The sequence below is a fragment of the Pseudomonas sp. S3E12 genome, from assembly GCF_001702295.1.
Taxonomy (GTDB): domain Bacteria; phylum Pseudomonadota; class Gammaproteobacteria; order Pseudomonadales; family Pseudomonadaceae; genus Aquipseudomonas; species Aquipseudomonas marginalis.
Genome location: NZ_MBDT01000032.1, coordinates 1 through 230686, shown reverse-complemented (window position 1 = coordinate 230686; position 230686 = coordinate 1). Strand labels below are relative to the sequence as shown.

Annotated in this window: 178 protein-coding genes, 2 pseudogenes and 2 riboswitches (1 of these 182 cut by a window edge); of the genes and pseudogenes, 87 read left to right on the top strand and 93 right to left on the bottom strand. The window is 62.6% G+C overall.

Translation table 11 applies throughout. The features are described from left to right. From BB029_RS25480 to tpx, 4 genes are all read right to left on the bottom strand, one after another. Positions 1-2703, bottom strand: partial view of an efflux RND transporter permease subunit gene (locus tag BB029_RS25480; RefSeq protein ID WP_065941274.1) — the 5' portion only. 405 nt of this gene lie to the left of the window's left edge; the window shows 2703 of its 3108 coding nt (coding positions 1-2703); its start codon is at positions 2701-2703; its stop codon lies off the left edge, out of view. Further along, the gene (locus BB029_RS25475) at positions 2700-5801 is read right to left on the bottom strand and encodes an MdtB/MuxB family multidrug efflux RND transporter permease subunit (protein WP_065941273.1); all 3102 of its coding nucleotides are present in this window, start codon (positions 5799-5801) and stop codon (positions 2700-2702) included. The genes BB029_RS25480 and BB029_RS25475 overlap by 4 nt, the downstream gene beginning before the upstream one ends. Further along, positions 5798-7096: an MdtA/MuxA family multidrug efflux RND transporter periplasmic adaptor subunit gene (locus BB029_RS25470; RefSeq protein ID WP_027606396.1), complete on the bottom strand. Its 1299-nt coding sequence runs from the start codon at positions 7094-7096 to the stop codon at positions 5798-5800. The genes BB029_RS25475 and BB029_RS25470 overlap by 4 nt, the downstream gene beginning before the upstream one ends. A gap of 232 nt (positions 7097-7328) precedes the next feature. Next, the gene (tpx, locus tag BB029_RS25465; protein WP_065927848.1) at positions 7329-7829 is read right to left on the bottom strand and encodes a thiol peroxidase; all 501 of its coding nucleotides are present in this window, start codon (positions 7827-7829) and stop codon (positions 7329-7331) included. Positions 7830-7988: 159 nt separating this feature from the next. Between tpx and BB029_RS25460 the strand changes: the two genes are divergently transcribed. The 10 genes from BB029_RS25460 (at position 7989) to BB029_RS25415 (ending at position 19226) form a co-directional block, all read left to right on the top strand. Beyond that, entirely contained in the window at positions 7989-9278 is a 1290-nt protein-coding gene (locus BB029_RS25460) for a glycosyltransferase (RefSeq protein WP_065941272.1), read from the top strand. 72 nt (positions 9279-9350) lie between these two features. After that, positions 9351-10256, top strand: coding sequence for an AraC family transcriptional regulator (locus BB029_RS25455; RefSeq protein ID WP_065941271.1), 906 nt, complete (start codon positions 9351-9353; stop codon positions 10254-10256). A gap of 193 nt (positions 10257-10449) precedes the next feature. After that, positions 10450-11760 carry a sugar ABC transporter substrate-binding protein gene (locus BB029_RS25450; RefSeq protein WP_065941270.1) on the top strand — a complete coding sequence of 437 codons (1311 nt, stop codon included), beginning with the start codon at positions 10450-10452 and terminating at the stop codon, positions 11758-11760. Positions 11761-11894: 134 nt separating this feature from the next. Continuing rightward, positions 11895-12785 carry a carbohydrate ABC transporter permease gene (locus BB029_RS25445; protein WP_051429369.1) on the top strand — a complete coding sequence of 297 codons (891 nt, stop codon included), beginning with the start codon at positions 11895-11897 and terminating at the stop codon, positions 12783-12785. Positions 12786-12795: 10 nt separating this feature from the next. Continuing rightward, a complete protein-coding gene (locus BB029_RS25440) occupies positions 12796-13626 on the top strand; it encodes a carbohydrate ABC transporter permease (RefSeq protein ID WP_027606403.1) in 831 nt (276 codons plus the stop codon). A gap of 23 nt (positions 13627-13649) precedes the next feature. Next, positions 13650-14753, top strand: coding sequence for an ABC transporter ATP-binding protein (locus BB029_RS25435; protein WP_065941269.1), 1104 nt, complete (start codon positions 13650-13652; stop codon positions 14751-14753). A gap of 15 nt (positions 14754-14768) precedes the next feature. Next, positions 14769-16250: a mannitol dehydrogenase family protein gene (locus tag BB029_RS25430; RefSeq protein WP_065941268.1), complete on the top strand. Its 1482-nt coding sequence runs from the start codon at positions 14769-14771 to the stop codon at positions 16248-16250. Between the two features lie 189 nt (positions 16251-16439). Beyond that, the gene (gene xylB, locus BB029_RS25425; protein WP_065941267.1) at positions 16440-17921 is read left to right on the top strand and encodes a xylulokinase; all 1482 of its coding nucleotides are present in this window, start codon (positions 16440-16442) and stop codon (positions 17919-17921) included. A gap of 12 nt (positions 17922-17933) precedes the next feature. Continuing rightward, a complete protein-coding gene (locus tag BB029_RS25420) occupies positions 17934-18872 on the top strand; it encodes a carbohydrate kinase (protein ID WP_065941266.1) in 939 nt (312 codons plus the stop codon). Between the two features lie 84 nt (positions 18873-18956). After that, complete coding sequence (locus BB029_RS25415) at positions 18957-19226, top strand: DUF2790 domain-containing protein (RefSeq protein WP_065941265.1); 270 nt, start codon at positions 18957-18959, stop codon at positions 19224-19226. 61 nt (positions 19227-19287) lie between these two features. Here the strand turns inward: BB029_RS25415 and BB029_RS25410 are convergent, their stop codons facing one another. Continuing rightward, positions 19288-19557, bottom strand: coding sequence for a DUF1652 domain-containing protein (locus BB029_RS25410; protein ID WP_027606409.1), 270 nt, complete (start codon positions 19555-19557; stop codon positions 19288-19290). A 233-nt stretch (positions 19558-19790) separates the two neighbouring features. Then, positions 19791-20813 carry a threonine ammonia-lyase, biosynthetic gene (gene ilvA / locus BB029_RS25405; protein ID WP_083236490.1) on the bottom strand — a complete coding sequence of 341 codons (1023 nt, stop codon included), beginning with the start codon at positions 20811-20813 and terminating at the stop codon, positions 19791-19793. Between the two features lie 249 nt (positions 20814-21062). Between ilvA and BB029_RS25400 the strand changes: the two genes are divergently transcribed. Together BB029_RS25400 and map are read left to right on the top strand one after the other, a co-directional pair. After that, positions 21063-21266 (top strand): ParD-like family protein, encoded by a 204-nt coding sequence (locus BB029_RS25400; protein WP_065941264.1) that lies wholly within the window; start codon positions 21063-21065, stop codon positions 21264-21266. Further along, the gene (map, locus tag BB029_RS25395; protein WP_065941263.1) at positions 21263-22018 is read left to right on the top strand and encodes a type I methionyl aminopeptidase; all 756 of its coding nucleotides are present in this window, start codon (positions 21263-21265) and stop codon (positions 22016-22018) included. Before BB029_RS25400 ends, map begins: the two co-directional genes overlap by 4 nt. Before the next feature lie 32 nt (positions 22019-22050). Here map and BB029_RS25390 read toward each other — a convergent pair whose 3' ends face one another. Further along, the gene (locus BB029_RS25390) at positions 22051-23637 is read right to left on the bottom strand and encodes a RimK family protein (protein WP_065941262.1); all 1587 of its coding nucleotides are present in this window, start codon (positions 23635-23637) and stop codon (positions 22051-22053) included. A 94-nt stretch (positions 23638-23731) separates the two neighbouring features. Here BB029_RS25390 and BB029_RS25385 point away from each other — a divergent pair. Beyond that, positions 23732-24181 (top strand): annotated as a pseudogene (locus BB029_RS25385) (GNAT family N-acetyltransferase); the annotation flags it as partial. Here the strand turns inward: BB029_RS25385 and sfnG are convergent. Next, positions 24177-25262 carry a dimethylsulfone monooxygenase SfnG gene (sfnG, locus tag BB029_RS25380; protein ID WP_065941260.1) on the bottom strand — a complete coding sequence of 362 codons (1086 nt, stop codon included), beginning with the start codon at positions 25260-25262 and terminating at the stop codon, positions 24177-24179. The pseudogene BB029_RS25385 and the gene sfnG overlap by 5 nt on opposite strands. A 268-nt stretch (positions 25263-25530) precedes the next feature. On the opposite strand from sfnG, the gene BB029_RS25375 reads away from it, so the two are divergent. Further along, entirely contained in the window at positions 25531-26769 is a 1239-nt protein-coding gene (locus tag BB029_RS25375; RefSeq protein WP_065941259.1) for an acyl-CoA dehydrogenase family protein, read from the top strand. Between the two features lie 12 nt (positions 26770-26781). Here BB029_RS25375 and BB029_RS25370 read toward each other — a convergent pair whose 3' ends face one another. The 4 genes from BB029_RS25370 to BB029_RS25355 all read right to left on the bottom strand — a co-directional run bounded on the left by BB029_RS25370 (position 26782) and on the right by BB029_RS25355 (position 30497). Continuing rightward, the gene (locus BB029_RS25370) at positions 26782-27567 is read right to left on the bottom strand and encodes a sulfite exporter TauE/SafE family protein (protein WP_027606416.1); all 786 of its coding nucleotides are present in this window, start codon (positions 27565-27567) and stop codon (positions 26782-26784) included. A 91-nt stretch (positions 27568-27658) separates the two neighbouring features. Continuing rightward, a complete protein-coding gene (locus tag BB029_RS25365) occupies positions 27659-28429 on the bottom strand; it encodes a class I SAM-dependent methyltransferase (RefSeq protein ID WP_065941258.1) in 771 nt (256 codons plus the stop codon). A 58-nt stretch (positions 28430-28487) separates the two neighbouring features. Then, positions 28488-29792: an ATP-binding protein gene (locus BB029_RS25360; RefSeq protein ID WP_065941257.1), complete on the bottom strand. Its 1305-nt coding sequence runs from the start codon at positions 29790-29792 to the stop codon at positions 28488-28490. Between the two features lie 3 nt (positions 29793-29795). Then, positions 29796-30497 carry a response regulator transcription factor gene (locus tag BB029_RS25355; RefSeq protein ID WP_065906561.1) on the bottom strand — a complete coding sequence of 234 codons (702 nt, stop codon included), beginning with the start codon at positions 30495-30497 and terminating at the stop codon, positions 29796-29798. A 171-nt stretch (positions 30498-30668) separates the two neighbouring features. On the opposite strand from BB029_RS25355, the gene BB029_RS25350 reads away from it, so the two are divergent. The 10 genes from BB029_RS25350 to BB029_RS25305 all read left to right on the top strand — a co-directional run bounded on the left by BB029_RS25350 (position 30669) and on the right by BB029_RS25305 (position 42450). Next, positions 30669-31826: an efflux RND transporter periplasmic adaptor subunit gene (locus BB029_RS25350; RefSeq protein ID WP_065941256.1), complete on the top strand. Its 1158-nt coding sequence runs from the start codon at positions 30669-30671 to the stop codon at positions 31824-31826. Between the two features lie 12 nt (positions 31827-31838). Continuing rightward, a complete protein-coding gene (locus BB029_RS25345) occupies positions 31839-34928 on the top strand; it encodes an efflux RND transporter permease subunit (protein WP_065941255.1) in 3090 nt (1029 codons plus the stop codon). Between the two features lie 91 nt (positions 34929-35019). After that, positions 35020-35661, top strand: coding sequence for a DUF1345 domain-containing protein (locus tag BB029_RS25340; protein ID WP_053135146.1), 642 nt, complete (start codon positions 35020-35022; stop codon positions 35659-35661). A 71-nt stretch (positions 35662-35732) separates the two neighbouring features. Beyond that, the gene (locus BB029_RS25335) at positions 35733-36572 is read left to right on the top strand and encodes an AraC family transcriptional regulator (protein WP_065941254.1); all 840 of its coding nucleotides are present in this window, start codon (positions 35733-35735) and stop codon (positions 36570-36572) included. A 54-nt stretch (positions 36573-36626) separates the two neighbouring features. Further along, entirely contained in the window at positions 36627-37226 is a 600-nt protein-coding gene (locus tag BB029_RS25330; protein ID WP_065941253.1) for a LysE family translocator, read from the top strand. Positions 37227-37335: 109 nt separating this feature from the next. Further along, positions 37336-38355 carry a LacI family DNA-binding transcriptional regulator gene (locus BB029_RS25325; RefSeq protein ID WP_141696585.1) on the top strand — a complete coding sequence of 340 codons (1020 nt, stop codon included), beginning with the start codon at positions 37336-37338 and terminating at the stop codon, positions 38353-38355. A 60-nt stretch (positions 38356-38415) separates the two neighbouring features. Further along, positions 38416-39198 (top strand): sugar phosphate isomerase/epimerase, encoded by a 783-nt coding sequence (locus BB029_RS25320; protein ID WP_065941251.1) that lies wholly within the window; start codon positions 38416-38418, stop codon positions 39196-39198. Next, on the top strand, positions 39191-40132 hold the full coding sequence (locus tag BB029_RS25315) for a sugar kinase (protein WP_065941250.1): 942 nt from the start codon (positions 39191-39193) through the stop codon (positions 40130-40132). Before BB029_RS25320 ends, BB029_RS25315 begins: the two co-directional genes overlap by 8 nt. 45 nt (positions 40133-40177) lie before the next feature. Then, positions 40178-41476, top strand: coding sequence for an MFS transporter (locus BB029_RS25310; protein WP_027606432.1), 1299 nt, complete (start codon positions 40178-40180; stop codon positions 41474-41476). Next, entirely contained in the window at positions 41473-42450 is a 978-nt protein-coding gene (locus BB029_RS25305; protein WP_065941249.1) for a D-glycerate dehydrogenase, read from the top strand. Before BB029_RS25310 ends, BB029_RS25305 begins: the two co-directional genes overlap by 4 nt. 75 nt (positions 42451-42525) lie before the next feature. Here the strand turns inward: BB029_RS25305 and BB029_RS25300 are convergent, their stop codons facing one another. After that, on the bottom strand, positions 42526-44151 hold the full coding sequence (locus BB029_RS25300) for a methyl-accepting chemotaxis protein (RefSeq protein ID WP_065941248.1): 1626 nt from the start codon (positions 44149-44151) through the stop codon (positions 42526-42528). A 233-nt stretch (positions 44152-44384) separates the two neighbouring features. Here BB029_RS25300 and BB029_RS25295 point away from each other — a divergent pair, with 233 nt between their 5' ends. The 3 genes from BB029_RS25295 to BB029_RS25285 are packed head-to-tail and all read left to right on the top strand — an operon-like array spanning position 44385 to position 46855. Then, the gene (locus tag BB029_RS25295) at positions 44385-45821 is read left to right on the top strand and encodes a nucleobase:cation symporter-2 family protein (RefSeq protein WP_065941247.1); all 1437 of its coding nucleotides are present in this window, start codon (positions 44385-44387) and stop codon (positions 45819-45821) included. Positions 45822-45834: 13 nt separating this feature from the next. Then, positions 45835-46296, top strand: coding sequence for an LEA type 2 family protein (locus BB029_RS25290; RefSeq protein WP_065941246.1), 462 nt, complete (start codon positions 45835-45837; stop codon positions 46294-46296). 7 nt (positions 46297-46303) lie between these two features. Further along, the gene (locus tag BB029_RS25285) at positions 46304-46855 is read left to right on the top strand and encodes a GNAT family N-acetyltransferase (protein ID WP_065941245.1); all 552 of its coding nucleotides are present in this window, start codon (positions 46304-46306) and stop codon (positions 46853-46855) included. Positions 46856-47135: 280 nt separating this feature from the next. Here the strand turns inward: BB029_RS25285 and BB029_RS25280 are convergent, their stop codons facing one another. Then, positions 47136-48062 (bottom strand): carbon-nitrogen hydrolase family protein, encoded by a 927-nt coding sequence (locus BB029_RS25280; protein ID WP_065941244.1) that lies wholly within the window; start codon positions 48060-48062, stop codon positions 47136-47138. Positions 48063-48153: 91 nt separating this feature from the next. Between BB029_RS25280 and BB029_RS25275 the strand changes: the two genes are divergently transcribed. Next, entirely contained in the window at positions 48154-49074 is a 921-nt protein-coding gene (locus tag BB029_RS25275) for a LysR family transcriptional regulator (RefSeq protein WP_065941750.1), read from the top strand. Here BB029_RS25275 and BB029_RS25270 read toward each other — a convergent pair. After that, on the bottom strand, positions 49046-49300 hold the full coding sequence (locus tag BB029_RS25270) for a hypothetical protein (RefSeq protein WP_003190904.1): 255 nt from the start codon (positions 49298-49300) through the stop codon (positions 49046-49048). The two genes, BB029_RS25275 and BB029_RS25270, sit on opposite strands and share 29 nt — an antisense overlap. A gap of 165 nt (positions 49301-49465) precedes the next feature. On the opposite strand from BB029_RS25270, the gene BB029_RS25265 reads away from it, so the two are divergent. Next, positions 49466-49786, top strand: coding sequence for a YqjD family protein (locus BB029_RS25265; protein ID WP_032887039.1), 321 nt, complete (start codon positions 49466-49468; stop codon positions 49784-49786). 40 nt (positions 49787-49826) lie between these two features. Here the strand turns inward: BB029_RS25265 and BB029_RS25260 are convergent, their stop codons facing one another. After that, positions 49827-50861, bottom strand: coding sequence for an Ldh family oxidoreductase (locus BB029_RS25260; RefSeq protein WP_065941243.1), 1035 nt, complete (start codon positions 50859-50861; stop codon positions 49827-49829). A 180-nt stretch (positions 50862-51041) separates the two neighbouring features. On the opposite strand from BB029_RS25260, the gene BB029_RS25255 reads away from it, so the two are divergent. Further along, complete coding sequence (locus BB029_RS25255; RefSeq protein WP_065941242.1) at positions 51042-56201, top strand: dermonecrotic toxin domain-containing protein; 5160 nt, start codon at positions 51042-51044, stop codon at positions 56199-56201. 20 nt (positions 56202-56221) lie between these two features. Here the strand turns inward: BB029_RS25255 and BB029_RS25250 are convergent, their stop codons facing one another. Next, entirely contained in the window at positions 56222-56491 is a 270-nt protein-coding gene (locus tag BB029_RS25250; protein ID WP_027606443.1) for a PepSY domain-containing protein, read from the bottom strand. A gap of 142 nt (positions 56492-56633) precedes the next feature. Here BB029_RS25250 and BB029_RS25245 point away from each other — a divergent pair, with 142 nt between their 5' ends. The 7 genes from BB029_RS25245 to BB029_RS25215 all read left to right on the top strand — a co-directional run bounded on the left by BB029_RS25245 (position 56634) and on the right by BB029_RS25215 (position 62646). Next, positions 56634-57629: a FecR family protein gene (locus BB029_RS25245; protein ID WP_065941241.1), complete on the top strand. Its 996-nt coding sequence runs from the start codon at positions 56634-56636 to the stop codon at positions 57627-57629. A gap of 327 nt (positions 57630-57956) precedes the next feature. Next, positions 57957-58406, top strand: a complete 450-nt coding sequence (locus BB029_RS25240) for a hypothetical protein (protein WP_065941240.1) — start codon at positions 57957-57959, stop codon at positions 58404-58406. Continuing rightward, a complete protein-coding gene (locus tag BB029_RS25235) occupies positions 58406-58957 on the top strand; it encodes an adhesin (protein ID WP_065941239.1) in 552 nt (183 codons plus the stop codon). Before BB029_RS25240 ends, BB029_RS25235 begins: the two co-directional genes overlap by 1 nt. 67 nt (positions 58958-59024) lie before the next feature. Next, on the top strand, positions 59025-59768 hold the full coding sequence (locus BB029_RS25230) for a hypothetical protein (RefSeq protein WP_065941238.1): 744 nt from the start codon (positions 59025-59027) through the stop codon (positions 59766-59768). A gap of 61 nt (positions 59769-59829) precedes the next feature. Then, a complete protein-coding gene (locus tag BB029_RS25225; RefSeq protein ID WP_065941237.1) occupies positions 59830-60510 on the top strand; it encodes a C39 family peptidase in 681 nt (226 codons plus the stop codon). 38 nt (positions 60511-60548) lie between these two features. Next, complete coding sequence (locus tag BB029_RS25220; protein WP_065941236.1) at positions 60549-61292, top strand: hypothetical protein; 744 nt, start codon at positions 60549-60551, stop codon at positions 61290-61292. A gap of 49 nt (positions 61293-61341) precedes the next feature. Next, positions 61342-62646, top strand: coding sequence for a hypothetical protein (locus tag BB029_RS25215; protein ID WP_065941235.1), 1305 nt, complete (start codon positions 61342-61344; stop codon positions 62644-62646). A gap of 81 nt (positions 62647-62727) precedes the next feature. Here BB029_RS25215 and BB029_RS25210 read toward each other — a convergent pair whose 3' ends face one another. Then, on the bottom strand, positions 62728-64053 hold the full coding sequence (locus BB029_RS25210) for a sigma-54 dependent transcriptional regulator (RefSeq protein ID WP_065941234.1): 1326 nt from the start codon (positions 64051-64053) through the stop codon (positions 62728-62730). 343 nt (positions 64054-64396) lie between these two features. Here BB029_RS25210 and BB029_RS25205 point away from each other — a divergent pair, with 343 nt between their 5' ends. Further along, positions 64397-64657: a hypothetical protein gene (locus BB029_RS25205; protein WP_032887053.1), complete on the top strand. Its 261-nt coding sequence runs from the start codon at positions 64397-64399 to the stop codon at positions 64655-64657. Between the two features lie 65 nt (positions 64658-64722). Here the strand turns inward: BB029_RS25205 and BB029_RS25200 are convergent, their stop codons facing one another. Genes BB029_RS25200 through gnd form a run of 3 tightly spaced genes read right to left on the bottom strand, consistent with a single transcriptional unit; the run spans position 64723 to position 68092 of the window. Continuing rightward, a complete protein-coding gene (locus BB029_RS25200; RefSeq protein ID WP_065941233.1) occupies positions 64723-65547 on the bottom strand; it encodes a Cof-type HAD-IIB family hydrolase in 825 nt (274 codons plus the stop codon). Then, the gene (gene zwf / locus BB029_RS25195) at positions 65544-67067 is read right to left on the bottom strand and encodes a glucose-6-phosphate dehydrogenase (RefSeq protein WP_065941232.1); all 1524 of its coding nucleotides are present in this window, start codon (positions 67065-67067) and stop codon (positions 65544-65546) included. The genes BB029_RS25200 and zwf overlap by 4 nt, the downstream gene beginning before the upstream one ends. After that, positions 67064-68092: a phosphogluconate dehydrogenase (NAD(+)-dependent, decarboxylating) gene (gnd, locus tag BB029_RS25190; protein ID WP_223841635.1), complete on the bottom strand. Its 1029-nt coding sequence runs from the start codon at positions 68090-68092 to the stop codon at positions 67064-67066. The genes zwf and gnd overlap by 4 nt, the downstream gene beginning before the upstream one ends. A 226-nt stretch (positions 68093-68318) precedes the next feature. Here gnd and BB029_RS33405 point away from each other — a divergent pair, with 226 nt between their 5' ends. The 4 genes from BB029_RS33405 (at position 68319) to BB029_RS25175 (ending at position 73110) form a co-directional block, all read left to right on the top strand. After that, a complete protein-coding gene (locus tag BB029_RS33405) occupies positions 68319-68498 on the top strand; it encodes a DUF6026 family protein (RefSeq protein ID WP_256097793.1) in 180 nt (59 codons plus the stop codon). Positions 68499-68658: 160 nt separating this feature from the next. After that, entirely contained in the window at positions 68659-70416 is a 1758-nt protein-coding gene (locus tag BB029_RS25185; RefSeq protein WP_065941231.1) for a phosphoethanolamine transferase CptA, read from the top strand. Between the two features lie 114 nt (positions 70417-70530). Next, complete coding sequence (locus BB029_RS25180) at positions 70531-72756, top strand: TonB-dependent siderophore receptor (RefSeq protein ID WP_065941230.1); 2226 nt, start codon at positions 70531-70533, stop codon at positions 72754-72756. 144 nt (positions 72757-72900) lie between these two features. Beyond that, positions 72901-73110 (top strand): hypothetical protein, encoded by a 210-nt coding sequence (locus tag BB029_RS25175; protein ID WP_065941229.1) that lies wholly within the window; start codon positions 72901-72903, stop codon positions 73108-73110. A 102-nt stretch (positions 73111-73212) separates the two neighbouring features. Here BB029_RS25175 and BB029_RS25170 read toward each other — a convergent pair whose 3' ends face one another. The 10 genes from BB029_RS25170 to BB029_RS25125 form a co-directional block, all read right to left on the bottom strand. Then, positions 73213-73704: a GNAT family N-acetyltransferase gene (locus BB029_RS25170; protein ID WP_027606459.1), complete on the bottom strand. Its 492-nt coding sequence runs from the start codon at positions 73702-73704 to the stop codon at positions 73213-73215. Positions 73705-73877: 173 nt separating this feature from the next. Continuing rightward, positions 73878-74981 (bottom strand): cell division protein ZapE, encoded by a 1104-nt coding sequence (gene zapE, locus BB029_RS25165; RefSeq protein WP_065941228.1) that lies wholly within the window; start codon positions 74979-74981, stop codon positions 73878-73880. Between the two features lie 15 nt (positions 74982-74996). Beyond that, a complete protein-coding gene (locus BB029_RS25160) occupies positions 74997-75332 on the bottom strand; it encodes a nuclear transport factor 2 family protein (RefSeq protein ID WP_065927894.1) in 336 nt (111 codons plus the stop codon). A 51-nt stretch (positions 75333-75383) separates the two neighbouring features. Then, the gene (locus BB029_RS25155) at positions 75384-76100 is read right to left on the bottom strand and encodes a YafY family protein (protein ID WP_065941227.1); all 717 of its coding nucleotides are present in this window, start codon (positions 76098-76100) and stop codon (positions 75384-75386) included. A gap of 147 nt (positions 76101-76247) precedes the next feature. Then, positions 76248-78905, bottom strand: a complete 2658-nt coding sequence (gene pepN / locus BB029_RS25150) for an aminopeptidase N (RefSeq protein ID WP_065941226.1) — start codon at positions 78903-78905, stop codon at positions 76248-76250. 13 nt (positions 78906-78918) lie between these two features. Continuing rightward, the gene (locus BB029_RS25145; RefSeq protein WP_065941225.1) at positions 78919-79749 is read right to left on the bottom strand and encodes a DUF2797 domain-containing protein; all 831 of its coding nucleotides are present in this window, start codon (positions 79747-79749) and stop codon (positions 78919-78921) included. Next, a complete protein-coding gene (locus BB029_RS25140; protein WP_027606465.1) occupies positions 79746-80006 on the bottom strand; it encodes a YeaC family protein in 261 nt (86 codons plus the stop codon). Before BB029_RS25140 ends, BB029_RS25145 begins: the two co-directional genes overlap by 4 nt. Positions 80007-80020: 14 nt before the next feature. After that, complete coding sequence (locus tag BB029_RS25135) at positions 80021-80890, bottom strand: rhomboid family intramembrane serine protease (protein ID WP_065941224.1); 870 nt, start codon at positions 80888-80890, stop codon at positions 80021-80023. Further along, positions 80887-81861 (bottom strand): metallophosphoesterase, encoded by a 975-nt coding sequence (locus BB029_RS25130; protein WP_168166846.1) that lies wholly within the window; start codon positions 81859-81861, stop codon positions 80887-80889. The genes BB029_RS25135 and BB029_RS25130 overlap by 4 nt, the downstream gene beginning before the upstream one ends. Further along, complete coding sequence (locus BB029_RS25125) at positions 81858-82748, bottom strand: NAD(+) kinase (RefSeq protein WP_003217892.1); 891 nt, start codon at positions 82746-82748, stop codon at positions 81858-81860. The genes BB029_RS25130 and BB029_RS25125 overlap by 4 nt, the downstream gene beginning before the upstream one ends. A 147-nt stretch (positions 82749-82895) precedes the next feature. On the opposite strand from BB029_RS25125, the gene BB029_RS25120 reads away from it, so the two are divergent. After that, positions 82896-83843: a DUF1853 family protein gene (locus BB029_RS25120; RefSeq protein WP_065941222.1), complete on the top strand. Its 948-nt coding sequence runs from the start codon at positions 82896-82898 to the stop codon at positions 83841-83843. A gap of 126 nt (positions 83844-83969) precedes the next feature. Here the strand turns inward: BB029_RS25120 and BB029_RS25115 are convergent, their stop codons facing one another. From BB029_RS25115 to cobW, 4 genes are all read right to left on the bottom strand, one after another. Beyond that, the gene (locus BB029_RS25115; protein ID WP_065941749.1) at positions 83970-84572 is read right to left on the bottom strand and encodes a VWA domain-containing protein; all 603 of its coding nucleotides are present in this window, start codon (positions 84570-84572) and stop codon (positions 83970-83972) included. Positions 84573-84625: 53 nt separating this feature from the next. Beyond that, the gene (locus tag BB029_RS25110) at positions 84626-85624 is read right to left on the bottom strand and encodes an ATP-binding protein (protein ID WP_065941221.1); all 999 of its coding nucleotides are present in this window, start codon (positions 85622-85624) and stop codon (positions 84626-84628) included. A gap of 84 nt (positions 85625-85708) precedes the next feature. Continuing rightward, positions 85709-89470 carry a cobaltochelatase subunit CobN gene (gene cobN, locus BB029_RS25105; protein ID WP_065941220.1) on the bottom strand — a complete coding sequence of 1254 codons (3762 nt, stop codon included), beginning with the start codon at positions 89468-89470 and terminating at the stop codon, positions 85709-85711. Between the two features lie 3 nt (positions 89471-89473). Next, positions 89474-90535, bottom strand: coding sequence for a cobalamin biosynthesis protein CobW (cobW, locus tag BB029_RS25100; protein ID WP_065941219.1), 1062 nt, complete (start codon positions 90533-90535; stop codon positions 89474-89476). Positions 90536-90624: 89 nt separating this feature from the next. Continuing rightward, positions 90625-90825, bottom strand: a riboswitch (cobalamin riboswitch). 42 nt (positions 90826-90867) lie between these two features. Beyond that, a riboswitch (cobalamin riboswitch) is annotated at positions 90868-91073 on the top strand. 96 nt (positions 91074-91169) lie between these two features. Here cobW and BB029_RS25095 point away from each other — a divergent pair. The 4 genes from BB029_RS25095 (at position 91170) to cobM (ending at position 93280) form a co-directional block, all read left to right on the top strand. Further along, positions 91170-91358 (top strand): CbtB-domain containing protein, encoded by a 189-nt coding sequence (locus BB029_RS25095; protein WP_065941218.1) that lies wholly within the window; start codon positions 91170-91172, stop codon positions 91356-91358. An 11-nt stretch (positions 91359-91369) separates the two neighbouring features. Beyond that, a complete protein-coding gene (locus BB029_RS25090; RefSeq protein ID WP_065941217.1) occupies positions 91370-92074 on the top strand; it encodes a CbtA family protein in 705 nt (234 codons plus the stop codon). After that, positions 92071-92463, top strand: a complete 393-nt coding sequence (locus BB029_RS25085) for a cobalamin biosynthesis protein (RefSeq protein ID WP_065941216.1) — start codon at positions 92071-92073, stop codon at positions 92461-92463. The genes BB029_RS25090 and BB029_RS25085 overlap by 4 nt, the downstream gene beginning before the upstream one ends. A gap of 70 nt (positions 92464-92533) precedes the next feature. Next, positions 92534-93280 (top strand): precorrin-4 C(11)-methyltransferase, encoded by a 747-nt coding sequence (gene cobM / locus BB029_RS25080; protein ID WP_065941215.1) that lies wholly within the window; start codon positions 92534-92536, stop codon positions 93278-93280. Positions 93281-93664: 384 nt separating this feature from the next. Here the strand turns inward: cobM and nfuA are convergent, their stop codons facing one another. Both nfuA and BB029_RS25070 read right to left on the bottom strand, forming a co-directional pair. Next, on the bottom strand, positions 93665-94249 hold the full coding sequence (gene nfuA / locus BB029_RS25075) for a Fe-S biogenesis protein NfuA (protein WP_027606479.1): 585 nt from the start codon (positions 94247-94249) through the stop codon (positions 93665-93667). Between the two features lie 93 nt (positions 94250-94342). Next, complete coding sequence (locus BB029_RS25070; protein WP_065941214.1) at positions 94343-96634, bottom strand: fatty acid cis/trans isomerase; 2292 nt, start codon at positions 96632-96634, stop codon at positions 94343-94345. A gap of 165 nt (positions 96635-96799) precedes the next feature. On the opposite strand from BB029_RS25070, the gene metH reads away from it, so the two are divergent. Both metH and BB029_RS25060 read left to right on the top strand, forming a co-directional pair. After that, positions 96800-100510: a methionine synthase gene (metH, locus tag BB029_RS25065; protein ID WP_065941213.1), complete on the top strand. Its 3711-nt coding sequence runs from the start codon at positions 96800-96802 to the stop codon at positions 100508-100510. 52 nt (positions 100511-100562) lie between these two features. Beyond that, positions 100563-100781, top strand: coding sequence for a DUF2970 domain-containing protein (locus BB029_RS25060; RefSeq protein WP_027606482.1), 219 nt, complete (start codon positions 100563-100565; stop codon positions 100779-100781). Here BB029_RS25060 and BB029_RS25055 read toward each other — a convergent pair. Continuing rightward, entirely contained in the window at positions 100778-101845 is a 1068-nt protein-coding gene (locus tag BB029_RS25055) for an ABC transporter substrate-binding protein (protein WP_065941212.1), read from the bottom strand. The genes BB029_RS25060 and BB029_RS25055 overlap by 4 nt on opposite strands. A gap of 422 nt (positions 101846-102267) precedes the next feature. Here BB029_RS25055 and BB029_RS25050 point away from each other — a divergent pair, with 422 nt between their 5' ends. Further along, a complete protein-coding gene (locus tag BB029_RS25050; protein ID WP_065941211.1) occupies positions 102268-103926 on the top strand; it encodes a nitrite/sulfite reductase in 1659 nt (552 codons plus the stop codon). Further along, positions 103910-104404 carry a DUF934 domain-containing protein gene (locus BB029_RS25045; protein ID WP_003235539.1) on the top strand — a complete coding sequence of 165 codons (495 nt, stop codon included), beginning with the start codon at positions 103910-103912 and terminating at the stop codon, positions 104402-104404. Before BB029_RS25050 ends, BB029_RS25045 begins: the two co-directional genes overlap by 17 nt. Positions 104405-104444: 40 nt before the next feature. Here BB029_RS25045 and BB029_RS25040 read toward each other — a convergent pair whose 3' ends face one another. Then, the gene (locus BB029_RS25040; RefSeq protein WP_027606485.1) at positions 104445-104849 is read right to left on the bottom strand and encodes a MerR family transcriptional regulator; all 405 of its coding nucleotides are present in this window, start codon (positions 104847-104849) and stop codon (positions 104445-104447) included. 71 nt (positions 104850-104920) lie between these two features. On the opposite strand from BB029_RS25040, the gene BB029_RS25035 reads away from it, so the two are divergent. Both BB029_RS25035 and poxB read left to right on the top strand, forming a co-directional pair. Next, the gene (locus BB029_RS25035) at positions 104921-106153 is read left to right on the top strand and encodes an NADH:flavin oxidoreductase/NADH oxidase family protein (protein WP_065941210.1); all 1233 of its coding nucleotides are present in this window, start codon (positions 104921-104923) and stop codon (positions 106151-106153) included. A gap of 77 nt (positions 106154-106230) precedes the next feature. Then, positions 106231-107955, top strand: a complete 1725-nt coding sequence (poxB, locus tag BB029_RS25030) for a ubiquinone-dependent pyruvate dehydrogenase (protein ID WP_065941209.1) — start codon at positions 106231-106233, stop codon at positions 107953-107955. A 187-nt stretch (positions 107956-108142) separates the two neighbouring features. Here poxB and BB029_RS25025 read toward each other — a convergent pair whose 3' ends face one another. Next, on the bottom strand, positions 108143-108700 hold the full coding sequence (locus BB029_RS25025) for an NADPH-dependent FMN reductase (protein WP_065941208.1): 558 nt from the start codon (positions 108698-108700) through the stop codon (positions 108143-108145). Positions 108701-108926: 226 nt separating this feature from the next. Between BB029_RS25025 and BB029_RS25020 the strand changes: the two genes are divergently transcribed. Next, on the top strand, positions 108927-109163 hold the full coding sequence (locus BB029_RS25020) for a hypothetical protein (RefSeq protein WP_065927911.1): 237 nt from the start codon (positions 108927-108929) through the stop codon (positions 109161-109163). A gap of 63 nt (positions 109164-109226) precedes the next feature. Here the strand turns inward: BB029_RS25020 and BB029_RS25015 are convergent, their stop codons facing one another. Continuing rightward, on the bottom strand, positions 109227-109571 hold the full coding sequence (locus tag BB029_RS25015; protein WP_065941207.1) for a hypothetical protein: 345 nt from the start codon (positions 109569-109571) through the stop codon (positions 109227-109229). 181 nt (positions 109572-109752) lie between these two features. Here BB029_RS25015 and BB029_RS25010 point away from each other — a divergent pair, with 181 nt between their 5' ends. After that, positions 109753-110646 carry a LysR substrate-binding domain-containing protein gene (locus tag BB029_RS25010; RefSeq protein ID WP_065941206.1) on the top strand — a complete coding sequence of 298 codons (894 nt, stop codon included), beginning with the start codon at positions 109753-109755 and terminating at the stop codon, positions 110644-110646. Here BB029_RS25010 and BB029_RS25005 read toward each other — a convergent pair. The 5 genes from BB029_RS25005 to BB029_RS24985 form a co-directional block, all read right to left on the bottom strand. Next, positions 110643-111212 (bottom strand): GNAT family N-acetyltransferase, encoded by a 570-nt coding sequence (locus BB029_RS25005; RefSeq protein ID WP_065941205.1) that lies wholly within the window; start codon positions 111210-111212, stop codon positions 110643-110645. The two genes, BB029_RS25010 and BB029_RS25005, sit on opposite strands and share 4 nt — an antisense overlap. A gap of 20 nt (positions 111213-111232) precedes the next feature. Beyond that, positions 111233-113488 (bottom strand): Orn/Lys/Arg decarboxylase N-terminal domain-containing protein, encoded by a 2256-nt coding sequence (locus BB029_RS25000; protein WP_065941204.1) that lies wholly within the window; start codon positions 113486-113488, stop codon positions 111233-111235. Positions 113489-113690: 202 nt separating this feature from the next. Beyond that, on the bottom strand, positions 113691-114431 hold the full coding sequence (gene dnaQ, locus BB029_RS24995; RefSeq protein WP_168166845.1) for a DNA polymerase III subunit epsilon: 741 nt from the start codon (positions 114429-114431) through the stop codon (positions 113691-113693). 82 nt (positions 114432-114513) lie between these two features. After that, positions 114514-114966: a ribonuclease HI gene (gene rnhA, locus BB029_RS24990; RefSeq protein WP_003173571.1), complete on the bottom strand. Its 453-nt coding sequence runs from the start codon at positions 114964-114966 to the stop codon at positions 114514-114516. Positions 114967-115010: 44 nt separating this feature from the next. After that, the gene (locus BB029_RS24985; RefSeq protein ID WP_053134936.1) at positions 115011-115769 is read right to left on the bottom strand and encodes a class I SAM-dependent methyltransferase; all 759 of its coding nucleotides are present in this window, start codon (positions 115767-115769) and stop codon (positions 115011-115013) included. Between the two features lie 65 nt (positions 115770-115834). On the opposite strand from BB029_RS24985, the gene gloB reads away from it, so the two are divergent. From gloB to BB029_RS24940, 9 genes are all read left to right on the top strand, one after another. Beyond that, entirely contained in the window at positions 115835-116602 is a 768-nt protein-coding gene (gloB, locus tag BB029_RS24980) for a hydroxyacylglutathione hydrolase (RefSeq protein ID WP_065941202.1), read from the top strand. A gap of 98 nt (positions 116603-116700) precedes the next feature. Then, a complete protein-coding gene (locus tag BB029_RS24975; protein WP_065941201.1) occupies positions 116701-118005 on the top strand; it encodes a lytic transglycosylase domain-containing protein in 1305 nt (434 codons plus the stop codon). A gap of 144 nt (positions 118006-118149) precedes the next feature. Beyond that, on the top strand, positions 118150-119979 hold the full coding sequence (locus BB029_RS24970) for an extracellular solute-binding protein (RefSeq protein ID WP_065941200.1): 1830 nt from the start codon (positions 118150-118152) through the stop codon (positions 119977-119979). Beyond that, complete coding sequence (locus BB029_RS24965; protein WP_065941199.1) at positions 119976-121820, top strand: extracellular solute-binding protein; 1845 nt, start codon at positions 119976-119978, stop codon at positions 121818-121820. Before BB029_RS24970 ends, BB029_RS24965 begins: the two co-directional genes overlap by 4 nt. Further along, positions 121821-122897 (top strand): microcin C ABC transporter permease YejB, encoded by a 1077-nt coding sequence (locus tag BB029_RS24960; RefSeq protein ID WP_027606500.1) that lies wholly within the window; start codon positions 121821-121823, stop codon positions 122895-122897. 1 nt (position 122898) lies between these two features. After that, a complete protein-coding gene (locus BB029_RS24955) occupies positions 122899-123918 on the top strand; it encodes an ABC transporter permease (RefSeq protein WP_027606501.1) in 1020 nt (339 codons plus the stop codon). 1 nt (position 123919) lies between these two features. Further along, positions 123920-125533, top strand: a complete 1614-nt coding sequence (locus BB029_RS24950; protein ID WP_065941198.1) for an ABC transporter ATP-binding protein — start codon at positions 123920-123922, stop codon at positions 125531-125533. 177 nt (positions 125534-125710) lie between these two features. Beyond that, entirely contained in the window at positions 125711-129157 is a 3447-nt protein-coding gene (locus BB029_RS24945; RefSeq protein ID WP_065941197.1) for a hypothetical protein, read from the top strand. Positions 129158-129230: 73 nt separating this feature from the next. Beyond that, on the top strand, positions 129231-130118 hold the full coding sequence (locus BB029_RS24940; RefSeq protein ID WP_065941196.1) for an AraC family transcriptional regulator: 888 nt from the start codon (positions 129231-129233) through the stop codon (positions 130116-130118). On the opposite strand, the gene BB029_RS24935 is transcribed toward BB029_RS24940, so the two are convergent. The 3 genes from BB029_RS24935 to BB029_RS24925 form a co-directional block, all read right to left on the bottom strand. Next, the gene (locus BB029_RS24935) at positions 130060-130647 is read right to left on the bottom strand and encodes a LysE family translocator (RefSeq protein ID WP_065941195.1); all 588 of its coding nucleotides are present in this window, start codon (positions 130645-130647) and stop codon (positions 130060-130062) included. The two genes, BB029_RS24940 and BB029_RS24935, sit on opposite strands and share 59 nt — an antisense overlap. Before the next feature lie 185 nt (positions 130648-130832). Continuing rightward, a complete protein-coding gene (locus BB029_RS24930) occupies positions 130833-131462 on the bottom strand; it encodes a ribonuclease T2 (RefSeq protein WP_065941194.1) in 630 nt (209 codons plus the stop codon). Between the two features lie 19 nt (positions 131463-131481). Then, positions 131482-132462 carry a Gfo/Idh/MocA family protein gene (locus BB029_RS24925; protein WP_065941193.1) on the bottom strand — a complete coding sequence of 327 codons (981 nt, stop codon included), beginning with the start codon at positions 132460-132462 and terminating at the stop codon, positions 131482-131484. 127 nt (positions 132463-132589) lie between these two features. On the opposite strand from BB029_RS24925, the gene BB029_RS24920 reads away from it, so the two are divergent. Next, on the top strand, positions 132590-132952 hold the full coding sequence (locus BB029_RS24920; RefSeq protein ID WP_065941192.1) for an NUDIX hydrolase: 363 nt from the start codon (positions 132590-132592) through the stop codon (positions 132950-132952). A 100-nt stretch (positions 132953-133052) separates the two neighbouring features. On the opposite strand, the gene BB029_RS33400 is transcribed toward BB029_RS24920, so the two are convergent. The 5 genes from BB029_RS33400 to BB029_RS24900 form a co-directional block, all read right to left on the bottom strand. Continuing rightward, complete coding sequence (locus BB029_RS33400; RefSeq protein WP_168166840.1) at positions 133053-133229, bottom strand: hypothetical protein; 177 nt, start codon at positions 133227-133229, stop codon at positions 133053-133055. 116 nt (positions 133230-133345) lie between these two features. Further along, the gene (locus tag BB029_RS24915) at positions 133346-133837 is read right to left on the bottom strand and encodes a periplasmic heavy metal sensor (RefSeq protein WP_065941191.1); all 492 of its coding nucleotides are present in this window, start codon (positions 133835-133837) and stop codon (positions 133346-133348) included. Next, positions 133834-134259, bottom strand: coding sequence for a hypothetical protein (locus BB029_RS24910; RefSeq protein WP_065941190.1), 426 nt, complete (start codon positions 134257-134259; stop codon positions 133834-133836). Before BB029_RS24910 ends, BB029_RS24915 begins: the two co-directional genes overlap by 4 nt. Continuing rightward, positions 134256-134834, bottom strand: coding sequence for an RNA polymerase sigma factor (locus BB029_RS24905; RefSeq protein WP_065941189.1), 579 nt, complete (start codon positions 134832-134834; stop codon positions 134256-134258). The genes BB029_RS24910 and BB029_RS24905 overlap by 4 nt, the downstream gene beginning before the upstream one ends. Positions 134835-134865: 31 nt before the next feature. Next, complete coding sequence (locus tag BB029_RS24900) at positions 134866-135177, bottom strand: YXWGXW repeat-containing protein (RefSeq protein ID WP_065941188.1); 312 nt, start codon at positions 135175-135177, stop codon at positions 134866-134868. Positions 135178-135189: 12 nt separating this feature from the next. Between BB029_RS24900 and BB029_RS33580 the strand changes: the two genes are divergently transcribed. The 3 genes from BB029_RS33580 to BB029_RS24895 all read left to right on the top strand — a co-directional run bounded on the left by BB029_RS33580 (position 135190) and on the right by BB029_RS24895 (position 136602). Further along, positions 135190-135366: a hypothetical protein gene (locus tag BB029_RS33580; RefSeq protein WP_218188815.1), complete on the top strand. Its 177-nt coding sequence runs from the start codon at positions 135190-135192 to the stop codon at positions 135364-135366. A gap of 34 nt (positions 135367-135400) precedes the next feature. Then, on the top strand, positions 135401-135541 hold the full coding sequence (locus BB029_RS33395; RefSeq protein WP_166655323.1) for a hypothetical protein: 141 nt from the start codon (positions 135401-135403) through the stop codon (positions 135539-135541). Positions 135542-135657: 116 nt separating this feature from the next. Further along, on the top strand, positions 135658-136602 hold the full coding sequence (locus BB029_RS24895; RefSeq protein ID WP_065941187.1) for a sensor domain-containing diguanylate cyclase: 945 nt from the start codon (positions 135658-135660) through the stop codon (positions 136600-136602). A 267-nt stretch (positions 136603-136869) separates the two neighbouring features. Here BB029_RS24895 and BB029_RS24890 read toward each other — a convergent pair whose 3' ends face one another. The 4 genes from BB029_RS24890 to BB029_RS24875 form a co-directional block, all read right to left on the bottom strand. Further along, a complete protein-coding gene (locus tag BB029_RS24890; RefSeq protein ID WP_065941748.1) occupies positions 136870-137130 on the bottom strand; it encodes a hypothetical protein in 261 nt (86 codons plus the stop codon). Between the two features lie 178 nt (positions 137131-137308). Beyond that, entirely contained in the window at positions 137309-137638 is a 330-nt protein-coding gene (locus BB029_RS24885) for a hypothetical protein (protein ID WP_065941186.1), read from the bottom strand. Positions 137639-137729: 91 nt separating this feature from the next. After that, a complete protein-coding gene (locus tag BB029_RS24880; protein ID WP_065941185.1) occupies positions 137730-140231 on the bottom strand; it encodes a TonB-dependent siderophore receptor in 2502 nt (833 codons plus the stop codon). 116 nt (positions 140232-140347) lie between these two features. Further along, the gene (locus tag BB029_RS24875) at positions 140348-140785 is read right to left on the bottom strand and encodes a DUF3995 domain-containing protein (RefSeq protein ID WP_065941184.1); all 438 of its coding nucleotides are present in this window, start codon (positions 140783-140785) and stop codon (positions 140348-140350) included. Positions 140786-140877: 92 nt separating this feature from the next. Here BB029_RS24875 and BB029_RS24870 point away from each other — a divergent pair, with 92 nt between their 5' ends. Together BB029_RS24870 and BB029_RS24865 are read left to right on the top strand one after the other, a co-directional pair. Further along, the gene (locus tag BB029_RS24870) at positions 140878-141267 is read left to right on the top strand and encodes a DUF2946 domain-containing protein (protein WP_065941183.1); all 390 of its coding nucleotides are present in this window, start codon (positions 140878-140880) and stop codon (positions 141265-141267) included. Positions 141268-141362: 95 nt separating this feature from the next. After that, positions 141363-143489, top strand: a complete 2127-nt coding sequence (locus BB029_RS24865) for a TonB-dependent siderophore receptor (RefSeq protein WP_065941182.1) — start codon at positions 141363-141365, stop codon at positions 143487-143489. Between the two features lie 83 nt (positions 143490-143572). On the opposite strand, the gene BB029_RS24860 is transcribed toward BB029_RS24865, so the two are convergent. Together BB029_RS24860 and BB029_RS24855 are read right to left on the bottom strand one after the other, a co-directional pair. Further along, a complete protein-coding gene (locus BB029_RS24860) occupies positions 143573-144589 on the bottom strand; it encodes an ABC transporter substrate-binding protein (protein WP_065941181.1) in 1017 nt (338 codons plus the stop codon). Between the two features lie 133 nt (positions 144590-144722). Next, positions 144723-145172 carry a hypothetical protein gene (locus BB029_RS24855; RefSeq protein WP_065941180.1) on the bottom strand — a complete coding sequence of 150 codons (450 nt, stop codon included), beginning with the start codon at positions 145170-145172 and terminating at the stop codon, positions 144723-144725. Positions 145173-145588: 416 nt separating this feature from the next. On the opposite strand from BB029_RS24855, the gene BB029_RS32555 reads away from it, so the two are divergent. From BB029_RS32555 to BB029_RS24845, 3 genes are all read left to right on the top strand, one after another. Further along, the gene (locus BB029_RS32555) at positions 145589-145855 is read left to right on the top strand and encodes a hypothetical protein (RefSeq protein ID WP_083236488.1); all 267 of its coding nucleotides are present in this window, start codon (positions 145589-145591) and stop codon (positions 145853-145855) included. Between the two features lie 115 nt (positions 145856-145970). After that, the gene (locus BB029_RS24850) at positions 145971-146201 is read left to right on the top strand and encodes a hypothetical protein (RefSeq protein ID WP_065927941.1); all 231 of its coding nucleotides are present in this window, start codon (positions 145971-145973) and stop codon (positions 146199-146201) included. 72 nt (positions 146202-146273) lie between these two features. Beyond that, complete coding sequence (locus BB029_RS24845) at positions 146274-146510, top strand: DUF2789 domain-containing protein (protein WP_027606523.1); 237 nt, start codon at positions 146274-146276, stop codon at positions 146508-146510. An 81-nt stretch (positions 146511-146591) separates the two neighbouring features. Here BB029_RS24845 and BB029_RS24840 read toward each other — a convergent pair whose 3' ends face one another. The 13 genes from BB029_RS24840 to iolC all read right to left on the bottom strand — a co-directional run bounded on the left by BB029_RS24840 (position 146592) and on the right by iolC (position 161887). Continuing rightward, positions 146592-147824, bottom strand: a complete 1233-nt coding sequence (locus BB029_RS24840) for a methyl-accepting chemotaxis protein (RefSeq protein ID WP_371914638.1) — start codon at positions 147822-147824, stop codon at positions 146592-146594. Positions 147825-148370: 546 nt separating this feature from the next. Next, entirely contained in the window at positions 148371-148775 is a 405-nt protein-coding gene (locus tag BB029_RS24835; protein ID WP_003191666.1) for a TraR/DksA C4-type zinc finger protein, read from the bottom strand. Positions 148776-149100: 325 nt separating this feature from the next. After that, on the bottom strand, positions 149101-150123 hold the full coding sequence (locus BB029_RS24830; protein WP_024076018.1) for an ABC transporter permease: 1023 nt from the start codon (positions 150121-150123) through the stop codon (positions 149101-149103). A 58-nt stretch (positions 150124-150181) separates the two neighbouring features. Next, a complete protein-coding gene (locus BB029_RS24825) occupies positions 150182-151735 on the bottom strand; it encodes a sugar ABC transporter ATP-binding protein (RefSeq protein WP_065941178.1) in 1554 nt (517 codons plus the stop codon). 65 nt (positions 151736-151800) lie between these two features. Further along, positions 151801-152736 (bottom strand): sugar ABC transporter substrate-binding protein, encoded by a 936-nt coding sequence (locus tag BB029_RS24820; protein ID WP_065941177.1) that lies wholly within the window; start codon positions 152734-152736, stop codon positions 151801-151803. 48 nt (positions 152737-152784) lie between these two features. After that, a complete protein-coding gene (locus tag BB029_RS33390; protein WP_162844258.1) occupies positions 152785-152961 on the bottom strand; it encodes a hypothetical protein in 177 nt (58 codons plus the stop codon). A gap of 127 nt (positions 152962-153088) precedes the next feature. After that, the gene (locus tag BB029_RS24815) at positions 153089-154117 is read right to left on the bottom strand and encodes a Gfo/Idh/MocA family oxidoreductase (protein ID WP_065941176.1); all 1029 of its coding nucleotides are present in this window, start codon (positions 154115-154117) and stop codon (positions 153089-153091) included. Between the two features lie 240 nt (positions 154118-154357). Then, positions 154358-155368 (bottom strand): Gfo/Idh/MocA family protein, encoded by a 1011-nt coding sequence (locus tag BB029_RS24810; protein ID WP_065941175.1) that lies wholly within the window; start codon positions 155366-155368, stop codon positions 154358-154360. Positions 155369-155387: 19 nt separating this feature from the next. After that, positions 155388-157319 (bottom strand): 3D-(3,5/4)-trihydroxycyclohexane-1,2-dione acylhydrolase (decyclizing), encoded by a 1932-nt coding sequence (iolD, locus tag BB029_RS24805; protein WP_065941174.1) that lies wholly within the window; start codon positions 157317-157319, stop codon positions 155388-155390. A 10-nt stretch (positions 157320-157329) separates the two neighbouring features. Beyond that, on the bottom strand, positions 157330-158145 hold the full coding sequence (locus BB029_RS24800) for a TIM barrel protein (protein WP_065941173.1): 816 nt from the start codon (positions 158143-158145) through the stop codon (positions 157330-157332). Between the two features lie 23 nt (positions 158146-158168). After that, positions 158169-158957, bottom strand: coding sequence for a 5-deoxy-glucuronate isomerase (iolB, locus tag BB029_RS24795; RefSeq protein ID WP_065941172.1), 789 nt, complete (start codon positions 158955-158957; stop codon positions 158169-158171). Further along, on the bottom strand, positions 158954-159847 hold the full coding sequence (gene iolE / locus BB029_RS24790; protein WP_065941171.1) for a myo-inosose-2 dehydratase: 894 nt from the start codon (positions 159845-159847) through the stop codon (positions 158954-158956). Before iolE ends, iolB begins: the two co-directional genes overlap by 4 nt. 102 nt (positions 159848-159949) lie before the next feature. Continuing rightward, on the bottom strand, positions 159950-161887 hold the full coding sequence (iolC, locus tag BB029_RS24785; protein WP_065941170.1) for a 5-dehydro-2-deoxygluconokinase: 1938 nt from the start codon (positions 161885-161887) through the stop codon (positions 159950-159952). A gap of 284 nt (positions 161888-162171) precedes the next feature. On the opposite strand from iolC, the gene BB029_RS24780 reads away from it, so the two are divergent. Next, positions 162172-163080, top strand: coding sequence for a MurR/RpiR family transcriptional regulator (locus tag BB029_RS24780; protein WP_010211026.1), 909 nt, complete (start codon positions 162172-162174; stop codon positions 163078-163080). Here the strand turns inward: BB029_RS24780 and BB029_RS24775 are convergent. After that, positions 163010-164494, bottom strand: coding sequence for a PLP-dependent aminotransferase family protein (locus BB029_RS24775; RefSeq protein ID WP_065941169.1), 1485 nt, complete (start codon positions 164492-164494; stop codon positions 163010-163012). The genes BB029_RS24780 and BB029_RS24775 overlap by 71 nt on opposite strands. A gap of 92 nt (positions 164495-164586) precedes the next feature. Here BB029_RS24775 and BB029_RS24770 point away from each other — a divergent pair, with 92 nt between their 5' ends. Beyond that, the gene (locus BB029_RS24770) at positions 164587-165810 is read left to right on the top strand and encodes a multidrug effflux MFS transporter (RefSeq protein WP_065941168.1); all 1224 of its coding nucleotides are present in this window, start codon (positions 164587-164589) and stop codon (positions 165808-165810) included. A 98-nt stretch (positions 165811-165908) separates the two neighbouring features. Here BB029_RS24770 and BB029_RS24765 read toward each other — a convergent pair whose 3' ends face one another. After that, a complete protein-coding gene (locus tag BB029_RS24765) occupies positions 165909-166814 on the bottom strand; it encodes a hypothetical protein (protein WP_065927953.1) in 906 nt (301 codons plus the stop codon). Between the two features lie 324 nt (positions 166815-167138). Here BB029_RS24765 and BB029_RS24760 point away from each other — a divergent pair, with 324 nt between their 5' ends. Beyond that, a complete protein-coding gene (locus BB029_RS24760) occupies positions 167139-167822 on the top strand; it encodes a response regulator transcription factor (RefSeq protein ID WP_027606536.1) in 684 nt (227 codons plus the stop codon). Beyond that, positions 167800-169194 carry a HAMP domain-containing sensor histidine kinase gene (locus BB029_RS24755; RefSeq protein ID WP_027606537.1) on the top strand — a complete coding sequence of 465 codons (1395 nt, stop codon included), beginning with the start codon at positions 167800-167802 and terminating at the stop codon, positions 169192-169194. Before BB029_RS24760 ends, BB029_RS24755 begins: the two co-directional genes overlap by 23 nt. Before the next feature lie 276 nt (positions 169195-169470). Here BB029_RS24755 and BB029_RS24750 read toward each other — a convergent pair whose 3' ends face one another. From BB029_RS24750 to BB029_RS24735, 4 genes are read right to left on the bottom strand one after another with little or no spacing between them, the layout of a single operon-like run. Beyond that, on the bottom strand, positions 169471-169887 hold the full coding sequence (locus BB029_RS24750) for an SRPBCC family protein (protein ID WP_065941167.1): 417 nt from the start codon (positions 169885-169887) through the stop codon (positions 169471-169473). A 57-nt stretch (positions 169888-169944) separates the two neighbouring features. Continuing rightward, on the bottom strand, positions 169945-171240 hold the full coding sequence (locus tag BB029_RS24745; protein WP_065941166.1) for an FAD-binding oxidoreductase: 1296 nt from the start codon (positions 171238-171240) through the stop codon (positions 169945-169947). Then, positions 171237-172325, bottom strand: coding sequence for a polyamine ABC transporter substrate-binding protein (locus BB029_RS24740; protein ID WP_065941165.1), 1089 nt, complete (start codon positions 172323-172325; stop codon positions 171237-171239). Before BB029_RS24740 ends, BB029_RS24745 begins: the two co-directional genes overlap by 4 nt. 22 nt (positions 172326-172347) lie before the next feature. Further along, positions 172348-173706 (bottom strand): glutamine synthetase family protein, encoded by a 1359-nt coding sequence (locus BB029_RS24735; protein WP_065941747.1) that lies wholly within the window; start codon positions 173704-173706, stop codon positions 172348-172350. 138 nt (positions 173707-173844) lie between these two features. On the opposite strand from BB029_RS24735, the gene BB029_RS24730 reads away from it, so the two are divergent. After that, complete coding sequence (locus tag BB029_RS24730) at positions 173845-174732, top strand: helix-turn-helix domain-containing protein (RefSeq protein ID WP_065941164.1); 888 nt, start codon at positions 173845-173847, stop codon at positions 174730-174732. A 52-nt stretch (positions 174733-174784) separates the two neighbouring features. On the opposite strand, the gene BB029_RS24725 is transcribed toward BB029_RS24730, so the two are convergent. From BB029_RS24725 to BB029_RS24715, 3 genes are read right to left on the bottom strand one after another with little or no spacing between them, the layout of a single operon-like run. Continuing rightward, a complete protein-coding gene (locus BB029_RS24725) occupies positions 174785-175888 on the bottom strand; it encodes an acetoin dehydrogenase dihydrolipoyllysine-residue acetyltransferase subunit (protein ID WP_065941163.1) in 1104 nt (367 codons plus the stop codon). Continuing rightward, the gene (locus BB029_RS24720; RefSeq protein ID WP_065941162.1) at positions 175885-176904 is read right to left on the bottom strand and encodes an alpha-ketoacid dehydrogenase subunit beta; all 1020 of its coding nucleotides are present in this window, start codon (positions 176902-176904) and stop codon (positions 175885-175887) included. Before BB029_RS24720 ends, BB029_RS24725 begins: the two co-directional genes overlap by 4 nt. Positions 176905-176930: 26 nt before the next feature. After that, entirely contained in the window at positions 176931-177908 is a 978-nt protein-coding gene (locus BB029_RS24715; RefSeq protein WP_065927960.1) for a thiamine pyrophosphate-dependent dehydrogenase E1 component subunit alpha, read from the bottom strand. 309 nt (positions 177909-178217) lie between these two features. Here BB029_RS24715 and BB029_RS24710 point away from each other — a divergent pair, with 309 nt between their 5' ends. Next, positions 178218-180077 carry a sigma-54-dependent Fis family transcriptional regulator gene (locus BB029_RS24710; RefSeq protein WP_065941161.1) on the top strand — a complete coding sequence of 620 codons (1860 nt, stop codon included), beginning with the start codon at positions 178218-178220 and terminating at the stop codon, positions 180075-180077. Positions 180078-180145: 68 nt separating this feature from the next. Here BB029_RS24710 and BB029_RS24705 read toward each other — a convergent pair whose 3' ends face one another. Then, entirely contained in the window at positions 180146-180925 is a 780-nt protein-coding gene (locus BB029_RS24705) for an acetoin reductase (RefSeq protein ID WP_065941160.1), read from the bottom strand. Between the two features lie 170 nt (positions 180926-181095). Here BB029_RS24705 and BB029_RS24700 point away from each other — a divergent pair, with 170 nt between their 5' ends. Beyond that, a complete protein-coding gene (locus tag BB029_RS24700; RefSeq protein ID WP_065941159.1) occupies positions 181096-183243 on the top strand; it encodes a TonB-dependent siderophore receptor in 2148 nt (715 codons plus the stop codon). Between the two features lie 180 nt (positions 183244-183423). Here the strand turns inward: BB029_RS24700 and BB029_RS24695 are convergent, their stop codons facing one another. Beyond that, entirely contained in the window at positions 183424-183861 is a 438-nt protein-coding gene (locus BB029_RS24695) for a carboxymuconolactone decarboxylase family protein (protein WP_065941158.1), read from the bottom strand. A 100-nt stretch (positions 183862-183961) separates the two neighbouring features. Beyond that, entirely contained in the window at positions 183962-184432 is a 471-nt protein-coding gene (locus BB029_RS24690; RefSeq protein WP_027606550.1) for an Lrp/AsnC family transcriptional regulator, read from the bottom strand. A gap of 123 nt (positions 184433-184555) precedes the next feature. Here BB029_RS24690 and BB029_RS24685 point away from each other — a divergent pair, with 123 nt between their 5' ends. Together BB029_RS24685 and BB029_RS24680 are read left to right on the top strand one after the other, a co-directional pair. Further along, positions 184556-185800, top strand: coding sequence for a methionine gamma-lyase (locus BB029_RS24685; RefSeq protein ID WP_065941157.1), 1245 nt, complete (start codon positions 184556-184558; stop codon positions 185798-185800). A 155-nt stretch (positions 185801-185955) separates the two neighbouring features. Continuing rightward, entirely contained in the window at positions 185956-186624 is a 669-nt protein-coding gene (locus BB029_RS24680) for a helix-turn-helix transcriptional regulator (RefSeq protein WP_174557009.1), read from the top strand. 48 nt (positions 186625-186672) lie between these two features. Here BB029_RS24680 and BB029_RS24675 read toward each other — a convergent pair whose 3' ends face one another. From BB029_RS24675 to BB029_RS24655, 5 genes are all read right to left on the bottom strand, one after another. Then, complete coding sequence (locus tag BB029_RS24675) at positions 186673-188631, bottom strand: MacB family efflux pump subunit (RefSeq protein WP_065941155.1); 1959 nt, start codon at positions 188629-188631, stop codon at positions 186673-186675. Between the two features lie 3 nt (positions 188632-188634). Then, complete coding sequence (gene macA / locus BB029_RS24670) at positions 188635-189786, bottom strand: macrolide transporter subunit MacA (protein ID WP_065941154.1); 1152 nt, start codon at positions 189784-189786, stop codon at positions 188635-188637. Positions 189787-189852: 66 nt separating this feature from the next. Beyond that, on the bottom strand, positions 189853-201177 hold the full coding sequence (locus BB029_RS24665; protein ID WP_065941153.1) for a non-ribosomal peptide synthetase: 11325 nt from the start codon (positions 201175-201177) through the stop codon (positions 189853-189855). Then, complete coding sequence (locus BB029_RS24660; RefSeq protein WP_065941152.1) at positions 201174-214079, bottom strand: non-ribosomal peptide synthetase; 12906 nt, start codon at positions 214077-214079, stop codon at positions 201174-201176. The genes BB029_RS24665 and BB029_RS24660 overlap by 4 nt, the downstream gene beginning before the upstream one ends. 259 nt (positions 214080-214338) lie before the next feature. Continuing rightward, positions 214339-215964, bottom strand: a complete 1626-nt coding sequence (locus BB029_RS24655) for a PvdJ/PvdD/PvdP-like protein (RefSeq protein WP_065941151.1) — start codon at positions 215962-215964, stop codon at positions 214339-214341. Positions 215965-216106: 142 nt separating this feature from the next. Here BB029_RS24655 and pvdM point away from each other — a divergent pair, with 142 nt between their 5' ends. The 3 genes from pvdM to BB029_RS24640 are packed head-to-tail and all read left to right on the top strand — an operon-like array spanning position 216107 to position 219651. Beyond that, entirely contained in the window at positions 216107-217456 is a 1350-nt protein-coding gene (pvdM, locus tag BB029_RS24650; protein ID WP_065941150.1) for a pyoverdine-tailoring dipeptidase-like protein PvdM, read from the top strand. An 18-nt stretch (positions 217457-217474) separates the two neighbouring features. Next, a complete protein-coding gene (locus tag BB029_RS24645) occupies positions 217475-218746 on the top strand; it encodes an aminotransferase class V-fold PLP-dependent enzyme (RefSeq protein ID WP_065941149.1) in 1272 nt (423 codons plus the stop codon). A 32-nt stretch (positions 218747-218778) separates the two neighbouring features. Beyond that, entirely contained in the window at positions 218779-219651 is an 873-nt protein-coding gene (locus BB029_RS24640) for a formylglycine-generating enzyme family protein (protein WP_065941148.1), read from the top strand. 120 nt (positions 219652-219771) lie between these two features. Here BB029_RS24640 and BB029_RS24635 read toward each other — a convergent pair whose 3' ends face one another. After that, the gene (locus BB029_RS24635; RefSeq protein ID WP_065941147.1) at positions 219772-220602 is read right to left on the bottom strand and encodes a formyltransferase family protein; all 831 of its coding nucleotides are present in this window, start codon (positions 220600-220602) and stop codon (positions 219772-219774) included. A 200-nt stretch (positions 220603-220802) separates the two neighbouring features. Between BB029_RS24635 and BB029_RS24630 the strand changes: the two genes are divergently transcribed. Further along, complete coding sequence (locus BB029_RS24630; RefSeq protein WP_065941146.1) at positions 220803-222455, top strand: cyclic peptide export ABC transporter; 1653 nt, start codon at positions 220803-220805, stop codon at positions 222453-222455. A gap of 155 nt (positions 222456-222610) precedes the next feature. Then, a complete protein-coding gene (locus tag BB029_RS24625; protein WP_065941145.1) occupies positions 222611-224986 on the top strand; it encodes a TonB-dependent siderophore receptor in 2376 nt (791 codons plus the stop codon). Between the two features lie 141 nt (positions 224987-225127). Here the strand turns inward: BB029_RS24625 and BB029_RS24620 are convergent, their stop codons facing one another. Continuing rightward, the gene (locus BB029_RS24620) at positions 225128-229195 is read right to left on the bottom strand and encodes an amino acid adenylation domain-containing protein (protein WP_371914637.1); all 4068 of its coding nucleotides are present in this window, start codon (positions 229193-229195) and stop codon (positions 225128-225130) included. Positions 229196-229207: 12 nt separating this feature from the next. Next, positions 229208-230686, bottom strand: a pseudogene (locus tag BB029_RS34340) (amino acid adenylation domain-containing protein); the annotation flags it as partial.

The window sequence follows — 230686 nt, the reverse complement described above, 5'->3', positions numbered from 1 at the left end:
CAGGTAGATGGCCAGCATCGCGCCGACACCGGCCGACGGCAGGGTCGAGAGGATCGTCAGCGGGTGAATATAGCTCTCATACAGAATGCCCAGCACCAGGTACACCGCCACCAGCGCGCCGAGGATCATGAACGGCTGGCCCTTCTGCGTGGCCGCAAAGGCATCGGCGGTGCCGGCCATCTTGGCAATCACATCTTCCGGCAGGCCAACCTTGGCAATCGCCCGCTCGATGGCCGCCGTGCCCTGCTCCACCGTGACGCCGGGGGCCATGTCGAAGGCGATGTTTTCCGAGGCGAACTGGCCTTCGTGGCTGACGCGGTCGTCCGCCAGGCTGTTCTCGTAATGGGCAATGGTCGACAACGGCACCCGCGCGCCGGTGGAGGTGATCACCTGCATCTGGTTGAGGGTGATCGGGTCCTGGGCGTATTTGGGGTTGACCTCCATCACCACCTGGTACTGGTTGAGGCTGTCGTAGATGGTGGAAATCTGCCGCTGGCTGTAGGCGTTGTTGAGCACCGCGGTGACCATGTCCATGTCGATGCCCAGACGCTTGGCCTGGTCACGGTCGACAATCAGCGTGACCTGGGCCGCGCCCCGGCCTTCGCGGGCGTCGATGGCGGTCAGCTCCGGTAGCTCACGCAGCACCGCGACCACTTTCGGGTACCACAGGCGCAGCGCGGCCAGGTCGCCGCTTTGCAGGATGTACGAATACTGCGCGCTGGTCTGGTCACGGCTGCCGCCAAATTGCAGGTCCTGGTCGGCCATCAGGAACAGGCGCCCGCCCGGCACCAGCGGCACATCCTTGCGCAGGCGCTCGATCACCGCCTGGGCGGACACCTTGCGTTCGCTGATGGGCTTGAGGCGAACCAGCATCACCGCGTTGTTGGTACCGTTGTTGCCGCCGATAAAGCCGGCCACGCTGAGCACTGCCGGGTCGTTGAGCACCGCCTTGCGGAAGATTTCCATCTTCGGCTGCATGACGCTGAACGACAGGCCGTCATCCCCGCGCACAAAGCCGATCAATTGGCCGGTGTCCTGTTGCGGCATAAAGGTTTTCGGGACCACCACGTACAGCGCCACGTTCACGCCAATGGTCAGCAGCAGGCTGAGCAAGGTCAGGCGGCGATGGCGCAGCACCCAGTCCAGGCTGGTGGCGTAGCCGGCCACCATGCGGTCGTTGATCTTCTGGCTCCAACGCTGCAGGCCGGTCATCTGCCCTTTCACGTGGGGCTTGAGCCAACGGGCGCAGAGCATCGGCGTCAACGTCAGCGACACGATCAGCGACACGATGATCGCCGCCGACAAGGTGATGGAAAACTCGCGGAACAGGTTGGTGACGATCCCGCCCATGAACAGGATCGAGAGGAACACCGCCACCAGCGATACGTTCATCGACAGTAAGGTAAACCCGACTTCCTCGGCACCCAGGTAGGCGGCCTTCATCGGCGGCACGCCCGCGTCGATATGCCGGGAAATGTTCTCCAGCACCACGATGGCATCGTCCACCACCAGGCCGGTGGCCAGGATCAGCGCCATCAGCGAGAAGTTGTTCAGTGAGAAACCGTACAGGTACATGATCGCAAACGTGCCCACCAGCGACACCGGCACCGCCAGGGTTGGAATCAGCGAGGCGCGGAAGTTGCCGAGGAACAGGTACACCACCAGGATCACCAGGCCCACCGCAATCAGCAGGGTCATCTCGGCTTCATGCAGGGTCGCGGTGATCACCGGCGAGCGGTCCATGGCCAGGCTGAGCTTGACGCTGGACGGCAGCACCGCCTGCAGCGCCGGCAGTTGCGCCTTGATCTGCCTGACGGTCTCGATGATGTTGGCGCCGGACTGGCGGTTGATCACCAGCAGCACCGCCGAATCGTTGTTGAAGAAGCCACTGTTGTAGCGGTCTTCCACGCCGTCGCTGATCTTCGCCACATCCTTGAGGCGCAGGGCGGCGCCGTCCTGGTAGCGGATCAGCAGCGGCTCGTAGTCCTTGGCCTTTTCCAGCTGGTCGTTGGCCTGGATCTGCCAGTTGCGCTCACTGTCTTCCAGGGAGCCCTTGGGCCGGCGCTGGTTGGCATTAGCGATGGTGTTGCGTACGTCGTCCAGGGCCACGCCGTACTGGTCGAGGGCCTTGGGTTCCAGCTCGATACGCACCGCCGGCAGGGAGCTGCCGCCGATCTGCACTTCACCCACACCCGGCACCTGGGACAGGCTTTGGGAGAGGATGGTCGAGGCCAGGTCGTACAACTGGCCCTTCTGCAACACGTCCGAGGTCAGCGACAGCACCATGATCGGCGCCTGGGACGGGTTGATCTTCTTGTAGGTGGGCATGCTGCGCATGCCGCTGGGCAGCAGGTTGCGCGAGGCATTGATGGCTGCTTGCACTTCCCGCGCGGCACCGTTGATATCACGGTCTGAATCGAATGCCAGGATGACCCGGGTGGAACCCTGGCTCGACGAACTGCTCATGGTGGTGATGCCGGCAATCGCGCCGAAGGAGCGCTCCAGCGGCGTGGCCACCGTGGAGGCCATCACCTCGGGGCTGGCGCCGGGCAGGCTGGCCGAGACCACGATCACCGGGAAATCGATCTGCGGCAGCGGCGACACCGGCAGCAGGTTGAAGCTGACACCGCCCAGCAACATGATCGCCAGGCTCAGCAGCAGGGTCGCTACCGGCCGGCGAATGAAAGGTCCGGACAGGTTCATGACTCAACCGGCTCCAGGCTTTGCGGCTCTTTGCGCCAGCGGCGGCCGAGGCGATCGAAATACAGGTAGATCACCGGCGTGGTGAACAGCGTCAACACCTGGCTCACCAGCAGGCCGCCGACCATCACCAGGCCCAGGGGCTGGCGAAGTTCGGCACCGGAGCCGGTGGCCAGCATCAATGGCACTGCACCGAACAGGGCGGCCAGGGTGGTCATCAGGATCGGCCGGAAGCGCAGCAGCGCCGCCTGGTAGATCGCGGTCTGCGGGTCCAGGCCCTGGTTGCGTTCGGCGTCGAGGGCGAAGTCGATCATCATGATCGCGTTCTTCTTGACGATACCGATCAGCAGGATGATGCCGATGATCGCGATCATGCCCAGGTCGTTGCCACTGAGCAGCAAGGCCAGCAAGGCCCCCACCGCGGCCGAGGGCAAGGTCGAGAGAATGGTGATCGGGTGGATATAGCTCTCGTAGAGCACACCCAGCACGATGTACATGGTGACCACCGCCGCCAGGATCAGCAGCAAGGTGCTCGACAGCGACGCTTCGAACGCCTGGGCAGCGCCCTGGAACTGGGTCTGCACGCCCACCGGCATGCCGATGTCCTTCTGCGCCTGGTTGATCAGCTCCACGCCTTTGCCCAGCGCAACGCCGGGGGCCAGGTTGAACGACATCATTACCGCCGGGAACTGGCCGATGTGCGCAATCGCCAACTGCGCCTGGCGCTGCTCAACATGGGCCAGGCTGGACAGGCGCACCTGGCCGCCGTCGATGGTCTTCACATGGATCTGGTTCAGCGCCGCCGGGCCGAGGGTTTCCCCCGACTGGGCCTGCAAGACCACGCGGTACTGGCTGGCCTGGGTGTAGATGGTGGAAATCTGCCGCTGGCCGAACGCGTCATACAGTGCGTCGGTGATGGTCGACACACTCACCCCGAGGCGCGAGGCCGCATCGCGGTCGATCACCAGGTACACCTGCAGGCCCTTGTCCTGCAGGTCGCTGGCGACGTCGGTGAGTTCCGGCATCTGGCTCAGTGCGTGCACCAGCTTGCCGCTCCACAGGGCCAACAGGTCGGCGTCCGGCGAGGACATGCTGAACTGGTACTGGGTGCGGCTGACACGGTCTTCGATGGTCAGGTCCTGCACCGGCTGCATGAACAGGCGGATGCCCACCAGCTTGTCGATCTGCGGTTGCAGGCGCGTGATCACCTGGGCTGCGCTCAAGTCGCGCTGGCCGTGGGGCTTGAGGTTGATCAGCAAGCGGCCGCTGTTGAGGGTGGCGTTATCGCCATCCACGCCGATATAGGACGACAGGCTTTGCACCGCCGGGTCGGTGAGGATGATCTGCGCCAGTTCCTGCTGGCGCTGGCTCATGGCGGCGAATGAAATCGACTGCGGCGCTTCGGAGATACCCTGGATCACCCCGGTGTCCTGCACCGGGAAAAAGCCCTTGGGCACCACCAGGTACAGCACCACCGTAAGGCCCAGGGTCGCAATGGCCACCAACAGGGTCAGCGGCTGGTGCCTGAGCACCCATTGCAACTTGCGCCCGTAGGCTTCGATCAGCCAATCGATCCAGGCGCCGCTGGCCTTGTAGAAACGGCTCTGCTCTTCTTCCTTGGGCTCGCGCTTGAGCAAACGCGCGCACATCATCGGCGTGAGCGTCAGGGACACCACCAGGGAAATCAGGATCGCCACCGCCAGGGTGATGGCAAATTCGCGGAACAGCCGTCCCACCACGTCAGCCATGAACAGCAGCGGGATCAATACGGCGATCAGTGACAGGGTCAGGGAAATCAGGGTGAAGCCGATCTGCCTGGCGCCCTTGAGCGCAGCGGCCAGCGGCGTCTCGCCTTCCTCGATGTAGCGGGAAATGTTCTCCAGCATCACGATGGCATCGTCCACCACGAAACCGGTGGCAATGGTCAGGGCCATCAGCGTCAGGTTATTGATGGAGAACCCGGCCAGGTACATCACCCCGAAGGTGCCCACCAGCGACAGCGGCACGGCAATCGACGGAATGATCGTGGCGCTGACCCGCCGCAGGAACAGGAACGTCACCATCACCACCAGAGCGATGGCGATCAGCAATTCGTGCTGCACATCGGTGACCGAGGCGCGGATGGTCTGGGTGCGGTCGGTAAGCACCGTCACGTCGAGGCCGGCCGGCAGGTTGTCGGTGATGCTCGGCAGCAGCGCCTTGATGCGGTCGACCACCTCGATCACGTTGGCGCCCGGCTGGCGCTGGATATTGAGGAGTACGGCCTGGTTTTCATTGGCCCAGGCGGCAAGGCGTTCGTTTTCGGCGCCGTCGACGATCTGTGCCACATCCTTGAGGCGCAGAGGCGCGCCATTGTTGTAGGCCAGGATCAGCTCGGCGTATTGCTGGGGCGACACCAACTGGTCGTTGGCATCGAGCATCGACACCCGCGTGGGGCCGTCGAAGTTGCCCTTGGGCTGGTTGACGTTGGACGCGGCGATCAGGGTGCGCACATCGGAGAGATTCAAGCCGTTGGCCGCCAGGGCTTCGGGGTTGACCTTGATGCGCACGGCCTGGCGCTGGCCACCGGCGATGCTGACCATGCCGACGCCGCTGATCTGCGCGATCTTCTGCGCCATGCGTGTGTCGACCAGGTCATTGAGCTTGGGCAGCAGCATGGTCTTGGAGGTAATGGCCAGGGTCAGCACCGGGGTATCCGCCGGGTTGACCTTGTTGTACACCGGCGGCGCCGGCAAATCCTTGGGCAGCAGGTTGGTGGCGGCATTGATTGCAGCCTGCACCTGTTGCTCGGCGACATCCATATTGATGTCGAGGTTGAAACGCAGGGTCAGCACCGAGGCGCCGCCGGAACTGGTGGACGCCATCTGGGTCAGGCCGGGCATCTGTCCGAACTGGCGCTCAAGGGGCGCGGTGACCGCGCTGGTCATCACATCGGGGCTGGCACCGGGGTACAGGGTCATCACCCGGATCGTCGGGTAATCCACCTGGGGCAGCGCCGAGACCGGCAACAAGCGGTAGGAAATAATGCCGGCCAAAACAATCGCCAGCATGCTCAGCGTGGTGGCGACCGGGCGAAGGATAAACAGCCGCGACAGGTTCATGAACCGACCTTTTGCGCCTTGCCGGCGGTGGTGCCGGTCTCCCCTTTAGCCGCAGGCTTGCCTTGCAGGTGTTCGGTGGGGGTGGTCGGCACTTCGCTGCTGTCGTTGACCACTTCGATCTCGCTGCCGTCCTTGAGGCGGTCGGTGCCTTCCAGCACCACGCGGTCGCCGGCGACCAGGCCTTCCTTGATCACGGTGTTGTCGCCATCGGTGTCACCCACCACCAGCGGCTGGACCTTGACCTTCTTGTCGCCATCGAGCTTGTAGACAAAGGTGCCGGTGTTGCCGAACTGAATCGCGGCGGACGGCGCCAGCACCACGTTGTGCAAGGTATCGGCGAGCAGATGCACATTGACGAACTGGTTGGGGAACAGCGCCTGGTCTTTGTTATCGAAACGCGCCTTGAATTTCAGGGTGCCGGTGGTGACGTCGATCTGGTTGTCCAGGCTTTGCAGCACGCCGGTGGCCTGCCGTTTGACGTCGCCACGGTCCCAGGCTTCCACGGGCAGCTTGTTGCCGGCGTGATAACGGGCGAGCACGGTTTCCAGGGTGTTTTCCGGCAGGGTGAAGGCCACGCTGATCGGTTGGGTCTGGGTGATCACCGCGAGGAAGGTGGTGTCGTTGGCCGCCACCAGGTTGCCCACATCGACCTGGCGCAAGCCGACGCGACCACTGATAGGCGCGCGGATCTTGGTGAACTCGAGGTTGAGCTTGGCATCGTCCACCGCGCCCTGGTTGGTCTTGACCGTGCCCTGGTATTGCAGGACCAGCGCTTCGGCGGTGTCCAGGGTCTGCTTGGCGATACTGTCCTGGGCGTAGAGGTCGCGATAACGCTGCACGTCGACCTGGGCGTTTTTCAACTGGGCCTGGTTCTGCATCAGCGTGCCCTGGGCCTGGAGCAAGGCATTCTGGTAGCTGCGCGGGTCGATCTCGGCCAGCAGGTCGCCGGCCTTGACCATCTGCCCTTCTTCAAAGGCGATCTTGACCAGTTCGCCCCCCACCCGGCTGCGCACATTGATGGTATTGAGCGCGGTGACCGTGCCCAAGGCCTTGTAGTACACCGGGAACTCCCCCAGTACCGCCGGCGCTACACGCACCGGCACCGGGCCGGTGGACCCGCCGAACCCCGGGCGCGCCATGCCGGTTTTACCGGTATGCCCGGCCGGTGCGTCTTTGTGGGCGGCGCCGCCTGGCCAGAATTTCCAGCACAGGCCGGCGATAACCAGCAGCACGAGCAGGCCGAACAGCCAGCGGCGGGAGTTGCGGGGGGAGGATTGCATGGAGTGATCAACCATTGGGCGCGAGAGCTTCTTCTTCGGGAGGCTGAAAGATAAGCACTGGAGCGCGTTAAGAAAAGCGCCTTTACCGGCTATTTACCTTGGGCTTACAACTTTTAACTTCTGCGGCTTAGTCTGCAGGCTATTTCGCTAAACGTCTGAGCCACAAATGAAAACGGCCTGGACTAGGCCAGGCCGCAATCATGTCTTACGGGTGTTACTGCAAAACGACAGTAACGCGCCGCAACAGTTACTTCAAAACAGCCAGGGCCGCTTCGTAGTTCGGCTCCTGGCCGATTTCCGAAACCAGTTCGCTGTGCAGCACGGTGTTGTTTTCGTCCAGCACCACGACCGCACGGGCGGTCAGGCCCTTGAGCGGGCCATCGGTAATCGCTACGCCGTAATCGACGGCGAAACCAGGGTCACGGAAGTCCGACAGGTTCTTCACGTTTTCCAGGCCTTCGGCGCCGCAGAAACGCGCCTGGGCGAATGGCAGGTCGGTGGAGATGCACAGTACGACGGCGTTGTTCAGCTCGTTGGCCTGGGCGTTGAACTTGCGTACCGACGTGGCGCAGGTCGGGGTGTCGACGCTTGGGAAGATGTTCAGCACTTTGCGCTTGCCGGCAAAGGTAGCCAGGGTTGCATCCGACAGGTCGCCGGCGGTCAGGGTGAAGTCTGCTGCTTCAGAGCCGACTTTCGGCAATTCGCCTTCAACCTGGACAGGGTTACCGCGAAGAGTGACTTGAGCCATGAACAGAATCCTTATGCTGGGTTTTGGTTAAACGAATTCGAGAGGCGGAAGTTAACCACAAAGTACCGTGGCTACCTACCGCCAGACACAAATTGTCATGCCACACGGTTGTGGTTTAATTGCGCGCTTTGCGCCTGCCCTCCAAGGAAACCGTTGTCGATGAATCAGCCCGCCACCAAAGTCCTGGTCACTGGTTATGTCTGGCCGGAGCCCCGTTCCTCGGCCGCGGGCGGGCACATGATGCAGATTCTCGAAACTTTTCTTACACAAGGTTGGGATATTACCTTCAGCAGCCCGGCAGCACTGGGCGAGCACAAGGCCGACCTGCTGGCGCTGGGCATCGCCGAATGCGCGATCGAGCTCAATAACAGCAGCTTCGACGATTTTATCCGCGAGTTGGCCCCGGACATCGTGCTGTTCGACCGTTTCATGATGGAAGAACAGTTTGGCTGGCGCGTAGAGAAGTGTTGCCCCGACGCCCTGCGTGTGCTGGAAACCTCCGACCTGCAAAGCCTGCGCGACGCCCGTCAGCAGCGCCTCAAGGCGCACCTCAAGGCCCAGCCGGGCAGCGACGACTTCAGCGCGCTGTTCGCCCCGGCCCTGGAGGAGGAATTCCAACTGATGGCCGACACCGACCTGGCCAAGCGCGAAATCGCCGCGATTTACCGCTGCGACATCAGCCTGATGATCTCCGACGTGGAAATCCGCCTGCTCACCGAACAGTTCAAGCTGCCCGCCGCCCTGCTCCACTGGTGCCCGCTGATGATGACGCCGCCAACCGAGGCCTTCGTACCGTTCGAAGAGCGTGCGCACTTCCTCAGCATCGGTAACTTCCGCCATGCGCCGAACTGGGACGCCGTACTGTGGATGAAGAACAGCGTCTGGCCATTGATTCGCCAGCAATTGCCCGGTGCCCAGCTGCATATCTACGGCGCCTACACCCCGCCCAAGGCCACCGCCCTGCACAACCCGGCGCAGGGCTTTCATGTGATGAACTGGGCCGAAGATGCCCTGCAAGTGATGAGCGCCGCGCGCATCTGCCTGGCCCCCCTGCGCTTTGGCGCGGGTATCAAGGGCAAGCTGGCCGATGCGATGCTGTGCGGCACCCCCAATATCACCACCCCCATCGGCGCCGAGGCCATGGGCGACGAGCGGCCATGGCCCGGCGCCATCGAGCAATGCGCCGACACCCTGGCGGCGGCGGCCGTGGCGCTCTACCAGGATCGCGAACGCTGGACCCAGGCCCAGCAGGATGGGCACCAACTGATTGCCGGCCGTTATGACCGCACTGTCCACGGGCCGGCACTGGTGGAGTGCCTGCAACACTGCCGCAGCCACCTCGCCGCCCATCGCCGCAGCAACTTCACCGGCAGCATGCTGCGCCACCATGCGCATAAAAGTACGCAGTACATGTCCCAGTGGATCGAGGCGAAAAACCGTAGCCTGTAAACCGCGGCGCTGGCGAGGTCGTGCGTGAGGGGGCATTATCCCCAGCAGCAACCACAATAAAGCGACGGCAGCATGACCCGAGCAACGCGAATCACCGACCCTTCCTACGAGCTGATGGACGATCACAACGGCCTGTCCATCATCTATCGCCAGCATGGTTTCCCCTGCCCGCTGGTGCGCTGGCATTTCCATAAGGAATACGAACTGCACCTGATCGTCGCCAGTTCCGGCAAGGTGTTTATCGGCGACTACATCGGCAACTTCTATCCGGAAAGCCTGTTCCTCACGGGGCCCAACCTGCCCCACAACTGGATCAGCCAGGTGGAGGAAGACGAAGTGGTGCCCAAGCGCGACATGCTGGTGAACTTCACCGATGAGCTGTTCGAGCAGGGCAGCCACATTTTTACCGAACTGAAAATGCTGGCACCGTTGCTGGAGCGCGCGCAGTCCGGCATCGAGTTCCGCTGCAAAAAAACCATCGCCCAGGCCATGACCCTGATGCAACGTATCGAAGACGCCCAGGGTATGGCGCGCCTGGGGCATTTCTTTATCTTGCTGGAAGTGTTGAGCAGCTGTGAGGACTACCAGTTGCTGTCCGGCGTCACCACGCCGCAATTGGCGGATGAACACAGCATCGACCGCACCAACCGCGCGGTGGACTACATTTTCGCCCACTACGCGCGCGAGTTGCCCCTGGAGGAAGTGGCGGAACACCTGGGGATGAAGCCGACGTACTTTTCCCGGGTGTTCAAGCAGGCGACCGGGCGCACGTTTATCGAATTCGTCAATCGGCTGCGCATCAGCAAATCCTGCGAATTGCTGGCTGACGGTGATAAAGCCGTGACGGACGTGTGTTTCGAGTCGGGCTTCAACAACATCTCCAACTTCAACCGGCGCTTTCAGCAACTCAAGGGTATGACCCCCTCTCACTACCGCCGCCTGGCGGTACAACGCTTGACCGAGCAGAACCTGGCCTAATGGAGATCGTTCCCAGGTAAGCATGGGCACGATCACCGAGTGCAAAAAAGTATCAGTCCAAGTGTTCCCAAGGATTTGTCACAACCCCATTTGAAGGCTGTAATCAACGCACACTCTTCCTGACTCCCTGCAGGAAGACACAACAACAATAACTGTCCTTCCGTAGCCCCTGGGCGCGGAAATGGAGTGCGCGATGAAGTTCACAGCAAAAGCTCTGCTTGCCTGTACCTGTATGACCCTCAGCGCCGTCAGCCTTGGCGCGCAAACCCTGACCATTGCCACCGTCAACAACAGCGACATGATCCGCATGCAGAAGCTCTCGAAAACCTTCGAGGCCGAGCATCCGGAAATCAAGCTGAACTGGGTGGTGCTGGAAGAAAACGTGCTGCGCCAACGCCTGACCACTGACATCGCCACCCAGGGCGGGCAGTTCGATGTGTTGACCATCGGCATGTACGAAGCCGCACTCTGGGGCACCAAGGGTTGGCTGGAACCGATGAAGGACCTGCCGGCGTCCTACGACCTCGACGACGTATTCCCTTCCGTGCGTGACGGTTTGTCGGTCAAGGGTTCGCTGTACGCCCTGCCGTTCTATGCGGAAAGCTCGATCACCTATTACCGCACCGACCTGTTCAAGGACGCCGGGCTGAGCATGCCCGAGCACCCGACCTGGAGCCAGATCGGCGAATTCGCGGCCAAACTCACCGACAAGAGCAAAGAGCAATACGGCCTGTGCCTGCGCGGCAAAGCCGGTTGGGGCGAGAACATGGCGCTGATCACCACCCTGGCCAACGGCTACGGTGCGCGCTGGTTCGATGAAAAGTGGCAGCCTGAATTCAACGGCCCCGAGTGGAAGGACGCGCTGAACTTCTACGTCGACAACATGAAGAAATCCGGCCCGCCGGGTGCTTCCAGCAACGGTTTCAACGAAAACCTGGCGCTGTTCAACAGCGGCAAGTGCGCGATCTGGGTCGATGCCAGCGTCGCCGGATCGTTCGTCACCGACAAGACCCAAAGCAAAGTGGCCGACCATGTGGGCTTCACCTTTGCCCCCCACGAAAAAACCGACAAAGGCACGTCGTGGCTGTACTCCTGGAGCCTGGCGATCCCGACCAGCTCCAAGGCCAAGGACGCCGCCAAGGTGTTCACCAGTTGGGCCACCTCCAAGGAATACGGTGCCTTGGTCGCCAAGACCGACGGCGTTGCCAACGTGCCGCCAGGTACGCGCAAGTCGACCTACAGCGACGAGTACATGAAGGCCGCGCCGTTCGCCAAGGTGACCCTGGAATCGCTGAAAGTCGCCGACCCGACCAAGCCGACCCTCAAGCCGGTGCCGTATATCGGTATCCAGTTGGTGACCATTCCCGAGTTCCAGGCGATTGGCACCCAGGTCGGCAAGTTCTTCTCGGGTGCGCTGACCGGTCAGCAGACGGTCGATGCGGCATTGACTGCGGCGCAGACCACCACCGAGCGGGAAATGAAGCGGGCCGGTTACCCCAAGTAACCCCCGATCCTGTAGGAGCGAGCTTGCTCGCGAAAAAGGTACATCCGACGCCGCAATGCGCCTGAAATACCTTCGCGAGCAAGCTCGCTCCTACAGGGGTTTTGCGCACCTGTACCTGACTGGCCTTGATTATCATGAATACATCCGCCAAAAACCGCCTGGCCAACCCCGGCTGGTTCCTCGTCACGCCCTCGGTCGCCCTGCTGCTGCTGTGGATGATCGTGCCGCTGGGCATGACCCTGTACTTTTCACTGATCCGCTACAACCTGCTCTACCCCGGCGAGAACCAATTCGTGGGGCTGGAGAACTTCACCTACTTCATCACCGACTCGGGTTTCCTGCCCGGCGCCACCAATACGTTGTTGCTGGTGGGCAGCGTGCTGCTGATCAGCGTGGTGTTCGGCGTGTTGATCAGTGCCCTGCTGGAGGCCAGTGAGTTTCTGGGGCGCGGCATCGTCCGGGTGCTGTTGATTTCGCCGTTCTTCATCATGCCCACCGTCGGTGCGCTGATCTGGAAGAACCTGATTTTCCACCCGGTGTCGGGGATTCTCGCCGCCGTGTGGAAGTTCTTCGGCGCCGAGCCGGTGGACTGGCTGGCGCACTACCCGTTGCTGTCGATCATCATCATTGTGTCGTGGCAATGGCTGCCGTTCGCCATCCTGCTGCTGATGACCGCCATGCAGTCCCTCGACCAGGAACAGAAGGAAGCCGCACGCCTGGACGGTGCCGGCGCCATCGCGATTTTCTGGCACTTGACCCTGCCCCACCTGGCCCGCCCGATTGCCGTGGTGGTGATGATCGAGACCATCTTCCTGCTCTCGGTATTCGCCGAAATCTTCACCACCACCAACGGTGGCCCCGGCTACGCCTCGACCAACCTCGCCTACCTGATCTACAACCAGGCATTGGTGCAGTTCGACGTGGGCATGGCCTCGGCCGGCGGCTTGATCGCCGTGGTCATCGCCAATATCGCGGCGATCATCCTGGTGCGGATGATCGGCAAAAACCTGACTGACAAACCTTGAGGGCCGCGCCATGACGCTTCAACAATCCCGCCGCCTGCAAAGCCTGTTGCTCGGCACCCTGGCCTGGGCCATCGCGATCCTGATTTTCTTCCCGATCTTCTGGATGGTGCTGACCAGCTTCAAGACCGAAATCGACGCGTTCGCCACGCCGCCGCAGTTCATCTTCACGCCGACCCTGGAGAACTACCTGCACATCAACGAGCGCAGCAACTACTTCAGCTATGCCTGGAACTCGGTGCTGATTTCATTCAGCGCCACCGCCCTGTGCCTGCTGATTTCGGTGCCGGCCGCCTACTCCATGGCGTTCTACGAAACCAAACGCACCAAGAGCACGCTGCTGTGGATGCTCTCCACCAAGATGCTGCCGCCCGTGGGCGTGCTGATGCCCATCTACCTGCTGGCCAAGAGCTTTGGCCTGCTGGATACGCGCATCGCGCTGATCATCATCTACACCCTGATCAACCTGCCGATCGTGGTCTGGATGGTTTACACCTATTTCAAGGACATCCCCAAGGACATCCTCGAAGCCGCGCGCCTGGACGGCGCCACGCTGTGGCAGGAAATGGTCCGGGTGCTGCTGCCGATCGCCAAAGGCGGCCTGGCCTCCACGGTGCTGCTGTCGCTGATCCTGTGCTGGAACGAGGCCTTCTGGTCGCTGAACCTGACCTCGTCCAACGCCGCGCCCTTGACCGCGCTGATCGCCTCCTACTCCAGCCCCGAAGGCTTGTTCTGGGCCAAATTGTCTGCCGTCTCGACCCTGGCCTGTGCGCCGATCCTGATCTTTGGCTGGATCAGCCAGAAACAGCTGGTGCGCGGTTTGTCCTTCGGCGCAGTTAAATAATAATTTCTAGCGGAGGGCCCATCATGGCCAACCTCAAAATCAAGAATCTGCAAAAAGGCTTCGAAGGTTTCTCGATCATCAAGGGCATCGACCTGGAAGTGAACGACAAGGAATTCGTGGTGTTCGTCGGCCCCTCGGGCTGCGGTAAATCCACCCTGCTGCGCCTGATCGCCGGCCTGGAAGAAGTCACCGAAGGCACCATCGAACTGGATGGCCGCGACATCACCGAAGTGACCCCAGCCAAACGCGACCTGGCCATGGTGTTCCAGACTTACGCGCTGTATCCACATATGAGCGTGCGAAAAAACATGTCGTTTGCCCTGGACCTGGCCGGCGTCGACAAGCAGCTGGTGGAGAGCAAGGTCAACGAAGCGGCGCGCATCCTCGAACTGGGCCCGCTGCTGGAGCGCAAGCCCAAGCAACTCTCCGGTGGCCAGCGCCAGCGCGTGGCGATCGGCCGCGCCATCGTGCGCAACCCGAAGATTTTCCTGTTCGACGAACCGCTGTCCAACCTCGACGCCGCCCTGCGCGTGCAGATGCGCCTGGAACTGGCGCGCCTGCACAAAGAGCTGCAAGCGACCATGATCTACGTGACCCATGACCAGGTCGAAGCCATGACCCTGGCCGACAAGGTAGTGGTGCTCAACAGCGGCCGCATCGAGCAGGTCGGCTCGCCGCTGGAGCTCTATCACCAGCCGGCCAACCTGTTTGTGGCGGGTTTTCTCGGCACGCCGAAAATGGGCTTCCTCAAGGGCAAGGTCACCCGCGTCGACGGCCAGGGCTGTGAGGTGCAGCTGGACGCCGGCACCCTGATCAGCCTGCCGCTCAGCGGCGCCAGCTTGAGCGTGGGCAGCGCGGTGACCCTGGGCATTCGTCCGGAGCACCTGGAAATCGCGTCGCCTGGGCAAACCACCCTTACGGTGACGGCCGACGTCGGCGAGCGCCTGGGAAGCGACACCTTCTGCCACGTCATCACCTCGAATGGCGAGCCGCTGACCATGCGGATTCGCGGTGATATGGCCAGCCAGTATGGCGAGACGCTGCACCTGCACCTGGATCCGGCGCACTGCCATCTGTTCGACACCGACGGCGTGGCTGTGGCCCGTCCACTGCGCGCTGCCGCCTGATTTGCGAGATTTGTGATGAAACTGAATAAACAGAACCTCACCCAACTGGCGCCGGAAATCAAACTGCCGGCCTACGCCATTGCGAGTACCTCCCAGGGTATCGCCCATATCGGCGTCGGCGGCTTCCACCGCGCGCACCAGGCGTATTACACCGATGCACTGATGAACACCGGCGAGGGCCTGGACTGGAGCATCTGCGGCGTCGGCCTGCGCAGCGAGGACCGCAAGGCCCGCGATGACCTGGCCGGCCAGGACTACCTGTTCACCCTGTACGAACTGGGCGACACCGACGACACCGAAGTGCGCGTGATCGGTTCGATCAGCGACATGCTGCTGGCCGAAGACGGCGCCCAGGCATTGATCGACAAACTGGCCAGCCCCGCCATTCGTATCGTCTCGCTGACCATCACCGAAGGCGGCTACTGCATCGACGACAGCAACGGCGAATTCATGGCCCACCTGCCGCAGATCCAGCACGACCTGGCTCATCCGTCGTCGCCAAAAACCGTGTTCGGTTTTATCTGCGCGGCATTGACCCAGCGCCGCGCGGCCGGCATCCCGGCGTTTACCGTGATGTCCTGCGATAACCTGCCCCACAATGGCGCTGTCACGCGCAAGGCACTGCTGGCGTTCGCCGCCCTGCACGATGCCGAGCTGCATGACTGGATCAAGGCCCATGTGAGCTTCCCGAACGCCATGGTCGACCGCATCACGCCGATGACCAGCACCGCCCACCGCCTGCAACTGCACGATGAACACGGCATCGACGATGCCTGGCCAGTTGTCTGCGAACCCTTTGTGCAGTGGGTGCTGGAAGACAAATTCGTCAACGGCCGCCCGGCGTGGGAAAAGGTCGGCGTGCAGTTCACCGACGATGTGACGCCCTATGAAGAGATGAAGATCGGCCTGCTCAACGGCAGCCACCTGGCCCTGACCTACCTGGGGTTTCTCAAGGGTTATCGGTTTGTACACGAGACCATGAACGACCCGCTGTTCGTGGCCTACATGCGCGCCTACATGGACCTCGACGTCACGCCGAACCTGGCGCCGGTACCGGGCATCGACCTGACCGACTACAAGCAGACCCTGGTGGACCGCTTCTCCAACCAGGCGATTGCCGACCAGCTGGAGCGGGTGTGTTCGGACGGCTCGTCGAAGTTTCCCAAGTTCACCGTGCCAACCATCAACCGCCTGATTGCCGACGGCCGTGAGACCGAGCGTGCGGCGCTGGTCGTTGCGGCCTGGGCCTTGTATTTGAAGGGCGTGGATGAGAATGGCGTGAGCTATAAAATCCCCGACCCGCGTGCGGAGTTCTGCCAGGGGCTGGTGAGCGATGATGGGTTGATCAGCCAGCGGTTGCTGGCAGTGGAAGAGATTTTCGGTACGGCTATTCCCAACTCGCCTGAGTTTGTGGCAGCGTTCGAGCGGTGCTATGGGAGCCTGCGTGACAAAGGCGTAACCGCTACCCTGAAGCACCTCCTGAAGAAACCGATTTAAGTGCGGGAGGGGGCTTGCTGTGGTACGGGCTTGCTGTGGTGAGCGGGCTTGCCCCGCGCCAGGCTGCGAAGCAGCCCACAAATCTGTGGTGAACCCGTCGGGGGACAAGCCCCACTCACCACAGCAAGCCCCCTCCCACACTGGACCGGGTTGCCAATCCAAAAAAATAACACCGCTGAGCACACCCTCATGACCCAGCAAAACCTGTTCCTCGGCATCGACTGCGGCACCCAAGGCACCAAGGCCATCGTCCTCGACGCGTCCAGCGGCAAGGTGCTGGGCCTGGGCGCCGCCGCGCACACCCTGATCAGCGGCGCCAATGGCCGTCGCGAGCAGCACACCCAGGAATGGCTGGACGCCTTTACCGAAGCCACCCACCGCGCCTTGCAACAGGCCGGCGTGGACGGCCAGGACATCCTCGGCATCGGCGTATCCGGCCAGCAGCACGGCCTGGTGTTGCTGGATGACAGCGGCCAGGTGCTGCGCCCGGCCAAGCTGTGGTGCGACACCGAAACCGCGCCGGAGAACGAGCGCCTGCTGGCCTACCTGGGCGGCGAAAGCGGCTCGCTGGAACGCCTGGGCGTGGCGATTGCGCCGGGCTACACCGTGTCGAAACTGCTGTGGACCCGCGAGCAGCACCCGGATGTGTTCGCGCGCATCGCCCATGTGCTGCTGCCCCACGACTACCTCAACTACTGGCTCACCGGCCGCGCGGTCGCGGAATACGGCGATGCCTCGGGCACCGGTTACTTCAACGTGCGCACCCGCACCTGGGATAGGGCACTGCTCAAGCACATCGACCCCAGCGGCCGTCTCGAAGCTGCGCTGCCGACATTGATCGAAGCCGATCAAAGCGTAGGCACGATCCTGCCGGCCATCGCCGAACGCCTGGGCATCAACCCCAATGCCAGGGTGTCCAGCGGCGGCGGCGACAACATGATGGGTGCCATCGGCACGGGCAATATCGCCCCCGGCGTGATCACCATGAGCCTGGGCTCATCCGGCACCGTGTATGCCTTCGCCGACCAGCCCAATGTCAGCCCCCAGGCGTCGGTCGCCACGTTCTGCTCATCCAGCGGCGGCTGGCTGCCGTTGATCTGCACCATGAACCTGACCAACGCTACCGGGGTGATTCGCGAGTTGTTCGAGCTGGACCTCAACGCCTTCAACGCACTGGTCGAGCAAGCCCCGATTGGCGCCGATGGCGTCAGCATGCTGCCGTTCCTCAACGGCGAACGCGTACCCGCCCTGCCCCACGCCACCGGCAGCCTGCATGGGCTGACCATGACCAACCTGACCCGTGCCAACCTGTGCCGCGCGGTGGTCGAAGGCACCACGTTCGGCCTGCGCTACGGTCTCGACCTGCTACGCCACACCGGCCTTCAAAGCCAGAGCATCCGCCTGATCGGCGGTGGTTCGAAAAGCCCGGTGTGGCGGCAGATGGTCGCCGATATCATGAACACCGAAGTGATCTGCACCGAACAAAGCGAAGCCGCCGCCCTGGGCGCGGCGATCCAGGCGGCGTGGAACCAGCCCGGCGAGTCCCTGGCCAGCCTGTGCGACAAATGCGTGAGCGTCGACCTCGCCAGCCGTACCCTGCCGGTGGCGGCCAATGTCAGCGCCTACCAACTGGCTTACGAGCGCTATCAACAGCACGTGGCAACCCTTTAAGAGCGAACGACTATGTATCTGGTGTGTGGTGAAGCGCTGTTTGATTTTTTCAGCGAGGAAGATGCCAGCGGGCAGGCCTCCAAGGTCACTTACAAGGCAATTGCCGGCGGTTCACCGTTCAACGTCGCGGTGGGTTTGCGCCGCCTGGGCGTCGAGGCCGGGCTGTTCGGCGGCCTGTCCAGCGACTTCCTCGGGCGCCGGCTGTTGCACGTGCTCAGGGATGAAGGCGTCAGCGAGCAGTTCCTGGTGGAGTTCGCCGCGCCGACCACCTTGTCGATGGTCGCCGTGGGCGCCGACGGTTCACCGCAGTACAACTTCCGGGGTGAAGGCTGCGCCGACCGACTGCTGGAAGTCGCCCACCTGCCGGCGCTGGGGCCTGATATTCGCGGCCTGCATATCGGTTCGTTCTCGCTGGTGGTGCAACCGATCGGCGACACCCTGCTGAACCTGGTCAAGCGCGAAAGCGGCAAGCGCCTGATCAGCCTCGACCCCAACGTGCGCCTTAATCCGCAGCCGGATATCCAGCTGTGGCGCGACCGTGTCGCCGATTTGGCCCAGCATGCCGACCTGATCAAGGTCAGCGACGAAGACCTGCACCTGCTCTACCCCGGCCAGTCGCCGGAAAGCGTGCTGCAAGGCTGGCTGCAACACCGTTGCCAACTGGTGTTCCTCACCCGTGGCGGCGATGGCGCCAGTGTGTTCAGCCGTCAGCATGGCACCTGGTCGCAACCGGCACAGCGCGTGGTGATGGCGGATACCGTGGGTGCCGGGGATACCTTCCAGGCCGCATTGATTGCCTGGCTGACCGAGCACCAATTGGACTCGGTGGAAGGCCTGCAACAACTGACCCGCGCGCAGATCGACGCCATGCTCGGCTTCGCCATCCGCGCTGCGGCACTGACGTGCGGCAAGACCGGGCCGGACTTGCCGTATCGCCAGCAGCTTGGATGAAGGTTTTGTCAGCCAGGGAAAAATTAATCGATGGTTAATCCCGCAAGTCGAGAGTGAAATTCCACTCACTTGCGGAGCACCACCATGAAACTGCACACCTTAATGCTCGGCGGCGCCCTGGCGCTGGCGGCAGTGTCGGGCCTGGCCCGGGCTGACGATCAAACCCAGTCGGTCAAACCCGTGCCTTACCATTACGGCATGCCGATGAACATTGCCAAGGTCCTGGCCATGAACGAAACCCCAACCAGCGACTGCAAAGTCATCAAGGCGGATATCAAGTTCCTGGACAAAGCGGGCAAAGTGGAAGACGTGAGCTACCGGAAAATGTCCGAAGCCTGCGATTTCCAGAATTGATGGGCGAACGTAAACAGCATTGGGCCTGGCATTTACCAGGCCCACCGTTCATGACCAACGATCAGTAGTAACCGCGCCCTCCAGCCCGCTGCTGGACAGGTGCATGGCTGTGCTTGAGGTCTTCACGCAACCCGGTGATCAGGTTGCAAATAGCTCGACTGCTGTCGAGTTTGTCGGCGTTTATACCTTTGACTTCCAAATCCACCCGGTCACGGTCGCGGTCGTCGTAGACCTTGATCGTCAGCGAAGCATCTTCGGCTTTGGTGCATTCGCACCGTTTAGGCAGGAAACTTCCTTCAATAATGCTGCGAAGTTCTAATTCCGAAAGCATGGCCAACCTCTCCTTTTTTGAGACTTGCCAATCGATTGTTATAGATCTGCAGGCCCGTGCCTGCCACGTCTCGCCAGCCCTGGAAGACGCTTACCTTTACCAGCCTACTCGGCAAATTCCGTTTTTGTTGTAACTTTTCTTCATAAGCAATGTAGGAATTTATATAGCTTAGGTCACCCCAGTTAAATCATCGTCGAACCGCTTCGATTAATCGTTTAACCCCACGCTTCGAATTAAACTGCAGCTTGTGCCGCCACTCTTTCAGCAACATATCGCAAACTATCAAAGTTGATATTTGCACCTGAGTTAACCGCGACCAAGGTCTGTCCACTCACCCCACGACTGGCCACGTACTTGCGAACCCCCGCCACCGCCAGCGCACCGGAAGGTTCGGTGATGGAACGTGTATCGTCATAGATCAACTTCATCGCGCTGCACAGTTCGTCATTGCTGACGGTGATCACTTCGTCGACCCAATCGCGGCAGATCTCAAAGCCATAGGCGCCGATCTGCGCGACCGCGGTGCCATCGGCGAACCCGTCGACACTCGGCAACACCACCCGCTCCCCGGCCCGCAGTGCGGCGAGCAGGCAACTGGAGCCTTCGGGTTCGACCCCGATGATGCGCACCTCGGGCCGCAGGTATTTGACGTAGGCCGCAATGCCGGCGATCAGGCCACCGCCGCCCACGGGCACGAAGATCGCGTCCAACGGACCTTGTTGCTGGCGCAGGATTTCCATGGCCACCGTGCCCTGGCCGGCGATCACCTCCGGGTCATCGAAGGGCGAGACGAAGGTGCAGCGGGACATCTCGGCCAGTTGCAGCGCATGGGCCAGGGCAAACGGGAAGCTCTCGCCGTGCAGCACCGCTTCGGCGCCCCGGGAGCGCACGCCCAGCACCTTCAATTCCGGCGTACTGCACGGCATCACGATCCGCGCCTGGAGCCCCAGCGTCTTCGCCGCCAGTGCCACGCCTTGCGCATGGTTACCCGCCGACGCCGTCACCACACCGCGCGCTTTCTGCGCGCCGGTAAGCTGCACCAGCTTGTTGTAAGCGCCGCGAATCTTGAAGGAAAAGGTCGGTTGCAGGTCTTCACGCTTGAGCAGCACCTGGTTGCCGAGCATTGCCGAGAGTGCCGGTGCGGCTTGCAGGGGCGTGCGCACCGCGAGGTCATAGACCGGCGCGGCGAGGATCTTTTTCACATAGTGTTCAAGCAATGCCGTATCAGCGGTAGACGGGGCGGGGCACGTGCTCATGGGGTGTCTCCTGGTTTTTAAAGGCCCTGGAGACGGAACAAACAAAACCCGCCTCTAAGGCGGGTTGGGGTGCAGCCGTGTGCTATCCCGCCAAATGAGGAATGGCGGTAATAATGCTTGGCTGGCTGCGGAAGGCTGGATAGGTCATGCCTGGAAATTAACCGGCCATCCGGATCAAGTCAACATCATGTTTACTGACGACATACGAAACATATACGATTCGTATGTCCAACCACTACAGTGAACCTCATGGGCATCGTCAAGATCAGCGACCAACTGCACGAACAACTGCGCCTGGCCAGTGCGGCCATGGACCGTTCCATCAACGCCCAGGCCGAATTCTGGATCAAGGTCGGCCTGCTCGCCGAGTTGAACCCCAGCCTGCCCTACCACGACTTGATCAACAAACTGCTGCTGGACAAGCCCGACCTGATCCGGGGGCGCAGCCAATGATCAAGACCACCGCCCAACTGGCTGTAATGCGTGAATCCGGACGCCTGCTGGCCCAGGTATTCGACATGCTCGACGGATTTGTCGCCGCCGGCCGTTCCACCCTGGAACTGGACAGCGCCGTCGAAGCCTTTATCCGCAACGAATTGAAAGCCCGCCCCGCCAGCCTCGGGCAATACGACTACCCCTTCTCCATCAACACCTCGATCAACGAGGTGGTGTGCCATGGCATGCCCAGCGCCAAGGAAATCCTCAAGGACGGCGACATCGTCAACATCGACATCACCCTGGAAAAAGGCGGTTTTATCGCCGACTCCAGCAAGATGTACATGATCGGCACCGTCGCGCCCAAGGCGCGGCGCCTGGTGGACATGACCTTCGAGGCGATGTGGGCCGGGATCCGCCAGGTCAAGCCCGGCGCCCGCCTGGGGGATATCGGCCATGCGATCCAAAGCCATGCACAGGCCAACGGCTACAGCGTAGTGCGTGAATACTGCGGCCACGGCATCGGCAAGCAGATGCATGAAGAACCGCAGATCCTCCACTTCGGCCGCCCTGGCACCGGGCTGGAACTGCGTGAAGGCATGGTGTTCACCATCGAACCGATGCTCAACCAAGGCGGCGCCAAGGTGCGCAGCCTGAAAGACGGCTGGACGGTGGTGACCAAGGACAACAGCCTATCGGCGCAGTGGGAGCATACGGTGGCGGTGACGGCGGATGGCTTTGAAGTGCTGACCTTGCAAACCCGCCCTTGATTCACCCACCGCCATAGATACTGCCTTGAACCTCACCAGACCTGGCCCTGGCGTTTCAACTCCAGGCGCCGCACGAACTCTTCCAGCACCAGGCTGTACAGGTCGTCCTGCAAGTAGGCATCTTCGATGCCGGCATCGAGGTTGGGGTTGTCGTTGACCTCGATCACCACCACCTTGTCGCCGGACTGCTTGAGGTCCACACCGTAGAGGCCGTCGCCGATCAGGTTGGCGGTCTTCACCGCCAGTTCCACCACCGCCCTGGGCGCTTCATGCACGGCCAGGGTGCGGCATTCGCCGTTGATGGCCTGGCCGATGGCCTTGTGGTTATAGATCTGCCAATGGCCCTTGGACATGAAGTACTGGCAGGCAAAGATCGGCTTGCGGTTGAGTACGCCGATGCGCCAGTCGTACTCGGTGTAGAAGAATTCCTGGGCCAGCAGCAGCACCGAATGCTCGAACAACTCGGCGGTAGCCTTGAGCAAGGCTGCCTGGCTTTCGACCTTGATCACGCCACGGGAGAAGCATCCATCGGGAATCTTCAACACCAGCGGAAACCCGAGGCGCTCGCCGACCCGTTCGAAGTCCTGCGGTCGTTCCTTGTAGAGAATCTCGGTGGCAGGCATACCTAACTGATGGCTGTTGAGCAGGTCGGTAAGGTAGACCTTGTTGGTACAACGCAGGATCGACGCCGGGTCGTCCATCACCACCAGGCCTTCGCTTTCGGCTTTCTTCGCGAAGCGGTAGGTATGGTTGTCGACACTGGTGGTCTCGCGGATCAGCAAGGCGTCGTATTCGGCCAGGCGCGCGTAGTCCTTGCGCTCGATCAGTTCCACATCGATGCCCAGGCCCTTGCCGACGCGGATGAAGTTATCCAAAGCCTTGGCATTGGACGGCGGCAATTGCTCCTGGGGATCATGGAGGATCGCCAGGTCATAACGGGCCAGGCGCCGTGAACGGGGTTGGCGCCAGATCCTGCGGCTGAAGTTATCGAGGGCGTGGGCGAATTGATCTTCCTGATCGTCGCGTAACTTGTGCAATACGCCGGACTTGACCCCTACGATATGCCAACCGTTATGTTTTCTGAACTCAACTAACAAGATCGGACATGGGAATGTTTCAAACAACTGGCGGGCCAATTCCTGCAACGGTTCTATAGTGGTCCTGCCGAAGTAAAGTGTCAGGGTAAACCCTTCGGTATTACTGTAGAGGTGATGACTCAAGGCTTTATCAAGGGTTTTATCCAAGTCGTCCAGCGCCAGGCCGTACAGCGACTTCCTGGTCAGCTCACTGATGGTGCGCACCGAAGGAATCACCTTGTGTCCGCGCGCTTCGGCCAGCAAAGAGCAGTAGTAGCCGTGCCCCAGGTACTTGTAGCTGCGGCACAGGTTGATCACCTGCACCCGCTTGCCTGATTCGTTCTGACGGGTTTGCTCCAGGTACTCCTGGGCGGTGACGATGTCTTCGCTGGGAAAGTAGGAGGCCCAATCTTCCTTGCGTTCAACAATGATCACCACTTGACTGTTACTTCGAGGCGGCGCCAAAAAAAAGCCCTTCGATGTTATTGTCGCCGCGACGATTTGCTCGGATACTTCACGCCAATGACCTTGTACCGCCGACATAATATTTGATCCGCTTTAGAGAACTCGACCTTTTCTATTAAGCACGATCTTTCAGGGAAGTCCCGTTTCGTTACGCAACTTTTACGGCGGTTATATGGCTCTTTTCTCTCGCGTTGCATTACCCGGTGATATACCGGCATTAGTCGCATTGGAACACCAGTGTTTCAGCAGCGACCGGCTCTCATCGCGCAGTTTTCACTGGATGATCAGCCGCGCCCACGGCCAGTTGCGGGTGGCGGAACAGGATGGGCAGTTGCTCGGTTATGCGCTGGTGCTGTTCCGTCGGGGCAGCCGGTTGGCGCGCCTGTACTCCATTGCCGTTGCCGCCCGCGCGCGCGGCCTCGGGCTGGGCAGGCAACTGCTCAGCCATGTCGAGGCCTGCGCGGTGACGCACGGTTGCACCCACCTGCGCCTGGAGGTGCGCACCGACAACCCCGGCGCACTGGCACTGTATGAACGCAATGGCTACCGGCGCTTCGCCGTGGTCAACGGCTACTACGCAGACCACACCTCGGCCCTGCGCCTGGAAAAAACCCTGGTCAGGCCACCTGCTTGATCCCGGCCTTGGCTTCCAGCTCGCGCACCAGCGGCAACACGCGCTTACCGAAGTACTCCACTTCTTCCTGGAAGTGCAGGAAGCCCGCCAGCACCAGGTCTACCCCCACCGCCTTGAGCGCGACGATGCGCTCGGCAATCTGCTGCGGGGTGCCGATCAGGTTGGTCTTGAAGCCATCGTTGTACTGCACCAGGTCTTCAAAGCTGGACTTGGCCCAGTTGCCCTCGCCTTCGGGTGATGCCTTGCCGGCCTGCCTGGCGGCGTCGCCAAAGGCATTCACGGCTTCCGGGTCGGCCTTGTCGATGATCTCTGCGAGCACGGCGCGGGCTTCTTCCTCGGTGTCGCGGGCGATGATGAACGCATTCACGCCGACCTTGACCGAATGGTTGTTGGCGGCGGCCTTGGCGCGAATGTCATCGACCTGGGCCTTGATGCCTTCCGGGGTGTTGCCGTTGGTGAAGTACCAGTCCGACACGCGGGCCGCCATGTCTCGCGCGGCCCGCGAGCTGCCGCCCTGGAACACTTCCGGCTGGCCCAGGGGCTTGGGTTTGAGGGTGTAGTTGTTGAAGCGGTAGAAGTCGCCCTTGAAGGTAAAGTCGTCCTGGGTCCAGATGCCTTTGAGGGCGCGGATGAATTCCTCCGAACGGCGATAACGCTCGTCATGCTCCAGCCAGTGTTCGCCGATGGCCTGGAACTCGCCCTTGAACCAGCCACTGACGATGTTCACCGCAATGCGGCCATTGGTGAGCTGGTCGATGGTCGCCAGTTGCTTGGCCGCCAGCGCCGGCTGCCACGGGCCGGGCAGGATCGCGGCGATGACCTTGAGCGTGGTGGTCGCGGCCAGCAAGGCATGACTGAACGCCACGGACTCATGCTGGTTCTCGGCGCCGTAGCCGGCGGTGAAGCGGATCTGGGTCAGGCCGTATTCGAAGCCGGCTTCCTCGGCCAGTTGCGCCAGTTTGCGGTTGTAGTCGATGCCCCAGTGGGTGCGTTGTTCGATCTTGCTGACCACAAGCCCACCGCTGACGTTGGGCACCCAATAGGCAAATTTCACGGCTTGCTGACTCATCGAACGGTACCTCGCACTAAGGAATGTACTGAGGGGTTGAGCAGCAAGCGTGCCAGGCGCGGGCAAACGCCCATGCCACAAGGGTTGCGACACGAATTCGGGGCTGGGAAGCTTGGAATGCCAATGTCAGGGATTGCAACGCTTTGTCGGTTTGCTGTTGCTGGAGCAACAGTAAACAGCGTGCATCCCCCCGTAAACATTGGGCCTGGCACCCGGCACGGAGTGTGCAATCACTCCCAGCACCGATCACTGCCCCGGAGCCTTGCTCATGACCGAACACCACGTTATCAACCCGCTGTCTGTCGGCGTCGACTACCCCACGCTGGCGGCACGCTTTCGTCCGATTTTCCAGCGCATCGCCGCTGGCGCGGTGGAACGCGAACAAACCCGCGCCCTGCCCCACGAGCCGATCCAGTGGCTCAAGGAGGCCGGCTTCGGCGCGGTGCGGGTGCCGGTGGAATATGGCGGTGGCGGTGCGTCGCTGCCGCAGTTGTTCGAACTGCTGATCGAACTGGCCGAGGCCGACTCCAACGTGCCCCAGGCCCTGCGCGGGCATTTCGCCTTTGCCGAAGACCGCCTGAATGCGCCGCCCAGTGCCGGCCGCGACCTGTGGTTCAAGCGCTTTGTCGACGGCGACATCGTCGGCTGCGCCTGGACCGAAATCGGCACCGTGGCCATCGGCGACGTTGTCACCAAGGTCAGCCCGGACGGCGATCGGTGGAAACTCAACGGTGAAAAGTTCTACAGCACCGGCAGTATTTTCTCCGACTGGATCGACGTGTACGCCCAGCGCAGCGACACCGGCGGCGATGTGATCGCCGCCACCCGCGCACGCCAACCCGGCGTGGAACACAGCGATGACTGGGACGGCTTTGGCCAGCGCACTACCGGCAGCGGCACCTCGCGCTTTACCGATGCGGTGGTGGAGGCGGAAAACGTCATCGACTTTGCGACCCGCTTCAAATACCAGACCGCGTTCTACCAACTTGTCCTGCTGGCCAGCCTCGCCGGTATCGGCCGTGCCGCGTTGCGCGATGTGGCCCACCAGGTGCGCAGCCGCAAGCGCATCTACAGCCATGGCAATGCCCAGCACGTCAGCCAGGATGCCCAGATCCAGCAGGTGGTGGGCGAAGTCGCCGCGTTGGTCTACGCCGCCGAAGCCAGCGCGTTGAAGGCTGCGGTGCCAGCACAACGGGCGTACCTGGCACGGTTCGGTGGGGATGAAGTCGCCGAGCGCGAAGCCAACGTCGCGGCCGAAATCGAGTCAGCCACCGCGCAAGTGGTGGTGTCGGAGCTGATCCAGCGCGCCACCAGTGAGTTGTTCAACGCCCTGGGGGCGTCGGATGTGCGCCAGGGCAAGTCCCTCGACCGCCATTGGCGCAATGCGCGGACCGTGTCGTCGCACAACCCGGTGATCTACAAGGCGCGGATCGTGGGGGACTGGGTGATCAATGGCACCGAGCCGCCGTTTGTGTGGCAGATCGGCAATGGCCCGGCGAAAGCCTGAGGCTGGGCGGGTTCAAAAGGCCAATTTGTAGCCGATGGTCATCAACATGATCGCCAGGCACGGGCGCAATACGCCGTCCGGGACTTTGCCGGTCATGTGGCTGCCGAAGTAAATGCCCGGCAGCGACCCCATCAACAGAAAGCCCAGCAGGTGCCAGTCCATATTGCCCATGCCGGCATGGCCCAGGCCCGCCACCAGGGTCAGGGGCACGGCGTGGGCGATCTCGGTGCCGACCAGGCGGCGCGTGGCCAGGAACGGATAGAGGATAAACAACGCGACCGTGCCGAGGGCGCCGGCGCCGATGGAGGTGAGCGCTACCATGGTCCCCAGCACCGCCCCGGTCACCACGGTCAGGGCATTCAGGTTGCGCGGGTTCATATGGTAGTGATCGCCCGCATGGCGCTGGGCGAACGCCAGCAGGCGTTGCTTGAACAGGATCGCCAGGGCGGTGAGCAGCAGCACCACGCCGAGGGCCTGCTTGATCACTGCGTTCATGGCGCTGGGGTCGGTGTGCAGGCTGGCGAGGAACCACAGGGTCAGCAACACCGCAGGCACGCTGCCCAGGGTGAGCCAGCCGGTGATGGTCCAGTCGATGTTCTTGTTCTTGCTGTGGACCAGCACGCCACCGGATTTGGTGATGGCCGCGTACAGCAGGTCAGTGCCTACGGCCGTGGCCGGGTTGATGCCGAACCACAACAGGATTGGGGTCATCAGCGAGCCCCCGCCTACACCGGTCATGCCGACGATAAAACCAACGATCAGGCCCGCAATTACAAAACCAAAGTTACCCACTTCCATCAACGCTACCCGCGGCCTTATAAATTTCTGGCCGCAGGATAGCGATTTTTCTTATAACGACTTATATCAATATGATCTGACTTTATGCCTTTTATGGCAGTCGACGACAGACATACGCCTGGGTCTGATAAGGAAACGCCACCGTGTCGCGGCCCTTCAGGGCCGGATGGCTGGCGATCAAGCCACGCAACTGCTCGCTCACAAGGGCTTTTTCAGCCTCGGGCAACGCAGCAATAAAGCTCACGGAGAGGAAGCGATCCATGATCACTTCCTGGGGGCTGCCGACGTGGCTATAGGGGAAACAGGTCATTTCGGGGTCGGAAAAGTACTTGCCGTCGAAGGCTTCACGCCAGCGTCCGGAGTGAAAACGCGGGGTGTCACCCTCATAGGGCGTAATGATCGCAGTGATCGCCGCCACCCAGTCCACCGACTCATCGCGCACATTCCACACCAGCCCGAGGCGCCCTTCGGGCTTGAGCACGCGGTGGATTTCCGCCAGCGCGGCCTGGGTGGAGAACCAGTGAAAGGCTTGCGCGCAGACCACGGCGTCGGCGCTGGCGGTTTCCAGGGGGATGGCTTCGGCGGTGCCGTTGACCAGGCGCACGTCCGGCAACAGCCGGGTCAACTGCGCACCCATGGCCTGCACCGGTTCGACGGCGATCAACGTCGGTGCCAGGGTGCTGAGCAGGCGCGTGAACTTGCCGGTGCCGGCGCCCAGGTCGATCACCCGTGAGTGCCCATCGACGCCGAGAACATCCGTGAGCCAGCCCGTGAGTTGCCTGGGATAATTCGGCCGGCCCTGGGCGTAGGTGGCGGCCTGGGTAGAGAAACCTTGTTGAGCAGACGCGTGGACACCAGTCATTGCCAATCTCTCCTCGGGTAAAGCGGGGGCACAGTGTGCGCCTTCCCCGGGAGATTTTCTAATCGGCAGCCGTGGGCAACCACACCCGGAACCGTGCGCCGCCCAACGGCGAGGCCAGTGCGCTCAGGGTGCCGCCTTGGGCCTCGAGGGCTCGCCGGCTGATGGCCAGGCCCAGGCCAAAGCCACCGGTGGCGCGGTCGCGGCTGCGGTCGAGGCGGTAAAAAGGCTCGAAGATACGCTCGCGCTGGTCCAGCGGAATGCCGATGCCATCGTCATCCACCCAGATTTCACAGCCTTTGGCGCAGACCTTGACGCCCACCTGAATGCGCTTGTCGCAGTAACGCGTGGCATTGCGCAGCAGGTTCTGCAGGGCACGGGCGGTGAGGCGCGGGTCGAGGCTGAAGCGTTCCACAGCGCAGTCGAGTGCCACATCGATGACGATCTCGGGGTTTTCCAGCTCGTCATCGACGCTGCCCAGTACGCTGTCGATAAATTCATCGAGCACCACCTCCACACGCTCGGGCAATTGCGTCGGGTTTTGCAGGCGACTGTAGGACAGCAACTCCAGCACCAATTCATCCAGCTCGCGAATATGCGCAACCAGGCCATGCAGGCGCTCGCGACTGGCCTCCGGCAAGTCCTCCGACAACGCCAGGGCCAGGCCGAAATCCAGGCGTGTGAGCGGTGTGCGCAGTTCATGGGAGACCGCGTTGAGCAGATCGCGTTGCTGGTTGAGCAGGTGTTCGATGTCGTCGGCCATGGTGTCGAACACCGACGCCAGGCTGCCGATATTGGAGCTGGGCGGAATGTGTGTGCGCTCGGCCAGGTTGCCCTTGCCCAGTTGCGTGGCGGTGCTTTTCAGGCGTTCGAGATCGCGCCAGTGCGGGCGCAGCCAGAACAGCAGGCAGGCCAGTAACGCCGCACCGATCAGCACGTTCATCGACCAGTACAACAGGTTCATGTCCAGCGGGTCTGGCGGAATGGTCAGCTTGACCACGAACTGCTCGTTGAGCGGCGAGCTGATGTCCTCCATCCAGCCAAACTCCCCCAGGTGAATCACGGGGTTGCCCTGCTCCAGCAGTTTGGCTTCCTGCGTGGTGTAGCTCGCGTCCTGGCGCAACAGCAATTGCACTTTGAGGGGCGCGAAGTCACTGCCCAGTTGCTCGGTCACCTGGGACCAGCGCTCCACCGGCGCGCGCAGGTACTGCTTGACGATCAGCTTCTGCATGCCCCGGGACTGCTCGACGTTGTAGTCCAGGTAGCGGTGCTCGAACAGTTGGATCACCAGCTTGGGAATCAGGAAGATCGCCGCGCTGTAGGTGATGATGGTGATCAGGTAGAGACGTAGCAGTACACGAAACATCGGTCAGCATTCCCACTCGGAACGGCTGAACAGGTAGCCCTTGCCCCACACGGTCTTGATCTTGCGCGCTTCACCGGCGTGGTCGTCGAACTTGCGCCGCAGCTTGGAAATGGCCACGTCCACCGAACGGTCGGTGCCGTTGAACTCGATACCGCGCAGGCGTTGCAGGATCTGGTCGCGGCTGAGCACTTCGCCGGCATGCCGGGCCAGCACCACCAGCAGGTTGTATTCGCCGCTGGACAACTCCACCGCCTGCTCGCGCCAGGTCACGGTGCGCTCCGACAGGTCGATGCACAGGTTGCCCATCAGGATCTGGTCATTGGCCACCTGGGGCTCGGACAGACTGCTGCGCCGCAGCAAGGTGCGCACCCGCGCCAGCAGCACACGCGGCTCGCAGGGTTTGGTCACGTAATCGTCGGCGCCCATTTCCAGGCCCAGCACCTGGTCGTGGCTGTCGTCGCGGGCGGTGAGCATCAGGATCGGCAGGCCCGCCGAGTCGGCGCGCAGCAGGCGGCACACTTGCAGGCCGTCGAGGCCGGGCAGCATCAGGTCGAGGATCACCAGGTCCGGCGGGTTGAGGCGCGCGCGCTCGCGGACGTGGTCGCCACGGCTGAGCACACTGACGTGGTAGCCGTTGCGTTCCAGGTAGCTGGCAATCAGCTCGGAGAGTGCGGCGTCGTCTTCCACCAGGAGGATGTTGGGCATGGTGTTTCCAAATAATGCGGTTTGTTGGTGTGTTGCAGGATTGTGCAAGGATATACGCCCTCGGCGCCCCGCGCGCCGCACCTTACATTTCTTCACAGACGACCTACACAGCTTCACAGCACCACGGCGCAGGTGCCTTTAGGATGCGCCAGTCAATATTGGGATAAGAGCATGTCGAAGAATCTGTTTGCGCCATTTTGCCTGTTGGCCCTGACGCTGGCCCTGAGCGCCTGTGACCAATCGGCCGACGAAGCGCCGCAAATGCCCCTGGCCAAAGTGCGCATCGAAACCCTTGAGGCCAAGCCCCTCTCCATCACCAGCGAATTGAGCGGACGCATCGCCGCGCCGCGCATCGCCGAAGTGCGCGCACGGGTGGCCGGGGTGGTGATGCAACGGGTGTTCAAGGAAGGCCATGACGTCAAACAGGGCGACGTGTTGTTTCGCATCGATCCGGCACCGTTCAAGGCTGACCTGGACAGCGCCCAGGCCAACCTGAGCAAGGCCGAGGCCAATGCGTTCCAGGCGCGCCTGCAGGAGCAGCGCTACAGCCAACTGGTGGAAGGCAATGCCATCAGCGGCCAGGACTACGACAACGCCCGCGCCAACCTGCGCCAGACCAACGCCGAAGTCGCCGCCAACAAGGCCGCCGTCGAGCGCGCCAGGTTGAACCTGGGCTATGCCACCGTGACCGCGCCGATTTCCGGGCGCATCGGCCGCGCCCTGGTGACCGAAGGGGCACTGGTAGGCCAGAACGAAGCCACGCCCCTGGCGATCATCCAGCAACTGGACCCGATCCACGCCGACCTCACCCAGTCCACCCGCGAGCTCAACGACCTGCGCCGCGCCTTCCGCGCCGGCAGCTTGAAGCAGGTCGGCCAGGACCAGGCCAAGGCCACGTTGATCCAGGACGATGGCAGCCTCTACCCGTTGCCGGGCAAGTTGCTGTTCGCCGAGATCAGCGTCGACCCGGGCACCGGGCAGATCATCCTGCGCAGCGAGTTCCCCAACCCGGACCTCGACCTGTTGCCTGGCAGCTTCGTGCGGGTCCGCCTGGAGCAGGCCGTCGACAAACAGGGCATCAGCGTGCCGCAACGCGCCATCACCCGCGACAGCGCCGGCATCCCCATGGTGCTGCTGCTCGACGCCGAGCAGACCGTCAGCCAGCCGCCGGTGGAACTGGGTGCGGTGATCGCTGACCGCTGGGTGGTCAGCCATGGCCTCAAGCCCGGCGACCGTATCGTCGTCGAAGGCCTGCAACACGCGCGCCCCGGTGAAAAAGTCGAGGTCGATGACAGCCCCACACCCGTTGCCCAGGCTTCCGGCCAATAAGGATCTTTGACAATGCCGCAGTTCTTTATTGACCGCCCGATCTTCGCCTGGGTGGTCGCCCTGTTTATCCTGCTGGCCGGCTTGCTGGCCATCCCGCAGTTGCCGGTGGCCCAGTACCCCAACGTCGCGCCGCCGAAGGTGGAAATCTACGCGGTGTACCCGGGCGCCTCGGCCCAGACCCTGGATGAAAGCGTGGTCAGCCTGATCGAGCAGGAGCTCAACGGCGCCGATCACCTGCTGTATTTCGAATCCCAGAGCAGCCTGGGCTCGGCAACGATTACCGCCACGTTCCAGCCCGGCACCAACCCGGAAATGGCCCAGGTCGATGTGCAAAACCGCCTCAAGGCGGTGGAGCCGCGCCTGCCCCAGGCCGTGACCCAGCAGGGTTTGCAGGTGGAGAAAGTCTCCGCCGGGTTCCTGCTGCTGGTGACCCTCACCTCCAACGACGGCAAGCTCGACGACGTGGCGCTCAGCGATTACCTGGCGCGCAACGTGATGAACGAGCTCAAGCGCCTGGACGGGGTCGGCAAGGCCCAGCTGTATGGTGCCGAACGCGCCATGCGCATCTGGATCGACCCGCAGAAACTGATCGGCTTCAACCTCACGCCGGCCGACGTGAATGCCGCGATCAGCGCACAGAACGCCCAGGTCTCGGCTGGTAGCATCGGCGATCTGCCGGGTACCAGGACCCAGGAAATCACCGCCGCGATCCTGGTCAAGGGCCAGCTGTCCACGCCGGCGGAATTCGCCGATATCGTGCTCAAGGCCAACCCGGACGGCTCCACCGTGCGCATCGGCGATGTGGCGCGGGTAGAAGTGGGCAGTCAGGAATACCAGTTTTCCACGCGCCTGAACGGCAAGCCGTCCACCGCCGTCAGCGTGCAACTGGCGCCAGGGGCCAATGCGCTGAACACCGCGACCCTGGTGCGGGCGAAGATGGACGAGCTGTCGCGCTATTTCCCGGCCAATGTGGAATACAAGATCCCGTACGACACCTCGCCGTTCGTCAAGGTCTCGATCACCAAGGTGGTCTATACCCTGCTCGAAGCGATGGCGCTGGTGTTTGCGGTGATGTTCCTGTTCCTGCAGAACGTGCGCTACACCCTGATCCCGACGCTGGTGGTGCCGATCGCGCTGATGGGCACCTTCGCCACCATGCTGTTGCTGGGCTTCTCGATCAACGTGCTGACCATGTTCGGCATGGTGCTGGCCATCGGCATCCTGGTGGATGACGCCATCGTGGTGGTGGAGAACGTCGAACGGATCATGGTCACCGAGGGGCTGTCGCCCAAGGACGCGACGAAGAAAGCCATGGGGCAGATCACGGGCGCCATCGTCGGCATTACCCTGGTGCTGGTCGCGGTGTTCCTGCCGATGGCGTTCATGGCCGGCTCGGTGGGGGTGATCTACCAGCAGTTCTCGCTGTCGATGGCCACCTCGATCCTGTTCTCGGCCTTCCTCGCCCTGACCTTGACCCCAGCCCTGTGCGCCACGCTGCTCAAGCCGATTGCCAAGGGCGAGCACCATGCCAAGGGCGGGTTCTTCGGCTGGTTCAACAAGCGCTTCGAGCAACTCAGCGAGCGCTACGAAGGTTGGGTGGCCTATGCCCTCAAGCGCAGCGGCCGTTACCTGCTGATCTACCTGGTGCTGCTGGTGGGCCTGGGGCTGATGTTCAGCCGCCTGCCCTCCTCGTTCCTGCCGGTGGAAGACCAGGGCTACACCATCACCGACATCCAGCTGCCGCCCGGCGCGAGCAAGAACCGCACGGTGCAGGTGGCCGAACAGATCGAGGCGCATAACGCCGGGGAGCCAGGGGTGGGTGACACCACCATGATCATGGGCTTCAGCTTCTCCGGTTCCGGGCAAAACGCGGCGTTGGCGTTTACCACGCTCAAGGATTGGTCGGAACGCGGCATCGATGACTCCGCCGCCTCGATTGCCGACCGCGCCAACATGGCCTTCAGCGAACTCAAGGACGCGATTGCCTATGCGATCCTGCCGCCCCCGGTGGACGGCCTGGGCACCTCCAGCGGTTTCGAGTTCCGCTTGCAGGACCGTGGCGGTGTTGGCCATGCGGCGTTGATGGCGGCACGTACCGAATTGCTCGACGCCGCCGGAAAAAGCCCGATCCTGACCAACGTGCGCGAAAGTGCCCTGGCCGAGGCGCCGCAAGTGCAGCTGGAAGTCGATCGCAAGCAGGCCAACGCGCTGGGCGTCTCGTTTGCCGATGTGGGCAATGTGCTGTCTTCGGCCATCGGTTCGGCCTATATCAACGACTTCCCCAACCAGGGCCGCATGCAGCGCGTGGTGGTGCAGGCCGAAGGTGACCAGCGCAGCCAGGTGGCGGATTTGATGAAGATCCACGTGCGCAACAAGGATGGAAAGATGGTACCGCTGTCGGCGTTTGTCGAAGCCAAATGGACCCAGGGCCCGGCGCAACTGACGCGGTATAACGGCTACCCCGCCATCGCCATTTCCGGCGAGGCAGCACCGGGGCATAGCACCGGCGAGGCGATGGAAGAAATCCAGCGCCTGGTCAGCCAACTGCCGGCAGGCCTGGGCCAGGAGTGGACGGGGTTGTCGTTGCAGGAACGTTTGTCCGGCTCCCAGGCCCCAATCCTGTTGGGCCTGTCGCTGCTGATCGTGTTCCTGTGCCTGGCGGCTCTGTATGAAAGCTGGTCGATCCCGACGTCGGTGTTGCTGGTGGTGCCGCTGGGCGTGCTCGGCGCGGTGCTGGCGGTGACCTTGCGGGGCATGCCCAACGATGTGTTTTTCAAGGTCGGCCTGATCACCATCATCGGCTTGTCGGCGAAGAACGCGATCCTGATCATCGAGTTCGCCAAGGACCTGTATGACCAGGGCGAAGACCTGATCGACGCCACCCTGAAAGCCGCACGACTCCGGTTGCGCCCGATCATCATGACCTCGCTGGCGTTTATCCTCGGCGTGGTGCCGCTGGCGATTGCCACCGGTGCCAGTTCGGCGAGCCAGCAGGCGATTGGTACCGGGGTAATCGGCGGGATGATCACCGCGACCCTGGCGGTGGTGTTTGTGCCGGTGTTCTTTGTGGTGGTCATGAAGCTGGTGCGCAAAAAGCGCTGAGGCTTTTTGGGGGAGACTGTAACGGTGGCGAGCCCGCTTGCCACAACAAAAATGCGCTAAGGTGCTCACAGGTAACCATCTGTGAGCTGCCATGCCCTTTCTAGCCCGTACCCACCCGCGCCTCTCCGCCGCCGCTGTGCTCGGCCTTGCCGTCGGCATCCTGGCGCCGGCCGACACCCTCGCCAGCAAAATCCTCATCGGCTGGAACGCCGGAGTCTGGACGTACCTGGTGCTGATGCTGTGGCTGACCAGCCGTGCCAGGGCCGACGATGTGAAGCGCATCGCCGAAATCGAGGACGAGAACGCCGGGCTGGTGCTGTTCACCGTGTGCATCGCCGCCATCGCGAGCCTCGCCACCATCACCTTCGAACTGGTGGGCAGCAAAGACCTGGCCACTTCCGAGCGCCTGCTGCACTACGGATTTACCGGGTTGACGGTGATCGGTTCATGGCTGTTGATCGGGGTGATTTTCAGCGTGCATTACGCCCGCCTGTATTACACCTGGAATGGCAAGGAGCCGGCGTTGCGGTTTGCCGAAGGGCTGTTGACGCCGAACTACTGGGACTTCCTGTATTTCTCCTTCACCATCGGCGTGGCGGTGCAAACCTCTGACGTCGGCGTCGCCACCCGCGGCATGCGCAAGGTGGTGCTGGGGCAATCGCTGATCGGCTTTCTGTTCAATACGGCGATCCTGGGGTTCTCGATCAACATCGCCGCCGGGCTGTTCGGCTAGACTGCACAAACCTTCTAGACGCCAGGGAGCCGGCAGGCGCTAATACCCTTACACATGCATGCTGGTGTTTTATGGCCGCGCACAATTGGATCGACTTGTCCCAGGACGCCGACACCGGCATCGAGACCCTGCGCGCGCATTTCGAGGGTCACGCCTATGACCCCCACTGGCATGACAGCTACCTGGTCGGCGTCACCGAACAAGGGGTGCAGCAGTTCAACTGCCGCCGCACCCGCCACAACAGCGTACCCGGCCAGGTGTTCCTGGTGGAACCTGGCGAGTTGCATGACGGCGACGCCCCCACGGCGGACGGCTTTACCTACCACATGCTGTACCTCGACCCGCAGTGGCTGGCGCGGGAAGTGAGTGTGGTGTTCGAAGAGGCACCCCTCAACAGTCAACTGGGGTTTACCAGCACCTTGACCAGCGACCCGCGCCTGGCGCTGGCCACCAGCCGTGCGTTCCAGACCCTGCACAGCGGCGAACTGCGCATCGTGCGCCAGCGCGCCATGGACCAATTGCTGGAGTGCCTTACCGCGCAACTCCAATGGCGCACCCGCTACCGTGAAGACCCGCGCTTACCACTGGTGGCCCACAAAGCGCGGGACTACCTGCATGCCCACCTGCAGCAAGACGTGGGCATGGATGAACTGGCCTTGGCGTGCGGCGTCGACCGCTTTCGCCTGACCCGCGCCTTCAAGAGCGCCTTCGGCCTGCCGCCCCACGCCTACCTGGTGCAACTGCGCCTGGCCCGCGCCCGGCATTTACTGGCCAAGGGCGAACAACCGGCAGACGTGGCGATTGCCCTGGGCTTCGCCGACCAGAGCCACATGGGCCGCTGGTTCATCCGCGCCTACGGCCTCACGCCCGCCGCGTACCGCAAGCGCTGCTCAAATCTTCCAGACAGGTAAGGCGCCGGCTTGTGAAGATCGACTCCATCGATTGGTTTACCGGAGTCCCCCGCCATGCTATCCACCTTGCTGCCGTTCATGCTGTTCGCCTTCGTCGCCTCCATCACACCCGGCCCCACTAACATCCTGGTGCTGAGCAACAGCGCCCGCTACGGGCTCAAGGCCGCCCTGCCAATCATCCTCGGAGCCTGCACCGGGGCGGCCGGGCTCGTGCTTCTGGTGGGGGCCGGGTTTGGCCAGTCGCTGATACACCTGCCCAAGGTGCAAAGCGCCATGCAGTGGGCCGGCGTCGCCTGGTTGAGTTACCTGGCCTGGCAGATCTTCCGTGCACCGCCCCAGGTCATCGAAGCGGATACAGGCCAAAAGCCCCTGGGTCTGATCGGCGCGGCCAGCCTGCAATTGATCAACCCCAAGACGTGGATGATGGCGTTGGCGGTGGTCAGCGTATTTGCCGGTAAGGGCGAGCAGCACCAAAGCCAGGTGGTGTACCTGTCCCTGGTGTTTTTCCTGATATCGATGCCCTGCCTGGGCACCTGGGCGCTGTTAGGGGTGGGGTCTGCGCGGGTGTTTCGTTCGCCCAAGGCCATGCAGCGTGTCAACCGAAGCATGGCCCTGCTGTTGTTGGCGGCGACGTGGTTGGGCATGATCGTCTGAACACACCGATCATCTATCTTTGTCCTACAGCTTCTTGACGACTTTCCTATTTTAGTGGTTTCCTGAAACCGGTTTCAGTCATTCCAATAAAAATAGAAGGTCGATGACCGTGAACAACTTTTCTGCCGCCCAGCGCAGCCGCGTGACCATGCTCGACGTCGCCCAGCACGCCGGCGTCTCCAAGGCCAGCGTGTCGCGCTTTATCGGCGACGACCGCGACCTGCTCTCCGATGCCATCGCCCTGCGCATCGAACAGGCCATCGAACAGCTCGGCTACCGCCCCAACCAGATGGCCCGCGGGTTGAAACGTGGCCGTACGCGCCTGATCGGCATGCTGGTGGCCGATATCCGCAACCCCTATTCCATTGCCGTGATGCACGGCGTCGAAACCGCCTGCCGCCGGCACGGCTACAGCCTGGTGGTGTGCAACACCGACCGCGATGACGAGCAGGAACGCCAGCATTTGGCGGCGCTACGCTCGTACAACATCGAAGGGCTGATCGTGAACACCCTCGGCCATCACCTCGACCAGTTGCTGGAACTGCAACGGGAAATGCCCCTGGTGCTGGTGGACCGCAAGGTCGAGCCGCTGCACAGCGACCTGGTGGGGCTGGATAACCCGGCGGCGGTGGGCATGGCGGTGGAACACCTGGAACAGCAGGGTTACCGCGATGTATTGCTGGTGAGCGAAGCCTGCGATGGCACCAGTTCACGGCAGGAACGCCTGGACAGCTTCAAGGGCGAAATCGCCCGGCGCCCGGCGCTGACCGGCGCGGTGCTGGCGCTCGATGACGGGCTGGAACAACGCCTGCAAGGCTTTCTTGCCAAACCCGGCCCCAAGGCGGTGTTCTGTGCCAACGGCGTCGCCACACTGGCCTGCACCCATGCGCTCAAGGCGCTGGACTGCAAGCTGTTCGACGACGTGGGGCTGATCGCCCTGGATGACCTGGACTGGTACCCGCTGGTGGGCAACGGCATCACCGCCCTCGCCCAACCCACCGAAGCGATTGGCGCCAGTGCGTTCGACTGCCTGCTCAAGCGCTTGCGCGGTGACACCGAACCGACCCGCACCCTGGACTTTTTGCCCCAGTTGATCATTCGAGGTTCGACCCAGCGTCCTTACACGTAGCAGAGTCGATTCAACCTTCACAACGTGAAAAAATGAAACCGGTTTCAGAGGTAAACAACAATGCACAAATACCCCGTTTCCATCAGCCTTTCCAGCTACGGCGCCGACCTGGTCCGCCAGCAAGGCCAATTGAGTTTTGTCGAATTGCTGGCCGCCGCCGGTGCCCGGCGCATCGAGTGGCGCGAAGAACTGCTGACCAGCGAGCAACCTGCACAACTGGCCCAGGCTGCCGCCGAGCAAGGCCTGGAGTGTGTGTTCTCATCGCCCCTGGAATTGTGGGTGGCCGGCCGCGCCCAGCCGAATGCCGACCTCAACGCGACCCTGGACCGTGCCCAGGCCTTTGGTGCGCGCTGGCTGAAAGTCTCCCTCGGTTATTTCACCGACACCAACGACCTGGAGAGCCTGCACGCCCTGCTCGCCCGCCATCCGGTCAAGCTCTTGGTGGAAAACGACCAGACCCTGCACGGCGGGCGCATCGAGCCGATGCAGCGCTTCTTCACCGAGGTTGAACGCCTGGGGCTGCCGGTAAAGATGACCTTCGATATCGGCAACTGGCAATGGCAGGACCAATCCGCCCTGACCGCCGCCCGCCTGCTCGGCCGGCACGTCGACTACCTGCACTGCAAGGCCGTGGCCCGTCGCGCGGACGGCAAGCTGGTGGCGCTGCCGCCCGGCGCCACCGACCTGCATCTGTGGGAACAACTGCTCACGCACATGACTCAAGGCATTACACGGGCGGTGGAATTCCCGTTGCAGGGCGATGACCTGGTTGACGTCACCGCGCAACAGGTGGCTGCCCTCGCCCTCCTTGGCCAACCCCGTGGGGAGAATGCCCATGTCTGAGATCGATATCCTCTCGTTTGGCGAAACCATGGCGATGTTTGTCGCCGAGCAGACCGGCGACCTGGCCCAGGTGGCGCAGTTTCACAAACGCATTGCCGGCGCCGACAGCAATGTTGCCATCGGCCTGTCGCGCCTGGGTTTCAACGTCGCCTGGCTGAGCCGGGTGGGCAATGATTCCCTCGGGCGTTTTGTGGTCGACACGCTGAAAAAAGAAGGCCTGGATTGCCGGCACGTGGCGGTCGACCCGTTGCACCCCACCGGCTTTCAACTCAAGTCCCGCGAAGAAGCCGGCGATGACCCGCAGGTGGAGTACTTCCGCAAGGGTTCGGCCGCCAGCCATTTGTCCACTGCGGCCATCAGCCCGGCGCTGTTGCAGGCCCGCCATCTGCATGCCACCGGCATTCCGCCGGCCTTGTCCGAGGCCACCCGCGAGCTGTCCCGCGAATTGATGACCCAGATGCGCAACGCCGGGCGCAGCGTGTCGTTCGACCCGAACCTGCGCCCCTCGCTATGGGCCAGCCAGGAACAGATGATCCGCGAAATCAACGCCCTCGCCGGTCTCGCCGACTGGGTCCTGCCGGGCCTGGGCGAAGGCCGTCTGCTCACCGGTTTCGACGACCCGGCGGATATCGCCGCGTTCTACCTCGACCAGGGCGCCGAAGCCGTGGCGATCAAGCTCGGCCCGGACGGCGCCTACTTCCGCACCCAACTGGACCAGGGCTTTGTCGCCGCCGTGCGCGTGGACAAGGTGGTGGACACCGTTGGCGCCGGCGACGGCTTTGCGGTGGGCATGATCAGCGCCCTGCTGGAAAACCTCAGCTTCCCCGAGGCGGTGCAGCGCGGTAACTGGATCGGCAGCCGCGCCGTGCAAAGTCGCGGCGATATGGAAGGCTTGCCCACCCGCTCTGAATTACCCACCCGATCCGTCGCTTGACCCACACCCTGTTGCCACAACTACAACAAGCTCAGGAGCAACCTTATGGACACCGTGAAACTCGCCACCCGCCGTTGGTGGTACATCATGCCCATCGTCTTTATCACCTACAGCCTGGCCTACCTGGACCGCGCCAACTATGGCTTTGCCGCCGCCTCCGGGATGGCCGAGGACCTGATGATCACCCCCGGCATGTCGTCATTGCTGGGGGCACTGTTTTTCCTTGGCTACTTCTTCTTCCAGGTGCCGGGTGCGATCTACGCGCAAAAGCGCAGCGTCAAGAAGCTGATTTTCGTCAGCCTGATCCTCTGGGGCGGGTTGGCCACCCTGACCGGCGTGGTGTCCAACGCCTACATGCTGATCGTCATTCGCTTCATGCTCGGCGTGGTCGAGGCCGCCGTGATGCCGGCCATGCTGGTGTACCTGTGCCACTGGTTCACCCGTGCCGAGCGCTCGCGGGCCAATACCTTCCTGATCCTCGGCAACCCGGTGACCATGCTGTGGATGTCGGTGGTGTCCGGCTACCTGGTGCAGCATTTCAGCTGGCGCTGGATGTTTATCATCGAAGGCCTGCCGGCGGTGCTGTGGGCATTTATCTGGTGGAAGCTGGCGGATGAAAAACCCGCAGACGCCAAGTGGCTGAGCGAGCAGCACAAAAAAGACCTGGAAAGCGCGCTGGCCGCCGAACAGGTCGGCATCAAGGCGGTGAAAAATTACGCCGAAGCGTTCCGCTCGCCCAAGGTGATCATCCTGGCGCTGCAGTTTTTCTGCTGGAGCATCGGCGTGTACGGCTTCGTCTTGTGGCTGCCGTCAATCCTCAAGAAAGGCCTGCAGATGGACATGGTCGAAGCCGGCTGGCTCTCGGCCCTGCCCTATCTCGCCGCCGTGATCGCCATGCTGGCGGTGTCGTGGGGCTCGGACAAACTGCAAAAACGCAAGCGCTTCGTGTGGCCGCCGCTGCTGATTGCCTCCATCGCGTTCTACGCTTCCTACGCCTTGGGCGCCGAACATTTCTGGTGGTCCTACACCCTGCTGGTCATTGCCGGAGCCTGCATGTATGCGCCGTACGGGCCGTTTTTTGCCATCGTCCCGGAAATCCTCCCCGCCAACGTCGCCGGTGGCGCCATGGCGCTGATCAACAGCATGGGCGCCCTCGGCTCGTTCGGCGGCTCCTACCTGGTGGGTTACCTCAATAGCAGCACCGGCTCGCCCGGCGCCTCGTACCTGCTGATGAGCGGCGCGCTGATGCTGTCGGTGGTGCTGACGATTTTCCTCAAGCCCGGCGCCAGTGACCGTGAACGCGCGCCCATCTCGACCCTCGAATTGAAGGTGAAAACCCCATGAAAAAGTCTGTGGTTCTGTACAAGAAGCTCTCCGCACCGTTGATGGCGCGCCTGCATGAACAGTGCGACGTCACCCTGATCGACGCACTGGACGAGACCGGCCTGGCCAAGCTGCGCGATGCACTGCCTACCGCCCACGGCCTGCTGGGTGCCAGCCTGCGCCTGGATGCCGGGTTGCTCGACCTCGCACCGCAACTGGAGGCCGTGGCCAGCGTATCCGTGGGGGTCGACAACTACGCTATCGACTACCTGACCCGGCGCGGCATCCTGCTCAGCAACACCCCGGACGTGCTCACCGAAACCACCGCCGACACCGGCTTCGCGCTGATCCTGGCCACTGCCCGGCGTGTGGTGGAGCTGGCCGACATGGTGCGCGCCGGCCAGTGGAACAAGAATATCGGCCCGTCACACTTCGGCAGCGACGTGCATGGCAAGACCCTGGGCATCATCGGCATGGGCCGCATTGGCGAAGCCTTGGCCCAGCGCGGGCATTTCGGTTTTGGCATGCCGGTGATCTACCACAGCCATTCGCCCAAGCCGGCGGTGGAACAGCGCTTTGGCGCGCAGTACCGCAGCCTCGACGACTTGCTGCAACAGGCCGATTTTGTCTGCCTGACCTTGCCGCTCACGGCTGAAACCGAAAAGCTGATCGGCGCCGAGCAGTTTGCTCTGATGGGTCCGGAGACGATCTTTATCAATATCTCGCGGGGCAAGGTGGTGGACGAGGCGGCGTTGGTCGAGGCCTTGCAGCAACGTACGATTCGGGCGGCGGGGTTGGACGTGTTCGAAAAGGAACCGCTTGATCACGGCTCACCGTTGCTGCGTCTGAACAACGTGGTGGCGACGCCGCATATCGGCTCGGCGACCCATGAGACGCGGGAGGCGATGGCCAAGTGTGCGGTGGATAATCTGTTGCAGGCGTTGGCGGGTGAAAAACCCAAGAATCTGGTGAACCCAGGGGCCTGGAAGCAATAGCTTCTGACACCACACAGAACACATGTGGGAGGGGGCTTGCCCCCTCCCACATTTGATTGCATTGCAAAAAGTGGGTCAGATAACGAACCTCGCCACCATCCCATTCAAATCCACCGCCAGACGCGACAGCTCGTGGCTGGCCGCGCTGGTCTGGTTGGCCCCCGCCGCCGACTGGGTCGCCAGGTCGCGGATGTTGACCAGGTTGCGGTCCACTTCGCGGGAGACCTGGGCCTGTTCTTCCGACGCGCTGGCGATCACCAGATTGCGTTCGTTGATCAGGCTGATGGACTGGGTGATCTGCTCCAGGGCCACGCCGGCGGCGCGGGCCATTTCCAGGGTGTCCTGGGTGCGCTGGTTGCTCTGTTGCATCGACTGCACCGCTTCACCGGTACCGTTCTGGATGCCGGCGACCATCTTCTCGATTTCCTGGGTCGACTGCGCCGTGCGATGGGCCAGGGCCCGCACCTCATCCGCGACCACCGCAAAGCCGCGTCCGGCTTCACCGGCGCGGGCCGCTTCGATGGCAGCGTTGAGCGCCAGCAGGTTGGTCTGTTCGGCAATCGCGCGGATCACGTCCAGTACTTTGCCGATGTCACGGCCCTGGGTGGCCAGGCCTTCGATCATCGCGGCAGTGTTTTGGACGTCCTGGGTCATGGTCTGGATCGCGCCGACGGTTTCCATCACCCGGTCGCGACCCGACCGCGCGGCCTGGTTGGACTGGTTGGAGGCCTCGGAGGTGGACACCGCATTGCGCGCCACTTCTTCCACCGCCGCGGTCATCTCGTTGACCGCCGTAGCGGCCTGGTCGATTTCATTGTTCTGTTGCTGCAGGCCCCGGGATGCTTCCTCGGTCACGGCGCTCAACTCCGTCGCCGCCGAGGCCAGCTGCGTGGCCGAGCCGGCGATATGCTGGATGGTCTGGCGCAGGTTGGTTTGCATGGTCGACAAGGCGCTGATCAGACGCGCGGGTTCATCGTTGCCATTATCTTCAACGACGCTGGTCAGGTTGCCACCGGCGATGGTTTCAGCCACCTGAACCGCTTTGCGCAACGGCGTGACAATGCTGCGGGTCAGCAGCCAGGCCAGCAGCACCGTGAGCAGTGCAGCGCTGACCGAAACCACGATAATCCCGGTGATGGCACTGGTGTAACTGTGCCCTGCCGCATCGCTGGCTTGCTTGGCGTTGGCGGCATTGATCGCAATCAGCTTGTTCAACTGCTCGCCCATCTGATCGGTGCCTTCCTTGATCCGGGTATTGATCAGGGTGCGCATCTGCTCGACGTCGCCTTGCTTGGACAGCGCCAGCATGTCCGCCTGGGCCTTGAAGTAGTTATCCAGGGTGCTGACAAACGTCTTGTACAACGCCGCTTCCTCCGTACCGGCGGGTAATGCCGCGTAGCCGGCCTGGGCCGTCTTGACCTTGTCGACCAGCACGCCGATGCGGGTTTCGGCTTCCTGCAGGCCGGCTGGCTCGCGGTTGACCAGCACTCGAAATGACAGGATACGCATGCGCAGGACGTTCTCCGTCATCTGGGCCAGGTACGTCACGCTGGGCAGCTGGTTGCTGCTCATGTCCACCGAGGCCTGGCGGATCAACGTCATGCGGTTGGCCGCAAACCCGCCCAACACCACCACTAACAGGGCGATGAAGGCGAAACCGAGGGAAGCGCGAGGGGCGATATTCAGGTGACGGAGCGACATAAGGGCGATCTCGAAATAGAGTGGCGGCGCGCGTCCATGCCACGAAACGATCAGCCAGCGTCAACGCACTGCCTGACACCGGCCATCACTGTTGTTTTTGATAGATGGGCCTATAAGCAGTATCGGCAGGAATCGGGGTTTTATGCAGGGTCTTTATAAATATTTTTTTACACTTCTGACGCTGGGCCGTTTCTGGCATCCTGCGCCTCCATTTTCTGACCCGAGCCCTCATTTTGTCTGACGCTCAAGCCCCCCGCCCCCGCTATAAATCCGACCTGATCTACGGCCTGGAGGACCGCCCGCATTTCAGTGCGGCGATATTTGCCGCGCTGCAGCACGTGCTGGCCAGTTTTGTCGGCATCATCACCCCGACGCTGATCGTCGGTGGTGTGCTCGGCCTGGAAAGCGAAGTGCCCTATCTGGTGAGCATGGCGCTGTTTGTGTCGGGGCTCGGCACCTTTGTCCAGGCGCGCACGTTCGGCCCTATCGGCTCAGGGCTGCTGTGCCTGCAAGGCACCAGTTTCTCGTTTATCAGCGTGATTCTCAGCGCGGGGTTCATGGTCAAGGCCCGGGGCGGCGGCACCGATGAGATCCTCTCGACGATCTTTGGCATCTGCTTTTTCGCGGCGTTTATCGAAGTGGTGCTCAGCCAGTTCATCGGCAAGCTGCGCAAACTGATCACCCCGGTGGTGACCGGCACCATCATTACCCTGATGGGCCTGTCGCTGATCAAGGTGGCCGTTACCGACATGGCCGGCGGCTTTGGCGCCAGCGACCTGGGCGCGGCGAGCAACATGGGCCTGGCGGCCCTGGTGCTGCTGACCATCGTGGTGCTCAACCGCTTCAATAACCCGTTCCTGCGCCTGGGTTCGATCGTGATCGGCCTGGCCCTGGGCTTTGTGGTGGCCTGGTACCTGGGCCGCGTCGATATGGCGGCATTGCCCCAGGTGCCGCTGATCAGCGTGCCGGTGCCGTTCAAGTACGGTTTTTCGTTCGACTGGGTGGCGTTTATCCCGGTGGCGGTGATCTTCCTGATTTCGCCCCTGGAAGCAGCCGGTGACCTGACGGCCAACTCGATGATTTCCCAACAGCCGGTCAAGGGCCCGCTGTACATCAAGCGCATCAAGTCGGGCCTGCTGGCCGACGGCCTCAACTCGGCAATGGCCGCGACGTTCAACAGCCTGCCGATGGTGACGTTCGCCCAGAACAACGGCGTGATCCAGTTGACCGGCGTGGCCAGCCGCTACGTGGCGTACTTCATTGCCGGCCTGCTGGTGCTGTTGGGGCTGTTGGGGCTGTTCCCGATGATCGGCGCGGTGCTGCAACTGATGCCCAAGCCGGTGCTGGGCGGCGCGACCCTGATCATGTTCGGCACCGTCGCCGTGGCCGGCATCAAGATCCTCGCCGAAGCCGGGCTGCACCGCCGCAATGTGCTGATCGTGGCGATCTCCCTGGGCATGGGCCTGGGCGTGGCCGCCGTGCCGGAAGTGTTGCGCGACCTGCCCAAGGCGCTGCACAACATCTTCGAATCGCCGATCACCGTGGGCGCGTTCTGTGCAATCCTGCTGAACATTTTCCTGCCGGAAGCGTTCATAGAGCTGGAAGAAGATGAATTTGATCCGGAGTCCTCTACCCTCAAAGTGATGCAGGACCCGGACGTCACGAGATAGGAGCACCCTTTGCATGCGCAGGCTCATGGTTCTATGGCTGCTACTGCTGAGCTTGAGCGCCTGTGCGCTGTTCCCCAACCGCGACCCGGTGAATATCAATGTGGTGGGCATCGAGCCGCTGCAAAGCCAGGACCTGGAAGTGCGCTTCGCCGTGAAACTGCGGGTGCAGAACCCCAATGAAACGGCGATCGACTACAACGGCGTGGCCCTGGATCTGGAGGTCAATGGTCGGCCGCTGGCATCGGGGGTGAGTGACCAGCGCGGCAGCATCCCGCGTTTTTCCGAGAGCGTGCTGATGGTGCCGGTGAGTGTTTCGGCGTTTTCCGTACTGCGCCAGACCTTGGGCCTGAGCCAGACCCAGAGCTTGAACAACCTGCCCTACGTGCTGCGGGGCAAACTGGCGGGCGGGCTGTTCGGCACGATGCGCTTTGTGGACCGTGGCACGCTGGACTTGCCGAATACCGCGACCTGGTAATGACACCATGCAACCGACACTCTTTACCGAACGCCTGATCCTGCGCCCGCTGACCCTGGACGATGCCGAAGGGATCCAGCAGCAATTCGCGCATTGGGACGTGGTGCGTTACCTCAACGCCCTGGTGCCGTGGCCCTACCCGGCCGACGGCGCGCGCACCTACCTGGAGCACATCGCCCTGCCCGCCATGGCCCGTGGCAAGGAATGGCATTGGTCCCTGCGCCTGAAAAGCGCGCCTGGACAGTTGATTGGTAACGTCAGCTTGATGGACGAGCAGGATAACAACCGCGGGTTCTGGCTGGGGCCGCAATGGCAGGGGCAAGGGTTGATGGCCGAAGCCAGCGCGGCGGTGACCGACTACTGGTTCGGCGTGCTCAAGCGCCCCGTGCTGCGGGTGCCCAAGGCCGCACCCAACCTGGGCTCGCGGCGGATTTCCGAGCGCACGGGCATGCGTTTGATCAGGACGGATGAAGGTGAGTTTGTGGCAGGCACTTTCCCACGGGATATCTGGGAAATGACCCGCGAGGAATGGCTGGAAAACCAATCCTCTAAACGCTGAGCCCCAAAGGTGGGAGGTCCCACTCCCTCTTCGACGTAGCACTGGCGCGCAGCAAACCGGGAGCTCTGTGGCAAGCGGGCTTGTCGAATCGTCGCACCGCCCGCGTTGGGGTGCGAAGCGCCCCTGATGAAGACAAATGTGGTGTATCAGACACTCCTCTGCGCCTGGTTTTGGGGCTGCTGCGCAGCCCAGCGCGGGACAAGCCCGCTCACCACAAGAATGCGCTCGCCTGAAATTATTTATGCAGGACTCAAGACTTCAGTGTGAATGCGGCCGCCTATCAGTCAGTGATATAGCGCACGCCTGGCTTGGCCCGCTCATCCACCACCAGCTCGAATACATCCGGGCGGGCGTAATGCCCCACCACGTCATAGTCGTACCGCGCTCGCACCAGGTCATCGGTGTTGATCTGCGCGGTCAACAACCCCGCCTCACCCAGCAACGGCCCGGCAAGGATGTCGCCCATGGGGCCGACAATCACGCTGCCGCCGGCGATCAACGGGCGTTCTGCAGGCCAGTTGGCGACCTCGATGCCCAGTGCCTGGGGCGAGGCCTGCACCTGGCACGCACTGACCACAAAGCAGCGCCCTTCATGCGCCACATGGCGCATGCTCACCTGCCACATCTCGCGCTCATCCACCGTCGGCGCACACCATACCTCGACGCCCTTGGCGTACATCGCGGTGCGCAGCAGCGGCATCATGTTTTCCCAGCACACCGCACCGCCGATGCGTCCTACCGCCGCGTCGATCACCGGCAAGGTCGAGCCGTCGCCCTTGCCCCAGATCAGCCGCTCGGTGCCAGTGGGCATCAGTTTGCGGTGCTTAGCCACCAGGCCGCCCGTGGGTTCGACATACAGCACGGTGCAATACAGGCTGCTGCCACTGCGCTCGATCACACCCAGCACCAGGCTGGCGCCGGTACGTGCCGACAGGCCGGCCAGGGCCTCGGTCTCGGCGCCCGGCACATCGATGGCGTTGGCAAAATAGCGGGCAAAGGCTTCGCGGCCTTCGGGCAGGCGATAGCCCAATTGGGTGCCGAATCCTTCACCCTTGGGATAGCCGCCGAGCAGCGCTTCGGGCATCACCACTAATTGCGCGCCGCTGCGCAGGATTTCGTCTTCATAGGCGAGGATTTGCGCCAGGGTGTCGGCCTTGCCGCCAGGCAGGGAACCGATTTGCAGGGCCGCCACAGTAGAAACGGGCATCACGATCACTCCAGATAAGGGGGGTTGCCCATTCTCTCGCCAGGCTCGATCATGAATAAAGACCACCTCAGTGCTGAATGATATGAGCCAGATGAATATCGCCCAGGTCGACCTGAACCTGCTGAAAACCTTCGAAGCCCTCCACGATGAGTCCAGCGCCAGCCGCGCGGCGTTGCGCCTGGGTGTCACGCAGTCGGCCATCAGTGCAGGCCTGCGACGTCTGCGCGACGTCTATGGTGACCAACTGTTTGTGCGTACCGGCCGTGGCCTGGCGCCGACGCTGCGGGCCAACCAATTAAAACCGGTGATCAGCGAGGCGCTGGAGCGTTGTCGGCAAAGCCTGGCGATGGTCAATCCGGACAACCCGAACTATCAAGGCCGCTCGGTGGTGGTGGGCCTGTCCGACGATTTCGAGATTGCCTATGGCCGTCCGCTGATGGACGCCATCGCACAGCGCCTGCCGAAGCTGCGGGTGATCTTTCGCCAGACCCACAGCCAGATCGTCGCCGGCGCCCTGCTCGACCGCAGCCTGGACCTGGCGATTACCGCAGGCGGCTTTGCGCAAAGCCGGTTGAGTCGGCAGGTACTGGGAGAGGGGGATTATCGCTGCGTCGTGGACCCACACAGTTTGGCGCCGGGCCAGGAAAGCCTCAGCCTGGATGAATTTGTTACCCGCGAGCATGTGCTGGTGTCGTCAGGCGGGTTCATCGGCATCACCGACGAAGGGCTGGCGGCGCAAGGCCTGAGCCGCCAGGTGTGCGCCTCGACCAGTCATTTTGCCGCACTGCCGTTTCTGCTCAAGGGCAGCCAGGCGGTGGCGACCATTCCCGGGCATGCGGCGCAGGCCATTGCCGAGATGACCGGCCTACGGGTCCTGCCCTGCCCGCTGGCGCTGCCGCGCTACCCGGTGGAACTGGGTTGGCGCACCCAGGCCCAGCTTGATCCGATGTTGCTTAAAGTACGCGAAGCGATTGCCGCCGGTTTTACTTCGCCGCCGCCATCAACTTGTTGACTTCGCTGCGCACCATGTTGGAAAACTCAGGCGGCGACATGCCGTCGAGTTCGGCGCGGACCCATTCGGCCCACTTGCCCTTGCGCTTGGCGCGCTCACCGAACAACCGCGCGGCTTCGCCCTTGGCCTTGCCCAGGTTGGTTTGCCACAGGTCGTAGAGGCGGGACTTTTCATCTTCCAGCTCGGCGCGTTCGGCGAGGGTCTTGTTGGCGAGATTGAAGCTCATGTTGAAATACCTGCTGCACAAATAGACGACATCTTACACTGTAGGCCGAATTTTCCGGATTCGGATTTCGTTCGCCAGTGCCGACCCGGCAAAAAAACTGCAACTTTTGCCACCGCCCGGCACTCCATTGTTCACTGTCACATTCACCTGCAAGGAGTCACACCCATGGCCCGCAAAACTGCCGCCCAAGCTGTTGAAGATCAAATCAAGGATCAAGCATTCAGTGAACTGACGGCCCTGATCGAAGAATCGGACAAGCTGCTCAAAAGCAGCGCTGCCCTGGTGGGCGAAGAAGGCGAAACCCTGCGCGAACAGGTCGCCATCAAACTCAAGCAGGCACTGGACTCGGTATCCAACGTGCGCGAGCGCAGCAAGCCGGTGGTCGATGCCACCGAAACCTATATCGGTGGCCATCCATGGCAGACCGTGGCGATCTCCGCGGGCTTTGGCCTGGTGGTTGGCCTGCTGCTGGGTCGCCGTAACTGACCGACACATACCCGTAGCAGCTGACGAGCCTCGTCAACTGCTACGTAGCCCAGTCCCGCAGTTGGTTCAGCGCTTCCAGATCCACCACCACGCCCTCCTCCAACGACTTCGCCCGCGTGCGATGACGTCGATCCCCCGGCAAGCGCCGCAATCCCGCCGCATGCATCTGCCGCACCAGTTCCTGGCTGCGCTCGGCGAAGCTTTGCCCGGCGGTTTTGCTCGGATCGATCACAATCAGCAATTGCCCGGTCCAGGGCGTACGTGCGCCGGGGTGATCGGCCCAGTTGAACTCGAAGGAGAAGTTACCCCCCGTCAGGGCCGCCGCCAGCAATTCGACCATCATCGACAACGCCGAGCCCTTGTGCCCGCCAAAGGGCAACAACGCGCCACCTTCCAGCACAGCCTTGGGGTCGGTGGTGGGCTGGCCGAGGCTGTCGACCCCCATGCCCGGCGGCAAGCGCTCACCCTTGCGCGCGGCAATCTGCACGTCGCCGTGGGCGATGGCGCTGGTGGCCAGGTCGAACACAATCGGCAAGCCGTCGGCACGCGGCGCGGCAAAGGCGATGGGGTTGGTGCCGAACAGCGGCCGGTCGGCGCCATGGGGCACCACGCAGGTCATGCTGTTGACCACGCTCAGCGCCACCAATCCTTGCTCGGCGAAGGGTTCGACATCCGGCCACAAGGCCGCGAAGTGATGGGAATTGTGGATCGCCAGCAGTGCGATACCGGCACTGCGGGCCTTATCCACCAGCAGCGCGCGCGCCGCTTCAAGGGCCGGCTGGGCAAATCCGTTGCCGGCGTCCACCCGTACAAAGCCGGACGCCACGTCGGTGACCACCGGCACCGCCTTGCCATTGACCCAGCCACTGGCCAACGTGCTGAGGTAACCGGGGATGCGGAAAATGCCGTGGCTATGGGCGCCGTCGCGCTCGGCACTGGCGCAATTGCGCGCCAGGATTTCGGCCACTTCCGGCGCGGTGCCGTGCTTCACGAATACCGCACTCAGCAACCTCACCAGGTCGTTGAAACCGATGAGGGCTGTGGCGTTGTCGACTATCGGGGACTGGGCAGGCATCTGTAGCTCCGATTTTATAATTGGAAGAGACAACAAGAATCCAGGCCGATGATTAAACAACGCCTGCCGTGCCTGCTGTCAACGGGCGCTTGCGATCTGCACCAGTTATCTACCGCCCTCCACGTGATGCCTGCACCTACTTTGGAGCCTCCTACGCGCCATACAGATGGAGAGTGCAGCATGGCAAACGTCACCCCGCCCTATTTCTTCGAAGAGCTGTTGCGCCCGGACCGACGCAAGGAGCCGACGGAACGGGAGCGTGCGCTCGGGTTCACCGTCAAGGACCTTGATTGGCTGAACACGCTGTATTACGCCACTGACGCGATACGCATGGCACCGACGGAAAACGGCTATCCCATGCGGGTGGAAAGGCTGCTGGTGGGCCTCGCCGGCCAACCTGCCATCCCATTGGCCGGCGCCTTCATGATGAGCCCGACACCTGACGAGGCCAAGGCCGTGCTCTATACGCCCTATGGCGGCCTGGAGCTGTTCGCGAGCCACGCCGGGCTGCTCCATGCACTCGGCGACCGCCTGGCGCAACCGCAGCACCGCGCCGACCTGCTGAGTTTCCTGTCGATCGACGAGCGGGATGGGCTTGGGGCGGACACACGACTGACAGTCACCACCGCCGTGATCCAGGGCGCAGTGATGGAGGACCAGGAACGCGTGATCCTCGCGGCCCAGCAGAAAAATGTGCTGGCGATGCTCGCCGAGCTGCGCCAACTCCCCAGCCTGCGCGAGATGCTCGACACCTTGCTCGGCATCATGGCCCGCACCTATTTTCCAGGGGTGAACCAGAGCAACACCCGCGTGAACTTTTTCCGCCGTGCGGCCATGGCCGAGGACATGCACTGGGTCGCCTCCGAGCCGTTGCGGGATGCGCTGTTGCGCTTCTACGTGCAGCAGGCCTGGCCCACGGACCAGACCCACACGTATTTCAACATCGGGCATGACACCCGCGCCTTCAGCGCCGAGCAACTGGCCCAAGAGCAACAGCGCTGGGACAGCGTGGTCGAGCAAACCGCCAGCATTCTTTCAACGTTATTGAACAGCCTGCTGCAGACCTACTGGAACGAAGACTTCAAGGATGGCCAGTCGCGCGTGCGCTTCTTCAGCCGGGTCATGGCTGACAAGTTTCGCGCCGACCTGTTGTTCAAGCACCAGGCAACGATCCTCAGCAGCGCTGAAAGCCTGCGGCTGCGCACGGTATTCCTTCCGGACCAGGCCGCGCGCAAAGCCGTTGACAGCCAGCTGAACATCGAAAAAGTGCGGGTGCATGCGCCTTTTCAGCATTACGTCGAGCTGGCCAGCACCCTGATGATCAGCACTACCCACGCGTACCTCTACACCCAATCCCGTGGCTTGCAGGTACTCGCCGACCTCAAGGACCTCAACGACACCCTGCTGGCCATGCTCAAGACCGCGGGGCACGAAGACGAACTGCTCAATTTCCTGTCCATGGATGAGCGCAGCGTGTTCGTCGGCATGGATCACATCCAGGTGACCGGAACACCTGTCGCCGGCGATGTGTTCCAGGAAACGGTCGAAGACATCGTCGCCAAACAGCTCGGCAACCTTGAGCATGCGCTGGGGCTTTATCGACGCAGCGCAGGCAACGTCGATCTGGCCGCCCTGCTCGACAGCGCCCTGGACATACGCAGCATGCTCGACACTCGGTTGCTGGGGCAGGAAAGCGACGGGCGCTGGTCCGTCCATCCGATTAGCAGTGGCAATGGCCGCCCCTCCACCGTCCAGGCAGAAAAAGCCAGGCTGCACCTGCAACGCCTGCAGGCGGTCGAGGCGGCAATGGCACGGGAGCGCAGCCAACTTCCAACTCTGCGCACCCTGGCCGCCCATGCCCTGCAGGTGGAGTTGAGCAGACGAAACCTGGACCTGCAGCCCGAAGACGTCTACATCAATACCTACCCCACCCAGGCCCAGGAGCGCGAAGAGCGCTTGCCCCAGGCGTCTTCGAGCATGGTCGAGCACTTTATCGCCCGCCTGGCCAGGCAAGCCGATGCCCTGCGCGCGTCCTACCTCACCTGGTTCTACGGCAAGCGCAGCGACGGTGCCGCCTACAAACTGAACAACCTGACCCTCGCGACCTTCAACGCGATCATCGACCAGGTCTTAAGCACGTTTGCCCGCAATGACCTGCGCACCTTGCCGAATGTGCTGCTGGAGAATAACCAGGCACACCTGAGCCAGGGCATGCTGCAAGGCCTGAACGGCGAAGCGCAACTGCGGGCGCTGAACAAGAGCCTGTCGCCCGCCGGCCTGGCGTTGCTGGACAGCACGCTCCAGGCCGACAGCATGACCCGCCTCACCCGCCATGGCTTGAACGGCTTTATCCCGGATGCGTTCGGCCTGACTGTCCGCATCGGCTCGGATGCCACACCCCACGCCCTGGCCAATTGTTTTGTATTGACCGAACGTGGCGGCCTGGACAACGTGCATTCGGGCATGGCGCTGTTGTGGACGCCCCGTGGCGGCTATGAAGCCTTTGCATCGATCAAGGCCCTGCGCGATGACCTGGAGCAGCGCCTGCAGGATCCCCGGCGGCGACTGCCCCTGATGGAAAACCTGCGCGTCTCCAAGCGCGTGCCCCATCAGGCCTGTCAGCTCGGCCCACTGCAACGTATCGACGATCACCTGCTGCATAACCGGCAACAGACCTACAGCGACTTCACCCGTGACGAGATCGATCATGTGTTCTCGATGGGACTGAAGGCCGCGCGTTTCCAGACCGGCATGGACAACCTGATCCGTCGCCCGCCACCGAGCAACCTGCCCAGGGCCATCGCCATCGCGCACGCGCTGGTCCGCCAGCAAGCGCTGCCGGTAGGGCTGGGCATGGCGCCACCCCACGAGCAAATCCTCCACGCCGAACTGCTGGAGCAATACCGCATCAGCGCACCGGACGCACGTGACTACCTGCACAGCATCACGCCGATGCGCAATGAAGCCCGGCGTGTGCTTGCAGAACTGCTCAACGCGCGTTTTCCGGGGCAGGTGGTCAATCCGGATAACGTATTGATACCCGGCCGTATCGACCTGAAAGGCAACACCCAGACCCTCACGGACTTTGCCTTGCGGCACTTGCCCGAACTCAGTGGCGACGCCATACGGCCACGTTCGCTTACCGCCACGCCGTTGCCGGCGGCATTGGACGGCAACGCCATCGTGCAACTGGTACGCCAACTGGATTTGAAACGCCTCTACCAGGCCCGGCTTTCCCACCTTCTCAAGGGCCAGACCGAAGAGGCCCGCGAACGTCGTCGATTGTTCTGCCGGCAATTGCCCTGGCAATTGCTGCAATACGCCCATGGGCAAACCCTCGATGAGCGGCTGTCCGCCTCGGCCTGGCGCTTTATCCAGCAAGCCTTCGACATGCCCGATGCGGTGGCGCGGGCCGCCGTGCGTGGTGCGACCGCGATCGTTCGTCCGCTTGAGTTGATCGCCACCGAGGGCGCGGCGCGGGTCAAGGCGCTGGGCTGCTACCTGATCGGGCCGGCCGCCGGCGCCCGCGGCCCACTGGTCCTGTACGCGCCCTACAGCCCCAGGCATCTATTGCGCGAATACGCGGATGAAGCCGCGCTGCTCCATGAGTTCACCACCCCGGGCGCACTGCAGGATTGGATAGTCGGGCAGCTGGACGCGCCCCATCAAGCGACTTACCGCAACTTGCTGGGAGAGCGTTGGAGCCAGGGATTGTCCGAGATTCGTCTTGGCGTATCGCCCATCGGCGGCAACCTGCTGAACCAGTTGTTCGATGACAATAGCGAGATGCTGCTGCGGATGCTGGCCCGCCAGTTCGAGCGATTGGGCAGCACCCAATGGGACGCGATCACCAGCCTGTTCAGCGAGGAAATCCCCAAGGGCCTGCAATTGCTCGCCGGCAAGCTCGCCTATCCGCTGGTGGTGTGGCGCAGCTATGAATTGTTCAAGGCCTCCGCTGAAGACCTGCAGCAACATCGCTGGCAACACGCGCTCAAGACCTTTGCCGCCGGGGTGGCCGAGCTGGCCTCCTTGCGCAGGGACATGGACAAGGCCTTTGCGCCGCCCTCACCCGCCAGGCCGGCCGACCTGGAGCAATGGCTGCAGGCTGCGCCGCCTGCCCCAGGCACTTTGGCCGACCTGGACCTGACCGCTCCCGGGCGTACCCATTTGCAAGCGTTTGAAAACCATGGGGTGGCCTTGGCTGATTTGAAGCAAGTTTCACCCAACAGCCCCTATCGAGATGAGACCGGCACCCGCGATTTTGTCGCGGTGGCAGGCAAGGTCTACCCGGTGAAAAAAGCCGGGCAACGCTGGCGCCTGAGCAACGGCGAGTTGCACGGCCCTTATGTACAACACCATGCCCAGGGCGGCTGGACACTGGACCTGGATCGACATCATCCACGCTACGGAAAAACCTTGAGTCGTTACACAGGCAGAGTGCAAACACGGGCGGCCGAGCGCGATGCCATCAATATCGAAGCGGCGGGCATGCGGGAAATTGCCGCACTGTCCGGTTGGAAAGCCCAATGCATCGATGAAGCGCTCAATGTCGCGACGTACTATGCGGTCAACTGCAAGCGCAACCTCCTGCACTTTGCCACACACCTGGACCCCAACAGCCGCGCCGGGCGGTTTTTCAGCGAGTTATTCGGCGTGGTCACGCTGACCTCCGATCAAGTGCAAAGAGTCGAGCGACGCGTCGACGAACTGCTCGATGAATTGACCAATCACACCCTGATCGGTCCCGACTCACAGCGTTTTGTCGCCGGCACCCATCGCTATAGCCCACACGACACGTTTGCCTTCGTGCTGCCCAATGACACAGAGCAGAAAATCTATTTGCTCGATCGCTTCTTCGACCCGCACATGGATATCTACCAAAACCGTCTGAACACGCCCTTCAACCTCTCTGCCCATGCACGGGCAACGGTGCTGATTCACGAAATCACCCACATCAAATCCTTGACCGAAGACCTGGCCTACCTGGACAGCATGCGGCCGTTCCACGACCTGATCAATGTCAGCATCCGCGGCGCCAGGCCGATGCAGACCGACCTGGCCGACCTGCGCGAGACCGCCTTGTCCACCCTCACGCCCGCCGCCCTGCTGTTCAAGACCTGGGACGATTTTTCCCAGGCATGGGAAGACTTCGGCAGCAATCGCGGGACCACACCGGCCAAGGACAAGGTGCTGAGCACCACCGGCACTCGCACCCTCAGTGATGCCCGTGCCATCTTCATGAGCGACGCCGATAAACGTATCGATACCATTCTGGCGAATGCCGACTCGGTGACCTACATGATCAGCCAACTCGGCCGGGAACTGGATGCGGGAGCCTGAACAGGCTCCCGGCGGGTCTATCAGTCTTTCTGGTCACGCAGGATATTGCCCGAAGCGCCATCGATGCGCGCTTCATACACGGTGCCGTCTGACTTGCGGCCCTTAACTTCCCAATAGCCGTTGTCATCGGCTTCGGCCGCGTAGACTTCGATGTAGCCGGCCTTGGTCTTGGCCACTTCAATCGCCTTTTCGATGGTGATCCAGCCCGCACCGGGCTTATCGGCCATAGCGGCGCCAGCACTGAGCAGCGCGGTGGTTGCACACAGGGCGGCTAAGGTTTTCTTCAGCATATTCGTACTCCATTGTGGGAATGTCCTGAATTTTTTAGGTCCTGGCAAATAAGAATAAGTTCCAATTGATGTGCAATCGCCATGACGCCTGTTCTCGCGGTCCACCTCGGGAGGTTAGAATGTGCGAAATCAGGATGAGTTAATGAGCGAAAAGTCCGTTTCAGAAGCCGAATATGACGCCATCACCGACGCTGCCGCGCATTGGTGCATGCGCCTGCACGCCAGTGATTGCACCGCGGATGAACGTCAGGCTTTTGCGCAATGGCATGACTCCCATCCACTGCACGCCTTTGAATACGCGGCCATGCTGGAAATCTGGGACGTCGCCGACCACCTGCCCCGCCACGAAATCCCGTCGGTGGTGGTGCCGTTCAAGCCGCGCAGCCGACTGCGCACCTACGCGGTAGCGGCGGCGATCTGCCTGGTCGCCCTGCCTCTGGCCGCCTTCACTGGCTGGGAAGCCGGCTGGCTGCCGAGTTCCTATGAGCGCTTCCAGGCCGCCAATGGCTTGCGCCAGGTCACCCTGGGCGACGGCAGCGAGGTGGAACTCAACCTGGGCACCGAGCTGGTCTACAGCAACTACAAGGATCAGCGCCGCGTCACGTTGAACAAGGGCGAGGCGTTCTTCAAAGTCAGCCATGACAGCGCCCATCCGTTTATCGTGCACGCAGGCGAAGGCCAGGTGCGCGTCACGGGCACCCAGTTCAACGTCTGGAAGTATGAAGACCAGGTGCGGGTGATGTTGCTCGAAGGCTCGGTGCAGATTACCAGCGACCGGATTCACGGCAGCGTACCCCTGACGCCGGGCATGCAGGCCAGCTACCAACAGGGCGATGCAACGCCGCGCGTACAGGCAATCACCACCAATGACCGTGCCCTGGCCTGGCGCCAGGGCAAGCTGGTGCTCGACAACCTGGCGCTGGTGGATGCGTTGCCGTTGATCAACCGCTACCTGAACAAACCGGTGATGCTGGCAGACGCCAACACCGGCACAATTCGCATCGGCGGCATCTACAACATCACCGAGGTCAATAACCTCATCCCCTCCTTGCCCAAGGTTTTGCCGGTCTACCTGACCCAGAACCAGGATGGCAACCCCGTACTCAATTCCATCCCGCGTAAATCCCCCAAAGGCTGAGCTTGCCCCCCCGGCTCGGGCGTCGTTGCGCCTGAAGTGTCCATTTTTGAAACACTCGACGCCTCTGGACCGCCCGTGCCGTGCGGATTCATCGTTTTGTCATACGCGGTGTTACAGCGCTGATACAGCGGGGTGAATCGTTTGTGGTACGGCGCTGTGTGTATACCTGGGCAGCAGGTGTCTCAGCGCTGAAACAGCACTGACATCACTTTGCCCACAAATAACTCCAACCTATTGAATAACAACAATAAATAAAAAGCGGCACGGCTTCTGCTCTATCCCTTACAGCGCTGTTTAGGGTCAGCGCGACGAATAAGGAATGCCGCCATGGCCACACTCACTCAAGGTTCGATGAACGTGCTGCTGATCAGCTGTGTACTCAGCGTCGGCATCAGTGTTCCCAGCTTTGCAGAGGATGGTGTGATTGTGACAGGGCGCAACGTGCAGGCTCATATGTACGGCCGCGCCGCCTTCGGTAAAGACCCCTACCCCACCACCGCCAACGCCAACCCCAGCCGGGACATCATCGGTGCCACCGGCGAGCTCAGTGATATGGATATCGGCGGCATCAGCAGCGGCTCAAGCATTGTCCGCGCAGTTCAGACCAACGGCACCTTGACCGGCCTGCACGCCACACAGAACAGCATGTCCACCCTGGGGGCCGGCTCCGCCGCGGGCCACGGTGCGGGCAGCAGCATGGGCGGGCAGATCAGCGACTCGATCCAGCGCGGCATGGCGCCACTGAACAACATCGGCAGCATGCTGGGGGGCAAATAATGAATCGCTCCGTGCTCGTTCTCGCCCTGTTGGCCAGCGCCCCGGTATTCGCCGACGACACCGCGGTGATCAACAACAGCGGCAAACAATACGAAGGTGTCGTGTCGATCAACCAGGCGGCCGGCAACCAGCAACAAATGTCCAACAGCCGCGCCATCGCGCTCGGTGGCCAGGCCACCAACGTCAACATCCAGCGCCTCGACGGCAGTGTCGACCCGTCCCTGAACGCCAAGGCGGCGATCCAGGGCAGCTCATTTACCAACGGCAACGGTGTACTGGGCATCAACCAGTCGGCCGGGGCCAATAACCAATCAATCAACGCCGTGCGGATCAGCATCAATCCTGGCCCGCAAAGCATCGATGACAGCGTCCTGTTGCAACAGAACACGACGACGCTGGCAACCGACTCAGGGCTCACCCCCACCACTGGCAGCCGCCTTGTCGTTACAAGCGACCAGGCCTTCACAGGCAGCCGAGGAGTGATTCAGGTGAACCAGAGTGCCGGGGTGGGGAACCGAGTGGCTAACACCCTAGGCATTACTATCAAGTAAACGCTTGGTAGCACTAGTTAGACCGTACCAACACTTAACCAACTAATTAGAAGCAAGGAGAAACACCATGAAACCTCAAATGGCTCTGAAACCACTGGTTTTCGCTCTGGCCGCACTCATGGCTGCTGCTGCTCAAGCAGGTGGTGGCTGGCACCCTGCACCTCAACCCACCGGTGTGGTTGCCTCTGTGGTGACCGATGTGCAGAACAGCGTGGGCAACAAATTCGATGACACCAAAACCGAAAACAACGCCTCTGCCGACGGCTCGGTCACCAGCAACAGCGGTAACACCGGGGTCAACGTACAGGCGGGCAGCGGTAACCAGGCCGACAACTCCGGCGCCATCTCCAGTGCCAAAGGTGACTTTGCAACGGTATTCGCTGTCGTCGATGTCAATCAAAACAGCGGGCTGAACAACTTCGTCAACAAAGGCACCCAGAACAACGCCTCGTTGGATAACTCGGCTAACGGCAACTCCGGCAACCTGGGTTACAACGGCCAGGCCGGTCAAGGCAACCAGGGTAAAAACAACCTGGCAATCACCACCGCTGATGGCAAAAACATCGCAGCGGCCGCCAACACCGAGCAAAACTCGCTCGCCAACAACTACCTCAACGCCGCGGCTACCGGGTATGGCCACCATGGCGGCAAACCACAATACGTGTCGAACAACTCCAGCCTCGACAACTCGGTTAACCGCAACTCCGGCAACGTGGGTGTGAACCTGCAATCCGGCTCGGGCAACCAAGGCAGCAACAGCCTGTCGATCGGTCAAGGTTGCAGCGTCTGCGCCAGCGGCGTGCGCTTCTGATCCAACGGGGCCTTGGCAACAAGGCCCTTTTTTATTCCAGTGTCCAGCAGGTCACACGATCATGCGCCTCGCGACCCTAACCCTCCTGATGCTGCTCACCGGCCCGACCTGGGCAGGCACCATGGCGATCTCCGCCCTGCCTGGCGGTGCAGTGATCTACAAGAAGGTCGAGAGTATTCGTGAGCGCCGGTTCGCCAACCTGGTGGAACAGAAAACCGACTTCAGCTGCGGTGCTGCGGCACTCGCTACCATTCTGCGCCAGGGTTATTGGCTGGATGTAGACGAAGATCACGTCATCAAAGGCATGCTGGTCAATGCCGACCAGGACCTGGTACGTACCCAGGGCTTTTCCATGCTGGACATGAAGCGCTACCTCGAAAGCATCGGCATGCGTGCCCGGGGCTACAAAATCGCGCCAGAAACACTGGTCACCGTAAAGATCCCCGTGGTGGTGCTGCTGGAAATTCGTGGCTACAAGCACTTCGTGGTGATGCAGCGGGCCGACAAGGACTGGGTCTATATCGGCGACCCGGTACTGGGCCATAAGCGCTATTCCCATGATGACTTCGTCAAGGGCTGGAACGGCATCGTGTTCGCCGTGCTGGGTGAAGGTTACGACAAGGCCAACGCCCTGCTCGACCCGCCCACACCGCTGACCGCCAAGAGCCAGATGAATGAGTTCAGGCCCGTAGGCGATGCCGAGCTGATGGATTTCGGTTTTATCCAGAGCGACTTCTTCTAAGAAGCGCAATAAGGGGCAGGACGCTCCAGGAGCAAAAGATGAACACTTCCCGTTGGCTGACGGTCTTGTGTCTGGCAGCCTCAATGCCCGCTTATGCTTCGTCGGGGTTCAAACCCATCGAACTCAAGGATTCGGAAATGGCCGACCTGCGCGGTCGTTACGTAATGCCGGGGCGGATCATCAGCTTCGGCATTGTCATGAGCAGCACCTGGACCAACGCCGTGGGTGACAGCATCACCGGCAAGGCCAGCATGCAGATCGATTCGTCGACCGTTACCCCGCAATTCTATGTACAAACCACCGGCTCGACCGGCAACGGCACGAACCCGAATACCGGCACCGGCACGGTTACCGGCGGGGCAGGCCTGGGCAGCGGCCAGGGTGTGACACAAAGTGTGCGCACCGCCGGCGATGGCAACACCGCCTACAACAATGTAGGCATCACCGTCGAGAACGGCTTTGCGCCCTCCAACATCGTGCAATCAGGGCAAGTACTGGTGGCCGGCGGCACCGTTACCGGTGACAGCGCGGCAGGCCGCGTGAGCGTGTCGGCCAACAACGGCGGCTTGCAGATGGCGATCCAGGCCAATCACAACCAGGGCAACAGCCTGCAGCAGATCGGCGGCGGGAATGTGCTGCAAGGCACGGTGCTGACCGGCAACACTAACTTCGTCAACAACATGACCCAACTTAACGTCGTGATGAACAATAACGGTTTGAACAACGGTGCATTGAACTGCAATCTGGATCAACTCAAAGCCCTACGCACGCTCGGTTATTGAACTACGCTGACCGTCGACACTTACGCATTAGAAAAGGACGGCTTATTTCATGCATCGATCGTTATCGCTCCGTGCTGTGATCTGTTTAAGTACGCTCTTGCCCGCATCCGTTCTGTATGCAGCGCCAGATAGCGACATCGAAACCCTCAAACAGGAACTTCTGGAACTCAAGCAGCGGTACGAAGTGCAGCAAAAAGCGCTGGCCGTGCTGGAGCAGCGCGTGCGTCAGGTCGAAGACCAACCGGCCACCCCGGCCCCCAAACGCCTGGCCAAGTCGCCGGCAGACTTTCAGAAAGCCAACGGCACCACTGTCGCGGGCACGGGGGCCGCGGCGGCTTCCGGTGGTGCGGGGGGCGGCGGCAGTTCCTACGGCCAGTCTCTCAAGGATGATTCGGCCCCGGCACAAAGCGTCAGTAACCTCTATAACGAAGCCAGCGGCTTTTTCGGCAACGGCAAGTTCAGCTTCGAAACCGGCGTTACCTATGCCCGTTACGACGCCCGTCAGCTGACCCTCAACGGCTTCCTGGCGCTGGACTCGATTTTCCTCGGCAACATCAACCTGGACCGGATCAAGTCCGATAACTGGACCCTGGACCTGACCGGGCGCTACAACGTCGATAACCGTTGGCAGTTCGACGTGAACGTGCCGGTGGTGTACCGCGAGTCGACTTACCAGTCTGCCGGTGCCGGCAACAACGGCACCGCCACATCGGAACAGTCGGTCACCCGCGACCCGACCATCGGCGACGTCAACTTCGGCGTGGCCTACAAGTTCCTCGACGAAACCCCCACCCTGCCGGATGCCGTGGTGTCGGTGCGGGTCAAGGCGCCCACCGGCAAAGAACCGTTTGGTATCAAGCTGATCAATACACCCGGCAACGACAACCTGTTCGTGCCGGAAAGCCTGCCTACGGGCAATGGCGTGTGGTCGATCACACCGGGCATTTCCCTGGTCAAGACCTTCGACCCTGCCGTGTTGTTTGGCTCGCTGTCCTACACCCATAACTTCGAAGAATCCTTCGATGACATCAGCAGTGACGTCAACCAGAAGGTCGGCGGCAAGGTCAGCCTGGGCGACAGCTTCCAGTTCGGGGTCGGCGTGGCCTTTGCCCTCAACGAGAAGATGAGTATGTCGTTCTCGGTGTCCGACCTGGTGCAACGCAAGAGCAGGCTCAAGCCCAACGGCGGCGACTGGCAATCGGTGGTTTCCAGCGATGCCAACGCCGGTTATTTCAACGTGGGGATGACCATTGCCGCGTCGGATAACCTGACCATCGTGCCGAACCTGGCAATCGGCATGACGGACGATGCGCCGGACTTTACGTTCAGCCTGAAATTCCCGTATTACTTCTAACCCGACCGCTACGGAATCCGGTGCACAAGGAAAAGCCCCGCAACGATAAGGGTCGTTGCGGGGCTTTTCGGTTTACCCGCCCTAGCGGATCTGGTGTTTGTGCAGCAACCGGTAGAACGTCGGCCGGGAAATCCCCAGCACACGGGCCGCGACACTCAGGTTGTCGCTGTGCCGGTTGAGCACATCGCACAGCGCCTGGCGTTCAGCACGGTGCTTATAGTCTTCCAGTGTAGCCATGGGTGGCGAAATTGCCTGTTCGCCCAGCAATCCCAGATCGGCGGCCTCGATCTGGCGCCCTTCGGCGAGTACCAGGCCGCGGCGCACGCGGTTGGCCAGTTCGCGCACATTGCCCGGCCACGGGTGCTGCCCCATGGCCACCAGGGCGTCATCGCTGAAGCTGCGGGGACGGCGACCGGTTTCCTGGCTGTAGAAGCGTGAAAAGTGGTTGGCCAGCATCGCCACATCACCATGGCGCTCGCGCAAGGGCGCGGTGATCACCTGCAGCACATTGAGCCGGTAGTACAAGTCTTCGCGGAAAGCGCCCTTGGCGACGGCCGCTTCAAGATCGACGTGGGTGGCCGCCAACACCCGCACGTCCACCGGAATCGGCTGGCTGCCGCCGACCCGCTCGACTTGCTTTTCCTGGAGAAAGCGCAGCAGGTTGGCTTGCAATTCCATGGGCAAATCGCCGATTTCATCAAGGAACAGGGTGCCGCCATGGGCCGCTTCGATGCGCCCGACCTTGCGTTGATGGGCACCGGTAAACGCGCCCTTCTCATGGCCGAACAGTTCGGATTGGATCAAGTGTTCGGGAATGGCGCCGCAGTTGATCGCGACAAAGGGCCTGGCATGGCGCTGGGATTGGCGGTGCAGGGTCTTGGCCACCAGCTCCTTGCCGGTGCCGCTGTCGCCACGGATCAGCACCGGGGACTCCGTAGGCGCCAGCTTGGACAACAACTTGCGCAATTCGCGAATCGGGCGGCTGTCACCGAGCAGCTCATGCTCGGGCTCATCGACCGGAGTGTGCCCCTTGCCGCGCAAGCGCGCCATGCCGAATGCCCGGCCCAAGGTGACCTGGACCCGAGACACATCGAAAGGCAAGGTATGAAAATCGAAAAACCACTCGCAGACAAAATCACCGACATTTTGCAAGCGCAGTACATCCTGGCTGAGCACAGCAATCCATTCGGTGCCGCTGCGGCCAATCAGTTCCTTGACCGCTTCCGGACGCTCCAGATGGTAAGGCTGCAGCCGCAGCAAACCGACATCACAGGATCGGTCACCTACCGCCTCCAGGGCACAGCTGTCGACCTCCCAGCCTGCCGTGCGCAAACCGGGTAATAAGCCATGGCAGTCGTCACAGGGGTCAACCACGAGTAAGCGGCGCTGCACGGGTGTAACAACCATGACTATTCCTTGGCGTCAAAATTGTTAAAGTTATTTAGAAACAATGTGTTGTGACGACCAGCGCTAACACTAGCAAGATCTTGACGCAGGCCTTGTACCATTTCGCTATAACAGCGGGTAAAAAGCCATCAAACAATGCATTGAGCTGAAAAGTTGCGCCGCGCTGAAACTTTCATTCAGCTTTCAAAACAGCCGCTTACATGACATCAATCAGGAAAAGTTGAAATTTGTTGCTCTAACATGTGACCCGCACCCCGTCATCGCGCATCAGTACAAGTAACCCGCCGCACGGTCAGCCCAACCGCCGGTACTCACTTGAATGGGCATTTAGAGAGAGACCCACATGAACGCCCCGCTCCGCATCAACGAAGCTCTTTTGATCGCAGACCGTGCTTTCCAGCCCTTTCAATGCGTGGCCTGGCACGACGGCAACGGCGCCCTGAGCCTGAGTGTCATCGACCGCACCAATACCCGTATCGGCAGCAAACAATTGTCGTCGAACACCTATAGCGACCCGGCGCAATTGGAAGACTTGCTGTTGCAAGCCCGCGCCGAGCTCGACAAAGATGGCTACCAGTTGCAGTCCTGGGCCATGCCGAAGTAAATCGCGGCTAACTTGCGATCACTGCAAAACAGTGGTCGCAAGTTGCACAATCGAACTTAAGACGCTTATCGCGCCGCGAGAATAAACCGTTCGATTGCTTCCGCAGCGCCCTCCTCGACATTGCTGCCGGTGACCACGCTGGCCTGGCGCTTGACGGCTTCTTCCGCCTGCCCCATGGCAATCGACAACCCCGCCACTTGAAACATCGCCGGGTCATTGCCCCCATCCCCGATGGCCGCCGTCTGCTCCAGCGGCACCCCAAGGTGCGCCGCCAGCGTCTTCAACGCCTCGCCCTTGTTGGCCAGCATGGCCGTCACATCCAAATAAATCGGCTGCGAACGCGACACCTGGGCCAAGCCCTGGACCTTGGGCTGCAATTGCGCTTCCAACGTCACCAGCAATGGGGTGTTGTTGCTCGCGGCGACGATCTTGTCGATACGCTCCAGGTAGGGCTCGAAACTCTCCACCACTACCGGCCCGTACCCCAGGCCATGGACTTCGCGCGGTTCCACCGGCCCTGGCGGACCACGGCGCAGCCAGTCACCGTCGGCAAACACCCACACTTCCACATCCGGCTCGGCCGAGAACAGCGCCAAGGTCACCAGCGCCGCCTCCGCCGGCAGATGGTGGGCAACCAGGATGCTGCCATCCGGGTTGATCAAGGTGCCACCGTTGAAGCCTGCGACCGGCACATCGATCCCGAATGTCTCGATCAGGTGCAGCATGGCCTTGGGTGGTCGCCCACTGGCCAGGCTGAAAAACACCCCGGCCGCGCGCAGGGCGCTCACCGCATCGGCGGTGCGCTGGCTCAGGCGGTGATCCGGATGCAGTAAGGTGCCGTCCACGTCGCTGAGGATAAAACGGATGGGATGAATCGCTGCATCACTCATCCGAGCGAGTGCCAGGTGCGGCCATCGCGCGCCAGCAATTCGTCAGCCGCTGCAGGCCCGTCTTCACCGGCCTTGTAGGTCTGGATCCCGTCGTCCTCCTTCCACGCATCGAGGAACGGTTGCACTGCACGCCAGCCGTTTTCGATGTTGTCGGCGCGCTGGAACAAGGTCTGGTCGCCGGTCATGCAGTCGTAGATCAGGGTTTCGTACCCGGTCGACGGTTGCATTTCGAAGAAGTCCTTGTAGGCAAAGCCCAGCTGGATGTTGGCCATGTCGAGGGTCGGCCCGGGCTTTTTCGCCAGCAGGTCAAACCACATGCCTTCGTTGGGCTGGATCTGGATCTTCAAGTAGGTGGGCTTGACCTCGTCCACCTCGGTGTCACGGAATTGCGCATAGGGCGCCGGCTTGAAGCAAATCACGATCTCGGTGTCGCGCACGCTCATGCGCTTGCCGGTACGCAGGTAGAACGGCACGCCGACCCAGCGCCAGTTATCGATCATCACCTTGAGGGCGACGAAGGTCTCGGTGCTGCTGTCGGGAGCGACGTTGGCTTCTTCGCGGTAACCGGGCAGTGGCTTGCCGGCGATTTCGCCCGCGGTGTATTGCCCGCGCACCGAGTTGGCCCGCGCGTCTTCCAGGGACCACGGGCGTACCGCACCGATGACCTTGGCCTTTTCACCGCGCACCGCATCGGCACCAAAGGCAGCCGGGGGCTCCATGGCCACCATCGCCAACAACTGGAACAGGTGGTTGGGCACCATATCGCGCAGGGTGCCGGTTTTTTCGAAGAAATTGCCTCGCGTCTCCACGCCGACGGTTTCGGCGGCGGTGATTTGCACGTGGTCGATGTAATGGTTGTTCCAGAACGCTTCGAACAGCACGTTGGAGAAACGGCTGATGAGGATGTTCTGGACCGTTTCCTTACCCAGGTAATGGTCGATGCGATAGATCTGCTTCTCGCTCATCACCTTGAGCAGGCTGGCGTTCAACGCTTCGGCGGTGGCCAGGTCGGAGCCGAAGGGCTTCTCGATCACCACGCGCCGGAAACTGTCATCGGTTTCCGTCAGCAGGCCGGCACTGCCCAGGCGCTGCACCACGTCACTGAAGAAGCGTGGTGCGGTGGCCAGGTAGAACACCGCGTTGCCGGTGCCGCTGCCGGCGATCTTCTTGCCGATGTCGGCGTAGGTGCTGTCATCGAGGAAATCGCCCTCGACGTAGCTGATGCCTTTGGCCAGTTGCGCCCACAATGCCGGATCGAGGGCGTTATCCCCATTGCCCTTGACCTTGCTCGCGGCCTCGGTGCGGATAAAGTCCTCGAGTTTCTTGGCGAAGTCGGCATCGCTGATGGCGTTGTGATCAACGCCAACGATACGCAGGCCATCGCCCAGCAAGCCATCACGACTGAGGTTGTACAGCGCCGGCATGAGCAGGCGCTTGACCAGGTCGCCATGGGCGCCAAACAGGAACAGGGTGGTGGGTGGAGCAGGTTCGGCCTTGAGTTTCTTGCCGTTGGCGGTCATTTTTTGGAAGTCTCCACGTGGCCGCCAAAGCCAAAGCGCATGGCAGACAGCATCTTGTCACCGTAGGTGCTCTGCTGGCGCGAGCGGAACCGCGCGAACAACGACGTGGACAATACCGGCACCGGCACGGCTTGTTCCATGGCGGCTTCGATGGTCCAGCGGCCTTCGCCACTGTCGGCCACGGAACCGGAGTAACCGTCCAGCTTGGGGTCGGTGGCCAGGGCGTCGGCGGTCAGGTCCAGCAACCAGGACGAGACCACGCTGCCACGGCGCCAGACTTCGGCGATATCGGCAACGTTGAGGTCGAAGCGCTGGTCTTCGGGCAGGTTTTCCGAGTTCTTGGTCTTGAGGATGTCAAAACCTTCGGCAAACGCCTGCATCATCCCGTACTCGATGCCGTTGTGGATCATCTTGACGAAATGCCCGGAGCCCGCCGGGCCGGCGTGGATGTAGCCCTGCTCGGCACGCTTGTCAGCCGACGCGGAACGGTCCTTGGTGCGCGGGATGTTGCCCAGGCCCGGTGCCAGGCTGGCGAAGATCGGGTCGAGGCGCTGCACCGTCTCGGTGTCGCCGCCGATCATCATGCAGTAGCCACGCTCCAGGCCCCAGACGCCGCCGGAGGTACCGACATCGACATAGTGCAGGCCCTTTTGCGCCAGGGCCTTGCCGCGACGTACGTCATCCTTATAGTTGGTGTTGCCGCCGTCGATGATCACGTCACCGTCTTCCAGCAGCTCACTGAGTTCATTGATGGTGTTTTCGGTGGGGTCGCCTGCCGGCAACATCACCCAGACAGCACGCGGTTTCTGCAGCCCGGCCACCAGGGCCTTCAAGTCGGCAACGCCGGTGGCGCCCTCTTCGCTCAAACCTTTGACAAATGCTTCGTTACGGTCGTAAACAACGGTGGTATGCCCATTGAGCATCAGGCGCCGTGCAATATTCCCGCCCATGCGGCCTAGTCCGATAATCCCCAGTTGCATGTGCTGATGCTCCCAACTACTGAATAAATGTGTGACATAGTTTATAGCGCAATGAGGCTAATGAGGGTTAGTCCAGGGCAGATCCGTGTAGTTTCATGGGAAAAAGTTGCCATCGTTTCACCATCACGCCCCCGAAAGTCACACGACCACCAAAAATAAAAAAGTTCCATTGAGGTGAAAAAGAATTCAGAATTGCTTCCGACTGTTGCCGAGAACCTCGACTCAAGCGTTCTGGCACACCGCGACACACCGGCTATTTGCGAGGCAAGCAATGAGCACAGCACAGATGACCCGTCCTCCACAGACCCTCTACGTCACACTCCGTCGCGATGAATTGCGCCAGTTGAAAGACGAACGCGATCAGTTGCAGCTTGAGGTCATGCGCCTGCGTGCCCATATCATTCAGGCCCAGCTGGACCAGCCTTCCGGTGCGCAGCCCGCGCTCTGCTGAGCCCGTCATCACTTTGTAAGATAACGGCTACATAAATCTCACAAAGTTTTCACATGCCCTTCCCGATACTCCCGCCCCCAAGGGCCATCCCATGCAAGGGTGGCCTCTGTTGCGTGCAGCCCTGCGCGTCGACTGAAAAATTACCGGGTTGGAGCGCTGGATGGCGATGTTCGAACGCAGCACCACGTCTGCGAAAGGCTTTGATTGGGCCGGTCTTGCCTGGCTATTCGTGTTTTTCTGGTACTTCTCCGGCATTACCCAACTGCTGATCCAACTCAGCGGCACTTCAGGCTTCAGTGGTTTTCGCCAAGCCTTCTTCATGAGTGCGATATGGCTCGCGCCCCTGCTGGTGTTCCCCCGCCGTACGCGCTTGCTTGCTGCCCTGATCGGCGTGGTGCTGTGGGCCTGTTCCATGGCCAGCCTGGGTTATTTCTTCATCTACCAGCAGGAATTTTCCCAAAGCGTCATCTTCATCATGTTCGAATCGAACATCTCCGAAGCCGGCGAGTACGCCACCCAATACTTCGCCTGGTGGATCGTGCTGGCGTTCATTGCCCACACCGCCGTGGCTATTTTCCTGTGGACCCGGGTACGCCCGGTGTATTTGCCGCGCGGCCAGGCCCTGGTGGCGGCAACGGCAATCCTGGTGGCGATCATCGGTTACCCGCTGGTCAAGCAGATTGCCCGCAGCGACACCCTGGACGACGCCATCGACCGCTTCGAATCGCGCATCGAACCGGCCGTGCCCTGGCAGATGATCGTTGCCTACCGCCGCTACACCGAACAGCTGGACAATATGCAAGGCATGCTCGACAGCGCCAGCCAGATCGCGCCCTTGACCAACCTCAAGGACACCATGGCCGGCCAGCCGTCGACCCTGGTGCTGGTGATCGGCGAGTCCACCAACCGTCAACGCATGAGTCTCTACGGTTATCCGCGCAACACCACGCCGGAGCTGGACAAGCTGCGCGATCAACTGGCGGTGTTCGACAACGTCATCACCCCGCGCCCCTATACCATCGAAGCCCTGCAACAGGTACTGACGTTCGCCGACGAGGAGAACCCCGATCTTTACCTCAAGACACCGTCGATCGTCAGCGTGATGAAACAGGCCGGGTACAAGACCTACTGGATCACCAACCAGCAGACCATGACCAAGCGCAACACCATGCTCACGACCTTTTCCGAACAGGCCGACGAGCAGGTGTACCTGAACAACAACCGCAACCAGAACGCCCGCCAATACGACGGCGATGTATTGGCGCCATTCTCCAAGGCCCTGGCCGACCCGGCCGAGCGCAAGTTCATCGTGGTGCACCTGCTAGGCACCCACATGAGCTACCAGTACCGCTATCCGCCGACCTTCGACAAATTCACCGACCGCCAGGGTGTACCTGCCGGGATCAGTGACGATCAACTGCCCACCTACAACAGCTACGACAATGCGGTGCTGTACAACGATTTCGTGGTGTCGAGCCTGATCAAGGACTACGCCAAGACCGATCCCAACGGCTTTTTGCTGTACCTGTCGGACCATGGCGAAGACGTATTCGATTCCGCCGGCCACGCCACCCTGGGGCGTAACGAAGGCAAGCCGACGGCGCCGATGTACACCATTCCGTTCATGGCCTACGCCTCGCCGAAATGGCGTGAAACCCACGACTGGAGTTTCGCCGGCGACCTGCAACGCCCTTACACCAGCTCGCAGTTGATCCACACTTGGGCCGACTTGGCCGGGCTCAGTTTCAACGAGCTCGACCGCAGCAAAAGCCTGGTGAGCGACAGCTTCAAACCCCGCCCGCAACTGATCGGCAACCCCTATATGCGCCAGCAGAAGGCGTTGATCGACTTCAGCCTGATCAAGCCGAAAAAGGCCAATCCGACCGATGTGGTCCTGCAGGAACCGCCGGCCTTGTAACAGAAAGATAACAATCATTCTCGTTTAGCCCTAAAGTTCCCCCGCTCCTTTCGTCTTTGAGCCAAGGCCTTCCCTTTTCGTGGTGGCCGCAAAGACGACAAGGAGTCTTCCGCGATGTTCGCGCCTTTTACCCGCTCCATGACCCTCACGCTCGGCCTGTGTGGCGCCGCCCTAAGCCCGGACCTGCTGGCTGAAACCGACCCCGAACACACCCCGCTCGAACTCGGCGCGACCAACATCTCCGCCGAAGGCCTGGGTGCCACCACCGAACACACCGGTGCCTACACCACCGGCTCGATGAGCACCGCCACCCGCCTGAACCTGTCGGTCAAGGAAACCCCACAATCGATCTCGGTGATCACTCGCCAGCAGATGGATGACTTCAATCTCAACACGCTGACCGACGTGCTGCGCCAGACCACCGGGATCAACGTCCAGCACAACGACTCCGACCGCGTGTCCTATTCCTCCCGCGGCTACGGCATCACCAACTTCCAGATTGACGGGATGCTCAATACCTTCGGCTACATGAAGTCCGACGCCGATACCATCATCTATGACCACATCGAGGTGGTACGCGGTGCCACGGGCTTGACCACCGGCGCCGGCGACCCCTCGGCCACCATCAATATGGTGCGCAAGCGCCCGACGGCCCAATGGCAGGCGAAAACCGGCGTCAGCGCCGGCAGCCATGACAACTATTACAGCTACGTGGACGTGGGCGGCCCGCTGGCGTTCGACGGCAAGCTGCGCGGGCGCACGGTGCTGGCCTATCGTGACAGCCAATCGTTCCGCGACAACTATGGCCTGCAGCGGGCGGTCGGCTACGGCATCCTGGAGGGCGATCTTTCCGACGATACCGTGCTGGCTGTAGGTTTCGACTACCAGAATAAGCAGGTCCAAGGCACCTCCTGGGGCACTGTGCCGTACTGGAACAGCGAGGGCGGCAAGGCCGGTCTGTCGCGCTCCACCAATATGGCGGCGCACTGGAGTTCATGGCCGCTGACGGACAAGACCACCTTCGCAACCCTCGACCATCGGCTGGGCGGCGACTGGCACGTGAAGGCCGCCTACACCCATCGCCAGAGCGACACGGACGGCAAGGTGTACTACGGCGGCGCGGGCTTCCCCAACGATGACCGCAGCGGCATGACCGCCTGGGCCAGCCACATGCGCGGCACATCGAGAATGGAGGCCGTCGACCTCAACCTCGCTGGCAGCTATGCACTGCTGGGCCGCGAACATGCACTGATGATGGGCTATGGCGAGGCCACGCAGCGGGACGTTTCCCCCGTGATGCGCAGCAACCTACCCGCCAGCTACTACACCATCGAAGACTGGAAATACATGGGCGGGATCGCCAAGTTCGGCGACACCGTCACCCACCTCAAGGGCGAACACAGCAGCAAGCAACAAAAGGCCGGCTACCTGGCCACGCGACTGAGCCTCACCGACCGCTTGCATGCGGTGCTGGGCAGCCGCTATGGCAGTTGGGAACTGAAAAGCGCCGCCCCGCAATACGATGCCAACGACCAGCTTACCGCCGCCGGCAAAAACAGCCAGACCCACAATGATATGTGGACGCCCTACGCGGGCCTGCTCTACGACCTGACGCCGGAGTACACGGTCTACGCGAGCTACACCGACATCTTCAAGCCACAAAGCCTCAAGGATGCCAGCAAGAAGTACCTTGAACCCGTGGTGGGCAGCAACTACGAGGTGGGCCTCAAGGGCAGCGTGCTGGAGGAGCGTCTGAACCTGGCGGCGGCGTATTTCTGGAGCACCCAGGACAACGTCGCCGAGCGGGACGATTCAGTGCCACCAAATCCCATCACCGGGGAGGAGTACTACAAGTCCGGCGGCAAAGGTAACAAGGTCAACGGCTTCGAATTGGAAGCTGCCGGAGAAATCATGCCCGATTGGAACCTGACGGCCGGTTATACCTACACCCATTCGGTCAACGGCTCGGGTAAACGCAACAACACCGGGCAGCCGCTGAACCTGCTGAAAGTCTCCAGCGCCTACCGCTTGCCGGGGGCGTGGCGCAACCTCACGGTCGGCGGCGCGGTGAACTGGCAGAGCGACATTTACGATTGGAGCAATCGACCTACGGGGGTACGCGTCGGCAACACACCGGTGACCGAACGGGCGAAGATCACACAACAGGCCTACACGGTGGTCAACCTGATGTCCCGCTATCAATTCGACGAGCACGTCTCAGCGTCGCTTAACGTCAACAACCTATTCGATAAAAAGTATTACGAACGCGTCGGCTTTTATAACGGCGTGTATTGGGGCGACCCACGCGCCATTACGCTGGCCTTGGACTGGAAGCTTTAAAGCCGGCCATCCGAAGTTAACGATATTGTTAACTTCGGATGTTTCTCGCGTTAATTCCCACTTAATAAGATCGCACCAGAATCGCCCCACGATTCTGATCAAGGACAGAGCAGATAACCGATCACACTTAATGAGTAAACACAGATGAAACTCTCGACCTTGATGCTTGCCAGCCTGATGACCCTGGGCTCCGCCGCCGCGTTTGCCGAAGGCGGCTCGGAGCGCTCGAAGGAGTTCTACAACAGCTTCACCTTCACGCAGCAGACGCTTCACGGCACGACTGAACAAACGGCGTCCGCCGACGGCAAGACACCGAACACCAATACGACCGAACAGGAACAACCCAAGAGTTAAGTTAATCGTTAGTTAATCCGCAACACCCTGGGCCATACCGCTCCGTTGGCAAAGGTTTATTGGGCGCCCTCTGCTGGCGCCCTTTTTTTCGCCGGTTATTTATTAAAGCGGCTTGTTCCAGAACAACATGCGCCCATGGGCCGGATCAAACTTCGCATCATCAAAACCAAACTTGCGATACGCCGACTGGGCGACGGCATTACCTTCCAGCACCTCCAGGGTGATCTTGCAGCAACCACGCTGGCGGGCGATGTCCTCGACCTTCAGCAGCATCTTCTGGCTCAGCCCCAAGCCGCGAAACTCATTCATCACCACCACGTCGTGCACGTTGACCAAGGGGCGGCAGGCAAAGGTGGAAAACCCTTCAAAGCAATTCACCAGACCCGCCGGCTCACCGCCGACAAACGCCAGCACACTGAACGCATGGGGGCGCTTGGCCAACTCGGCCGGCAGTTGCTCCAGCAGGTCGGCTGGCAGGCTATGGCCGCCGCCCATGGGGTCTTCGGCGTAATGGTTAAGCACCTTGGCAATGGCTTCGGCATGTACAGGATTGGTGTAGCTGGCTTGCAGCACCAGGATATCTGGGGTGTCCATTTCCGTCCTCGATCACGACTACTAGGGAACCGGTTCCCTTTGAGGGGCACGATTGTAAGCGTGGCGTCAGCACCAGATGAAGGAGATTAACTACAAATGTGCGCCCGAAAGCGCGAAGGCTTTGGCACTAAAAAAACCCAAAGTGTCCATTCAGGGCTTTTTTCGTACAGGCCTCAGCCGAAGCGCTGCAGCTGCATTTCTTGCAAGCGGCTCAAGGTGCGACGGAAAGGAAACGCCAGGTAACCGTCGGTATACAGGCGCTCCAGCGGCACCTGGGCGTCGATGAACAATGGCACCTTGCGGTCGTAGCACTCGTCCACCAGGGCGATGAAGCGACGCACACTGTCGTCGTGCACCGACAACTGCGGCAACTCACGATCACCGGCCACCACGCGCTCGACCCCATCCTCGGTGCCGCGGGCAATCCGGCCTGGGCGCTGTTGCGCACTCAGGTTGGGCACCTCCCCCAGCAGGATCGCCTTGAAGCGGTCGCACAGCAGGATGAAATCCATTGCCGCCAGGGGGTGTTCGCAGAGGTCGGCATAGCGGCACCACAGCACGCTGTCACTGGCCTGCACGCACACGATGGAACGATGGCCGACGGTGACCGGACCACGACTCACCGCCTGGCTTTCGGCCAATTGTGCGAACACGTTCGCCAGCGCTTCAGGCTGGTTCACCCAATAGCGCTGCCGGCCCACACCTGGATGCAAGCGATGATCCTCGCCACCGTCGACCGCCACCACGTGCATATGCCGCTCAATCGCCGCAATGCCCGGCAGGAAGCGCTCCCGATTGAAGCCATCGGCATACAGCTGGGCCGGTGGTTGATTGGAGGTGCAGACCATCACCACACCTTCCTCGAACATGACCTGGAACAGCCCGCCGAGGATGATCGCGTCACCGATGTCACTGACGAACAGCTCATCGAAACACAATACCCGCACCTCCCGGCTCAGCTCCCGCGCCAGGGCCTGCAACGGGTCATGGGTGCCGGTGAGCTGGAACAGTCGCTGATGCACCCAGCCCATGAAGTGGTGAAAATGCTGACGCCGCGCGGGCACCCGCAGGCTTTGGTAGAACTGATCCATCAACCAGGTCTTGCCGCGGCCCACCGGCCCCCACAGGTAAACGCCAGCCACGGGCGAACGGCCCTGATGCAGGGCCGCATGGCAGGCTTGCAGGGCATCCACCGCCCGGCGCTGGGCGTCGTCGGCAACGAAACCCTGTTGGGTAATGGCGTGTTGGTAAGCAGCGAGGGGCGAGTCGAAAGTCATGCCCGCGATTATGACCTACAGGGAGATATCCAGCCGTGAAATCTTGCCCTGCGCGTCCAGGCGAAAGGTGTAGCGCAACTCCAGCGGACTGCCGGGAAAATTGCCGGAGACCACATTGCTGACCAGCACCTTGCCGGTACGGTGCTGCACCTTGAGCACCTCGACACGCGGCTGGTAGCGGCGCCCGGTGTCTTCCATCCAGCGTGCAATGGCGGCGGTGCCCACCTGGTGCTGGCCTTCATCGAACACATTGGCATCGTCGGCAAAACACTGGGCAATGACCGAGGTGTCGCGGGTATTGGTCGCCGCGATATAGGCGGCGATGGCGGGGGCCAATTCAGGCTGGGACATGGCAAAGCTCCTTTTCAGGTGGTTGTAGCAGCATGCTAAGCCAGGGGTGTGTCAGTTTTTGTCAGGAGTGAAGGGCCCGGATTCATTCTGCTCCATCAGCTTGCGCCAGGCCCGCAGCCAGTCGCTGCGCCGCCCCGGATAACGTTCGCCGACGACCTCGGCACTCGCCACGCGGTCGGTGCGAAAAGTGCGATACGCGCCGCGCAGCTCACACCAGGCCACGATCACCCGCACCTCATTGAGAAACCCCAGGGCCAGGGGCCAGATCAGGCGTTGACTCTGGGTCTGGCTGGCATCCGCGTAGTCGATCTGCAACTTGTCCTGATGCCGAATCGCTTCGCGAAATACATCCAGCGGCACGCGGTTTTCCGGGTAGCCAAACCCTGGCGGGCCGGGCAGCAACGTCGGGTTGCGCAAGGCTTCCTGCGCCGCCGGGTCGAGCACATCGGCGATTTTCGCCAAGGCGTTGGCGGCGGCACGGCTGAGCACGTCATCGCCGCGCTGGTCCACATAACGCAAGCCCAGCACGATCGCTTCGGTTTCTTCGGCGTTGAGCATCAAGGGCGGCAAAAACAGGCCGCTGCGCAGCACATACCCTACCCCGGCCTCGCCGAAAATCGGCGCGCCCAGGGCGATCAACTCGGCAATGTCGCGGTACAGCGTGCGCTCGGACACTTCCAATTGCGCCGCCAGCACGGCGGCGGTCACCGGGCGTTTCTTGCCCCGCAGGGCCTGCAACAACGTCAGTAAACGAGTGGTACGCGACACGTTGATCCCACCGAATAAGGAAAAGTGCCGCAGCTTAGCAGAGCCTTCTGCCAGGAAACGTCAGCAGCAAAAAAGCGCTCCTTGAACGAAGCTGCGAGGCAAAAAAAACGGCCTGAACAGGCCGTTTTTTTTACCGAAGCGGTTTATTTAAGCAAGACTCTTGCTCACCACCTCGAACACATCGCTGGACAACTCACCCGACCCACGAATGCGCTCCAGCTCCGCCTTCATCAACGCCTGGCGCGCGCTGTCGTATTTACGCCAGCGGGTCAGCGGCGCCAACTGGCGCGAAGCGATCTGCGGGTTGAACGCATTCAACTGGATCACCAGGTCCGCCAGGAAGCGGTACCCCGAACCGTCCGCGGCGTGGAAGTTGATCAGGTTCTGCCCGGCAAACGCGCCGATCAGTGCACGCACCTTGTTCGGGTTCTTGAGCGTGAACGCCGGGTGCTCCATCAACGCCTTGACCCGCTCCAGCCCGCCCGGCAACGGGCTGCCGGCCTGCACGCTGAACCACTGGTCCATGACCAAAGGGTTGTCCTTGAAGTTCTCGGCAAATACCGCCAGCGCCTGGGCCTTCTCCGCTTCGAACGGCGAGTTCACCAGCACCGCCAGCGCGGTCAGGCGCTCGGTCATGTTGTCGCTGGTGTCGAACTGCTCAAGGGTCGCCGCCAGCACTTCGGGCTTGCCGCTGAGCATCAGGTACGACAGCGCGATGTTCTGCAAGGCACGCCGGGCGAAGTGCTCGGCCGCCGCCACATAAGGCGTCTGCTTGGACAGTTCGCGGTTGGCCTGGTAACGCAACCACAGCGGCTCATGCAGGTTGTCAGCCAGTTGCCTGCGCGCAAACTCACGCGCGGCGTGGATGGCATCCACGTCCGCGAGGTCGCTGATTTCCGTCAGATAGGCTTCGCCCGGCAACGACAGCATTTCCGCAACCATGGCCTGATCCAGGCTTTCGTCGCTCAACACACTGCGCAAGGCCGTGATCAGGCGCTGGTCCATCTGCAACGCCTGGCCCTGCTGATGCTGGCCGATCAGTTCCTGCAACACCTGCACCGACAGCTGCTGGCCCGCATCCCAGCGGTTGAAGCCGTCGCTGTCGTGCTGCATCAGGAACATCAGTTGGTCGCGGTTGTACGGGAAGCTCAGTTTCACCGGCGCCGAGAAACCGCGCAGCAGCGACGGCAACGGCTGTTCGGCGATGTCGATGAAGGTGAAGGTCTGCTCGGCTTCGGTCACCGAGATTACGCGGGACGTGGCGCCGGCAGTGGTTTCACCGGCCAGGCGCAAGGCCATGCCCGCGCCCTGCCCGTCCAGCAGGCCCAGCTCGACCGGGATCACGAACGGCAGTTTCTCGACCTTGTCCGGGGTTTCCGGGCAGCTCTGGCGGAAGGTCAGGCTGTAGGTCTTGGCCGCAGCGTCGTAGGACTCGCTCACCGCCAGGCGTGGCGTGCCGGCCTGGCTGTACCAGCGCTTGAACTGGCTGAGGTCGGCGCCGTTGGCGTCTTCCATGGCCTTGATAAAGTCGTCGCAGGTCACGGCCTGGCCGTCATGGCGTTCGAAGTACAGGTCGCTGCCTTTACGGAAGCCTTCGGCGCCGAGCAAGGTATGGATCATACCGACCACTTCCGAGCCTTTTTCGTACACGGTCAAGGTGTAGAAGTTGGAGATCTCGATAAAGCTGTCCGGGCGCACCGCATGGGCCATGGGGCCGGCGTCTTCGGCGAACTGGTGGGTACGCAGGTAGGCCACGTCCTGGATGCGCTTGACCGTGGCGGAGTTCATGTCGGCGGAGAAGCCCGAATCACGGAACACGGTAAAGCCTTCCTTCAGCGACAGCTGGAACCAGTCGCGGCAGGTCACGCGGTTGCCCGACCAGTTGTGGAAGTATTCGTGGGCAACGATGGCCTCGACCCGCTGGTGCGCGGCGTCGGTGGCGGTTTCGGCGCGGGCCAGCACGGCGCTGGAGTTGAAGATATTGAGGCCCTTGTTCTCCATGGCGCCCATGTTGAAATCGTTGACCGCCACGATCATGAAGATGTCGAGGTCATACTCGCGGCCGTAGGTTTCTTCGTCCCAGCGCATGGATTTTTTCAGGCTGGTCATGGCGTGCTGGCACTTGTCGATATTTTCCGGCTCGACGTAGATGCGCAGTGCCACTTCACGCTGGGTCATGGTGGTAAAGCTGTCTTCGACACACCACAAGTCACCGGCCACCAGCGCGAACAGGTAGGCGGGTTTCTTGAACGGGTCTTCCCAGGTTGCCCAGTGACGGCCGTCTTCACCCGGACCGCTGGCAATCGGGTTGCCGTTGGAGAGCAGCACCGGGTAGCGGTGTTGCTCGGCGATCACCGTGGTGGTGAAGGTGCTCATCACGTCGGGGCGGTCGAGGTAATAGGTAATCTTGCGGAAGCCCTCGGCCTCGCACTGGGTGCAGAACATGCTGCCGGATTTGTACAGGCCTTCCAGGGCGGTGTTGGTTTCCGGGTGGATGCGCACGCTGGTGTCGACCGTGAAGGTCTCGCGGGTCGGATGCAGGGTCAGGTGGCTGTCCGTCAGTTGGTAGTCAGCCTCGCTCAGTTCCTGGTCGCCGAGGTTGACGGTCAGCAACTCCAGTTGCTGGCCGTCGAGTACCAGCGGCGGCAGGCCGGCGCCACGCTCGGGGTTACGGCGCATTACCAGCTGCGCGTGGACCAGGCTGTGGTCCTCGAACAACTCGAAGGTCAGGTGCGTCTCTTCGATCAGGTAGTCCGGCGCCTGATAGTCCTTCAGGTAAATCATCTTCGGTTGTTCGGTGCGCATGGGTGGCATCCTTCTACTGATGCACGGCGAGCTGGTAGGCCGTGTACTTACGAATATTGATAACGCCGGTGTCGAAGATCAGGTATTGGCCCTTGATCCCCAGCAGCGTGCCTTCGGCAATCGGGTTCTTGTCCAGGTTGAAGCTGACGATCTTGGCTGGATACTGCTCCACCGGGTAGCGGATTTCCAACGGTTCGAGGTCGGTTACCGGTTGGATGGCCTGCAGGCCGAAGCGTTCCTGCAATTGCAGCAGGCCATCGGCACAGGAGGCGAACAACTCGTCGCGCACCTGCTTGAGGTCCACCGCCGCCGCGTCGCCCTTGAGCAACGCACGCCAGTTGGTCTTGTCCGCCACCTGGCTGCGCAATACATCCTCGACAAACCCGGATTGCTGGCGTGTCGCCACGCGCATGATCGGCAGCGCCTGGCTGGCGCCCTGGTCCAGCCAACGCGTCGGCAATTGGGTGGCACGGGTGATGCCGACCTTGATGCCCGACGAATTGGCCAGGTACACCACGTGATCGGTCATGCAGAATGTCTCGCCCCAGCCCGGATCGCGGCAGGTGCCGGCGTCGTAATGGCAACGCTCGGGGCTCATGATGCACAGGTCACACTGGGCCAGCTTGGTCATGCACGGGTAGCAATAGCCCTGGCTGAAGCTGGTCTTGGTCTTGCGGCCGCAATGGCTGCAATGGATGGCGCCGAGGTATTCCAGGCGTACATGGGTGCCGATCAGGGGATTGACCGGCACCTCGGTATCGCCCAGGCGAAACGCGTATTGAACGGTCGGCTCACCGAGTTGCGCCGACATTTTGCTGACTGCACCGCGACCAATTTCAATCAATGGATCGCATCCGATTTGAACAGGATGTTCGGCACGGTGGTCGATTTCGACTGGCATTCCTGCGGGCCCATATAGCCGGTGCGCTGGTCTTCCGGCAGGTTCTGGATCTCCCAGGCGATCATGGCCTGCAGGGACAGTTCGCGCTGCTCTGCACTGAGCTTGCGGCCATCGGACCACTTGCCGATTTCCACGGCGAGCTTGAGGCTCGCGTAGATGTCCGGGGTGATGTTTTCGATCATTTCAGCAAAAGAGGACATAAGGCTCTTCCTTATCAAAGAGAGGATTTGCGACGGTTATACAAACCGCCGAGCAAACCGGTAAGGCAACCGATAACCAGGCCGCCGACATGGGCAGCGTTGGCGATTTCGCCGAAGCCGATCATCGACACCAGCCCCGACAGGCACAACACCAGCCACACCAGCATCATCACCAGCACCCCACGGGGCAAGCGATAGGCCGGGTTGGGCGAGAGCAGTTGAAAGATCCAGCAATGCCCGAGCAGGCCATACAGCACCCCGGACAAGCCACCGAACAGGCCGGGGCCCCCGTAGGCATATTGCGCGTAGTTGGAGACCAGGCTGAACAACAGGGTCAGGCCCAGCAGGTTGATGCTGCCCTGGCGCACTTCGATACGCCGGCCCAGCTCCCAGTACCACATGCCGTTCATGGCCAGGTGCAGAATGCCGAAGTGGATCAGCATCGGCGTGAACAGCCGCCACCATTGGCCGGAAGCCAACATGTCGGCGAACGGCGTGAACTGGATGTACTCGCCCATCACCCGGAACGGCAGGAAGGTCAGCCAGCTCATGGCCTGCAGGTTTTCCCCGAGCAAGGTCACGGCGCCGACGATGATGCTCGCCAGCAGCACCAGCGCCGTGACCGGGCTATGGCGCACCTGCTGGGCAAAGCCGGGAAGCGTGACCGGCGCCTGTTCGGGAATATCCAGTTGCCGATCCGGATCACCGGCCGGAAAGCGCTGGTACAGCACGCGCACGTCATCGCTGAGGGTCTCGGGCACCCACAACACCTGCTCGCCGGCTTCCTCGCTGACGCGATGGGGCACTTGCATGCGTTGCAGCAGTTTCACGAAACCGCCCAGGTCGACGCTCAACGGCAAGCGCAATACGGGCACGGCACTCATACAATCACCTCGGGGCGCTCAACGTCGACCCATACGAATTTACGCGGATCCAGGCGGGTTTCCTGGTCCAGGCGGTACGCCACCAGCTTGCCGTACAGCACCGCGCTGTAGTCCAGGCACGCCAGGTTCGGGCGGATCGGCGCCGGTTTGCCGCTGCGCCAGTAATGGCCGACGAACAGCAAGGGTTCGTCGGCGCCGTAGCGCAGCAGGGAGTTTTTTTCATGGGGCGACAATGGCGTGCGCGCCACCGGCTCAGGCAGTGCGTCGGGCTGGAATACGATGTCGCCGTAGGTCTTAGGGTCGTCTTCCCAGAACTTGGTGCGGAAGAACGAGCGCGTCAGGCCATCGCCACCGGTCAGCGTCAGGCCATCCGGCAGGCGCATATCGGTGCCGCGCAACAGGCGGTCGAAGGCGTTGCAGGCAAAGCTGCCGGGCACGGCGGCGGCCTGCAGGAAGTGCTGGTCGATGCAGCCATCCGGGAACGTCGCGCGCAGCGGCTGGATAAAGCCGTCGTCCCAGCACGCATGCACCACGCGGAAACGCCCGGCATCGACAAACAGCGGCATGTCGTAGAACCAGGCGAGAAAGTCGTGCCAGTCGGCCGGGTGCTGCTCGAACTGGGTCAGGGTCTCGTGGATCAGCCGCTCATGCCGTGGGGTGTGCTCGCGCACGAACTGCCGGCCACTGCCCGGCGGCGCCGGCGTGGCCCAACCCAGGGCATTGAACTCGTGGTTGCCCATGATGCACAGCGCCTGGCCGGCCTCGGCCATGTCGTGGACGATATGCAGCGCCTCGCGAATGCGTGGGCCACGGTCGATGATATCGCCGAGGAACACCGCCATGCGCGAAGGATGGCGCCAGGTGCCGCCCTGCTTGTGGTAACCCATCTGGTCGAGCAAGTGCTCAAGGGTATGAGCGCAACCGTGCACGTCACCAATCAGGTCGTAGCTACGCGCGGGATCGAGCATCAGTCGCCTCCACCCCCCAAGCGGCTGCCCCAGCCCAACTTGGTGCGGCACACTTCGTAGTAGTTGTGATCCAGCGGGTGGATCAAGCGCAACTTCTGTGCCTTCTTGCTCACGGTGATGGTGTCACCGGGGGCGCAGGTGAAATGGTTCTGCCCGTCGCAGGAGACTTGCGGGTAGATCTGCATGTCTTTGGACACCACGATTTTCAGCTCACTGTTGCCATCGACCACAATCGGCCGGCTGGACAACATATGGGGGTACATCGGCACGATCACAATGGCATCGAGCTTGGGGTGCATGATCGGGCCACCGGCCGACAGCGCGTAGGCGGTGGAGCCGGTGGGCGTGGCGACGATCAGGCCGTCGGCCTTCTGGCTGCACACGAACTGGCCGTCGATATACAGCTCGAATTCGATCATCCGCGTGGATTTGCCCGGGTGCAACACCACATCATTGAGCGCATCGCCCTGGCCGATGGCTTCGCCGTGGCGGCGCACTTCGGCCTGCAGCAGGAAGCGGTTTTCCACCAGGTAATGGCCGTCGAGCACCTTGGCCACTTCGACTTCCAGCTCATCGGGGCGGATATCGGTGAGAAACCCCAGGCTGCCACGGTTGATCCCCAGCACCGGCACGTTATGCCGCGCCAGGGCCCGGGCCGCGCCGAGCAGGCTGCCGTCGCCGCCGACCACGATGACCATGTCGCAGACTTCGCCGAGCATCTTGCGCGACGAGGTTTGCAGGCCGTGGCCGGGAAGGATTTCGGCGATGGTGTCTTCGAGGATCACATGCAGGTGGCGTTCCAGCAGGAATTTTTTCAGCCGGCGGACGGTGTCCAACACCTGGGTACTGCCCAGGCGACCGATAATGCCGATATTGCGAAATTGCTCCATGGGGCTCCTGCGGGATTTAGGGGTGGGGCAAAAAAGAAACGATTATGGGCGAAAGGCTGGCTCAGGCAAAATCCTTTGTCGCCGTGAAGCCTTGATGACAACGGTTCTCAGCCCCCTGCGCAACGGTTAAAAGGCTATGCTCGGACCATGACTGTGTTCCCGGATTTGCACAACCTGCCCCGCCAGCTGCGCCACCCCGAGGTGCGCGACCTGGCGTGGGTGATGCTCGCCCCGCCGATGCTCGCGCAGACGCCGTGGCCACAGCGCCACCCGCTGGCGGGCAGCGACTGGGTGCAGGCGCCCGACCGTCTTGAACACTGGCTACGCGCACTCGACCAGGACAGCCGCGCCTTGCAGCACTGGTTGAGCCTGTCACGCACCCGGCGCCTGGGCCTGTACTACGAACGCCTGTGGCAGTTCGCCGTGCAGCATGCGCCGGGGGTGGAACTGCTCGCCGCCAACCTGCCGATCCGCCGCGCCGGGCACACCCTGGGCGAGCTGGACATGCTGCTGCGCGACCGCGATGGCGTGCATCATCTGGAACTGGCGATCAAGCTGTACCTGGGGCCGCAGGACGGCAATGGCCAGGACACCGCGCAGTGGTTGGGCCCAGGCTGCCATGATCGGCTGGACCGCAAGCTGGCGCACCTGGCCCAGCATCAATTGCCGATCTCGGCGCGGGCAGAAAGCCGCGAGGTGTTGGCGGCCCTGGATATTCAGCAGTTTGACGCGCACCTGTGGCTCGGCGGGTATTTGCTCTATCCCTGGCCTGGGCTGGCCGAACCGCCCCGCGGCGCCCATCCGCAGCATTTGCGCGGGCGCTGGTTGCATCAGCGGGACTGGCGGGATTTTGTCAGCGCCAGTGCGCCAGGCCGCTGGCAACCGTTGCCCCGGCATGCGTGGCTTGCGCCGGCGCATTACCCGGCGGATGAGGTGTGGAGCGAAGAACAGATGCAGGCCTGGCTGGCAGACCTTGATCCGATGGCGCCTGCGCAGCTGCTGGTGCGCATGGTGCAGAACGGCGAGGATTGGGAGGAGGCCGAGCGTTTGTTCCTGGTGGCGGATCTTTGGCCGAATGTGCCGGGGGCTGGCTGATGGAGGGTGTGGTGTATGTGAGGGCCTCATCGGGGGCAAGCCCCCTCCCACACTGACCGCATTCCAAATGGGTGTACTCGATCAAATGTGGGAAGGGGCTTGCCCCCGATGGCGGTGGTACCGCCACTACAACTCATCGATATGCCGATAATCCAACTGCAACCCCACCGCCAGCTCCTGGGCCCGCCCCAGCCTGATCGGCCCGCGCTCGATATCCACCAGCAACCCCGCACACGCCAATAACGGCAACCCGCCGATGTCCTTGAGGCGCCCATCCGTGATCACCAGTACACGCTGCTGCTCGGCCGGATAACGCTTGCGGCGCGCCACCAGCCAATGCGCGGCCTCGGTCAGCGCCGCCAGCAACGGCGTGCCACCGCCGGCGCCCAGCTGATCCAGCCAGCCAGCCAGGCCTTTCGCAGCTTTCAACCCCTGTACCTGCCACTTCGGTGCCTGGCCGCTGGCGGTCAACAACGCCATGCGCGCCCTTTGCCGGTAGGCGTCGTCAAACAGCTGGGCGAGCAAGCCCTTCGCATCGGTTAATGCACGATGCCGCCGGGTGGACGCCGACGCATCCACGATCACCAGCCACAACTCATGGGCCGAGCGGCTGCGCAGGTGGTAGCGCAGGTCTCCACGGGAGTGCGGCCGGCCGCCGAGCAAGGTGCCCGGCCAGTTGATCGAACCCTGCTGTGCGCTGCGTGCCTTGCCCTGCCTGCCGTTGTCCAGTCGCCCCGCCTTGGGCCGGGCATCCGCCCCCGCGTCAGGTCGGGGGCGAATGCCTAGGGCTTTTTTGGCCAGGCGGGCACGTCTCGGCGCGTGCCCGTGGGCAGGGCCGGTGCGGGCATATCGCCCCATTGGCCTTGGCCGGGCGAGGTGTCCGAGGGTGTCGGCGACGGCCCTTGATTGGGTGGGCTGGCCGGTGGGGATTGCTCTTGGCGACGGTGGCGCAAGGCAAATTCCGCCACCGCTTCGATGTCTTCTTCGGCAATGGTATCCGCGCCCCGCCACGCCGCGTGGGCCCGGGCGCCCCGCAGCCAGACCAGGTCTGCGCGCAAGCCGTCGACACCGGCGGCAAAGCAACGCTCGGTGATCTGCGCCAGGGCCTGATCATCCAGCTCGATACTGTCCAGCCGCGCCCGCGCCTGGGTGCAGCGCTGGCGCAGCGCCGCCTGCTGTTCGGCCCACTGGGTGCAGAAAGCGGCGGGATCGCTGTCGAAATCCAGGCGCCGCCGGATGATCTGCCCGCGCTCGGCCGGCAGCGTCTGCCCGCTCAGCGCCACGTTGAAACCGAAGCGGTCCAGCAGTTGCGGGCGCAACTCGCCCTCCTCCGGGTTCATGGTGCCGATCAGCACAAAGCGCGCCGAGTGGCGATGGGAAATGCCGTCGCGTTCGATCAGGTTGGTGCCGCTGGCGGCGACGTCGAGCAACAGGTCCACCAGGTGATCGGGCAGCAGGTTGACTTCATCCACATACAACACGCCGCCGTCGGCCTTGGCCAGTACCCCAGGGGAAAACTGCGCGCGGCCTTCCCCCAGCGCGGCATCCAGGTCCAGGGTACCCACCAGGCGCTCTTCGGTGGCGCCCAACGGCAAGGTGACGAATTGGCCGCTGGCCATCAGATCCGCCAGGCCACGGGCCAAGGTGGATTTGGCCATGCCACGCGGGCCTTCGATCAGCACACCGCCGATCTTCGGGTCGATGGCGGTCAGGCACAGCGCCAGTTTCAGGTCGTCGGCAGCGACCACGGCGGACAGCGGAAAATGGGGAATATCGGTCATTCGGTCTCTCTTTAAATTCTGCTGTACAAGTAATCACCCAGTAATGAGCAAGCCCGCCAGCCACAACAGGCCGCATCTCGCGCTCTAGCTGTCTTCTTCTATATCCAGCAACAGGTTTTCCAACGCCTCGCGATAAGCCCCGGGCTCCTGCCACAGGCCACGCTGCTGGGCTTCGAGCATGCGCTCGGTCATATCACGCAGCGCCGCGGGGTTGTGCTGCTGCACAAAGGCCCGGGTGTCAGGGTCCAACAGGTAGGCGTCGGCGAGCAATGCATATTGATGATCGTCGATCAGCGCAGTGGTGGCGTCGAAGGCGAACAGATTGTCCACGGTCGCGGCCATTTCAAACGCACCTTTATAGCCATGGCGCTTCACGCCGTCGATCCACTTGGGGTTGGCGGCGCGGGAACGGATCACCCGGTTCAGCTCTTCCTTCAAGGTGCGAATCCTCGGCAGGTCCGGCTGGCTGTGATCGCCGTGATAGCTGGCGGCCTTGTCGCCGCTCAGGGTTTCCACGGCGGCGAGCATGCCGCCCTGGAATTGGTAGTAGTCGTTGGAGTCGAGCAGGTCGTGCTCGCGGTTATCCTGGTTCTGCAACACCGCCTGCACCTGGCTCAGGCGCTGGGCAAACTGTGCGCGGGCAGCGGTGCCTTCGTCGGAGCCGCCATAGGCGTAGCCGCCCCAATTCAGGTAGACCTCGGCCAGGTCCTCGCGGCTTTGCCACAGGCGTCCGTCAATGGCGCCCTGCACGCCCGCGCCATAGGCACCGGGCTTGGCCCCGAAGATGCGCCAGCCGGCCTGTTTCGCTGCGGCCTCCGCATCCAGGCCGGAGGCCAGCAACGCCGCGCGCTCATTGCGCACCTTGGCGGCCAGCGGGTTCATGTCGTCCGGCTCATCCAGGGCCGCCACCGCCTGTACCGCCGCGTCGAACAGGCGGATCAGGTTGGCGAAGGCATCGCGGAAAAATCCGGACACGCGCAAGGTGACGTCCACGCGCGGGCGGTCCAGCAGGCTGATGGGCAGGACTTCAAAATCATCCACCCGTTGACTGCCGGTGGCCCACACCGGCCGTACGCCCATCAGCGCCATGGCCTGGGCGATGTCGTCGCCACCGGTGCGCATGGTGGCCGTGCCCCACACCGACAGGCCGAGCTGGCGCAGGTGATCGCCGTGGTCCTGCAGGTGCCGTTCAAGTATCAGGTTGGCGGACTGGAAGCCGATGCGCCACGCGGTGGTGGTGGGCAGGTTGCGCACGTCAACAGTGAAGAAATTGCGCCCGGTCGGCAGCACATCCAGGCGCCCACGGCTTGGCGCACCGCTCGGGCCGGCCGGGACAAAGCGCCCGCCGAGGGCCTCCAGCAAGCCGCGCATTTCCGCCGGGCCGCAGGCGTCCAGGCGTGGCGCCACGACGATGCGCAGGCTTTCGATCACCGCCTTCACCTCTTCCCAGCCAGGCTCTTCCAACTGTTCCAGCGGCCCTTCCAACGCCTGCTCGATCATTCGCGCCGCATACAACTCCAAGCGCTCGCGGGTATCCCCGGCGGTGCGCCACTGCTGCCCATCGATCTTCTGCAACACCGCCGGGCGTCGCCCGGTCCAGGGCTCGGCCAGGGCACAGTCCAGCGGGTCAAAACCCAGCGCGAACGCCTTGGCCAACACGCGCAGCAGGCTCGATTGCGGGCCACGGCCGTCGCCACGCGGGATGCGCAGCAAGGCCAGCAAGGTGTCGATGCGCAAGCGGCCCACGGGGGATTCGCCAAAGATGTGCAGGCCGTCGCGGATCTGCGACTCCTTCAAGTCGCACAGGTAGGTGTCGAGGCGCGGCAGCCAGATAGCAGCATCGGCGTCGCCATCCAGCTCAAGCTCCTGGTCGATGCGAGTTTCGCGCACCAGCTTGAGGATGTCTTTTTGCAGCTCGCGGGCCCGGCGCGGGTCGAGCAGTTGGGCTTCGTAGTATTCGTCCGCCAACAGCTCAAGGTCCCGCAGCGGCCCGTAGGTTTCGGCGCGGGTCAGTGGCGGCATCAGGTGGTCGATGATCACCGCCTGGGTACGCCGCTTGGCCTGGGCGCCCTCGCCCGGGTCGTTGACGATAAACGGGTAGATGTTCGGCAGCGGCCCCAGCAGCGCATCCGGCCAGCAGTTTTCCGAGAGCCCCACGCCCTTGCCCGGCAGCCATTCGAGGTTGCCGTGCTTGCCCACATGGATCACGCCATGGGCGCCGTAGGTGTGGCGCAACCAGAAGTAGAACGCCAGGTAGCCATGGGGCGGCACCAGGTCCGGGTCATGGTACACCGCGCTGGCATCCACCTGGTAACCCCGGGCCGGCTGGATGCCGACGAAGGTCTGGCCCAGGCGCAGGCCGGCGATCATCAGGCGGCCGTCACGGAACATTGGATCGTTGTGCGGCGCGCCCCATCGCTCCAGCACCGCCTGGCGGTTGGATTCAGGCAAGCGATTGAACATCGCCTCGTAGTCGTCCAGGCCCAGGCTTTGATGACAGGGGCGCAGGTCGAGGCTGTCGAGGTCGTTGGTGACGCCGCCGAGCAGCTCATGGATCAGCGCGGTACCGCTTTCGGGTAGTTGCTCCGGCACCGGATAGCCTTCGGCTTGCAGGGCACGCAGGATATTCAGTGCGGCAGCCGGGGTGTCCAGGCCCACGCCATTACCGATACGACCATCGCGGGTCGGGTAGTTGGCAAGGATCAGGGCGATGCGTTTATCCCCATTCGGCACCCGTGCCAGCTCGACCCAACGGCGCGCCAGCTCGGCGACGAAATCCATGCGTTCGGGCGCTGCGCGGTAGCACACCACGTCCGACTGGCTGCGCTCGCTGCGCCAGGCCAGATCCTTGAAGCTGATCGGCCGGCTGATAATCCGCCCGTCCAACTCGGGCAAGGCAATGTGCATCGCCAGGTCGCGCGGGCCCAGGCCTTGCTCGCTGGCCTGCCAGCCCGGCTGGTTATCCTGGGCGCAGATCGCCTGGATCACCGGGATATTGCGGCGAAACGGCCGCAGATGCGGGGCTTCGGGGCTGGATTGGGCAAAACCGGTGGTGTTCAGGATCACCGCCGCGCCGACCTCATCCAGCAGGTCCTCGACCACCGTCAGGCAGCCGGGCTCTTTCAAACTGGCCACCGCCATCGGCAACGGGTTGAGGCCTGCCGCCTGCAAACGCTGGCAGAACACATCGATAAAACCGGTATTGGCCGCCTGCAAGTGGGAGCGGTAGAACAGCACCGCCGCCACGGGCCAATCCGCGTGCCAATCGGTCTGCCAGTCATTGAGGCGAGGGTTGGCTTTGTGCGGGTGATAGATCGCGGTACGCGGCAAGGTCTGCGGCTCGGCCCACGGGTAATCGCGGTCCAAGTAGCCGCTGGCCAGGCAGCGGAAAAAATCCAGCGCGTTAGCGAGCCCGCCCTGGCGCAGGAAGTGCCACAGGCGGTCGCGCTGTTCGGCACTCACCGTGCTCAGGCCGCTGAGTTCCGGGTCCGGGCGGTCATCCCCCGGCACCAGGATCAGCGTAACGCCACGCTCGGCCAGCTCCACCAGGCGCTCGATACCGTAGCGCCAGTAACCGATGCCGCCGTGCAGGGAAATCAGGATGACCTTGGCGTGGCGCAGCACCTCATCGACATACAAATCGACCGAGGCGTGGTTCTGCACCTGCATCGGGTTGGCCAGGCGCAGGCTGGGGTAATCCTCGGGCAACTGCTGGGCGGCTTCGGCCAGCAGCGCCAGGCTGGAATCGCCGCTGCACAGGATCACCAGTTCGGCGGGAGTTTGGCCAAGGTCGGCAATATTGTCGTCCGCGACGAAACCACCGGGCTGAGTCCTGAGCAGGTGCATGGGTTAAACGCTGAGGGCGGCGCGCAGTTGCGCTTCGAGGCCCGCCGCGTCCAGCTCTTGGCCGATCAGCACCAGCCGCGTGATGCGCGCTTCGTCGGCGCCCCAGGCACGGTCGAAGTGCTTGTCGAAACGCGTACCCACACCCTGGATCAGCAGGCGCATCGGCTTGTTCGGGATGGCGGCGAAGCCCTTGACCCGCAGGATGCCGTGCTGAACCACCAATTGGTTCAGGGCGTCGAGCAGCAGCGCTTCGTCGGCTTGGGGCAGGTCGATGGAGATGGAATCGAAGGCGTCGTGATCGTGATCTTCCTCACCTTCGTGGTGATGATCGTGGTGGCTATGGCGAGCGTCGATATGTTCTTCGGACCCCGCGCCCAGGCCGATCAACACGTCCAACGGCAGGCGACCGCTGCTGGCTTCGATGATCTTCACCGCCGGCGGCAGCTCTTCGGCGACTTCCAGGCGTACACGGGCCAGGTCTTCGGCGCTGATCAGGTCGGATTTGTTGAGGATCACCAGGTCGGCGCTGGCCAACTGGTCGGCAAACAGCTCGTGCAGCGGCGATTCATGGTCGAGGTTCGGGTCGAGCTTGCGCTGGGCGTCGACCTGATCCGGGAACGCCGCAAAGGTGCCGGCGGCCACGGCCGGGCTGTCGACCACGGTGATGACCGCATCAACCGTGCAGGCGCTGCGGATTTCCGGCCACTGGAAGGCCTGTACCAAGGGTTTCGGCAGGGCCAGGCCCGAGGTTTCGATAAGGATATGGTCGAGGTCGCCGCGACGGGCAACCAGTTCGCGCATCACCGGGAAGAACTCTTCCTGTACGGTGCAGCACAGGCAGCCGTTGGCCAGCTCGTACACGCGGCCGTTGGCCTCTTCTTCGGTGCAACCGATGGAGCACTGCTTGAGGATCTCACCGTCGATGCCCAGTTCGCCGAATTCGTTGACGATCACCGCAATGCGACGGCCCTGGGCGTTGTCGAGCATATGGCGCAGCAAGGTGGTCTTGCCCGAGCCGAGGAAGCCGGTAACGATGGTGACGGGGAGTTTGGCCAGTGTTTTCATCGGATGCCCTTTGGGGCGGGCATACGGGACGATGGGCCCTGCGGCGCGCAGAAGCGGATTTCGTCACCGGATCACCCCGCCCGGTTGAATTGGAAAATCGGTGGCGAGGCAGGTCTCCTGGCTTGGGGCTTGCGGGTCTTGCGACCGGCGCCGACTGCGCCTTCCCGCCGCAGTGGCAGTGGCGTGGCAGTCAGATAAACCCTTCACAGTTGCGGGGGCAGCCGCGGCTTTGACCGCGTTCCCTTCTTAGCTTCGACCTGGGCCGAAGAACCTCGAGGGTGCAAGGCTACAGGGGCTCGCCGCATTTGACTACCGTCCCCGGCCCATGCTCTCCTACACATCTTGTTTCGGGTGCCCTTCACAGGGTGAAACGGGAAACCGGTGAGTCATAGCCTTATGACGAGTCCGGTGCTGCCCCCGCAACGGTAAGCGAGTGAAGCGTCAGATCCACTGTGCCTGTACGGCATGGGAAGGCGACGTTTTATAGACCCAGTGTCCCTCGCAAGCCCGGAGACCGGCCCGAATAACATCGAATAACAAACCCGCGGTGGGCGGGCGCTGTTAAAATCCTGCGTGCCTGGCTCGCGGGGTTTGCATGCGCTCGTGTCACCCTGACACCTGAAAGGGACGCGCCATGTCGATCGTCAGCAGCACCTCGCACACCGCCAGCAGCTCCGCCACCCTCAGCCAACGCCTGACCGCCGCCATCGGTGCGTCGATCCTCGGCGCGTGCCTGGTGTACTTCGCCGGTTTCTCCCATATCGAGGCGGTGCACAATGCTGCCCACGACACCCGCCACAGCGCCGCGTTCCCGTGCCACTGAGGCCTGCCGACATGATCAAGCGTATTGCGCAAACCGCAGGGTTCACCGGCCTGCTGGCCGCCCTGCTGCTGACCCTGCTGCAAAGCTTCTGGGTCGCCCCGCTGATTCTGCAGGCGGAAACCTTTGAAAAAGCCCCTGCCACAACGGAAGTCGTGCATGAGCACGCCGCTGGCGCCGCTGCACACACCCACGACGCCGAAGCCTGGGAGCCGGAAGACGGCTGGCAGCGCGTGCTGTCGACCACCGGCGGCAACCTGGTGGTCGCCGTCGGCTTCGCCTTGATGCTCGCCGGCCTCTATACCCTGCGCGCCCCTACCCGCACGGCCCAAGGCTTGCTGTGGGGCCTGGCCGGCTACGCGACCTTTGTGCTGGCGCCCACCCTGGGCCTGCCACCGGAGCTGCCGGGTACTGCCGCCGCTGACCTGGCGCAACGGCAGATCTGGTGGATCGGCACCGCTGCCTCGACGGCTGTGGGTATTGCCCTGATCGTGTTTGGTCGCAACTGGCTGCTGAAAGTCCTGGGCGTGGCGATCCTGGTGGTGCCGCATGTGATCGGTGCACCGCAGCCGGAAACCCATTCGATGCTGGCGCCGGAAGCCCTCGAAGCGCAGTTCAAAATCGCTTCGCAGTTGACCAACGTGGCGTTCTGGCTGGCCCTTGGCCTGATCAGTGCCTGGTTGTTCCGCCGTAACCGTGACGATCAATACTCGGCATGACCCTGGTGGTCGGCCTGGGTTGCCAGCGGGGTTGTGATGTCGACACCCTGCTGGGCCTGTTGGACAGCGCCCTGGCCGAGGGCGGGATCGAGCGCCAGCGTGTCACGGCACTGGCCAGCATCGACCGTAAACAGGACGAGCCAGGGTTACTCGCCCTGGCCCGACTGCTCGACCTGCCCTTGCAATGCTTCAACGCCGGGCAACTGGCCGTTTACGAAGACCGGCTGAGCCACAAATCGGCGGTCGCGTTTGCCCATACCGGCTGTTACGGCGTCGCCGAAAGTGCCGCCCTGGCCCTGGCCGAACAGCTCTGCGGCTGCCCTGCCCGCTTGTTGATCACCCGCCAGAAAACCGCCCAGGCCACCTTTGCATTGGCCTGCGCCGGCTAAAATCCCGATAATCGTCAGTCCCGATCATGAGCAATCTTCATGCTCGCCCGTTTTTCCACAGGAATTCTCCATGACCGTCTACTTTATCGGCGCCGGCCCCGGCGATCCGGAATTGATCACTGTCAAAGGCCAGCGCCTGATCCGCAGTTGCCCGGTGATCATCTATGCCGGCTCGCTGGTGCCGGCGGCGGTGCTGGAGGGTCATCAGGCGCAACAGGTGGTCAACAGCGCCGAACTGCACCTGGAACAGATCATCGAACTGTTCAAGGCTGCCCACGCCAACGGCCAGGATGTGGCCCGCGTGCACTCCGGCGACCCGAGCCTGTATGGCGCGATTGGCGAGCAGATCCGTTACCTGCGCGAGTTGGGCATCCCCTTCCAGATCATTCCCGGCGTCACCGCAGTGGCCGCCTGCGCAGCGTTGCTGGAGACCGAACTGACCTTGCCGGACATCGCCCAAAGCGTGATCCTGACCCGCTACGCCGATAAAACCCGCATGCCGGCCGGCGAAGACTTCGACAGCCTGGCCCGCCATGGCACGACCATGGCGATTCATCTGGGGGTCAACCATTTGGAGAAGATTGTCGCCGAACTGCTGCCGCACTATGGCGCAGACTGCCCGATTGCCGTGGTACACCGGGCGACATGGCCGGATCAGGATTGGGCCGTGGGCACCCTCAGCGATATTGCCGACAAAGTCGCCGCCAAGGGCTTTCGGCGTACGGCGTTGATTGTGGTGGGGCGAGTACTGGCGAGTGATAGTTTCAGTGAGTCGTCGTTGTATCGGGCGGGGCATGCGCACCTTTATCGGCCTTGATTATTTACTTCAAAAATCAAAGCAATCATTGATTTTAATAGCTAAATACAAAACAAAATGTGGGAGGGGGCTTGCTCCCGATGGCGGTGTGTCAGCTTCCTCATGAGTCGACTGAGGCACCGCTATCGGGAGCAAGCCCCCTCCCACATTTGACCTTCCTTGTCAGGGAGATAGAGTCAACATTCGAATTTGATTTTTTAATTCACAAACCATCAACAACACACTGATTTAACTGAATAAATGCAAAAAATGTGGGAGGGGGGGGGGCTTGTCCCCTCCCACACTTAATCCTACTTGTTAGATAGATGGCATAACTGTTTGAATTTTAATAATAAAAAACGACGCTCACGGGCGCCGTTTTTTTGTTCGCAGTGAACACCTTACTCAGTAGTAGGCGTTTTCTTTCTGCGTGTGGTCCGTCACATCACGGACGCCCTTGAGCTCCGGAATACGCTCGAGCAAGGTCCGCTCGATGCCCTCGCGCAGGGTCACGTCTGCCTGGCCGCAGCCCTGGCAGCCGCCGCCGAACTTCAATACGGCAATGCCGTCATCGACGACGTCGATCAGGCTGACCTGACCGCCGTGGCTTGCGAGCCCCGGGTTGATCTCGGTTTGCAGGTAGTAGTTGATACGCTCGTTGACCGGGCTGTCGGCATTGACATTAGGCACCTTGGCGTTGGGCGCCTTGATGGTCAATTGGCCGCCCATGCGGTCGGTGGCGTAGTCGACCACGGCATCGTCCAGGAAGGCTTCGCTGAAGTTGTCGATATACGCGGTGAAGCTTTTCAGCCCCAGGGCGGTGTCTTCAGGTTTCTCTTCACCGGGCTTGCAGTAGGCGATGCACGTCTCGGCGTACTGGGTGCCAGGCTGGGTGATAAAGACGCGGATGCCGATTCCCGGGGTGTTCTGCTTGGACAGCAGGTCAGCCAGGTAATCGTGGGCGGCGTCGGTAATGGTTATGGCAGTCATGGAAACTCCTCACAGGCTTGACGGCAGTTTACGCCAAAATATTACGCAGGTACAAAGTCCGAGTAATTTTGTCGGAAAAGACGCTCGCCTCTGTCAGAGGTTTTCATAACGGTTCATATCCAGCACCCCTTCTTCCACCGGCGTCGTCTCGCGGATGTACTGGGACAAATCGTGGAAATACTGCCAGAACAACGGGTGGCTGCGGCGCACGCCCCAGCGGTCGACAATTTTTTCAAAGCGATTGGCGTCCTTGGCCCGCTCCATTTCGGCGACGAATTCGGGCACTTCCTGGGCAGGGATGTTGAACATGAAGTTCGGGTAACTGCTGAGCACTCCAGGGTAAAGGGTCAGTGTGTCCAGGCCCGGCTGATAGCGATAAGCCTCACCCAGCAGAAATGCCACGTTACTGTGAGCGCGGTTGCGCAGCAGGCTGTAGACCACACGCTTACCGCTGGCGGTTTCGACGCGCAGCATCGTCGCTTCGGGTAACTGGTCAATCACCTTGAGCCCCGCCGCCGGGCGTGAAGTCAGGCGGCTGAGCGCCTGTTCGGCGTCCTGCAGCGCCGGGTCGATACCGTCGCGCGAACAAAACGCGCCCCCGCAACGGTTGATCGGATCCGGGCTGGCATTCAGGTCGCCGTAGCGGGCAAGCAACTGGTTGGCGAAGTCGCGCTTGGGGTCCTTTTTATCCAGGTGCAAGGCGGTAGGCGTGTCGTCGTCGATGGCTTCGTAATCCAGCCACAGCTTGATCTTGCCGCTGTTCTGGTACCAATCATCCATAAACGCATCGCGGCTATTGGCCGGCATCAGGCGCAGGAAGTTCTGCTCGGCACCGTTGCGGATCAGGTCGAAGTACAGCCGGGTCTGGGCCTGGTGCGATACGTTGCCGAACACATCGAAATTGACCACCAGTTGGTAGTAGGTGCGTTCGAGCAACGGATAGTCGAACAACCACAGTGTCTGCGGGACTTCACCGATCAGGCCCTTATTGACCGAGGCGCTGTCGAAGTGGCGGAAGATGCTTAACAGGGCGTTGTCATTGCCGGCCCACAGGGTCGACCAACTGGGCGCCGGCAGATCGGCATAGCTGTCTCGCCGCAGGGCTTCGTACTGGTTGCGCTTATCGCGGTATTCGAGCCACAGGCTGAGCACACTGCCCACGTCATCATTCTGCCCTGGCATCGCCAGCAACGGCGTGGCCTGGCCGCGATAGCGAGCATCGGTGATGTACAGGTCGTGGTCGGGCGCCTGGAACAACGCCCAGAAATTGTCGCGGATCACGTCCGTGGCAATTTGCCCGCGGCACACCGGCCCACGAATAAACGTGCGCACAAAGTATTCGGCGTTATCCAGCATGAACTGGTAACGCGCCTGGGCCGGAATCGCCTCGAACGTCTCGAAAGGGTTGGCCCGCCGGCCAGGGCCGTAGCCGGGCAAGGCGCTGACCTGCCAGTCGCCGCTGTAGAACAGGGCTTTGATCCGCGCCATTTTCTCCGCGCTGAGGGGGTAGGTGATGTGGGTCTTGTGGACGATCACCCCTTCCACGGGCCATAGGCGGTAGTACACGCGGGTGCCGGGATCGTCATTGGGGCGACGGGTATTGATCAGGTCAATCGGCTGGCCGCTGGGGGTACGCGAGCGCACCCACTGGAAGAAATGCCCAGGCTCACCGTCTTCGAAATACAGATGCGCAATGAACAGGTGCTCGAACAACCAGCGGGCCACCAGGCTTTCCCGCGCGCCGGGGGCGTTGAGCAGGTTTTCCCATTGCAGCACTTGCGCGGCTTCCCGAGCACTGGGGGCCACGCCTTGCTGGTCAATCGGTGCACCGGAGGCCAGCCAGCGTTGCAGGGTCTGGTACTGCTGGTCACTCAGGCCGGTGACCGCCAACGGCATGCCTTCCTTGGGATGGGCACCGGCATAGGCGTTGAACTCGCCCGGGGTGGCGCACATGTTTTCGCGGTTCAGGCCCAATACGATCTCTTCGGGCAACCTGGCATTGGGCTTCAGGGCTGCGGTATGCCCCAGCTCCAGCATGCGCGCCATCAACGCGGCCTGGCTGCCCTGGGCGTCGAGTACCGAATAAAAGCCCTTCTGCTGCCAGGCCTGCTTGCCGAAGGCGTCATAGAACAAGCGCGTGGTGGGTGTGGCCTGGCTGCGCTCGCCGTCGTAGACCGGCACTTTGGTCGCACCGCGCGCCGCGCCCTCGGCGCTGCCCAGGTTGAGCTGGCACGCGGAGTCATAGCACGCATGGCAGGCCACGCACTTCTCGGTGAAGATCGGCTGGATGTCGCGGGTATACGAGATCGCCGGAGCGGGACCTTCTGCCAGAGCGCTGCTGGCTATCAATGCCAGGACGGCGCTGACGATAAGACGAAGTGACATGTATCCGGTCCCGATTCAATGCGTGCGGTTTAAAGTGGCGGTGATTCTACCGGGCCATGCCCCCGCTCAACATGAGCGATATTCATGCAAAACCCGGACATGCCGCAAATCCGCACAGGTTTGTTATGATCCACGCCCTCCGTAATGCCTGACCAGAGTAGTCCCATGTCCGATCGTAGCGCTCGTCTGCAAGCCCTTCACCACGCCCTCAAGGAACGCATCCTGATCCTCGACGGCGGCATGGGCACGATGATCCAGAGCTATAAACTGGAAGAACACGACTACCGCGGCAAACGCTTCGCCGACTGGCCGAGCGACGTCAAGGGCAACAACGACCTGCTGGTGCTCACCCGCCCGGACGTGATCGGCGGGATCGAGAAGGCGTACCTGGATGCCGGTGCCGACATCCTCGAAACCAACACCTTCAACGCCACCCGCATCTCCATGGCCGACTACGGCATGGAAGAACTGGCCTATGAACTGAACGTCGAAGGCGCACGCCTGGCACGCAAGATCGCCGATGCCAAGACCGCCGAGAACCCGGCCAAGCCGCGTTTCGTCGCCGGCGTCCTCGGCCCGACCAGCCGCACCTGCTCGCTGTCGCCCGATGTGAACAACCCCGGCTACCGCAACGTCACCTTCGATGAACTGGTGGAGAACTACACCGAGGCCACCCAAGGCCTGATCGAGGGCGGTGCCGACCTGATCCTGATCGAGACCATCTTCGACACCCTCAACGCCAAGGCCGCGATCTTCGCCGTGCAGGGTGTGTTCGAAACGCTTGGTATCGAATTGCCGATCATGATCTCCGGCACCATCACCGACGCCTCCGGCCGCACGCTGTCGGGCCAGACCACCGAAGCCTTCTGGAACTCGGTGGCTCACGCCAAGCCGATTTCCGTGGGCCTGAACTGCGCCCTCGGCGCCAGCGAGCTGCGCCCGTACCTGGAAGAGCTGTCCAACAAAGCCAATACCCATGTGTCCGCGCACCCCAACGCCGGGCTGCCCAATGAATTCGGCGAGTACGACGAACTGCCGTCGGAAACCGCCAAGGTCATCGAAGAATTCGCCCAGAGCGGCTTCCTCAATATCGTCGGCGGTTGCTGCGGCACCACCCCGGGCCATATCGAAGCCATCGCCAAGGCCGTGGCCGGCTACGCGCCGCGTACTATCCCGGACATCCCCAAGGCCTGTCGCCTGTCGGGCCTGGAGCCGTTCACCATTGATCGCAGCTCGTTGTTCGTCAACGTCGGCGAGCGCACCAATATCACCGGTTCTGCGCGTTTCGCCCGCCTGATCCGCGAGGACAACTACACCGAAGCCCTGGAAGTCGCCCTGCAACAGGTGGAAGCCGGCGCCCAGGTGATCGACATCAACATGGACGAGGGCATGCTCGATTCGAAGAAGGCCATGGTGACCTTCCTCAATCTGATTGCCGGCGAGCCGGACATCTCCCGCGTACCGATCATGATCGACTCCTCCAAGTGGGAAGTGATCGAAGCCGGCCTCAAGTGCATCCAGGGCAAGGGCATCGTCAACTCCATCAGCATGAAGGAAGGCGTCGAGCAGTTCATTCACCACGCCAAGCTGTGCAAACGCTACGGCGCCGCCGTGGTGGTGATGGCCTTCGACGAGGCCGGCCAGGCCGACACCGAAGCGCGCAAGAAGGAAATCTGCAAGCGCTCCTACGACATCCTGGTGGATGAAGTCGGCTTCCCACCCGAAGACATCATCTTCGACCCGAACATCTTCGCGGTCGCCACCGGCATCGAAGAGCACAACAACTACGCTGTCGATTTCATCAACGCCTGCGCCTATATCCGCGACGAGCTGCCGTATGCGCTGACCTCCGGTGGCGTGTCCAACGTGTCGTTCTCGTTCCGCGGCAACAACCCGGTGCGGGAGGCGATCCACTCGGTGTTCCTGCTGTATGCGATCCGCAACGGCCTGACCATGGGCATCGTCAACGCCGGCCAACTGGAGATCTATGACCAGATCCCGGCCGAGCTGCGCGATGCCGTGGAAGACGTGGTGCTCAACCGCACCCCGGAAGGCACCGACGCCCTCCTCGCCATCGCCGACAAGTACAAGGGCGACGGCAGTGTAAAAGAAGCCGAGACTGAGGAATGGCGCGGCTGGCCGGTCAACAAGCGCCTGGAACACGCGCTGGTCAAGGGCATCACCACCCACATCGTCGAAGACACCGAAGAATCGCGGCTGTCGTTCGCCCGCCCGATCGAGGTGATCGAAGGCCCACTGATGTCCGGCATGAACATCGTTGGCGACCTGTTCGGCGCCGGCAAAATGTTCCTGCCCCAGGTGGTGAAATCCGCCCGCGTGATGAAGCAGGCCGTGGCCCACTTGATCCCGTTCATCGAGCTGGAAAAAGGCGACAAGCCGGAAGCCAAGGGCAAGATCCTGATGGCCACGGTGAAGGGCGACGTGCATGACATCGGCAAGAACATCGTCGGCGTGGTGCTTGGTTGCAACGGCTATGACATCGTCGACCTCGGCGTGATGGTGCCGGCCGAGAAGATCCTGCAAGTGGCCAAGGAGCAGAAGTGCGACATTATCGGGCTGTCCGGCCTGATCACGCCGTCCCTGGACGAGATGGTGCATGTGGCCCGCGAGATGCAGCGCCAGGATTTCCACCTGCCGCTGATGATCGGGGGTGCGACCACCTCCAAGGCGCACACGGCGGTGAAGATCGAGCCCAAGTACAGCAACGATGCAGTGATCTACGTCACCGACGCCTCCCGTGCGGTGGGCGTGGCCACGCAGCTGCTGTCCAAGGAATTGAAGGCCGGCTTCGTCGAGAAGACCCGCCTGGAATACATCGACGTGCGTGAACGCACGTCCAACCGCAGCGCGCGCACCGAACGCCTGAGCTACCCGGCGGCCATCGCCAAGAAGCCGCAGTTCGACTGGAGCACCTACACGCCGGTCAAGCCAACCTTCACCGGCTCAAGGGTGTTGGACAATATCGACCTCAACGTCCTGGCCGAGTACATTGACTGGACCCCGTTCTTTATCTCCTGGGACCTGGCCGGCAAGTTCCCGCGCATCCTGACCGATGAAGTGGTGGGTGAAGCCGCCACCGCGCTGTACGCCGACGCCCAGGAAATGCTCAGGAAACTGATCGACGAAAAACTCATCAGCGCCCGCGCGGTGTTCGGTTTCTGGCCGACCAACCAGGTGCAGGACGATGACCTGGAAGTCTACGGTGAAGACGGCCAGCCGATTGCCAGGCTGCACCACCTGCGCCAGCAGATCATCAAGACTGACGGCAAGCCGAACTTCTCCCTGGCCGACTTCGTCGCGCCCAAGGACAGCGGCGTGACCGACTACATCGGTGGCTTCATCACCACCGCCGGCATCGGCGCCGAGGAAGTGGCCAAGGCCTACCAGGACGCGGGCGACGACTACAACTCGATCATGGTCAAGGCCCTGGCCGACCGCCTGGCCGAGGCCTGTGCCGAGTGGCTGCACCAGCAGGTGCGCAAGGAACACTGGGGCTACGCCAAGGACGAGCAACTGGACAACGAGGCGCTGATCAAGGAGCAGTACAGCGGCATCCGCCCTGCCCCCGGTTACCCGGCGTGCCCGGACCACACCGAGAAAGCCCAGTTGTTCCAACTGCTCGACCCCGAGGCCCGCGAAATGCACGCTGGGCGCAGCGGCGTGTTCCTCACCGAGCACTATGCGATGTTCCCGGCGGCGGCAGTCAGTGGCTGGTACTTCGCCCACCCGCAGGCGCAGTACTTTGCCGTGGGCAAGATCGACAAGGACCAGGTGACCAGCTACACCGCGCGCAAGGGCCAGGACCTGGCCGTGACCGAGCGCTGGCTGGCGCCGAACCTGGGCTACGACAACTAAGCCGGCCTGGATTGTCTATGCTGTCCCTCACACACCTTGTGTCGAGGGATGTATGGACGATCCAGTCAACAACAAGCCGCCGACCTTCTGGCAGATGCTCCACAGCGTCATGGCCGCCGCCTTTGGCGTGCAGAGCGGCAAGAATCGCGCGCGCGACTTCACCCACGGCAAGCCCAGCCACTTCGTGATCCTGGGCATTCTGTTCACAGCAGTATTCGCCTTGACGCTGTTCGGCATCGTCAAGCTGGTGCTGCACCTGGCCGGCGTCTAGCGCAGCAGCAGGTGCAGGCTGAACGGGTAACGATAGGACACGGGCTTGTCCTGGGCGGACAACGCGCGGAAATTCACCGAGGGTGTCGGCCCCAGCAAGCGCCGCGCCTGGCCGGCATCGATCAATTGGAATAGCGCCAACTGCCGGTCGCGTCCGCCATAGGCGCCAATGTCCAGGCCCTTGGCATCGTCATGGACCAACACCATGGCCCAGCCGCCTACGGTGAAATGCCCGGCGACCAGGGACGACAAGCGTCCATCCAGGCGTGCCTGCAGGATCTCCGGCGAGCTGTTGAGCGCGCTGAACAGCACGTCCCTGCCCGGTAACCGCCCACTGCCCTCCAGCGCCTGCATGGCGCCCAGCGCCATCTGATCGTTGGCCGACCACACCAGCGCCGTCTGCGGGTAGCGCTTGAACAGTTGCGTCGCTTGTTCGAAGGCGCGTTCGCGGTTCCATTCGCCGTAGACCAACTGACGCAGGCGCACCTCGGGATGCTCGGCCAGCGCGCGACGCATGCCGCGCTCACGCAATTGCGCCCCCGGGGTGGACTTGGTCCCGGAAAACGCCAACAGGTCGAGGGGCTCGCCCGGCGCACCCGGACCGTGCTGGCGCAACAGATCACGGAGCATCAGGTAACCAGCCTGTTCATCGTCAGCCACCAGGCTGCCGATCAAACGGATGCCACGGCGGGTTCCCAGCAATTGCGCCTGATCGGAGGTCAGCGCGCTGTTCACCAGCAGCAGCTTGACGCCACTGCCCTCGGCCATGCGCAGGATCTGCGGTGCAACGTACTGCTCATTCACCAGCACCAGGTAATCAGGCCGCTGACTGCCTTGCAGCACCTCACGCGCCTGGGCCAGCGTGTTGCCGGCATCACGCTCGCCATAACGCACGCGCAGGTCCAGGCCGAGGTCCTTGGCGGCGGCCTGCATGAATTGCGCATAGCTGACCCAGAAGGTTTCCGTCGACATGCCCGGGTTGAGAAACACCACCGACGTTGCATGAGCCATCGCCCCACACGTCGATCCCAGCAACCAGACACACGTAATCAACACCTTCAACATGGATGCTTGAGCCTCGAAAATAGGCGGCCATGATAGTGGCAATGCCTGAACCAATCGAGGCTCAATCAACGTCCTTTATTGGTGGCTGACCCAGAAAACGGCCGTTCCCACCACCAGAATGATCAGGAACAGAATGGCCCAGGCATCAACGGTACTGTCAGGTTTACGGGCTTTGGTCGGATTGCTCATTGCATCGCCTCTTGTCGGTTTTATAGGTGATTGCACTCAAACACGCTCACAGTAAAGTTCACGATTGCCCGCATGACAAATGTGGGTATCACGATAACCCTTCTCATTAGTCATTTTGGTTATGTGCATATACTCAAACATCACTTTTGCGCATAAACGCAAACTGGTATCGTGCGCCGGCTCCGTTGGGAGTGCGCGGCCGTGCGCGCAGATTTGCCGAGAACAGGACCTATATGTACGTATACGACGAATACGATCAGCGCATCATCGAGGACCGCGTCAAGCAGTTCCGTGATCAGACCCGACGCTACCTAGCAGGTGAACTGAGCGAAGAAGAGTTCCGCCCTCTGCGCCTGCAAAATGGCCTTTATGTTCAGCGCTTTGCGCCGATGCTGCGGGTGGCCGTGCCGTATGGCCAACTGACTTCGCGCCAGACCCGCATGATGGCCAAGATTGCCCGCGACTTCGACAAAGGCTATGCCCACATCAGTACCCGCCAGAACGTGCAGTTCAACTGGCCGGCCCTGGAAGATGTGCCGGACATCCTGGCTGAACTGGCCACCGTGCAGATGCACGCCATTCAGACCAGCGGTAACTGCCTGCGCAACGTGACCACCGACCAATTCGCCGGGGTTGCCGCCGACGAGCTGATCGACCCACGCCCGTGGTGTGAAATCGTCCGCCAGTGGACCACCTTCCATCCCGAATTCGCCTACCTGCCGCGCAAGTTCAAGATCGCCATCAATGGCTCGACCTCGGACCGTGCCGCCATCGAAGTACACGATATCGGCCTGGAGCCGGTGTACAACGCGGCCGGCGAGCTGGGTTTCCGTGTTCTGGTGGGTGGCGGCCTGGGCCGTACCCCGGTGGTCGGTGCGTTCATCAACGAGTTCCTGCCGTGGCAGGACCTGTTGAGCTACCTCGACGCCATCCTGCGGGTCTACAACCGCTACGGCCGTCGTGACAACAAATACAAGGCGCGGATCAAGATCCTCGTCAAGGCGCTGACCCCTGAGGTGTTCGCCCAGAAAGTCGATGCCGAGATGGAGCACCTGCGCGGCGGCCAGACCACCCTGACCGACGCCGAAGTGCACCGTGTGGCCAAGCACTTCGTCGATCCTGAGTACAAGGCCCTGAGCAATCAGGATGCCGAGCTCGCAGCGCTCGACCAGCAGCACCCGGGCTTTGCGCGCTGGCGCACCCGCAACACCCTGGCGCACAAAAAGCCGGGCTATGTGGCCGTGACCCTGTCGCTGAAACCGACCGGTGTTGCACCGGGCGACATCACCGACAAGCAGCTGGACGCCGTCGCCGACCTGGCCGAGCGCTACAGCTTCGGCCAACTGCGCACCTCCCACGAGCAGAACATCATCCTCGCGGACGTTGAGCAGAGCCAACTGTTCACCCTGTGGGGCGAACTGCGCGAAGGCGGTTTCGCCACGCCGAACATCGGCCTGCTGACCGACATCATCTGCTGCCCGGGCGGCGACTTCTGCTCCCTGGCCAACGCCAAGTCGATCCCGATCGCCGAATCGATCCAGCGCCGTTTCGACGATCTGGACTACCTGTTCGACATCGGCGAGCTGGACCTGAACATCTCCGGTTGCATGAACGCCTGTGGTCACCACCATGTCGGCCACATCGGCATCCTGGGCGTGGACAAGAAAGGCGAAGAATTCTACCAAGTGTCCCTGGGTGGCAGCGCCAGCCGCGATGCGAGCCTGGGCAAGATCCTCGGCCCGTCCTTCGCCCAGGAAGCCATGCCCGAGGTGATCGGCAAGCTGATCGACGTGTACATCGAACAGCGCACCGAAGATGAGCGTTTCATCGACACCTACCAGCGCATCGGCATTGACCTGTTCAAGGAGCGCGTCTATGCAGCGAATCATTAAGAACAACGAAGTCCTCGACGAAACCTGGCACCTGCTGCCCAAGGACGCGAGCTTCGACGGCATCTCCAACTGCGACGACCTGATCGTGCCGCTGGCGCTGTGGCGCGAACATGGCCACGCCCTCAAGGCGCGCGACGGCGGCCTGGGTGTATGGCTAGACGCCGATGAAGAAGCCGAAGAGATCGGCGCTGACGTGGAGCACTTCCAGGTCATCGCCCTGAACTTCCCGGCCTTCACCGACGGTCGCAACTATTCCAACGCACGCCTGCTGCGTGACCGCTACGGTTACAAAGGCGAGCTGCGGGCCATTGGCGACGTGCTGCGCGACCAGTTGTTCTACCTGCGCCGTTGCGGGTTCGATGCCTTCGCCTTGCGCGCCGACAAAGATCCGTACGAAGCACTGGAAAGCCTCAAGGACTTCTCGGTGACGTACCAGGCTGCAACGGATGAACCGCTGCCGCTGTTCCGTCGTCGCTGAGTCTGCACAAATGAAAAAGCCCTGGCATGCCAGGGCTTTTTTATGAGTTGAGCTTGATCGACGCCAGCACCTGCTTCTGCCCCATCGAACACGGCACACCTTCCGGTTGCGCGCGTACCGCGTCGATCACCCCGACTAACTGCGCCTTGCTGTGCGCCAGTTGCGCCTGCATCGCTTCAATCTGCTCGACCTTGCGCTCGAGCGCCTCGATCAGCTCGGCGCGCTTGTGCTCGCCGGGGGCCGGCATCAGCGCCTTGAGTTCCTGCAAGGTGAAACCGGCCTGCTGCGCGCTCTGAATCAAGCGCAGCGTCTGCAAGGCCTCCGGTGCATAGCGGCGATAGCCATTGGCCTGGCGCCCCACCTGGCTGATCAGCCCTTCGGCTTCATAGAAGCGGATACGCGACGCCGCCAGCCCGCTCTGTTTTGCCAGCTCTCCAATATTCATCAAAACGCCTGCTTGACATTAAAGTTAACTTTAAGCTTAGCCTGAGGCCTCCCCTGCTCAGGAGTCAACCCATGTCACCCTTTGAACCCTTGCAACTGCCCAATGGCCAAGTTCTTGCCAACCGTATCGCCAAGGCGGCGATGGAAGAAAACATGGCGGATGCGCAACAGGCGCCCTCCCGCGAATTGAAGCAGTTGTACAAGACCTGGGCGGACGGCGAGCCCGGCCTGCTGCTGACCGGCAATGTGATGATCGACCGCCGCGCCATGACCGGCCCCGGCGGCGTTGCCCTCGAAGACGAACAGCACCTGGACAGCTTTCGCGAGTGGGCCGCCGTGGCCCGCGACAAGGGCGTGCACTTTTGGGTACAGCTCAGCCATCCGGGGCGCCAGACCATGGCCAACCTCGGCCAGCAGGCCCTGGCGCCCTCCGCGATTGCATTGGACCTCGGCAGCTTTTCGAAGATGTTCGCCAAGCCCAGGGCCATGACCGAAGACGACATTCAAGACGTGATCAAACGCTTCGCCACCAGCGCACGCCTGGCCGAGAAAGCCGGGTTCACCGGGGTGCAGATCCACGGCGCGCACGGCTACCTGCTCAGCCAGTTTCTCTCCCCACTCAGCAACCAACGCACTGACCGTTGGGGCGGCCCCCTGGAAAACCGCGCACGCCTGCTGCTGGAAGTGATCCACGCCGTGCGTGCCAGCGTCAGTCCTTCATTCTGTGTGGCGGTCAAACTCAACTCGGCCGACTTCCAGCGCGGCGGCTTCGACGCCAACGACGCGCGCGCCGTGGTCGAGATGCTCAACCCGCTGCCCATCGACCTGCTGGAATTATCCGGCGGCAGCTACGAAGCACCGGCCATGCAAGGCGAAGCACGGGACGGCCGCACCCTGGCCCGCGAAGCGTATTTCCTGGAGTTCGCCAAGGAACTGGCGACCATCGCCAAGATGCCGCTGATGGTCACCGGCGGCATTCGTCGCCTGCCCATCGTGCAACAAGTGCTGGACAGCGGCATCGCCATGGCCGGCATCGCTACCGCCCTGACCCTGGAACCGCAACTGATCAAGCACTGGCACGAGGGTCGCGACCTCAACCCGCAACTCAAGCCGATCAGTTGGAAACGCAAACCCTTGGCCGCCCTCGCCACCCTGGCCGTGGTGCGGGACCAGATGCGCCGCCTGAGTCGTGGCCGTCTGCCTAAACCCAATGTCGTGCCATGGCTGGCGCTGGCGTGTGACCAATGGTTTATCGCTCGGCGCACCCGGCAATACCGCGCGGCCATGACGCAATCTTCACATTAAAAGCGGAGCATTCGCCGTGATCGAACTGTCCCCTATTGATCAGCAGCTTTTAACCTCACTGACGATTGGAGTTCTTCATGGCGAAAATCAACCTGGCCCAGCAATTGGCGACCACCCTTGAACAGGCGGGTATCAAGCGTATCTGGGGCCTGACCGGCGACAGCCTCAACGGCCTCACCGACGCCCTGCGCACCATGGACAGCATCGAGTGGATGCACGTGCGCCACGAAGAAGTCGCCGCCTTCGCCGCTGGTGCCGAAGCGGCGGCCACGGGTGAACTGACGGTATGCGCCGGCAGCTGCGGGCCGGGCAACCTGCACTTGATCAATGGCCTGTTCGATTGCCATCGCAACCATGTGCCGGTGCTGGCGATCGCAGCACAAATCCCCTCCTCCGAGATCGGCCTGAACTACTTCCAGGAGACCCATCCCCAGGAACTGTTCAAGGAGTGCAGCCACTTTATCGAGCTGGTCACCAACCCCGAGCAGATGCCACACGTGCTGCACCGTGCCATGCGTTCGGCGATCCTCAACCGCGGCGTGGCGGTGGTGGTGATTCCGGGGGACGTATCGTTGCTGGAAGTGGAAGACAAGCTCAAGCCCTGGCCGGCCCTGCACGCACCGCGTACCCTGCCGGCGGAACAGGACCTGCAGCGCCTGACCGAGATCCTTGAAAGCAGCGAAAAAGTCACCCTGCTGTGCGGCAGTGGCTGCGCCGGTGCCCACGATCAAGTGGTGGCCCTGGCCGACACGCTGGGTGCGCCGGTGGTGCACGCCCTGCGCGGCAAGGAGCATGTGGAATGGGACAACCCATTCGATGTGGGCATGACCGGCCTGATCGGCTTCAGCTCCGGCTACCACGCCATGCTCGACTGCGACACGCTGATCATGCTCGGCACGGACTTTCCGTACCGCCAGTTCTACCCTACCGATGCCAAGATCATCCAGGTTGACCGCAACCCGCAGGCGCTCGGCCGTCGCGCCACGCTGGACCTGGGCATCGCTGCCGATGTGAGCGAGACCATCGGCGCCTTGCTGCCACGCCTGACCCGCAAGACCGACCGCAGCTTCCTCGAGACCTCACTGAAGCACTACGAAAAAGCCCGCCAAGGCCTGGACGACCTGGCGCAACCGTCAAAGGCCAACCGGCCGATCCACCCGCAATACGTGGCGCGCCTGCTCAGCGAACTGGCGAACGACGATGCAATCTTCACCGCCGACGTGGGCTCGCCGACGGTGTGGGCGGCGCGCTACCTGAAGATGAATGGCAAGCGTCGCCTGATCGGCTCGTTCAACCACGGTTCCATGGCCAATGCCATGCCCCAGGCGATCGGTGCCCAGGCGGCCTTTCCTGGGCGCCAGGTGATCTCGATGTCCGGCGACGGCGGGTTTGCCATGCTGATGGGGGATTTCATTTCACTGGCGCAGTTGAACCTGCCCGTCAAAGTCATCGTGTTCGATAACTCGTCCCTGGGCTTTGTCGCCATGGAAATGAAGGCCGCGGGCTACCTGGATGCCGGCACCGAGCTGAAAAACCCGGACTTCGCCGCCATGTCCAACGCCATGGGCATCCTCGGCATTCGCGTGGAGCAATCCGAAGACCTGGAACCGGCCCTGCGCCGCGCCCTGGCCCATGATGGCCCGGTGCTGGTGGATGTGGTGACGGCCACCCAGGAACTGGTGATGCCGCCGAGCATCAAGCTGGAACAGGCCAAGGGCTTCAGCCTGTATATGCTCAAGGCGGTGATGAGTGGGCGTGGGGATGAAGTGATCGAATTGGCGCGGACTAACTGGTTGCGCTGATCCAATACTGTGGGAGGGGCTTGCCCTAATACCAGTCAGTTAAGCGAACATCGCCTCCTGTAGGAGCGAGCTTGCTCGCGAAAAACGTCAACGATAACGCGTGCTTCCTGAATGAACGCGGCGCCTGTGAGTTTTTCGCGAGCAAGCTCGCTCCTACAAAAGCCTTAACTGAACGGCGAGAGCCGATTCAAGCTGTCTGCTTTTCTACCCATTTGCCGTAGGCATCAATAAATGCCTGCAGGAACTGCCTGGTCTTTTCCGTCACCTTGCCGGCGTCGTCGAACACGCTGCCCGCTCCGCCCAGGTAGGCTTCCGGCTGCTGCATGCATGGCACATCGAGGAACACCAGGGACTGACGCAAATGGTGGTTGGCGCCAAAACCGCCAACGGCGCCCGGCGATACGCTGATGATCGCCCCCGGCTTGCCGCTCCAGGCGCTTTGGCCATACGGACGGGAGCCGACGTCAATCGCATTCTTCAACGGCGCGGGGACGGAGCGGTTGTACTCCGGCGTCACAAACAACACCGCGTCGGATGAACGTACCTGCTGACGGAAAGTACTGTAGGCTGCGGGCGGTGATGCCCCGTCGATGTCCTCGTTGTAGAGCGGCAAATCGCCAATTTCCACAATGTTCAACTTCAGGTTGGCGGGGGCCAGTTCGGCCAGTGCCAGGGCGACCTTGCGGTTGATCGAGTCTTTTCTCAGGCTGCCAACCAGGACGGCAATCGTGTAGACCTTGCTCATTGGGTTTCTCGACGTCTGACTAAGGGAGCTTGTAGTTATAAAGGCTTCGCAGTGCGTTCACCAGAAGGTTTTGATAATCCTCCAGACGTTTGGCCCGCGATTTGATGCGTAGGAACCGTCTGAAAATGTCAGCGAATAGTATTTTTTTTCAATAGGTAAACTCCCCCTCTTTATGACGGTCTACAGCACCGCGAATTGAGTGTTTATCTCCAGAGGTTCTAAACAGATGGCAGCAGTACTAGTCGGACAGTTTCATGCCAGAGACGCAGAAGGACGCGTGTATTCGGTGCATGAGTTCCAGGAATCCAACCCGGCGCAAGGCGACCTGGCTGGCTCGGCACCCACCACCACCTACAAGCTGGCCATTGGCGACCGGGTAGAAAAACTCGAAGGCGATGAGTTCAAGCTGATTCAGTCGGGGACCATTATCGTCCGCGAATCGCAGACCGTCCTCGCCTCATAAGCTTGATCGCCCAGGCGTACCTGCTCAGTCCCGGCCGTTGACGGCATCGACTGGGCCGGGCGGTCACGGGCGGCGAATCTCCGTCACTTCAAGCCCCGACTCACCGTCCACTTGCTTGAGCGTCACCATCAACCGGCCCCGCTCGCCTTCCACCGCGTACATCACCCGCCTGTAGCCCGGCGAGTTGTACCCCGGATACGCCACCACCTGCTTGACCTGCGTCATGCCCAGCACCGTGCCGACCTGCGCGGCGACTTGCTCCTGGGCACGGATAAATGCCTCAAGCGTGAGGTTTTCCGGGGCTGATTCATCGTGATTGCTGAAGAGATAAGCAGCCACGCACCCTACGGTCACCAGGACCAACAGTTGCTTGACCGTTACCCCGAAAACTGTCGAGGGGAGAGACATATGAGACCAGACCTGTTTTTGTTGTATGTGCCGGTAACCGGCATTGGTCGTTGATGATCAGACTCGCCATTCTAGTGAGGTCCTGGCTGAACGCCAGCGATGTACACGACCCACACCGTCTTTTTTGCGCACGACGGCATGCACCATTGAATCCCCACGGCGCTGCACATAGACTCCGGCCATGCGTTTACGTCATATCGAAGTGATTCAGGCCATCCTGCAGACCGGACACCTCGGCACCGCCGCCGAATGGTTGCAACTTCCTGTGGGCGATGTAGACGCGGCCCTCAAGGAGGCCGAGCGGCAATTGGGCTTCATGCTGTTTGCCAGTGTGCGCGGGCGTTTGCAGGCGACACGGGAAACCCTGGAGTTGCAGGCAGAAATCGCCCATGTGTACGAAGCCCTGGAACCGGTGCAACGCCTGGCCAGCCGCTTGAAACACCATCACGCCCCCACCCTGCGCGCCTTGTGCACGCCGCCCCTGGCCAATCAACTGCTGCCCCAGAGCATCGCGCTGCTGCGCCGGCGCTTCCAGGACACGCCGTGCAACCTGTCGAGCCAGCCAACCCGGGAAATCGTGCGCAGCCTGTTGCTGCACGAGGCCGAGGTGGGCCTGAGCCTGCATGACCCGGAACACCCACAAATCCACAGCACGGTGCTGGCCCAAGGCAAATTGCAATTGCTGGCGCCCCACGGCTGGCTCAAGCCCAAGCAGAAGTACATTGCGCTGCCGGACCTGGCCGGGCAAGCGATGATCGGGCTCGAAGGACACGACCCGCTCAGCCGCCTGCTGGACGCCAAGCTGCAAGCCTTGCGCCCGCTGCCGGTGGTGCAGACACGGGTGCAGACCTACCAGATGATGCGCAGCATGGTGGAAGCCGGCGAAGGCCTGGCGATTGTCGACCCGTTCACTGCGTTTGGTGCACGCGAAGCGGGCCTGGATACATGCCCGGTGTCGCCGCCGATCCTGGTCAGCCTGTATGCGCTGACACTCAAGGATGGCGTGACCTCGCCTGCGCTGAATGCGTTGCTGGAGATCGTCACGCAAAAGGCCCAGGGCCTGCTGGAAAGTTAACGCCGCTCGGCGTCGGTCTTGAACAACCGATACCAGAAAATCGCCACTTCACGGGTTTGCGGGTCGATGCCGCGATAGCGCAGGTGGTCGATCCCGCCCATCACGTAGCCGCAACGCTCATACAGTCGGCAGGCGCCCAGGTTGTTGTTCTGGGTTTCCAGCATCATGCCCGGCAGGTTTTTCTTGCGGCTCCAGAACTGCGCCACATCCAGCAGCGCCTTGGCCACCCCATGCCGCCGGGCAGGCAAGGCCACCGCCAGCTCGTCAACGTGGGCAAAGCCGTTCCAGTTGGTGCTGACCACGATATGCCCGACCGCACGATCATCCAGGTAGGCCATGAAGATCGCACTGTCCGGCGCATCGCGAAAACTGGCGAATTCTTCCGGGTCGATGCCATAGCACTTGCGGTACGGCACGATGCGCTCCACGGGCCATTGATCGACCCGCTTGTCCATCTCCGGCACGCCATAGGCACTGACCTCAAAGCTGAAATCATTGCCCCACACGTAGGCGTCGAAGCCCTCGTCGGCGACCCGCACACTGAGCCCTGGATACTTCGGGTTCATTACAGCTTGCATAAACATCCTTAACCCTTGATGCAATCGACGGTGTAACAACGACCACTGCCGTCGTCTTCGTGTTGTAACCCGTGAACATCGGCAACAAAACCGGGAAAACTGCTATCGAACGTCCGGGCAAACGCCAGGTAGTCAATGATCGACCGGGTCGACTCGGTAAAGCGCTCGCCCGGCATGATCAACGGAATGCCCGGTGGATAAGGCACCAGCATCACGGCTGCAATGCGTCCTGGCAAGGCATCAATGGACACGGCCTCTACCTCTCCCCTTACCAATTGGTCGTAGGCGTCGGCGGGTTTCATCGCGATTTCCGGCAACACCGTGTACATGCGCTTGAGGTGCCTGGCGGTGGCGTTGCTGCGGTAGCAGCTGTGCAATTGGTCGCACAAGTCGCGCAAACCCAAGCCTTGATAACGCGCCGGGCCCTGGGCAAACACCGATGGCAAACAACTGGCGAGGCTGACATTCCCGTCGTAACTGCGCTTGAACTCGAGCAACTCGGTGAGCAAGGTACTCCATTTGCCCTTGGTGATGCCCATGGAAAACAACACGAGGAACGAATACAGCCCGGTCTTTTCCACCACCAGCCCACGCTCCCAGAGGAATTTGCTGACCACCGCGGCGGGAATCCCGCAATCGCTCAAGGCACCGCCGGCGGTGAGACCGGGCATCACCAGGGTCACTTTGATCGGGTCCAGCAGCACGTAGTCTTCGACCACGTCACCAAAGCCGTGCCAGTCATCCTGCGGCTGCAACAGCCAATCCGCGGTGGCGACGCGGTCGATGCCCGCCACCGACGGCGGCTGCCAGATGGAGAACCACCAATCTTCGGCGGCAATATGCTGGCGCAGGTTGGCCAGGGCGCGGCGAAAACTCAGGGCCTCGTCGAACATTTCCTGCAACAGCGAGCGCCCGGCCGGGCCTTCCATCATCGCCGAGGCGACGTCCAGCGACGCAATGATGCTGTACTGCGGCGACGTGGAGATGTGCATCATGAAGGCTTCATTGAAACGGTCGCGGTCCAGTTGGCGCGCGCCGCCATCCTGCACATGGATCATCGAGGCCTGGCTGAACGCCGCCAGCAGCTTGTGGGTGGAGTGGGTGGTGAACACCAGCGGGCTGTCCGGGGTACGGGAGGTGCCCATGCCGTAGCGCCCGGCAAAGAACTCGTGGAACGCCGCGTAGGCGTACCAGGCTTCGTCGAAGTGCAGCACCTCGACACTGTTGCCCAATTGCTGCTTGATCAGCTCGGCGTTGTAGCACAGGCCGTCGTAGGTGGAGTTGGTGACCACGGCCAGCTTCACCTTGGGGGGCCGGCCGCGGGTCAAGGGGCTGGCGTCGATCTTGGCGCGGATCGATTCCGGGCTGAACTCGCTCAGGGGAATCGGACCGATGATGCCCAGTTCGTTGCGCTCCGGGCACAGGTACAGCGGGATGGCACCGGTCATGATGATCGAATGCAACACCGACTTGTGGCAGTTGCGGTCCACCAGCACCAGGTCATCGCGCCCGACCATGGAGTGCCAGACGATCTTGTTGGCGGTGGACGTGCCGTTGATCACGAAAAAGGTATGGTCGGCGCCGAAGTTGCGCGCGGCGCGGGCTTCGGCTTCGGCCAGGGGCCCGGTGTGATCCAGCAGCGAGCCCAGTTCGGGCACCGAGACCGACAAGTCCGAGCGCAGGGTGTTCTCCCCGAAGAACTGATGAAACGCCTGCCCCACCGGACTTTTGCGATAGGCCACGCCACCGCCGTGTCCGGGGGTGTGCCAGGAATAGTTGGAGTCGGCGGTGTGTTGCACCAGCGCCTTGAAAAAGGGCGGCAACAGGCCATCCAGGTAAGTGCGGGCAGCACGGGCCACCTGGCGGGCGAGAAACGGTACGGTGTCTTCGAACAGGTAGAGAATGCCGCGCAACTGGTTGAGTTCGCTCATGGCATCGGCCGGGGCGTTTTCCAGGGTGACCTGCTCGCCCAGGGCAAAGATCGGCAGGTTCGGCGCTCGCAGGCGCGCCAGGCGGATCAGCTCGACCATGTTTTGCAGCAGGTGGGTATTCTCACCGGCACCTTCGGCGGCGATCAGCATGCACGCCAGGCCGTGATGGGTCGACGCCACCAGCCGGCCTTCGGCGTAGTCCACGGCGGAAAAGATACTGAAGCCCTCTTGTTCCAACTCCCGGGCGATGCCCCGAACCCGGTCGCCGGCAACGGTGTCGGCCTTGATGTCGCGGTGCACGATAAGCACGGGGAACTTCAGGTCTTTGTACATGAGGGCGTGTAGTCCTGAGGGCTATGCACTCAAGGGTAGAAGCTTGGGGACGATGACGCGAATGAAGATTCTGAAAGCAATGGAGGTCAACCCTGGGAGGGGGCTTGCTCCCGATGACGGTATGCCAGCTCATATTTGATTGGCTGATACACCGCCATCAGGGTGTAGCCCCCTCCCACATTTTGATCATACCTACGCAGGGCTATTGTTGTGTTAGCTGGGTCCACAACGCCGGCGCACCCGCCGACTTGGCAATCGCCTCCAACCGCGCCGCATGCTCGGCCAGATCCTGCTCGCTGGCGCGAATGATGGTGGTGGGCTTGCGATCGGCCGGCAGGCGGCGGATTTCCGAAGGGCGGTTGCCCGAACCTTCCGCCGAGCCACTGCCGTCGGAGGCGTTGCCGGCCAGGGACAGGCTGGTCTGCCCGCCGGTCATGGTCAGGTAAACGTCGGCGAGAATCTCGGAGTCGAGCAAGGCACCGTGGAGTTCACGGCCGGAGTTGTCGACGCCATAACGCTTGCACAAGGCATCGAGGCTGTTGCGCTGGCCCGGGTGACGCTCACGGGCCATCATCAGGGTGTCGAGGATCGAGCAGTGCCGGGAAATGTCCGCGCGATCCATCTGCCCCATCAGGGCAAACTCGTTATTGATGAAGCCGACGTCGAACGCCGCGTTATGGATGATCAACTGGGCGCCGTTGATGAATTCGAAGAACTCATCGGCCACTTCGGCGAAACGCGGCTTGCCCTTGAGGAACTCGTCGGTGATGCCGTGGACGCCGATGGCGCCTTCGTCACTGTCGCGGTCCGGTTGCAGGTAGACGTGGAAGTGACGACCGGTGAGGCGCCGCCCCATGAGTTCGACACAGCCGATTTCAATGATCCGGTGGCCGTCGGTCACCGGCATGCCGGTGGTTTCGGTATCGAGTACAACAGATCGGATCGCCATCAGGGTTCAGCTCTCAACGGTGTGGTGTGCAGTGTGGTGTGAGTCAAGGAGCGCGATGTTAACACGTCAGCCAGCATCAGCTCTGCTTGTAGCCCCGCACTTCGTCCACACCTCTATTGGCAAGCTGGTCGGCGCGCTCGTTACCCGGATGGCCGATGTGCCCGCGCACCCATTTCCAGGTGATGTCATGGCGGTTGCATTGCTCATCGAGCAATTGCCACAGGTCGGCATTCTTGACCGGCTCCTTGGCCGCGGTCTTCCAGCCGCGCTTCTTCCAGTTGACCATCCACTCGTTGATACCTTTCATCACGTATTGCGAGTCGGTGACCAGCAGCACGTTGCAGCGGCGCTTGAGTTCTTCCAGGCCGCGAATGGCGCCCATCAGCTCCATGCGGTTGTTGGTGGTGTTGGCTTCGCCGCCCCACAACTCCTTCTCTACGCCCTTGCACACCAGCAAGGCGCCCCAGCCGCCGGGGCCGGGGTTGCCCTTGCAGGCGCCATCGGTGAAGAGTTCTACGCTATCGGTCATCGGTTACATCCATCAAAACGGGCAGGTCTGAAATCAAAAAAGTTCTACGGTTCGCTTTGCTTGCGGTTGACCTTGGCCATCGGCATCGGCACCAGTTTGCCCATGGGCTGGCGCAACACCTGGCGCACCGGCCGCAGCCCGACCACGATCTTGCGCGCCACCAATAAATAGAAGCCGCCACCCGACAGTTGCCAGGCCCCTGCGCGGCGTTCCCAACCGGCCAGGCGACCTTGCCACTTGGCCGAGGCAAGCGGCGGACGATAGCACCCGAAGCGGCGTTTCTCCAGCGCGAAGCCCAGCAGGTTGAGCCAGTCCCCGACCCGTGATGGCGAGATGCAGCGCGCCTGGCGCAGGCCATCATGGGCGAACACATGGCGCAGGCCCCAACTGCTCCAAGGGTTGATGCCGATAATCAGCAAATGGCCACCAGGGCGCACGCTGCTGGCCGCTTCACGCAGCAGACCGTGGGGCGACAGGCAGAAATCCAGGCCATGCTGCAACACCACCACATCGGCGGCGTGCTCGCTCAATGGCCAGGCCTGTTCTTCGCAGACAATCTCCACCCCCGGCAACGGCGCGCCCAGGCGCACATTGCGTTGCACCTGGGGCGCCGCGGGCGGGGTCTGGGCCGACGGGCCGTAATGCACCAGGTAGCCGCCAAAGAAACGACCCAACTCGTCTTCGAGCATGCGCCGTTCTTCATCCAGCAGAAATTGCCCGATGGGCCCGGACAGCCATTCACGGGCTGCGCCGATCAGGGCCAGCCACTCAGGATCGGCCTGGGCGAACGCTTTATCAGTCATTGCATTCTCCAACTCGCCTAGACGTTCTAAGATGCACCAATGTGTTCAGCTTGGCGAATCGAAGAATGATACAGATCAGTGCCCTGCCCGCCTTCACCGATAACTACATCTGGTTGCTGCAGGACCCGCAGACCCAACGTTGTGCCGTGGTCGATCCCGGCGATGCCGCGCCGGTACTGGCCTGGCTCGAGCAAAACCCGACGTGGACCCTCAGCGACATCCTGATTACCCACCATCACCACGACCATGTCGGCGGTGTCGAGCAACTCAAGCGGGTGACCGACGCCAAGGTGTATGGTCCGGCCAACGAGACGATCCCGGCGCGGGACATCGCGCTGCAGGATAACGACCGCATCAACGTGCTGGGCTGGGACTTCGACGTCTATGCCGTGCCCGGCCATACCCTGGGCCATATCGCCTTCTACCACCAGGGCGTGCTGTTCTGTGGCGACACCCTGTTCGCCGCCGGTTGTGGCCGCCTGTTCGAAGGCACGCCGGAACAGATGCACACCTCCCTCGAGCGCCTGGCCGCCCTGCCCGCCGATACCCTGGTGTACTGCACCCACGAATACACACAAAGTAACCTCAAGTTTGCCCAGGCGGTGGAACCGCAGAATGCCGACATCTCCGAACGGGTGGAAAATGTCCGTCAACTGCGGGCCCGCGGCGAGATGACGCTGCCTTCCAACCTGGCCCTGGAAAAGCGCACCAACCCCTTCCTGCGCACCTCTGAAACATCCGTTAAACAAAAAGCGGACGAACGGAATGGTCGTGACAACCGCTCTGGGGCCGAGGTATTTGCTAGCTTGAGGGCGTGGAAAGATAAGTTCTAAAGGGATGCAATCTGATACGTAATTTCTGAATGGTTGACCGGAACCAAAGTGCTTTCTAGAATCGCCCGACATTTTTGCCCGGAACTTACTTCCAGCCAATGTCGTCATCTATTCGTAAAGCCAACCATTCAGACGCATTGACCCGCCTGGCTCAAGCTGTGGCGGTGGCTGTGTCCGCCACGCTGGCGGGCTGCCAATCGACAAATTTCGCCGCACAATCCACCGTGCAACCCAAGCCCAACCTTGCCGCCAAGATCAAACAGAAACCCGTCATCTGGCTTTCAGAGAAACCTGCTCCAGAAGTGCCCCAGGACGTGTGGGAACGCATGCGCCGGGGCTTTCAATTGCAGGACAACGTGGGCGTCAACCCGCGCATCGAGCAACAGCGCCTGTGGTTCGCCAGCAACCCGTCCTTCCTGGAGAACGCCGGTGAACGCGGCAGCCTCTACATTCATTACATCGTCGAACGCCTTGAAGAACGCAACATGCCCCTGGAGCTGGCGCTGCTGCCGGTGATCGAAAGTGCCTACAACCCGATGGCGTATTCGCGCAGCGATGCCGTCGGCCTGTGGCAGTTCATCCCCTCCACCGGGCGCTACTTCAACCTGCGCCAGACCCGCGCCTACGACGGCCGCCGCGACATCACAGCCTCCACCACCGCCGCCCTGGACTACCTGACCCGTCTGCACGACATGTTCAACGGCGACTGGCTGCTGGCCCTGGCCGCCTATAACGCCGGCGAAGGCACGGTGAGCCGGGCCATCGAGCGCAACGAGAAGCTCGGCCTGCCCACCGACTACTGGAACCTGCCCCTGCCCCAGGAAACCAAGGACTATGTGCCCAAGTTCCTGGCGCTGTCCCAGGTGGTGCTGGCCCCCGAGGCCTATGGCGTCAACCTGAACCCGATTGCCAATACGCCGTACTTCGAGGTGGTCGAGGTCAAGCAAAGCATGGACCTGTCGCGGGTTGCCGCGCTGGCCGAGATCGATGAAGACGAACTGTTCCAGCTCAACCCGGCGCTCAAGCAACGCACCACCCTGGATGGCCCGCAGCACCTGCTGGTGCCGAGTTCCAAGGCACAATTGCTCACCAGCACCCTTTCGACGATGAAGCCGGAAGAATTGCTGGCGATGCGCCCGAAAAAGCAGGTGTTCGACGAAGTCGAGACCGCCCGGGTGGCCGGCCGCACCCGCAGCTACAAGGTGCGCAGTGGCGACAACCTCACGCTGATCGCCAAGGCCGACAGCAAGAAGCCGGTGCAGTACAAGGTCAAGAAAGGCGACTCGCTGTACATCGTCGCCAAGCGCTTCAACGTCGAGATGCAACATCTCAAGCGTTGGAACCCCCGTACTGGCCAGGCGCTGAAGCCGGGGCAGATGCTGGTGGTTTCCGGGCCGCGCTAAGGTTTCAAGAACCCCGGAGAACCAATGTGGGAGGGGGCTTGCTCCCACATTGGTTCTACATCATCCCGACTGGCTTTTTCCAACCGGAACAAGCTGTTACTGTACCGATCATAAAGCCCAAGCCGCCTGGATCGGATCCCTGACTTGAAGCGTCCCCTCCTTCTACTAATAAGTCTGGCCTTGAGCTTTGGTGCGAACGCGACAATAACCGAGAGCCACGGTTACACGCAGTTCGGCACGCTCAAGTACCCGGCCAAATTCACCCACTTCGATTGGGTAAACCCTGCAGCGCCGAAAGGCGGGACCTTGCGGGTCATGGCATTTGGCACCTTCGATACCCTCAACCCCTACACGTTCAAGGGTTCAAGCCCGGTTTCCACCCCCAACTTCCTGCAATACGGCGTCAATGAGCTGAATGAGCCGTTGATGGTCGGCACCGGTCAGTACGCGCCGTCCGGCGACGAGCCCACCTCCAGCTACGGGCTGATTGCCCAGTCGGTGGAATACAGCGAGGACCGCAGCTGGGTCGTATTCAACCTGCGTCCGCAGGCGCGCTTCCACGATGGCAAGCCGATCACGGCCTATGACGTGGCATTTTCCTATCGTACCCTGCTGACCGAAGGCCACCCCCAATACCGCACCAACCTGCAGGAAGTGGCGCGGGTGGACATCCTCAACCCTCACCGCATTCGCTTTGTGTTCAAGCGTGCCGGCAACCCGTTGCTGATCCTGCGCCTAGGCGAATTGCCGGTATTGCCTCAGCACTATTGGAAAAACCGCGACTTCAAGGCGACCACCTTCGAACCGCCCCTGGGCAGCGGGCCGTACCGCATCAGCAAGATCACCCCTGGACGCCAGCTGGTGTTCGAACGGGTCAAGGATTACTGGGGCAAGGACTTGCCGGTCAACCAGGGCTTCTATAACTACGACAAGGTCGAGGTGGAGTTCTACCGCGACAGCGATGTGGCCTTCGAAGCGTTCAAGGCCGGCGAGTTCGACATTTATATCGAGCACCAGGCCAAGAACTGGGCCAATGGCTACAACTTCCCGGCGGTGAACCGTGGCGAAGTGATCAAGGCGCAGATCGCCCACCAGATCCCGACCCAAAGCCAGGGCCTGTTCATGAACACCCGGCGCCCGACCTTCAGCCAGACCAAGGTGCGCGAAGCCCTGGGGTTGATGTTCGACTTCGAGTGGACCAACCGCACCCTGTTCAGCAGCGCCTACAAACGCACGCTCAGCTATTACCCCAACAGCGAATTCGCCGCTACCGGGGTGCCAACCGGCCATGAATGGCTGATGCTCTCCCCCTACCGCGACCAGCTGCCGCCCAACCTGTTTACCCAAGCCTTCAGCCTGCCCCAGACCGACGGGCGCGGCATCCCCCGCGAAACCCTGCGCCGCGCCCTGGCGCTGCTGGGCGAAGCCGGGTGGAAGTTGTCGGGCCAACGCCTGCTCAACAAGGACGGGCAACCGCTGCGCTTCGAGATCCTGCTGGTCAACCCGAACCTGGAGCGCATCCTGCAGCCCTATGTCGAGAACCTGATCAGCATCGGCATTGACGCACGCCTGCGCACCGTCGACCGCGCTCAGTACAAGCAACGCCTGGATCAATTCGATTTCGACATGATCCTGATCACCCTCAACCAGACCTTGAGCCCCGGCCTCGAACAGTGGCAGTACTTCCACTCCAGCCAGGCCGCGATCAAGGGCAGCAAGAACTATGCGGGCATCGCCAACCCCGTTGTCGATCACCTGCTGGAACAACTGCTGGCGGCGCAGACCCGCGAAGAACAACTGGCCGCCGGCCGCGCCCTGGACCGGGTGCTGCTGTGGCAGCACTACAGCATTCCCAACTGGTACCTCAACTATCATCGCCTGGCGTACCGCAACCGGTTCGCCTTTGTCACCACGCCGCCCTACAGCCTGGGCCTGAGCGCGTGGTGGCTGAAAGCTTCGGAGAAAGCCCAATGATGTATTTGCGCAACGTACTGCTCGGCAGCCTGTTGCTGTGCACCACGGCCCACGCCGCCCCGCAACACGCACTGACGCTGTACAACGAGCCGCCGAAATACCCCGCCGACTTCAAGCACTTCGACTACGTCAACCCGGACGCGCCCAAGGGCGGTACCTTCCGCGAGTCGAGCATGGGCGGCTTTGACAGCCTCAACCCGTTTATCAGCAAGGGCGTGCCGGCCGACAACGTCAGCCTGATCTACGACACCCTGGCCATGCAGAGCCTGGACGAACCGATCACCGAATACGGCCTGGTCGCCGGCAAGATCGAAAAAGCCCCGGACAACAGCTGGGTGCGTTTCTACCTGCGCCCCGAAGCGCGGTTCCACGACGGCCACCCGATCCGCGCCGAAGACGTGGTGTTCACCTTCCAGGAACTGATGAAGGAAGGCTCGCCGATCTACCGCACCTACTACGCCGATGTGGATGAAGTGGTCGCCGAAGACCCACTGCGGGTGCTGTTCAAGTTCAAGCGCACCAACAACCGCGAATTGCCGCTGATCCTCGGGCAACTGCCGGTGCTGCCCAAACATTGGTGGGCCACGCGGGACTTTGCCAAGGGCAACCTCGAGGTGCCCCTGGGCAGCGGGCCGTACAAGGTGGCCGAGGTCAAGGCCGGGCGCATGATCCGCTACGAGCGGGTCAAGGACTACTGGGCCAAGGACCTGCCGATCACCAAGGGTTTCTACAATTTCGACAACCGCATCACCGACTACTACCGCGACAGCACCGTGTCCCTGGAAGCGTTGAAGGCCGGGCAGTTCGACTACTGGCTGGAATTCAGCGCCAAGAACTGGGCCAATGCCTACAACATTCCGGCCGTGACCGAGGGCCGGTTGATCAAGGAAGAAATCCCCAACGGCAATCCCACCGGCATGCAGGGTTTTGTGTTCAATACGCGCAAGCCGATGTTCCAGGATGTGCGTGTGCGCAAGGCCATCAGCCTGTTGCTGGACTTCGAGTGGAGCAACAAACAGCTGTTCAACGGCGCCTACACCCGCACCCGCAGCTACTTCGAAAACTCCGAAATGGCCGCCACCGGCCTGCCCGGCCCGGATGAACTGAAAATCCTCGAACCCCTGCGCGACAAGATCCCCGCCGAAGTCTTCACCCAGGCCTTCGAGCCCGCCAAGACCGACGGCAGCGGCATGATCCGCACCCAGCAACGCGAGGCCTACCAACTGCTGCAGGAGGCCGGCTGGCGCATCGTCGACGACAAGATGGTCGACACCACGGGCAAACCCGTGACCATCGAGTTCCTGCTGGCCCAGACCGAGTTCGAGCGCATCCTGCTGCCGTTCAAACGCAACCTGGCGGACCTGGGCATCGACCTGGTGATCCGCCGGGTGGACGTTTCGCAGTTCGTCAACCGTGTGCGTTCCCGGGACTTCGACATGATGGTGGGCAGCTTCCCGCAATCCACCTCACCGGGTAACGAACAACGGGAATTCTGGAAGTCCTCCAGTGCCGACAAACCCGGCAGCCGCAACTACATGGGCCTCAAGGATCCGGCGGTCGACCAGTTGGTGGAAGAACTGATCGACGCCGACTCGCGCAACAGCCTGATCGCCCATGCCAAGGCCCTGGACCGTGTGCTGCAGTTCGGTTACTACGTGATCCCCAATTGGCACATCAAGACCTTCCGCGTGGCGTACTGGGACCACCTCGGCCATCCGAAAACCCCGCCACGCTATGACGTGGGCACCGCCACCTGGTGGGCAAAGCCCAACGTAAAACCTGCCGTCCCCCTGGAAACGGCTACCGACACGAGCGCCGATGCGGCGAGCGGAGGCGATTAAATGCTGGCCTATATTGTTCGCCGCCTGTTGCTGATCATCCCGACGTTGTTCGGGATCCTGCTGATCAACTTCATCATCATCCAGGCCGCCCCCGGGGGGCCGGTGGAGCAGATGATCGCCAAGCTCGAGGGCTTTGAAGGCGCCACCAGCCGCATTGCCGGCGGCGGCGCCGAAGTCTCGGTGGCCGGTTCCAGCAGCTACCGTGGCGCCCAGGGCCTGGACCCGGCGTTGATCAAGGAAATCGAAAAGATGTACGGCTTCGACAAGTCGGCGCCGGAACGCTTGTGGATCATGGTCAAGAACTACGCCCGGCTGGATTTCGGCGACAGCTTCTTCCGTGACGCCAAGGTGATCGACCTGATCAAGGAAAAGATGCCGGTGTCCATCTCCCTGGGGTTATGGAGCACGCTGATCATGTACCTGGTGTCGATCCCCCTGGGGATCGCCAAGGCCACGCGACACGGTAGCCACTTCGATGTGTGGACCAGCTCGGCAATCATCGTCGGCTATGCGATCCCGGCGTTCCTGTTTGCGATCCTGCTGATCGTGGTGTTTGCCGGCGGCAGTTACTTCGACTGGTTCCCCTTGCGTGGGCTTACTTCCAACAACTTCGATGAGTTGAGCTGGGGCGGCAAGGTGCTCGACTACTTCTGGCACCTGGCGCTGCCCATCACCGCGCTGGTGATCGGCAACTTCGCGACCATGACCCTGCTGACCAAGAACAGCTTTCTCGACGAGATCAACAAGCAATACGTGATCACCGCCAAGGCCAAGGGCCTGACCAACCACCGGGTGCTCTACGGCCATGTGTTCCGTAACGCGATGCTGCTGGTGATCGCCGGCTTCCCGTCGGCGTTCATCGGGATTTTCTTCACCGGCTCGTTGCTGGTGGAAGTGATCTTCTCCCTCGACGGCCTGGGCCTGATGAGCTTTGAAGCGGCGATCAACCGCGACTACCCGGTGGTGTTCGGCACGCTGTTTATCTTCACCCTGTTGGGGCTGGTGGTGAAACTGATCGGCGACCTCACCTACACCCTGGTCGATCCGCGTATCGACTTCGCCAGCCGGGAGCATTGAGATGAACCTGTCCCCCCTCAATCGCCGCCGGTTCGAGCGGTTCAAGGCCAACAAGCGTGGCTGGTGGTCGCTGTGGCTGTTCCTGATCCTGTTCGGGCTGAGCCTGGGCGCGGAGCTGATCGCCAACGACAAGCCACTGGCGGTGCACTACGACGGCGACTGGTATTTCCCGGCGCTCAAGCGCTACCCGGAAACCACCTTCGGCGGCGAATTCCCCCTGGAAGCCAACTACAAGAGCCCGTATATCCAGGAACTGCTCAAGGCCAAGGACGCCTGGACCCTGTGGGCACCGATCCCGTTCAGCTACCAGAGCATCAACTACGACCTGAAGGTACCGGCCCCCGCGCCGCCTTCGCGCGTCAACCTGCTGGGTACCGATGACCAGGGCCGCGATGTGCTCGCGCGGGTGATCTATGGCTTCCGTGTGTCGGTGCTGTTTGCCCTGACGTTGACCGTACTCAGTTCGATCATCGGCGTGATCGCCGGCGCCTTGCAGGGCTTCTATGGCGGCTGGGTCGACCTGGCCGGGCAGCGTTTCCTGGAAATCTGGTCGGGCTTGCCGGTGCTGTACCTGCTGATCATCCTCGCCAGCTTCGTGCAGCCGAACTTCTGGTGGCTGCTGGGGATCATGCTGCTGTTTTCCTGGATGAGCCTGGTGGACGTGGTGCGCGCTGAGTTCCTGCGCGGGCGTAACCTCGAATACGTGCGCGCGGCGCGGGCACTGGGGATGCAGAACGGCGCGATCATGTTCCGCCATATCCTGCCCAATGCCATGGTCTCGACCATGACCTTCATGCCGTTCATCCTCACCGGCGCCATCGGCACCCTGACCGCCCTGGACTTCCTCGGCTTTGGCCTGCCGGCCGGTTCGCCGTCCCTGGGCGAACTGGTGGCCCAGGGCAAATCCAACCTGCAGGCACCGTGGCTGGGCATGAGCGCGTTTGCCGTGCTGGCGATCATGTTGAGTTTGCTGGTGTTTATCGGCGAGTCCGCTCGCGATGCCTTCGACCCGAGGAAATGAGATGAATCAGGACAATCTGATCGAAATCCGCGACCTCTCCGTCGAGTTCGTCACGGGCGAGCATCACCACCGTGTGGTCAACAACGTCAGCTTCGATATCAAGCGCGGCGAAACCCTGGCCCTGGTCGGCGAAAGCGGCTCAGGCAAATCGGTGACCGCCCACTCGATCCTGCGTCTGCTGCCCTACCCGCTGGCCCGGCATCCGTCCGGCACCATCACCTATTCCGGCCAGGACCTGCTGACCCTGAAGGAAAAGACCCTGCGGCATATTCGCGGCAACCGCATCGCGATGATCTTCCAGGAGCCGATGACGTCGTTGAATCCGCTGCACTGCATCGAGAAGCAGATCAATGAAGTGCTCGGCCTGCACAAGGGCCTGACCGGCAAGGTCGCGACCCGGCGCACCCTGGAGTTGCTGGAACTGGTGGGCATCCCCGAGCCGCACAAACGGCTCAAGGCCCTGCCCCACGAACTATCGGGTGGCCAGCGCCAGCGGGTGATGATCGCCATGGCCCTGGCCAATGAGCCGGAGTTGTTGATCGCGGATGAGCCGACTACGGCCCTCGACGTCACCGTGCAGTTGAAGATCCTGGAGTTGCTCAAGGAATTGCAGGCGCGTTTGGGCATGGCCTTGCTGTTGATCAGCCACGACCTGAATCTGGTGCGACGCATTGCTCACCGCGTCTGCGTGATGCAGCAAGGCTGCATCGTCGAGCAGGCCGAGTGTGAGACGTTGTTCCAGTCGCCCCAACACCCTTACACCCAGGAATTGCTGGCGGCGGAACCCAGCGGTGGTCCGGCCAGCAACGAAGTCGGCCCGCCGTTGCTGGAAGTCGATGACCTGAAAGTCTGGTTCCCGATCAAGAAGGGCTTCTTGCGCAACACCGTCGATTATGTCAAGGCAGTGGACGGGATCAACTTCAGCCTGCCCCAGGGCCAGACCCTGGGCATCGTCGGCGAAAGCGGCTCGGGCAAATCCACCCTGGGCCTGGCGATTTTGCGCTTGATTGCCAGCAAGGGCGGGATTCGTTTCGAAGGCCAGCAACTGGACACGCTGACCCAGCAACAGGTGCGCCCGTTGCGCCGGGAAATGCAGGTGGTGTTCCAGGACCCGTTCGGCAGCCTGAGCCCACGCATGTGCGTCAGCGAGATCGTCGGCGAAGGCCTGCGCATCCACAGGATGGGCACGCCGGCCGAGCAGGAAGCGGCGATTATCGCGGCGCTCAAGGAGGTGGGCCTGGACCCTGAGTCCCGCCATCGTTACCCCCATGAGTTCTCCGGCGGCCAACGCCAACGCATCGCCATCGCCCGCGCACTGGTGCTCAAGCCGCGCCTGATCCTGCTGGACGAACCGACCTCGGCGCTGGATCGCACCGTGCAACGGCAAGTGGTGGAATTGCTGCGCAGCCTGCAGGCCAAGTACAACCTGACCTACCTGTTTATCAGCCATGACCTGGCGGTGGTGAAGGCACTCAGTCACCAGTTGATGGTGGTCAAGCAGGGACAGGTGGTGGAACAGGGCGATGCGCGAGCGATTTTCGCTGATCCGCAGCATGGGTATACGCGTCAACTGCTGGAAGCGGCCTTTCTGGTGCCCTGCCCGGAGCGCCTCTGAGCGATGAGCACGCCCACCTCCTGCGTGGGCATGCCTCGCCATTGGATCACCGTGGCCGCCTACTCGACCTACAGCAACTCGGGATGACGCAGGCTATCAAGCGCAGGTAAAAACCCTCGACCATGAAGCTCCGCTCAAGAGCGTTTTCTTGGGCAACCTTGAAACGGAACTTCATTCATGTACGAATTTGCCCCGCTGATTGCCGCTGCGGCGACCGAGCCACTGCCTGCCAGCCCCGTCTTGTTTGCCACCCAGGATGATCTGAAGCTGATCAACAGCCTGGTTGCACTGCTGTCACCCGCCGCACCGCACAATTGGACGCTGCTGGGGCCTCCCGCGTTGATCGCGGTCGACCGCAATTCCAGGCTTGGCCAATGGATGGTGCTGTTCGGCAAGGCTATCAACCAGAGCGTGTTCCTGGCATGGGCCGACGCGCAGCACCTGGAGTATCGAAGCATCAAGGTCATGGGAAGCTCCCTGCACGCCAATGTCATTCACGAGGACCAACTGACTTCCAGGGCCTTTCATCTTCATGACGACCCAGGTTGGCTGGAAGTGTCCGCGCCGATCCTGGGCATCTGCGAGATCATTGATCCCAACCAACTGGGCGTGCCCTATATCGACTTGCCAAACGGCCACTGTACGTTTGAATTGCCACTCGAGTTGACGCTGGCGTTCTACGGCTACACGTTGCCCAAAAACCAGATCCAGGCACGGATGATTGTCGATGAGCTGCAGGCCTACCATGCCTTTCCAACGATGGGTGACAATGGCCGCGCGCAGTCGGCGACACGCCATGAAATGCACGTCCAGCATCTGGATTTGCTGCAACTGGCCGATAACCTCGAGCAATGCATGGCCAGCGCGGCAGCCACGGATGAACCCCATGACAGCTACCTCGCTTACCGCCACCGCCTCACGCTGAGGTCTGACTCTTTCGTAGCCCACACCTTGAAAGAGGCCGCGCAATTACTGCAGAGCGTGATCAATTCGATCGAGTTCACGCAAACGTTCCCGACTGCGTTGGGCCCCGATGAATACTTTATTTATTCCGGCGAGGATCATTCCCTGCGTGCCTCATCCGCAGAGCTCCAGGGGATCAGCATCAGCCTGCGTACACACCTGGGCGGTGCGCCAGTAGCGGGTCGGCTGATTCGACTGGCGCAATATGCATCGTTGCTGGGAGAACAGGTGGCCTCCAATAACAGCCTGAGCCTGGCAGAGCTCATGCACTTCTACGCCATCGAGGTCCCCCTCCAGGCCAGCGATGTGCACGCCCTGATCACGCGCCTGCGCCAGTCATCCGTGCCTGGGCAGCCGTACTGCAGTGAAGCGGCCCAGGATGCGCAATGGCTCAAGCGCAAACAAAACAGCCTGAGCGCCCTGAATAACTTCAATCGCCTGCAGACAGAGCTGGAGCGCGTCAGCGCTGGCAAACAACCCGATGAAAAGGTTGAGCTCGACGATACGGTCGAGCTGGACACTGACTCGATGTTCTACCAGTTGCTGGAGGAGAGCGCCGAGAAACTGCTGATGATGATCAAGCACAGATCATTTGTCGCCATTTGCGTGAAACGTGGCATCGACGACGAAAAGGCGCTGGTACTGCTGACTGAAGAGGGGTATGTAGGCGCGGACGACAGGGACGGCATGCGCAGAAGCCTCACGGACGATATCGTCTCCAGTCCAGCGCTCAAGCGCTATCTCACGCCCTTGCAGGAGCTGGCCAAACAGTTGGGTGGCGAGCTGCGCAGTGACATGAAGGCCACCCTCAAGCAGTTGATGAAGTTCCTGCGCATGCCCGAAGTGAAGACAGCGGAGCAGGCCCGGCAGGCGGCGCACTACCTGAGGGCCGTCAGGGCTGCGACACCACGGCTGGGCAACTACTGGCAAGGCCTGGGCCAGCCGCAGCCGTCATTGCTGACCTTATCCAGCACACAACGCCGACAGGTATACGAAGCGCAACAGGCGTTTGCACAGGCGCAGGGAGCGCCCCTGTTCAAGTGGCTCGGCGAACCTTGTTGGGCGGGCAAGAGCGCCCCCAGGATCCGCGCCGAAGCGGACATGCTGCTGAACCAGATGGTGCAGAGCCCGCGCAGCCAGCTATTGGTCGAGCGCCTGAACACCCTCGTCATCTGGTCCGATGCCGCACTGCACGGTACAACGCCGCAACAGCGCCGGCAGACACTGCTGCTCAGCGCACTGATTCTGAGCCTGGACGAACAGGCCGGCACACAACGCAACCTGGTCGGCGGGCTGGCCATCGACACCGATTACTACTGGGGTGACAACTGCGCACTGGTGCGCAGCAATCTGGAAGCCCTCCTGCACCAGACCCTTCTGGAGGGCGCCCCATTGGCCGCGCATTTGCTGCTCAGTGGCAGCGCGCCACAATTGCTGGTGCGCAACATCCCCGAAACTTTGCCTTACCTGTGTAACCAGAACTGGGTCGTGTTCAAGCAGTTCGTTGATTTCATCGAGCTGAAAACCCCTGGCGCCAGCCGGTACATGACACTTGAGAACATCATGACTCTGGTCCATAACCCTGCCACGACGCTCAACCGGGAATTCTGGGCGCTGCCTCCTACGGTCGATCCCGTCCTCGACTGGGCACGTGCCAATGGCGTAGTGGATACGACGGACACGGACCTGCCCTTTAAAGGCGAGCTCGCCGTGCGCACCTATGAGAAACAGAAGCGCACCCTCAACGATGCCTTCGGCTCGCTGCACACTCCCTATCCGGATCAGAAGGAGGCGGCATTGAGGTACCTGCGTGAGGTCTATCCGGATAACGCTCACCTGGACAAAACCGTGTTCATGCCGGCGCCCTTCCTTCCGCCCGGTATTCGCTATCCGCAAGTCAGCACCCAGGATATTTCCTTTTCCCTGGCCGAACTGTATCTGGCCGGTGAGTTAAAGCACATGGAACGCTGGAGGGCGATTCAGCCACAGGTACTGGTCAACAGGTTTTCGCCCCCTTTGAGAACGCTCAAGGACCACAACGCTGATGAAAACTTCCACGCCGCGCTCGAATCCCTACGTGAGAGCTATGTCGTGTACATTGCCTACCTGCTGTCCTGCCTGCCGCTGCCCAAGCGCGTCAGCCTGGAGCGGGGAAACATCGAACTGTACCTGCTGCGCAAACCATCTCCCTCTGCCCGGGACACGATGATCACCGCACATTTTGGATGCCTGTTGCGTGTTCGCTACCAGCGGGAGCGCTACCTGCTGCAACTGCTTCCCAGGCAAATGCTGGTCACGCAGCTGGCCAACCCGCCATCCGGCCTGCTGAATGACCCGGTCGCCCCAGGCCCTGTTCAGTTGCAGATCGATTGGAGCGCTTATCTCAACGGTTCCGAACCCGTGGCGGGCGCCAGTTCGCAGGTCCTGCTCCATCCCCTGGACACCACCCTCATAACGGATACCCAGGGTGACCCCGCCCCCATACCGAAGTCCTGGCAATCGGCACGACTCGAAGCGATTGCCAGGATGGTCGTTGACCAATGCCTGCTCAGTAACCACCGGGAGCTGAGCGAGTCCACGCAGAACCTCAACAATGTGGAAAAGGTCCTGATGATCAACAAACGCCGAAACGAGCGTTTGCACAATCTGAAACCCTATTAAGTCATCGGCTACCCAAACGCCAGGGTCTGTGCAACGATCCGTTTCTGATCTTGACTGCCCTGGAGTCGCGCCCATGACACCGCCAGCCCCTTTCCCCGCCGCACCGCGCTTCTGGCGCGACGAGCGCCTGCCGTTCATCGAAGCGCGCACCATCGCCGACGGGCGCAAGGTCACTTACACCCGTCACGCCCATGAGCATTTCTCCATCGGCGCGATCACCACCGGGCGCAGCTATTACCATTACGGCGCCGATACCTTCCAGATCAGCGCCGGCACCGTGGTGTTGATGAACCCCGGCGATGTGCATGCCTGCAACCCTATCCACGACCAGCCCTGGTCCTATCATATGCTGTACCTCGACACGCCCTGGCTGACCGAGCTGCAGTACCAATTGGGCTTCAGCACCGACCAGGGTTATCGCCCGTTCAATACGCCGCATACCCGTGACCCGCTGCTGTACAGCGGCTTGCTGGCGTTGTACCGGATGCTGGTGAACGAGCAGGCCGAATTGCTGCAAAAACAGAGTGCGCTGGTGAGTTACTTCAGCGAAGTCCAGCAGCGCCTGAACCCTTCACCCACACCGATGCGCGAGGTCAACCACAAGCTGGAGCGGGCCGCCGAGTACATCCGTGCGCACTGCACCGAGGCGTTGAAACTCGAAGACATCTGCCTGGCGGCCGAACTGTCGCCGTCGTACCTGATCCGCGCCTTCAAGCAGTACTACGGGCTGACGCCCCACGCGTTCCTGGTCAACCAGCGCATCCAGTTTGCCCGCACCCAGCTGCGCAAGGGCGAGTTGATCGCCGACGTGGCGCTCGCCGCGGGCTTTGCCGACCAGGCGCACTTCCAGCGCACCTTCAAACAGCATTTCGCCGCCACCCCGGGGCAATACCGCGAGGTGCTCAAGCCATCAGCAAATAACCCACACTGGCCACCAGCAACGCGGCCATCGAGCGGTTGAACAGGCGCACGCCTTGGGGATTGTCCAGGTAACGGCGTAGAAAGGTCCCGGCATAAGCCCAGCACGCCACCGACAGGTAGCAGATCACCAGGTAGAGACTGGCAAACAGCCAGACTTGCCGCCCATCGCCGTCGGCCACAAACAGGCCCATGCCCGCCACACAGGCCAGCCAGGCCTTGGGGTTGAGCCACTGCATGATCGCGCCGTAGAGCATGGATGGCGCCGTCGCGCTGCCATCCGCGTCGAGCTGGCCGTCATCCACCGCCAGTTTCCAGGCCATGTACAGCAGGAACGCCACCCCGCCCCATTGGATCAACTGGGTCAGGATGGGCCAGCGCACCAGCACCTCGTGCAGCCCCAGGCCGATCAGCACCAACAGCAAGGTAAAGCCAACGGCAGCGCCGAACACATGCTTCTGGCTGGCGACAAAACCGAAGCGCGCGCCGGAACTCAGGGCGACCACGTTGACCGGTCCCGGCGTGATGGACGTGGCCAGGGCGAAGGCGGCCATGGAAATGATCAAGCTCATTGCGGTTCCCTTTTTATGATGAGGCGTAAACAGGGTTCCACGGTATAAGGCCGGGTCAAATCGGTATTGAACAAAATCACCCTGGGGTGTGGATCACACAGTCTTCGACGCCACACACCCGCCATCCTCAGCCAGGATCTCGACCTAGTGCAGTGGCTTGGGCAAAGGTGTGTGGATGCCGGCGTTCAACGCTGCGTGGGGATGCGAATTTCGCCATCACGGCATTGGGTTTTCACACTGCGCGGGCAACCGGCGAAGGCCAGGTCCTTGGTCAGGCACACACGCACCTCCGACAGCACCTTGCCTTTGCAGATCACCGCCAGCCCATGGTTGCCCATGCGCGGGTTGCTTTCGCGAAACAGCGCTTCGATCTCGCGGGCCGGCAACGACGGTGGCGTGTTGAACGGTTGCAGTTGCGCAGGGATGGCAACCACGCCCAGCGCCGCATCGGTTTTCTCCAGGTACGCCAAGGGGTCCAGCCCGCTGCAGGTGCCGTGCTTGGCCCATTCGTGGGTGAGCAGCGAGCGCGTCGGGAACAGCGCCGCGCCTTTGTCCATCTCTTCGCGGCTCAAGCGCGATTGCGGCGCGCAGGTCGCCGGCCACCCTCCCCGCGCGTATTGCGGCCACAAGCCGTGCAGCACAAAGCCGTAGCCTTTGCCCGAACACTGCTCGTTGTCCGGGTGCGTCAGGCAGAAGGTCGGCGACCATGACAGCGACAACACATAAAAATCAAATTCCCCAGGCGTCCCTTGGCTACGCGGGGCCGCCATCGCCGTGGTGGCAAGTGCCAGCCACAGGACCATCCAGTATTTCATTCCGCTATTCCTGGGAAAATCATCCCGGCAGATTGGGGTTACGTTGCAGGACCTTGTCCAGGATCCGATCGGTCTTCAACGCCTCGATGGCCAGCGAAGGATGCTCGGCTTCGCCGCGAATATGCGCGTTCATGGCCACTACGTGGTGCCATTGGATATGCGGGTGGCATGGCACTTCCAGCACCTCGTTGGTCTCGCCCTCCAGGTGGAGCGGCTGGTCTTCGAAGACCGAGAACTGGATGCGCCCACGGCTGCCGATCAACTCGACCCGGTCCTCACGGCGGTCGGCGACGAAGTTCCAGCAGCCCATGCCCAGCGCGCCCGAGCTGAAGGTCCAGCAGGCCGTCACGGCGTCCTCGGCGGCGTAGCTTCCGGCCTGTCGTGCAGTGAAGCCCGCTACCTCGACAATGTCCCCGACCAGGTACTGGAACAGGTCGAAACCGTGGCTGGCCAGGTCGGCAAAGTAGCCGCCACCGGCAATGCTCGGGTCGGTGCGCCAGTTGGCGGCGCTGGCGTCCTCGGCGGCCGGCGGTTTGCACAGGGTCCAGGTCAGCTGGCGTAGCGTGCCGATGCGCCCGTCCTGCAGCCACGCGCGCACTTGCTGGAAACGCGGCAGCGAGCGCCGGTAGTAGGAAACAAACAGGTGCAGCCCGGCACGCTCGAAAGTGCGCTGCATCAGCGCGCTCTGTTCGGCGTTCAGCGCCATCGGCTTCTCGACGCAGCAATGCTTGCCGGCCGCCGCCACCATCAGGCTGTATTCCAGGTGGCTGTCGGGCGGCGTGGCGATGTACACGGCGTCCACTTCGGGGTCGTTGATCAGTGCCTGGGCGTCGGTGTAGTAACGGGCAATCCCATGGCGCGATGCATAATCGCGCACGGCCTCCTCGCGCCGCCCCATCACGGCCACCAGCGCCGAACCTGGCGCTTTGTAGAAAGCGGGTCCACTCTTCAATTCAGTGACACTGCCACACCCGATCATGCCCCAACGTACGCTGCTCATCTGTATTCCTCGTCCGTTTTCATCAATCGGGCAGTATCCACATCCCCACCGCGGCGCGCCATAACCACTTAGCATGACAATTGCATTACACTTTTATGACACTCATCCCGCTGCGGGGGCACAGACGATGAAAATACGCGCAACGGTCATTTGCGAACACGAGGGGCATATTCTCTTCGTGCGCAAGGCCAGGTCAAAATGGGCCTTGCCGGGCGGCAAGGTGGAACGGGACGAGCGCCCGGTCGGTGCGGCCGAACGGGAGCTGGAAGAAGAAACCGGATTGAACGTGGACGGGCTGCTGTACTTGCAGGAGCTTAAAGCCCGCGACACCGTGCACCATGTATTTGAAGCCTCGGTGGTGAATATCGCGGATGCACGGCCGCTGAACGAAATCGTCGACTGCCAGTGGCACGCCTATAGCGCCGTGGACGAACTGGACACCACCGACGCCACGCGGCACATCGTCAAATCCTTTCTGCGTCGCCTGTAATTCAGCACGCTGCCCGCGATGGCGCAATTCTAGCTTGACCCCGCCATTCGCTTAGGATTTGACGAACGTGGCAGCTTCGTCACGCCGCTGAAAGCAAAACTCAGTAAGAGATCTGAGACGGAGCGTTTGCCGCTGCGGATTCTGCTTCCGGGCGTTTCACTCGTATGTGCTCAGCCATGCCGTCCGTTTGCGCGCCTCCGAAATCTGCAATCGCGTCTAAAGAATTGGACTGTGCAACAGGTGACTGCGAGCCAGCTAATTTAGAGATATCGGTCATCGTTCCTACCTTCTTACTCTACCCAACGGAATGTGGGGTTTCTTTGAGCGCTATCTCTGTGGCTCGTCAGAATATCCAGTTCCATGAAAGGGCTCTTGCTTACGCTCTCGATTGATTTAATCCCTCGCAATGGCGGCTTGCACCCTTCCGGTTCGCGGTGTGTTTGCCTGCCCCCGCAAGTACAACGCTTCCACCAGCCTTTGCCGCTCGTCCCACGTCAAGGTTTCGGCAAACTGCGCCAATGTGCCGTCCACCAAGGCCCTGAGCGCCGCGTCGGCCTCACGCGCCTTGGCTAATTGCGCCTCCAACACATCACGCTTCAACGTCGGCGCTTCCAATTGCTTGATCACCCCCAGCCGCGCCTCACGCCCGGCCATGATCAGCGGCTGGCTGTCGTCGCGATTGCGGCGCAGCAGTTGGCGCAGTTCCCTGCGCCGCTCCGGCGGCAACTTGACCATCGCCTGGCGCAGGCCGTGCTGGTTAACCACCACTTCGGCAGGCCGGGCGTTGGCCATCCAGTGGTAGAGACCGCCGCCCACCCCACCGATCAAAAATACGTTGAGCAGGATCGAGACAAACAACCACGGTTTCAGGGATCTGGCGGTCATTGTTCGGTTTCCTCGGCGTTGACGCTGAAGACGACTTCCGCGTCGCCTTGATCAAAGACACTGGGCAGCACGTCGGAGGACAACATCGGCAGCGGCACGCTCATGGACGCCACCAGCATCCCGGTGACGATGCCGGCAATGCCCGCACCGACAAGGCCGGCGGGCGATAACCAGTTGGCATAGCGTGACCAGAATGAGCGTGGGGCGGATTGGCGGATCTGCCGGACCAACGCCGGGTCGGGGAACGCCAGTTGATGGCTGTCCAACTGGCTGTCGAGCCAACGTGCCTGCTGCAAGGCTACACGGGCATGGACGTTGCCGTTGTCGAGCAGCGCCTGGGCCGTTGCCCGTTCTGCCGCGGGCCAGCGACGCAGGTCCGCCCCATAGACGTCGGCCAGGTACACAAAGCGTTCGGGTGTCATGATGTTCCCCTTCCTGGGCGGGCGAGCCCGGGTGTATCGGCAAGTTGGCTGCGCAACTGGCGTCGGGCCCGCGACAGCAGGCTCTCCAGTGCCTCGACGCTGATATTCATCAGGGCCGCGGCGTCGATGTTCGACAGTTCCTGGTAGTACTGCAACACGATGGCTTCGCGCTGGCGTTCGGGCAAGGCCGCCAACGCGGCGGCCATGCGTGCACTGCGGTCCTGGGTCTCCAGTTGCTCTTCAGGCGATGGCGAGCTGTCTGCCACCTCCACCGCCGCCTCATCGCTCAGCGGGCGCTCCTTGCGTCGCCGCAAGCGGTCGTGGCACAGGTTCAGCGCGACCCGATGCAACCAGGTGTCGAAACGCGCCTCGCCACTGCGCCAGTGGGCGGCCTGGCGCCAGATGCGCAGGAAACTTTCCTGGGCCACGTCCTTGGCCTCGTCGGCGTCCCCCAGGATCCGACTGGCGAGCGCCAGCAAACGCGGGAGCTTGCGCGTCACCATTTCGTTGACGGCGGCAGGTTCGTTATTGCCGATACGCGCCAGCAGCTCAACGTCCGGATCAGTCTCGTTCAATCGGGCAGTTCTCAGGGCCAAGGGTCAGGGTTCAGCGGATCCAATGCCCTTCGCGCCAGTACCAGTTCGGGCCATGGGCTTCCCAATGGCCAGGCTCCCAGCGTGCATGACGCATCACGGGCTGCCAGTGGCCCGGCACCCAGCCGTAACCGCGCCCTTCCCAGCGCCAGTGGCCAGGGTCCCAGGCATAGCCGGGGCGCTCGGCCGGGATCATTTCCACACGCTGAGGCGGCGGCGCCTGCTGAATGATGATGTCGGTCTGGGCAAACGTCGGGGTGCTCACAAACGCGGCGAGGGCCAGCGGAGCAAGCAAGGCAAAACGCAATGTGGCCTGGGGTCTCATGGCAACTCCTCCATGCAACCCGCGAAAGTGCAGGTTGCTGATGGGTTGAACGGCGCGTGCGCAAAAATCCGTCGCGGGCTGCGCAGATTTTTTTCAGCAGGGGGCGAGACCAGTATTGCTCAGGGGCTGGCGGGGCTTGATGAAATGTTTGAAAGGCGTGCGACGGATTTTCGCCGGTCGCCGCGTTGAAGGATTAACCCCGGCCAACCCAAGAGGAAACACCATGTACCGTCGACTTACCCTGCTGGTTGCCGCTGTGCTGATCGTCAGCCTCAGCGGCTGCGTGATCGTGCCGGAACACCGTCATTGCTGCTGGCGTTACTACGGCGCAGTGGACGCGCCAAGCCATGCTGTCATCGGCTAGCTGGCCACCACCATGCTCGTCACACGACCTCTCGTCTGCTGCCTCGGCAAGCGCTTGACTCCCACCGTCGATCACACGACGCTCTGGGCACTTAGCCATCATTCGAGCCGTCCACCATGAGCATTGCCCCTCCGAGCCAGCCCGACAGCGACGTATACCGCACGCTGCTGGAATCGACCAAGGCCATCCCGTGGCGTATCGACTGGCAGAGCATGACCTTCAGCTATATCGGCCCGCAGATCGAAACGCTGTTGGGCTGGACCCCGCAAAGCTGGGTCAGCGTCGACGACTGGGTCTCGCGCATGCACCCCGATGACCGCGAATACGTGGTGAATTTCTGCGTGTCGCAATCCCGTGCCGGGGTGGACCATGAAGCGGATTACCGGGCTCTGACGGTGAACGGCGACTATGTATGGATCCGCGACGTGGTGCATGTGGTGCGCAAGGACGGTGAAGTCGAGGCGCTGATCGGCTTTATGTTCGATATCAGCGAACGCAAGAAGACCGAAGAACACCTGGTGCGCCTGCAAAAACAACTCGAGGAATATTCCTACCAGGATGGCCTGACCGGCATTGCCAACCGGCGCATGTTCGACACCGTGCTCGAGCGCGAATGGACCAGCGCCCAGCGCAGCCAGTTGCCACTGTCATTGATCATCCTGGATATCGATTTTTTCAAGCAGTACAACGATCACTATGGCCACATCAAGGGCGACGAATGCCTGCGCCAGGTCGCGCATACCCTGTCACTGGCCGCCAACCGGCCGCGGGACTTCATCGCTCGCATCGGCGGTGAGGAGTTTGTGTGGTTGTTGCCGGAAACCGACGCGGCGTCGGCCAAACAGGTCGCCGGACGTTGCCTGCACCTGATCCGCCAACAACAGATCGATCATGACTTTTCAGCGGTGTCGAACCTGCTGACCCTGAGCCTGGGCGTAGGTACGCGCATCGTCAAACCCGACAGCCCGATGCTGGGTTTTGTCGAAGATGTCGACAAGTTGCTCTACCGGGCCAAACGCAACGGGCGGATGCGTGCGGAGTTTGCAGAAGGTGAAGTTTGACGCCGGGGGTTAAATTCCAGGCAAAAAAAATCCCAAGTAGCTGATGGAAACTTGGGATTTAAAAATGCATAAACCGTGGGAGGTGAACGCCCGGCTATAGTAACCAGTGTAAAAAGCTGTAACAAGAAAATTTTATATCCTTTCGTCGGATTAAAAGCATTGTAAGTCCTTCAATAACCACATGTTTTTTAAGGTGGCGAAGCATATAAGTGCCACTTTTTGGTGCAACTACCGCCGATATTTCCACTTATAAAAAAGGGTTATTAGTTAAGGCGGCGTGGCACTCTTCGACCCGTTCTCCCCCAATTGCTTGCAGGTATCGCGAAGTTCCAGACCCGCGGAGGTGGCCACACTGGCGACCCGCTCAACCTGCCGGCAAAGTGCCAAACGCTCGGCCGCTTCTTCGCGCTGGCGATCCGCCTTGGCGTTGAGCTGCATGAAATAGCCCCCGAGCAACATCGCGACACACAATACGCCAAGCGCAAAATAGCGCAGGCTGTTGGATGAAGGGGGGGGTGCCGGGGTCACGGGCTTACCCTGCCCGGCTCTGTTTTGACAGCAAACCTGGAGCGCCTCGGGCAGCCCCCTCCCGGGACCGGCGTCGCGGCGCGAATAAGCGTGTGCATACCTGCCTCCTCTACCAAGGGAGCAATTGTATGCAAATAGAAACATCGGTTTGTCGTGGTTTTGTAAAGCCTGCACTCGATTACTTGCGTGCCACTTTGTAACGCACGCAATCCTGATAGAAACTCTGGCGAATCGCTTCGGGCTTGAGCCGTGAACGACTGTCATAGGTCTGTTCGGTGATGCCCATGGCCATCATGCGCATCCAGGATTTACTGAACTTGATGGTCTGGATCTTCTGCCGCGCCGCGTACAGCGACACCCCCGACAGCTTGAGTTCCTGGGCCCTGGCGGCCGTGCCGGCGCCCCAACTGCACATGTACTTGTCACCCTCGCGCAGCTCCCGTGCCTGCACGGCAGCCGCGCCGCCGGCCAGGGAGCAGGCGATCAGCATGATTCCAACAGTGCGCATTTGCTTCCTCACCTAACCACCTGAAAATAAAAGCGATTCTGGCGAGAATTTTGTTACAAAGGGGCCATTAAATTGCCTTATCGTCGTGCCATCACCATTGGTAGGTCGCACTCGCCTGCACGGTGCGCTGCGAGCCGTACCAGCACCACGAGTAGGAATAGCACGACGCGACGTACTCTTTGTTCGCCAGGTTGGTGGCGTTCAGGGCCAGGCGCAGGTTGTCCTTGAGGTTGGCGATGTTCGGAATGTCGTAGTGCACCGCCGCATCGAATAGGGTGTAGCCCGGCACCTTCAGGGTGTTGGCGGTATCGCCCCAGGACGAACCGACATACCGCGCACCCGCGCCGGCACCGAAGCCCTTGAGGTTGCCATCATGGAAGGTGTAGTCGGCCCACGCCGACGCCGTGTGGCGCGGTACCGCATAGGTGGTGGTGCCCTCGGCGTTGATGGCCGGGCCTACGCCGATATCGCTGATGGGAGCGTAACGCACGGTGTTATTGGATTTGCTGATGCGGTTATCGAGGTAGGCATAGGCCGCCGTGATGTCCAGGTTGTCGTTGAGACTGGCCTTGCCTTCCAGTTCAAAACCACGGGATTGCACTTCGCCGTCCTGGCTCTGGCAGCGACCGCTGCCGCACAGGTGGGTGGGGTCCGGGTCGGTGGTGAGGACGTTGGTCTGGCGCAGGTCGAAGATCGCCGCGGTGATAAAGCTGTTGCTGCCCGGCGGCTGGTACTTGATGCCGATTTCATACTGCTTGCCTTCTGTCGGTTTGAATACCGATCCGCCGTAACCGGTGCCCGACTGCGGGTTGAACGACTCCGCATAGCTGGCATAGGGCGCCAGGCCGTTATCGAAGAGATAGACCAGGCCAATACGCCCGGTAAAGGCCTTGCTGTCCAGGGAGGACTGGCTCTTGGCCCCGGTGCGCAAGGTCTTGGTGGTGCTGTCGGTGCTGGCCCAGTCATAACGACCGCCGAGCAACAGCACCCATTTGTCCCACTTCATCTGCTCTTGCAGATAGACACCGGTCTGTTCGCTGCGTGACGTACCGTCGGTGGTGTACGCCGGTACCGGCACGGCCGCGCCATACACCGGGTTGAAAATATCCAGGGTCGGCCCGGCGGTATACGTCCCTGAGCCCAACAGGGTGTCGGTGCTGGTGTTCTGGTAGTCGAGCCCCATCAGCAGGGTGTGTTGCAGTGGGCCCGTGTCGAATTTGGCCTGCACCTGGTTATCGAGGGTGTAGGCATCCATGTCAACATCACTGGCAATGGTGGAACGTCGAATGGTGCGGTAATCCGCCATCAGGTAGTTGCTGTAGAGGCTGCGATACCGTCCTTCGCTGCGCAGGTAACGCGCGTTCTGGCGCACCGTCCACACATCGTTGACGTGATGCTCGAAGGCCCAGCCGATGGAGTAGTACTCGCGATCGCTTTTCTCGAAGTTCTTTTCGCCGTCGTAGAAGTCCACGTCGATGCTGCGCCCGGTCGGGCTGTGCAATACCGAGCCCCAGGCCGGCACCGAACCGTAGGACGCGCCCTTGGGGTCCTTCTGGAAATGCCCGAGCAAGGTCAGCGAGGTGTCTTCGTCCGGCCGCCAGGTGAACGCGCTGGACAACGACTGGCGACGGGTTTCGGTGTGTTCGACCTGGCCATCGGCATCGTCGAACAGCCCCGCCACGCGGTAGGAATACACGCCTTGATCGTCAATCGGCCCGCTCAAATCGAAGGTGGTGCGCTTTTTGTTAAAGGTGCCGTATTCGACGCCCACTTCATGGAAGGGCGTATCCAGCGGGCGCTTGCTGACCATATTGATCACCCCGCTCGGCGTGCCCTGCCCGTACAGCACCGACGCCGGGCCGCGCAGCACTTCGACGCGCTCCAGGTCAAAGGCATCCTTTTGCGGCAAGGCATCACGGCTCGACGGCATGCGCAGGCCGTCGAGGTAAGTGGCCGGGGCAAACCCACGAATGGTCAATTGGTCGAGACGCGACGCCGTGGCACCGCGGGTTTCCGGGATGACCGCGGCACTGTAGCGCAGGATCTGGTTGAGGCTCTCGGCGTTCTGCGCACGCATCTGGTCTTTGGTGACGATGGAAATCGACTGCGGGGTTTCGATCAGCGCGGTATCGGTCTTGGTGCCCGACAAACTGCGCGTAGCCACATAACCGGACACCGGCCCGGTAGGGCTTTCGGCCTGGTACGCGCCGCTGATGGTGGTGGCCTGCAGCTCCATGGCACCGCCGTTATCCGGGATGGCTTCCAGGCGGTAGCGGTCGGCCGAGAGCTTCAGCGCCTGCAGGCCGCTGCCGGCGAGCAACTGGGTCAGCGCCACGTCGGTGGCGTATTGCCCGCTCAAGCCGTTGCTGCGTTTGCCGCGTGCCAGGCTCGCATCAAACGCCAATACCAGGCCCGCCTGCTCGGCCAGGCTGTTGAGCGCCTGGCTCAAGTCACCGGCCGGAATCTGGAAGCCGCGTACAGCACTGCGGCTTTCTTCGGCGAAGGCGGATTGGACGTTCAACAACGGCACGGCGGCAAAAGCCAACGCCACTGACAGGGCCAGTGGGTGCAAGGGGCGAGCAAGGCGCGACATGGGAAATCCTGGGTAATAGAGGTTCTATTAACCATGACGGCCAGGTCGGCAAATCGGGCAAGGATGAGAGCAGTTTTTATTTGAGAGGCGTAGATCGGTGTGTTGTGTTTCCCTCATTAACCCCACGCCACCACCAACAACCCCACCCCCAACGTCAGGCACAACGGCGAATAGAACCACGTATCCCACCGCGCAAACCGTGACCCGCCGACCTTCTTGAAAAACCCCACCAACTCCGAATCCCCAATCGCCCTGGCAAACATCAGCAGGGCGATCGCGCTGATTCCCCATTGCAGCGCCGCATGGGAGACCGCCGAAAAGTACAGCCCGGCCCGCAGGCACACCAGCAGCGCAATGCCGACCAAGCCCATCGCCACCAGAAAGGTACCCAGCGCCGAGGGCTTGAATGCAGGGCGAGGCCCGCTGGCGAATTCGCCGGGCAGTTGGGGGATGGCGGCGAGGCTGCCGAGTTTGCCGCCGGCAGCCCAGTACAGGTGCACCATGCTGATGCAGGTAAAAACGCCGACGATGCATCGTGCGATGACAAAGCTCATGGCGGGTTCTCCCTGAAAGGTGCGAGACAGGATAGTCGCCCTGGGATTTTTTGCAGGCATTTCGTCGGCGGCTGATGGTAAAGTGCCGCCCCATGAAACTCGCCCGCGCCGACCGCTCGCTTATTGCCTGGATGCTCTATTGCTGCGTCCTGTTCAATGTGTTCGCCTGCAGTATCGGTCACGGGCAGATGGTGGGGATGCAACTTAACGGCATCGGCGGGCAGTTCTGTACCGTCGACCCGCGTACCCAGGCGCCCAAGCCGTCCAACTCCACTGATGAGAGCCTGCCGACGCTGTCCAAGGCGTTCGGTTGCCCGCTGTGCTCAACCGGCGGCATGGGCCCGGCGCTCAGTTCCAGCCTGAATGTGGCGGTGTTGCCACAACCCCATGCACCACCGCCGGCCGTGGTGCTGGCTGCTGACATCCCTGCCCGCTTCACCTGGCCCACGGCTAACCCGCGCGCGCCACCCGCCTTCGCCTGATCCCTTTGCTTTCCCATCTGCACTGACCGCCGGTTCCACACGGAATGACGGACGGCCGTGCGTTGTTTTCAAGCCAAGTTTTTCAGGATTCAACCATGAAACATCTACCCCTGTTGGCGGGCCTGTTCGGCTGCCTGCCTGTCTGCGCCTGGGCCATCGAACTGGCTCCAACCACCATTGATGGCGAATCAACTGCCGAACCCGGCCTCACCCTGGATCAATCCAGCGGCGTGGCGTCGCGGCTGGGACTGAGCGTGCGGGAAACCCCGGCATCAGTGGCCATTGCCAACCGCAATGACATCGAACGCCATGGCGCCAAGACGTTTCGCGATGCCGCCAACACCCTGCCCGGCGTCAACGCCAGCGCGCCACCGGGTTTTGGCGGGTTTGTCTCTTACCGTGGGTTTACCAGCAGCCAGATCACCCAGATGTTCAACGGTATCAATGTCGCCACAGGCCTGGCCCGGCCAGTGGACGCCTGGATCTATGACCGGGTGGAGCTGGTCGGTGGCCCCTCCTCCTTGATCAACGGTGCCGGCTCCGTCGGCGGCTCGCTCAACTATGTGACGAAGCTGGCCACCCGCGAGGAGCAGGCCGCCGAAGGTCAGCTCACCTATGGCAGCTACGACACCACCGGCATGGCATTCGGCGTCAATCACGCGCTGACCGAGCCCGGCGCCGACGTGCAGCATTACGCGCGCCTGGATGTGAGCCGCAACACCAACCACAGCTACATCGACCGCGACCAGCGTGAGGCCTGGAGCCTGGCGTTTTCCCTGCTCAGCGACCTCACCCCCGACCTGTCCCATACCCTGGCCCTGGAATACCAGGATGAACAGGAAGACAGCCCTTACTGGGGCACGCCGGTGCTCAATCCCAAGGCCGGCGAGCTGAAGATCGACAAGCACAACCGTTTCAATAACTACAACGTCGCCGACGGCCGTTACGAGCAGCGCACGATCTGGGCGCGCTCGATCATCGACTACCGGATCAACGACAGCACGACGCTGAAAAATACGCTCTACCACCTCGATAGCCAGCGTGATTACCGCAACCTCGAAACCTACCAATACAACGCCGACAACAGTGCGGTAAACCGCTCGACCGCCTACCAGGTGCGCCACCAGGGCGAACAGCACGGCAACCAGTTCGAACTGCGCCATGACGACCGTCTGTTCGGCCTGTCGACCACCTGGTCCGGTGGTTTTGAGTACAAGATCAACAGCACCACTAACACGCCGCTGAATGTGCCGGGCAACAGCACCGTGGACCCGAACGGCTTCAACCCTGGACACTTCTACGACATCCCGCGTACCCGGGAGAATTTTGGCAAGGACAAGACCAATGAGGTCACCACCAAGGCGCTGTTCGTGGAAAACCGCCTGGGCCTTACCGATAAACTTTCGCTGCTGAGCGGCCTGCGTTACGACGCCATCGACCTGGATGTGACCAACCACCGTGCGATCACGGCCACCAACCCACGGCACTTCAAGCGCCGTTGGGAACCGGTGACCGGTCGCGTCGGCCTGACTTACCAGTTCACCCCATCGGCCAATGTCTACGTGCAATACAGCACCGCCGCCGAACAACCGAGTACAACCACCCAGGTGTTCGATGTCTCGACCGGCAAACAATGGGAGGTGGGCAGCAAGTTCGACTACCTGGACGGCCGTGGCTCGGCCACCGTTGCTGTCTATAAGATCGAACGCAAGGACTTTGCCGTAACCGACCCGCAGGACCCGACCACGAGCATCCCGGTCGGCGCGCAGTCATCGAAGGGCATCGAGCTGGCCAGTTCATTGCGCATCACGCCCAGGCTGCTGGCGGAAGGCAACGTCGCCTGGGTGGATGCCGAATACGATGAGTTCAACGAGAAGATCGCCAGTGGCGCGGTGGTCTCGCGCAAGGGCAATACACCGACCAACGTGCCCAGGCGCGTCGGCAACCTGTGGTTGACCTATGACTTTGCCGAGGACTGGCAAGGCGGCGTGGATGCACGCTATGTCGCCGAGGTGTATGCGGACAATGCCAACACCCAGACGGTGCCGGCCTACACGCTGTTCGGGACGTTCCTGCGCTACCAGGTGGATTCACACACCTCGGTGACCGGCCGGGTGCGCAACCTGACCAATGAGGTGTATGCCGAGTTTGCCCATGTGTCCCCGGCGTATTACCTGGGAGCGCCACGGACATTCGAGCTGGCGGTGCAAACCAGATTCTGAAGCGACACTGCAAACAACATGTGGGAGGGGGCAAGCCCTCTCCCACATTATTTTTGATCTCCGCTCGGCAATAAGCGCCGTGCTTACTTCAAGCTGGCTTCGACCTTCTGCGCCACATCCTCGGTCAACCAGGCCTTCCACACCTCCGGATGCTCCTTGAGGAATGTCTGGGCCACCTCCCGGGGCGCGGTGTGGTTCTCGCTCATGGTCGCCAGGGCTTTATTCAGCGGCTCGATCGGAAACTCGACCTTCTCGAAAAACCCCGCAATCTGCGGATGTTCCTTCTGGAACGGCGTGGACACGCCAATACTCAGCTTGGATGCCAACGACCGAGTGGGCTTCGGATCGGGGTTATCCGCATCCGTCAGGGTCTTCCAGGCCTCGGCATCGAACGGTGGCTCTTCCAGCTGGATCAACTTGTAGCGCCCCATCAACGGCGTCGGCGACCAGTAGTAGAACAACACCGGTTTGCCGCGACGGATGGACGAGGCAATTTCGGCATCCAGTGCAGCTCCCGAACCGCTGCGGAAGTTCACGTAGCTGTCATCCAGGCCATAGGCCTTGAGCTTCTGTTTGTTGACCACTTCCGAGGTCCAGCCGATGGGGCTGTTGAGGAAGCGCCCCTTACCGGGAGACTCCGGGTCCTTGAACACGTCCTTGTAGCGCGCAAGGTCCTTCACGCTCTTGAGGTCCGGTGCCAGGGGCTTGATACCTTTGGACGGATCACCCTTGACCACGTATTCGGGCACCCACCACCCTTCGGTCGCCCCCTTGACCGTATCCCCCAGGCCCACCACTTTGCCTTCGGCCTCGGCCTTGACCCACACCGGGCTGCGGCCGGCCCACTCTTCACCGATGACCTGGATGTCGTTCTTGGCCAGGGCGGTTTCCAGGGTGATGGTGGTACCGGGCAAGGTGTCGGTGGGCAAGTCGTAGCCCTTCTCGACGATGACCCGCAGTATTTCGGTGATCAGGCTGCCGCTTTCCCAGTTCAGGTCGGCAAAGTGCACCGGCGCTGGCGCGGCCGAAACTGACAGTGAAGCCACCGATAGACCCAGGGTCGTCAGCGATGCAGCCAACAGCGTTCTCAATCCTTTCATGCCCTTGCACCTCGCGATGTCGCAGCAAACAACGAACGGCTTTGCTGTCTATGCGCGAAGCCTCTGAATAGTTAAGTCAACTCAACTGTAGTAGAGGTTCCGGGAGATAGGAGATGTTCGCAGTATTTACCGATTATTCACTGGCCTTGAACGTCACCAGCTCACCCTTGCGCCATTTGGCGGCCTTGCCGGTCACGGCCTTGAGGGTCTTGGTCAGGCCTTCCTGCAGTTGTTCATTGGCGGCAAACACCAGCATCACACTGTGGCCTTCCTTGAAGACGATGCCCTGGCCCTCGGGCGAGGACACAAAGGCATAGTCGCCCAAGCCATACACCGTCAACTTGATGTCGCGGAACTTGAGTTCGAACTTGCCACCTTCGCGACTGGGCAATACCGCAGCACGGAAGTGGTCGCCCACCTTGAGCTCCAGACGGGGTTTGTCATCCACAACCATTGCCGCTTCGGTATCGATTTCGGCGATATAGATACCTTCCGGCGTCTGCTCGGTGATGTAAACAAAACGGGATTGAAACTGCTTGACCAACTTTGCGCGCAAATCACCCAGCACGAACAACGCGTGCATATCCAGATTACTGACTGCCAAGGAAGCGCCCCCACATCGAAATAAAGCACTGACCGCCAGAGCGGGCAGCACAAAGAAACGGCCATCTCGGCACGATCACACAACACATTCATTGAAAAACTGAAGAAGACCCCGTTGCTGCGCCCAAAGCCCCGGACAGGCATGCACGATGGGCCTTGCGCAGGGACATCAGGCATCGCAGGAAATCACAGGTTCAATAACCGGAGAATACCGGTCGACCCGCTTCAGAGAATAACACTATTAAAAACGCAGTTTCCGACAGCTCATATAAACAAAAACATCTCGGCGTGGAACCAGACGCCGACTGCCGACAACAATACTAAAACAGCGACACGGGTCAAAACCACCTGTAACGCTGCTGGTGGGTCAACAAGATCGATCGACAGGAGCTGACCATGCAACGACGCCAATACGACGCTACGTCTTCCCGCACTCGCTCATCATGTCAGGACGAACAGCAATACTACTGCTTACGCAGTCCCAACGGGTACCCCAATTCGGTTCTTTACCAAGTTGTACCCGCCGGAAGAAACTTCTTCCATATCCGCGAAGTCACCAGTGGCAGGATCAAAGGCTTTCGCAGCGACCACATCAAGGCCTGCGAACTGGCCAAGCGGCTGGAGGCCTCACTGCACGGCGGAATCGTTTCGTCACCCGGATGACTTTACTGCGCCGCCGCCCTTCAACAACTGCCATACTGGCCTGTCCATTGGAATTTGCCCCCGCACGGGCCAGGTTTCATCAGTGCTGTTGGTTACCTCGAAGGGAAGGCGATACGTGACGGAATTTGATATTGGCGAATTTTTCATCCATGGCGACGCAAGGGAAGTAGACGGTGAGTTTCAAGCAGTGATCGTGATGCGCGCCAAGCCGCCGTTGACCACCGTTACCACGCACCAGGTCGAAAAAGACCGTTGGTTCAAGACCCTCGATACTGCCGCCAGCGCCGGAAAAGAATCCGCCCAGGCACTCAAGGCAGCAGTGGATTCAGGGGCACTGACCTCCTGACAATCCGATCGAACTCTACCGCGCCACAAGCCTCCCATGCATAACGATCCCGAAACCCGCACGGAGACTGACATGGACGCGCCAATACCGACACTCGAAACCTTATTTGAACAACTGGGCCTGGACTCAACCCCCGAAGCTATCGACGCCTTCATTGTCGCGCACCCGCTGAGTGACGACGTCAAGTTGATCGACGCGCCGTTCTGGACGCCGCAACAGGCACAGTTCCTCAAGGAAGAACTGCGTGAAGACGCCGATTGGGCCATGGCGGTGGATGAGCTGAACCAGCGCCTGCATCAACCGCAGTAATCCACACAATGCCGGCTGCCTGGGCGCAATAGCGCTTGCCAGGCAGCTGGTATTTCCCCGCCTCACAGACAACAACACGCCCTAGCCCGCAGCCTTCGCTCCCTCCGGCTTATACCCCAGGCGCAGGCCACCCCAATGCCGCCCCCGGACCATGATCGGCACCGACAAGTCGTGCATCAACTCGCCGGTATCGCGGGTGTAGGTCTGCAATAACACCGCTTGCTGGTGGCTGCCGCAGCGGATGCCGGTGCGGTCTTCGAACTTGCGCTTGGTGCGGTTCTGCACCGCATCGACCTGGGCATCGCCGGTCAGCGCCTGGGAAAACGCCTTGTTGTGCGTCGGCACATAGCCCTGGGGCGTGCAGGCAATGGCAAATACCAAGCCTTCATGGCGTGGCAGCAGTGCTTCCTGGATGGCCGGCAGCACCTGGTCGGTGTAGCCATCGAACCGGCTGTGGTACTTGCTCGGGCTGGTGTTGGGGATCAAGGTGTAGCTGCGGTCGAACAAGTCATCCAGGCTGATGCGGTTCTGCTGTACATCGGCTTCGAATTGCGCGGCAATCCGGCTCGCGCCTTCGCGCGCCAGGTCGTAGATGCGCTGGTGATAGTCATCCAGCCCGACTTCCGCCAGGCGCTCGCTGATCGTTTCGGCCTGCCCTTCCATCTGCACAGCGGCATCGGCCAACTGGCGGGTCTGCTGGTCGCTCACGATAAGATCGCTGCGCATTTGCTCCACGGCATGGAACAGGCTGTCGAGTTGGGCGCGGTTGTTGTCGGTGCCCTGGGCGATTTCATTGACCTGGCCTTCCACACCCGCCGCCAGGCCGGCAATGTTCTCCAGGTGCTCGCCGGCGTGCTCCACCTGCTCGACACCGGTGTGCAAGTCTGCCGAGAGCTGGCGAATCTGCTCAACCACCTGGGCAGTGCGTTGCTGGATATCCGCCACCATCACCCCGACTTCATCGGTGGCCGTGGCCGTGCGGCCCGCCAGCCCACGCACTTCATCCGCCACCACGGCGAACCCGCGACCGTGCTCACCGGCCCGCGCCGCTTCAATCGCGGCGTTGAGCGCCAACAGGTTGGTCTGGCTGGCGATGGACTGAATCACCAGGGTCACCCGCTGGATTTCTTCACTGCGTTGGCTCAGGGCTTCAATCAACTCCCGACTGGCGTTGGCGCGCTGGCTGAGCTGATGCATACGAATGATCGACTGGGCCAGCACTTCACGGCCTTCAGTGCTGCGCTGATGGGCCTGGCTGGCCGCCTGCAGGGCCTCGCGACTGAGTTGAGAGGTGACCTTTTCGGTGCTGATCATCACCTCGGCACTGCTGACGATCTGCTTGGCCGCGCCCAATTGCGATTGCACTCGAGCCGCCAGTTGCTTGACCGAGTAGGCGACGCCGGCAGCGGACAGTGCGTTGTGGCTGGTGGTATAGGACAGATCGCGGGTCAGCTCGCCAATGGCATCGGCAGTGGCGGGCGGTGCCGTGCGGGAGGTGCGGTTCATAAGGCCTGGCAGCCAGATCACCAGCAAGGCAATGGGCAGGCAGAGGTAGATCGGCAGGCTGGCAAACGCCAGGCCCAGCAGTACCAGCACCAGGGCGGCGCTCTGCAGGAGCGGCATCAACCAGCCAGGCAACCCGCGCACCACCGGTTGCGGTGGCACTGCTGCGCCCATCAGAGCTCCGTCTCCAGCCATCGTCGTTACCCCACTGTTTGTCATTTTTGTCCCTGCATTAAACGCCACTATCCAGCCATTATCCATGGGCCTTTAGTGGGGTAGCTTGCAGCAGATCAATAGACGGGGCGTAACGGGTCTTTCTCCGGGGAACCGCCCAGGCGATCCCCCAGCTTCAGCGCATCAGGCTTGGCGCTGGTGCTTGTCGATCTGCTCGTGGCGCTCTTGCGCTTCGATGCAGTACTTGGTGGTCGGGCTGATCAGCAGGCGCTTGAGGCCGATAGGCTCGCCGCTGTCATCGCACCAGCCGAAGGAGTCTTCCTTGATGCGTTCCAGTGCACGCTCAAGCTGCGGCAGCATGCGCTGGTCGCGGTCGATGGCATTGACCAGCCAGGTGCGCTCTTCTTCAACGGAAGCGGCGTCGGCCGGGTCGGCCGGGGTGTCCAGGCTTTCAATGGCGATGCGGTTCTGCTCAATGCGCTCGTGGTGTTCCACCTTCATGTCCTGCAGCAACTTCTCGAAAAAAGCGTGCTGTTCGGCATTCATGTAGTCATCCGCCGGCATGGCCAGCAACTTTTCCTTTGTCATTGATTTCTCTATAAAAAATACGTGCATTAAGGCGAATAAGGGAGCGTTCCGGTCGACCTCTGCAGGTCTCGGAAAGGCGCCATCCATTCCAAGCGCCACCCGGCACTCAATTTACGAGGGGCGGCAGTCTAAGGCCGACTTGAGGGCACAGCAACTGAAATGACAGGCATTTTTTCCGATATAACCCCCAAAGGCACCAGGACGGGCTTGGCGAATGGTCATCGGAGTGCGTTTATAGCAGGAAAGTTCGTACAGCAGCTATAAGCCGCAAGCTGCAAGCGACAAGCTGTAGAGCTCATCGGAATTGCAGCTTGCAGCTTGAAGCTCAGCGCTTGAGCTTGCGCTTATTGCGGTACTGGTCGATCACCACCGCCACCACAATGATCAGGCCTTTGATGATGTCCTGGATATACGCATCCACCCCGACAAAGGTAAACCCGCTGGCCATCACCCCAAGGATCAGTGCGCCGATCACGGTACCGGTGATACGCCCTACCCCGCCCGCCAGGCTGGTGCCGCCGATCACCGCGGCGGCAATCGCATCCAGCTCATAGGACATGCCCATGCCCGCCTGGCCGGTGGCGGCGCGTGCCGAGGCCACCACACCCGCCAGGCCTGCCAGGAGGCCGGCAATGCTGTAGACGATGATCAGGTGCCGCTTGACGTTGATCCCCGACGTCCGCGCCGCCTGCATATTGCCGCCAATGGCGTAGGTGTACTTGCCGTACTTGGTGTAGCGCAGGGCGATATGGAAGATCACCGCCACCACCAGGAAAATGATCACCGGCATCGCGCCATGACCGATGGCCGTGTACGAATCCGAGAGCATGCTCACCGGCTGGCCTTCGGTGTAGTAGCGCGCCAGGCCACGAGCCGAGACCATCATGCCCAGGGTCGCGATAAACGGCGGAATACCGGTGACGGCGATGATGCTGCCGTTGATCGCCCCCGCCAGCAGCCCCACACCCAACCCCATCGCCACCGGAATCCACACCGGCAAGTCCGTCAGCGAAGGGAACACCGCGCGGGAAAAGTCGGAGGTTTGCGCCAAACTGGCGGCGATCATCGCCGACAGCGCCAGCACCGAGCCCGACGACAGGTCGATCCCCGTGGTGATGATCACCTGGGTCACCCCGATGGCCAGCAGGCCGATGATGGACACTTGCAGGATCATCAGCACCAGGCGCTGGGAGTTCATCAGGAAGCTCTGGTCCCGCACGATCCAGCCAAACAGCTCAAACACCAGGCCGATGCCGATCAGCACCAGGAAGATGCTCAGCTCGGTGGGCAAGCGCCGACGGTGCTTGACCGGGGCCGTGGCAGGCTTGTTGTCCGTTATTGCGTTCATAGCCAATCACCTTCTTATTCTATGGCACGGGCCAACCGCAGGCCCGCGCGGCTGTTCGTCAGTGGACCGCGGTCATACCGGAGGCCAGCTGCATGACTTTTTCCTGGGTCGCATCGGCGCGATCCAGGGTGCCCATCAGTTCGCCTTCGTGCATCACCATCACCCGGTCGCTCATGCCCAGCACTTCAGGCAGCTCGGAGGAAATCATGATCACCGCCATGCCTTCGCTGGCGAGGAAGGCGATGAGGCGATAGATCTCGGCCTTGGCCCCCACGTCGATGCCCCGGGTCGGTTCATCGAGGATCAGCAAGCGTGGGTTGGTCATCAACCAGCGCGCCAGCAAGGCTTTCTGCTGGTTGCCGCCGGACAGGGTGTCGATGCACTGCTCCAGGGACGGCGTCTTCACCCGCAGTTTCTTGCACATGTCCTCGCACAGGGCGCGCAGGGCTTTCTGCTGGATAAAACCGTTGCCCGAATAGTGCGGCAGCACGGCCATTTCCATGTTTTCCAGCACCGACAGGCAGGGGAACAGGCCACTGAGCTTGCGGTCCTCGGTCAACAGCGCAAAGCCTTTTTCGATGGCCATGTGCGGGTCGCTGATGCGCACCGCCTCGCCATCCAGGGTGATCTGCCCACCGCTGCTGGGGGTGATGCCGAAAATGGTTTCCGCCACATTGGTGCGCCCCGAGCCCATCAGCCCGGCGATGCCGAGGATCTCACCGGCATGCAGGTCGAACGACACGCCCTGGAACACCCCGTCCAGGCGCAGGTCGCGCACCGACAGCAGCAGTTCGCCGATGGGCGTCTCGCGCACCGGGAACAACTGGCTCAGCTCGCGGCCCACCATCATCGAGATCAGGCTGTCGCTGTTCATACTGTCGGCGCGTTGCAGGCCGATGTACTGGCCGTCGCGGAACACCGCCACTTCATCGGCAATGGCGAACACTTCGTTCATTTTGTGCGTGATGTAGACGATGCCTTTGCCCTGGGCCTTGAGGTCGGCAATGATCGAAAACAGGTGGGCCACTTCCTTCTCGGTAATGGCCGATGTCGGTTCATCCATGATCAGGATGTCGGAGTCATAGGACACAGCCTTGGCAATCTCGACCATCTGCCGCTCGGCGATGCTCAGGTTGCCCACGTGTTCCTCGGGGTCCAGGTTGATGCGCAGGCGCGCCAGCAACTCGGCGGTGCAGCGGTGCATTTCGCGGTGGTTGACCATGTGCAGGCTGTTGAGCTGCTCGCGGCCGATCCAGATATTCTCGGCGATGCTCATGTGCGGCATCAGGTTGAGCTCCTGGTGGATCATCGCGATCCCGGCTTTCTGCGCCGCCAGCGGCGTGTCAAACACGATGGGCTTGCCGCGCAGGCGGATTTCACCGGCGTCGGGCTGGTAGATGCCGGCGATGATTTTCATCAAGGTCGACTTGCCCGCACCGTTCTCGCCCATCAGCGCCAGCACCGTACCGGGGCGTACACGCAGTTGTACGTCGGCCAGGGCCACGACGCCGGGAAAGCCTTTGCTGATGTTGACGATTTCCAACAGGTAGGGTTCGTCCAGCGGCAACGGCTGGATCCCGGGAGGCTGCGAGACAGTGGCTTGAGCGAGCATAAGACGGTACTCCATCAGCAGGGCGGGCACGACCGCCCTGCCGGTTCATTGTTGTTATGTCAGGGCTACTTGAACGTGGCGACGTTTTCCGGGGTGATCAGCTGGAACGGGATGATCACGTTCTGCTCGACCGGCTCGTTCCTGGCCATTTTGCGCGCCGCTTCCACCGAACCCACTGCCTGGCCCTTGGCGTCCTGGAACGCGGAGGCGGCCATGTCACCCTTGGTGATCGCATTCAAGCCATCCGGCGTACCGTCGACCCCCGCAATCAGCACACTGCCCTTTTCCTTGCCGGCCGATTTCAGCGCCATGGACGCGCCGATGGCCATCTCATCGTTGTTGGCCAGCACCGCATTGAACTCGCGGCCTTGGGTCAGCCAATCGTTGACCAGGGTCATGCCCTTGTCCCGCAGCCAGATGCCGGTTTGTTCCTGTTCGATCTTGATGTCCGGGTACTTGGCCAGCACTTCCTTCACGCCCTTGGTGCGGTTGGTGGTGGAATTGTTCGCCAGGTCGCCCAGCAGGATCACGATCTTGCCCTTGCCGCCGAGCTTCTCAGCGATGTATTGCATTTGCAGCTTGCCGGCCTCGACGTCATCGGAGGTCACGGCCACCACGTCCTTGGGCAAGTCCTTCTGGTCGGGACGGCGGTTGACGAACACCAGCGGGATGCCGGCCTTGGTCGCGGCATTGATGATGTTCTTGGTAGAGGCCGTGTCGACCGGGTTGACGATAATGGCGTCGACTTTCTGGCTGATGAAGTTCTCCACCTGGCTCAGCTGCTTGACCACATCGGCGCGGGCGTCTTCGAACTGCAGCTGCACGCCGTCACCCTTGGGATAGGACTTGGCCTGCTTGTCCATGTCTTCGCGCAGGTAAGTGAGGAAGGTGTCATCGAAGGCGGACATGCTCACGCCGACCTTGATGTCGGCGGCACTGGCAACACCGCTGGCCAGCAGCATGGATAAAGCCAGCGCGGTAAAACGGATCGGGGTCTTCATGAACGGTCTGTCTCCACTTTCTTGTTGGTTTTTTGGACGTTGCGTTTATCAGAGCTCGGCAGGCACGCGTACGACCGGTGCGCCTGGAATGCAGCAGACCAGCGCGCCCTGGTTTTCGACGCACAGCACATTAAGGAAGGAGAAGTAGAACGGCCGGGCGCGGGGCAGGCCGCGGGGCGTATGGGCAGGGCGTAAAACTCGCAGTACAGCGTTGAAGATTTTCATCTGACGGTACCTGGTTGTTTTTGATCTTGTTTTTGTTGAGTCGTGCGAATCGAGTTCGAACGTACTTTATGCAACCTGGAAAAGACTTTATTGGAAAATAATTTCCATATCAACCTGTTTTAGAATTTTATTCTATTTTTGTTGAAACCACCTGCTGGCGCTCGGCGCTGAGGCGTGCGGCGTCCAATATACGCGTGGTTTCCAGCGCGTCATAAGCGTCCACGGGCAACGGGCCATTCCCTTGCACCGCCGCTTGCAACTGGCGATAGAACTGGGTCCAGCAGCCCTTCTCCGACGGCACTCGCTCACGTTCCGGCCCCTGTTCGAACCAGCCCCAACGGCGATGTTCTTCTGCGCCCCAGTGCTCGCCCTCGGTTTTCGGCGACTTGCCGGCCATCAGCGCCTCTTCCTGGCCATCCAGCCCGTCCACGGTGTAGCAACCCGAGGTGCCACTGACGCGAAAACGCGGGGCCTGGCTGTTCTGCAGGGCGTTGCCCCACAAATGGGAAACCACCCCGTTGGCGTGGGTCAGGGAGACGAAGAAACCGTGGTCGACAGTGGGGTATTCAGGGGTGAACTGTAACTGCGCAAAGACCCGCTCCACCGGACCGAACAGTTGCAGCGCCTGGTCCACCAGATGGCTGCCCAGGTCGCGCAGCCAGCCGCCGCCGCTGGCATTGCCCACGGCCTGCGGGCTGTAGCGCTCGACGCGGGATTCAAAGCGGGTGATCTCGCCCAGGGCACCGGCGTCGATCAATTTGCGCAGGGTCAGGTAGTCCGAGTCCCAGCGCCGGTTCTGGTAGACGCTGAGCAACACCTCATGGCGCTCGGCGGCCGTGATCAGCGCCTGGGCCTGTTCGGCGTTGGCGGCAAAGGGTTTGTCACTGACCACCGCCACGCCGTGCTCGATGGCTTCCAGCACCAACGCCGGACGGCCCTTGAGGGTGGTGGAAATCACCAGGGCATCGACCCCGGCTTCGACGATCTGGCCGATGCTGTCAAAGGCCTGGACGCCGGGGTGGTCGGTTGCCAGTTGCTGGCGACGTTCGGGTGAGCGGGTGACGACACCGACAAACGTTGCGCCGGGCAAAGTTGCAATCAGCGGCGCATGAAAAAAGCGCCCTCCGTGGCCATAGCCGACAAGTCCGATTCGCATGATCAACTCCTGAGTTGAATTGGAAACCCAATCAACTGTGGGCGGGGGCTTGCCCTAATGCCAGTCAGTTAAGCGTACATCGCCTCCTGTAGGAGCGAGCTTGCTCGCGAAAAACGTCAACGATGACGCGTGCTTCCTGAATGAACGCGGCGCCTGTGAGTTTTTCGCGAGCAAGCTCGCTCCTACAAAAAGCCTTAAATGACTGGCATTAGGGCTTGCCCCTCCCACATTGACCGAGTGTTAACCGTAGAAGTGTGGGCGATCCGGCAGGCTGACCTTGACGATCTGCTCACTGCCCTGGGCCTCGATACACGCATCCGCCGCCACCGCCGCCGCAAAGCCATCCCACGCCGACGGCCCACCGACCTGACCGGCGCGCACGCTATCGATGAAGGCCTGCAACTCCACGTCATAGGCCCCGATAAAACGGTCCTTCCAATCCATCAGGATCGCGTTCGACAGCTTGGCCCCACTGCGCAACTGCACCTGGGACGGCTCCGGCAGTTTGGCGATACCGGTCTCCCCCACCACTTCGCACTGGATGTCGTAGCCGTACTGGCAGTTCACAAACACTTCCACGTCGATACGGGTGCCCTTGGCGGTTTCCAGCAGCACGATCTGCGGGTCGCGCAGATGGGCCAGGGCCTTGCTGGTCTTGCGCGGGAACACCACCTGCACCGACACGTAGTCGTCGTTGAGCAGCCAGCGCAGGACATCCAGCTCGTGAATCAGGGTGTCGGTAATCGCCATGTCGGTCTTGTAGTTCTCGCCCACTGTCGGGTTGCGGTGCGCGCAGTGCAGCATCAACGGCTCGCCGATCTGGCCGCTGTCGATCACCGCCTTGAGGGCGCGATAACCTTCGTCATAGGGGCGCATAAAGCCCACTTGCACCAGGCGCTTGCCGTAGGCCACTTCGGCGTCGACGATCTTGCGGCAGCCTTCAGCCGTCACCGCCAGGGGCTTTTCACAGAACACCGGTTTGCCGGCGGCGATGGCGGCGAGCACAAATTCCTCGTGGCTCGGGCCCCAGGACGTGACCAGGATCGCCTCGACCTGCGGCGAGTTGATCAGCCCATGGCCATCCGCGTACACCTCGGCGTCCAGCTTCAACTCCGCGACCACCTTGGCGGCCTGCTCAAGGTTGATGTCGGTCACCGCCACCACCTGGCTGTTGAGCAGGGTCTGGCTGCAACGACGAATATGATCGCGGCCAATGGCGCCGGTACCGATTACACCAAGCTTCAAAGACATACAAACGCTCCTCTTGTTATTAGTACTGCCGGGCCTTGGCCAGGTGTTCATTGAGTTTTTTCGCCGCCGCGTTGGTGCGCTCGCTGGTGGACACCTGCGCCACCCCCACCCGCCACCACGACAGGTAGCCGTGGACCATGGTCTTGGGCAGCACCTTGATGTCGATCAGGGTCGAGACGCTTTGCGTGCGCGCGTCCGCCAGAGCCGCTTCCAGCTGCTCCACCGTGCTGACCTTGTAGGTCTTGCAGCCATAGGCCGCCGCACTCATGGCGAAATCCACCGGCACCAGGCCGCCGTCGAGCTTGCCGCTCTCGGGGTTGCGGTAGCGGAACTCGGTGCCGAAGCTGTCCATGCCGTTGCCGATCTGCAGGTTGTTGATGCAACCGAAGGCCATGTTGTCGAGCAGCACCACGTTGATCTTGCGGCGTTCCTGGATCGAGGTGGCCAGCTCCGAGTGCAGCATCATGTAGGAGCCATCGCCGACCAGGGCATAGACCTCCTTGGAGGGCTCGGCGAGCTTCACGCCGAGGGCGGCGTTGATCTCATAGCCCATGCACGAATAACCGTACTCGACGTGGTAGGTGTTGACGCCCTTGCTGCGCCAGGCGCGCTGCAGGTCGCCGGGCAGGCTGCCGGCCGCGGCGACGATGATCGCGTCGTCGGCCAGGGTCTGGTTGAGGACGCCGAGCACCCGGCTCTGGGTCAGGCACGAGCCGGTCAGTTCGATGAATTCACGCAGCACGGCGCGGTCGAGGTGGTCGTCGACTTCCGGCACGAAATCATCGCCGTGGTACTCGACCTGATGGACACGGTCCACTTCGGCGTCCAGTTGCGCCTTGGCGTCGGCGATCTGCTCGCCCCAGCCGGAACGGTAATCACCAAGGGCATCGGCCAGCGCTTCGAGGGCGACCTTGGCGTCGGCCAGTACCTGCACGCCGTCGAGTTTCAAGGCGTCGCAGGGGCTGATATTGAGGTTGAGGAACTTCACCTCAGCATGCTTGAACAGCGATTTCGACGAGGTGGTGAAGTCGGTGTAACGGGTGCCGATGCCGATGATCAGGTCGGCCTCGGGCGCCAGCAGGTTGGCGGCCAGGCAGCCTGTCTCGCCGATACCGCCCACGTTGAGTGGATGGCTGGAGACCACCGCGCTCTTGCCCGCCTGGGTTTCGGCGAAAGGAATATCAAAGCGCTCGGCAAAGGCTTGCAAGGCAGCATTCGCACCAGAGTACTTCACGCCGCCACCGCAGATGATCAGCGGTTTGCGCTTGCCCCGGAAGGCGGCCAACCCATCGCCGATCATCGCGGCGGTGGCCGGGCGGCGGTCGATACGGTGCACCCGTTTTTGCAGGAAGTAATCGGGGTAGTCCCAGGCTTCGGCCTGCACGTCCTGGGGCAGCGCCAGGGTCACCGCGCCGGTTTCGGCAGGGTCGGTGAGCACGCGCATGGCATGAATCGCCGCCGTCATCAGTTGCTCGGGGCGGTTGATGCGGTCCCAGTACTTGCTCACGGAACGGAAGGCATCGTTGGTGCTGATACTCAGGTCGTGGAACTGCTCGATCTGTTGCAGCACCGGGTCAGGCTGGCGGCTGGCGTAGACATCGCCGGGCAGCAACAGCAACGGGATACGGTTGGCGGTGGCGGTCGCCGCAGCGGTGAGCATATTCGCCGCACCCGGGCCGACGGAGGCGGTGCAGGCGTAGATCTTGCGGCGCAGGTGCTGCTTGGCAAAACCGATGGCGGCATGGGCCATGCCCTGCTCGTTACGGCCCTGATGCACCAGCAGGTCGCCGCTGTCCTGTTCCAGGGCCTGACCCAGGCCCAGCACGTTGCCGTGGCCGAAAATGGTGAACACGCCGGCGACGAACTTGCTCTGCACGCCATCGACTTCGATGTACTGGTTATCCAAAAACTTCACCAGGGCCTGGGCCATGGTCAGTCGGGTGGTGGTCATGTCGCGCCCCTTATCGTTTCTGCAGGTGGGCGATGCTTGCCCCCAAGGCCTGCTGGATATCCGCCAGCTCGTGCACGCTTGTCGCAAACGGTTCGAACGACAGGTAGCCGCTGTAACCGCTGCTGAGCAAGGTGTCGATCTGCGCGGTATTGCCGAGGATATCGCCCTCGCCCACCAGCACGCGGTGGCCGTCGCGGATCGAATTGAGCGGCGCCTGGGCGTCTTCCACGCCGGAGATATGCACCAGCCCGGTCAGTTCCGGGAAGAACTCATGCTCGCTGGCCAGGTGGTGGTGGAAGGTGTCGTGCACCAGGCGGAATACATCCAGGCCGCCGATGGACTGGATCGCGTCCACCGCCACGCGCTTGCGGCGCATGGCACATTCTTCGAAGCCCAGGGGCTCGATAAACCCGAGAATCCCGTACTCGCGCAGGATCGGCGCCAGCTGGCTCAACGCGGTGCGCAAACCGGCGGCGCGCTGGGCTTCGTTGCGGGTGTCGCCGGGTTCATTGAACGGGCACATCACCAAGCCTTGCGCACCACATTCGCGGGCATAGGTGGCGAGCGCTATCGCCTGGGCGCGGCGCTCGTCATTCCACACGTCAAAGGGGTACAGCGCGTTGATCGACAGCACCGTGATGCCCTGGGCCGCGCACAATTCGCGCACGCGGCCGGCCGGGGTGCCGTATTCGATCTGGCGATCCTTGAGGTCGTTGCGAATCTCGATGGCATCGCATTTCAAGGCCACGGCCAGCTGGATGAAATCCGGCAGGGACAGGTTGGGCGCGACCATACGGTTGAGGGCAAAGCGTAGAGGCGACTTCATTGTTGTTCTCCGTCCAACACCGTTTAAAGGTCCAGCAGCCAGCTGTGCTGCGGGTCGTTGTGGAAATGCCAGGCGCGCTTGGGGCCGGCCATCACGTTCAGGTAGTAAGACTCGTAGCCATACGGCACGCTGACCGGGTGATAGCCCTTGGGCACCACCACCAGGTCGCTGTTTTCCACGGCCATAGCCTGGTCGATGCTGCGGTCGTCGGTGTACACCCGTTGGAACACGAAGCCCTGGGGCGGGTTGATCTGGTGGTAGTAGGTCTCTTCGAGAAAGCTCTGGTGCGGCAGGTCGTCGGTGTCGTGCTTGTGCGGCGGGTAGCTCGACGAATGCCCGGACGGCGTGCGCACTTCCACCACCAGCAGCGAATGGGCCGGGTCGGTATCCGGCAGGATGTCGCACACGTAACGGGTATTGGCGCCTTTGCCGCGGACGCTGCGCTTGCACTGTTCGGGGCGGATCAGGCGTGGCTCGAAACCCGGCGCACCCGGTGCGGCGCACACGGCAATCTGCACGTCGCTCAACGCGGTGACCTGGGCGTCGGTACCCGGCGGCAGATACGCGGCGAACGGCGATTTGTCCTCGAACACCGACTGGCGATCACCGAGGTTCTGCCAGTTGAAGCCCTCGCCTTCGATAGTCACCCGGCCGCTGAGCAGCACCAGGCAGAGCTCTTTATCGCCGGCAGTCACCGGCAATGTTTCGCCGAGGCTCAGACGGTAGGCGGCAAAGCCTACGTACTCCAGGCGGCCCTCTTCCAGGGCGACCATGGTCTGCCCGCGTTTACTGCTCTTTACCAGCAAGCTCATGGTTGGGTCCTCTCGTCGAGAAGCGCACGCAATGTGTCATAGCCCTTTTTCGCATAGACGTAGCTGGGCGCCACGGCCGGATCCTGCTCGGCTTCCACCACCAGCCAGCCCGCGTATTTCGCGGCCAGCAGCACATCGAGCAGCTCGGCAAAGTCGATATCGCCATCACCGGGCACGGTGAAGGTGCCGTTGACGATGCAATCGGGGAAGCTCCACATCTGGTTGCGCGCCAGTTGCACCACGGCTTTGCGCACGTCCTTGAAATGCACGTGGCAAACGCGGTCGATATGCTTGCGCAACACCTCGATGGGTTCGCCACCGCCCATGTAGCAGTGGCCCGAATCGAACAGCAGGCCGACTTCCGGCCCGGTACGGCCCATCAACTGATCGATGTCTTCAGGCGATTCGACGTAAGCGCCCATATGGTGGTGGTAGGCCAGGCGCACGCCCTGGGACAGGGTAAAACGCGCCAGCTCCGTGAGTTTGTCGGCGTAGTCCTGCCAGGCCTGTTCACTGTGGAACCGCGGACGTTCGATCAGGCGAATGCGCGAGCCCTGGATCGAATCGGCCACCTCGCCGTACACCAGCACCTTGGCGCCGTTTTGTTTCAGCAGTTCGACGTGGCCGGCGATGGCCTCGATTTCTTCGGCCACCGAGCGACGGGCCAGGCGACTGGAGTACCAGCCGGAGACCAGCGCCAGGTCATAGGGGCGCAGGACGTCGCCGACACCCTTGGCGTCCTTGGGGAATTTGCCGTTGAGCTCGAAACCTTCGTAGCCGATTTCCTTGCCTTCGCTCAGGGCGGTGCTCAGCGGGGTTTCACCGCCGAGGGCCGGAAGGTCGTCGTTGCTCCAGGAGATCGGGTTGATGCCAATTCGGATTGCGGGCATGGCTGCACCTTTATTATTTTCTGGTATCACTGAGATCTGCTTTCTATGGGAGGGGGCAAGCCCCCTCCCACATTTGATTGCATTGCACATTTAGGACTGGGTTCAGCCTCGGGCACTGCGCCAGGCGTTGATCAACTGCTCAAAGGTCGCCTGGACCTGCTGGATCAACGTCTCATCATCGATCTCCCCCGCCATCCACAAACGGCTCGGTTCCTGGAAGATCGTGCGGCCCACGGCAAACCCACGGCAGGTGCTGCTCTGGCTGGCTTGCTGGAAGCCGGCGGCCAGGCATTCGGCCGAGGCGTTCAGGCCCAGCAACACCACGCCACGGCAGTACGGGTCGCGTTCCTGGATCAGTTCGTCGAGCTTTTTCCAGTCCTCGGCCGACTGGGCCTCGATCTTCCACCACGCCGGGTAGATGCCCAGGTTGTACAGGCGCTTGAGGCTGCGGTAGAGCACGTCCGGGTAAGTGGACGGATGATCCTTGGGCGGGATGACTTCCAGCAGCAACTCATGGCCGCTGGTCACCGACGCCTCGTACACCGCCTTGAGTTGCGCTTCCTGTTCCAGGCGCAACATGGGCTCGTCGTCGGGGTGGTATTGCACCAGGCACTTGATGACCTGCTCCTGGGGCCAGGCAATCAGGTTGCTGCCGATCGAGCGGCCATGTTCGAACGCCAGGGGCCGCGAGTTCTGCACTTCCACCGGACGCGCGATCCACCAGCCGCGACCGCTGGCGGCATTCAGCGCGTCCTGGCCGAAGCGCTGGTCGGCCAACAGGCCCACATCGGCCTCGACGCCCTGCTCGGCGAGCTTTTTCTCCACACGTTCGATGGCCTGGATAAACAGCTGCTTGATCTCGCTGATGCGGGTCAGGTCCTGGCCGCCGCGTTGCGCCAGGTCCACCAGTTGCCAGCGGTGGTCGAAGGCAAAGATGAACAGTTGCTTCCAGGCCTTGCGCGGCACGGTGACGCGGTGCAGGCGTTGCAGGGTCGCGTCCTGGTCAGGCCGGGTGATCGGCACCGGGCTGTTGAACAGGTAATCCAGTTCGGCCGGGGTCGGCATGGCCGGCGCACAGGCGTGGCGCGAGACCACGAGACCACCGCAGGCGTTGGCCAACTGGCTGCAACGCTCATCGCTGGCGTCATTGATCCAGCCGCTGAGGAAGCCCGACATAAAGGCATCGCCGGCGCCCAGCACGTTAAGCACTTCAACCCGCACGCCAGGATAGATGGCGCCCTCTTCCAGGCGCGCCGGAATTGCACCGTGGATCACCGTGCAGCCTTGCGGGCCGAGCTTGACCACCAGGGTCGCCGGGGTCAGGTCGCGCACGGTGCGCAGGGCGGTGAGCAGATCTTCGCTGCCGCCGGCGATCAGGAATTCTTCTTCGGTGCCGACGATCAGGTCGAAACGCGGCAGGATTTTCTGCACATGCTGGCTGACGTTCTGGTCGGCGACAAACCGGGTTTCACCGTCGGCCTTGCCCGCCAGGCCCCACAACACGGGGCGGTAGTCGATATCCAGCACGCGCTTGACGTTGTGCTTGGCCGCATAGTCCAGGGCCTGGAGGCTGGCCTTGTACACGCCGTCGGTGGAGAAATGCGTGCCGGTGATCAGCAAGGCCTTGCTCGAGGCAATAAAGGCTTCGTTGACGTCTTCGGCGCGCAGGGCCATGTCGGCGCAGTTTTCGCGGTAGAACACCAGCGGGAAGGTTTCGCGGTCCTTGAGGCCCAGCAGCACCATGGCGGTGAGGCGTTCCGGGTCGACCTTGATGCCGCTGACATCGCAGCCTTCGCGGGCCAGGGATTCCACCAGGAAGCGGCCCATATGGTCGTCCCCCACCCGGCTCAACATCGCCGACTTGAGCCCCAGCCGGGCAGTGCCGAACGCGATATTGGCGGAGGAACCGCCGAGGTATTTGGCGAAGCTGGACACGTCCTCAAGCCGCGCACCTACTTGCTGTGCGTAGAGGTCGACGCCCAGGCGCCCGAGGCAAATCAGATCCAATTGACGCCCACTGGCAAAACGAGTCTGGCCCATGCTGGCTCCTGTTATTTTTATCAGCCTGCGTTGTGCCGCCGTGGCGACGGCAAACGCTCTTGGTGGGAGCAGACTAGAACGTCCGGCGGCAGCAATCAATATTTATTCCAGAATTATTTTTAGTGGAATATTTTTTCCAATACGTCAGCATAGGGGCACGCCAGCCACCGTGCATCGTTTCAGCAGGCCACGCGGGCCGTGATGCCGGGGTATTTTTTTGCGCCTACCCTGTAGACTTGCGCCACCCATCAGCGCATCAGAAGAACACGCCAGAAGGATTGCCCATGTCCCGCACCGATCCCGAGACCACCCTGGAAGACACCATCGCCAGCCCTCCGATCAACGCCGAACGCCTGTTGCAGCTGATCACCGACGAATACGAAAGCCTGCCGCGCCAGCTCAAGCGCATCGCCAGCTACATGAGCCAGCAGAGCGACCGGATCATGGTCGACCGCATCAGCGACATCGCCCGCGAATGCGAAGTGCATCCTTCGGCGATCGTGCGGTTTTCCCAGCGTTTCGGCTTCAGTGGGTTCAGTGAGATGCAGGCGCTGTTTCGCGAGGCCTACACCCACAAGACCACACCGGTGCAGAACTACCAGCAGCGCATCCGCAGCATGATCGCCAACAAGTCACAGAAAGCCAGCGGCGGCGACCTGGCCCGCGAATGCGTCAATGCAACCCTGTCGGGTATCGAGCGCCTGGGGCTGGAGCTCGATGACGTGGCTTTCGACAAGGCCGTGGACCTGGTGGTCAACGCCGACAACATCTACGTGGTCGGCGTGCGCCGTTCGTTCGCGGTGGCCGATTACCTGGTCTACAACCTGCAGCACACCAACAAACGCATCCACCTGATTTCCGGTTTGGGCGGCAGCTATCGCGAGCAGATGCGCAGCGTGCGTGCCAATGACCTGGTGATCGCCATCAGCTTCACGCCCTACGGCAAAGAGACCCAGCACTGCCTGCGGATCGCCCAGCACCATCAGGCCAAGACCCTGATCATCACCGACAGCAACCTGTCGCCCCTGGCCAAGCGGGCCAACGCGGTGCTGTTGGTGAATGAAGGCTCGTCGTTTGCCTTCCGTTCGTTGAGCGCCACCTTGTGCCTGTGCCAGGCGTTGTTTATTGCCGTGGCGTACCGGCTGGAGTTGAAGGTGGATGAGATTCACGAGCAGGTCGGGTTTGATGACTGACCGGCAGTAATTGGGCTAACGCGCGCCCATGAAAGCGGATCTGCGCCAGGGTCAACGCGGTGTAGCCGATGATGACCGCCGGCGGCAGGATCGCCTCGACGCAGAACGTGCCCAGGGGCTGTAACGCCAGCCCGACGGCAGCAGCACGGGAACAGAACTCGCCCTCCTCGACACCGCTCGGCAACCACAACACAAAATGCAATCCGGCCTGCTGCCCACTGATCGTACAGTGCGACCCAAGGCAGTCGAGCAACACATCGCGCCGCGCCTGATAGGCCTGGCGCGAAGCCCGCAAGTGGCGCACGAAAGCGCCGCTGCCGAGAAACTCCAGCAACCCCGACTGATCGCTGGCGCCCACCGACTGCCCGGTGAGTTGCAGGGTGCGCAGCAAGGCCGGGCGCAGTGCCTTGGGCACCACCATGAAGCCGACGCGCAAACCGGGGAACAGGTTTTTGTTGAAGCTGCCGCAGTAGATCACGCGGTCATGGGCGTTCAGGGATTTGAGCGCCGCCAGCGGTGCGCTGTGGTAGTTGTATTCGCTGTCGTAGTCGTCTTCCGCCACCCAGGCTTCGGCGCGGGCAGCCCAGTCCAGCAGCGCCAGGCGTCGCGACACCGACAGGGTCATGCCCAGCGGTGCCTGGTGGGCCGGGGTGACGTAGGCCAGGCGAGCCGCGTCGGGGAGTTGCGCGGTATCCAGCCCTTCGGCCGTGACCGCAATCGCCTGGACCTGCGCCCCCGCCAGCCCGAACAGGCGGCGCGCGGGTGGATAGCCTGGGTCTTCGACGCAGGCCGTGTCACCGGGCTTGAGCAGCGTGCGCGCGATCAGGTCAAGGGCGTGGCGAATACCGCTGGTGACGATCACTTCATCCGCCTCGCAGTGCATGCCGCGATAGCTGCGCAGGTAGTCGGCGATCTGTGCGCGCAGTTCCGGCAGCCCGGCGGGATGGCCCGCTTCGAGCGCCCCCGGCCCTGCCGATAGCAGCCCCCGGGAAATACAGCGGGCCCAGGCCTTCCTGTCAAACAGGCTGGCGTCCGGGCGCCGCGCGACAAAAGGCACATGGCTCTGCACCCCGGACTCGGGGCGATCAACCGCCACTTCGCGACGAGGCATCGCGCGCGGTGCAGGTGCCGCAATGAATTGCTCGGGGATCACCGCACACACCCGCGTACCGGAGCCGGCCACGCGCTGCACATAGCCCTCGCTGTGCAGACGGTCGAATGCCGCCTCCAGGGTGCCACGGGATAACTGCCAGCGTTCGGCGAGGCTGCGGGTGGATGGCAAGCGACTGCCCGCCGGCAGCTGTCGGTTCAGGATCGCTGCACGCAGGGCCTCGTAGGCCCCTTGCTGCTTTCCCCTGTCCAAACTGTCGGGGCGCGGCAGGTCCAGGGCGGAAGGGGTTTTTCCTCGGCTCATAGTGGTCCAATCATTTTTGCCACAAGCGGCCCTGAGGATTAAACCACAAAGCCGCTAGAGTCCGGGCTCTACTCCTTGCACAGAAGCCTCCCATGACGCAACGCGCCCTCTCCCCGTGGTTCTGGCTGATACTGCTGACCGTGCTGATCGGCCTGCCACGTATCACCCTGGACATGCACCTGCCTGCCCTGCCCGCTATGGCCGACTACTTCCAGACCAGCGACAGCCAGTTGCAACTGACCCTCACGCTGTACACCTTCGGTTCGGCGGTCTCCCTGCTGATCAGCGGCCCGTTGACCGACCGCTTCGGCCGCCGTCCGGTGTTGTTGGCGGGACTTTTCCTGTATGTGCTGGCCACCGTGGCCTGCGCCCTCGCCGACAGCATCGCCGTGCTGATCATCGCCCGCCTGTTCCAGGCCCTCGGCGGGTGCTGCACCACGGTGATCGGTCGGGTGATCGTGCGCGACTATTTCGACCGCGATGAACAGGCACGCTTGCTCGGCCTGATTTCCATGGCCATGGCCGTGTCACCGATGGCCGCGCCGGTGCTGGGCAGCCTGATGTTGCCCTTCATCGACTGGCGCGGCCTGTTTGTACTGCTCGGCGTGATCGGTGCAGTGCTCTACGTGGTGGTGTACCGCCGCCTGCCCGAAACCCGCCCGGCCGATGTCGCCGCCGCGCCGCCGGGCAACCTGCTGCGCCTCTATGGCCAGTTACTGCGCGACCGCTATTTCCTGCGCTATTCCCTGGCGATCGGCTGCGTGTACAGCACCTATTTTCCGTTTATCAGTGAGTCGTCGGCGCTGCTGCAGCGAGGCTTTCACTTGTCGACCACGGCCTATGCACTGGTGTTCGCGGCCACGATCAGCGGCTACATGCTCGGCGCAAACCTGTTCCGCAGGCTGGTGCGGCGCTTCGAGCCGGACCGTTTGATCCATGCCGCTATCGGCTTGAACGTGCTGGGCAGTGTGATACTTGCGGCGGCCACCACCGCCATGCCGGGGCAATGGCTGGCGATCGTGCTGCCGATGCTGGTGATCATGGTGTCGGTGGGGATGGTGATTCCGGCGTGCCAACTGTCGGTGTTGCAGCCGTACGGTGCGATTGCGGGAACCGCATCGGGGTTGTTCTTCTTTACCCAGATGTTCCTCACTGCCGTGAGCAGTTGGGCCACCGGGCTGCTGTCCGACGGTACGTCGCAGCCGCTGGTGATCATGACCGCCGTTGCCAGCGCACTGTTGGCAGCAACCTGGCTGACACTCCACAAACCCAAATGTGGGAGGGAACTTGTCCCCTCCCACATCAGGCCGAGCTGAACTCGGGATCAGTGCATGAAAATTGCGATCAGGATGATCACCGGGATCGGCACGCCGAGGAACCAAAGCAGTAATGAGCGCATGTTGTTCTCCTTGAATTAACGAACGTAGGTTTCGGTTTCGACGTACACCACGGCATCCCGACGACGACCGCCGAAGGTTGCAGCGAAACTGGCAAAGAAAGCGCCGATCAACAGGGCGACAAAGGTCCACAGCGAGGTATAGGCGGCGACTTTGGCGGCCGTTTCAGCGGCTTGCTTGGCCTTGAGCTTGGCGTCTTCCACCGCTTTACGCGCATCGCCGTAGACTTTGTCGATACGCGCTTCGGCATCGGCCTGGCTGAGGTTGGTGCGCTGGCTGATCAACTGGGCCAGGTAGGCACGGTCTTCAGCGGCGAGTTGACCGTCATTGCTCAGGGTGCGGGTGAAAATGCGCGCAACCACGCCATGGGCAGCGTCATCACTGACGGCAACCGGGCGATCGTCACGAAACAGGCTGTCGACGTAGTAGTCAAAATCGCCACCGTTGACGCCTTTGGCTGCGCTGCCTGCGGCCTGAGTGATACCGCTGGCCGCACCGGCTGCCACGCTGGCACCGGCTTTCACGCCGCCGGTGACCACACTGCTGACCGAACCGACCACCAGCACGGCAGTGATCAGCGTGGCGACTGCCCAGGCCAGGAAACCATGGGCGGTGTCGCGAAAGTACACTTCATCGCCATGCATATTGGCCCACTTCACTCGCAACCGGCCGGCGATATAACCGCCCAGGCCCGAGGCAACGATCTGGGTAAAGGCCAGCCAGACAATCGTGGAAATGCCAAGCCCCTTGGCGCTGATGCCGCTGTCGGCCCACGGCGACACCGCCGAGAAACCCAGGCCGAAGCCCAGCAATACCAGAATCAGGGATAACGCAGCCGCCGCAGCGGCCCCGGCAAAGATAGCCCCCCAGGAAACCCCGGAGCGCGCGCTCGACTCTTGCAGCGTGGATGACGATGTGATCATTGTTATGGTGCTCCCGGCAGGAAAAATAGTGTTACAAGTCTCAAAAGGGACAGTGCAGGCAGCATGCCAGTCGCGCTGAAAATTAAATCCGTTGTATTTCAACAAGTTAAGTAAATTGAACTTGCCTGAACCATGCAACTTGCAAGAAATGGCTGTTGCAGGCGGGCGTAATGCATTCCCTGTGGAAGGAGATTACTCCCCGGCCGGTACCCGCCATGAAAGTTGTGTCAGTTTTGCCAACATGAAGTTTTATTTAGGAAGCGTTCAGCCATTTCTTGGCAAAATGCCCCCACTTCTAGTGTGAATCGCTCACCAGGTAATCCTATGACCCGCATTTTGACCATCGAGGATGACGCCGTAACGGCCCGCGAGATCGTCGCCGAGCTGAGTAGCCATGGACTGGACGTAGATTGGGTGGACAACGGTCGCGAAGGCCTGGTCCGCGCCGTGAGTGGTGATTACGATCTGATCACCCTCGACCGCATGCTGCCGGAACTCGATGGCCTGGCCATCGTCACCACCCTGCGCACCATCGGCGTATCGACGCCGATCCTGATGATCAGCGCCCTCTCCGACGTCGACGAGCGCGTGCGTGGCCTGCGCGCCGGCGGTGATGACTACCTGACCAAGCCTTTCGCCTCCGACGAAATGGCCGCCCGCGTCGAAGTGCTGCTGCGCCGCAAAAGCACGGTCAAGGAATTCGAGACGGCCCTGCGCGTGGCCGACCTGGAGCTGAACCTGATCAGCCGCGAAGCCAGCCGCGCCGACCAGCCCCTGAGCCTGCTGCCCACCGAATACAAACTGCTGGAATTCCTGATGCGCAACACCGGCCAGATCCTGTCGCGGATGATGATCTTCGAGGAAGTCTGGGGTTATCACTTCGACCCGGGCACCAACCTGATCGACGTGCACATCGGCCGCCTGCGCAAGAAAATCGATCCACCGGGCCTCCCGCCGCTGATCCGCACGGTACGAGGTTCCGGTTATGTCATTGCTGAACCCCTCTAAGGGCTGGCGTTCGTCCAGCAGCCGCTTGCTGGCGCTGTACAGTTCGTTGTTCGTGGCCTGGAGCTGCATCCTCATGGGGGTGCTGTATTACGAGGTCTCGGGTTACCTGAGTGACCTGTCGCGCCATTCGCTGATGCAACGCCAGCACCTGTTCCAGCGCTTCGACGGCGAAGAACTGGTGGAAGCGTTGACCACCAGCATGACCTTCGACATGAAGGGCGTGGACGCCTACGGCCTGTTCGATGAGCAGTTCCGCCCCTTGAGTGGGCCGATCCGCGCGATTCCCTCCGACCTGCCGCTGGACGGCAAGATCCACACCCTGGCCAATTGCGTCGACTCCGACGACCCCAAACTGCCCAAGGACAGCTGCGACGCCGTCGCCAGCCATACCGACGACGGCCGCTGGCTGGTACTGGTGCGCGCCAATGGCTCGCTGTTCGGTGTGACACGGATCATCTGGCATGCCCTGCTGTGGGCGCTGTCCCTGACCATTATCCCCGGCGCCGCCGGCTGGCATCTGTTGCGCCGCCGCCCGCTGCGCCGGATCCGCGGGATCCAGGCCAGCGCCGAAGCCATCGTCGCCGGCGACCTCACCCACCGCTTGCCGCTGTCCAACCGGCGTGACGAACTGGACATGCTCGCGGCCATCGTCAACGCCATGCTCGACCGCATCGAGAAACTGATGAATGAGGTCAAGGGCGTGTGCGACAACATCGCCCACGACCTGCGCACCCCATTGACCCGCCTGCGTGCGCAGCTCTACCGCATCCGCCAGGAGGCCGAGCAGGACTCCGGCTACGCGGTGAAACTGGACGACGCCATCGCCGAGACCGACACCCTGATGGCGCGCTTTCGCGGGCTGTTGCGTATCTCTGAGCTGGAAGACCACCAGCGCCGTTCCGGTTTCCTGGTGATGGACCCGCTGCCGCTGCTGCGCGAGTTGCATGACTTCTACCTGCCCCTGGCCGAGGAAGGCGAATTGCAGTTGCGACTCGAAGTCCCCGAGTCCCTGCCATGGATCACCGGCGACCGCGCCCTGTTGTTCGAAGCCCTGGCCAACCTGCTGAGCAACTCCATCAAGTTCTCTCCAGCGGGCGGCGCAGTGATCCTGCGGGGGCTCAACGATGCCGGCAGCACGCGCATCGAAGTGCACGACTCCGGGCCCGGCATACCGGCGGCAGAACGCGATGCGGTGTTCCAGCGGTTTTATCGGGTGGATGAAGGCGACCAGCAAGGCGGGTTTGGGTTGGGCCTGTCGATTGTGGCCGCGATCATCAACTTGCATGGGTTCAAGCTGGAAGTGGGCACCAGCGAGCAAGGCGGCGCGCGCCTGGTGCTGGAGTGCCGCCAGCAACTGATGCCCGAAGCCTGATCCATAAGCCAGTGAGGTCAAACTGTGGGAGGGGGCAAGCCCAAATGCCAGTCAGTAAGCGTACATCGCCTCCTGTAGGAGCGAGCTTGCTCGCGAAAAACGTCAACGATAACGCGTGCCTCCTGAATAAACGCGGCGCCTGTGAGTTTTTCGCGAGCAAGCTCGCTCCTACAAAAAGCCTTAACTGACGGGCATTAGGGCAAGCCCGCTCGCCACAGGGGAACTCGCCAGTCTCTGAAAGTTGTGTAGATACCTTGCATTGCCGGGTAGATCGAATCAGGCCGGGAAGTTGGCGCGCAACGCCTCAAGCCCGCCGCTGTACACGCCGGCAAACAGCTCTTCCACCGCCGCCTCCGTGGTACCCGCCGCCGGGGTAAACACACCGGACCACGTCACCTTCGCCGACGACTCCGTCAGCGCCTCAACCTGCAACGTCGCCAGGTAAGCACTCACCGGAAACGGCGACTCTTCAATGGTGTAGCTGTATGTACGCCCGACGTTATCGAAGGTCTGCAAACGCTCGACGATCACACCGCCGTCGGCGGTCGTCAGATGGCGCACGCGGCCACCTTCACCGGGCTCGCTCTTGGCGATAAACGGAAGCCAGTCCGGCAGGCTGTTGAAGCCACCCACCAAGTGCCAGACCGTCTCGGCCGATACCGGGATTTCAATCACTGCAGATGCTGTTGGCACGCTAAATCTCCAAAAGTCGTAGGAAAACGTCGTGCACAGCCTGCCACGCCCCGGGCTTCAATGCATCAATTCCCGCAAGCGATGCCACGCCATTCCCAACGCCAGCAGCGGCGAGCGCAAGGCCTTGCCACCGGGAAAGGTCATGTGCGGCACCCGGCTGAAAATATCCAGGCCCTGGCTGTGGCCCGCGTGTATGCCTTCGGCCAGCAGCCGCGCGCACCAGTGGGTCACGTTGAGCCCATGCCCGGAATAGCCCTGGGCGTAGAACACATTCGGGTATTGCTTGAGCCGCCCGACCTGGGGGAAGCGATTGGCGGTGATGCCGATCCTGCCGCCCCACTGGAACGCGATGGCGGTGTCGGCCAATTGCGGGAACACCTTGAGCATCTTGGGCTGCATATAGGCCGCGATGTCTTTGGGATCGCGCCCCGAGTAATGGCAGGCACCGCCGAACAACAGGCGACGGTCGGCGGATAACCGGTAGTAATCCAGGCCGACTTTCTGGTCGCACAGCGCCAGGTTCTGCGGGATCAACTGATTGGCCTGTGCAACCGACAGCGGCTCGGTGGCGATGATGTAGCTGCCCGCCGGCAGCACCTTGCCGCTCAGGCGCGGTTCCAGTTCCTCCAGGTGCGCATTGCAGGCCAGTACCAGGCTGGCGGCGCGTACCGTGCCGCCAGCGCAACGCACCTGCACCGTGTCGCCGTGGATCAGTTCCAGCACTTCGGTGTGCTCAAAGATCCGCACCCCAAGGGACTCGGCCACCTGCGCCTCGCCGAGCACCAGGTTCAGCGGGTGCAGGTGCCCGGAGCCCATGTCCACCAAGGCGCCGGCATACTGCGTCGAATCCACCACGTCGCGGATGTCCTGCGGGCCCACCAGGCGGGTTTCATGCACATAACCCAGGCGCGCCAGGCTGTCCTGCTCGCCCTTGAACGCAGCGAACTGCGCCGGGGTGTTGGCCAGCTCGGCAAACCCCCAGCGCAAGTCGCAGTCGATCCCATGCTCGCGAATGCGCTCGCCCACCAGGGCCACCGACTCGATCCCGGCCCGTTCCAGGTAACGCACGCCCTCCTCGCCCACGTACCTGGCGAACCCCGACACATCGTGGCCGATCCCGCGAATCAACTGCCCGCCATTGCGCCCGCTGGCGCCCCAGCCGATACGCCGGGCCTCCAGCAGGATCACCGAGAGCCCGCGTTGGGCCAGTTCGATAGCGGTGTTGACCCCGGTAAAACCAGCGCCGATCACACACACATCGGCGCTCAGGTCGGCGCCCAGTGCCGGGCGCTCCGGCATGGCATTCGCCGACGCAAGGTAGTAGGAGCGGGCGTGGTCGCTGGATAGGGTCATTTGTTGGTCTTCACTTTGCTCCAGGCGCGCGTCATCAGGCGCATGGTCGCCGGGGTCGGCGTGGTGGAAATATAGAGTTTGTCGAGCACGGCCTGGGACGGGTACACCTCGGGGTTGTTCACCAGTTCCGGGGCCATGAACGCCTTCGCCGCCGGGTTGGCATTGGCGTAACCGACCGAGGCGCTGACCTTGGCGATCACTTCAGGGTCGAGCAGGTAGTTAATGAAGGCATGGGCTTCTTTTGGGTGACTCGCATCGGCCGGAATCGCCAGCAGGTCGAACCACAGGTTGGAGCCTTCCTTGGGAATCGAGTAGGCGATATTCACGCCGTTCTTGGCTTCCTTGGCGCGGTTGGCCGCCTGGAATACATCGCCGGAATAGCCGAACGCCACGCAGATATCGCCGTTGGCCAGGTCCGAAATGTACTTGGAGGAATGGAAGTAGGTGATGTACGGCCGCAGCGTCAACAGCTTGGCCTCGGCCTGCTGGTAGTCCTCGGGGTTCTCACTGCGCGGGTCCTTGCCCATGTAGTTGAGGATCGCCGGGAACAGCTCATCCGCCGAGTCGAGGAAGGCCACGCCGCACTGGTTGAGCTTCTTGATGTTCTCCGGCTCGAACAGCACCGCCCATGAATCGATATGGTCGATACCCAACACCTGCTTGACCTTGTCGACGTTGTAACCGATGCCGTTGGTACCCCACAGGTACGGCACCGAGTGCGCATTGCCCGGGTCGTTTTTCTCCAGCAGCTTGAGCAGCTTGGGGTCGAGGTTCTTGAAGTTGGGCAACTGCGAACGGTCAAGCTTGAGGAATGCGCCGGCCTTTACCTGCCGCGCCAGGAAGTGGTTGGACGGCACCACCACGTCATAGCCGGTGCGACCGGCGAGCAACTTGCCCTCCAGGGTTTCGTTGGAGTCGAACACGTCGTAGATCACCTTGATCCCCGTCTTGGCCTGGAAATCGGCCAAGGTGGTCTCGCCGATATAGTCGGTCCAGTTGTAGACGCTCACCGTCGGCGCAGCTTGCCCGGCACCGCTGAACGCGGCCACCAGGGCCAGCGGGAGAAGCTTGTTCACAAGACGCATATCGACACCTCTTTTGTGTTTTTTAGACGCTCAACAGCAGGAACTCACGCTCCCAGGAACTGATCACCCGCTTGAAATTCTCGTGCTCGGCGCGCTTGACCGCGACGTAGCCGCGCACGAACTTGTCGCCCAGGTACTGCTTGACCGTGTCGCAGTCCTCCATCCGCGCCAGGGCGTCTTCGAGGGTGAACGGCAGGCGCAGGTTACGGCGCTCATAGGCGCGGCCTTCTACCGGGGCGCTGGGTTCGATCTGTTCGATCATCCCCAGGTAGCCACACAGCAGGCTGGCGGCAATGGCCAGGTAGGGATTGGCATCGGCGCCCGGCAGGCGGTTTTCCACGCGCATCGCATCCGGGCTCGAGGTGGGCACGCGCAGGCCGACGGTACGGTTTTCTTCGCCCCACTCCACATTGACCGGCGCCGAGGTGTCCGGCAGGAAGCGGCGGAACGAATTCACGTTGGGCGCGAACATCGGCAACAGCTTGGGAATGTACTTCTGCAATCCGCCGATATGGTGCAGGAACAGCGGGCTCATGTTGCCGTCGGCGTCGACGAACACCGGTTTGCCCGTGGCGATCTCCACCACGCTCTGGTGCAGGTGCATGGCGCTGCCCGGCTCGTCGGCCACCGGCTTGGCCATGAAGGTGGCGGCCACATTGTGCTTGAGCGCGGCTTCGCGCAGGGTGCGCTTGAACACGGTGATCTGGTCGGCCAGGTCGAGGGCATCGCCGTGGCGGAAGTTGATTTCCATCTGCGCCGGGCCGTCTTCATGGATCAGCGTATCGAGGTCCAGGCCCTGGGCTTCGCACCAGTCGTAGACGTCTTCGAACAGCGGGTCGAACTCGTTGGCCGCATCGATGGAGAACGACTGGCGCCCGGTTTCCGCACGGCCGGAACGGCCGATAGGGGTTTTCAGCGGCAGGTCCGGGTCTTCGCAGCGTTGGGTCAGGTAGAACTCCATTTCCGGCGCGACAATCGGCTGCCAGCCCCGTTCGGTGTAGAGCTGCAGGACTTTCTTCAGCACGTTGCGCGGCGACAGTTCGATGGGGTTGCCGTGCTTGTCGAAGGTGTCGTGGATCACAATCGCGGTGGGCTCGATGGCCCACGGCACCACGTAGGTCGCGTTGGATACCGGGCGGCAAATCATGTCGATATCGGCCGGGTCCAGCAGGTCGTAGTAGATCTCGTCGTCGACAAAGTCCCCGGTTACCGTTTGCAGCAACACACTTTCCGGCAGGCGCATGCCTCGCTCATGCAGGAACTTGTTGGTGGGCGCAATCTTGCCGCGTGCGATGCCAGTCAAATCACTGATCACGCATTCGACTTCGGTAATCTTGTGTTCTTTCAGCCAGGTGTACAGCTGATCGAAGGGGGCGTTCATAAGGACCTCGTCATGGGGTGGGTGCTGCGCCGCCTTGTACTCGCGGCGCATTGAGGTCTATCTTGGGCCAGCCTTCACAGGCCATCTATCCACTTTGCACGCAGCACAACGCACCAATAGAGTGCGCACGGATCACCCATGACCCAGGCAACCGCTTTGCGCGTACAGGCCTTCACCACCGCTGATGTGGCTACCCAATGCCGTGCGACACCCGGCTGGGTGCAGCAGTACCAGCAGATGTCCCCGGGGCATTTTGCCGGGCGCGTCCGCTACCTCGACCTGCACGGTGTGCAGGTCTACGAAGAGAGCATGAACACCCGTGTGGAGCAGCACTTCAACGCACCGCCGGGCGCGCTGGCGTTCTGTTTCGATGGCAGCGACAACGCGCTGTATCTGCTCAATGGCGAAAGCCGCAACACCTGGATCACCCCAGAGAACTACCGCGAAGTGGCGGTGGTGTTCGGCCCGCAGTTCGTGCAGCACCATGGCCTGGACGTGGCCACACTGGAAGGCCTGTTCATGGCGCCGCTGGCCTGCCAGCAGAACGCGCTGTTCAGCCGTTGGCTCAGTGGCACCCTGACGCGCTTGTCCACGGACATCGACCCGGTGTCCCTCACCCGGCAGTTGCTCGACGATTGCCTGTTCATCCTCGACAACGCCTGCGTGTGCCTGGACCGAAGCTCATTGCAAAAGCGCAGTGAAGAACGCCGCTTGATGGCGCGCATAGGCGAGTGGGCGGCGGATGCGCCGGACGAAACCGTCAACCTGTTGGAACTGGCGCGGATTGCCGGCGTACCGCTGCGCCAGTTGCAGCAAGGGTTCAAGACCTACACCGGGATGAGCCCGGCGCAGTGGTTGCGCCTGCGCCGGTTGAACGGGGCACGGCGGGAATTGTTGAGCGGTGCCGGAACGACCGTGGCCGAGGTGGCGATGAACTGGTCGTTCTGGCATTTGGGGCGGTTCTCCAACAGCTACCGCGCGTTGTTCAAAGAGCTGCCGAGCGAAACCCTCAAGCACTCACTTTGAATGCATCTGAAAATGTGGGAGGGGCTTGCCTCCTCCCACATTGAATTGCATTTCAAGGCTGGGATTTCAGGAAGGTTGAGATTAGTTGGTTAACCCGCTCCGCCGCCTCCAACTGCACCATATGCCCCTGCCCCGGCAGAATCTCCACCTGGGCCTCCAGCCCCTGGGCATGGTCGGCCGGGATGATTGCATCGTCACTGCCCCAGATCACCAGGCTCGGTTGCCGCCCCACCACGTTGCGCAAATCCAGGCGCTGGCGCCCACCCTCAAACAACTGGGCATTGAGCTGACGAAGCGCCTGATGCACCCCTTCCAACCGCTTGAACTTGAGCATGTCCTCCAGCATCTGCCGCGTCACCAGCGCCGGGTCGCTGAACAGTTGCACCAGTTGCGGCTTGAGCGCGTTGCGGTTATTGGCTTCGGTGAAACCTTGCAAGTAATCGCCGTTGATGTCCGCCCCCAGCCCGGCGCTGGCGATCAGGGTCAGTGAGGCAACGCGCGCCGGAGCCTGACGGGCGACCGTCAGGCTGACCAAGCCGCCCATGGAGTGCCCGGCCAGGTGCACGCGGTCGAGCTTGAGGTGATCGAGCAAGGCCAGCACCGCCTGGCTCAGCTCTTCGGCGTCACCGGTTTGCAGAGGCTTGCCCGACTCGCCATGTCCCGGCAAATCCAGGGCGATCACCCGGCGCTCGGCGGCCAGGGCCGGTTGGTTGAACAGCCAGTTGTTCAAGTCGCCGCCAAAGCCATGCACCAGCACCAGCGGCGTACCGCCCTCGCCCAGGTCGAGATAACGCAGCAAACGCCCGCCCACCTCGACCTTCTGCGCACTCGGCCCGGTGGCTTCGGCTTCGGCGTTGCTGGAGACGAACCCGGCGTTGAAGCTTTCGATCACCGCATCGATCTCCGCCTCGCTGGCCTCACCTTCCACCACTACCCCCAGCAGCGCGCCCACCGGCAAGGTCTCGTCGCTCAGCGCCAGCACGCGGCGCAGCACGCCACTGAACGGCGCCTCGACGCTGCTGGAGATCTTGTCGGTCTCGACGTCCAGCACTTCTTCGCCCTTCTCCACCCGGTCGCCGGGCTGCTTGAGCCAGACGTCGATGCGGCCTTCGGTCATCGACAGCCCCCACTTGGGCATGGTCAAGGTATGGATCATGCGACGTTCCTCTTGTCGGCGATCTTCAGCACCGCGGCCTCGATCTTCGCGGCATTGGGGATGTACAGGTCTTCCAGCGCATCGGAAAACGGCACCGGCGTGTGCGGCGCGGTGACCATCTCGATCGGCGCACGCAGGAACGAGAAGCCCTGCTGGGCCACCAGCGCACTGATGTCGGTGGCGATGGAACAACGCGGGTTGGACTCGTCGATCACCACCAGGCGCCCGGTTTTCTCCACGCTCTCGAGGATGCTGTCTTCGTCCAACGGGCTGGTGGTGCGCAGGTCCAGCACCTCACAGTCGATGCCCTGGCGCGCCAGGTTGGCGGCGGCTTCCAGGGCGATATGCACCATGCGCCCGTAGGTCACCAGGGTCACGTCGCGGCCTTCGCGCACAAAGTTGGCTTCGCCGAACGGCACGGTGTACAGCTCTTCCGGCACTTCGCCCTGGAGGCTGTAGAGCATCTTGTGTTCGAGGAAGATCACCGGGTCGTTGTCGCGGATCGCCTGGATCAGCATGCCCTTGGCGTCATAGGGCGTGGCCGGGCACACCACCTTGAGCCCGGGAATGTGCGTCCACATCGAGGTGAGCATCTGCGAATGCTGGGCGGCGGCACGCAGGCCGGCACCGTACATGGCGCGCACCACCAGCGGCGTGGTGGTCTTGCCGCCGAACATGTAGCGAAACTTGGCGGCCTGGTTGAGCAACTGGTCGAGGCAGCAGCCGATAAAGTCGACGAACATCAATTCGCACACCGGGCGCATGCCACGGGTGGCGGCGCCGACGGCCATGCCGACGTAGCCGACTTCGGACAACGGCGCATCGAGTACCCGGTCCGGAAACTCCGGGTACAGACCCTTGGTCACGCCCAGCACACCGCCCCAGGCGTCCTGCTCGCCGGGGGAACCGGTGCCGCCGGAGACATCCTGGCCGATAATGAACACGCTCTGGTCCCGGCGCATTTCCTGGGCCAGGGCTTCGTTGATTGCCTGCTGATAGCTGATTTTGCGAGCCATGAAATTCTCTCCGAGTCTTGTAGTTATTAGCGGTAGGCGACGTAGACATCGCTGAGCAGGTCGGCGGCCTGGGGCTTGGGATCGGACTTGGCCAGGCGCACGGCGTCGTCGATCAACTGCGCGACCTCACCGTCGATACGTTCGAACTGGGCCGCGTCAAGCCAGCCTTCGGCATTGCAGCGCTGGCGGAACAGTGCGAGGCAGTCGTGGGATTCGCGCAGGTTCTTCACCTCGTCCGGGCCACGATAGGTTTGTGCATCGCCTTCGAAGTGGCCGTAGAAGCGACTCAGCTTGACTTCCACCAAGGTCGGCCCGTCGCCTTTGCGTGCACGCTCCACCGCCACGCCCAGCGCCGCGTGTACGGCAAAGAAATCATTGCCATCGACAATCACCCCCGGCATGCCGAAACCCACCGCCCGCTCGGCAATGTCCTTGCACGCCACGGACCAGCCGGAACCGGTGGCCTCGGCATAGCCGTTGTTCTCGGCGACGAACAGGCACGGCAGTTTCATGATCGACGCCAGGTTCATCGCCTCGAACACCGCGCCCTCGTTGGAGCCGCCGTCGCCGAAAAATGCGACCGCCACGCCCTGGCTGCCCTTGAGCTTGGAGGCCAGCGCAGCGCCCGCCGCCAACGGCGCACCGGCCCCGACAATGCCGTTGGCGCCGAGCATGCCCTTCTCCTGGTCGGCGATGTGCATGGAGCCGCCCTTGCCGCCGCACACGCCGGTTTTCTTGCCGTAGATCTCGGCCATCATGCCGAACACATCCACGCCCTTGGCGATGCAATGGCCATGGCCACGGTGGTTGGAGGCGATGCAATCTTCATCGTTGAGGTGGGCCATGACCCCCGCTGCGCTGGCCTCCTGTCCGGCATACAGGTGCACGAAACCGGGGATCTCGCCGGTGGCGAATTCCACATGCAGGCGTTCTTCGAAATCACGGATGGTGCGCATCACGGTGTAGGCATGCAGCAATTGATCGGTGGACAGGTGGGTGGACATCTTGTTGTTCTCCAGGTTGTCTCGACACACAAAAGGCTGGCTGCGGCCAGCTGTAAGCGGTTCAGCACAGCCTGTGCCAAGGTGCGATGAAACCTGGCAAAGCCTTGATCCAGAGCAGTGCCGTGCGGTTGTGCCGGGACGGTATGCCTGTGCAGAATGAGACGGTGCATTGCACTGTGCAGGCGGCGTCTCGGCCGAAATGAGACGCCGCGTCTCACGCGGGGCTGTTGGTCAGGTTGCCCTTGTCCCCTCGCGCCCACGGGCGCTTAATGGCGGGCATAACAACAAAGATCGAGAACCGGAGGCCTTATGCTCGCCGCGAACTCCAGGGAACACGTCGACTGCGTCAGTCGCGTGGTCCGCAATGCCGATCGCCTGCCCCAGGCGCCGGTGCCGTCGCTGATTTTCGATTCATGGCGGCGCTCCATGGAACAACACCACCTCGACCCCGGCTCGCTGCAGGGGCCCCGCATCCTTACCGAACCCTTGCTCAAGGAATGCCGCGAGCGCGCCGAGCTGTTCATGCGCATCGCCGGCGAAGAAGTCGGGCAACTGCACCACCGGGTGCGCCACGCCGACTACTGCGTGATGCTCACCGACGCCCAGGGCCAGACCATCGACCACCGCGTCGACAGCACCATTCGCAGCGACTGCCGCAAAGCCGGCCTGTACCTCGGCACCTGCTGGTCGGAAGCCGAGGAAGGCACCTGCGGCGTGGCCACGGTGCTGACCAGCAAGGCCGCAGTGACCGTGCACAAGCGCGACCACTTCCGCGCCGCCTTCATCAGTTTGACCTGCTCCGCCGCGCCGATCTTCGACCCCCAGGGCAACCTGCTGGGGGTGATGGATGCCTCAGCGCTCAAATCCCCGGATGACCGGCGCAGCCAGCACCTGGTGCGGCAGATGGTGGCCCAGAGTGCCCAGGCCATCGAAAACGCCTTCTTCATGCACAGCGCCCGCGAGCATTGGGTGCTCCAGGCCCACAGCACACCGGGCTACGTGGACAGCCAGCCCGACCTGCTGCTGGCCTGGGACCAGGACGGGCGCCTGCACGCCCTGAACAGCAAGGCGCGCCAGGCACTGCGCCGGCGTTTCGGCCAGGTGCCGGCGCATATCGGCGAAGTGTTCGATCTGGATGCATTGCGCTCGGCCACCGATCAATCGACCCAACACCTGCAATGGCTGGGCGAGCCTGGCGTACTGCACGTGCGGGTCAACGCGCCGCGCCGCAAACCGGCGCGGCCCGTTGCGCACACCCAGGTCGACCCACGGGTGGAAGAACACCTGCGCCTGGCCGTGCGCGTCAAGGACCGCAACCTGCCGGTGCTGGTGCAGGGTGAAACCGGCGCCGGCAAGGAAGTTTTCGCCCGCCAGCTGCACGAACGCAGCGCCCGGCGAACAGGCCCCTTTGTCGCGGTGAACTGCGCGGCGATCCCCGAAAACTTGATTGAAAGCGAGCTGTTCGGCTACGTGGCCGGCGCCTTTACCGGTGCCTCCAGCAAAGGCATGCAGGGGCTGTTGGTGCAGGCCGATGGCGGCACCCTGTTCCTCGATGAAATCGGCGATATGCCGCTGGCGTTGCAGACGCGCCTGCTGCGGGTGATGGCCGAGGGTGAAGTGGCGCCCCTGGGCGGGGCCAAGACCCGCACGGTGGACATTCAGGTGATCTGCGCCAGCCACCGCGACCTGGCCGTGCTGGTCAGCGACGGGCGCTTTCGCGAAGACCTGTACTTCCGCCTCGGCTGCGCACGCTTCTGCCTGCCGCCGTTGCGCGAGCGCAGCGACAAGCTGGCATTGATCAACCGACTGGTGGAGCAGCAAGCGCGCGGCAGCGGCGTCGCGGTGGGCATCGGCCAGGCCGCGCTGGAACGCCTGCTGGGCTATGCCTGGCCGGGCAATGTGCGCCAACTGCACCATGTGCTGGCGTATGCCTGTGCAGTGTGTGAAGGCGGCACGATTCAGCTGGCGGACTTGCCGGTGGAAGTGCGTGGGGAGCAGGTCGAGACGCTGGCCGAGCACAGCGTCAGCCCGGAACGCCAAGTGGTACTGGATGCCTTGATCCGGCATCGCTGGAAGCCGTTGCCGACGGCGCAGGCGCTGGGGATTTCCCGGGCCACCCTGTACCGCCGAGTCAACCAGTTGGGCATCGACATGCCCGGCAAGCACTGACACAACGGGGGCAACCATGTGGGAGGGGCTTGCCCCCTCCCACATTTAACACCGTCGGCCTTGGGAGATCAGCGATAAACCAGCCCACCGTCGATCAACGGCGCCTGTCCGGTCATGTAATCCGCGTCCGGCCCGGCCAGGTAGGCCACCAACCCCGCCACATCCTCCGGCGTTTCCGCACGGCCCAGGGCAATCCCATCGACGTACTGCTTGTAGGTCGCCCCCACTTCGGCGCCGGTAATCTCGGCCATGCGCTTGTCGATCTCCACCCACATGTCGGTGCCGACCACGCCCGGGCAATAGGCGTTGACCGTGATCCCGGCACTCGCCAGTTCCTTGGCCGCCGCCTGGGTCAAGGCGCGCACGGCGAACTTGGTGGCCGAGTACACGCCCAGCAGCGCAAAGCCTTCATGGCCGGCGATGGAGCAGGCATTGATGATCTTGCCCTTCTGCTTGAGCGCCTTGAATTTCCTGCCGGCCGCCTGGATGCCCCACAACACGCCCTGCACGTTGATGCCCAGGGTGCGCTCGACCTGTTCCGGGCTGACGTCCAGCAGCGCGTCGATCTGCGCGACCCCGGCGTTGTTGACGATAATGTCGAAGCCGCCGAGGGTCTGGTGTGCGTGTTCGACCGCCGCCACCACCTGGTCGCGCTTGGACACGTCGGCGATAAACACCGAGGCCTTGCGCCCCAGGGCCACGACTTCGGCGGCCACGGCCTCGAGCTTGGCGCCATTGATGTCGACCAGGGCGATGTCGGCACCGTCCTGTGCCAGGCGCAGGGCGATGGCCCGGCCAATGCCCTGCCCGGCGCCGGTCACCAGTGCAACTTTTCCAGCGATACCCATGATGATCTCCTGCAAGGGTTAGAGAAGCCCTGTCTATCGCAGGTGGGCACTCAGGCTGTCGAGAGGCACGTCATTCAGCGGGAGGGCTGAGACGGGACGTCTCACTTGTAAAACCGAGCGGTTATGCCTAGCTTATGCGCCCCCCGCCCTGCGCTTTAAGGCCCTCCCCCATGGTTTTGCGTTTTCGTCCTGTCGTCAGTACACGTTTCGCCCTCGGCCTGCTGCTCAGCGGCGGGATCGGCAACAGTTGGGCGGCACAACTCGAGCTGCCGGCGGTGCAGGTCCAGGGCGAGGACGCGTCCGGCTATCGCGCAGACACCGCCTCGGTCGGTGGCTTCAATGAGGCGCCGCTGCTGGACACTCCAGCCTCGATCACGGTGATCAATGCCGCGCTGATCAAGGACCAGCAAGCGCGCCTGCTCAGTGAAGTGCTGCGCAACGACGCTTCGGTGGGCGATAGCTACGCCCCCATCGGCTACTACGAAAATTTCGTGGTGCGCGGTTTCTCGCTGAATGCGGCGAGCAGCTACAAGATCAACGGGCGCACCATCACCGGCGAGCAGAACGTCGCCCTGGAAAACAAGCAGCAGGTGGAAGTGCTCAAGGGCCTGGCCGGTTTGCAGAGCGGGATTTCCGAACCCAGCGGCGTGATCAACTACGTGACCAAGCGCCCGGAAGACGTGCGCCAGGTGACGGTGTCCACCGATGACCGCGGCAGTGGCTATATCGCCACCGACGTGGGTGGCTGGTTTGGCAGCGAGCAGCAATTCGGCCTGCGGGCCAACGTCGCCCATGAAGACCTCAATGCCTATGTGGAGCACGCCAACGGCCAGCGCGACTTTGTCTCCCTGGCCTTCGACTGGAACATCAGCCCCGACGCGGTGCTGCAACTGGACGCGGAATACCAGAACAAACAACAGCGCTCGGTACCGGGCTACCAGTTGCTGGGCGGCACCGAGGTGCCCCACGACGCCTCGCCGAAAAAACTGCTGGGCCACCAGAGCGGTTCCAGGCAGGTCGGCATCGATTCGCTGAACCTCAACGGCACGTTCGAATACCGCTTCAGCGACCAGTGGAAAGGCAGCGTCAGCGCCGCGCGCAGCAAGGTGGTGATCGATGACTACAGTTCGTTTGCCTGGGGCGGCGACACCAACGGTGTCGGCAACCACTTCACGCCCGAAGGCAACTACGACGTCTACGACTACCGCAGCCCCGACGACACCCGCCGTGACGATGAAGTCCAGGCGGCGATGACCGGCCTGTTCGACACCGCAGGCATCGGCCATGAACTGACCTTCGGCACCAGCGCGTTTCGCCGGGTGATCGACAAGCGCAAGTCCGTCAACGAGTACATCGGCACGGCCAATATCGACGCTGACGCGCCGACGTTCACGCCCACCGACAAGCCGTTGAACGACAGCCATCGCACCCTCGACAGCCGCCAGTATGGCCTGTTCGTCACCGACCGCATCCGCCTCAACGAGCAATGGCAAACCCTCCTCGGTGGCCGCGAAGTGCGCCTGGATGAAAAAGCCTTCGACGGCGTCACTGGCAACCAGGCCCGCCATACCCAGCAATACGTGTTTCTGCCCCAGGCATCGTTGATCTACAAACCGGTGGAAAACATCTCGCTGTACACCAGCTACAGCAAAGGCCTGTCCCTGGGCGGCACCGCCCCCTGGTTTGCCAGCAACGCCGATGAAACCCTGGCCCCGACCACCTCGCGGCAAATCGAGGCCGGGGTGAAATACGACTGGCGTCGCATCAGCTTCGCCGCCGCTGTGTTCCAGACACGCCAGGCTTACCAGTACGCCAAGCCGGATGGCGCCGCTACCTTTACTTATGTGCAACAGGGCGAGCAGAAGAACACCGGCGTGGAACTGTCGGCCAACGGCTGGGCCACCGACCGTCTGCAGATTTCCACCAGCGTGGCGGCGATTCGTGCACGGGTCAGCGGCAGCGGCACACCGGCATACGAAGACCACCAGGCGATCAACGTGCCCAAGCTGCGCGCCAGTGTGTATGCCGATTATGCGTTGCCGTGGGTCAATGGCCTGGCGGTGCTCGGCGGCGTGCAATACAGCGCCAAGAAGTACGCCAATCGCAGCGGCAATGTGGAGGTGGGGGATTACGCAGTGGTCAACGTCGGCAGCCGCTACACCACCCGGGTCGACGGCTACGAGACGGTGCTGCGCCTGAGCGTCGACAACCTGTTCGACAAGCGCTACTGGCGCGACGCGGGCGAGTACATGGGCGATGACTATCTGTTCCAGGGCGCGCCGCTGACGGCGCGCCTGAGTGCTTCGGTGAACTTCTGACACTTACTGCTGTGGCGAGCGGGCTTGGCGAATCGTCGCACCGCCCGCGTTGGGGTGCGAAGCGCCCCTGATGAAGACGAATGGGGTATATCAGGCACTCCTCTGCGCCTGGCTTTGGGGCTGCTGCGCAGCCCAGCGCGGGACAAGCCCGCTCACCACAAAAGAGCCGTCTTCAACCGCCTATTCAGGCATCTTGCGGAAACCTACCGCGAGGCGGTTCCAGCTGTTGATCGTGGCGATGGCCACGCTCAGGTCGACTTGCTCCCGGGGGCTGAACTCGGCGGCGAGCGCGGTGAAGTCTGCGTCCGGGGCGTGGGTCTGGCTCAGCAGCGTCAGGCTCTCGGCCCAGGCCAATGCCGCGCGTTCACGCGGGGTGAAGAACGGCGTTTCGCGCCAGGCCGACAAGGTGTACAGGCGACGCTCGGTCTCGCCACCCTTGCGGGCATCGGCGGTGTGCATGTCCAGGCAGAAGGCACAGCCGTTGATCTGTGAGACCCGCAGGCGGATCAGCTCCAGCAATGGCAGTTCGATGGAGAGTTTGCCGACGGCGGCTTCCAGGGCGAGCATGGCTTTCATGGCGTCTGGGGAAGCGGTGTAGAAATCGGTACGGGCTTGCATGCGGAACTCCGGAACGGTGGGAAGTGGTGGCTAGGTTAGCCACCGGGCCGTAGGGGAGAAATAGCCAATTGCGGGGAAGAACAGGTGACCAATGGTGCGATCAACCTGGTAATGGAATCACCCGCAACGGGCGCACCGATTTATAGGAAAAACTCGAATAGATCTCCTTGACGCACGGCAGCGTCTGCAACACCTCCCGCGCAAACTCGCCGAACGACTCCAGGTCCCTGGCCACCACCTCGAGCAAAAAGTCATAGCGTCCCGACACGTTATGACAGGCCACGATTTCCGGAATATCCAACAGGCGTTGCTCGAACGCCCGGGCGATTTCCTGGGTGTGGCTCTCCATCATGATGCTGACAAACGCCGTCACCCCATACCCCAACGCCTTGGGCGAGAGGATCGCCTGGTAGCCGCTGATCACTCCGCTCTCCTCCAGGTTCCTGACCCGCCGCCAGCACGGTGACGTGGTCAGGGACACGCGGTCGGCCAGCTCGGCCACGGTTAAACGGGCATTGCCTTGCAGGGCGTTTAATAACGCTTTGTCGGTGCGATCCAGCGTGATGGGCATGATGTGCCTCTGTTTATTGTTTTTAGCGAGTTTTCATCCCGGGACACGGGATTTGTCGGCAAAGTTTGGAAAATCCAGCCGTGGTTATAAGCATAGCATTGTAGGAAATAAGGAGCGCCCGACATGAACACTAAACACAATGCATTCGGCTTTTCCACCCGTGCCATCCACCACGGCTACGACCCCAAGGACCACCACGGCGCACTCGTGCCGCCGATCTACCTGTCGGCCACGTTTGCCTTCCCCACCGCCGAATACGGCGCCGCCTGTTTCGCCGGCGAGGCCGGTGGCCATTTCTACACGCGCATTTCCAACCCGACCCTGGCGCTGCTGGAGTCCCGCATGGCCAGCCTGGAAAACGGCGAGGCGGCGGTGGCGTTCAGTTCCGGCATGGGCGCGATTGCCGCGACGTTCTGGACTCTGCTGCGCCCGGGCGATGAGGTGATCGTCAGCCAGACGCTCTACGGCTGCACCTTCGCCCTGTTGCATCACGGTATCGGCGAATTCGGCATCAAGGTGCGCCACGTGGACCTCACCGACCTGGCGGCCCTGCAAGCGGCGCTGAGCCCCGCCACGCGCATGGTCTACTGCGAAACCCCGGCCAATCCCACCCTGCAACTGGTGGACATCGCCGCCGTGGCCGCCCTCGCCCATCAACAGCCGAACGTGACCGTGGTGGTGGATAACACCTACTGCACGCCGTACCTGCAACGGCCCTTGGAACTGGGCGCCGATGTGGTGGTGCACTCGGCCACCAAGTACCTCAGCGGCCATGGCGACATCACTGCCGGCATCGCCGTGAGCAACCAGGCCCTGGCCCAGCGCATTCGCCTGCAAGGCCTCAAGGACTTGACCGGCGCGGTGATGTCGCCCCAGGACGCGTCGCTGTTAATGCGCGGCCTCAAGACGCTGGCCCTGCGCATGGACCGCCATTGCAGCAACGCCCAGGCCGTGGCCGAAGCCTTGCAGGCGCATCCCGCCGTGGAGTGGGTGACGTATCCGGGGCTGCGCGGCTTCGCGCAAGACGCATTGGCGGCGCGGCAGATGAGCCAGGCCGGCGGCATGATCGCCTTCGAACTCAAGGGCGGGATCGACAGCGGACGACGCTTCATGAACGCCCTCACATTGTTCACCCGCGCGGTGAGCCTGGGCGACGCCGAGTCACTGGCCCAGCACCCGGCGAGCATGACCCATAGCACCTACACCCCTGAAGAACGCGCGCATCACGGTATCAGCGAAGGCCTGGTGCGTTTATCAGTGGGGCTTGAGGACGTCGCCGACCTGTTGGCGGACGTGCAGCAGGCGCTGGCCAAGTGCACCCGCGCCGTACCGCGCGAAACGCCGATGGCGGTACAGTCGGCGCGATAAGCCCCAGGCCCTCGGTTGTGCTTTCCCACGACGGTGGCCGGACGGATCCGACCACCGTTGGCCGGGCTTAATGCGGTTTTTTGCCGATTGGATCCCCCTGCCGCCGCCAGGCTGTACTAGCATACGTCCTGCATTCGACACTCATGGACGAACTGATGAATTCACACCTGTTCCCACATATAGGCAAGGTCATCGCCAGCACCGGCAGTCGCGATTTCCCACGCATGCTGCATGACCTGATCCTCACCCAACTGGCAGTGGACGCCACCCATATCACCCAATTGCGCGTGAGCCCCGAAGGTCACACCCGCCGCAAGATCAGCCCGGTCTACACCGATTCGGTGGCGGCCCTGGGCGATGCGCAACCGGCCGCACAATTGCACCTCACACGCCACAAGGATGATGTGCGCTACGTGCTGTCGGTGTACCGCTCCCACCAGTCAGAAAGCTTTTCGCCCCAGGAACGCAGCATGTTGCAGGACTTCTCCACGCTGCTGTTGCCTTTGGTGGAAAAACACATCACCGCGATTCAGCCATGCCGCGGTGACAGCGACCCGCACCTATCGCAGAACCAGGGCATCGACACCCTGCGTCGACGCATTCAGGAACGCCTGGTGCAATCGGGGCTGAGCCTTTCCAACCGCGAGCTGGAGGTGTGCGTGGGCCTGCTGGCCGGGCGCACGGCGCCGGAGTTGGCGGAGCAACTGGCACTGAAGGTCAACACCATTGAAAGCTACCTAAAGCGGGCGGCGATCAAGCTGGGGATCAGCGGACGGCATTCGTTGTTGCGGTGGATGTACTCCACCGACGATACCGCGCTCTAAGCCCTCTCCCCGCAGCTGCCTCGCCGAGGTTCGGCAGCTGCCGGGAGGTCAATCCCGTGCCAACGCTTCAATCGGGTCCAGCCGTGCCGCGTTCCTCGCCGGCACGAAGCCGAACACAATGCCGATCAGTGTCGAGCAGCCAAACGCCATGATGATCGACCCCAGGGAAAACACCATCTCCCACTCTTTCACAAACAGCGAAAACAGATAGCCGATGGCGAAGGACAGCGCGATGCCAATCATCCCGCCGATCAAGCACACCATCACCGCTTCCACCAAAAACTGCTGGCGAATATCCGACTGTCGCGCGCCCACCGCCATGCGAATACCGATCTCGCGGGTGCGCTCAGTGACCGACACCAGCATGATATTCATCACGCCAATGCCCCCCACCAGCAAGGAGATCACCGCGATCAACGACAACAGCAGCGCCAGGGAACGGCTGGTTTTCTGCACCGTCTGCATGATGCTGTCGAGGTTATTGGTGAAGAAATCCTTGGTGCCGTGGCGTTGCAGCATGAGCGCATTGACGTTGTCTTCCACCACCTTGCTCGGCTGGCCGTCCTTGATGCGCACGGTGATGCTGTCCAGATGGCGCTGGCCTAAGAGACGCCCTGCCGCTGTCTCATACGGCACCCACACGTTGAGTGCCTTGCTCGCGGCGAACATGTTCTTATTGTCCGCCGTCACGCCGATCACCGTGCACGGCAGGTTGCCCACCAGGATCACCTGGCCCAGCGGATCCACATTCGGCCCGAACAGGCGTTGCCGGGTATTGTGGTCGATCACCACCACCTGGGCCTGGCGCCGTGCATCGCTTTCGCTGAAGGCGATGCCGGCTTCGAGTTTCAGCCCCTTCACCTTGAAGTAGCGGTCGCTCACGCCATTGACCTGGGCGTCCAGGTCGATATTGCCGAAACGCAGCAAGAGGTTGCGGCCCACCACCGGGGTGGCGCTGTCGACGTAGTAGAGCCGGTTCAGGGCCTCCACATCCGAGGGCATCAGCGTCTCGATGGCCGAGGCGCGGCTGTCGCCGAAACTGGTGCCGGAGAAAATATCGATGGTGTTACTGCCTATCGCCTGGATGTCCTTGAGCACATAGCGTTTTGCGCCTTCGCCGATGGCCGAGATCGACACCACCGAGGTGATGCCGATGACGATACCCAGCATGGTCAGCAAGGTGCGCATGCGATGGGACACCAGCGCGACCCAGGCCATGTTGAACGCCTCCTTGAACAACCCCAGGCTTGCCACCAATCGGCGTGCGCCGCCGCGCCTGGCCTCGAGCGGCGCCTCGGCAGGCAGGTCCAGGCCACTGCTGGCATTGGCCTTGTCACTGATGATCTCGCCGTCGCTGACCTCGACGATGCGTTGGGCATTGGCCGCCACTTTCGGGTCATGGGTGACAATAATCACCGTGTGCCCGGCCGCGTGCAGTTCGGCCAGGATGCGCATCACCTCCTTGCCGCTGTGGGTGTCGAGGGCGCCGGTGGGTTCGTCGGCGAGGATCACTTCACCGCCGTTCATCAAGGCCCGGGCAATACTCACCCGTTGCTGCTGGCCGCCCGACAGCTGGCTGGGCCGATGGCTGGTGTGGCTGGCCAGGCCCAGTCGTTCCAGCAGCTCACGTGCGCGGCTGTGGCGCTGGGTCTGCGGGGTGCCCGCGTAGATCGCCGGCATTTCCACGTTGTGCAACGCGCTGAGGTGCGCCAGCAAGTGGTAGCGCTGGAAGATAAACCCGAAGTAATCGCGGCGCAGCTCCGCCAGTTGGTCATTGCCCAGCGAGCGGGTTTCGATGCCGTTGATCCTGTAGCTGCCGGCGGTGGCGTAGTCCAGGCCGCCGAGGATATTCATCAGGGTCGATTTGCCGGAACCCGAGGCGCCAATAATCGCCAGCATTTCCCCGGCATGGATGGTCAGGTCGATGCCCTTGAGCGCAATGAATTCACGCTCGCCGGCCATGAAACTGCGGGTGATGCCCTTGAGTTCCAACAGTGGCTGGGTCATCCGTCAGTTCCCCGCCACGGTGGGCGACGCGTCACCGATCACCACCTTCTCACCCTCGGCCAGGCCCTCCAGGACCTGCACCTTGACGTTGTTATTGATACCGGTCTTCACCTCCCGCGCCACCGCCTTGCCCTTGGCGTCCAGCACCCGCAGCGAGTAGCGGCCATCGTTGTTGCGCGGGCCGAGCGCGGCCACCGGCACCATCAACGCCGCCTGGGCGGTGTCGAGCACGATGCGCACCTGGGCAGTCATGGCGATGCGCAGGCGATGGTCGGGGTTGGGCACGTCGAACAGCGCGTTATAGAACACCGCCGTGTTCTGCTTGGGGGTGCCGGCAGTCTGGGTTTCGAGGAAGTTCTGCGGCGCCGGTTCCGTACCGCGCAGCTTGGCGTAGTAGCGCTTGTCGGCTTCGCCGAGGATGGTGAAGTACACCTGCTGGCCGGGGCTGATATGAATCACATCGGCCTCCGACACCTGGGCCTTGACCGTCATGGTATCCAGGTCCGCCAGCTTCAACAGCACCGGTGCCAGCTGGCTGGCGATCACGGTCTGGCCTTCCTGGGTGACGATGCCCACCACGTCGCCATCGATGGGCGCAACGATGCGGGTGTAAGCCAGGTTGACCTTGGCGGTGTCGATCTGGATATGCGCACTCTTGATCTGCGCATCCAGGGACAGCAGGTTGGCCTGCTGCACCTGGAACGTCGACTCGGCGTCTTCGAAGTCCTGGCGCGACACCGACTCGTCATCCTGCAAGCCCTTGTAGCGTTCATACACCGACCTGGCCTGCTTGAGCTGCGCCGCCGTGGCCCGGCGCTGGGCCTGGAGGTTTTCCTCATCCACCTGGGCCTTGCGCAGGGTATTTTGCAGGATCAACGGGTCGATTTCGGCGAGCCACTGGCCCTGCTTCACCTTATCGCCGACCTTGACCTTGAGCGACTTCAACTGCCCGGAAACCTGGGCACCGACATCCACTTGCTTGATGCCTTCGAGCACGCCGGTGGCCAGCACGGCGTTTTCGATATCGCCGCGTTCGACGCTGGCCGTGAGGTATTGCGGGGCGTCGGCGGGCGCCTGGACCGTGTAGACAATGAGGCCGATGGCGACGGCCAGGACTGCAAGCAGGCCGGTTTTGCGGAGCTTAGAAGTTTGCATAAATGACCATGAAAAGTGGTTGGGCTTTTTTGAGGGAGTCCATAGGCGGGAGGGGGTAGACCCTCTTCACGAAACCACCTCCCCAATCACCACGCCGTCCAACCACCAGCGCGCCAGCCTGTGAACATTCGGTACCTTGAGCAAGGTGAAGTGGTTCCCCGCCCCATACCAGACCTCCAAGGCGCTGCCCTGCTTGCGCCACCCCTCGATCATCCTCCCCTGCTCCCGCTGATTCCCCGCCGCGTCCAGCGCCGGGTCCTCGGCCAGCACCAGGCGCACTGCACCTTCATAGCGCCGCAAAGGCCGATACACCGTGCGCAACGCCGCGCCATAGGTACGCGCCGGCCCCGTCATCGCGTCCACACTGGCACGGGCCGGCAACAACCCCACGTCGACCATGCCCCCATGCAACGCCTGCCGCTGCGCGCGCTCATCGAGCCCGGCAAAGTCCACGAGATCAATGCCAAACGCCTTGCCCGCGGCCAACTGCATGGCCTCGATCAATCGCACCAACGCCGCCGTGGTGGTATAGGGACGCCCCGCGCCAGCCGGTGCCTCACTGTCGATTACTGTCAACGATGCCACTTCGCGCCCGGCCGCCTGCAAGCGCAGGGCCATTTCCAATGCGATCCAGCCACCAAAGGAATGCCCGACCAGATGCACCGGCCCACGCGGGCACTCGTGCTCCAGCGCCGTCAGGTAACAGCGCGCGGCTGCCTCGACCTGGCTGTGGGGCACCGCCTCGCCATCCAGGCCCCGATGCTGCAGGCCGAACAGCGGCCAGTCACGCCCCAGCGCTTCGCTCAAGCCGACAAACCCGGTCACGCTGTCCCCCGCACCCGGCACGCAGAACAGCGGCGCATACCCGGCGCGGCCGCTTTGAATTCGCAACAGCGGCTGGTGCGGCGCCTGGCTCACCGGCGTACTTGCCAGCAACGCCGCGCTCATGGCGCGACCCAAGCCTTGGATATGGGGCGCCTGCATCATGCTCTGGTGATCCCCAGGCACCTCAACTCGCTGCAGTTGCCCGGGGGCCAGGGCGTCGTTCCAACCCAGGGACTCGCTGCGCCGCGCCAACTCGGTCGGGCGCTCCTGGGCGCTGAACAGATGCACCGCCATCGGCAACGGAAACAGGCTGTAGTGCGCCAGCGCATGCCCATGCCCCACTTCGCGCTCGATAAAGCTCAAGAGGTCCGCGTCCGCCGCTGCCGCCATTTGCGCGTACAACAGACCTTGATCGCGACAGCGTTGCAGCAGACCCGCAAAGTCCAACTGTCCAAGCTGTGCCTCAAGTTGCTCAATCCTCGCCAGCTCATCCACACCTCCCTGCGCGTTCCAATAAGCCGTGCATTGCAACAGCAAATGCCGCTTGAGGGCATCCGGCCCGCTCCAGCGCGCCTTGCCCTGGTCGGTCATGCGCGGTACGTAACTGTCGATCAGGCCAAGGAACGCCACCGGCTCATCCTGCCCGAGCAATTGCATCGCCACTTCGTAGGCCAGCACTCCGCCAAACGACCAGCCGGCGACCCGGTAAGGCCCGTGGGGCTGGATGCCGCGAATCAGGCCGACCATGCGCGCCGCCAAGCCTTCCATGGTATTGAGGTGCGCCTCACCGAGTGCCACGCCAGGCAGGCCGTAGATCGGATAGTCACCGGGCAGGTGCTGGCCCAGCGCCGGGAAATACACGTCCATGCCACTGAACTCATGGACCAGGAACAACGGCGCCTGCGAGCCGCTGCTGCGTACCGTGATCACCGCAGTATCACGCTCCGGCGCCTGGGTGCGCTGGCGCAGCATGGCGGCCACCGAGGCGACGCTGGCGTGCTGGAACAGCTCGGCCAGGGACACCTGCAACCCCGCCTCCTCCATCAGGTTGACCAGGCGAATCGCCAACAATGAATGCCCACCCAATTCGAAGAAGCTGTCATGCCGGCCCACCCGCGCCAGCTTCAACACCTCGGCCCACAGCTGGGCCAGGGTCTGCTCCAGTGCATCGGCCGGCGCTTCGAATTCGCGGCAGCACAACGCGTCCAGGGCCGGGGCCGGCAAGGCTTTGCGGTCGACCTTGCCATTGGCCGTCAACGGCAAGCGCTCCAGCGGCACATAGGCCGACGGCAGCATGTAGTCCGGCAGCTGCCCCTGCAGATGGGCGCGTACGCTGTCGATAGCGACGGGCTCGGCCACCCAAGTGAAATAGGCCACCAGGCGCTTGTCGCCCGGGGCGTCCTCACGGGCCAGTACTACCACGTCCTGAATGCTTCCGTGGGTCGCCAGGCGCGCTTCAATTTCACCCAGCTCGATACGGAAGCCACGGACCTTGACCTGGTCGTCATTACGGCCGATGCACTCCAGCAGCCCCTCAGCGTTCCAGCGGCCGAGGTCGCCGGTGCGGTACATCAAGGCCCCCTCATTGAAGGGGTCCTGCACAAATTTTTCCGCGCTCAGGTCCGGGCGATTCAGGTACCCGGTGGCCACGCCGTCGCCGCCGATGCAGATTTCACCGGTCACGCCCAGCGGCACCTCCTGCAAGTGCGCATCCAGCACGTGCACCTGGGTGTTGGAGATGGGCCGGCCCACCGGCACGCTGTCCGCGTCATCGGCAACCGCGCGCACTTCATAGGTGGTGGCGTAGGTGGTGGTTTCCGTCGGCCCATAGCAATGCACCAGGCGCAGTGCGGGCGCCCGGGCCAACAGGCTGCGGAAGGCCGCCGGGTCGGCACGCTCGCCGCCGCACAACAGGATGCGCAGGCCGGCCAGGGCGTCAGGGATCAGTTGCACGTATTGGTTGAACAGCGCCGTGGTCACAAACAGCACCGTCACGCCTTGCAGCGCCCGGCCAAAGGCGACCGGATCGAGCAACGTGGTGTGCTCGATCACCTGCACCTGCCCGCCATTGAGCAGCGCGCCCCAGACGTCCATGGTGCTGGCGTCGAACGCCGGGTTGGAAGCGAAGGCCACGCGGTCGCCGGCCTGGAAGTCGGCATAGCCGTTATTGATCACCAGCCGCGTGATGCCGCGATGGGGCACCCGCACCCCCTTCGGCGTACCGGTGGAGCCGGAGGTGTACATGATGTACGCCACGCTGTCGCTCGATTGCGACAGCGCCGGGTTGTGGCTCGGTTGCGAGTCGAGGGCCAGGGTGTCGAGGTCCAGGCGCTGTGCGGGGTAATCGGCAGCCATTTCACTGCGGCTCAGCAGCCACGCCGCGCCGCTGTCCTGCAGCATAAAGCCCTGGCGTTCGGCCGGAGCGTTGCTGTCCAGCGGCACATAGGCGGCGGCGCACTTGAGCACCGCCAGTTGGCCCACCAACAGGTCCAGGGAGCGTGGCAGCAGGATCGCAACGTTATCGGCGGGGCGCACCCCAAGCCCCAGCAGGTGATGGGCCAGGCGGTTGGCGCGCTGGTTCAGTTCACCGTAACTCCAGGCCTGCTCGCCCTGCACCGCCGCCAGCGCGTCGGGCGTTGCCTGGGCCTGGGCTTCGAACAGACGTTGCACCGTGTGCTCGCGCGGGAATGGGCGCCGGGTCGCATTGAATTCCAGCAGCCGGCGACGTTCGGCGTCGGGCAGGATCGGCAAGCGGCCGATGGCGAGGTCACTATTGTGTTCCAACGCCTGCACCAGTTGCTCCAGTGCGATATGCAGGTACTCGCATAGACGCCGGGCACCCGGTCCCCTGGCCTTGAGGCTGAAACCGGCGCCCAGGTCATCCACGCTCATCGACAGGCCAAAGGTGCTGTGCTCGTGAGTCTTGAGCAATTGAATGCCCTGCCACGCGTCGGCCGCACCACCGGCGTGCGGCGCACTGTGGCGATAGTTGAACAACACGCTGAACAACGGCGTCGCCACCGGCACTGCGCTGCAACGCTGAGCCAGGGCCAATGGCGCGTGTTCATGGCTGAGCAGCTGGGTAAGTCGGGCGTGGGTAGCACGCAGTGCACTGCGTACCGCGCGTTCGCCCAGGTCGACCCGCAGCGGCAAGGTATTGATAAACACCCCCATGGCCCGCTCGGCCCCCTCGCCACCTTGCAGGCGACCCAGCATGACCGTACCGAACACCACCTGCTCGCGGCCGGACACCTTGCCCAGTACATGGGCCCAGGCCAGGTGCATCAGGCTTGCGGCACTGACACCCGCCTGGCGCGCCTGGGTCCGCAGGCGCTGGCTCAGTGCGGGATCCACGCTCAACTGGGCCGGCTCATCGGCGCCCAGGCCGGGGACTGCCGTGGGCTCGTCGATGTCACCGAGCATCTCGCGGAAGAACCCTTCGTGTGCATCAACACCACTGCGGGTCTGGGCCACATAGTTGCGATACGGGACCGCTGCACCTAACGAATCCTGCTCGCCCAGCAGGAAGGCCTGCATGTCGCGCTGCAGGATATCCAGGGCCAAGTGGTCCATGACCAGGTGATGGAACAGCAGCGTGGCCACCACGCGCTGGGGCTCCTCGGTGTAGACCAGGCGCATCAAAGGCGCCTGGGCCAGGTCCAGGCGCAGGGGCAACGGGCCGCTTTCGACGCGCAGCGACGCCTTGCGCCATACCACTTGCAGCGGTTCTTCCAGGCCGTCCCAGTGAAACGACGAGCGCAGAATGTCGTGGCGCTGGATCACCGCCTGCAACGCCCGGGCGAACGCATCCAGGCGCTGGCGGGAATCAAAGGCGAACTGCGCCTGCAGCACGTAGGCATCGTCGCCCTGCACCGCGCGATGGTGATAGAGCATGCCGGCCTGCAGCGGCGCCAGCGGGTAGATATCCTGCACATTCGCCGCACCACCGGGGATGCCGGCGACAATACGATCGATGTCGGCCTGATCCAGTTGAATCAGGGGCAACTGGTCCGGCGTGATCGCCGTGGCCCCCTCGGCAATGCCATTGACCGGCACCGCCACGCCACGCCCGCCACCCAGCGCTGCCGCCAGAGCACACAGGGTCGGCTGGCCGAACAGCACCTTCACATCCGCCGACAACCCGAGGCGACGCATACGCCCTATCAGGCTGACGGCCAACAGTGAGTGGCCACCCAACTCGAAGAAGTTGTCGTGACGTCCCACGCGCTCCACATTGAGCAACTCGGCCCACAGGCTGGCCAGGGTGACTTCCGTATCACCCTGGGGCGCCTCGTACTCGCGCACCCTCACCGAATCCGCACCCGGTGCAGGCAGGGCCTTGCGGTCGAGCTTGCCGTTAGGGCTCAGGGGCAACGCCTCGAGGTGGACGAAAATCGCCGGCACCATGAACTCCGGCAGGTGCTGCAGCAGATGGCCGCGCAGGGCTTCGATCTCGCTGCGTACACCGGTGTAGTACGCCACCAGGTGATCGTCGCGGGCGACCACGGCAGCTTCGTTGACGGCGGCATACTCGGTGAGGCGCGCCTGGATTTCCCCCAGTTCGATACGCAGGCCGCGAACCTTCACCTGATCATCGTTGCGACCCAGGTATTCGATAGTGCCATCGGGCAAATAACGTCCGACGTCGCCGGTGCGGTACATCCGTCCGGCGCTGAACGGGTCCTTGAGGAAACGTTCGGCGGTCAGTTCCGGGCGGTTCAGGTAACCGCGAGCTACTTGCACGCCGCCGATAAACAATTCGCCGACCACGCCCAGCGGCACCGGCTGCAACTGCCCATCCAGCAGGTACATGCGCGTATTGGCAATCGGCTTGCCGATGGGGGTGTTATCCGGTGTCACCGCGCCTGCGCAGTTCCACGCGGTCACATCCACGGCGGCTTCGGTGGGGCCGTACAGGTTATGCAGTTCGCTGCCGGGCAACTGCTGCTTGAAGCGCCGTACCAGGCTGCCGGGCAAGGCCTCGCCGCTGCATATCACCCGCGCCAGCCCGGCGGCCTGGCTCACATCGCCATGGGCCAGGAACACATCGAGCATCGAGGGCACGAAGTGCACGGTGCTGATCCGTTCAGCCTCGATCACGTCGCACAGGTACGCCGGGTCTTTATGCCCACCGGGACGCGCCATCACCAGGCACGCGCCGGTGAACAGTGGCCAGAAGAACTCCCACACCGACACGTCGAAGCTGAACGGGGTTTTCTGCAAGACGCGGTCTTGAGCGGTCAACCCGTATTCGTCCTGCATCCACAACAGGCGGTTGACCACCCCGGCGTGGTCGTTGATCACGCCCTTGGGTTGGCCGGTGGAACCGGAGGTATAGATCACATAGGCAGCCAGGCCCGCGAATTGAGGGTTGTCCATGCAATGGTGTTGCCAGCACGGCTGGTCCAGATCCACTACCGGTACCGCGCCCAGCAGATCGCGGGTCGAAGCCTGGGCCAGCACGGCAACGGGGGCGCTGTCTTCAAGCATGTAGGCCAGGCGCTCGCGTGGATACGCCGGGTCCAACGGCACATAGGCAGCGCCGGCCTTGAGGATCGCGTACAGGCCGACCACCATCGCCAGGCTGCGCTCCACACAGATTGCCACCCGCGAGTCCGGCTGCACGCCCAGCGCGTGCAGGTGATGGGCCAGTTGGTTGGCCTGTGCGTTCAGTTCGGCATAGGTCAGTTGCTGCTCGCCGGCCTTGACCGCAATCGCCTCCGGCGTACGTATCACTTGGGCTTCGAACATCCCGTGCACGGTCTGGTCAAGGTTGTAGTCCGCCCGGGTGGCGTTGAAGTCGAACAGCAAACGCTCGCGCTCGCGCGCGTCCACCAGCGGCACATGCTCCAGCACCGCCTGGTCGTTATCGACCATGGCCTGCAATAACCGTGTGAAGTAGCCGACGTAACGCTGCACGGTCGACTCATCGAACAGCGCCACCGCGTACTCCAGCGCGCCGAGGATCGTGCCCTGCACTTCCCCCAGGTTCAGCGACAGGTCGAACTTGGCGAAGTGGCTGTTCTCGACGATGCCTTCCAGGGCGAGGTCGCCCAGGGCCAGGGTCGGCGCGCTGCTGTCCTGCCAGCTCAGCAGGGTCTGGAACAACGGGCTATGGGCCAGGCTGCGCGTCGGGCGGATGATTTCCACCACTTGCTCGAAGGGCAGGTCCTGGTGGGCCTGGGCCGCCAATGTCAGCGCCTTGACCCGCGCCAGCAACGCCTCGGTGCTCAGCCCGCCCGAGGTGTCGATGCGCACCGCCAGGGTGTTGACGAACAGGCCGATCAGCCCTTCCACCTCGCTGCGCGTACGGTTGGCCACCGGTGAGCCGATCACCACATCCTGCTGCCCGGACAGCCGCGCCAGCAATGCGGCCCAGGCCGTCATCAAGGTCATGTACACCGTGCAGCCATGGCGCTGGCTCAAGGCCTTGAGCCCGGCGGTGAGACGTTCGTCCAGGCGCACCTCGACGCTGCTGCCGGCGTAGTCCTGGCGGGCCGGGCGCGGGCGGTCGGTGGGCAAGGAGAGCAACGCCGGCGCACCGGCCAGGGCCTGTTGCCAATAGTGGCTCTGGCGTTGCAGCACTTCACCGCTGAGCCATAAGCGCTGCCACACGGCAAAGTCACCGTACTGGATCGCCAGCGGCGGCAGCGGGTCGGGCTGGCCATGGCTGAACGCGCGGTACAGCGCCATCAGCTCACGGGTAAGCACGCCCATGGACCAACCGTCGGAAACGATATGGTGCAGGGTCAGCAGCAGCACATGGTGCTCGTCAGCCATCACCACCAGACGCCCGCGCAGCAGCGGGCCACGCTCCAGGTCAAAGGGTGCCGAGGCTTCGCCATGGATCAGCGCATCCAGGGCCTGTTGCGGCTGCGGGTGGCGACGCAAGTCCTGCACTTGCAGCGGCAACACGTCTTCGGCGGCGACGATCAGCACCTGGGCTTCGTCGCCGTGCTGGGCGAAACGGCTGCGCAGGGTGGCATGGCGCGCGACGATGCGCGCCAGCGCCCGTTGCAACGCTTGCACATGCAGCTGCCCACGCAGGCGCAGGCCGATGGGAATGTTGTAGGCGGTGTTGGCGCCTTCCATCAACGCCAGGAACCACAGGCGCTGCTGGGCGAACGACAGCGGCACGGGCTCATCGCGGTTGGCCGGCAGGATATCCGGCAAGGTGCTGCGACCCGCCTGGGCCAGCACCTGGGCGACAGCCGTCAGTTCGGCATTGGCAAACAGCTCGCTGAGCAACAGTTCCACGCCCAGGCGCTGGCGAATCTGCGACACCATGCGCATCGCCAGCAACGAATGCCCGCCCAATTCGAAGAAGTGGTCATGGCGCCCGACCCGTTCTACCTGCAGCACATCGGCCCAGATCTGCGCCAGCAGGCTTTCGATCTCGCCTTGAGGGGCTGCGTATTCACGGCTGAACACTGCCGTCATGTCCGGCGCCGGCAGGGCGTTGCGGTCGATCTTGCCATTGGCGGTCAAGGGCAGCGCATCCAGCTTCACGAAGGCCACCGGGACCATAGAGTCCGGCAAGTGCGCCAGCAGATGGGCGCGGATATCGCCGACGACCAGCGGGTCGAACTGCGCACTTTCCGTGTAATAGGCCACCAGCCGGTCTTCACGCACCAGCACGACGGCTTCCTGGAGGCTGGGCAACAGGTTGAGCTGGGTTTCGATTTCACCCAGTTCGATGCGCACGCCGCGGATTTTCACCTGGTCGTCGTTGCGCCCCAGGTACTCGAGGTTGCCGTCCGGCAGCCAGCGCGCCAGGTCGCCGGTGCGGTACATGCGGCCGGGATTGAAGGGATCGTGCAGGAAGCGTTCGGCGCTCAATTCAGGCCGGTTCAGATAGCCGCGTGCCACACCCTTGCCGCCCACGTACACCTCACCCGCCACACCCAATGGTACCGGACGCTGCTGTGCGTCCAGCAGGTAGACCGTGGCATTGGCGATGGGCTTGCCGATATGCAACGCCTGTCCCGCCTCGACCTTGCCGGACGTGGCGACCACCGTGGCTTCGGTAGGGCCGTAGTTGTTGATCAGCTCAAACCGCTGCGCGCGCCCGAACTGACGCAGGCGGTCGCCGCCGATCAGCAACGTGCGCAGGGTGGGATGTTCGATGTTCTGGCTGAAGGCGTACTCGGCCACCGGTGTCGGCAGGAAAGCCACATCCAGCGGCTGCGCGCACCACCAGGCCAGCAGTGCATCAATGTCTTCGGGGCCGTCGTGGGCCGGTGGCAGGTGCAGCGTCGCCCCGACACACAGCGCCGGCCACACTTCCCAGGCCATGGCATCGAAGCCGAACCCGGCAACGCTGGCGGTATGCCGCCCGGCGCAGAGGTCGAAGGCGTTGCAATGCCAGTCCACCAGGTTGGCCACGGTGTGGTGCTCCACCATCACGCCTTTGGGCAGGCCGGTGGAACCGGAGGTGTAGATCACATAGGCAAGATGGCTCGGTGTGACGGCGACCACGGGATTGCTCGCCGAATGATGGTGCCAGGTGTAGCGATCGAGGTTGATCACCGGCACGTCCAGCGGAGGCAGGCGTTCGAGCAAGGCGTGTTGGGCCAGCACCGCCACCGGGGCGCTGTCGCTGAGCAGGTAGGCCAGGCGTTCGGCCGGGTGGGAGGGGTCTACCGGTACGTAGCAGGCACCGGATTTAAGGATCGCCAGCAACCCGGCCAGGGTATCGAGGCCCCGGCGGGCGACGATGGCCACGCGGTCATCGGGCTTGACCCCCAACGCCAACAGATGATGGGCCAACAAGTTGGCTTGCTGGTTCAGCTCGGCGTAGGTCAGTGTGCGCTCGAGGTGCACGGCGGCGATGGCATCGGGCGTCAGCGCGGCCTGGGCTTCGATACGCCCATGCAGGGTGGTGCCTTGGGGAAAACTCACCGAGGTCGCGTTGAACTGCTCAAGCACCAGGCGTTGCTCCGCAACGGGGACGACCGTCACCTGGTTCAACGCGGTGGTCGGTGCCTGTTCCAGCGCAGTCACCAGGTGTTCCAGGGCGGTTTGCAGGTAGGCGCACACACGCTGCGGGTCCACCTGGGCACTGGCCAGCAGGCTCAAGCCAAAGTCCTCGCCGAGGTCATCGACACTCAAGGTCAGCGGGTAGTTGGTACGCTCCTCGGCACTCAGGGCGACGATGCCCTGCCATGCCGACACGGCCTCGGCGCTGGCGGCGGGTGCGCTGTGACGATAGTTGAGCAGCGCGCTGAACAAGGGCGTGGGGGCAATCACGGCACTGCAACGCTGGGCCAGGGCCAGCGGCGCATGCTCATGGCGCAGCAATGTGGTGAGCCGCGCATGGGTGGCCTTAACCCCGGTGCCTACATCCTGGGCGTCCACATCCACGCGCAACGGCAGGGTGTTGATGAAAATCCCCAGGGCCCGTTCCGTGTCATGACTGCCCTGCAGGCGGCCCATCAAGACCGTGCCGAAGACCACCTGTTGCTTGCCGGACAATGCGCTCAACACCTGCGCCCAGCCCAGGTGAAACAGGCTTGCCGCGCTGACGCCCAGCTGCCGTGCCTGAGTGCGCAGGCGTCGGCTCAACGGCGCCGCCAAGGGCAGGCTGAGTTCGCGGATGCCCCGTGCATCGCCCTGCACGTCCTGCAAACCGAAGGGCAAGGTTGGCTCACTGATGTCGCCCAGCATCTGGCGGAAGAACTGCTCGTGTTCCTGCTCGCTGATGCCCAACCGTGCCTGCGCCACATAGTTGCGAAACGGCACCGCCTGGCCCAGCGTCGCGCCCTGCCCCTGCAGGCACGCTTGCATTTCATGGCACACCACCTCCAGGGCACTGTGGTCCAGGGCCATATGGTGGAACAGCAAGGTGGCGACAATGCGCTGGTTGGCCGGATCATCGGCGCGCACCAGGCGCAGGAGCGGCGCCTGGGTGACGTCGAGCCGATAGTGACGGGCATCGAACAACGCATGCAGTTGTGCGCCGATGTCGCCGTCGGCAGGGTCCAGCTCAAGGGCCTGCACCGGCAGGCACGCCCGGCGCCACACCACTTGCGACGGCTGTTGCAGGCCATCCCAGACCACGCCGGTGCGCAGGATGTCATGGCGATCCATGACGGTTTGCAGGGCCTGGGCGAACGCGTCGAACCGCGCCAGGCTGTCGAACGCGAACTGCGACTGCATCACATACGGGTCGCCCTGTCCGGCGCTGGCATGGTGAAACAGAATGCCTTCCTGCAGCGGCGCGAGCGGGTAGATGTCCTGGATATTCGCCACGCCGCCGTCGACGGTGGCGACGATGCGGTCGATCTCGTCCTGGTCAAGGCATGACAACGTCAGCATGTCCGGCGTGATGCGTTCGGTGCCCGGCGCAATGCCATTGGCCGGCACCGCGACTTCACCGGCCTTGGCCGGCGCGTATTCGCCGGCCTTGATCAGCTCGATCAGCCCCGGTTTGTGCTCACGCAACGCGGCCAGGATCGCCGGGTCGCTCAAGGCCTGCTTGTTGCCTTGCACCGACAACTGCTCGCCCTTGAGCGCCAGTTGGATGTCCTTGGTTTTCAGGGTTGCCAGCAGCTCAAAGAGGCTCACAGGACGATCTCCATTCGTTCGGTCATTGCGGCGTAGCCGGCCAGCGTCGGCTGTTCGAACAGCGCCCGCACATCGGCTTCCATGCCTTCCTGGCGCAGGCGCCCGATCAAGCTCACGGCGAGCAGCGAGTGCCCGCCCAGTTCAAAGAAATTATCCAGGCGCCCTACCCGCTCCACGTTCAGCAGCTCGGCCCACAGCCGGGCCAGCAGGATCTCGGTATCACCTTCCGGCGCCTGGTACTCACGCCCCTGCAGCGCCTGCATGCCAGGCGCCGGCAGCGCCTTGCGGTCGAGCTTGCCGTTGGGGCTCAGGGGCAGCGCGTCGAGGTGCACGAACAGCGCGGGTACCATAAAGTCCGGCAGGTGCTGCAACAGGTGGGCACGCAGTTGCTCGATATCGGCAGGGGTACCGGTGTAGTACGCGACGAGCCGGTCTTCACGGGCGACCACCGCCGCTTCGTTGACCTGCGGATGCTCAAGCAGGCGCGCCTGGATTTCCCCGAGTTCGATGCGCAGGCCACGGATCTTGACCTGATCATCATTGCGGCCCAGGTACTCGATATTGCCGTCCGGCAGGTAGCGCCCCAGATCACCGGTGCGGTACAGACGACCGGGGGTGAAGGGGTCCTTGAGGAAACGTTCGGCCGTCAACTCGGGACGGTTCAGGTAACCCCGCGCCACCTGCACGCCGCCGATAAACAGCTCGCCGACCACGCCCAGCGGCACCGGTTGCAACTGCCCATCCAGCACATACAGGCGCGTGTTGGCGATGGGTTTGCCGATCGGGGTGTTGTCCGCTGCATCGGGGCGCGCGCAGTTCCAGGCGGTCACGTCCACCGCGGCTTCGGTGGGGCCGTACAGGTTGTACAGGCCGATCCCCGGCAACTGCTGCTTGAAGCGGCGCACCAGGCTGCCCGGCAGGGCTTCGCCGCTGCACATCACCTGTTGCAACCCCGCCGCATGGCTGACATCGCCGTGGGCCAGGAACACATCGAGCATCGACGGCACGAAGTGCAGCGTGGTGATCCGCTCAGCTTCGATCACTGCGCACAGGTAGGCCGGGTCTTTATGCCCGCCGGGACGCGCCATCACCAGGCGGGCGCCGGTGAACAACGGCCAGAAGAACTCCCACACCGACACGTCGAAGCTGAACGGGGTTTTCTGCAGCACTGCGTCATGGGCCTTGAGGCCGTAGGCGTCCTGCATCCACAGCAATCGGTTGACCACCCCGGCGTGCTCGTTGATCACGCCTTTGGGCTGACCGGTGGAGCCGGAGGTGTAGATCACATAGGCCTGGTTACCGGCGGTGAGGCCCGGCACCTCGGGGTTGCTCGCACTCTGGTGCTGCCAGGTGGGCTGGTCGAGGTCGATCACCGGCACCTCGCCGAGCACACCACGAGTCGCACGTTGCGCCAGCACCACCACCGGCGCGCTGTCGTCCAGCATGTAGGCGATACGCTCCAGCGGGTACGTCGGGTCGAGCGGCACATAACCGCCACCGGCCTTGAGGATGGCGAACAGGCCAATGAGCATGTCCAGGCCGCGCTCCAGGCAAATCCCCACCCGCGACTCCGGCTGGACACCCCATTCACGCAGATGATGGGCCAGGCGGTTGGCGCGTTCGTTGAGTTGCCGGTAGGTGAGCTGTTGCTCGTGCGCTTTCACGGCAACGGCATCCGGCGTGCGCATGACCTGGGCCTCGAACAGCCCGTGCAGGGTCTGGTCGAGGGGGTAATTCACCTCGGTGGCGTTGAATTCAACCAGCAGTTTTTGCAGCTCCTCGGCCCCCAGGATCGGCAGCCGATGGAGCGCCTGGTGCGGCGCCTGCTCCAGGGCCTCGACCAGCCCGGCCAAGGCCACTTGCATATAACCGCAGATCCGTTGCGCATCGACGTGGGCCAATGCCGTCACGTCGTAGCCATCGCCCAAGTCGTCCACATTCAAGGTCAGCGGGTAGTTGGTGCGCCCGTCGTTGACCAGGGTCTGCATGCCCTCCCAGGCGTGTTGCGCGTCCTGGGAACGGGTGGCGGCGCCGCGATGGCGATAGTTGAGCATCGAACTGAACAACGGCGTCGGTGCCGCCACACCGCTGCAACGCTGAGCCAGGGCCAGGGAGGCATGCTCGTGGCCGAGCAACGCGCTGAGCCGTGCGTGGGTGGTGCGCACGGCTGCACGCACACCTTGGGCGTCGATATCCAGGCGCAGGGGCAAGGTGTTGATAAAGACGCCGAGGGCACGGTCGGCGCCCTCTCCGCCTTGCAGGCGCCCCACCAGCACCGTGCCGAAGACCACGCTGTGCCGCCCGGAGGTGGCCGCCAGGACCTGGCCCCAGGCCAGGTGGAACAGGCTCGCCGTACTCACACCGAGCAAACGGGCCTGGGCCCGCAGGCGGCGGTTAAGGTCGCTGTCCAATTGCAGGCTGTGCGCTTCGATAGCGCTGCCGTCGCCGCGGACATCCTGCAGGCCGAAGGGCAAGGTGGGTTCATCGACATCGCCAAGCATGTCGCGGAAGAACGCCTCGTGTTCCTGCTCGCTGACACCCAGACGCGCCTGGGCCACGTAGTTGCGGTACGGCATCGGCGCGGCGGTGGGCGCCGGGTGGCCGAGCAGGTAGCCCTGCATTTCCCGCAGCACCACGTCGAAGGCGGTGTGGTCGAGGGCGATATGGTGATAGAGCAACACCGCCACCACGCGCTGGTTGGCCGGGTCTTCGGCATAGGCCAGGCGGATCAGGGGCGCCTGGCTGATGTCCAGGCGGTAGCGCCGGGCATCGAAGCGTTCATGCAGGCCGGCCAGTACATCGCCTTGCAGGTGCAAGTGTTCAAGTGGCAATCGGGCCTTGCGCCACACCACTTGCAGCGGTTGCACCAGGCCCTCCCAGACCACCCCGGTGCGCAGGATATCGTGGCGATCGATCACCTGCTGCAGCGCCTGGGCGAAGGCGTGCAGACGCTCGATACGGTCAAACGCCAGGTGCGACTGCAGCAGGTAGGGGTCGCCCTGACCGGCCGTGAGGTGGTGGTACAGAATGCCTTCCTGCAAGGGTGCCAGGGGGTAGATGTCCTGCACATTCGCGGCGCCGCCGGGCACGCAACTGACAATCTGGTCCAGGCTCGATTGATCGAGTGTCACCAGGGACAGCAGGTCCGGGGTGATGCGCTGGCAATCAGCCGGGATGCGGTTGGCCGGCACCTGGACTTCGCGACCACTGCCCACCGCCGCGGCCAGGGCGGCCAGGGTCGGCTGGCTGAACAGCACGCGCACGTCGGCGCTCAGGCCAACCTGGCGCATGCGCTCGATCAGGCTGACCGCCAGCAACGAATGGCCGCCCAGTTCAAAGAAGTGATCGTGGCGCCCCACCTGCTCGACCTGCAAGACCTCGGCCCAGAGCCGGGCCAAGGTGGTTTCCACAGCGCCTAGCGGAGCTTCATAGTCACGGCTCAGCACGGCGGCCTGGTCCGGTGCCGGCAGCGCCTGTCGGTCGAGCTTGCCGTTGGCGGTCAGGGGCAGTACGTCGAGCCGCACGTAGGCCACCGGCACCAAGGCCTGCGGCAAGTGCGCCTGCAGTTGCTCACGCAGGCTTTCGATGGACAGCGGGTGGTGTTCGGTGAACCAGGCCACCATGCGCCCCTCGCGCACCAGCACCACCGCTTCGCCAACCCCTGGCAACGCCGCCAGGCAGCTTTCGATTTCGCCCAGCTCGACGCGCACACCACGGATTTTCACCTGCTCGTCGTTGCGTCCCAGGTACTCAAGATTGCCGTCGGGCAACCAGCGCACCTGATCGCCGGTGCGGTACATGCGACCGGCGTTGAACGGGTCCTGCAGGAAGCGTTCGGCCGTCATCTGCGCACGGTTCAGATACCCGCGAGCCACGCCGCTGCCGCCCACATACAGTTCACCGGCGACACCCACCGGCACCGGCCGCAAGTGCTCATCCAGCACGTAGACGCAGGCATTGGCGATGGGCCGGCCGATATGCAGCGCCTGCCCGGCACGCACGCGGCCGGAGGTGGCGACCACCGTGGCCTCGGTAGGCCCGTAGTTGTTGATCACGGCAAAGCGCCGCTCCTGGCTGAACTGGCGCAAGCGGTCGCCGCCGATCAGCAGCAGGCGCAAGGTGGGGTGGTGCAGGTCCTGGCTGAACGCATATTCGGCCACCGGCGTGGGCAGGAAGCTGACGTCCAGGGGCTGCGCCAGCCACCAGGCAAGCAGGTCATCAATCTGTTCATTGCCCAGCTCGGAAGGCGGCAGGTGCAGGGTTGCGCCCACGCACAATGCCGGCCACACCTCCCAGGCCATTGCGTCAAAACCAAAACCGGCAACGCTGCTGGTGTGACTGATGGCGCTCAGGCCAAAGGCTTCGCAGTGCCAATGCACCAGGTTTTCCACGCTGCGGTGCTCCACCATCACGCCCTTGGGTTGGCCGGTGGAGCCGGAGGTGTAGATCACGTAGGCCAGGTGCGCCGGGGTCAGGTCGGCGATTTGCGGATTGCTCACGTCGGGGTGGTGGCGCTCATGCAGGTCGATGCTGGCGACATTACCCAGCAGCTCGCGGGTGCTCGCTTCCGCCAGCACCGCCACAGGAGCGCTATCCTGCAACAAGTAAGCAATGCGTGCAGCGGGATAGGCCGGGTCAATCGGCACATAACCTGCGCCCGCCTTGAGAATACCCAGCAATCCCACCAGCATCTGCGGCCCACGCCGGCAGCACAGGGCGACGCGGTCATCCGGTTGCACCCCCTGCGCCAGCAGGTGATGGGCCAACTGGTTGGCGCGCTGGTTGAGCTGGCGATAGGTCAGGGATGTGCCGTCCTGCACCACGGCAATGGCATGGGGCTGGCGCTCGGCCTGGATTTCAAAGGCGCCATGCACGGTGTGCCCGGTGGGGAAATCCGCCACCGTGGCATTGAACTCGCGCAGCAGGGTTTCGCGTTCGCTGGCCGGAAGGATATCCAGCTGATCCAGCGCGGTGTGCGGGGTATTTTCCAGGGTGTCGACCAGTTGCTCGATGGCATTGGCCATGTAAGCGCACACGCGCCCCGCGCCGATGCGCGGCAGCGCCAACACGCTCAGGCCGAAGCCCTCACCCAGGTCGTCGACACTGAGGGTCAACGGGTAGTTGCTGCGCTCTTCACCGCCCAACAGCTGCACACCTTCCCAAATACCATGGCCGTCGCGGGCCATTTCGCCGGGGTGGCTGTGACGGTAGTTGAGCAAGGCGCTGAACAGCGGCGTGGAAGCCGCCACGCCACTGCAGCGCTGGGCCAGGGCCAGGGAGGCGTGTTCGTGACCGAGCAAGGCGCTCAAGCGCCCATGGGTGGCCTTGAGCGCGGCCACCGCGTCGGCGGCCACGTCCACCTTCAGCGGCAAGGTGTTGATGAACATCCCCAAGGCACGGTCGGCGCCGTCGCCCGCCTGCATGCGGCCCATCAGGACGGTGCCGAATACCACCTCGTCACGCCCACAGACACGCCCCAGCACCAGCGCCCACGCCAGGTGCATCAGGCTCGCCGCACTGACGCCGCGCAATCGCGCCTGTTCCCGCAGCCGCTTGGCCAACGCGGCGTCCACGGCCTGCTCGGCCTCTTCGATAGCGCGCCCGTCACCCTGCACATCCTGCACGCCGAACGGCAAGGTGGGCTCATCGACCTCGGCGAGCATCGCGCGGAAGAACTGCTCGTGTTCGTCCACACTCACGCCAAGACGCGCCTGGGCCACATAGTTACGGAACGGTGCGGCCAGCGGCAAGTCCTGTGCCTGGTTGAACAGGAACGCGTCCATCTCCCGACCCACCACCGCCATCGCCGTGTGATCCAGCGCCAGGTGGTGGAACAGCAGGATCGCCGCCACCCGCCGGTTGGCCGGGTCCGGGGCGTAGACCATACGCAGCAACGGCGCCTGGGTAATGTCCAGGCGATAGTGGCGCGCATCGAAACGCCCATGCAGTTGTTCGAGGATATCGCCGTGCGCCGGGTCCAGGTCAATCGCCTGAACCACCAGCGGCGCCTCACGCCAGACCACCTGGACCGGGCTGTCGAGGCCTTCCCAGACCACGCTGGTGCGCAGGATGTCGTGACGGGCCGCCACCTGTTGCAGCGCGCCCATGAACCGTTGCAACCGCTCAAGGCTGTCGAAGGCCATGCGCGATTGCAGCAGGTACGGATCGCCCTGCTCGGCGCTGATATGGTGGTACAGAATGCCTTCCTGCAGCGGCGCCAGCGGGTAGATATCCTGCACATTCGCCGCACCGCCAGGGACGCTGGCGACGACCCGGTCAATGGCCGCTTGATCAAGGCTCACCAGGGTCAGCATCGACGGCACTATCCGGGTACAGCCCGCAGGAATGCCATTGGCCGGCACCGCAATCTCACGGCCGCTGCCGACTGCCGCCGCGAGTGCCGCCAGGCTCGGCTGATTGAACAGCACACGCACATCGGTGCTCAGACCGGCCTGGCGCATGCGCTCGATCAGGCTGACCGCCAGCAGCGAGTGCCCGCCCAGCTCAAAGAAATGGTCATGACGGCCGACGCGATCAAGCTTGAGCACATCCTGCCAGATCTGCGCCAGCAGGGTTTCCACCTCGCCTTCCGGCGCCTCATACCCACGGCTGAGCAGCGCGCCTGCATCCGGTACCGGCAGGCCCTTGCGGTCCAGTTTGCCATTGGCCGTGAGGGGCAACAGTGCCAGCCAGACATAGGCCGACGGCACCATGTAGTCCGGCAGCCGGCCCTGCAGATGGGCGCGCAGCGCTTCGATCGGCAGCGGCGCGTCAGCGGTGTAGTAAGCCACCAGGCGCTTGTCACCAGGCTCGTCTTCACGCACCAGCACCACGGCGTGGGTCACACCGGCAAAGGCCGCCAGGCAGGCTTCGATTTCGCCCGGCTCGATGCGGAAACCGCGAATCTTCACTTGCAGGTCGTTGCGTCCCCGGTACAGCAAGGTGCCGTCGGCCTGCCAGCACGCCAAGTCACCGGTGCGGTACAACAGGCCCTCGCCGAACGGGTTGGGGACAAACTTCTGCGCCGTCAGTTGCGGCTGGTTCAGGTACCCCGTGGCTACGCCCGCGCCGCCGATATACAACTCGCCGACCACGCCCAACGGCAGCAACTGGCGGTGCGCATCCAGCACATAGGCCTGGGCATTGGCAATCGGCCGGCCAATCGGAATACCGCCCTCGCCCACCTGGGTAATTTCATGGGTGGTGGCAAAGGTGGTGGCTTCGGTCGGCCCGTAGCCGTTGAGCAGGTGCCGGGGCTTGCCGTGCTTGAGCACGCGGTCGATCACCAGCGGGTCGAGCACATCGCCGCCGACGATCAGGTAACGCAACTGCGCCAATACCGGCATCAGTGCATCGGCGTATTGGTGGAACAGCCCGGCGGTCATCCACAACACACTGATGGCCTGCTCCTGCAGCAACGACGCCAGCGCCGCCTGGGACAACAACACCGCCTGTTCGACCACCACCACACAGCCGCCGTTGAGCAACGGTGCCCACACCTCAAGGGTACTGGCATCGAACGCGGGGTTGGAGGCAAAGGCCACGCGGTCGCGCGGGTTGAACTCGGCATAGCCGTTGTTGAGCACCAGGCGCGAGATGGCGCGGTGGGGCACTTGCACGCCTTTCGGTGCGCCTGTGGAGCCGGAGGTGTACAGGATGTACGCCACGCTTTCCGATGACTGCAACACTTGCGGGTTGTGCGGCGACTGCGCCTCCAGATTCAGGTCGGCCAAGGTATTGAGCACCCGCTGCGCACCACTGTCCTGCACGATAAGCGCCTGGCGCTCGAGCGGCGCATTGATGTCCAACGGCACATACACGGCGCCGCACTTGAGGATCGCCAGTTGGCAGATCAGCAAGTCGAGGCTGCGCGGCAACGCAATCGCCACGCTTTCCCCTGGCTGCACGCCCTGGCTGATCAGGTGATGGGCCAGGCGGTTGGCACGGCGGTTAAGGTCGCGGTAGCTCAGGGACAACGGCCCCTGCACTGCCGCCACCGCTTCGGGGCGCGCCAGGACCTGGGCTTCGAACAGTTGCGGCACGGTGAGCTGCGACGGGTAGTCCCGGGCGGTGGCATTGAAGTCCACCAGCAGTTGGTTACGTTCGGCCGGCGGCACGATCGACACGGCCAGCATCGGCGTGGTGGGCGCCTGTTGCAGCGCGGTCACCAGGTGACGCAAGGCGGTGAGCATATAGTCGCCGACACGCCGCGCGTCCAGGCTGGCCACGCCTTGCACCGTGAGGGCGAAGCCGCTGCCGAGGTCATCGACGTTAAGCACCAGCGGGTAATTGCTGCGCTCTTCGGAACTGAGGATCCGGATGCCTGAAGCGGCAAACGGACTGTCTCCCGGCGCGTCCGCCGGCGCGCTGTGACGGTAGTTGAGCAGCGTGCTGAACAACGGCAACGAACCCGGTACGCCACTGCACCGCTGGGCCAGGGACAGCGGCGCGTGCTCATGCACGAGCAAGTCTGCCAGGCGCGCGTGGGTGGCGCGCACCGCGGCCTGCACGCCGACGGTGCCGACGCTGACCCGCAGCGGCAAGGTGTTGATAAACATTCCCAGGGCGCGGTCGGCACCTTCGCCACCCTGCATGCGCCCAAGCAGCACGGTGCCGAACACCACCTCCTGCTGCCCGGAGACTTGCCCCAGCACGTGCGCCCAGGCCAGGTGCACCAGGCTCGCCGTGCTCACGCCCAATTGCCGCGCCTGCTCGCGCAGGCCCAGGCTCAATGCCGGCTCCAGCGGCAAGTGCGCTTCGACAATGCCGCTGCCGTCGCCATTCACGTCCTGCAAGCCGAAGGCCAGGGTCGGCGCGTCGATATCGCCCAACATTTCGCTGAAGAACGCTTCGTGCCGGGCCTGGCTGACCCCAAGCCGCGCCTGGGCCACATAGTTGCGGTACTGCACCGCATCCGGTAGTTGCGCGCTGCACCCGGCCAGGCTGGCACTCATTTCCTGCACCAGCACTTGCAGGGCGGTGTGGTCGAGCAGGATATGGTGCAGCAGCAGAATGCCGACGAAACGCCCCTGGTCCTCGGCGTAGGCCAGGCGCATCAGTGAAGCGCGGGACAGGTCGAGGCGATAGTGGCGTGGGTCAAAGCGCTGTTGCAGGTGCGCCAGGGCATCGACGCCCGGGGCTTCAATGCGCTCCACGGCCAGCGGCGCCTGGCGGCAGACCACCTGTGCCGGCACGTCCAGGCCTTCCCAGAGGATCGCGGTGCGCAGGATGTCATTGCGCTCGATCACGCTCTGCAGCGCAAGGATAAAGGCGTCTACCGCAGCCTGATCGTCAAAGCCCAACTGCACCTGCAACACATAGGGGTCACCGTCGGTGGTCGCCAGGTGGTGATAGAGAATGCCTGCCTGCAAGGGCGCCAGGGCGTAGATGTCCTGCACATTGCCGATACCGCCGGGCACGTTGTGGAGGATGTGATCGATGGCGGCCTGGTCGAGATCGATCAGCGGCAACATGTCCGGGGTGATGACCTGGCTGTGGGCATGGATCGGGTTGGCCGGCACCTGCACTTCCGCTTGCCCGCCCACCGCCGCCGCGAGTGCTGCCAGGGTGGGTTGGCCAAACAACACGCGCACGTCGGCGCTGAGGTTCACCTGGCGCATGCGTTCGATCAGCTTGACCGCCAGCAGGGAATGGCCACCCAGTTCGAAGAAATGGTCATCGCGGCCAATGCGATCGAGCTTGAGCAGGTCTTGCCAGATGCCGGCGATGGCGGTTTCCACGTGGCCCCGGGGGGCCTGGTAGCTGCGCCGGGCCACGGCATCGGCGTCGGGTGCAGGCAAGGCCTTGCGGTCGAGCTTGCCGTTGGTGGTCAGCGGGAAACGCTCCAGCAGCACGAAGGCACTGGGCACCATGTGTTCGGCCAGGCTCAGCAGCAGGTGATCACGCAGCGCCGCGACGCGGGTGTCGCCCTCGGCAATCACGTAGGCCACCAGGCGTTTGTCCCCCGGTTGATCTTCACGGGCGATCACCACCGCGTCGCGCACCCCTTGGGCGCTGGCCAGGCGCGCCTGGATTTCGCCCAGTTCGATCCGGAAGCCGCGGATCTTCACCTGGTCGTCATTGCGCCCCAGGTACTCCACGCTGCCGTCGGCCAACCGGCGTCCAAGGTCGCCAGTCCTGTACATCCGCAGTCCGGTGGCCGGATCGCTGAGGAAGCGCTCGGCGGTCAACCCATCCCGGTTGAGGTACCCCCGCGCCACACCGGCACCGCCGACGTACAACTCGCCGACCACGCCAACCGGCAGCGGCTCGTGGTGGGCGTCCAGCACATACAGTTGCAGGTCGGGAATAGGCCCGCCAATCGGGCTGACGCCGACCAACTGCGCGTCCGCCGCTTCCAGGGCGCGGTACGTCACGTGCACGGTGGTTTCGGTGATGCCGTACATGTTCACCAACTGCGTACCGGCGTTGATCGCCCGTGCGTACCACGGCTTGAGCATCCCCGGCTCCAGGGCCTCGCCGCCGAAAATCACCTGGCGCAGGGAATGGGCCTGGGGGCTGTCGCCCTGGGCCGCGAGCAGTTGGCGGAAGGCGCTGGGGGTCTGGTTGAGGATGCTGACGCCCGCTTCGCAGAGCAGCGTGTAGCACTCGTCCGGCGAACGGCTGAGCAGTTGCGGCACGATCAGTAACTGGCCGCCGTGCAGCAGCGCACCCCAGATTTCCCACACCGAAAAATCGAACGCGAAGGAATGAAACAACGCCCACACGTCGTTGCGGTTGAAGCCGAACCAGTGCTCGGTAGCGCTGAACAGCCGCGCCACCTGGCGATGCTCGACCATCACGCCCTTGGGCTGGCCGGTTGAGCCGGAGGTGTAAATCACATAGGCCAGGTTGTGCGAGTCAAGCATCACATGCGGATTGACGATGGACTCGCCGCGCAGGCCGTTGAGGTCGATCGGCGCCAGCTCGCCCACCAGGTGACGGGTGTTGGCTTGCACCAGCACGGCCAGGGGTTGGCTGTCGCGAAGGGTGTAAGCAATGCGTTCCAGCGGGTAGGCCGGGTCGATGGGGACATAGCCGGCGCCAGCCTTGAGGATGCCCAGCAGGCCGATGATCATCTCCGGGCCACGTTCGACGCAGATGGCCACGCGGTCGTCGGGGCGGATGCCTTGGGCCAGCAGACGATGGGCGACCTGGTTGGCGCGCTCGTTGAGCTGGCGATAGCTCAGACGCTGCTGGTCGAACCGCAGGGCAATGGCCTCCGGCTGGGCGGCGGCTTGGAGTTCGACCTGCTGGTGGATCAAGGCGCTGTCGGCGTAGGTGCGAGGGCTAGGGTTGAGGCTGTGCAGCAGGTGGTGGCGCTCTTCATCGGGCAGGATCGCCAGGCGGTCGAGGGGCGTGTCCGGATGGTGTTCCAGGGCCTGGGCCAGGCTCTCCAGCGCCGTGTGCAGGTAGCTGGCGACACGCTGCGCGCCGATGTTCCCATCGACCATCACCGTCAGCGCAAAGTCTTCGCCCAGGTCATCCACATTGACCGTCAGCGGGTAATTGGTACGTTCTTCGGCACCCAGTACCTGGATGCCCTCAGCGACCTCAATCACCGCGGCCATGTCGCCCGCGGCGCTGTGCCGGTAGTTGAGCATCGCACTGAACAGCGGCGTCGGCGCGGCCACACCACTGCAACGCTGGGCCAGTGCCAGGGAGGCATGTTCATGCTCGAGCAACGCGGTGAGCCGCGCATGGGTTGCCTGCACCCCGGCGCGCACGCCCTGTGCGCCCACATCCACCCGCAACGGCAAGGTGTTGATGAACATGCCCAAGGCCCGCTCACCGCCCTCACCCGCCCCCATGCGCCCGAGCATCACCGTACCGAACACCACCGCATCGCGACCGGAAACCACGCCCAGGACACGGGCCATGGCCAGATGCAGCAGGCTGGCCACGCTTACCCCCAGCGGCCGCGCCAGGCTGCGCAGGCGGCGACTCAGATCGCTGTCGACGGAAATACGCGCCTCGTCGATGCCCAGCCCATCGCCCTGTACGTCCTGCAAACCGAACGGCAAGGTCGGCTCGTCGATGTCCGCCAGCATCTCGCGGAAAAACGCCTCATGGGCCTGCTCGCTGACCCCGTGGCGCACCTGGGCGATATAACGGCGAAACGCTACGGGCTCAGGGGCCTGGTCTTGCTGGCCGGCCAAGTACAGCTGGATTTCATGGCGTACCACATCCAGGGCGGTGTGATCGAGGATGGTGTGGTGGAACAACAGCATGGCAACCACACGCTGGTTGGCCGGGTCATCGGCAAATACCAGGCGCAGCAGCGGTGCCTGGCCCAGGTCCATGCGGTAAGTGCGCGCGTCGTAGCGCGTCAACAGGCGGTCGAGGGCATCGCCACCGCTGAAGTGCGCCTCTTCACAGGCCAGGGTTGCCTTGCGCCACACCACTTGCAGTGGTTCATCGAGGCGTTCCCAGGCCATGGAGGTGCGCAGGATGTCGTGGCGATCGATCACCCATTGCAAGGCTTCGACAAAGGCCGCCAAACGTGCACGGCTGTCGAACACAAACTGCGCGTGCAACACATAGGGATCGCCCTGCGCTGCCGAAAGATGGTGATAGAGCATGCCTTCCTGCAACGGCGCCAGCGGGTAGATATCCTGCACATTCGCCGCCCCACCGGGGATCGCCGCGACGATACGGTCAATCGCCAGCTGGTCGAGATTGACCAGCGGCACCATGTCCGGCGTGATGCGATAGGCCGGGCTCAACCAGTCCCCGCCATGCTCGGTCACCAGCGTAAGCAAGCGAGGTTTGTGGGCGATCAGTTGATCCCACAACGCATCGTCCAATGCCTCATCGTCACCCAGGACAATCAGGTCGTCTTCTTCCCTTTGCAGACGGATCGCGTGGGTGGAAATCGCTGCCAATAATTCGCTGAACTGCATGGGAGTAACCTGCCTGATAAGTCACGGTGGAGAAGAAAGTCCGTTTTCAGCTGCCGTTTGGAATCGGGTGTGCTGGAGCGCCCGGTGAAAAAAATGCAGGCGCAGCCGCAGGCCTGGAGGGGCTTCCGGCAGGGTTGGAAAATTAAGGGATTTGGGCGCTGGGGGGTGACATGGGAAGCGGGGACAAGAGGGAGGCAGCGAGGGTTCAAGGTTTTTTTTCAGCGCAGGTAATCGCTCCCGAACGGGAGCGAGAACGTCGCTAGACGGTCTTCACCTTCAAATGCCGCGCATACCAGGGCCGCTTCGGCACGCGCTTGAACAGGCCCTGCAACAGGTGCTCGTCCTCGCCAAAGGTAATGCGCAAGGCGAGCTTCATGGTCTCCGGGTCCATCTCCATCGACTTGCCCATCTGCAACCCCGGGGTGGTACTGCAGCCATGGGTGTCCGGGCCCAGCCACGGGTCGCCGACTTCGACCCAACGTCCCGGGGCGAACCAGGCCACGCCGTTGACGTCCAGGCGCCTGACTTCGCCGGGGTTGAAGCGTTCGTGGGCGCGGTACCAGTCCTCGATACGGTCGTCGATCCAGCCGTGGAAGTGCCAGAACACCGGGTTTACATGGGATGAAAACGGGTCGCCGAGGAAGTCGTTTTCCGCCGCGTACCAGCGCGGGGCAAAGTCTGCCGGGTCGCGGGCCAGGGGTACCGGCGCGCCGTTGGACGGGTCGCGGGGCACCGAGGCCCAGCGCATGTGCAGCCAGTCGTGCAGGCCCAGCTCCATTTCGGAACCGAGTTGGCCCAAGGTCAGTCTGGCCAGGTAGCGCGGGTCGCGGTACTGCGATTCCCAGACCTGGAAGTTGCTGTGGTAGGTCTCGGCGGCCTTGATGTCGCTGACCCACTGGGTGTATTCGCTGTCGTCCGGGGCTGACCAGGTGGGCGGCAGCGCGAAGCCGTCGTGGTTGTCGAAGTAGCGCAGGAAGCCTAGGCGATCGCGCTCCAGCGCCGGTTGCGGTTCGGGGAATGCGGGCCACGAGGGCAGATCCTGCATCGAACGCGCGGTGCCGAGCATATGCCGGTGCATGAAGAAGAAATCGATGCCCGAGCCGTTGCGGTCTTTGTGTTTGCCACGGGCGTCACGCTCCTTGCCGCGCGGGCCGGGTTGCCAGCCGATACCGCGCAGGGCGTCGCGTTTTTCTTCGGAGAGTTTGTGCCACTGGTCACGGGTGGCGTGCCACAGCTGGTGAAACAGGCGGTGCTCCGGAGCAATCAGCCAGGCCAGCAGGGTCGGGTTGAGGCCGATGCGTTGGCGGGCTTCGGGAAACAGCTGTTTGTGGGCGATAAAGCGGTTGTCACGTTCGGTCAAGGCCAGGGGGCGATCCAGGTCGAGGATGTGCCCGCTGAGGGTGCCGCTGCCGGCGTTGGCGAAGTCGGCCCAGACTTCATCGAGGGTCATCTTGAACTCATAGGCGGGCCTGCCGTCGAGGGCATCGCGGTCGATCAGGCGCCAGTAAAGCAAGGCGCCCTCGCCCGTCAGCAGGTCACCCAGCACGCGGTAGCGCGGTTCGCCTTCGCTGCGCAGGTTGGCGGCGGTGTCCAGGTAGCCGCGCAGGCCACGGCCACGGGGGGCGATGTCGAGCAACAGTTCCAGGCCCTGCAGCGGCAGGCCCTTGAGGCCGGCGTCGCGGCCTTCCAGGCGCAGGCGCCACACCCCGCGCAAGGTGTTGGCCAGGTGCTGCCCGGCGGTGTCGGCCAGGTCCACAGTGGCTTCGCCGGGAGTGATGGGGAATTCTTCTTCGCGCGTCAACTCGCGATGGGCATAGAAAGCGGCCGGCACAGCCGCGCCGGTCAGCGCCAGGCCTGCGATGAACCCACGTCGAGAGATGGTCATTGTCTACCTTAGGAAACGGCTTTATCAGAGCTAGAACGTTTGCACGCCGGGGAAATTTACCGCCCTGCCCGCGCCGCCTAAATTTCCCCGCGCACCACTCGTTCTTCCCTGATAGCGAAGGCCTCAACTGACTGAGATGGCAATGACAAAACCACGTTCGAAAAAGGCGCTGTACATCGGCTTGCCGCTGGCACTGGCCATCGGTGCCAGCGCAGGCTTCCTGGCCTGGGATCACTGGTTCAAGGGCAATGCCGGCTACCCGCTCGCCGTGATCAAGCAGGCCAATGAACTGCAGGACCGCCTGCTGTCGTTCGACAGCCACATCACCGTGCCCATGGACTTCGGCACCGCCGGCAACGAGGCGGACAAGGACGGCAGCGGCCAGTTCGACCTGGCCAAGGCGGCACGCGGTCGCTTGTCCGGCGCAGCCCTGACGATCTTCGGCTGGCCGGAAATCTGGAATGGCCCCAATGCCCCGCACAAGCCTACTGACGGTTTTGTCGAGGAAGCCCGCCACGAGCAGGAGGTGCGCTACAAGATCATCTCCGGCATGGTGCGTGACTTTCCCAATCAAGTCGGCATCGCCTATACCCCGGATGACTTTCGACGTCTGCATGGCGAAGGCAAGTTCGCGATCTTTATCAGCATGCTCAACGCCTACCCCCTGGGCAATGACCTGAACCAGCTGGACCTGTGGACCGCCCGGGGCATGCGTATGTTCGGTTTCGGTTATATCGGCAATAACGCCTGGTCCGACTCATCGCGCCCACTGCCGTTTTTCAATGATTCCGTCGATGCCCTCGAAGGCCTGTCGGACATCGGCAAGCAAGCGGTGCAGCGCCTCAATGACCTGGGGGTGATCATTGACGTGTCGCAGATGTCGACCAAGGCCCTGGAGCAAGTCGCGCACCTGAGTCGCACGCCGATGGTCGCGTCCCACTCGGCACCGCGCGCGTCGGTGGACATCCCGCGCAACCTCAGCGACAAGGAACTGCAACTGATCAAGAACAGTGGCGGCGTGGTGCAGGTGGTGGGCTTCCCGGCCTACATACGCCCCCTGAGCCAGCCGACCCAGGACAAGCTCAACACCCTGCGCGCGCGTTTCGACCTGCCGCCACTGCCCAACCTGGCCATGGCCCTGATGCCGGGGGACGCGATCATCGCGGCATGGCCGGAGCAGAAGTTCGGCCAGTATGCCCAAGGGCTGTACGGGATTCTTGAGGAGGAACCCAAGGCCACGCTCAAGGACTGGGGCGACGCCGTCGACTACACCGTGCGCAAGATCGGGATCGATCACGTCGGCATCGCTTCGGACTTCAACGACGGCGGCGGTATCGACGGCTGGAACAACGTCGGCGAAATCCGCAACGTCACCGCCGAACTGATCCAGCGCGGCTACTCCGAAGCCGACATCGCCAAGCTGTGGGGAGGCAACTTCCTGCGGGTGTGGGACCAGGTACAAAAAGCCGCCAAACCCTTGGCCAACCGCTAATCACCTAGAAGCAAGTCCATGACTGACCGCCGTACGTTTCTCAAGCAGGCCGGGGTATTCGCCGCCAGCCTGCCATTGGGCGCTGCACTCATCCCGCAGGCACTGGCTGCCACCACCACGGATGACCCATGGACGGGGTTCAAGCAGCTGTTCAACCAGGACCCGGATTACCTGCACTTCTCCAACTTCCTGGTGGCCTCGCACCCCAGGCCGGTACGCGAGGCCATCGAGCGCTACCGCGCCCAGATCGACCGCAACCCAGGGCTCGCCATGGACTGGGACCTGGAGCAAACCTGGAAACGCGAAGGCCAGGTACGCGAATGGGCCGGCCGCTACCTCAAGGCCACCCCGGCGCAGATCGCCCTGACCGGCAGCACGTCCGAAGGCCTGGCGATGATCTATGGCGGCATCAAGGTGCGCCCGGACCAGGAAGTCCTCACCACCGTGCATGAGCATTACGCGACCCAGAACGTGCTGGATTTTCGCGTGCTCAAGGAAGGCACCCAGGTGCGCCGGATCAAGCTGTTCGAGCGGGCCAGCCAGGTCTCTGCCGACGAGGTGCTGGGCAATATCCAGCGCAATATCCGCCCCAATACCCGGGTGCTGGGCATGACCTGGGTACAGTCCGGCAGCGGCGTGAAACTGCCCATCGGCGAGATCGGCAAGCTGGTGGCGGCGCACAACCGCAACCGCGACGACAAAGACCGCCTCCTCTATGTGGTGGATGGCGTGCATGGTTTCGGCGTGGAAAACCTCGACTTCCCCGACATGCATTGCGACTTCTTTATCGCCGGCACCCATAAATGGATGTTCGGTCCGCGGGGCACCGGGCTGGTGTGCGCGCGCAACCCTGAAAACACCTACGTCACGCCCATGGTGCCGACCTTCTCCGAAGACAAGGACTTCGCCACCATCATGACCCCCGGCGGCTATCACGCCTTCGAGCATCGCTGGGCGGCGGATGAGGCCTTCAAGCTGCACCTGCAACTGGGCAAGGCGCCGGTCCAGGCGCGCATCCATGGACTGAACGCCGAACTCAAGGAGCAATTGCTGGCGCACCCGCAGATCGAACTGGTCACGCCGCGCAGCCCAGAACTGTCTGCCGGCTTTACCTTCTTCCGGGTCAAGGGCCAGGACAGTGATCGGGTGGCGGCCTATATGCAGAAGAACCGCGTGGTGATCGACGCGGTGGACCGCGACGTCGGCCCGGTGATCCGCACGGCGCCCGGCCTGCTCAACAACTCCGACGAAATCCAGCGCTTCATGACCCTGCTCAGCCAGCGGTTGTGACGCGCCTTTTTCCCTTTGCACGAGAGGCCCCTATGACGCCACTGCGACTCAAACCCCTGACGACCCTGGCACTGACCGCCCTGTGCGGCGCGCTGCTGCCGGGCCTGGCCCAGGCTGCCACGCCGCAACCGGGCAAAGTGTTCAAGGACTGCAAGGACTGCCCGGAAATGGTGGTACTGCCCGCCGGCACCTTCACCATGGGGACGCCGGAAGACGAAGTCGGCCGTGAGCCGGACGAAGGCCCGATGCATGAAGTGACCTTCGCCAAGCCGTTCGCCATGAGCCGCTTCCACATCACCGCCGGCGAATGGGACAGCTATATCCGCCAGACCGGGGTGAAGATCGCCGACGGCGACACCCGCCCCGGCCGCGAATGCATCGCCAGCAAGCCGCGCTACCCCCAGGGCCCGCGCCAGCCGGCGGTGTGCATGGACATGGACGACATCAAGCACTACGTGGCCTGGCTGTCGAAAAAGACCGGCCAGCAGTACCACATGGTCAGCGAGGCCCAGCGCGAATACGCCGCGCGCGCCGGCTCCACCGGGCCATTCCCGTTCCCGTTCGACGAGGGCAAGGGCTACAGCATCGCCAAGCATGCCAACACCTACGGGCCGGCGGACGGCTACAGCTATTCTTCGCCGGTAGGCAGCTACCCGCCGAATGCGTTTGGCATGTACGACATGCATGGCAACGTCTATGAGCGGGTGGCCGACTGCGAGCACTCCAGCTACATCGGCGCGCCCACCGACGGCAGCGCATGGATGGAGCCAAACTGCGAGGGCTACATGATTCGCGGCAATGACTGGGGCGAGGCGCCGGTGTTTTCGCGCTCAGGGAACCGCAACACGATCTATCCGCAGACGCGGGGTGACTGGATCGGCTTCAGGGTCGTGCGCGATCTCTGAAGCTGACGGGATTTAATCTGGGAGGGGGCTTGCTCCCGATGGTGCGGCAGTCGACATCGCCATTGACTGACACTCCGCCATCGGGAGCAAGCCCCCTCCCACAGTCAAATCGTGCGCGGCTTAGACCCCCTTCTGCGCCAACAACTCCAGGCCTTCATGCAACGCCGGGAACAGGCTGTTATTGAAGTTGTTCCAACGCAACTCAAGTATGGTGTCGTCCGGCGAGATCTCGGTCTTGAGCACGTCGTGGAACACTTCGCCGGAGTCGATGCCGTTATCCACGTAGTGGAACGAGGCGCCGGTGAGGTACAGCGGTTCACACGGCTGCGTCTCCCTGGTCGCCCAATCCACCACGGCTTGTCCACGGGCACCGTACAAGGCATTCCAGGTGGCGTAGGCACCCCGGCGCTCATAGGGCGATTCGATACGGGTAATACCGGGGTGGATGTTCATGATGCGACGGGCAAACGGCGCACCAGGGCGCACCAGCTCGTCCAGGATCACCAGCAGGCCGTCCAGCACCACGATATCGGCCTTCAGCTCCACCAACGTGTCATGCAGGCGGCGTTCGAAATCCTGCTTGCCGGCAATATGCTCGGCGCTGCCCCGCGGCAGGCGCCGATAGGTGGACGGCACGCTCAGCAGCAGATCGTTGACCAGGCGCCCCTGCACCCGCAGGTCGGCCGGGTACAGCCACTGGCGGCCGGGCTTATAGGCAAAGCCGTAGTCGGCCACCAACTGCTGGTCCCGCGGGTTCTGCTCATCGTCGTCATACACCACGCCCACCAGGTTGTAGGCCTCGCCCAGTGGCGTGTCGTTGAGCGACCCCACCAGAAACTCCAGCACCGACTTCATGTAGCGTTCGTGGTCCTTGTAGGCCACCGGCTGGCCGGCCTTGTCGGCAGCGGCATTGCGCAGGGACCACACGTACACCAGGTTCTTTTTCGTCATTGTTTCGCTCTCGCTGGAAAGATCAGGCACGCGCCGATACGCGTGCGCCTACACCACAAGAACGAACCAGCCCACGCGCAATTTATCCGCCACCGCCACCGCCGGGCACGTCGAGCTAAATAGTCGCGCCAATCCTTCGTTTGTCATGGGTAAGGGTCTGTGTGCCCAGCCCCCTCTTTTTCACTTTCCGGGAAGTACTTATGACCGATCCCAAGCGCGGCGCCTTCAAAGGTTTGCTTGCATTGCTCAGGCCGTTTCGCACCATCGTGACGGTCTCCATCGCCCTGGGCATGGCCGGCGGCCTGGCCATCACGTTGTTGCTGGCGACCATCAATAACGCGCTGCATTCTTCCACGGGTATGACCCAGGGCGTGATCCTGAGCTTTGCGGCGCTGTGTGTGCTGGCGCTGACCAGTTCGATCGTCTCCGATATCGGCACCAACTATGTGGGCCAGCGGATCATTGCCGCCCTGCGCAAGGATCTCGGCGAAAAGGTGCTGTCGGCGCCCATCGAGCAGATCGAACAGTATCGCTCCCACCGCCTGATCCCGGTGCTGACCCATGACGTCGACACCATCAGCGACTTCTCCTTTGCCTTCACCCCGCTGGCCATCGCCACCACCGTGACCCTGGGCTGCCTGGGGTACCTGGCGTACCTGTCGGTGCCGATGTTCCTGATGATGGTGGTGGCGATCGTCATCGGCAGCAGCGTGCAATTCATTGCCGGCGCCAAGGGCATTCGCGGCTTCGACGAGGCCCGCGACCAGGAAGACGAGTTGCAACGCTACTACTCGGCAATCGCTTCCGGCGCCAAGGAGTTGCGCATCCACCGACCCCGCCGCTACCGCATGAACACCCACCGCATCCAGGAAACCGCCGACCGTATCAGCGATATCCAGGTGCGTTCGGTGAACATCTATATCGTCGCCAAGACCTTCGGCTCGATGCTGTTCTTTGTGGTCATCGGCCTGGCGCTGGCGATGCAGGCCTACAACCCGAACCCGGACCCGGCGGTGATCACCGGTTTTGTGCTGGTGCTGCTGTACATGAAGGGCCCGCTGGAACACGTGGTGGGTTACCTGCCGATCATCGGCAAGGCGCGCATTGCGTTTGCGCGCATCACCGAACTGTCCGAACGCTTCTCTTCCCCCGAACCGCACCTGCTGATGGACGGCAGCGAAGCGCCGACACCGGTGGTGCACAGCTTGGAGCTGCGCGGCGTGAGCTACAGCCCGCCGCCGGTGGAAGGCAGCCAGCCGTTCCACCTGGGGCCGATCAACCTGAGCATCAAGCAGGGTGATATCGTGTTTATCGTCGGCGAGAACGGCTGCGGCAAGACCACCCTGATCAAGCTGCTGCTGGGCCTGTATCAACCCGAGGCCGGGGAAATCCGCCTCAATGGCGAAACGGTGACCGACCCGGCGCGCGATGACTATCGCCAGCTGTTCACCACGGTGTTCGCCGACTACTACCTGTTCGACGACCTGGTCCAGGGCAGCGCCACCCAGTCCCTGGACAGCGCCGCCAAGTACCTGGAGCGCCTGGAAATCGCGCACAAGGTCAGCGTCAAGGACGGCGTATTCAGCACCACCGACCTGTCCACCGGCCAGCGCAAGCGCCTGGCACTGGTCAACGCCTGGCTGGAAGAGCGCCCGGTGCTGGTGTTCGACGAATGGGCCGCCGACCAGGACCCGGCCTTCCGCCGCGTGTTCTATACCGAACTGCTGCCGGACCTCAAGCGCCTGGGCAAGACCATCATCGTGATCAGCCACGACGACCGCTACTTCGATATCGCCGACCAGTTGGTACGGCTACGTGCGGGCCAGGTGGTACACGAAATGGAGCCGGCCTGAAAATTCTTTTCCGGTTTCCACAGGTAGGAACGTCTCACTAGTGGTAATGAGAACCAACCACAACAAATATTTATAATCTGCCCACTAAATACCTAGAAGAGAATTCACCCATGCCAGCAACATTTGGTCTGAGTCCCTTGAGCAAGGCACTCTCCATGCGCCGCCTCTTGAACACCCACGTGCTCCCTGGCGCCATTGCCGTTGCGCTGACCCTGCCAGTCGCAGGTTATGTTCAGGCGCAGGAGATCGAGCTGAATGTCCCCGCCCAGTCACTGGGGAGCGCTCTTCAAGAATTTGGTCGGCAGGCCAACCTGCAAGTGCTGTACAGCCCGTCCGACGTAGAAGGCAAACGCAGTCACAAGGTCAAGGGCAAGATGCAACCTGGCCAGGCCATGACCACCTTGCTGACCGGGACGGGGGTCGATTACGACCTGCAGGGCAACACCATGACGCTCACGGCCGGGCGTTCGTCCGCCCTGGAGCTGGGCGCCACCCAGGTGACCGCCAACCAGCTCGGCACCATTACCGAGGGCTCCGGCTCGTATACTCCCGGCACCATCGCGACCGCGACCCGAATGGTGCTGACGCCCCGGGAGACGCCTCAATCGATCTCGGTGGTGACGCGCCAGGCCATGGATGACTTCAACCTCAAGTCGATCGACGACGTGATGCGCCATACCCCCGGCATCACCGTTGCCGCGTACGACAGTGAGCGGACCAGCTACTACTCCCGTGGCTTCGCCATCCAGAACTTCCAGTACGACGGCATTCCGATCCTGCAGGATGCCCAGTATTCGTCCGGCCACACCCTGACCGACACGGTGATCTACGACCGCGTCGAGATCCTCAAGGGCGCTACCGGCCTGCTGACCGGTGCCGGCGGCCCTGGCGGCACCATCAACATGGTGCGCAAGAAGCCAACCTCGGAATTCAAGGGCTACATCGACCTGGGCGCCGGTTCCTGGGACAACTACCGCTCGGAAGTCGACGTCGGCGGTCCGCTCACCGAGACCGGTAACGTGCGCGGTCGGGCGGTGGCCGCCTACCAGGACAAGCACACGTTCCTCGATCATTACCAGCGCAAGACCAACGTGTACTACGGCATCCTGGAGTTCGACCTGTCACCGGACACACTGCTGACCGTCGGCGGCGACTACCAGGACAGCGACCCGCAAGGCTCCAGCTGGTCGGGCTCGGCCTCGCTGTATGACAGCGCCGGCAACCGCATCAGCACCTCGCGTTCGTTCAACAATGGCGCCAAGTTCAGCAAGTGGGCGCAGTACACCCGTACCGGTTTCGCGACCCTGGAACACACCTTCGATAACGGCTGGGTCGGCAAGGCCCAGTACAACCACCAGATCAATGGCTACAAGGCACCGCTGTCCGCCCTGCTGGCGCCCAACGTCACCACCGGTCAGTCCATGTTGCTCACGCGGACCTACAATGGCGAGACCACCAGCGATACCGGCGACCTTTATGCCACCGGGCCTTTCAGCCTGTTCGGACGTGACCATGAACTGGTGATCGGCGCCTCGGTCTCGCGCTCCCGCTGGCTGGGCCGCGACTACACCCGCGCCATCAACAACAACTACGACTATTTCAATTGGAACGGCGAGGTTCCCAAACCTGACCGTGGCCCGCAGACCAAACGCAACGACGAGCTCACCCGCCAGAGCGCCCAGTACATCACCGGCCGCTTCAGCCTGGCTGATGACTGGCACCTGATCCTGGGTACCCGGCTCAACAACTACGAGGTCAGCGGCACCAGCCAGGTCAAGGACACCGGCAAGGTCGTGCCTTACGCCGGCCTTACCTACGACTTCACCGAAAACCTCTCGGCCTATGCCAGCTTCACCGAGATCTACCTGCCACAGGACGACTACCGCGACCGCAACAACAAGCCGATCGAGCCGGATGAAGGCAAGAACTACGAGGTCGGCTTCAAAGGCGAATTCTTCGATGGACGCCTCAACGCCAGCCTCGCCTACTTCGAAGTGCACGAGAAAAACCGCGCCATCGACGATAGCGACTACATTCCCGACAGCTACCCGGGCCTCGACTATGCGTCCAAGGGCACCAAGGCCAAGACCAAGGGCTACGAAGCGGAAATCTCCGGCGAGCTGGCCCCCGGCTGGCAGCTGCAGGCGGGTTATACGCACAAGATCATGCGTGACAAAGAGGGTGAAAAACTCTCCACCTGGGAACCGGAAGACCAGGTCAATATCTACACCAGCTACAAGCTGACCGGCGCCCTGGACAAACTCACCCTGGGCAGCGGCGTGCGCTGGCAGGGTACGGGCTGGAAGCTGCTGACCAACAATTACACCACCGGCAGCCAGGATAACTTCTCCCAGGATCCCCTGTGGCTGGTGGACCTGATGGCTCGCTACCAGGTCACCGAGAACGTATCGGCCAGCCTCAATGTCAACAACGTCTTCGACAAGAAGTACTACACCAACATCGGCTTCTACAACTCGGTTTACTACGGTGACCCGCGTAACATCATGCTCAGCACTCGCTGGAACTTCTGATGCATAGACGCTAGACGCACCGCCCCAAGCCCCTGGCCATGCGCAATGACCAGGGGCTTTTTGCTGCCCGCACAACACGCAGGCAAGGCAAAAAAAAACGCCCCTGGCCGTTGGGCCAGGGGCGTTGGATAACGCAGACAGTTACTTCATGGCATCGGCGAAGCTCTGTACGAACGCGGCGTTATCGATGATGCGGTCGTGGGTGGAGTCGATCGTCACTGACTGCTGTACGCACGCGCGGCCCACCACCTGCTCCATGGTCGCTTCGATCAACCGGCGATGCTGTCCCGCACGGCTCGCGGCGGCCCACCAACACCTGATCGGCGCCTTGAGCGGCTTGAAGTCGGCATCCTTGAGGCGCTGGCCCAGGGTGCGGTCCAGTTCCCAGGAAATCTGCGCCTCGTCACCCTCAAGCAAGCTTGCCTTGATCTCCCGGAACGTCTCACCCAACGCGTCTTCAGCCCAGGCACCCAGCGCCTGCCATTGCTGCACTTCATCGCTGAAGAGCGCCTGGCTGTCCTGCCACGCCCCGTGGATCTGTTGGCTCGAGGCAGGAAACATGACCTGCAACAGTTCTACACGCCGCTGGTTGACCGACAGTTCATCGTCATCCGCCGTCACCGCCGCGTCCCAGTAAGCCTTGAGCCAATACGGTGGCGAGGCGTCGATCCAACCGACCACTTCCACCTCGCGCCCGGCTTGCTCCAGCGCATAAGCGACTTCCATGGCCAGGTTACCGCCCATTGACCAGCCAGCCAGGCGATAAGGGCCTTCGGGCCAGGCAGCGAGCAATTGCCCAGTGTAGTCCTCGACCATCGCTTGCCAGCTCGGCACCGCACTGCCCTCCTCGGCCAGTGCACGGCAGATCACGCCCATCACCGGCCGTTGCTCGCGCAGCGCCAAGCCAATGGCCTTATAGCAATGCACCGAGCCATAGCTGGGGTGGAACAGGAACAACGGCGTCCCTTGCGTCTGGCTGTTGAGCTTGACGATCAACGAAGGCCCCGCGCCGTTACCCAGGCAATTCACCTGCCCGGCAACCGTCGGGTTAAGCATCAATTGGCTGACCGACAGCACCCTGCCGGTGGCCTTGCGGATGCGCTCCCTGAGCATCAACACCAACAGCGAATGACCGCCCAGTTCAAAGAAATTGTCATCCAGGCCAACGCGCTCGACGTCCAGCACCTCGCCCCAGATCGTCGCGAGCCGTTGCTCCAACTCGCTCTGCGGGGCGCGGAACACCTGCTCGTGCTGGCGCGCATCGGGCTTGGGCAGTGCCTTACGGTCCAACTTGCCGTTGGGGCTCAGAGGCATCTGCTCCAACAGCACCCACTGGGCCGGCACCATGTAGTCGGGCAAATGCGCAGCCAGGTGCGCACTGAGCGCTTCGCGCCAGTGTTCACCGGGCGCCTGCAACACCAGATAGCCGACCAAGTGCTTGCCATCGACAACCTGCACCGACGCCTCCTGCACTTCAGCGGTTTCGAGGAGGCGCGCTTCAATTTCACCCAGTTCAATCCGCAGGCCCCGCAACTTGACCTGGTGATCCAGGCGCCCGAGGTATTCGATCACACCGTCGCTGCGCTGGCGCACGCGGTCACCGGTACGATACAAGCGGGCACCCGACTCGAACGGCGAGGCAATGAAACGCTCGGCGGTCATCCCGGGACGGCGATGGTAGCCACGCGCCAACCCCTTGCCGCCCAGGTACAACTCGCCCGCGACGCCTGCGGGCACCACTTGCAACTGGGCATCCAGCACATAGGTCTGCAGATTGGCTATGGGCTGGCCGATGGGCACCGTGTCACGCCGTTCATCGATGCAGGTCCAATGGGTCACGTCGATGGCGGCTTCCGTCGGCCCGTACAGGTTGTACAAGCCGGCTGCGGGTAATTTGGCAAATACCTGTTGCTGGGCATCCACCGGCAGTGCTTCACCGCTGCATACAATGCGTTGCACGCTGTGGCAACTGGACACTGCCGCATCCTGCATGAACGCCTGCAACATCGAAGGCACAAAATGCAACGTCGTCACGTGTTCGGCGTTGATCAGCGCCACCAGCCTGGCGGGGTCACGGTGATCACCCGGCGCCGCGACGACCAGCCGCGCGCCGGTCATCAGTGGCCAGAAAAACTCCCACACCGAGACGTCGAAACTGAACGGTGTCTTTTGCAAGACCGTATCGCTGGCGCTCAAGGCGTAGGCTTCCTGCATCCAGCACAAGCGGTTGGCCAGTGCCGAATGACGGTTGCCCGCGCCCTTGGGCTGGCCGGTGGAGCCGGAGGTGTAGATCACATACGCGAGGTTTTCAGCGTCCAGCACAATGTCAGGATTGGTGTCGGGGTAATCCTCGAACGCCGACTCCCCCAGCACCAGGCATTCGACGCCTTGGGCAATCGGCAGCTGTTGCAGCAGATGGGATTGGGTCAGCAGCAGTTTCACGCCACTGTCTTCGAGCATGTACGCCAGGCGCTCACGCGGGTAGTCCGGGTCCATCGGCACATAGGCGCCGCCCGCCTTGAGCACGGCCAGCAGGCCGACGACCATTTCGACGGAACGCTCCACGACCAGGCCGACCAACACATCCGGGCCGACGCCTGCACGGATCAGGCGGTGGGCCAGGCGATTGGCACGCCGGTTCAGCTCGACATAGTCCAGGCGCTGGGCAGCGAAGACCAGTGCCGGAGCGTCCGGGGTCTGCGCTACCTGAGCCTCGATCAAATGATGCACCGGCTGGCGCGAATAGTCGCGAGCGGTGGCATTCCATTGCGCTACCAACACCTGCTGTTCGCAAGGGTCCAGCAACGGCAACTGGCTGACACGCTGCTGCGGGTCATTGAGCATGCCCTGCAGCAGGTTCTGCCAATGGGCGAGCATGCGCTCGAGCACGACAGGGTCAAACAGGTCGGTCGCGTAAGTCAGGGTGGCGTGGATGCCATCCGCCGAGGCCTGGGTGTCCAGGCTCAGGTCGAACTGTGCGGTGTGGCTGCCCCAATCCAGCCCTTCTACACGCAGGTTTGGCAGTGAGTGCCCCGAGGTCATCAGGCCGGCATCGCTTTGGTGGTTGAACATCACCTGGAATAAGGGGTTGTGGCTCAGGCTGCGCTCCGGTTGCAGGGCTTCCACCAACTGTTCGAACGGCAGGTCCTGATGGCCCTGGGCATCCAGGCTGCGGCGCTTGACCTGCTGCAACAACTGGCCGACGGTGATCTGCCCGTCGATATCGGCCTTGAGCACTTGAGTGTTGACGAAGAAACCGACGACGCGCTCCACCTCAACCCGGTTGCGGTTGGCAATCGGAACCCCGATGCGGATGTCCGGCTGACCACTGTAGCGGTACAACAGGCTCTGGAAAGACGCCAGCAACACCATGAACAACGTCACGTCCTCACGCTGGGCCAAGGCCTTGAGCCCGGTTGCCAGCGCTTGGGGCAATTCGAGTTGCAGGCTTGCACCGCGATAGCTTTGCACCGCTGGCCGCGCGTTCGCGGTAGGCAGTTCCAGCATCGGCTGTTCGCCGCCGAGCAATTGCCGCCAATACGCCAGTTGACGCTCGCGCTCGCCCGCCGCCATCCATTGGCGCTGCCAGTGCGCGTAATCGGCGTATTGCAGCGCCAGTTCCGGCAATTGCGGCGCCTGGCCCTGGCAGTGGGCGGCGTACAGCTGCACCAGTTCGTCGACCATCACTTGCATCGACCAGCCGTCGGTCACGATGTGGTGCTGCACCAGCACCAGCACATGCTCATCGTCGGCCAGGCGCAGCAAGGTAACGCGCAGCAGTGGGCCCGCCTGCAAATCGAATGGCCGGGCAATCTCGGTTTCGACCTGCTGTTGAAGGTTCTCGGCGTCGGCCTCCACCCGCGCGATCACCAGGGCGGTCGCTGGGCGAATCAACTGAAACGCGCGCTCGCCGTCCTGGTACACCTGGGTACGCAAGCTCTCATGCCGCGCCACCAGAGCGTCGAAGCTGCGCTGCAAGGCCTGCTGGTCGAGGCGCCCGGTCAGGCGTAGCACGCTGGGAATATGGTAAGCCGCACTGCGCGGATCCAGTTGCCAAAGGAACCACTGGCGCTCCTGGGCGAAGGACAACGCCAACGGTTGCTCACGCCCGATCGCCAGCATCGGCGGCGCCAGCGCCTGATCTGTCGCCTGCAAGGCCAGCACGAAACTTTCCAACTGCGGTTGTTCGAACAAGGTGCGCAGGGCCACTTCCCGCTCAAGCAACTGACGCACACGGGAGATCACCTGCATGGCCAGCAACGAATGCCCGCCCAGCTCGAAGAAGTGATCGTTCAGGCCAATACGCTCGGCCCCCAGCACCTGTGCCCAGATCGCCGCGACCTGCTGCTGCAACGGCGTCACCGGCTCCACCCAGGCGCCTTGCGACTGCGCCGTATCCGGTTGCGGCAGGCCTTTGCGGTCGAGCTTGCCGTTGGGGGTCAGCGGCATCCGGGCCAGGAACATGAAGTGCGCCGGGACCATGTAGTCCGGCAGATGGGTTTTCAATCCACGGCGCAGGGTTTCGCGAAACTCGGTGTCGTTGGCCAGCGAACCATCGGCCGGCACAACATACGCCACCAGTTGCTTGCCGGTCGGCCCATCCTGGGCGACGACCACGGTTTCACCGACGCCGTCCTGCTCACGCAGGCGCGCTTCGATCTCCCCCAGTTCGATACGGAAACCACGGATCTTCACCTGGTGGTCGACACGCCCGAGGTAATCCACCACGCCATCCGGGCGGCCACGGGTCAGGTCGCCGCTGCGATATATGCGACTGCCCGGTTTGCCGAACGGGTCCGGCACGAAGCGTTCGGCGGTCAGCGCCGGGCGTTCCAGGTAACCACGCGCCACGCCCTCGCCGCCCAGGTACAGCTCACCGGCGACGCCGATGGGTTGCAGGTTGAGCTGAGCATCGAGTACATAGCCACTGCGGTTGCCCAGCAGCGTGCCGATTGGCGCGTAGACGGCGCCGCAGGGGTCGCCTTTGCGCGCCTTCCACAGCAACGGCGTGACCACGGTTTCGGTCGGGCCGTAGCCGTTGAACAGGTAGGTCGGTTTGAGCGCGCGCCAGGCCAGGTCGTAGCTGGCCTGGGCCACGGCATCACCACCGAAGCAGTAGACCCGCACTTTCGGTGGATTACCGTCGCGCTCGGCATGCTCAGCCAGTTGTTGCAGGTACACCGGCGGGAACACCGCCATGGTCACGTTGTGACGGTGCATCTGCGCGTAGGTGTACTCGGGCAGCCACAGGCTGTCATCACGGACCAGCACGCTGGCGCCGTTGATCAGCGGGTGCATCCAGCCTTCGTGGGAGCCGTCGAAGGCGAACGACATGAAGTGCAGTTCGCAATCGGCCGGCGATGTTTCATAACGCTCGCCGGTGGCGATGATGTGCGCCACCAACGGCCCGTGGGACACCGCTACGCCCTTGGGCAGGCCGGTGGAGCCGGAGGTGTAGATCACGTAGGCGAGGTTGTCGCCGTGCAGTTTTACCGCCGGCGCGGTGTCGCTGTAGTCGGCCCACGCCTCGGTGCGATCGATAGCCAGCGTCTGCATGCCGTCGGGAATCGGCAGTTGCTGCAAGGCACTGGAATGGGTCAGCAGCAGTTGCGCACGGCTGTCCTGCATCATGTACAGCAGGCGATCACGCGGGTATTCGATATCCAGCGGCACATACACACCGCCGGCTTTCATCACCGC

Bases quoted from the DNA above. Each gene is read 5' to 3' on its own strand.
- BB029_RS25475 (WP_065941273.1), bottom strand. From the start codon at position 5,801: ATGAACCTGTCGCGGCTGTTTATCCTTCGCCCGGTCGCCACCACGCTG.
- BB029_RS25470 (WP_027606396.1), bottom strand. From the start codon at position 7,096: ATGGTTGATCACTCCATGCAATCCTCCCCCCGCAACTCCCGCCGCTGG.
- tpx (WP_065927848.1), bottom strand. From the start codon at position 7,829: ATGGCTCAAGTCACTCTTCGCGGTAACCCTGTCCAGGTTGAAGGCGAA.
- BB029_RS25460 (WP_065941272.1), top strand. From the start codon at position 7,989: ATGAATCAGCCCGCCACCAAAGTCCTGGTCACTGGTTATGTCTGGCCG.
- BB029_RS25455 (WP_065941271.1), top strand. From the start codon at position 9,351: ATGACCCGAGCAACGCGAATCACCGACCCTTCCTACGAGCTGATGGAC.
- BB029_RS25450 (WP_065941270.1), top strand. From the start codon at position 10,450: ATGAAGTTCACAGCAAAAGCTCTGCTTGCCTGTACCTGTATGACCCTC.
- BB029_RS25445 (WP_051429369.1), top strand. From the start codon at position 11,895: ATGAATACATCCGCCAAAAACCGCCTGGCCAACCCCGGCTGGTTCCTC.
- BB029_RS25440 (WP_027606403.1), top strand. From the start codon at position 12,796: ATGACGCTTCAACAATCCCGCCGCCTGCAAAGCCTGTTGCTCGGCACC.
- BB029_RS25435 (WP_065941269.1), top strand. From the start codon at position 13,650: ATGGCCAACCTCAAAATCAAGAATCTGCAAAAAGGCTTCGAAGGTTTC.
- BB029_RS25430 (WP_065941268.1), top strand. From the start codon at position 14,769: ATGAAACTGAATAAACAGAACCTCACCCAACTGGCGCCGGAAATCAAA.
- xylB (WP_065941267.1), top strand. From the start codon at position 16,440: ATGACCCAGCAAAACCTGTTCCTCGGCATCGACTGCGGCACCCAAGGC.
- BB029_RS25420 (WP_065941266.1), top strand. From the start codon at position 17,934: ATGTATCTGGTGTGTGGTGAAGCGCTGTTTGATTTTTTCAGCGAGGAA.
- BB029_RS25415 (WP_065941265.1), top strand. From the start codon at position 18,957: ATGAAACTGCACACCTTAATGCTCGGCGGCGCCCTGGCGCTGGCGGCA.
- BB029_RS25410 (WP_027606409.1), bottom strand. From the start codon at position 19,557: ATGCTTTCGGAATTAGAACTTCGCAGCATTATTGAAGGAAGTTTCCTG.
- ilvA (WP_083236490.1), bottom strand. From the start codon at position 20,813: ATGAGCACGTGCCCCGCCCCGTCTACCGCTGATACGGCATTGCTTGAA.
- BB029_RS25400 (WP_065941264.1), top strand. From the start codon at position 21,063: ATGGGCATCGTCAAGATCAGCGACCAACTGCACGAACAACTGCGCCTG.
- map (WP_065941263.1), top strand. From the start codon at position 21,263: ATGATCAAGACCACCGCCCAACTGGCTGTAATGCGTGAATCCGGACGC.
- BB029_RS25390 (WP_065941262.1), bottom strand. From the start codon at position 23,637: ATGTCGGCGGTACAAGGTCATTGGCGTGAAGTATCCGAGCAAATCGTC.
- sfnG (WP_065941260.1), bottom strand. From the start codon at position 25,262: ATGAGTCAGCAAGCCGTGAAATTTGCCTATTGGGTGCCCAACGTCAGC.
- BB029_RS25375 (WP_065941259.1), top strand. From the start codon at position 25,531: ATGACCGAACACCACGTTATCAACCCGCTGTCTGTCGGCGTCGACTAC.
- BB029_RS25370 (WP_027606416.1), bottom strand. From the start codon at position 27,567: ATGGAAGTGGGTAACTTTGGTTTTGTAATTGCGGGCCTGATCGTTGGT.
- BB029_RS25365 (WP_065941258.1), bottom strand. From the start codon at position 28,429: ATGACTGGTGTCCACGCGTCTGCTCAACAAGGTTTCTCTACCCAGGCC.
- BB029_RS25360 (WP_065941257.1), bottom strand. From the start codon at position 29,792: ATGTTTCGTGTACTGCTACGTCTCTACCTGATCACCATCATCACCTAC.
- BB029_RS25355 (WP_065906561.1), bottom strand. From the start codon at position 30,497: ATGCCCAACATCCTCCTGGTGGAAGACGACGCCGCACTCTCCGAGCTG.
- BB029_RS25350 (WP_065941256.1), top strand. From the start codon at position 30,669: ATGTCGAAGAATCTGTTTGCGCCATTTTGCCTGTTGGCCCTGACGCTG.
- BB029_RS25345 (WP_065941255.1), top strand. From the start codon at position 31,839: ATGCCGCAGTTCTTTATTGACCGCCCGATCTTCGCCTGGGTGGTCGCC.
- BB029_RS25340 (WP_053135146.1), top strand. From the start codon at position 35,020: ATGCCCTTTCTAGCCCGTACCCACCCGCGCCTCTCCGCCGCCGCTGTG.
- BB029_RS25335 (WP_065941254.1), top strand. From the start codon at position 35,733: ATGGCCGCGCACAATTGGATCGACTTGTCCCAGGACGCCGACACCGGC.
- BB029_RS25330 (WP_065941253.1), top strand. From the start codon at position 36,627: ATGCTATCCACCTTGCTGCCGTTCATGCTGTTCGCCTTCGTCGCCTCC.
- BB029_RS25320 (WP_065941251.1), top strand. From the start codon at position 38,416: ATGCACAAATACCCCGTTTCCATCAGCCTTTCCAGCTACGGCGCCGAC.
- BB029_RS25315 (WP_065941250.1), top strand. From the start codon at position 39,191: ATGTCTGAGATCGATATCCTCTCGTTTGGCGAAACCATGGCGATGTTT.
- BB029_RS25310 (WP_027606432.1), top strand. From the start codon at position 40,178: ATGGACACCGTGAAACTCGCCACCCGCCGTTGGTGGTACATCATGCCC.
- BB029_RS25305 (WP_065941249.1), top strand. From the start codon at position 41,473: ATGAAAAAGTCTGTGGTTCTGTACAAGAAGCTCTCCGCACCGTTGATG.
- BB029_RS25300 (WP_065941248.1), bottom strand. From the start codon at position 44,151: ATGTCGCTCCGTCACCTGAATATCGCCCCTCGCGCTTCCCTCGGTTTC.
- BB029_RS25290 (WP_065941246.1), top strand. From the start codon at position 45,835: ATGCGCAGGCTCATGGTTCTATGGCTGCTACTGCTGAGCTTGAGCGCC.
- BB029_RS25285 (WP_065941245.1), top strand. From the start codon at position 46,304: ATGCAACCGACACTCTTTACCGAACGCCTGATCCTGCGCCCGCTGACC.
- BB029_RS25280 (WP_065941244.1), bottom strand. From the start codon at position 48,062: ATGCCCGTTTCTACTGTGGCGGCCCTGCAAATCGGTTCCCTGCCTGGC.
- BB029_RS25275 (WP_065941750.1), top strand. From the start codon at position 48,154: ATGAATATCGCCCAGGTCGACCTGAACCTGCTGAAAACCTTCGAAGCC.
- BB029_RS25270 (WP_003190904.1), bottom strand. From the start codon at position 49,300: ATGAGCTTCAATCTCGCCAACAAGACCCTCGCCGAACGCGCCGAGCTG.
- BB029_RS25265 (WP_032887039.1), top strand. From the start codon at position 49,466: ATGGCCCGCAAAACTGCCGCCCAAGCTGTTGAAGATCAAATCAAGGAT.
- BB029_RS25260 (WP_065941243.1), bottom strand. From the start codon at position 50,861: ATGCCTGCCCAGTCCCCGATAGTCGACAACGCCACAGCCCTCATCGGT.
- BB029_RS25255 (WP_065941242.1), top strand. From the start codon at position 51,042: ATGGCAAACGTCACCCCGCCCTATTTCTTCGAAGAGCTGTTGCGCCCG.
- BB029_RS25250 (WP_027606443.1), bottom strand. From the start codon at position 56,491: ATGCTGAAGAAAACCTTAGCCGCCCTGTGTGCAACCACCGCGCTGCTC.
- BB029_RS25245 (WP_065941241.1), top strand. From the start codon at position 56,634: ATGAGCGAAAAGTCCGTTTCAGAAGCCGAATATGACGCCATCACCGAC.
- BB029_RS25240 (WP_065941240.1), top strand. From the start codon at position 57,957: ATGGCCACACTCACTCAAGGTTCGATGAACGTGCTGCTGATCAGCTGT.
- BB029_RS25235 (WP_065941239.1), top strand. From the start codon at position 58,406: ATGAATCGCTCCGTGCTCGTTCTCGCCCTGTTGGCCAGCGCCCCGGTA.
- BB029_RS25230 (WP_065941238.1), top strand. From the start codon at position 59,025: ATGAAACCTCAAATGGCTCTGAAACCACTGGTTTTCGCTCTGGCCGCA.
- BB029_RS25225 (WP_065941237.1), top strand. From the start codon at position 59,830: ATGCGCCTCGCGACCCTAACCCTCCTGATGCTGCTCACCGGCCCGACC.
- BB029_RS25220 (WP_065941236.1), top strand. From the start codon at position 60,549: ATGAACACTTCCCGTTGGCTGACGGTCTTGTGTCTGGCAGCCTCAATG.
- BB029_RS25215 (WP_065941235.1), top strand. From the start codon at position 61,342: ATGCATCGATCGTTATCGCTCCGTGCTGTGATCTGTTTAAGTACGCTC.
- BB029_RS25210 (WP_065941234.1), bottom strand. From the start codon at position 64,053: ATGGTTGTTACACCCGTGCAGCGCCGCTTACTCGTGGTTGACCCCTGT.
- BB029_RS25205 (WP_032887053.1), top strand. From the start codon at position 64,397: ATGAACGCCCCGCTCCGCATCAACGAAGCTCTTTTGATCGCAGACCGT.
- BB029_RS25200 (WP_065941233.1), bottom strand. From the start codon at position 65,547: ATGAGTGATGCAGCGATTCATCCCATCCGTTTTATCCTCAGCGACGTG.
- zwf (WP_065941232.1), bottom strand. From the start codon at position 67,067: ATGACCGCCAACGGCAAGAAACTCAAGGCCGAACCTGCTCCACCCACC.
- BB029_RS33405 (WP_256097793.1), top strand. From the start codon at position 68,319: ATGAGCACAGCACAGATGACCCGTCCTCCACAGACCCTCTACGTCACA.
- BB029_RS25185 (WP_065941231.1), top strand. From the start codon at position 68,659: ATGGCGATGTTCGAACGCAGCACCACGTCTGCGAAAGGCTTTGATTGG.
- BB029_RS25180 (WP_065941230.1), top strand. From the start codon at position 70,531: ATGTTCGCGCCTTTTACCCGCTCCATGACCCTCACGCTCGGCCTGTGT.
- BB029_RS25175 (WP_065941229.1), top strand. From the start codon at position 72,901: ATGAAACTCTCGACCTTGATGCTTGCCAGCCTGATGACCCTGGGCTCC.
- BB029_RS25170 (WP_027606459.1), bottom strand. From the start codon at position 73,704: ATGGACACCCCAGATATCCTGGTGCTGCAAGCCAGCTACACCAATCCT.
- zapE (WP_065941228.1), bottom strand. From the start codon at position 74,981: ATGACTTTCGACTCGCCCCTCGCTGCTTACCAACACGCCATTACCCAA.
- BB029_RS25160 (WP_065927894.1), bottom strand. From the start codon at position 75,332: ATGTCCCAGCCTGAATTGGCCCCCGCCATCGCCGCCTATATCGCGGCG.
- pepN (WP_065941226.1), bottom strand. From the start codon at position 78,905: ATGCGCACCGAACAACCGAAGATGATTTACCTGAAGGACTATCAGGCG.
- BB029_RS25140 (WP_027606465.1), bottom strand. From the start codon at position 80,006: ATGTCCTCTTTTGCTGAAATGATCGAAAACATCACCCCGGACATCTAC.
- BB029_RS25135 (WP_065941224.1), bottom strand. From the start codon at position 80,890: ATGAGTGCCGTGCCCGTATTGCGCTTGCCGTTGAGCGTCGACCTGGGC.
- BB029_RS25125 (WP_003217892.1), bottom strand. From the start codon at position 82,748: ATGGAGCAATTTCGCAATATCGGCATTATCGGTCGCCTGGGCAGTACC.
- BB029_RS25120 (WP_065941222.1), top strand. From the start codon at position 82,896: ATGACTGTGTTCCCGGATTTGCACAACCTGCCCCGCCAGCTGCGCCAC.
- BB029_RS25110 (WP_065941221.1), bottom strand. From the start codon at position 85,624: ATGACCGATATTCCCCATTTTCCGCTGTCCGCCGTGGTCGCTGCCGAC.
- cobN (WP_065941220.1), bottom strand. From the start codon at position 89,470: ATGCACCTGCTCAGGACTCAGCCCGGTGGTTTCGTCGCGGACGACAAT.
- cobW (WP_065941219.1), bottom strand. From the start codon at position 90,535: ATGAAAACACTGGCCAAACTCCCCGTCACCATCGTTACCGGCTTCCTC.
- BB029_RS25095 (WP_065941218.1), top strand. From the start codon at position 91,170: ATGTCGATCGTCAGCAGCACCTCGCACACCGCCAGCAGCTCCGCCACC.
- BB029_RS25090 (WP_065941217.1), top strand. From the start codon at position 91,370: ATGATCAAGCGTATTGCGCAAACCGCAGGGTTCACCGGCCTGCTGGCC.
- BB029_RS25085 (WP_065941216.1), top strand. From the start codon at position 92,071: ATGACCCTGGTGGTCGGCCTGGGTTGCCAGCGGGGTTGTGATGTCGAC.
- cobM (WP_065941215.1), top strand. From the start codon at position 92,534: ATGACCGTCTACTTTATCGGCGCCGGCCCCGGCGATCCGGAATTGATC.
- nfuA (WP_027606479.1), bottom strand. From the start codon at position 94,249: ATGACTGCCATAACCATTACCGACGCCGCCCACGATTACCTGGCTGAC.
- BB029_RS25070 (WP_065941214.1), bottom strand. From the start codon at position 96,634: ATGTCACTTCGTCTTATCGTCAGCGCCGTCCTGGCATTGATAGCCAGC.
- metH (WP_065941213.1), top strand. From the start codon at position 96,800: ATGTCCGATCGTAGCGCTCGTCTGCAAGCCCTTCACCACGCCCTCAAG.
- BB029_RS25060 (WP_027606482.1), top strand. From the start codon at position 100,563: ATGGACGATCCAGTCAACAACAAGCCGCCGACCTTCTGGCAGATGCTC.
- BB029_RS25055 (WP_065941212.1), bottom strand. From the start codon at position 101,845: ATGTTGAAGGTGTTGATTACGTGTGTCTGGTTGCTGGGATCGACGTGT.
- BB029_RS25050 (WP_065941211.1), top strand. From the start codon at position 102,268: ATGTACGTATACGACGAATACGATCAGCGCATCATCGAGGACCGCGTC.
- BB029_RS25045 (WP_003235539.1), top strand. From the start codon at position 103,910: ATGCAGCGAATCATTAAGAACAACGAAGTCCTCGACGAAACCTGGCAC.
- BB029_RS25040 (WP_027606485.1), bottom strand. From the start codon at position 104,849: ATGAATATTGGAGAGCTGGCAAAACAGAGCGGGCTGGCGGCGTCGCGT.
- BB029_RS25035 (WP_065941210.1), top strand. From the start codon at position 104,921: ATGTCACCCTTTGAACCCTTGCAACTGCCCAATGGCCAAGTTCTTGCC.
- poxB (WP_065941209.1), top strand. From the start codon at position 106,231: ATGGCGAAAATCAACCTGGCCCAGCAATTGGCGACCACCCTTGAACAG.
- BB029_RS25025 (WP_065941208.1), bottom strand. From the start codon at position 108,700: ATGAGCAAGGTCTACACGATTGCCGTCCTGGTTGGCAGCCTGAGAAAA.
- BB029_RS25020 (WP_065927911.1), top strand. From the start codon at position 108,927: ATGGCAGCAGTACTAGTCGGACAGTTTCATGCCAGAGACGCAGAAGGA.
- BB029_RS25015 (WP_065941207.1), bottom strand. From the start codon at position 109,571: ATGTCTCTCCCCTCGACAGTTTTCGGGGTAACGGTCAAGCAACTGTTG.
- BB029_RS25010 (WP_065941206.1), top strand. From the start codon at position 109,753: ATGCGTTTACGTCATATCGAAGTGATTCAGGCCATCCTGCAGACCGGA.
- BB029_RS25005 (WP_065941205.1), bottom strand. From the start codon at position 111,212: ATGAACCCGAAGTATCCAGGGCTCAGTGTGCGGGTCGCCGACGAGGGC.
- BB029_RS25000 (WP_065941204.1), bottom strand. From the start codon at position 113,488: ATGTACAAAGACCTGAAGTTCCCCGTGCTTATCGTGCACCGCGACATC.
- rnhA (WP_003173571.1), bottom strand. From the start codon at position 114,966: ATGACCGATAGCGTAGAACTCTTCACCGATGGCGCCTGCAAGGGCAAC.
- BB029_RS24985 (WP_053134936.1), bottom strand. From the start codon at position 115,769: ATGACTGATAAAGCGTTCGCCCAGGCCGATCCTGAGTGGCTGGCCCTG.
- gloB (WP_065941202.1), top strand. From the start codon at position 115,835: ATGATACAGATCAGTGCCCTGCCCGCCTTCACCGATAACTACATCTGG.
- BB029_RS24975 (WP_065941201.1), top strand. From the start codon at position 116,701: ATGTCGTCATCTATTCGTAAAGCCAACCATTCAGACGCATTGACCCGC.
- BB029_RS24965 (WP_065941199.1), top strand. From the start codon at position 119,976: ATGATGTATTTGCGCAACGTACTGCTCGGCAGCCTGTTGCTGTGCACC.
- BB029_RS24960 (WP_027606500.1), top strand. From the start codon at position 121,821: ATGCTGGCCTATATTGTTCGCCGCCTGTTGCTGATCATCCCGACGTTG.
- BB029_RS24955 (WP_027606501.1), top strand. From the start codon at position 122,899: ATGAACCTGTCCCCCCTCAATCGCCGCCGGTTCGAGCGGTTCAAGGCC.
- BB029_RS24950 (WP_065941198.1), top strand. From the start codon at position 123,920: ATGAATCAGGACAATCTGATCGAAATCCGCGACCTCTCCGTCGAGTTC.
- BB029_RS24945 (WP_065941197.1), top strand. From the start codon at position 125,711: ATGTACGAATTTGCCCCGCTGATTGCCGCTGCGGCGACCGAGCCACTG.
- BB029_RS24940 (WP_065941196.1), top strand. From the start codon at position 129,231: ATGACACCGCCAGCCCCTTTCCCCGCCGCACCGCGCTTCTGGCGCGAC.
- BB029_RS24935 (WP_065941195.1), bottom strand. From the start codon at position 130,647: ATGAGCTTGATCATTTCCATGGCCGCCTTCGCCCTGGCCACGTCCATC.
- BB029_RS24930 (WP_065941194.1), bottom strand. From the start codon at position 131,462: ATGAAATACTGGATGGTCCTGTGGCTGGCACTTGCCACCACGGCGATG.
- BB029_RS24925 (WP_065941193.1), bottom strand. From the start codon at position 132,462: ATGAGCAGCGTACGTTGGGGCATGATCGGGTGTGGCAGTGTCACTGAA.
- BB029_RS24920 (WP_065941192.1), top strand. From the start codon at position 132,590: ATGAAAATACGCGCAACGGTCATTTGCGAACACGAGGGGCATATTCTC.
- BB029_RS33400 (WP_168166840.1), bottom strand. From the start codon at position 133,229: ATGACCGATATCTCTAAATTAGCTGGCTCGCAGTCACCTGTTGCACAG.
- BB029_RS24915 (WP_065941191.1), bottom strand. From the start codon at position 133,837: ATGACCGCCAGATCCCTGAAACCGTGGTTGTTTGTCTCGATCCTGCTC.
- BB029_RS24910 (WP_065941190.1), bottom strand. From the start codon at position 134,259: ATGACACCCGAACGCTTTGTGTACCTGGCCGACGTCTATGGGGCGGAC.
- BB029_RS24900 (WP_065941188.1), bottom strand. From the start codon at position 135,177: ATGAGACCCCAGGCCACATTGCGTTTTGCCTTGCTTGCTCCGCTGGCC.
- BB029_RS33580 (WP_218188815.1), top strand. From the start codon at position 135,190: ATGCAACCCGCGAAAGTGCAGGTTGCTGATGGGTTGAACGGCGCGTGC.
- BB029_RS33395 (WP_166655323.1), top strand. From the start codon at position 135,401: ATGTACCGTCGACTTACCCTGCTGGTTGCCGCTGTGCTGATCGTCAGC.
- BB029_RS24895 (WP_065941187.1), top strand. From the start codon at position 135,658: ATGAGCATTGCCCCTCCGAGCCAGCCCGACAGCGACGTATACCGCACG.
- BB029_RS24885 (WP_065941186.1), bottom strand. From the start codon at position 137,638: ATGCGCACTGTTGGAATCATGCTGATCGCCTGCTCCCTGGCCGGCGGC.
- BB029_RS24880 (WP_065941185.1), bottom strand. From the start codon at position 140,231: ATGTCGCGCCTTGCTCGCCCCTTGCACCCACTGGCCCTGTCAGTGGCG.
- BB029_RS24875 (WP_065941184.1), bottom strand. From the start codon at position 140,785: ATGAGCTTTGTCATCGCACGATGCATCGTCGGCGTTTTTACCTGCATC.
- BB029_RS24870 (WP_065941183.1), top strand. From the start codon at position 140,878: ATGAAACTCGCCCGCGCCGACCGCTCGCTTATTGCCTGGATGCTCTAT.
- BB029_RS24865 (WP_065941182.1), top strand. From the start codon at position 141,363: ATGAAACATCTACCCCTGTTGGCGGGCCTGTTCGGCTGCCTGCCTGTC.
- BB029_RS24860 (WP_065941181.1), bottom strand. From the start codon at position 144,589: ATGAAAGGATTGAGAACGCTGTTGGCTGCATCGCTGACGACCCTGGGT.
- BB029_RS24855 (WP_065941180.1), bottom strand. From the start codon at position 145,172: ATGCACGCGTTGTTCGTGCTGGGTGATTTGCGCGCAAAGTTGGTCAAG.
- BB029_RS32555 (WP_083236488.1), top strand. From the start codon at position 145,589: ATGCAACGACGCCAATACGACGCTACGTCTTCCCGCACTCGCTCATCA.
- BB029_RS24845 (WP_027606523.1), top strand. From the start codon at position 146,274: ATGGACGCGCCAATACCGACACTCGAAACCTTATTTGAACAACTGGGC.
- BB029_RS24840 (WP_371914638.1), bottom strand. From the start codon at position 147,824: ATGATCAGCACCGAAAAGGTCACCTCTCAACTCAGTCGCGAGGCCCTG.
- BB029_RS24835 (WP_003191666.1), bottom strand. From the start codon at position 148,775: ATGACAAAGGAAAAGTTGCTGGCCATGCCGGCGGATGACTACATGAAT.
- BB029_RS24830 (WP_024076018.1), bottom strand. From the start codon at position 150,123: ATGAACGCAATAACGGACAACAAGCCTGCCACGGCCCCGGTCAAGCAC.
- BB029_RS24825 (WP_065941178.1), bottom strand. From the start codon at position 151,735: ATGCTCGCTCAAGCCACTGTCTCGCAGCCTCCCGGGATCCAGCCGTTG.
- BB029_RS24820 (WP_065941177.1), bottom strand. From the start codon at position 152,736: ATGAAGACCCCGATCCGTTTTACCGCGCTGGCTTTATCCATGCTGCTG.
- BB029_RS33390 (WP_162844258.1), bottom strand. From the start codon at position 152,961: ATGAAAATCTTCAACGCTGTACTGCGAGTTTTACGCCCTGCCCATACG.
- BB029_RS24815 (WP_065941176.1), bottom strand. From the start codon at position 154,117: ATGCGAATCGGACTTGTCGGCTATGGCCACGGAGGGCGCTTTTTTCAT.
- BB029_RS24810 (WP_065941175.1), bottom strand. From the start codon at position 155,368: ATGTCTTTGAAGCTTGGTGTAATCGGTACCGGCGCCATTGGCCGCGAT.
- iolD (WP_065941174.1), bottom strand. From the start codon at position 157,319: ATGACCACCACCCGACTGACCATGGCCCAGGCCCTGGTGAAGTTTTTG.
- BB029_RS24800 (WP_065941173.1), bottom strand. From the start codon at position 158,145: ATGAAGTCGCCTCTACGCTTTGCCCTCAACCGTATGGTCGCGCCCAAC.
- iolB (WP_065941172.1), bottom strand. From the start codon at position 158,957: ATGAGCTTGCTGGTAAAGAGCAGTAAACGCGGGCAGACCATGGTCGCC.
- iolE (WP_065941171.1), bottom strand. From the start codon at position 159,847: ATGCCCGCAATCCGAATTGGCATCAACCCGATCTCCTGGAGCAACGAC.
- iolC (WP_065941170.1), bottom strand. From the start codon at position 161,887: ATGGGCCAGACTCGTTTTGCCAGTGGGCGTCAATTGGATCTGATTTGC.
- BB029_RS24780 (WP_010211026.1), top strand. From the start codon at position 162,172: ATGTCCCGCACCGATCCCGAGACCACCCTGGAAGACACCATCGCCAGC.
- BB029_RS24775 (WP_065941169.1), bottom strand. From the start codon at position 164,494: ATGAGCCGAGGAAAAACCCCTTCCGCCCTGGACCTGCCGCGCCCCGAC.
- BB029_RS24770 (WP_065941168.1), top strand. From the start codon at position 164,587: ATGACGCAACGCGCCCTCTCCCCGTGGTTCTGGCTGATACTGCTGACC.
- BB029_RS24765 (WP_065927953.1), bottom strand. From the start codon at position 166,814: ATGATCACATCGTCATCCACGCTGCAAGAGTCGAGCGCGCGCTCCGGG.
- BB029_RS24760 (WP_027606536.1), top strand. From the start codon at position 167,139: ATGACCCGCATTTTGACCATCGAGGATGACGCCGTAACGGCCCGCGAG.
- BB029_RS24755 (WP_027606537.1), top strand. From the start codon at position 167,800: ATGTCATTGCTGAACCCCTCTAAGGGCTGGCGTTCGTCCAGCAGCCGC.
- BB029_RS24745 (WP_065941166.1), bottom strand. From the start codon at position 171,240: ATGACCCTATCCAGCGACCACGCCCGCTCCTACTACCTTGCGTCGGCG.
- BB029_RS24740 (WP_065941165.1), bottom strand. From the start codon at position 172,325: ATGCGTCTTGTGAACAAGCTTCTCCCGCTGGCCCTGGTGGCCGCGTTC.
- BB029_RS24735 (WP_065941747.1), bottom strand. From the start codon at position 173,706: ATGAACGCCCCCTTCGATCAGCTGTACACCTGGCTGAAAGAACACAAG.
- BB029_RS24730 (WP_065941164.1), top strand. From the start codon at position 173,845: ATGACCCAGGCAACCGCTTTGCGCGTACAGGCCTTCACCACCGCTGAT.
- BB029_RS24725 (WP_065941163.1), bottom strand. From the start codon at position 175,888: ATGATCCATACCTTGACCATGCCCAAGTGGGGGCTGTCGATGACCGAA.
- BB029_RS24720 (WP_065941162.1), bottom strand. From the start codon at position 176,904: ATGGCTCGCAAAATCAGCTATCAGCAGGCAATCAACGAAGCCCTGGCC.
- BB029_RS24715 (WP_065927960.1), bottom strand. From the start codon at position 177,908: ATGTCCACCCACCTGTCCACCGATCAATTGCTGCATGCCTACACCGTG.
- BB029_RS24710 (WP_065941161.1), top strand. From the start codon at position 178,218: ATGCTCGCCGCGAACTCCAGGGAACACGTCGACTGCGTCAGTCGCGTG.
- BB029_RS24705 (WP_065941160.1), bottom strand. From the start codon at position 180,925: ATGGGTATCGCTGGAAAAGTTGCACTGGTGACCGGCGCCGGGCAGGGC.
- BB029_RS24700 (WP_065941159.1), top strand. From the start codon at position 181,096: ATGGTTTTGCGTTTTCGTCCTGTCGTCAGTACACGTTTCGCCCTCGGC.
- BB029_RS24695 (WP_065941158.1), bottom strand. From the start codon at position 183,861: ATGCAAGCCCGTACCGATTTCTACACCGCTTCCCCAGACGCCATGAAA.
- BB029_RS24690 (WP_027606550.1), bottom strand. From the start codon at position 184,432: ATGCCCATCACGCTGGATCGCACCGACAAAGCGTTATTAAACGCCCTG.
- BB029_RS24685 (WP_065941157.1), top strand. From the start codon at position 184,556: ATGAACACTAAACACAATGCATTCGGCTTTTCCACCCGTGCCATCCAC.
- BB029_RS24680 (WP_174557009.1), top strand. From the start codon at position 185,956: ATGAATTCACACCTGTTCCCACATATAGGCAAGGTCATCGCCAGCACC.
- BB029_RS24675 (WP_065941155.1), bottom strand. From the start codon at position 188,631: ATGACCCAGCCACTGTTGGAACTCAAGGGCATCACCCGCAGTTTCATG.
- macA (WP_065941154.1), bottom strand. From the start codon at position 189,786: ATGCAAACTTCTAAGCTCCGCAAAACCGGCCTGCTTGCAGTCCTGGCC.
- BB029_RS24660 (WP_065941152.1), bottom strand. From the start codon at position 214,079: ATGCAGTTCAGCGAATTATTGGCAGCGATTTCCACCCACGCGATCCGT.
- BB029_RS24655 (WP_065941151.1), bottom strand. From the start codon at position 215,964: ATGACCATCTCTCGACGTGGGTTCATCGCAGGCCTGGCGCTGACCGGC.
- pvdM (WP_065941150.1), top strand. From the start codon at position 216,107: ATGACAAAACCACGTTCGAAAAAGGCGCTGTACATCGGCTTGCCGCTG.
- BB029_RS24645 (WP_065941149.1), top strand. From the start codon at position 217,475: ATGACTGACCGCCGTACGTTTCTCAAGCAGGCCGGGGTATTCGCCGCC.
- BB029_RS24640 (WP_065941148.1), top strand. From the start codon at position 218,779: ATGACGCCACTGCGACTCAAACCCCTGACGACCCTGGCACTGACCGCC.
- BB029_RS24635 (WP_065941147.1), bottom strand. From the start codon at position 220,602: ATGACGAAAAAGAACCTGGTGTACGTGTGGTCCCTGCGCAATGCCGCT.
- BB029_RS24630 (WP_065941146.1), top strand. From the start codon at position 220,803: ATGACCGATCCCAAGCGCGGCGCCTTCAAAGGTTTGCTTGCATTGCTC.
- BB029_RS24625 (WP_065941145.1), top strand. From the start codon at position 222,611: ATGCGCCGCCTCTTGAACACCCACGTGCTCCCTGGCGCCATTGCCGTT.